General features: G+C 67.9%; 226 protein-coding genes, 2 tRNA genes and 1 riboswitch (1 of these 229 only partly in view). Of the genes, 107 read left to right on the forward strand and 121 right to left on the reverse strand.

Annotated features, from left to right (window positions below; genetic code table 11):
• From HSX43_RS00005 to HSX43_RS00015, 3 genes are all read right to left on the reverse strand, one after another.
• Window positions 1-528 (reverse strand): transposase (locus HSX43_RS00005; protein ID WP_179378034.1); only part of this gene is annotated, 528 nt, incomplete at its 3' end.
• Window positions 529-580: 52 nt separating this feature from the next.
• On the reverse strand, window positions 581-976 hold the full coding sequence (locus tag HSX43_RS00010; RefSeq protein WP_179378035.1) for a PspA/IM30 family protein: 396 nt from the start codon (window positions 974-976) through the stop codon (window positions 581-583).
• Between the two features lie 54 nt (window positions 977-1030).
• Window positions 1031-1630: a TetR/AcrR family transcriptional regulator gene (locus HSX43_RS00015; protein WP_179378036.1), complete on the reverse strand. Its 600-nt coding sequence runs from the start codon at window positions 1628-1630 to the stop codon at window positions 1031-1033.
• A gap of 97 nt (window positions 1631-1727) precedes the next feature.
• On the opposite strand from HSX43_RS00015, the gene HSX43_RS00020 reads away from it, so the two are divergent.
• Window positions 1728-2327, forward strand: coding sequence for a nicotinate-nucleotide adenylyltransferase (locus HSX43_RS00020; RefSeq protein WP_179378037.1), 600 nt, complete (start codon window positions 1728-1730; stop codon window positions 2325-2327).
• A 15-nt stretch (window positions 2328-2342) separates the two neighbouring features.
• Here the strand turns inward: HSX43_RS00020 and HSX43_RS00025 are convergent, their stop codons facing one another.
• Window positions 2343-3185, reverse strand: a complete 843-nt coding sequence (locus tag HSX43_RS00025) for a DMT family transporter (protein ID WP_235962429.1) — start codon at window positions 3183-3185, stop codon at window positions 2343-2345.
• A 108-nt stretch (window positions 3186-3293) separates the two neighbouring features.
• Here HSX43_RS00025 and dacB point away from each other — a divergent pair, with 108 nt between their 5' ends.
• From dacB to HSX43_RS00045, 4 genes are all read left to right on the forward strand, one after another.
• Entirely contained in the window at window positions 3294-4742 is a 1449-nt protein-coding gene (dacB, locus tag HSX43_RS00030) for a D-alanyl-D-alanine carboxypeptidase/D-alanyl-D-alanine endopeptidase (RefSeq protein ID WP_179378038.1), read from the forward strand.
• Window positions 4739-5197, forward strand: a complete 459-nt coding sequence (locus HSX43_RS00035; protein ID WP_179378039.1) for a tRNA (cytidine(34)-2'-O)-methyltransferase — start codon at window positions 4739-4741, stop codon at window positions 5195-5197. Before dacB ends, HSX43_RS00035 begins: the two co-directional genes overlap by 4 nt.
• A gap of 30 nt (window positions 5198-5227) precedes the next feature.
• Window positions 5228-5527, forward strand: coding sequence for a DUF5665 domain-containing protein (locus tag HSX43_RS00040; RefSeq protein WP_179378040.1), 300 nt, complete (start codon window positions 5228-5230; stop codon window positions 5525-5527).
• Window positions 5528-5605: 78 nt separating this feature from the next.
• Window positions 5606-5878 carry a GlsB/YeaQ/YmgE family stress response membrane protein gene (locus HSX43_RS00045; protein ID WP_179378041.1) on the forward strand — a complete coding sequence of 91 codons (273 nt, stop codon included), beginning with the start codon at window positions 5606-5608 and terminating at the stop codon, window positions 5876-5878.
• Here HSX43_RS00045 and HSX43_RS00050 read toward each other — a convergent pair.
• The 3 genes from HSX43_RS00050 to uvrB all read right to left on the reverse strand — a co-directional run bounded on the left by HSX43_RS00050 (window position 5875) and on the right by uvrB (window position 9776).
• Complete coding sequence (locus HSX43_RS00050) at window positions 5875-6399, reverse strand: hypothetical protein (RefSeq protein ID WP_179378042.1); 525 nt, start codon at window positions 6397-6399, stop codon at window positions 5875-5877. The two genes, HSX43_RS00045 and HSX43_RS00050, sit on opposite strands and share 4 nt — an antisense overlap.
• A gap of 360 nt (window positions 6400-6759) precedes the next feature.
• Window positions 6760-7566 carry a hypothetical protein gene (locus tag HSX43_RS00055; RefSeq protein ID WP_179378043.1) on the reverse strand — a complete coding sequence of 269 codons (807 nt, stop codon included), beginning with the start codon at window positions 7564-7566 and terminating at the stop codon, window positions 6760-6762.
• A 50-nt stretch (window positions 7567-7616) separates the two neighbouring features.
• Window positions 7617-9776 (reverse strand): excinuclease ABC subunit UvrB, encoded by a 2160-nt coding sequence (gene uvrB / locus HSX43_RS00060; protein ID WP_268884016.1) that lies wholly within the window; start codon window positions 9774-9776, stop codon window positions 7617-7619.
• Window positions 9777-10215: 439 nt separating this feature from the next.
• Between uvrB and HSX43_RS00065 the strand changes: the two genes are divergently transcribed.
• Entirely contained in the window at window positions 10216-10527 is a 312-nt protein-coding gene (locus tag HSX43_RS00065; protein ID WP_179378045.1) for an ETC complex I subunit, read from the forward strand.
• Here HSX43_RS00065 and HSX43_RS00070 read toward each other — a convergent pair.
• The 8 genes from HSX43_RS00070 to HSX43_RS00105 form a co-directional block, all read right to left on the reverse strand.
• Window positions 10524-11306 carry a Pnap_2097 family protein gene (locus tag HSX43_RS00070; protein WP_179378046.1) on the reverse strand — a complete coding sequence of 261 codons (783 nt, stop codon included), beginning with the start codon at window positions 11304-11306 and terminating at the stop codon, window positions 10524-10526. The genes HSX43_RS00065 and HSX43_RS00070 overlap by 4 nt on opposite strands.
• Entirely contained in the window at window positions 11299-12579 is a 1281-nt protein-coding gene (locus HSX43_RS00075) for an MSMEG_0569 family flavin-dependent oxidoreductase (protein ID WP_179378047.1), read from the reverse strand. Before HSX43_RS00075 ends, HSX43_RS00070 begins: the two co-directional genes overlap by 8 nt.
• Window positions 12580-12590: 11 nt before the next feature.
• Window positions 12591-12878, reverse strand: a complete 288-nt coding sequence (locus HSX43_RS00080; RefSeq protein ID WP_179378048.1) for an MSMEG_0570 family nitrogen starvation response protein — start codon at window positions 12876-12878, stop codon at window positions 12591-12593.
• The gene (locus HSX43_RS00085) at window positions 12871-13839 is read right to left on the reverse strand and encodes a sll0787 family AIR synthase-like protein (RefSeq protein ID WP_179378049.1); all 969 of its coding nucleotides are present in this window, start codon (window positions 13837-13839) and stop codon (window positions 12871-12873) included. The genes HSX43_RS00080 and HSX43_RS00085 overlap by 8 nt, the downstream gene beginning before the upstream one ends.
• On the reverse strand, window positions 13836-14387 hold the full coding sequence (locus HSX43_RS00090) for an MSMEG_0567/Sll0786 family nitrogen starvation N-acetyltransferase (protein WP_179378050.1): 552 nt from the start codon (window positions 14385-14387) through the stop codon (window positions 13836-13838). Before HSX43_RS00090 ends, HSX43_RS00085 begins: the two co-directional genes overlap by 4 nt.
• On the reverse strand, window positions 14384-15508 hold the full coding sequence (locus HSX43_RS00095) for an MSMEG_0568 family radical SAM protein (protein ID WP_179378051.1): 1125 nt from the start codon (window positions 15506-15508) through the stop codon (window positions 14384-14386). Before HSX43_RS00095 ends, HSX43_RS00090 begins: the two co-directional genes overlap by 4 nt.
• Window positions 15501-16469: a Nit6803 family nitrilase gene (locus HSX43_RS00100; protein WP_179378052.1), complete on the reverse strand. Its 969-nt coding sequence runs from the start codon at window positions 16467-16469 to the stop codon at window positions 15501-15503. Before HSX43_RS00100 ends, HSX43_RS00095 begins: the two co-directional genes overlap by 8 nt.
• A gap of 85 nt (window positions 16470-16554) precedes the next feature.
• Window positions 16555-17037: an MSMEG_0572/Sll0783 family nitrogen starvation response protein gene (locus HSX43_RS00105; protein ID WP_179378053.1), complete on the reverse strand. Its 483-nt coding sequence runs from the start codon at window positions 17035-17037 to the stop codon at window positions 16555-16557.
• Window positions 17038-17315: 278 nt separating this feature from the next.
• Between HSX43_RS00105 and HSX43_RS00110 the strand changes: the two genes are divergently transcribed.
• On the forward strand, window positions 17316-18683 hold the full coding sequence (locus HSX43_RS00110; protein WP_179378054.1) for an aminotransferase-like domain-containing protein: 1368 nt from the start codon (window positions 17316-17318) through the stop codon (window positions 18681-18683).
• Window positions 18684-18945: 262 nt separating this feature from the next.
• Window positions 18946-20370 (forward strand): family 1 glycosylhydrolase, encoded by a 1425-nt coding sequence (locus tag HSX43_RS00115; protein WP_179378055.1) that lies wholly within the window; start codon window positions 18946-18948, stop codon window positions 20368-20370.
• Between the two features lie 123 nt (window positions 20371-20493).
• Here the strand turns inward: HSX43_RS00115 and HSX43_RS00120 are convergent, their stop codons facing one another.
• The 10 genes from HSX43_RS00120 to HSX43_RS00165 all read right to left on the reverse strand — a co-directional run bounded on the left by HSX43_RS00120 (window position 20494) and on the right by HSX43_RS00165 (window position 29297).
• Entirely contained in the window at window positions 20494-21561 is a 1068-nt protein-coding gene (locus tag HSX43_RS00120; RefSeq protein WP_179378056.1) for an ABC transporter ATP-binding protein, read from the reverse strand.
• Window positions 21562-22650: a hypothetical protein gene (locus HSX43_RS00125; protein ID WP_179378057.1), complete on the reverse strand. Its 1089-nt coding sequence runs from the start codon at window positions 22648-22650 to the stop codon at window positions 21562-21564.
• 8 nt (window positions 22651-22658) lie between these two features.
• Window positions 22659-23534 carry a carbohydrate ABC transporter permease gene (locus tag HSX43_RS00130; RefSeq protein WP_179378058.1) on the reverse strand — a complete coding sequence of 292 codons (876 nt, stop codon included), beginning with the start codon at window positions 23532-23534 and terminating at the stop codon, window positions 22659-22661.
• A complete protein-coding gene (locus HSX43_RS00135) occupies window positions 23531-24424 on the reverse strand; it encodes a carbohydrate ABC transporter permease (protein ID WP_179378059.1) in 894 nt (297 codons plus the stop codon). The genes HSX43_RS00130 and HSX43_RS00135 overlap by 4 nt, the downstream gene beginning before the upstream one ends.
• Window positions 24425-24485: 61 nt before the next feature.
• Complete coding sequence (locus HSX43_RS00140) at window positions 24486-25760, reverse strand: extracellular solute-binding protein (protein ID WP_179378060.1); 1275 nt, start codon at window positions 25758-25760, stop codon at window positions 24486-24488.
• Window positions 25761-25816: 56 nt separating this feature from the next.
• Window positions 25817-26479: a GntR family transcriptional regulator gene (locus HSX43_RS00145; protein WP_179378061.1), complete on the reverse strand. Its 663-nt coding sequence runs from the start codon at window positions 26477-26479 to the stop codon at window positions 25817-25819.
• A gap of 76 nt (window positions 26480-26555) precedes the next feature.
• Window positions 26556-27362, reverse strand: coding sequence for a sugar phosphate isomerase/epimerase family protein (locus HSX43_RS00150; RefSeq protein WP_179378062.1), 807 nt, complete (start codon window positions 27360-27362; stop codon window positions 26556-26558).
• Between the two features lie 3 nt (window positions 27363-27365).
• On the reverse strand, window positions 27366-28325 hold the full coding sequence (locus HSX43_RS00155) for a sugar phosphate isomerase/epimerase family protein (RefSeq protein ID WP_179378063.1): 960 nt from the start codon (window positions 28323-28325) through the stop codon (window positions 27366-27368).
• Between the two features lie 217 nt (window positions 28326-28542).
• On the reverse strand, window positions 28543-28764 hold the full coding sequence (locus tag HSX43_RS00160) for a helix-turn-helix domain-containing protein (RefSeq protein WP_179378064.1): 222 nt from the start codon (window positions 28762-28764) through the stop codon (window positions 28543-28545).
• On the reverse strand, window positions 28764-29297 hold the full coding sequence (locus HSX43_RS00165) for a DUF2975 domain-containing protein (RefSeq protein WP_179378065.1): 534 nt from the start codon (window positions 29295-29297) through the stop codon (window positions 28764-28766). The genes HSX43_RS00160 and HSX43_RS00165 overlap by 1 nt, the downstream gene beginning before the upstream one ends.
• 54 nt (window positions 29298-29351) lie before the next feature.
• Between HSX43_RS00165 and HSX43_RS00170 the strand changes: the two genes are divergently transcribed.
• From HSX43_RS00170 to HSX43_RS00205, 8 genes are all read left to right on the forward strand, one after another.
• Complete coding sequence (locus tag HSX43_RS00170) at window positions 29352-29870, forward strand: hypothetical protein (protein ID WP_179378066.1); 519 nt, start codon at window positions 29352-29354, stop codon at window positions 29868-29870.
• 225 nt (window positions 29871-30095) lie between these two features.
• Window positions 30096-30371 (forward strand): ribosome silencing factor, encoded by a 276-nt coding sequence (gene rsfS / locus HSX43_RS00175; RefSeq protein ID WP_407929353.1) that lies wholly within the window; start codon window positions 30096-30098, stop codon window positions 30369-30371.
• 1 nt (window position 30372) lies between these two features.
• Window positions 30373-30837, forward strand: a complete 465-nt coding sequence (gene rlmH / locus HSX43_RS00180) for a 23S rRNA (pseudouridine(1915)-N(3))-methyltransferase RlmH (protein WP_179378067.1) — start codon at window positions 30373-30375, stop codon at window positions 30835-30837.
• A gap of 34 nt (window positions 30838-30871) precedes the next feature.
• Window positions 30872-32383 carry a 2,3-bisphosphoglycerate-independent phosphoglycerate mutase gene (gpmI, locus tag HSX43_RS00185; RefSeq protein ID WP_179378068.1) on the forward strand — a complete coding sequence of 504 codons (1512 nt, stop codon included), beginning with the start codon at window positions 30872-30874 and terminating at the stop codon, window positions 32381-32383.
• Window positions 32380-33477, forward strand: a complete 1098-nt coding sequence (locus HSX43_RS00190) for a murein hydrolase activator EnvC family protein (protein WP_179378069.1) — start codon at window positions 32380-32382, stop codon at window positions 33475-33477. The genes gpmI and HSX43_RS00190 overlap by 4 nt, the downstream gene beginning before the upstream one ends.
• 40 nt (window positions 33478-33517) lie before the next feature.
• Window positions 33518-34846 (forward strand): S41 family peptidase, encoded by a 1329-nt coding sequence (locus HSX43_RS00195; protein WP_179378070.1) that lies wholly within the window; start codon window positions 33518-33520, stop codon window positions 34844-34846.
• 54 nt (window positions 34847-34900) lie between these two features.
• Entirely contained in the window at window positions 34901-35377 is a 477-nt protein-coding gene (locus HSX43_RS00200; RefSeq protein ID WP_179378071.1) for an RNA pyrophosphohydrolase, read from the forward strand.
• A 70-nt stretch (window positions 35378-35447) separates the two neighbouring features.
• A complete protein-coding gene (locus HSX43_RS00205) occupies window positions 35448-35927 on the forward strand; it encodes a hypothetical protein (protein WP_179378072.1) in 480 nt (159 codons plus the stop codon).
• 66 nt (window positions 35928-35993) lie between these two features.
• Here HSX43_RS00205 and ggt read toward each other — a convergent pair whose 3' ends face one another.
• Together ggt and HSX43_RS00215 are read right to left on the reverse strand one after the other, a co-directional pair.
• The gene (gene ggt / locus HSX43_RS00210) at window positions 35994-37745 is read right to left on the reverse strand and encodes a gamma-glutamyltransferase (RefSeq protein ID WP_179378073.1); all 1752 of its coding nucleotides are present in this window, start codon (window positions 37743-37745) and stop codon (window positions 35994-35996) included.
• Window positions 37746-37805: 60 nt separating this feature from the next.
• Window positions 37806-39038, reverse strand: coding sequence for an MFS transporter (locus tag HSX43_RS00215; protein ID WP_179378074.1), 1233 nt, complete (start codon window positions 39036-39038; stop codon window positions 37806-37808).
• 122 nt (window positions 39039-39160) lie between these two features.
• Here HSX43_RS00215 and zapE point away from each other — a divergent pair, with 122 nt between their 5' ends.
• Window positions 39161-40225, forward strand: coding sequence for a cell division protein ZapE (gene zapE / locus HSX43_RS00220; RefSeq protein ID WP_179378075.1), 1065 nt, complete (start codon window positions 39161-39163; stop codon window positions 40223-40225).
• Between the two features lie 300 nt (window positions 40226-40525).
• Window positions 40526-40861, forward strand: a complete 336-nt coding sequence (locus HSX43_RS00225) for a hypothetical protein (RefSeq protein ID WP_179378076.1) — start codon at window positions 40526-40528, stop codon at window positions 40859-40861.
• A gap of 96 nt (window positions 40862-40957) precedes the next feature.
• On the opposite strand, the gene HSX43_RS00230 is transcribed toward HSX43_RS00225, so the two are convergent.
• The 4 genes from HSX43_RS00230 to HSX43_RS00245 form a co-directional block, all read right to left on the reverse strand.
• A complete protein-coding gene (locus tag HSX43_RS00230) occupies window positions 40958-41482 on the reverse strand; it encodes a hypothetical protein (protein WP_179378077.1) in 525 nt (174 codons plus the stop codon).
• A gap of 41 nt (window positions 41483-41523) precedes the next feature.
• Window positions 41524-42753, reverse strand: a complete 1230-nt coding sequence (locus tag HSX43_RS00235; RefSeq protein WP_179378723.1) for a bifunctional folylpolyglutamate synthase/dihydrofolate synthase — start codon at window positions 42751-42753, stop codon at window positions 41524-41526.
• Window positions 42754-42785: 32 nt separating this feature from the next.
• Window positions 42786-43760 (reverse strand): acetyl-CoA carboxylase, carboxyltransferase subunit beta, encoded by a 975-nt coding sequence (gene accD / locus HSX43_RS00240; protein ID WP_179378078.1) that lies wholly within the window; start codon window positions 43758-43760, stop codon window positions 42786-42788.
• A gap of 71 nt (window positions 43761-43831) precedes the next feature.
• On the reverse strand, window positions 43832-44728 hold the full coding sequence (locus tag HSX43_RS00245; RefSeq protein ID WP_179378079.1) for a CPBP family intramembrane glutamic endopeptidase: 897 nt from the start codon (window positions 44726-44728) through the stop codon (window positions 43832-43834).
• A gap of 133 nt (window positions 44729-44861) precedes the next feature.
• Between HSX43_RS00245 and ilvD the strand changes: the two genes are divergently transcribed.
• From ilvD to HSX43_RS00270, 5 genes are all read left to right on the forward strand, one after another.
• Window positions 44862-46625 (forward strand): dihydroxy-acid dehydratase, encoded by a 1764-nt coding sequence (gene ilvD, locus HSX43_RS00250; protein WP_179378080.1) that lies wholly within the window; start codon window positions 44862-44864, stop codon window positions 46623-46625.
• Between the two features lie 11 nt (window positions 46626-46636).
• A complete protein-coding gene (locus tag HSX43_RS00255; protein ID WP_179378081.1) occupies window positions 46637-47416 on the forward strand; it encodes a DUF6478 family protein in 780 nt (259 codons plus the stop codon).
• Window positions 47417-47430: 14 nt separating this feature from the next.
• Entirely contained in the window at window positions 47431-47808 is a 378-nt protein-coding gene (locus HSX43_RS00260) for a hypothetical protein (RefSeq protein ID WP_179378082.1), read from the forward strand.
• Window positions 47809-47858: 50 nt separating this feature from the next.
• A complete protein-coding gene (locus HSX43_RS00265) occupies window positions 47859-48293 on the forward strand; it encodes an HIRAN domain-containing protein (RefSeq protein WP_179378083.1) in 435 nt (144 codons plus the stop codon).
• Window positions 48294-48456: 163 nt separating this feature from the next.
• The gene (locus HSX43_RS00270; protein ID WP_179378084.1) at window positions 48457-49362 is read left to right on the forward strand and encodes a LysR family transcriptional regulator; all 906 of its coding nucleotides are present in this window, start codon (window positions 48457-48459) and stop codon (window positions 49360-49362) included.
• A gap of 102 nt (window positions 49363-49464) precedes the next feature.
• Here the strand turns inward: HSX43_RS00270 and HSX43_RS19890 are convergent, their stop codons facing one another.
• From HSX43_RS19890 to HSX43_RS00290, 4 genes are read right to left on the reverse strand one after another with little or no spacing between them, the layout of a single operon-like run.
• On the reverse strand, window positions 49465-50370 hold the full coding sequence (locus tag HSX43_RS19890; protein WP_179378085.1) for an OmpA family protein: 906 nt from the start codon (window positions 50368-50370) through the stop codon (window positions 49465-49467).
• Window positions 50367-50939 (reverse strand): peroxidase-related enzyme, encoded by a 573-nt coding sequence (locus HSX43_RS00280; RefSeq protein WP_179378086.1) that lies wholly within the window; start codon window positions 50937-50939, stop codon window positions 50367-50369. The genes HSX43_RS19890 and HSX43_RS00280 overlap by 4 nt, the downstream gene beginning before the upstream one ends.
• Entirely contained in the window at window positions 50936-51658 is a 723-nt protein-coding gene (locus HSX43_RS00285) for a GNAT family N-acetyltransferase (RefSeq protein WP_179378087.1), read from the reverse strand. The genes HSX43_RS00280 and HSX43_RS00285 overlap by 4 nt, the downstream gene beginning before the upstream one ends.
• A complete protein-coding gene (locus tag HSX43_RS00290; RefSeq protein ID WP_179378088.1) occupies window positions 51655-52374 on the reverse strand; it encodes a competence/damage-inducible protein A in 720 nt (239 codons plus the stop codon). Before HSX43_RS00290 ends, HSX43_RS00285 begins: the two co-directional genes overlap by 4 nt.
• Window positions 52375-52859: 485 nt before the next feature.
• On the opposite strand from HSX43_RS00290, the gene sfsA reads away from it, so the two are divergent.
• From sfsA to radC, 3 genes are all read left to right on the forward strand, one after another.
• A complete protein-coding gene (gene sfsA / locus HSX43_RS00295) occupies window positions 52860-53558 on the forward strand; it encodes a DNA/RNA nuclease SfsA (protein WP_179378089.1) in 699 nt (232 codons plus the stop codon).
• Window positions 53559-53605: 47 nt separating this feature from the next.
• Window positions 53606-54418, forward strand: a complete 813-nt coding sequence (gene map / locus HSX43_RS00300) for a type I methionyl aminopeptidase (protein ID WP_179378090.1) — start codon at window positions 53606-53608, stop codon at window positions 54416-54418.
• Between the two features lie 66 nt (window positions 54419-54484).
• Window positions 54485-55288, forward strand: a complete 804-nt coding sequence (gene radC / locus HSX43_RS00305) for a RadC family protein (RefSeq protein WP_179378091.1) — start codon at window positions 54485-54487, stop codon at window positions 55286-55288.
• 62 nt (window positions 55289-55350) lie between these two features.
• On the opposite strand, the gene HSX43_RS00310 is transcribed toward radC, so the two are convergent.
• From HSX43_RS00310 to HSX43_RS00325, 4 genes are read right to left on the reverse strand one after another with little or no spacing between them, the layout of a single operon-like run.
• On the reverse strand, window positions 55351-56253 hold the full coding sequence (locus HSX43_RS00310; protein WP_179378092.1) for an ornithine cyclodeaminase family protein: 903 nt from the start codon (window positions 56251-56253) through the stop codon (window positions 55351-55353).
• On the reverse strand, window positions 56250-56870 hold the full coding sequence (locus tag HSX43_RS00315) for an HAD family hydrolase (protein WP_179378093.1): 621 nt from the start codon (window positions 56868-56870) through the stop codon (window positions 56250-56252). Before HSX43_RS00315 ends, HSX43_RS00310 begins: the two co-directional genes overlap by 4 nt.
• Window positions 56867-57673 carry an S-formylglutathione hydrolase gene (fghA, locus tag HSX43_RS00320; protein ID WP_179378094.1) on the reverse strand — a complete coding sequence of 269 codons (807 nt, stop codon included), beginning with the start codon at window positions 57671-57673 and terminating at the stop codon, window positions 56867-56869. Before fghA ends, HSX43_RS00315 begins: the two co-directional genes overlap by 4 nt.
• The gene (locus HSX43_RS00325) at window positions 57674-58609 is read right to left on the reverse strand and encodes an AEC family transporter (RefSeq protein ID WP_179378095.1); all 936 of its coding nucleotides are present in this window, start codon (window positions 58607-58609) and stop codon (window positions 57674-57676) included.
• Between the two features lie 579 nt (window positions 58610-59188).
• Here HSX43_RS00325 and HSX43_RS00330 point away from each other — a divergent pair.
• The 3 genes from HSX43_RS00330 to HSX43_RS00340 all read left to right on the forward strand — a co-directional run bounded on the left by HSX43_RS00330 (window position 59189) and on the right by HSX43_RS00340 (window position 60472).
• Window positions 59189-59497, forward strand: a complete 309-nt coding sequence (locus HSX43_RS00330; protein WP_179378096.1) for a hypothetical protein — start codon at window positions 59189-59191, stop codon at window positions 59495-59497.
• 112 nt (window positions 59498-59609) lie between these two features.
• The gene (locus HSX43_RS00335) at window positions 59610-59765 is read left to right on the forward strand and encodes a hypothetical protein (RefSeq protein ID WP_179378097.1); all 156 of its coding nucleotides are present in this window, start codon (window positions 59610-59612) and stop codon (window positions 59763-59765) included.
• 89 nt (window positions 59766-59854) lie between these two features.
• Window positions 59855-60472: a TetR/AcrR family transcriptional regulator gene (locus tag HSX43_RS00340; RefSeq protein ID WP_179378098.1), complete on the forward strand. Its 618-nt coding sequence runs from the start codon at window positions 59855-59857 to the stop codon at window positions 60470-60472.
• On the opposite strand, the gene ubiG is transcribed toward HSX43_RS00340, so the two are convergent.
• Window positions 60457-61221 carry a bifunctional 2-polyprenyl-6-hydroxyphenol methylase/3-demethylubiquinol 3-O-methyltransferase UbiG gene (gene ubiG / locus HSX43_RS00345; protein ID WP_179378099.1) on the reverse strand — a complete coding sequence of 255 codons (765 nt, stop codon included), beginning with the start codon at window positions 61219-61221 and terminating at the stop codon, window positions 60457-60459. The genes HSX43_RS00340 and ubiG overlap by 16 nt on opposite strands.
• A 73-nt stretch (window positions 61222-61294) precedes the next feature.
• On the opposite strand from ubiG, the gene pip reads away from it, so the two are divergent.
• Window positions 61295-62287 carry a prolyl aminopeptidase gene (pip, locus tag HSX43_RS00350; RefSeq protein ID WP_179378100.1) on the forward strand — a complete coding sequence of 331 codons (993 nt, stop codon included), beginning with the start codon at window positions 61295-61297 and terminating at the stop codon, window positions 62285-62287.
• Window positions 62288-62290: 3 nt separating this feature from the next.
• Here pip and HSX43_RS00355 read toward each other — a convergent pair whose 3' ends face one another.
• The gene (locus tag HSX43_RS00355) at window positions 62291-63400 is read right to left on the reverse strand and encodes a DUF2793 domain-containing protein (protein ID WP_179378101.1); all 1110 of its coding nucleotides are present in this window, start codon (window positions 63398-63400) and stop codon (window positions 62291-62293) included.
• 94 nt (window positions 63401-63494) lie between these two features.
• A complete protein-coding gene (locus tag HSX43_RS00360) occupies window positions 63495-64604 on the reverse strand; it encodes a polysaccharide biosynthesis/export family protein (protein WP_179378102.1) in 1110 nt (369 codons plus the stop codon).
• A gap of 266 nt (window positions 64605-64870) precedes the next feature.
• On the opposite strand from HSX43_RS00360, the gene HSX43_RS00365 reads away from it, so the two are divergent.
• Complete coding sequence (locus HSX43_RS00365) at window positions 64871-66829, forward strand: polysaccharide biosynthesis protein (RefSeq protein ID WP_179378103.1); 1959 nt, start codon at window positions 64871-64873, stop codon at window positions 66827-66829.
• Window positions 66830-66860: 31 nt separating this feature from the next.
• Window positions 66861-67868 (forward strand): NAD-dependent epimerase/dehydratase family protein, encoded by a 1008-nt coding sequence (locus HSX43_RS00370; protein ID WP_179378104.1) that lies wholly within the window; start codon window positions 66861-66863, stop codon window positions 67866-67868.
• Here HSX43_RS00370 and HSX43_RS00375 read toward each other — a convergent pair.
• Window positions 67865-68398 (reverse strand): hypothetical protein, encoded by a 534-nt coding sequence (locus HSX43_RS00375; RefSeq protein ID WP_179378105.1) that lies wholly within the window; start codon window positions 68396-68398, stop codon window positions 67865-67867. The two genes, HSX43_RS00370 and HSX43_RS00375, sit on opposite strands and share 4 nt — an antisense overlap.
• A 107-nt stretch (window positions 68399-68505) precedes the next feature.
• Between HSX43_RS00375 and HSX43_RS00380 the strand changes: the two genes are divergently transcribed.
• Window positions 68506-69192 (forward strand): fumarylacetoacetate hydrolase family protein, encoded by a 687-nt coding sequence (locus HSX43_RS00380; RefSeq protein ID WP_179378106.1) that lies wholly within the window; start codon window positions 68506-68508, stop codon window positions 69190-69192.
• 6 nt (window positions 69193-69198) lie between these two features.
• Here the strand turns inward: HSX43_RS00380 and HSX43_RS00385 are convergent, their stop codons facing one another.
• The 4 genes from HSX43_RS00385 to HSX43_RS00400 all read right to left on the reverse strand — a co-directional run bounded on the left by HSX43_RS00385 (window position 69199) and on the right by HSX43_RS00400 (window position 74968).
• On the reverse strand, window positions 69199-70134 hold the full coding sequence (locus HSX43_RS00385) for a glycosyltransferase family 2 protein (protein ID WP_179378107.1): 936 nt from the start codon (window positions 70132-70134) through the stop codon (window positions 69199-69201).
• Entirely contained in the window at window positions 70131-71549 is a 1419-nt protein-coding gene (locus HSX43_RS00390) for an O-antigen ligase family protein (protein WP_179378108.1), read from the reverse strand. The genes HSX43_RS00385 and HSX43_RS00390 overlap by 4 nt, the downstream gene beginning before the upstream one ends.
• Window positions 71546-73462: a right-handed parallel beta-helix repeat-containing protein gene (locus tag HSX43_RS00395; protein WP_179378109.1), complete on the reverse strand. Its 1917-nt coding sequence runs from the start codon at window positions 73460-73462 to the stop codon at window positions 71546-71548. The genes HSX43_RS00390 and HSX43_RS00395 overlap by 4 nt, the downstream gene beginning before the upstream one ends.
• Window positions 73463-73609: 147 nt before the next feature.
• Window positions 73610-74968 carry an oligosaccharide flippase family protein gene (locus tag HSX43_RS00400; protein WP_179378110.1) on the reverse strand — a complete coding sequence of 453 codons (1359 nt, stop codon included), beginning with the start codon at window positions 74966-74968 and terminating at the stop codon, window positions 73610-73612.
• Window positions 74969-75077: 109 nt separating this feature from the next.
• On the opposite strand from HSX43_RS00400, the gene HSX43_RS00405 reads away from it, so the two are divergent.
• The 3 genes from HSX43_RS00405 to HSX43_RS00415 are packed head-to-tail and all read left to right on the forward strand — an operon-like array spanning window position 75078 to window position 78297.
• Window positions 75078-76322: a Coenzyme F420 hydrogenase/dehydrogenase, beta subunit C-terminal domain gene (locus HSX43_RS00405; protein ID WP_235962430.1), complete on the forward strand. Its 1245-nt coding sequence runs from the start codon at window positions 75078-75080 to the stop codon at window positions 76320-76322.
• The gene (locus tag HSX43_RS00410; RefSeq protein ID WP_179378112.1) at window positions 76319-77482 is read left to right on the forward strand and encodes a polysaccharide pyruvyl transferase family protein; all 1164 of its coding nucleotides are present in this window, start codon (window positions 76319-76321) and stop codon (window positions 77480-77482) included. The genes HSX43_RS00405 and HSX43_RS00410 overlap by 4 nt, the downstream gene beginning before the upstream one ends.
• A complete protein-coding gene (locus tag HSX43_RS00415) occupies window positions 77479-78297 on the forward strand; it encodes a glycosyltransferase family 2 protein (protein ID WP_179378113.1) in 819 nt (272 codons plus the stop codon). Before HSX43_RS00410 ends, HSX43_RS00415 begins: the two co-directional genes overlap by 4 nt.
• Here the strand turns inward: HSX43_RS00415 and HSX43_RS00420 are convergent.
• Genes HSX43_RS00420 through HSX43_RS00430 form a run of 3 tightly spaced genes read right to left on the reverse strand, consistent with a single transcriptional unit; the run spans window position 78285 to window position 81613 of the window.
• On the reverse strand, window positions 78285-79163 hold the full coding sequence (locus HSX43_RS00420; RefSeq protein WP_179378114.1) for a CpsD/CapB family tyrosine-protein kinase: 879 nt from the start codon (window positions 79161-79163) through the stop codon (window positions 78285-78287). The two genes, HSX43_RS00415 and HSX43_RS00420, sit on opposite strands and share 13 nt — an antisense overlap.
• Window positions 79164-79181: 18 nt before the next feature.
• Window positions 79182-80708, reverse strand: a complete 1527-nt coding sequence (locus tag HSX43_RS00425) for a GumC family protein (protein WP_179378115.1) — start codon at window positions 80706-80708, stop codon at window positions 79182-79184.
• A 23-nt stretch (window positions 80709-80731) separates the two neighbouring features.
• Window positions 80732-81613, reverse strand: a complete 882-nt coding sequence (locus tag HSX43_RS00430) for an ExeA family protein (protein WP_179378116.1) — start codon at window positions 81611-81613, stop codon at window positions 80732-80734.
• A 291-nt stretch (window positions 81614-81904) separates the two neighbouring features.
• Here HSX43_RS00430 and HSX43_RS00435 point away from each other — a divergent pair, with 291 nt between their 5' ends.
• The 3 genes from HSX43_RS00435 (at window position 81905) to xrtD (ending at window position 86674) form a co-directional block, all read left to right on the forward strand.
• Window positions 81905-82582 carry a sugar transferase gene (locus HSX43_RS00435; RefSeq protein ID WP_179378117.1) on the forward strand — a complete coding sequence of 226 codons (678 nt, stop codon included), beginning with the start codon at window positions 81905-81907 and terminating at the stop codon, window positions 82580-82582.
• A 96-nt stretch (window positions 82583-82678) separates the two neighbouring features.
• Complete coding sequence (locus tag HSX43_RS00440; RefSeq protein ID WP_179378118.1) at window positions 82679-85114, forward strand: tetratricopeptide repeat protein; 2436 nt, start codon at window positions 82679-82681, stop codon at window positions 85112-85114.
• A gap of 3 nt (window positions 85115-85117) precedes the next feature.
• Window positions 85118-86674: a VPLPA-CTERM-specific exosortase XrtD gene (gene xrtD / locus HSX43_RS00445; protein WP_179378119.1), complete on the forward strand. Its 1557-nt coding sequence runs from the start codon at window positions 85118-85120 to the stop codon at window positions 86672-86674.
• A gap of 3 nt (window positions 86675-86677) precedes the next feature.
• Here xrtD and HSX43_RS00450 read toward each other — a convergent pair whose 3' ends face one another.
• A complete protein-coding gene (locus HSX43_RS00450) occupies window positions 86678-87874 on the reverse strand; it encodes a glycosyltransferase family 4 protein (RefSeq protein WP_179378120.1) in 1197 nt (398 codons plus the stop codon).
• Window positions 87875-88038: 164 nt separating this feature from the next.
• Here HSX43_RS00450 and HSX43_RS00455 point away from each other — a divergent pair, with 164 nt between their 5' ends.
• From HSX43_RS00455 to HSX43_RS00480, 6 genes are all read left to right on the forward strand, one after another.
• On the forward strand, window positions 88039-89343 hold the full coding sequence (locus HSX43_RS00455; protein WP_179378121.1) for a UDP-glucose dehydrogenase family protein: 1305 nt from the start codon (window positions 88039-88041) through the stop codon (window positions 89341-89343).
• A gap of 3 nt (window positions 89344-89346) precedes the next feature.
• Window positions 89347-90588 (forward strand): glycosyltransferase family 4 protein, encoded by a 1242-nt coding sequence (locus HSX43_RS00460; RefSeq protein ID WP_179378122.1) that lies wholly within the window; start codon window positions 89347-89349, stop codon window positions 90586-90588.
• 37 nt (window positions 90589-90625) lie between these two features.
• Entirely contained in the window at window positions 90626-91567 is a 942-nt protein-coding gene (locus HSX43_RS00465; RefSeq protein WP_179378123.1) for a KpsF/GutQ family sugar-phosphate isomerase, read from the forward strand.
• Window positions 91564-92343, forward strand: a complete 780-nt coding sequence (locus HSX43_RS00470) for a 3-deoxy-manno-octulosonate cytidylyltransferase (protein WP_179378124.1) — start codon at window positions 91564-91566, stop codon at window positions 92341-92343. The genes HSX43_RS00465 and HSX43_RS00470 overlap by 4 nt, the downstream gene beginning before the upstream one ends.
• A gap of 1 nt (window position 92344) precedes the next feature.
• A complete protein-coding gene (gene kdsA, locus HSX43_RS00475) occupies window positions 92345-93187 on the forward strand; it encodes a 3-deoxy-8-phosphooctulonate synthase (RefSeq protein WP_179378125.1) in 843 nt (280 codons plus the stop codon).
• A 67-nt stretch (window positions 93188-93254) separates the two neighbouring features.
• Window positions 93255-93854 carry a DedA family protein gene (locus HSX43_RS00480; RefSeq protein ID WP_179378126.1) on the forward strand — a complete coding sequence of 200 codons (600 nt, stop codon included), beginning with the start codon at window positions 93255-93257 and terminating at the stop codon, window positions 93852-93854.
• Here the strand turns inward: HSX43_RS00480 and HSX43_RS00485 are convergent.
• Window positions 93851-94996: an alkane 1-monooxygenase gene (locus HSX43_RS00485; RefSeq protein ID WP_179378127.1), complete on the reverse strand. Its 1146-nt coding sequence runs from the start codon at window positions 94994-94996 to the stop codon at window positions 93851-93853. The two genes, HSX43_RS00480 and HSX43_RS00485, sit on opposite strands and share 4 nt — an antisense overlap.
• Before the next feature lie 81 nt (window positions 94997-95077).
• A complete protein-coding gene (gene mutY / locus HSX43_RS00490; RefSeq protein WP_179378128.1) occupies window positions 95078-96094 on the reverse strand; it encodes an A/G-specific adenine glycosylase in 1017 nt (338 codons plus the stop codon).
• Window positions 96095-96162: 68 nt separating this feature from the next.
• On the opposite strand from mutY, the gene HSX43_RS00495 reads away from it, so the two are divergent.
• Entirely contained in the window at window positions 96163-96687 is a 525-nt protein-coding gene (locus HSX43_RS00495) for a DUF721 domain-containing protein (protein WP_235962431.1), read from the forward strand.
• Complete coding sequence (locus HSX43_RS00500) at window positions 96687-97352, forward strand: DsbA family protein (RefSeq protein WP_179378129.1); 666 nt, start codon at window positions 96687-96689, stop codon at window positions 97350-97352. The genes HSX43_RS00495 and HSX43_RS00500 overlap by 1 nt, the downstream gene beginning before the upstream one ends.
• A 79-nt stretch (window positions 97353-97431) precedes the next feature.
• Here HSX43_RS00500 and lpxK read toward each other — a convergent pair whose 3' ends face one another.
• From lpxK to HSX43_RS00530, 6 genes are all read right to left on the reverse strand, one after another.
• A complete protein-coding gene (lpxK, locus tag HSX43_RS00505; RefSeq protein WP_179378130.1) occupies window positions 97432-98388 on the reverse strand; it encodes a tetraacyldisaccharide 4'-kinase in 957 nt (318 codons plus the stop codon).
• Window positions 98388-99665, reverse strand: a complete 1278-nt coding sequence (locus HSX43_RS00510; protein WP_179378131.1) for a 3-deoxy-D-manno-octulosonic acid transferase — start codon at window positions 99663-99665, stop codon at window positions 98388-98390. The genes lpxK and HSX43_RS00510 overlap by 1 nt, the downstream gene beginning before the upstream one ends.
• 4 nt (window positions 99666-99669) lie before the next feature.
• Complete coding sequence (locus HSX43_RS00515; RefSeq protein ID WP_179378132.1) at window positions 99670-99912, reverse strand: DUF4170 domain-containing protein; 243 nt, start codon at window positions 99910-99912, stop codon at window positions 99670-99672.
• A 59-nt stretch (window positions 99913-99971) separates the two neighbouring features.
• Window positions 99972-100751: an inositol monophosphatase family protein gene (locus tag HSX43_RS00520; RefSeq protein ID WP_179378133.1), complete on the reverse strand. Its 780-nt coding sequence runs from the start codon at window positions 100749-100751 to the stop codon at window positions 99972-99974.
• Window positions 100738-102081, reverse strand: a complete 1344-nt coding sequence (locus tag HSX43_RS00525; RefSeq protein ID WP_179378134.1) for a TldD/PmbA family protein — start codon at window positions 102079-102081, stop codon at window positions 100738-100740. Before HSX43_RS00525 ends, HSX43_RS00520 begins: the two co-directional genes overlap by 14 nt.
• Window positions 102082-102192: 111 nt before the next feature.
• Entirely contained in the window at window positions 102193-103695 is a 1503-nt protein-coding gene (locus HSX43_RS00530; protein WP_179378135.1) for a DUF2125 domain-containing protein, read from the reverse strand.
• Between the two features lie 73 nt (window positions 103696-103768).
• On the opposite strand from HSX43_RS00530, the gene HSX43_RS00535 reads away from it, so the two are divergent.
• Genes HSX43_RS00535 through HSX43_RS00550 form a run of 4 tightly spaced genes read left to right on the forward strand, consistent with a single transcriptional unit; the run spans window position 103769 to window position 108143 of the window.
• Window positions 103769-104518: an SDR family oxidoreductase gene (locus tag HSX43_RS00535; protein WP_179378136.1), complete on the forward strand. Its 750-nt coding sequence runs from the start codon at window positions 103769-103771 to the stop codon at window positions 104516-104518.
• Window positions 104515-105123 (forward strand): enoyl-CoA hydratase/isomerase family protein, encoded by a 609-nt coding sequence (locus tag HSX43_RS00540; RefSeq protein WP_179378137.1) that lies wholly within the window; start codon window positions 104515-104517, stop codon window positions 105121-105123. The genes HSX43_RS00535 and HSX43_RS00540 overlap by 4 nt, the downstream gene beginning before the upstream one ends.
• A 58-nt stretch (window positions 105124-105181) precedes the next feature.
• Entirely contained in the window at window positions 105182-107209 is a 2028-nt protein-coding gene (locus tag HSX43_RS00545) for an NADPH-dependent 2,4-dienoyl-CoA reductase (protein ID WP_179378138.1), read from the forward strand.
• 58 nt (window positions 107210-107267) lie between these two features.
• Window positions 107268-108143: an MBL fold metallo-hydrolase gene (locus HSX43_RS00550; protein WP_179378139.1), complete on the forward strand. Its 876-nt coding sequence runs from the start codon at window positions 107268-107270 to the stop codon at window positions 108141-108143.
• Between the two features lies 1 nt (window position 108144).
• Here HSX43_RS00550 and HSX43_RS00555 read toward each other — a convergent pair whose 3' ends face one another.
• Window positions 108145-108465 carry an HNH endonuclease family protein gene (locus HSX43_RS00555; RefSeq protein WP_179378140.1) on the reverse strand — a complete coding sequence of 107 codons (321 nt, stop codon included), beginning with the start codon at window positions 108463-108465 and terminating at the stop codon, window positions 108145-108147.
• Between HSX43_RS00555 and HSX43_RS00560 the strand changes: the two genes are divergently transcribed.
• Window positions 108464-109630, forward strand: a complete 1167-nt coding sequence (locus HSX43_RS00560) for a TIGR03862 family flavoprotein (RefSeq protein WP_235962432.1) — start codon at window positions 108464-108466, stop codon at window positions 109628-109630. The two genes, HSX43_RS00555 and HSX43_RS00560, sit on opposite strands and share 2 nt — an antisense overlap.
• Here the strand turns inward: HSX43_RS00560 and HSX43_RS00565 are convergent.
• The 4 genes from HSX43_RS00565 to HSX43_RS00580 form a co-directional block, all read right to left on the reverse strand.
• Window positions 109621-110364 (reverse strand): hydroxypyruvate isomerase family protein, encoded by a 744-nt coding sequence (locus tag HSX43_RS00565; protein ID WP_179378141.1) that lies wholly within the window; start codon window positions 110362-110364, stop codon window positions 109621-109623. The two genes, HSX43_RS00560 and HSX43_RS00565, sit on opposite strands and share 10 nt — an antisense overlap.
• The gene (gene otnC / locus HSX43_RS00570; protein WP_179378142.1) at window positions 110361-111011 is read right to left on the reverse strand and encodes a 3-oxo-tetronate 4-phosphate decarboxylase; all 651 of its coding nucleotides are present in this window, start codon (window positions 111009-111011) and stop codon (window positions 110361-110363) included. Before otnC ends, HSX43_RS00565 begins: the two co-directional genes overlap by 4 nt.
• A complete protein-coding gene (locus HSX43_RS00575) occupies window positions 111008-111595 on the reverse strand; it encodes a glutathione S-transferase family protein (RefSeq protein WP_179378143.1) in 588 nt (195 codons plus the stop codon). Before HSX43_RS00575 ends, otnC begins: the two co-directional genes overlap by 4 nt.
• Before the next feature lie 91 nt (window positions 111596-111686).
• On the reverse strand, window positions 111687-112289 hold the full coding sequence (locus tag HSX43_RS00580) for a glutathione S-transferase family protein (protein WP_179378144.1): 603 nt from the start codon (window positions 112287-112289) through the stop codon (window positions 111687-111689).
• Window positions 112290-112352: 63 nt separating this feature from the next.
• On the opposite strand from HSX43_RS00580, the gene HSX43_RS00585 reads away from it, so the two are divergent.
• Window positions 112353-112856 carry a helix-turn-helix transcriptional regulator gene (locus tag HSX43_RS00585; protein WP_407929351.1) on the forward strand — a complete coding sequence of 168 codons (504 nt, stop codon included), beginning with the start codon at window positions 112353-112355 and terminating at the stop codon, window positions 112854-112856.
• A gap of 9 nt (window positions 112857-112865) precedes the next feature.
• Window positions 112866-113045, forward strand: a complete 180-nt coding sequence (locus tag HSX43_RS19995; protein ID WP_407929354.1) for a hypothetical protein — start codon at window positions 112866-112868, stop codon at window positions 113043-113045.
• A gap of 20 nt (window positions 113046-113065) precedes the next feature.
• Here HSX43_RS19995 and holA read toward each other — a convergent pair whose 3' ends face one another.
• The 4 genes from holA to HSX43_RS00605 all read right to left on the reverse strand — a co-directional run bounded on the left by holA (window position 113066) and on the right by HSX43_RS00605 (window position 117685).
• The gene (gene holA / locus HSX43_RS00590) at window positions 113066-114049 is read right to left on the reverse strand and encodes a DNA polymerase III subunit delta (RefSeq protein WP_179378145.1); all 984 of its coding nucleotides are present in this window, start codon (window positions 114047-114049) and stop codon (window positions 113066-113068) included.
• Entirely contained in the window at window positions 114046-114546 is a 501-nt protein-coding gene (gene lptE / locus HSX43_RS00595; protein ID WP_179378146.1) for an LPS assembly lipoprotein LptE, read from the reverse strand. Before lptE ends, holA begins: the two co-directional genes overlap by 4 nt.
• On the reverse strand, window positions 114533-117088 hold the full coding sequence (gene leuS / locus HSX43_RS00600) for a leucine--tRNA ligase (RefSeq protein ID WP_179378147.1): 2556 nt from the start codon (window positions 117086-117088) through the stop codon (window positions 114533-114535). The genes lptE and leuS overlap by 14 nt, the downstream gene beginning before the upstream one ends.
• 84 nt (window positions 117089-117172) lie before the next feature.
• Window positions 117173-117685, reverse strand: a complete 513-nt coding sequence (locus tag HSX43_RS00605) for a DUF3576 domain-containing protein (RefSeq protein WP_179378148.1) — start codon at window positions 117683-117685, stop codon at window positions 117173-117175.
• A gap of 280 nt (window positions 117686-117965) precedes the next feature.
• Here HSX43_RS00605 and HSX43_RS00610 point away from each other — a divergent pair, with 280 nt between their 5' ends.
• A complete protein-coding gene (locus HSX43_RS00610) occupies window positions 117966-119048 on the forward strand; it encodes a porin (RefSeq protein WP_179378149.1) in 1083 nt (360 codons plus the stop codon).
• Window positions 119049-119140: 92 nt separating this feature from the next.
• Window positions 119141-119794 (forward strand): YggS family pyridoxal phosphate-dependent enzyme, encoded by a 654-nt coding sequence (locus tag HSX43_RS00615; protein ID WP_179378150.1) that lies wholly within the window; start codon window positions 119141-119143, stop codon window positions 119792-119794.
• Here HSX43_RS00615 and HSX43_RS00620 read toward each other — a convergent pair.
• Window positions 119791-120294, reverse strand: a complete 504-nt coding sequence (locus tag HSX43_RS00620; protein ID WP_179378151.1) for a L,D-transpeptidase family protein — start codon at window positions 120292-120294, stop codon at window positions 119791-119793. The two genes, HSX43_RS00615 and HSX43_RS00620, sit on opposite strands and share 4 nt — an antisense overlap.
• 32 nt (window positions 120295-120326) lie before the next feature.
• On the reverse strand, window positions 120327-121367 hold the full coding sequence (gene ribA, locus HSX43_RS00625; protein ID WP_179378152.1) for a GTP cyclohydrolase II: 1041 nt from the start codon (window positions 121365-121367) through the stop codon (window positions 120327-120329).
• Window positions 121368-121533: 166 nt separating this feature from the next.
• Here ribA and HSX43_RS00630 point away from each other — a divergent pair, with 166 nt between their 5' ends.
• On the forward strand, window positions 121534-122220 hold the full coding sequence (locus HSX43_RS00630) for a response regulator transcription factor (protein WP_179378153.1): 687 nt from the start codon (window positions 121534-121536) through the stop codon (window positions 122218-122220).
• Between the two features lie 163 nt (window positions 122221-122383).
• Here HSX43_RS00630 and HSX43_RS00635 read toward each other — a convergent pair whose 3' ends face one another.
• Complete coding sequence (locus HSX43_RS00635) at window positions 122384-123634, reverse strand: MFS transporter (RefSeq protein WP_179378154.1); 1251 nt, start codon at window positions 123632-123634, stop codon at window positions 122384-122386.
• A gap of 50 nt (window positions 123635-123684) precedes the next feature.
• Here HSX43_RS00635 and HSX43_RS00640 point away from each other — a divergent pair, with 50 nt between their 5' ends.
• The 6 genes from HSX43_RS00640 to HSX43_RS00665 all read left to right on the forward strand — a co-directional run bounded on the left by HSX43_RS00640 (window position 123685) and on the right by HSX43_RS00665 (window position 128292).
• On the forward strand, window positions 123685-124344 hold the full coding sequence (locus HSX43_RS00640) for a DUF2461 domain-containing protein (protein ID WP_179378155.1): 660 nt from the start codon (window positions 123685-123687) through the stop codon (window positions 124342-124344).
• Complete coding sequence (locus tag HSX43_RS00645; protein ID WP_235962433.1) at window positions 124341-125552, forward strand: MFS transporter; 1212 nt, start codon at window positions 124341-124343, stop codon at window positions 125550-125552. The genes HSX43_RS00640 and HSX43_RS00645 overlap by 4 nt, the downstream gene beginning before the upstream one ends.
• Before the next feature lie 118 nt (window positions 125553-125670).
• Entirely contained in the window at window positions 125671-126459 is a 789-nt protein-coding gene (locus HSX43_RS00650) for an exodeoxyribonuclease III (protein WP_179378156.1), read from the forward strand.
• A gap of 58 nt (window positions 126460-126517) precedes the next feature.
• Entirely contained in the window at window positions 126518-127432 is a 915-nt protein-coding gene (locus HSX43_RS00655) for a tetratricopeptide repeat protein (protein WP_179378157.1), read from the forward strand.
• Window positions 127433-127459: 27 nt separating this feature from the next.
• Window positions 127460-128104 (forward strand): LON peptidase substrate-binding domain-containing protein, encoded by a 645-nt coding sequence (locus HSX43_RS00660; RefSeq protein WP_179378158.1) that lies wholly within the window; start codon window positions 127460-127462, stop codon window positions 128102-128104.
• Window positions 128101-128292: a Trm112 family protein gene (locus tag HSX43_RS00665; protein WP_179378159.1), complete on the forward strand. Its 192-nt coding sequence runs from the start codon at window positions 128101-128103 to the stop codon at window positions 128290-128292. Before HSX43_RS00660 ends, HSX43_RS00665 begins: the two co-directional genes overlap by 4 nt.
• Here HSX43_RS00665 and HSX43_RS00670 read toward each other — a convergent pair.
• The 3 genes from HSX43_RS00670 to HSX43_RS00680 form a co-directional block, all read right to left on the reverse strand.
• Window positions 128293-128365: transfer RNA gene (locus tag HSX43_RS00670), tRNA-Thr, on the reverse strand.
• Between the two features lie 13 nt (window positions 128366-128378).
• Window positions 128379-129722, reverse strand: coding sequence for a hypothetical protein (locus HSX43_RS00675; protein WP_179378160.1), 1344 nt, complete (start codon window positions 129720-129722; stop codon window positions 128379-128381).
• Window positions 129719-130921 (reverse strand): FAD-dependent monooxygenase, encoded by a 1203-nt coding sequence (locus HSX43_RS00680; protein WP_179378161.1) that lies wholly within the window; start codon window positions 130919-130921, stop codon window positions 129719-129721. Before HSX43_RS00680 ends, HSX43_RS00675 begins: the two co-directional genes overlap by 4 nt.
• An 84-nt stretch (window positions 130922-131005) precedes the next feature.
• Between HSX43_RS00680 and HSX43_RS00685 the strand changes: the two genes are divergently transcribed.
• Window positions 131006-132331, forward strand: a complete 1326-nt coding sequence (locus HSX43_RS00685; RefSeq protein WP_179378162.1) for an amidase — start codon at window positions 131006-131008, stop codon at window positions 132329-132331.
• A gap of 117 nt (window positions 132332-132448) precedes the next feature.
• Here the strand turns inward: HSX43_RS00685 and HSX43_RS00690 are convergent, their stop codons facing one another.
• Window positions 132449-132790 (reverse strand): hypothetical protein, encoded by a 342-nt coding sequence (locus HSX43_RS00690; RefSeq protein ID WP_179378163.1) that lies wholly within the window; start codon window positions 132788-132790, stop codon window positions 132449-132451.
• Between the two features lie 243 nt (window positions 132791-133033).
• Window positions 133034-134854 (reverse strand): translational GTPase TypA, encoded by a 1821-nt coding sequence (gene typA, locus HSX43_RS00695; RefSeq protein ID WP_179378164.1) that lies wholly within the window; start codon window positions 134852-134854, stop codon window positions 133034-133036.
• 135 nt (window positions 134855-134989) lie between these two features.
• On the opposite strand from typA, the gene HSX43_RS00700 reads away from it, so the two are divergent.
• On the forward strand, window positions 134990-136282 hold the full coding sequence (locus tag HSX43_RS00700) for a cytochrome-c peroxidase (protein ID WP_179378165.1): 1293 nt from the start codon (window positions 134990-134992) through the stop codon (window positions 136280-136282).
• Window positions 136283-136357: 75 nt separating this feature from the next.
• Here the strand turns inward: HSX43_RS00700 and HSX43_RS00705 are convergent, their stop codons facing one another.
• Together HSX43_RS00705 and HSX43_RS00710 are read right to left on the reverse strand one after the other, a co-directional pair.
• Window positions 136358-137821: a CRTAC1 family protein gene (locus HSX43_RS00705; RefSeq protein WP_179378166.1), complete on the reverse strand. Its 1464-nt coding sequence runs from the start codon at window positions 137819-137821 to the stop codon at window positions 136358-136360.
• Window positions 137818-139062: an ROK family protein gene (locus HSX43_RS00710; RefSeq protein WP_179378167.1), complete on the reverse strand. Its 1245-nt coding sequence runs from the start codon at window positions 139060-139062 to the stop codon at window positions 137818-137820. The genes HSX43_RS00705 and HSX43_RS00710 overlap by 4 nt, the downstream gene beginning before the upstream one ends.
• A gap of 212 nt (window positions 139063-139274) precedes the next feature.
• Between HSX43_RS00710 and xylF the strand changes: the two genes are divergently transcribed.
• The 5 genes from xylF to xylA all read left to right on the forward strand — a co-directional run bounded on the left by xylF (window position 139275) and on the right by xylA (window position 145186).
• On the forward strand, window positions 139275-140309 hold the full coding sequence (xylF, locus tag HSX43_RS00715) for a D-xylose ABC transporter substrate-binding protein (protein WP_179378168.1): 1035 nt from the start codon (window positions 139275-139277) through the stop codon (window positions 140307-140309).
• A 114-nt stretch (window positions 140310-140423) separates the two neighbouring features.
• Window positions 140424-141710, forward strand: coding sequence for a sugar ABC transporter permease (locus HSX43_RS00720; RefSeq protein WP_179378169.1), 1287 nt, complete (start codon window positions 140424-140426; stop codon window positions 141708-141710).
• Window positions 141710-142459, forward strand: a complete 750-nt coding sequence (locus HSX43_RS00725; protein ID WP_179378170.1) for an ATP-binding cassette domain-containing protein — start codon at window positions 141710-141712, stop codon at window positions 142457-142459. The genes HSX43_RS00720 and HSX43_RS00725 overlap by 1 nt, the downstream gene beginning before the upstream one ends.
• Window positions 142459-143892, forward strand: coding sequence for a xylulokinase (xylB, locus tag HSX43_RS00730; protein WP_179378171.1), 1434 nt, complete (start codon window positions 142459-142461; stop codon window positions 143890-143892). The genes HSX43_RS00725 and xylB overlap by 1 nt, the downstream gene beginning before the upstream one ends.
• Before the next feature lies 1 nt (window position 143893).
• Window positions 143894-145186: a xylose isomerase gene (xylA, locus tag HSX43_RS00735; protein WP_179378172.1), complete on the forward strand. Its 1293-nt coding sequence runs from the start codon at window positions 143894-143896 to the stop codon at window positions 145184-145186.
• On the opposite strand, the gene HSX43_RS00740 is transcribed toward xylA, so the two are convergent.
• The 3 genes from HSX43_RS00740 to HSX43_RS00750 all read right to left on the reverse strand — a co-directional run bounded on the left by HSX43_RS00740 (window position 145177) and on the right by HSX43_RS00750 (window position 147697).
• The gene (locus HSX43_RS00740) at window positions 145177-145812 is read right to left on the reverse strand and encodes a hypothetical protein (protein ID WP_179378173.1); all 636 of its coding nucleotides are present in this window, start codon (window positions 145810-145812) and stop codon (window positions 145177-145179) included. The genes xylA and HSX43_RS00740 overlap by 10 nt on opposite strands.
• A 14-nt stretch (window positions 145813-145826) precedes the next feature.
• Window positions 145827-146450: a VPLPA-CTERM sorting domain-containing protein gene (locus tag HSX43_RS00745; RefSeq protein WP_179378174.1), complete on the reverse strand. Its 624-nt coding sequence runs from the start codon at window positions 146448-146450 to the stop codon at window positions 145827-145829.
• Between the two features lie 74 nt (window positions 146451-146524).
• Entirely contained in the window at window positions 146525-147697 is a 1173-nt protein-coding gene (locus HSX43_RS00750) for an NAD(P)/FAD-dependent oxidoreductase (protein ID WP_179378175.1), read from the reverse strand.
• A 93-nt stretch (window positions 147698-147790) separates the two neighbouring features.
• Here HSX43_RS00750 and yddG point away from each other — a divergent pair, with 93 nt between their 5' ends.
• On the forward strand, window positions 147791-148666 hold the full coding sequence (gene yddG / locus HSX43_RS00755; protein ID WP_179378176.1) for an aromatic amino acid exporter YddG: 876 nt from the start codon (window positions 147791-147793) through the stop codon (window positions 148664-148666).
• A gap of 36 nt (window positions 148667-148702) precedes the next feature.
• Here yddG and HSX43_RS00760 read toward each other — a convergent pair whose 3' ends face one another.
• Window positions 148703-149632, reverse strand: a complete 930-nt coding sequence (locus tag HSX43_RS00760; RefSeq protein ID WP_179378177.1) for an ABC transporter ATP-binding protein — start codon at window positions 149630-149632, stop codon at window positions 148703-148705.
• A 170-nt stretch (window positions 149633-149802) separates the two neighbouring features.
• Here HSX43_RS00760 and HSX43_RS00765 point away from each other — a divergent pair, with 170 nt between their 5' ends.
• The 4 genes from HSX43_RS00765 to polA all read left to right on the forward strand — a co-directional run bounded on the left by HSX43_RS00765 (window position 149803) and on the right by polA (window position 154293).
• Window positions 149803-150012, forward strand: coding sequence for a zinc-finger domain-containing protein (locus HSX43_RS00765; protein ID WP_179378178.1), 210 nt, complete (start codon window positions 149803-149805; stop codon window positions 150010-150012).
• Window positions 149928-150650, forward strand: coding sequence for a TIGR02117 family protein (locus HSX43_RS00770; RefSeq protein ID WP_328794898.1), 723 nt, complete (start codon window positions 149928-149930; stop codon window positions 150648-150650). The genes HSX43_RS00765 and HSX43_RS00770 overlap by 85 nt, the downstream gene beginning before the upstream one ends.
• A 57-nt stretch (window positions 150651-150707) precedes the next feature.
• Window positions 150708-151376 (forward strand): PAQR family membrane homeostasis protein TrhA, encoded by a 669-nt coding sequence (trhA, locus tag HSX43_RS00775; RefSeq protein ID WP_179378180.1) that lies wholly within the window; start codon window positions 150708-150710, stop codon window positions 151374-151376.
• 124 nt (window positions 151377-151500) lie between these two features.
• Window positions 151501-154293 (forward strand): DNA polymerase I, encoded by a 2793-nt coding sequence (gene polA / locus HSX43_RS00780; RefSeq protein ID WP_179378181.1) that lies wholly within the window; start codon window positions 151501-151503, stop codon window positions 154291-154293.
• Window positions 154294-154794: 501 nt separating this feature from the next.
• On the opposite strand, the gene HSX43_RS00785 is transcribed toward polA, so the two are convergent.
• The 9 genes from HSX43_RS00785 to HSX43_RS00830 all read right to left on the reverse strand — a co-directional run bounded on the left by HSX43_RS00785 (window position 154795) and on the right by HSX43_RS00830 (window position 163914).
• Window positions 154795-155679, reverse strand: a complete 885-nt coding sequence (locus HSX43_RS00785; RefSeq protein ID WP_179378182.1) for an ATP-binding cassette domain-containing protein — start codon at window positions 155677-155679, stop codon at window positions 154795-154797.
• Complete coding sequence (locus HSX43_RS00790; RefSeq protein ID WP_179378183.1) at window positions 155669-156253, reverse strand: ATP-binding cassette domain-containing protein; 585 nt, start codon at window positions 156251-156253, stop codon at window positions 155669-155671. The genes HSX43_RS00785 and HSX43_RS00790 overlap by 11 nt, the downstream gene beginning before the upstream one ends.
• Window positions 156253-157128: an ABC transporter permease gene (locus HSX43_RS00795; RefSeq protein WP_179378184.1), complete on the reverse strand. Its 876-nt coding sequence runs from the start codon at window positions 157126-157128 to the stop codon at window positions 156253-156255. Before HSX43_RS00795 ends, HSX43_RS00790 begins: the two co-directional genes overlap by 1 nt.
• Window positions 157125-158099: an ABC transporter permease gene (locus HSX43_RS00800; RefSeq protein WP_328794901.1), complete on the reverse strand. Its 975-nt coding sequence runs from the start codon at window positions 158097-158099 to the stop codon at window positions 157125-157127. Before HSX43_RS00800 ends, HSX43_RS00795 begins: the two co-directional genes overlap by 4 nt.
• Window positions 158096-159616 (reverse strand): ABC transporter substrate-binding protein, encoded by a 1521-nt coding sequence (locus tag HSX43_RS00805; RefSeq protein WP_328794903.1) that lies wholly within the window; start codon window positions 159614-159616, stop codon window positions 158096-158098. Before HSX43_RS00805 ends, HSX43_RS00800 begins: the two co-directional genes overlap by 4 nt.
• Complete coding sequence (locus HSX43_RS00810) at window positions 159613-160374, reverse strand: (2Fe-2S) ferredoxin domain-containing protein (RefSeq protein WP_179378185.1); 762 nt, start codon at window positions 160372-160374, stop codon at window positions 159613-159615. Before HSX43_RS00810 ends, HSX43_RS00805 begins: the two co-directional genes overlap by 4 nt.
• A gap of 147 nt (window positions 160375-160521) precedes the next feature.
• Window positions 160522-160736: riboswitch (cobalamin riboswitch) on the reverse strand.
• A 192-nt stretch (window positions 160737-160928) separates the two neighbouring features.
• Window positions 160929-162047 carry a methanobactin export MATE transporter MbnM gene (locus tag HSX43_RS00815; RefSeq protein WP_179378186.1) on the reverse strand — a complete coding sequence of 373 codons (1119 nt, stop codon included), beginning with the start codon at window positions 162045-162047 and terminating at the stop codon, window positions 160929-160931.
• A 3-nt stretch (window positions 162048-162050) separates the two neighbouring features.
• Window positions 162051-163391, reverse strand: coding sequence for an MbnP family copper-binding protein (locus HSX43_RS19530; RefSeq protein WP_235962435.1), 1341 nt, complete (start codon window positions 163389-163391; stop codon window positions 162051-162053).
• Between the two features lie 196 nt (window positions 163392-163587).
• Complete coding sequence (locus tag HSX43_RS00830; RefSeq protein ID WP_179378187.1) at window positions 163588-163914, reverse strand: hypothetical protein; 327 nt, start codon at window positions 163912-163914, stop codon at window positions 163588-163590.
• Between the two features lie 80 nt (window positions 163915-163994).
• On the opposite strand from HSX43_RS00830, the gene HSX43_RS00835 reads away from it, so the two are divergent.
• Genes HSX43_RS00835 through HSX43_RS00845 form a run of 3 tightly spaced genes read left to right on the forward strand, consistent with a single transcriptional unit; the run spans window position 163995 to window position 165442 of the window.
• On the forward strand, window positions 163995-164312 hold the full coding sequence (locus tag HSX43_RS00835) for a hypothetical protein (protein ID WP_179378188.1): 318 nt from the start codon (window positions 163995-163997) through the stop codon (window positions 164310-164312).
• Between the two features lie 15 nt (window positions 164313-164327).
• Window positions 164328-164918: a pseudouridine synthase gene (locus tag HSX43_RS00840; protein ID WP_179378189.1), complete on the forward strand. Its 591-nt coding sequence runs from the start codon at window positions 164328-164330 to the stop codon at window positions 164916-164918.
• On the forward strand, window positions 164915-165442 hold the full coding sequence (locus HSX43_RS00845) for a redoxin domain-containing protein (RefSeq protein WP_179378190.1): 528 nt from the start codon (window positions 164915-164917) through the stop codon (window positions 165440-165442). Before HSX43_RS00840 ends, HSX43_RS00845 begins: the two co-directional genes overlap by 4 nt.
• A 67-nt stretch (window positions 165443-165509) precedes the next feature.
• Here HSX43_RS00845 and HSX43_RS00850 read toward each other — a convergent pair whose 3' ends face one another.
• Together HSX43_RS00850 and HSX43_RS00855 are read right to left on the reverse strand one after the other, a co-directional pair.
• Complete coding sequence (locus HSX43_RS00850; protein ID WP_179378191.1) at window positions 165510-165743, reverse strand: DUF2798 domain-containing protein; 234 nt, start codon at window positions 165741-165743, stop codon at window positions 165510-165512.
• An 86-nt stretch (window positions 165744-165829) separates the two neighbouring features.
• Window positions 165830-166402 (reverse strand): DUF1285 domain-containing protein, encoded by a 573-nt coding sequence (locus HSX43_RS00855; RefSeq protein ID WP_179378192.1) that lies wholly within the window; start codon window positions 166400-166402, stop codon window positions 165830-165832.
• 67 nt (window positions 166403-166469) lie between these two features.
• Here HSX43_RS00855 and HSX43_RS00860 point away from each other — a divergent pair, with 67 nt between their 5' ends.
• The 8 genes from HSX43_RS00860 (at window position 166470) to HSX43_RS00895 (ending at window position 177125) form a co-directional block, all read left to right on the forward strand.
• Window positions 166470-167486: an AAA family ATPase gene (locus tag HSX43_RS00860; protein ID WP_179378193.1), complete on the forward strand. Its 1017-nt coding sequence runs from the start codon at window positions 166470-166472 to the stop codon at window positions 167484-167486.
• Window positions 167487-167491: 5 nt separating this feature from the next.
• Window positions 167492-168376: a DUF58 domain-containing protein gene (locus tag HSX43_RS00865; RefSeq protein WP_328794906.1), complete on the forward strand. Its 885-nt coding sequence runs from the start codon at window positions 167492-167494 to the stop codon at window positions 168374-168376.
• The gene (locus HSX43_RS00870) at window positions 168373-171075 is read left to right on the forward strand and encodes a DUF4159 domain-containing protein (protein ID WP_179378194.1); all 2703 of its coding nucleotides are present in this window, start codon (window positions 168373-168375) and stop codon (window positions 171073-171075) included. Before HSX43_RS00865 ends, HSX43_RS00870 begins: the two co-directional genes overlap by 4 nt.
• A gap of 1 nt (window position 171076) precedes the next feature.
• Window positions 171077-173137, forward strand: coding sequence for a hypothetical protein (locus HSX43_RS00875; protein ID WP_179378195.1), 2061 nt, complete (start codon window positions 171077-171079; stop codon window positions 173135-173137).
• A gap of 115 nt (window positions 173138-173252) precedes the next feature.
• Window positions 173253-174281 (forward strand): TRAP transporter substrate-binding protein, encoded by a 1029-nt coding sequence (locus HSX43_RS00880; RefSeq protein ID WP_179378196.1) that lies wholly within the window; start codon window positions 173253-173255, stop codon window positions 174279-174281.
• Window positions 174282-174343: 62 nt separating this feature from the next.
• Window positions 174344-174922 (forward strand): TRAP transporter small permease, encoded by a 579-nt coding sequence (locus HSX43_RS00885; protein WP_179378197.1) that lies wholly within the window; start codon window positions 174344-174346, stop codon window positions 174920-174922.
• The gene (locus HSX43_RS00890; RefSeq protein WP_179378198.1) at window positions 174919-176229 is read left to right on the forward strand and encodes a TRAP transporter large permease; all 1311 of its coding nucleotides are present in this window, start codon (window positions 174919-174921) and stop codon (window positions 176227-176229) included. Before HSX43_RS00885 ends, HSX43_RS00890 begins: the two co-directional genes overlap by 4 nt.
• Before the next feature lie 65 nt (window positions 176230-176294).
• Window positions 176295-177125 carry a BKACE family enzyme gene (locus HSX43_RS00895; protein ID WP_179378199.1) on the forward strand — a complete coding sequence of 277 codons (831 nt, stop codon included), beginning with the start codon at window positions 176295-176297 and terminating at the stop codon, window positions 177123-177125.
• A 1-nt stretch (window position 177126) separates the two neighbouring features.
• Here HSX43_RS00895 and HSX43_RS00900 read toward each other — a convergent pair whose 3' ends face one another.
• Complete coding sequence (locus HSX43_RS00900; protein WP_179378200.1) at window positions 177127-178053, reverse strand: isopenicillin N synthase family dioxygenase; 927 nt, start codon at window positions 178051-178053, stop codon at window positions 177127-177129.
• Between the two features lie 185 nt (window positions 178054-178238).
• Here HSX43_RS00900 and HSX43_RS00905 point away from each other — a divergent pair, with 185 nt between their 5' ends.
• Window positions 178239-179252: an extracellular solute-binding protein gene (locus HSX43_RS00905; RefSeq protein WP_179378201.1), complete on the forward strand. Its 1014-nt coding sequence runs from the start codon at window positions 178239-178241 to the stop codon at window positions 179250-179252.
• 56 nt (window positions 179253-179308) lie between these two features.
• Here HSX43_RS00905 and HSX43_RS00910 read toward each other — a convergent pair whose 3' ends face one another.
• On the reverse strand, window positions 179309-180961 hold the full coding sequence (locus HSX43_RS00910) for an ABC transporter permease (RefSeq protein ID WP_179378202.1): 1653 nt from the start codon (window positions 180959-180961) through the stop codon (window positions 179309-179311).
• A gap of 91 nt (window positions 180962-181052) precedes the next feature.
• Complete coding sequence (locus tag HSX43_RS00915; protein WP_179378203.1) at window positions 181053-181523, reverse strand: Dps family protein; 471 nt, start codon at window positions 181521-181523, stop codon at window positions 181053-181055.
• 246 nt (window positions 181524-181769) lie between these two features.
• Here HSX43_RS00915 and HSX43_RS00920 point away from each other — a divergent pair, with 246 nt between their 5' ends.
• The 4 genes from HSX43_RS00920 to HSX43_RS00935 all read left to right on the forward strand — a co-directional run bounded on the left by HSX43_RS00920 (window position 181770) and on the right by HSX43_RS00935 (window position 188134).
• Window positions 181770-182666, forward strand: coding sequence for a hypothetical protein (locus tag HSX43_RS00920; protein ID WP_179378204.1), 897 nt, complete (start codon window positions 181770-181772; stop codon window positions 182664-182666).
• Between the two features lie 138 nt (window positions 182667-182804).
• Window positions 182805-184031: an NAD-dependent epimerase/dehydratase family protein gene (locus HSX43_RS00925; protein WP_179378205.1), complete on the forward strand. Its 1227-nt coding sequence runs from the start codon at window positions 182805-182807 to the stop codon at window positions 184029-184031.
• A 72-nt stretch (window positions 184032-184103) separates the two neighbouring features.
• Complete coding sequence (locus HSX43_RS00930; RefSeq protein WP_179378206.1) at window positions 184104-186266, forward strand: ICP22 family protein; 2163 nt, start codon at window positions 184104-184106, stop codon at window positions 186264-186266.
• Window positions 186263-188134 carry a glycosyltransferase gene (locus HSX43_RS00935; protein WP_179378207.1) on the forward strand — a complete coding sequence of 624 codons (1872 nt, stop codon included), beginning with the start codon at window positions 186263-186265 and terminating at the stop codon, window positions 188132-188134. The genes HSX43_RS00930 and HSX43_RS00935 overlap by 4 nt, the downstream gene beginning before the upstream one ends.
• Window positions 188135-188264: 130 nt before the next feature.
• Here HSX43_RS00935 and HSX43_RS00940 read toward each other — a convergent pair whose 3' ends face one another.
• Window positions 188265-189293: a LacI family DNA-binding transcriptional regulator gene (locus HSX43_RS00940; RefSeq protein WP_179378208.1), complete on the reverse strand. Its 1029-nt coding sequence runs from the start codon at window positions 189291-189293 to the stop codon at window positions 188265-188267.
• A 112-nt stretch (window positions 189294-189405) separates the two neighbouring features.
• Between HSX43_RS00940 and HSX43_RS00945 the strand changes: the two genes are divergently transcribed.
• The 5 genes from HSX43_RS00945 to HSX43_RS00965 all read left to right on the forward strand — a co-directional run bounded on the left by HSX43_RS00945 (window position 189406) and on the right by HSX43_RS00965 (window position 196113).
• Window positions 189406-190644 (forward strand): ABC transporter substrate-binding protein, encoded by a 1239-nt coding sequence (locus tag HSX43_RS00945; RefSeq protein WP_179378209.1) that lies wholly within the window; start codon window positions 189406-189408, stop codon window positions 190642-190644.
• A 93-nt stretch (window positions 190645-190737) separates the two neighbouring features.
• A complete protein-coding gene (locus HSX43_RS00950) occupies window positions 190738-191625 on the forward strand; it encodes a carbohydrate ABC transporter permease (RefSeq protein ID WP_179378210.1) in 888 nt (295 codons plus the stop codon).
• The gene (locus tag HSX43_RS00955; protein WP_179378211.1) at window positions 191622-192542 is read left to right on the forward strand and encodes a carbohydrate ABC transporter permease; all 921 of its coding nucleotides are present in this window, start codon (window positions 191622-191624) and stop codon (window positions 192540-192542) included. Before HSX43_RS00950 ends, HSX43_RS00955 begins: the two co-directional genes overlap by 4 nt.
• A gap of 4 nt (window positions 192543-192546) precedes the next feature.
• Window positions 192547-193617, forward strand: a complete 1071-nt coding sequence (locus HSX43_RS00960) for an ABC transporter ATP-binding protein (RefSeq protein ID WP_179378212.1) — start codon at window positions 192547-192549, stop codon at window positions 193615-193617.
• Window positions 193618-193641: 24 nt separating this feature from the next.
• Window positions 193642-196113, forward strand: coding sequence for a beta-mannosidase (locus HSX43_RS00965; protein WP_179378213.1), 2472 nt, complete (start codon window positions 193642-193644; stop codon window positions 196111-196113).
• 211 nt (window positions 196114-196324) lie between these two features.
• Here HSX43_RS00965 and HSX43_RS00970 read toward each other — a convergent pair.
• A tRNA-Ala gene (locus HSX43_RS00970) sits at window positions 196325-196400 on the reverse strand.
• 81 nt (window positions 196401-196481) lie between these two features.
• On the reverse strand, window positions 196482-196820 hold the full coding sequence (locus tag HSX43_RS00975; protein WP_179378214.1) for a TIGR02300 family protein: 339 nt from the start codon (window positions 196818-196820) through the stop codon (window positions 196482-196484).
• A gap of 106 nt (window positions 196821-196926) precedes the next feature.
• Between HSX43_RS00975 and HSX43_RS00980 the strand changes: the two genes are divergently transcribed.
• Together HSX43_RS00980 and HSX43_RS00985 are read left to right on the forward strand one after the other, a co-directional pair.
• Window positions 196927-197622, forward strand: coding sequence for a M48 family metallopeptidase (locus tag HSX43_RS00980; protein WP_235962436.1), 696 nt, complete (start codon window positions 196927-196929; stop codon window positions 197620-197622).
• A gap of 15 nt (window positions 197623-197637) precedes the next feature.
• Complete coding sequence (locus tag HSX43_RS00985) at window positions 197638-198285, forward strand: GntR family transcriptional regulator (protein ID WP_179378215.1); 648 nt, start codon at window positions 197638-197640, stop codon at window positions 198283-198285.
• On the opposite strand, the gene HSX43_RS00990 is transcribed toward HSX43_RS00985, so the two are convergent.
• The 21 genes from HSX43_RS00990 to HSX43_RS01090 all read right to left on the reverse strand — a co-directional run bounded on the left by HSX43_RS00990 (window position 198282) and on the right by HSX43_RS01090 (window position 215476).
• Window positions 198282-198908 carry a hypothetical protein gene (locus HSX43_RS00990; RefSeq protein WP_179378216.1) on the reverse strand — a complete coding sequence of 209 codons (627 nt, stop codon included), beginning with the start codon at window positions 198906-198908 and terminating at the stop codon, window positions 198282-198284. The two genes, HSX43_RS00985 and HSX43_RS00990, sit on opposite strands and share 4 nt — an antisense overlap.
• 122 nt (window positions 198909-199030) lie before the next feature.
• The gene (gene lpdA, locus HSX43_RS00995; RefSeq protein ID WP_179378217.1) at window positions 199031-200425 is read right to left on the reverse strand and encodes a dihydrolipoyl dehydrogenase; all 1395 of its coding nucleotides are present in this window, start codon (window positions 200423-200425) and stop codon (window positions 199031-199033) included.
• Window positions 200426-200495: 70 nt separating this feature from the next.
• Window positions 200496-200906, reverse strand: a complete 411-nt coding sequence (locus tag HSX43_RS01000) for an MAPEG family protein (RefSeq protein ID WP_179378218.1) — start codon at window positions 200904-200906, stop codon at window positions 200496-200498.
• Complete coding sequence (locus HSX43_RS01005) at window positions 200903-201142, reverse strand: DUF3303 family protein (RefSeq protein WP_179378219.1); 240 nt, start codon at window positions 201140-201142, stop codon at window positions 200903-200905. The genes HSX43_RS01000 and HSX43_RS01005 overlap by 4 nt, the downstream gene beginning before the upstream one ends.
• 79 nt (window positions 201143-201221) lie before the next feature.
• Entirely contained in the window at window positions 201222-201401 is a 180-nt protein-coding gene (locus HSX43_RS01010) for a hypothetical protein (protein ID WP_179378220.1), read from the reverse strand.
• 27 nt (window positions 201402-201428) lie between these two features.
• Window positions 201429-201656 carry a hypothetical protein gene (locus tag HSX43_RS01015; protein ID WP_235962437.1) on the reverse strand — a complete coding sequence of 76 codons (228 nt, stop codon included), beginning with the start codon at window positions 201654-201656 and terminating at the stop codon, window positions 201429-201431.
• A gap of 12 nt (window positions 201657-201668) precedes the next feature.
• A complete protein-coding gene (locus tag HSX43_RS01020; RefSeq protein ID WP_179378221.1) occupies window positions 201669-202088 on the reverse strand; it encodes a hypothetical protein in 420 nt (139 codons plus the stop codon).
• Entirely contained in the window at window positions 202088-203638 is a 1551-nt protein-coding gene (gene odhB / locus HSX43_RS01025) for a 2-oxoglutarate dehydrogenase complex dihydrolipoyllysine-residue succinyltransferase (protein ID WP_179378222.1), read from the reverse strand. The genes HSX43_RS01020 and odhB overlap by 1 nt, the downstream gene beginning before the upstream one ends.
• 3 nt (window positions 203639-203641) lie before the next feature.
• Window positions 203642-206611 (reverse strand): 2-oxoglutarate dehydrogenase E1 component, encoded by a 2970-nt coding sequence (locus HSX43_RS01030; RefSeq protein ID WP_179378223.1) that lies wholly within the window; start codon window positions 206609-206611, stop codon window positions 203642-203644.
• A 109-nt stretch (window positions 206612-206720) separates the two neighbouring features.
• Window positions 206721-207377: a hypothetical protein gene (locus tag HSX43_RS01035; RefSeq protein ID WP_179378224.1), complete on the reverse strand. Its 657-nt coding sequence runs from the start codon at window positions 207375-207377 to the stop codon at window positions 206721-206723.
• Window positions 207378-207457: 80 nt separating this feature from the next.
• Window positions 207458-208069, reverse strand: coding sequence for a hypothetical protein (locus HSX43_RS01040; protein ID WP_179378225.1), 612 nt, complete (start codon window positions 208067-208069; stop codon window positions 207458-207460).
• A gap of 190 nt (window positions 208070-208259) precedes the next feature.
• Complete coding sequence (locus tag HSX43_RS01045; protein ID WP_179378226.1) at window positions 208260-208829, reverse strand: DUF805 domain-containing protein; 570 nt, start codon at window positions 208827-208829, stop codon at window positions 208260-208262.
• Window positions 208830-208860: 31 nt separating this feature from the next.
• Window positions 208861-209742, reverse strand: a complete 882-nt coding sequence (gene sucD / locus HSX43_RS01050) for a succinate--CoA ligase subunit alpha (RefSeq protein ID WP_179378227.1) — start codon at window positions 209740-209742, stop codon at window positions 208861-208863.
• Between the two features lie 42 nt (window positions 209743-209784).
• A complete protein-coding gene (locus HSX43_RS01055) occupies window positions 209785-210366 on the reverse strand; it encodes a hypothetical protein (protein ID WP_179378228.1) in 582 nt (193 codons plus the stop codon).
• Window positions 210363-210863: a succinyl-CoA synthetase subunit beta gene (locus tag HSX43_RS01060; protein ID WP_179378229.1), complete on the reverse strand. Its 501-nt coding sequence runs from the start codon at window positions 210861-210863 to the stop codon at window positions 210363-210365. Before HSX43_RS01060 ends, HSX43_RS01055 begins: the two co-directional genes overlap by 4 nt.
• Before the next feature lie 4 nt (window positions 210864-210867).
• Complete coding sequence (locus tag HSX43_RS01065) at window positions 210868-211359, reverse strand: hypothetical protein (RefSeq protein ID WP_179378230.1); 492 nt, start codon at window positions 211357-211359, stop codon at window positions 210868-210870.
• A gap of 81 nt (window positions 211360-211440) precedes the next feature.
• Entirely contained in the window at window positions 211441-211632 is a 192-nt protein-coding gene (locus HSX43_RS01070) for a hypothetical protein (protein WP_179378231.1), read from the reverse strand.
• On the reverse strand, window positions 211629-212822 hold the full coding sequence (gene sucC / locus HSX43_RS01075; RefSeq protein ID WP_179378232.1) for an ADP-forming succinate--CoA ligase subunit beta: 1194 nt from the start codon (window positions 212820-212822) through the stop codon (window positions 211629-211631). The genes HSX43_RS01070 and sucC overlap by 4 nt, the downstream gene beginning before the upstream one ends.
• A 164-nt stretch (window positions 212823-212986) precedes the next feature.
• Window positions 212987-213880, reverse strand: a complete 894-nt coding sequence (locus HSX43_RS01080) for a glycosyltransferase family 2 protein (protein WP_179378233.1) — start codon at window positions 213878-213880, stop codon at window positions 212987-212989.
• A gap of 128 nt (window positions 213881-214008) precedes the next feature.
• The gene (gene mdh / locus HSX43_RS01085; RefSeq protein ID WP_179378234.1) at window positions 214009-214971 is read right to left on the reverse strand and encodes a malate dehydrogenase; all 963 of its coding nucleotides are present in this window, start codon (window positions 214969-214971) and stop codon (window positions 214009-214011) included.
• 172 nt (window positions 214972-215143) lie between these two features.
• On the reverse strand, window positions 215144-215476 hold the full coding sequence (locus HSX43_RS01090) for a hypothetical protein (RefSeq protein ID WP_235962438.1): 333 nt from the start codon (window positions 215474-215476) through the stop codon (window positions 215144-215146).
• 254 nt (window positions 215477-215730) lie between these two features.
• Between HSX43_RS01090 and HSX43_RS01095 the strand changes: the two genes are divergently transcribed.
• Genes HSX43_RS01095 through HSX43_RS01115 form a run of 5 tightly spaced genes read left to right on the forward strand, consistent with a single transcriptional unit; the run spans window position 215731 to window position 219062 of the window.
• Window positions 215731-216588 (forward strand): HpcH/HpaI aldolase/citrate lyase family protein, encoded by an 858-nt coding sequence (locus tag HSX43_RS01095; protein ID WP_179378235.1) that lies wholly within the window; start codon window positions 215731-215733, stop codon window positions 216586-216588.
• Window positions 216589-216591: 3 nt separating this feature from the next.
• A complete protein-coding gene (locus HSX43_RS01100) occupies window positions 216592-217137 on the forward strand; it encodes an NnrU family protein (protein ID WP_179378236.1) in 546 nt (181 codons plus the stop codon).
• 1 nt (window position 217138) lies between these two features.
• Window positions 217139-217345, forward strand: coding sequence for a DUF1737 domain-containing protein (locus tag HSX43_RS01105; RefSeq protein WP_179378237.1), 207 nt, complete (start codon window positions 217139-217141; stop codon window positions 217343-217345).
• A complete protein-coding gene (locus tag HSX43_RS01110; RefSeq protein WP_179378238.1) occupies window positions 217342-218367 on the forward strand; it encodes a MaoC family dehydratase in 1026 nt (341 codons plus the stop codon). Before HSX43_RS01105 ends, HSX43_RS01110 begins: the two co-directional genes overlap by 4 nt.
• Window positions 218364-219062 (forward strand): DUF4344 domain-containing metallopeptidase, encoded by a 699-nt coding sequence (locus tag HSX43_RS01115; RefSeq protein ID WP_179378239.1) that lies wholly within the window; start codon window positions 218364-218366, stop codon window positions 219060-219062. Before HSX43_RS01110 ends, HSX43_RS01115 begins: the two co-directional genes overlap by 4 nt.
• A gap of 71 nt (window positions 219063-219133) precedes the next feature.
• On the opposite strand, the gene HSX43_RS01120 is transcribed toward HSX43_RS01115, so the two are convergent.
• On the reverse strand, window positions 219134-219472 hold the full coding sequence (locus HSX43_RS01120) for a DUF3140 domain-containing protein (RefSeq protein WP_179378240.1): 339 nt from the start codon (window positions 219470-219472) through the stop codon (window positions 219134-219136).
• A gap of 215 nt (window positions 219473-219687) precedes the next feature.
• Between HSX43_RS01120 and sdhC the strand changes: the two genes are divergently transcribed.
• The 4 genes in view from sdhC to sdhA are tightly spaced (at most 45 nt apart) and all read left to right on the forward strand, a layout consistent with a single transcriptional unit that may run on beyond the window.
• The gene (gene sdhC, locus HSX43_RS01125) at window positions 219688-220071 is read left to right on the forward strand and encodes a succinate dehydrogenase, cytochrome b556 subunit (RefSeq protein ID WP_179378241.1); all 384 of its coding nucleotides are present in this window, start codon (window positions 219688-219690) and stop codon (window positions 220069-220071) included.
• A gap of 12 nt (window positions 220072-220083) precedes the next feature.
• A complete protein-coding gene (locus tag HSX43_RS01130; protein ID WP_179378242.1) occupies window positions 220084-220455 on the forward strand; it encodes a succinate dehydrogenase, hydrophobic membrane anchor protein in 372 nt (123 codons plus the stop codon).
• A gap of 7 nt (window positions 220456-220462) precedes the next feature.
• Entirely contained in the window at window positions 220463-221038 is a 576-nt protein-coding gene (locus tag HSX43_RS01135) for a hypothetical protein (protein ID WP_179378243.1), read from the forward strand.
• A gap of 45 nt (window positions 221039-221083) precedes the next feature.
• A protein-coding gene (gene sdhA, locus HSX43_RS01140) for a succinate dehydrogenase flavoprotein subunit (RefSeq protein WP_179378244.1) crosses the window boundary here: on the forward strand, window positions 221084-222318 show its 5' portion. It continues 577 nt past the right edge of the window; 1235 of the gene's 1812 nt are visible here — the first part of the coding sequence; the start codon lies at window positions 221084-221086; the stop codon falls past the right edge of the window.

A 222318-nucleotide genomic window follows, 5' to 3' on the forward strand; every position in this document is an offset into this window, starting at 1 on the left:
GCGCTGAACCTGTTCCTTGCGCGACCAGAGGTCTTTGATCTCCTGCGGCGTGTCCTTGCGCATTTTGTTCGCGTCCGCCTCGATGGTGCTGCCATCGACGGCCGCATCGGTGCCGCCAACCATGCCGAAACCGATGCACTTCTCGACCACGCTTTCGAACAGGCAGCGCAGCACATCGCCATCGGCGAAGCGGCCATGCCGGTTCTTTGAGAAGGTCGAGCGGTCCGGCACGCGGCCCTCCAGACCCAACTTGCAAAACCACCTGTACGCCAAGTTGAGATGTACTTCCTCGACCAGCCGCCGTTCCGACCGAATGCCGTAGAGATACCCGACCAGCAGCATGCGCAGCATCAGCTCGGGGTCGACGGAAGGCCGTCCAGTATGGCTGTAGAGCGCGGCCAGCTCGTGACGGATCGCGTCGAAGTCCAACAGCCAGTCGATCCGGCGCAGCAGGTGATCCTGCGGAACATGATCCTCGATCCGGAACCGATAAAACAGGTTCTCCTGCGCTTCCAACCGTCCCATCATCGCCCGCCCCCCATGCCATATGGCACGATTGAATCAGCCGATCACACCCCAATCAAGGCCAGAGTTTTTCACCAGCATCGCTTGTCTCTGCCCGGCCCAGGGCCTCGCGGCGGACGCGGGCCTCGTTTTCCAGCTGCGCGACGGCTTCGGCGGCTTCGGCGGCCAGGTCGTCGCGCCCGCCGTGCAGGGCCTCGCGGGCCCGGCCGAGCAGGTCGCAGGCGCGGGCCTCCACCTGGTCGAGTTGCCGCCGTTCGGCCCGCTCGCGCTGGATCATCGCGGCCAGCGTGGCCTTGGCGGCCTTCATCTGGGCCTCGGCCTCCCGGATTTTCTGATCGATCAGCAGGATGGCATGGCGGTCCCGCAGGCCCTCCTCCTGCGCCGCGGCCTGGCCGCGAATGAGTGTGGTCAGGGTTCTGAGCATCTCTTCACCTCCGTGAACGTTGTTCATGAAGTGCATATGCCAAGAGTATGAACGACGTTCAACACATAAATTGAACGCCGTTCAGATGACGTTACGTCCAGTGGCGGAAGACAGGATGAAACGGATCATGTCCGACAGGCTGTCGTCGGGCACGCCGGAGATGCGATCCTCTATGCCTAGGAGGACGATCCCGTGAACGGCCGAGAAGAGCGCGCGGGTGCGCAGGCGGATCTCGGCGTCCGGCAGATCGGGGAACACCTCCCGCAGGGGCGTGTCGATGATCGCCAGAAGGTCATCGAGCGCGGCCAGATACCACTCGGGCAGGTCGCTCTCGGCGGTGATCGGCACGTCGAAGAGCGCCCGCCAGAGGAGCGGATGCTGTGCCGCGTAGTCGAGATAGGCTTCGGCCATCACCACCATGCGCGCCGTCGGATCGCCGGTTTCGGCGGCGGTGACGGCTTCGGTCACATGGCTTCCAAGCGCGGCGAAGGTCTGACCGTTCACGGCCATGACGAGGTCGTGCATGTCGCCGAAGACGTTGTAGATGGAGCCGACGGAGCACCCCGCCGCCTTCGCCAGGTCCCGGGCCTTGAGCGCACTCGTCCCCTCGGCCGCGATGCGGGCACGGGCAAGCTTGATCAATGTCTCGCGCAGCGTGGCGCGGCGGTCGGCGGTGGACATGGGGCGGCTCCTCCTGAACGGGGTTCAGGTCTAGCGCCACAGGCCGGGTGCGCGCAATCGCCTTGCGCGGAGAGTGGGGCGCGGTGTTCATGCGGGGATGAGACACGGGTTTCCCTTTGCGCGCCCCGGGCAGGTCATCGGCCTGCTCGGCGGGTCCTTCGACCCGGCCCATGCGGGCCACGTGCATATCACGCGCGAGGCACTGAAGCGGCTGGGGCTGGACCGGGTCTGGTGGCTCGTGAGCCCGGGAAACCCGCTGAAGACCCGCGGTCCGGCCCCGCTCGTGGAGCGGATGGCGCGGGCGAAGGAGGTCATGCAACATCCCCGCGTGACCGTGACCGACATCGAGGCCCACCTCGGCACCCGCTATACCGCCCGCACGATCGCATCGCTTCGGGCGCGCTATCCGGGCTTGCGTTTCGTCTGGCTGATGGGCGCGGACAACCTGGCGCAGTTTCACCTCTGGCAGGACTGGCGGGAGATCATGGCCACAATGCCCGTCGCCGTTCTGGCGCGGCCGGGCGACCGCATCGCCGCGCGCACGTCCGTTGCCGCGACGATCTACGCCGCCGCGCGCGTGCCGCCCGCCTCGGCTCAGGGTTTGGGCCGCCGGGCGACTCCGGCGTGGACGTTCCTCAACGTACCGATGCACGCTGCGTCGTCGACGGCGATCCGGGCGGATGGGGGTTGGGGTTAGCGACGTTTCAGGACGCTACCGCCGCAACAGCACCGTCCCGAAGCCCGCCCCGACCAGCAGGACCAGACCGGCGAGGGCGAGCGCGTCTGGAAAGGTGCCGAAGACCGTCCAGCCGAGGACCGTGGCAGAGATGAGCTGGAAGTAGACGAAGGGGGCCAGCACCGTCGCTCCCGTTCGGCGGTAGGCAAGGACGAGAAGCAGATTGCCGGAGGCCGAGGCCACCCCGGATACAAGGACGAGCCAGCCGATCTCGGAGGTGAACTCCGGCACCTCCACGAGACCCACCGGAGCCAAAAGGAGCGTGCCCAGTACCGTCTGCGACAGCATGAGTTGCCGCGGGGCCGCGATGTCGGAAAGCCAGCGGGAGGCCGTCAGGAACGCCCCGTAGAAAAGCCCGGCCAGCACCGCGAAGCCGAGGCCCGGGGTCATGCCGAACCCCGGCCGCACCACGAGCAGCACACCGCAGAACCCGAGGAGCAGCAGCGCCGTCTGACCGGGTGTCACCCGCTCGCCGAGCAACCAGATCGACAGCACGTAGCTGAAGATCGGACCGATGAAGAAGGCCCCGAAGACGGTGGCGATGTCCTCGGTGCGGAGCGCGGTCAGGATCGAGGCGATGCCCGCCGCGATGAGCGCCGCGCGCAGCCAGACGCGCCAGTCGCGATAGAGCGGCCAGGCCACGCGGCCACCCAGAATAAGCGCGATCATCGCCGCGCCGACGGCGAAGCGGCTGAAGGCGACGAAGAAGGGCGAGGCTCCGTGCGATCCGGTCAAGAGTTTGCCGGCCGTATCCCCGAGCGGGATCAGCGACATCGCCACGAACATCAGCGCGACGGATCCCAGCATTTCGCGTGTCATGGCGGCAGCGGTATCACCGGTTTCTGATGCCCGCCAGACGCGATCCGGGGTTCACATCGCACCGGTGCCATTGCATCAAGATGCGACTGCAAAGGGGCCGAGTTTTCGATGCGTAGACGTTTTTTCCTGACCGGGGCGATGACCACCGCGGCGTTGCCGGCCTGTGCCAACCCGCCCGAGACCTCGGCGCGGCCGAGCTTCAAACCGGCCGATGCCGAGATCCGCGCCGCGCCCGCCGCCAATCGGCTGGTGGAGGAGGCGGGCCTCGGCGGGCGCGTCGGTTTCGTCCTCGCCGACGCACGCACGGGCGAGGTGCTCGAGACCTACAACCCCGTTCGTCCGCTGCCGCCCGCCTCGGTGGCGAAGGCGGTCACAGGGCTCTACGCGCTTGAAACGCTCGGCGCGGGCTACCGCTTCCAGACGCGTCTCGTCGCCACGGGGCCGATCCGCAACGGCCGGCTTGAAGGCGACCTCGTCCTGGTGGGCGGCGGCGATCCGGCGCTCGATTCCGACGGGCTTCACGATCTGGCGGCGCAGGCCAAGGCGGCCGGTCTGCGGGAGGTCGGCGGGCAGCTTCTGGTCGACGGCTCGCTCTTCCCCGCGGTCGAGCGCATCGACCGGACGCAGCCCGAACACGTCGGCTACAATCCTGCGGTCGGCGGGCTGAACCTCAATTTCAACCGCGTGCATTTCAGCTGGAGTCGTGGCGGCAACGGCTACCAGACGGCGATGGACGCGCGCACGGAACGCTTCCGCCCCGCGGTGGCGACCGCACGGATGCGCATCGCCGACCGGTCGTTGCCGGTCTATACCTACGCCCGCGATGGCGACGTCGACACCTGGACGGTCGCGCGCGGTCAACTCGGTGGCTCCGGGTCGCGCTGGCTGCCGGTGCGCAATCCCGATCTCTACGCAGGCGACGTCCTGCGCACGATGCTGCGCTCGAACGGCATCACCGCGCCAGCCGCCCGCCGCGGGCGCGGGCAGGGTACGACGATCGCCGTCTCGCAGAGCGCGACGCTCGACCGGGTCGTCGCCTCGATGCTGAAATTTTCGACCAACCTCGTAGCAGAAGTGCTCGGCCTCGCCGCGACCAGCCGCCTGTCGGGCGTGCCGCGCTCGCTCGGCGCATCGGCCGACGTGATGTCGTCCTGGGTTAACCAGCGCACGGGGACACGGCGCCCCGATTTCGACGATCATTCGGGGCTGAACGGCACCTCCCGCATCTCCGCCTCCGACATGGTGCGACTGTTGACGGCGAACGGGGCCGAAGCACGGCTGCGTCCGCTCCTGAAGGAGCTGACGCTCGAAGGGCCGCCGCGCCAGGCGGTGCAGGCCAAGACCGGCACGCTCAACTTCGTGTCGGGCCTCGGCGGCTACTTCAACGCGCGCTCCGGGCGCAGCCTCGCCTTTGCGATCTTCGTCGCCGATACCGACCGGCGCAACGGCCTCTCGGTGGCGCAGCGGGAACGTCCCGAGGGCGGGCGGGCCTGGGGCCGTCGCGCGCGATCGCTGCAATTCGACCTGATCGAGCGGTGGGCGCTCGTCCACCAGTGAGGCCCGCCATCGTACTCGTCCGGCCCGAGATCGCCGGCAACACCGGCTCGGTCGGGCGCACCTGCGTGGCGCTCGATCTCGACCTCTGCCTCGTGAAGCCCTACGGCTTCGAGATCACCGACCGCAACGTGCGGCGCGCGGGGCTCGACTACTGGAAGCACGTGCGCCTGCACGAATATGACGGCTGGGACGACTTCCTCGCCCGCCGCGCGCCCGACCCCGCCGCGCTCTACCTTTTCGAGGAGTTCGGCGCGCGCTCGGTCTACGATGTGGAGTTCCGCCCCGACTTCCATCTCGTCTTCGGGCAGGAGACCGTGGGCCTTGGCCCGGCCGAACTCGACGGGCGCGCGGAACGGCTCGTCAAGTTGCCGATGCGTTCCCCGCACATCCGCTCGCTCAATCTGGCAAATACTGCCACCGCCGCGGCCTATCAGGCCCTGCGCGGCGTCTTGTAGGGTCTTGCCCGCTCGGCTTAGGGTGGGGTCATGGATGAGAACAGTGTTCGTGACGAGATCGCCCATCTGCGGCGTGAGGTGGCCCGGCTGAACAACCACCGCTTCATCAAGGTCCACAACTCGATCCCGCGTCTCGTAATGTTTCAGCTCTACCGCGGGATCGCCTTCGGTCTCGGCGGCGTTCTCGGTGCCACGGTGTTCCTCTCGATCACCGTCTGGTCGCTCAGCCAGATCGACTTCATCCCGATCATCGGCGACTGGGCCAAGGAGATCATCGAGATCATCCAGCCCGAGCTCGATGTCGACGTGCAGATCGAGGAGCGACCCTGACGCGGCGGCCGCGCGACAGGCGTTGCCCCGCGGCGAAATGCGCTAGGCTCTGACCCGAACGGAAACGGAGATCGGATCATGGAAGAGGTTGCACAGGGGATCGGTGTCGCGGCGCTTGTCGTCCGCGCGCTCGCGGGGGCGGGCATCGGGGCGCTGATCGGCAAGCTGAGCGGGAGACGCGCGTCTGTCTATGCGGCAATCGGTCTGGTCGCGGCGATCGCGACGCCGTTCCTTCTCATGGCGCTCGGCGTCACGGTGCTGGCGGCCGGCGGTCTCTTCCTCGTGGCTCTCGTCGGTGTCGTCGGCGCGGCGGTCGTGGTCGCCTTGGTGCGGGCGCTGTCGCGCGTCTAGGGGTGCTTCAGCAGCGGCGGGCGCTGCACCACGGCGTCGAGGTCGATGGTGAATTGCTTCGATGCGCCGAGATCGGCGGCGTTGCGGGCCCCTGAAATCCGCAGGAGCAGCGCCTCGAAGACGGCCCAGTTGTCGGTGCCGCCGGTCTTGCCCGTGACCTCGATGCAGCCGATCTGCCCCCAGGTGCTGGACTGCGGATCGTTCGCGCCGTCGTGGATCAGGAAGTTGCCGTAGAGCTGCCAGCTGCCGCCCATGTAGCCCACGCGCTTGAGGGTGTGGCTTTGCTTGTCCTTCAGGCCGACGACGGACGGCGCGTCGTTTGCGCTCGCGCGCTTCACGCCGAAGCGGATCACCTCGAAGGACTGCGAGATCGCATTGCCGCCCGCACCCGTGCCCGAAACCTCCATTTCGTACATCGGCACCTTGTAGGTGTTGCCGTCGTCCTCGGGGTAGGGGTGCACGAGGCCCCAGCTGACCTCCTTGGCCTTCACATGGGCCCGCACGGGACGGATCGTGGACATGGTCTGAAATCTCCTATCGCGGCAATGGCCGGAGCGGAGCAGGGCGGTTTGGGCGTGGCAAATGGTTTGGGCGGAGCGGCGGGCATCGGCGGAGAATGGCCGGTGGGGTGAGGGCTTTGCGCGCTGCGCCGGGAACCCTCCGATGCTGGCGGTGCCTTTCGCTGCGCTGAAGAGTTTTGAAGCGATTTATGCCCACACGATGGACGCGTGTCGGGTTGGTGGCAAGGTGGGCGAACCGCAGCAGGGCAACTGCTATGGCTGCTGGGTGATGGGGCATTTGCGCGGAACGGTGAGGGGGCACCGGGGACGGAGGGTAGGTGAACACTGTGGTGGGTATGGTGATACCCAGTCCCTTCTTTGTTATTGCAATGGGCAATCCTGTAAAAAGACAATCTCCGGACTGACGTCCATGAAATCGACCCGATAGGCTTGCTCTTTTGTCGGAGGCCTCTTTGGCTGCCAAGTCAGAGTGCCAATGTACTCGCCTAGTACTCTGCACCCGAGAACAGTCTTCTTCCGCCCTTCGGATATGAGCGCAGACGGATATTTTTTATTTGGGATGAAGCGTGAAATCTTGTCTTCACCGTGTGGATCGATCTCGTCTCTTTCGCCCAGCCATGGATGGCTAAATCTGACTCTGGTCTCTTTTGCTGCCGGTCTTAAGGAAAAATTGCCAAAAAGCATCCTATGAAGTATTTTCGTCGGCTGGGTTTCAGATATATCTAGGAGCAATAGATATACCGGGAGTGCAAGCGCGATTTTGGCGAGGAATGCGGCCCTTGCTTCATAGTCGAGCCTGAAATCAGTCGTAAGCCACGCCGACTGGTAGCACTCTGAGCGAGTTAGCCAGGCTCTGGATCTTTGATTTTGTACAGCGATCCCAAAAGAACCGTAGTTGTGGACGGTGAACTTATCGATCGCCTCGGTATTACCGTTCGCGATCTTCGGATAGTCTTCGGCCCGGATTGCGTTTCGAAATATTGAGAAAGGTTTTTTTCCACTTGCTCCGCGTGCGTTGTTCCGAATTCTTGCAAGCTGAATACTTGGATCCTTGGCTAAGCGTCCTTCAACTCGACTTCCGATAATCGAGTTTGCTTTCTTTGATGCGCGGATCAATGCGTAGTCCGGCCCGCCTAGACTCCTGGGGATTAAGTGGTCTGCCGTCATCTTTTGGTTCGGGAAGCACTTTCCCAGGTATGGACATTTGCTCCAGCTGTTCACCGCTTCTTCCGCCGCTTCACGTTCCCCCCGCGCTGACCCGGCCGACCCGCCGTGCTGCGCCCCTCGGCCTTCCGCGCGTCTTCCACCGCCTGCTCCACCGCCGACTGCCGGGCCAGCGGGTCGTCGGAGACGACGAGGTCCACCTGTTCGAGGCGTTTGACTTCATCCCGGAGCCGCGCGGCCTCCTCGAACTCGAGGTTCTCGGCGGCCTTGCGCATCTGTTCGCGCAGCCCCTCGAGGTAGGCCTGCAGGTTCGCCCCCTGCATCGGCGCATCGACCTTGGCCGTCACGCGGTTCATGTCGACGTCGCCCTCGTAGAGACCGGCCAGGATGTCCTCGACGTTCTTCTTGACGGTCGCGGGCGTGATGCCGTGTTCCTCGTTGTAGGCGATCTGGCGGGCGCGGCGGCGGTCCGTCTCGGCCATCGCGCGCTCCATGGAGCCGGTGATCTTGTCGGCATACATGATGACCCGGCCGTCGGCGTTGCGCGCGGCGCGACCGATGGTCTGCACCAGCGAGGTCTCGGAGCGCAGGAACCCCTCCTTGTCGGCATCGAGGATCGCCACCAGGCCACACTCGGGGATGTCGAGCCCCTCGCGCAGGAGGTTGATGCCGATGAGCACGTCGAAGGCCCCGAGCCGGAGGTCGCGCAGGATCTCGATGCGCTCGATCGTGTCGATGTCGGAGTGCATGTAGCGGACCTTGATGCCCTGCTCGTGCAGGTATTCGGTCAGGTCCTCGGCCATGCGCTTGGTCAGGGTCGTGCAGAGCGTGCGGTAGCCGTTCGCCGTGACCTTCCGGATCTCGTCGAGGAGGTCGTCGACCTGCGTGCCGACGGGGCGGATCTCGACCTCGGGGTCCAGAAGGCCGGTGGGGCGGATGACCTGCTCGGTGAAGACGCCGCCGGTCTGCTCCAACTCCCACGCGGCGGGAGTGGCGGAGACGAAGACCGACTGGGGGCGCATGGCGTCCCATTCCTCGAACTTCAGCGGGCGGTTGTCCATGCAGCTGGGCAGGCGGAAGCCGTGTTCGGCCAGCGTGAACTTGCGCCTGTAGTCGCCCCGGTACATGCCGCCGATCTGCGGCACGCTGACGTGGCTCTCGTCGGCAAAGACGATGGCGTTGTCGGGAATGTATTCGAAGAGCGTGGGGGGCGGCTCGCCGGGGGCGCGGCCGGTCAGGTAGCGGGAGTAGTTCTCGATCCCGTTGCAGACGCCCGTGGCCTCCAGCATCTCGAGGTCGAAGTTCGTGCGCTGCTCCAGCCGCTGCGCCTCCAGCAGTTTTCCCTCGTCCTGCAGCTGCTTCAGGCGCACGGCCAACTCGGATTTGATGTTGCGGATCGCGCTCTGCATCGTCGGACGCGGAGTGACGTAGTGGCTGTTTGCGTAGATGCGGATCTTGTCCATCTCACGCGACTTCGCGCCGGTCAGCGGGTCGAACTCCACGATGCTCTCCAGCTCCTCTCCGAAGAAGCTGAGCCGCCAGGCCGCGTCCTCGAGGTGCGCGGGCCAGATCTCCAGCGAGTCGCCCCGCACCCGAAAGGAGCCGCGCTGGAAGGCGGCATCGTTGCGGCGGTACTGCTGCGCGACGAGGTCGGCCATGACCTTGCGCTGGTCGTACTCCTGCCCGGCGAAGAGATCCTGCGTCATGGCCGAGTAGGTCTCGACCGAGCCGATGCCGTAGATGCAGGAGACGGAGGCGACGATGATCACGTCGTCGCGTTCCAGCAGGGCGCGGGTGGCCGAGTGGCGCATCCGGTCGATCTGCTCGTTGATCTGGCTTTCCTTCTCGATGAAGGTGTCCGACCGGGGCACGTAGGCCTCGGGCTGATAGTAGTCGTAGTAGCTGACGAAGTATTCGACGGCGTTGTCGGGGAAGAAGCCCTTCATCTCGCCGTAAAGCTGCGCGGCGAGCGTCTTGTTCGGCGCGAGGATGATCGCGGGGCGCTGCGTCTCCTCGATGACCTTGGCCATGGTGAAGGTCTTGCCGGTGCCCGTCGCACCCAGCAGCACCTGATCCTGCTCGCCATCGACGAGGCCCTGCGACAACTCGGCGATGGCCGTCGGCTGGTCGCCTGCGGGATCGAAGGTCGTATCCATCCTGAGCCGGATGCCGCCCTCGAGCTTGGGCCGCGCGGCCGGAGCGCGGTTCTGCATATCGGCGTCGCGCTCGGGCAGGGTCAGCACGTCACCCTTCGGCTCGTTGGTGGTATTGTGCGCCATGCGGGCCTCGTCGGATCCGGGATCGCCCGATTATCTATGGCCCGCGCGCGCACCCACAACCCCATCCGGGGCACCTCCTGTCATCCGTACAACTTTAACAAGCATTTATATTGCTCAACTAACGTTTTAGGCGTAGGGTGAGACTCCATGCAGCAGCGTGGCTGCTTTCGGATCCTGATACCCACCCACCCCTCGCTCCCTCGGGATCCGACGGCAGCCACATCCGGGCGACGTCTCCCCCGCTGCCATCTTTCCGGTCCAGCTCCACTTCTAACACGGCCCGCCCTTTCGGGTTGCCGTCCGCGACGTTCGGCGCGCTTGAACGGGGGGCTGGCATGGCGCTATGAGGAGGGCGACGATCACCGGAGGCTTCATGCGCGCGCGTATCTACAAACCGGCCAAGACGGCCATGTCCTCGGGGACGGCCAAGACCCGCGACTGGGTGCTCGATTTCGTGCCCGAGACGCCGCGCCAGATCGACCCGCTGACGGGCTGGACGGGCTCCCGCGATACGCAGGCGCAGGTTCAGCTTCAGTTCGAGAGCCGGAAGGAAGCGGAGGACTATGCGCGCGACAAGGGGATCGAGTACGTCGTGCTTCGCCCACAGGCTCGCAAGGCCAACCTGCGCGCGGGCGGCTACGGCGAGAACTTCGCGACCAACCGGCGCGGTGCCTGGACGCACTAGGCGGCCCGGAGGCGGTCTTCGACGGATATGGCGATGATCCGGCCGTCCGTGCGGGCGATCAGCACCTCTGCCCCGGACCGTCGAACATGCACTGCTTCGCCCGGGTCCACATTGCCCATGTAGATCATCTCGCGTCGACGGATCGGTCGCCGCGTCGCCGCCGTACTCTCCGCGATCCGGCTGAAGCTCGGAAAATACAGCAGGCCGACGGCGTTGAAATCGAGCGTGTAACTCGGCTCGATCCGTTTTGCCCGGTCCAATGGCATGCGTCGGGTCCGGAACCTCCGGGAGATGTCGCGCGCCCGCCGTTCGAGGGCGATCAATTCCGGTCCGGCTTCGGGCAGGCGGCAGGGACGGGCGGGCCGGGCGCGGACGATCCGTCGGTTCGAGCCTGTCTCGTCGTGCGTCACGAAGGTCGAGAGCATAAGGAGCGTGCCGATCTTCCGCCCGTGACGGCGCAGGATGTGCTGCGATCCGATCTGCGATAGACCTGCCGCGGCGATCCCGGAGTGGATGCGGAGGTCTTCGCCCAGAAGCGGGCCGGTGCGGGCCTGCTCGAGCCGCGTCGCGCGGAAGGCGGCATAGAGCGGACGGCCATCGGCGGCGCGGAAATTGAGGCTGTCCTGCCCGAGCGCGTCGGCGACGAGGTGCCAGTGAATGTCGCCGCACGTGCCCAGGAGCCAGTGCTCGGATACCCCGTTCGGCGCGAGTTGCTGCATCCCCAGCACCTGCCGCGTGACGGAGCTGCGCGACAGGGCCGGGATCTCGGCGTCAAGCATGGCAGGCCTGCGGCACGGCCGCCGCCAGCTGCTCCGCGATCCGGTCGGCCAGATAGCGGCTGTCTTCCTCGATGCCGAGGAAGCGGCCCGATCCCCAGGTGTTGAGCCAGCCCAGGCCGATGAAATGAAGCCCCGGTTGCGCCGTCACGCCCCGGTCGAAGACCGGCTTGCCGCGGGCGTCGAAGACATCGGCGTCGATCCAGGAATAATCGGGCCGGAATCCGATGGCCCAGAGGACAGAGGTGATGCCGGCAGCGGCAAGGTCGACCTCGGTGCGCTCCTCTGCCGGTTCCCAGACCTTCGCGAAGGGCGGCTCTTCGGGCGCGTCGATTCCCTGTTGCGCGATGAAGGCGTCGATCTGCCTGCGGATCCCGAGGTAGGAGCGGTCGGCATCGTCGAGGTTCTGCCGGAGATCGGGCAGGAAGCGGGCCGTTGTTCCGTCCATGTCGGCCAGCGAGCCATAGAGTTCGACACTGTCCTCGACGCAGGCACGGCGCAGGTCGATCTCCTTTCCGCCGTCCCGGCCGGACATGTAATGGTTCGTCTGTGTCAGAGCCTTCACCGGGTCGGGGTGCTCCGCGATCGTGATCTCGTAGTGCCCGGCGTCGTGGAGCCAGTCGGTCGCGTCCCGCCCGCGGTACCTGCGCGGGCTGCGCGGCGCGGGGCCGACGGCGAGATGCACGTCGCGGCCGGCCCGGGTGAAATCCTCCATGAGCTGCACGCCCGATTGCCCCGTCCCGACGATGAGGACGCCACCCTCTGGAAACTGTCCGACGTTGCGATAGTCGACCGAGTGCATCTGGAAGATATCGGGCGAGAGCTTCGCGGCGTAGGACGGCTCGATCGGCGTGTCGTAGCCGCCGGTCGCGATCACGACCTGATCGCAGGTCCAGGTGCCGATCGAGGTCTCGACCGTGAAGCCGTCGCCATCGGGTGTCACTCGGGTGACATCCACATGCTCTAGCAGATCGGGGCGCGTCTTCTCGGCGAAGGCATCGACATAGGCGGTGATCTCGTCCTTCAGCATGAAGCCGTCGGGGTCGGTGCCGCCGTAGTCGCGCCCGTAGTGGAAGTCCGGCAAACGGCACTGCCAGTTCGGGGTGACGAGGCAGAAGCTGTCCCATCGGTTGTTGCGCCAGGAGTGGAACTTCTCGTGCCGTTCGAAGACGATGCTGTCGATCCCCTTCTGCCTGAGGCAGTAGGCCGTCGAAAGCCCGGCCTGTCCGCCGCCGACGATCGCGACCGGCACATGGGGTGTCTGGGTGTCCTTCATGGTGTGCCTCTTCATTGGGAAATTCGTATGCAGGTGACTTCGGCACCGTCCCGGTGCGGAAAGGTCCGTACCTTCGCCTCGATGCGATCCAGTTGCGCCATGGCGGAGGTGCAGGCGAAGCCGAACTTCCGCTCCACCCGGTTCGACGCCCGCTCCATGGCGACGCGCGACCGGTCGAGGAATTCCGGGACGGGGTAGCGCGCGCCGGCCTCGAAAAGCTCGGCCACGACGCTCGAAGGGGAATAGAGCTTCTCTTCGGTGCCGTCGGGCCATCGGACGGTCCAGAACGTTTCAGGCATGACAGACTCCGAGATCGAGATAGGGGGTCGCCGCATGGTCCCAGAAGACGGCGGTGCCCGTGCCGTCGCTCAGGGTCACGGCGGATCGGTCGGTGATGCGACCGACGGCGCAGGCGTCGATGTCGCGATCGCAGAAGCGGGCACAGACGGCATTTGCGTGCTCCGGCGCGACGGACAGAAGGAAGCCGAAGTTGGGAAAGCTGCGCAGCCAGCGCTCACGCGGGATGCCGGGGGGCGGGGTCACGGCGGGCAGGTCGATGTCGATGCCCACGCCGGAGCATTCCGCCAGCATGAGCGCCGTGCCGACGATGCCGCCCTGGCTGATGTCCTTCCCCGCGGTCACGAGCCCCGCCTCGGCGAGCGCGGGCAGCAGGTCGAGATCGGAGCGCAGGCGCTCGGGCGGTGCGTCGAGCGCGGCGCAGAAATTGTCGAAGTTGCGATAGCTGCCGCGCGGATCGACCGCCGCGATCAGGAGATCGCCGGGGATCGCGTCGAAGCTCGTGATGAGAGCGCGCGCCGTGCCGAGCGCCGAGACGGCAAGGCCGAGCGCCGGGGCGGCGAGGTTGGTGTGTCCGCCGACCAGCGGCACGCCGTAGGCCGAGGACGCGTCGCGGAGCCCGCGCAGGAGCGGCGCGACCGTTTCGGCGCGAGGTGCCCAGACCTGGTCGACGACGGCGGTCGCCCGCCCGCCCATGGCGGCGATGTCCGAGAGGTTGACCATGACGCCGCACCAGCCCGCGAACCAGGGATCGTCTTCGAGAAACGCGGGGATGAACCCCTCGCCCGCCAGCAGGTCATAGCCGCCCGGACGGGGCAGCGCGGCGGCGTCGTCCCCGGGACGGCCTAGGCTCTGCGCGGTGAGGCCGAGAACCCGGGTCGCCGGGGCGATGCCCAGCTTCGAGCGGATCGACGGGTGGGCGCGCAGCCGTGCCGCGAGTTCGGCGGGCGATGGCTCGCTCATCGCTGCGGCGCGCGGAGACGGGGACGAAGATACCAACCCGCCACTGGGTCGGCGCAGGGCGGATACCGGTCGAGGGCAGCCTCCATCCTCATGTGTTCGGTACCGTGGATCGTCACCGTCTCCAGCGGCCGCCAGTGCAGGCGACGGAAGAGCGGCACGTTTTGCATCTGCACATGGGCGAGGAACCGGTCGCAGCCGCGGGCATTGGCCGAACAGACGGCGAGGCGGATCAGTTCGGCCCCGAGCCGTCCCACGGCGCGGAAGTCGCTGTCGACCGCCAGCCGCGACCCCCACCAGAGACGCGGGGTCTCCTCGTGGAGGCGTACAGTCCCGACCACCTCGTCCGCTTCGTGGGCATAGGTCGAGAGGGCCACGAGATGGGTCGCGATCAGGTCGATGTCATCACGGTCGTCGCGGGGAAAGATCCCTTGTTCGCGCACGAAGACCCGATGGCGGAGGCGGGCCGCGCCCTCGGCCTCGAACCGGGTCGAGGCGGCGCGGACATAGTACCCGGGGCAGTTGAACTGGCGGTGTTCGACCTCGATCATGCCGGGGCTTCCTGCCGGCGCGGCACCCGCAGCTTCTCGTAGCTCGACAGGGCCGAGCAGGCCCCGCACTTGCCGCATCCCGCCTTCATGTCCGCCGAGCGGATGCCGGCCCGCGCGATCATCTGGCCGAGGGGGCGGAGAACCGACGCCATGAAGTCGGACGTGGGCGCGGGATGGCTTTCGAGGGGTGTGCCCGAGATCGGGACAAAGGGCACGACGAAGGGATAGACGCCCATCGTGCAGAGTTTCTGCCCCGTCTCGAGGATGGCCTCCCGCGTATCGCCGAGGCCCGCGAGGATATAGGTCGAGACCTGACCGCGCCCGAAGACCTTTACCGCGGCCTCGAAGCTGGAGAAATATTTTTCCAGCGGCACGCTCGCCTTGCCGGGCATGATGCGCCTGCGCACCTCCGGTGTGACGGCTTCCAGGTGCATCCCGAGCGTGTCGATGCCGGCGTCGAACATGCGCTGATGCCAGAGATCGTCCTCGGGCGGTTCGCACTGGCCCTGCAACGGCAGGTCGACGGCCGCTTTGATCGCCTCGGCGCTCTCGCAGAGCACCTTTGCCCCCCTGTCCTTGCCCGCGGGCGTACCGGTCGTGAGCACCATATGCGTCACGCCATCAAGCTCGACCGCGGCCTTCGCGACCTCGGCCAGTTGCTGCGGCGTCTTGTGGGCGATCGTGCGTCCCGCCGCGAGGCTCTGACCGATGGAGCAAAACTGGCAGGTCTTCTTGCGGCTCTCGTAGCGGATACAGGTCTGCAGCACGGTCGTCGCCAGCACGTCCTTCGAATGCAGCGTAGCGATGTGGCTGTAGGGGATGCCGTCAACCGTCTTGAGTGCATAGAACTTCGCGCGCGTCGGAAAGCGCACCGTGGCGACCGCGACACCGTCCCGGGTCACCCGTGCCGCGCCGGTCGCGTCGGGGGCGTCCGCAAGATAGGGGCTGTCGAAGCTTGGGGCGGTATGAACCGGGATCATCACGGTGCGTTCGCCGATCGTGATTGCCTTGTGGTCCGAGGGGCCGGCCCCGCCCCGCCGGCTTTCGTGACCGGCGCTGGGGTCGACCATGCGCATCCCGTGCGTCTGCAGTTCGGTGATGAGATCGGCGTCTTCAAGCATCCTGGCAGTCCTCCTGCGGGTCGGGAACGGCGTCCGTCACATGCCGCGTCGGGGCCGGACGGGCGTCGTGGTTGAGCGAGAGAAGTTCTGGCCGGGCGTAGTGCCCGACGCTGTCCATCATGCGCTTGCGCTTGGCGACGAGCGCCATGTCGAGGTCGGCGATCAGGATGCCCTCGCCCTCGGTAAGCGGCTCGGCGAGGTGTCGGCCCTCGGGTGAGACGATGCAGGTCATGCAGCCGCTGCGCATGGCCGTCTGCAGCGACGGATCGGGATGGATCTGCGCGATCTGCTCCTCGGTCAGCCAGCCGGTCGCGTTCACGACGAAGCAGCCCGACTCGAGGGCGTGATGGCGCATCGTCACCTCGATCTGGTCGCGGAAGATGTCGCCGACGAGGGAGCCCGGATAGTGGCCGGCGTGGATCTCCTCGTGCTGCGTCATCAGCGCGTAGCGCGCGAGCGGGTTATAGTGTTCCCAGCAGGCGAGGGCCCCGACGCGCCCGACCTTCGTGTCGATGACCTTCAGGCCCGCGCCGTCGCCTTGCCCCCAGACCATGCGCTCGTGGTAGGTCGGCGTGATCTTGCGGCGCTTCAGGGCCAGCGTGCCGTCGGCATCGAAGATCAGCTGCGCATTGTAGAGCGAGCCGTGATCGCGTTCGTTCACGCCGAGCACGACGACCACGCCGCGCTTGCGCGCCGCATCGGCCACGGCCTCCGTCTCGGGCGAGGGCACGACGACGGCCTCGCGCATCAGGTCAAGGTGCGGGGCACCCTGCCGGACGGGTGGAAGGACGAAGCTGAAATAGGGGTAGTAGGGAACGAAGGTCTCGGGGAAGACGATGAACTGCGCGCCCTTGTCGGCGGCTTCGGCGATCGCGTTGAGCACGCGCTCGATCGTGCCGGCCCGGCCTGTGAGGTCGGGCGCGATCTGAACGGCGGCGGCGCGGATGGTGTCGGTGCGCATGGCGTTGCCTCTGCTCGGGAAGGGGCGGGCCGCCCGAACGGCGGCCCGGAACCCCGGGGGAGGGGACGACCCCCGGGGCAGGGGCTCAGACGGTCCAGGTGTCGAGGATCACCGCGTTCGCCTTCTTGTGGAGCAGAACGCAGTCCAGCACGTCCTGCGGCGCGATCGGGGTGATCCCCGGCAGCAGCGATGGCTCGCCGTGGCCATAGAGCGCCTGAAGCGCGAAGCGGCAGGCATAGACCTTCCCGCCTTCGCCCATGAACTTCTTGAGGTTCACCGCGAAGTTCTGATGCCCGGGAAAGGCCTCGTCGCCCAGGGTCGGAAACCCGCGCTGAAGCCCCAGTGTCACGCCCGGTCCGTAGAGCAGGATCGACGTCTCGTAGCCTTTGCGGTTGAGGCGGATCGCGTTGAGGATGTTGACGAGGCCGATCGAGCCTTCGAACGCGACCGTGTGGAAGGTGACCAGCGCCTTCTCGCCCTCGTCTGCCTTGACGTCTTCAAAGACCTTTTCCTCGTAGTCGACGAAGAAATCCCCGTCCTGATGCGCCTTCGTGGTGACTTCGGGCATCCTTGCCTCCTTGATGTTGATGGAGACGGGATTGGCTTGTTCGTATTGATTGGATCAATAAGCAGTCCAATATGCATACAATAAAGACTTCAAGGTTTCTTGCTCGCGGGTACATCTGCCTGTTTCATGGGCACCCATGTTTAATATATCGGATCTTTCGGAATGCAGTCTGAAGCAACGATCCAGGACTGGACCGTTGTAGTTTGAAAAAGCATACAATAACCCATTCAATTTCACGAATCGCTCCCCCGGATGACGTGAACGGAAAGGGAAAAGAGATGATCGATTGGGTTCCCGCTATGCTCGAACGCGGCAAGCCGCGCTACCAGGCGATCGCGGATGCCATCGCCGCCGACATCCGCGGCGGCCGTTTGAGCGATGGTATGCGGCTGCCGCCGCAGCGGCGACTGGCCGCGACCCTGGGAATCGACTTCACGACCGTCTCCCGCGCCTATGCCGAAGCGCAGTCGCGCGGCCATATCGAAAGCCACGTCGGGCGAGGCACCTTCGTCAAGAAGCATGTCGTGACCGATCGCCCCGACCCGTTGCGGGCCGGTGAGGTCGATCTGGCCATGAATATGCCGCCCGAGCCGGAGGATCCGGACCTCTGTCGCCGGATGCAGGAGGGGCTCGGCTACGTCTCGGCGAACCTGATCGATTTGCTTCGCTACCAGTCCGCCGTCGGTTCCGAACGCGACCGCGTCGCCGCGTCGAGCTGGCTCAGCATGCGCGGCATGGTTCCGGCGCTCGAGCGGGTGGCGGTGACGCCGGGGGCCCATGCAACCATGACGGCGATCCTGTCGCTCATCGCTCGCCCGGGCGAACGGATCCTGTGCGAGGCGGTGACCTATCCGGGATTTCGCAACGTCGCCGGACGGCTGGGGCTCAAGCTCGTCGGGGTGGAGATGGATGCGGACGGCGTCGTGCCCGAGGCGCTGGACACGGCCATCCGCGCGCACGCCCCCAAGGCGCTCTATCTGAATCCGACACTGCATAACCCGACGACGCTGACGATCCCCGAAGGACGCCGGCTGGCGCTGGCCCAGGTGCTTCAGCGTCACGACCTCACGCTGATCGAGGATGACGCCTACGGTTTCATCCCGGCCAAGTCGCCTGCCCCCATCGCGCTCTCGGCACCCGAGCTGACCTGGCACATCGGCGGGCTTGCCAAGTGCATCGGGGCCGGACTTCGCCTGGCGTTCACGATCGCGCCGACGCCGCGTTGCGCCTATCACCTCGCACAGTCGATCCGGGCTCTCGCGGTCATGCCGTCGCCGCTGTCGATGGCGCTCGTCACCCAATGGATCGAGGACGGTACGGCGGATGGCATACGTCGGTTTATCCGGGCCGAAAGCGCGGCGCGTCAGGCGATCGCGACGGAGGTGCTGGGCCACCTGCGTTACTGCTCGGCGGAGAACGCCTTCAACATCTGGCTTGACCTTCCGGAAGGTCTGGGCCGTGCCGATGTCGTCGCGCGCATGGCCCATCGTCGCATCGGATTGATGCCGTCGGATGCCTTTACCGTGCTGGGCGCGCCCGCAGAGCAGCTGCGCGTCGGCCTCGGCGGTCCTGTCACGCGGGAGGCCCTGCGCGACAACCTGCGCTTCCTGGCCAACGCGCTTTCGCCCAACAACTACATGGGGTGAGCCGAGCGCAGAAACCGCAAGCCGCGGCGACGCTGAAGTCGGTTCGAAAAAACGGGTTAGGCCGATCTACCCGCCTGATCCGCATCGTCAGCCCCCCTCGAAAGGACGCATTCGAAACGATGCCGAATTTTTTCCGGCACAGCGGATCGCGTCCGCTTCGGCACCTGTCGGCCGGGCGGCACGGGCCTCTGTTGACCTGGTGGTCCTTCTTCCCGAAACAGGATGGACCGAGGGCCGGCGCAGGTAAGGCAAGAGGATCGAGATGACACAGGATGCCAAGGCGCTCGCCGCGCGGTTTGCCCCGGATTTCACCTGGGGAGTCGCGACCGCCGCCTATCAGATCGAGGGCGCGACGCGGACCGACGGGCGCGGACCTTCAGTCTGGGATGCCTTCGCGAACATGCCGGGCCGGGTCTATCGCGGGCACAACGGCGATGTCGCCTGTGACCACTACAACCGCTGGGAGGCCGACCTCGACCTGATCGCGGAGCTTGGCGTCGGGGCCTATCGCTTCTCGATCGCCTGGCCCCGCATCTTGCCGCAGGGACGCGGCGCGGTGAACGTGGCGGGGCTCGACTTCTACGATCGGTTGATCGACGGGCTTGTCGCGCGGGGGATCGGGGTCTTCCCGACACTTTATCATTGGGACCTGCCTCTGGCGCTTGCCGGCTACGGTGGCTGGACGGACCGGGATACGGCCGACGCCTTCGCGGACTACACCACCCATGTCGTTCGCCGCTTGGGCGATAGGATCGACGCGCTGGCCACCTTCAACGAACCCTGGTGCTCGACCTATCTCGGTCACTGGATCGGCAAGCACGCGCCCGGCGAGCGCAGCATCGACGCGGCGCTGGCGGCCGTGCATGTGACGAACCTTGCCCATGGGCTCGGCGTGCAGGCGGCGCGGGCTGAACGATCGGACCTTCCGATGGGAACCGTTCTGAACGCGCAGTCGATCTATCCTGCAACCGACAGCGCAGATGACGCCGCCGCCGCCGAACGCGCGTTCCAGTTCAACAATGGCGTGTTCTTCGATCCGATCTTCCGGGGCTCCTACCCTGATCAGGTTATGGCGGCGCTCGGCGACAGGTTGCAACTGCATGACGGGGATCTGGAGGTGATCCATCAGCCGCTCGATTGGTGGGGATTCAACTACTACTTCCCGGCGACCGTGAAGCACGCGCCCTCAACGGCCGAGGCCGGCGGGCTGACCGGTGTAGGCGCGATGGGTGCCTACGAGAGCGACCGCGACGCGGCGGCGGCGTTCCTGCAACTGACCTCTATCCCGAGTTCCGACAGCGATCTCCGTACCGACATCGGCTGGGAGATCGTGCCCGAAGGCATCGGCCACCTGCTGCATCAGGTCTACGCCCGCTACGACCTGCCGCCCTGCTACGTCACCGAGAACGGGGCCTGCTACAACATGGGGCCGGGGGCGGACGGTACGGTCGAGGATCAGCCGCGCATCGACTATATCGCCGCCCATCTGGAGGTACTGGCCGATGCCGCCGACGCGGGTATCCCGCTCCGGGGCTATTTCGCCTGGTCGCTCATGGACAACTACGAATGGGCCGAGGGCTACCGGATGCGGTTCGGGATCGTGCATGTTGACTACGACACGCAGACCCGCACCGTGAAACGGTCGGGCCAATGGTTCGCCCGGATCGCAGGGGGCTCGGGCGGCTAGGGTCGTCGGACGCGGTACTCCGCCGTCTGCGCAAGGCCTGCGCCGGGGTGCCGCGTGACGCCGACGAAAGGGTCAGCTGCAGGGGTGTCCCCATCCGCCGCGTCCATGAACCGTCCGTCGTCGTCATATCCGTCGATCGGTCTTGCCATCGAAGAAGAAGAGGTCACCCGGGGCCGCATGGACCGGCAGCGCGTCGCCCACCGCCACAGGCCGGCGTGTCCGGTCGAGGACGAGGAGGGAGCGGCCACCAACCGTGACGGTCATCAGCGTCTCCGACCCCATCGGCTCGACTACCCGGACCCGTGCGGTGCCGAGGACGATGCCTCCCGGCTCGTGCGACAGGTTCTCGGGCCGCACGCCCAGCCCGGCCTTCCGCGGGCTATCGACGGCGGGTGCCGCGCCGCCCAGGGCGATCTCGCCGCCATCGGGCAGCACGAAGCGGCCGCCGGGATGGAACGTGCCGTCGAGGATGTTCATCGCGGGCGAGCCGATGAACTCGGCCACGAAGCGTGACTGCGGGTCGTCGTAAAGCTCCATCGGCGCGCCGATTTGCTCGATGTTGCCCGCGTTCATTACCACGATGCGGTCGGCCATGGTCATCGCCTCAACCTGGTCGTGGGTGACGTAGACGGTCGTGGTGCGAAGCCGCTGGTGCAGTTCCTTGATCTCCGCACGCATCTGTACGCGCAGCTTGGCGTCGAGGTTCGAGAGCGGCTCGTCGAAAAGAAACAGCTTCGGGCTGCGCACGATTGCGCGGCCCATAGCGACGCGCTGCCGCTGCCCGCCCGAGAGCGCGGCGGGCTTGCGGTCGAGGAGCGGAGTGAGGTCGAGGATCTCGGCCGCGCGGGCGACCTTTTCGGCGATCTCGGTCTTCGGTGCCCCGGCCATCTCGAGCGAGAAGGCCATGTTCTTGCGCACGCTCTTGTGCGGGTAGAGCGCGTAGGACTGGAAGACCATGGCGATGTCGCGCTTGCGCGGCGGCAGGTCGTTGACCACCGTATCGCCCACCCGGACGGTCCCGTCGGTGATGTCCTCGAGCCCCGCGATCATCCGCAGGAGCGTCGACTTCCCGCAGCCCGAGGGGCCGACGAGGACGGTGAACTCCCCCTCCGCGATGTCGAGGCTGAGGCCGTGGACGACCTCCAGCGCGCCGTAGGATTTCCTGACGTTGTCGAGCGTGATGCTGGCCATTTAGCTGTCCGTCCTCTCGTTTCGCCCCGTGACCTCGGCCACGGCATCGAAGAAGGCGCGTTTGTTGGGCGTGTTGATGGACCAGTTGACCGGAACCGACTGATAGCCGTCGCTATAGTTGTTCTCGCCCTGGTCGTAGTAGCCCCACGGCGCATAGACTTCGGCCGCGGCGAAGAGGTTGGTCACGCAGACTGAGTCTTCGTTGATCACCAGGGGCATTGGTGCGGCGCGGAAGGCAGCGCGGTCACGGGTCCGGTGGACGACCTCGCGCGTGTTGGCCATGTTCATCTCGTTGGTGTGCACGAGGGCGAAATCCGACACTTCGAGCACCGTATCGGTCGGAATGCCTCTTTCGAGTGCGCCGAGGTCTGACATGTCGCGGTGCCCGTCATCCCAGAAGCCCATGTGATAGGCCCCGCCGGCAAAGGAGGTCGCGGTCGGGATGGCGCGGTCGGCCGTCATCCTGGATTTGGCCAGCGCGATCAGCTCTTGCACCCTGTCGGGCCCGAGGATCGCGTGGCGGTAGTGGGGGATGTCGCATTCGTTGTTGATCTCGATCAGCAGGTTCTCGAACCCGCTGTCGAGGAGCCAGTCGGTCGCGGCGATGACTCCGGCCTTCACCGCCGCCTCGTCGGTCAGATACTTGTCCTGCCCGAAGTAGTAGTAGCCGACGATGACCACGACGCCTGCCGCGTCGGCGGCCGCCAGCAGGCGGTGCAGGCGATCGGTGTAGGCGGGTTTGAGCGATCCGTCAGGCGCGAAGGCGGTGTTGAGCCAGGGCTGGACGGTTTCAGTTCGGGTGATCGGCATCCCGCCCTGCAGGTTGATCGTCACCGCATCGCAGCCATAGGCCTTCCATTCGGGCAGGGCGGCGCAGAACTCGGCGAGGTTGCGCTCCGGATCCCAGGTGCCGGTATCGGGATAGGCCCATTGCTGCGCGGTCTCGGGGTTCTCGTCGTCGAAAAGCGCCTGGACGGCCCGATTGTTGAAGAGCAGGCCCTCGACCCTGTGGCCCTTCCAGGATTGCCCCGCGTGGGTGGGCGTTCCGTCGATCAGGAAGGCTTCGCCCTCGATGGAGACCTTTGTCATCTGCGACCTCAGGATTTCACGGCCCCGGCGGTCAGACCGCCCACGAGCCAGCGTTGCACGAAGAAGAAGAGGACGAGCGCCGGCAGCGTCGACGCCACGCAGGCGGCCATGAAGGCGTTCCAGTACTGGCCCGCGCCCCCTTCGGAGGCGAATTCGCCGAGGCCCACCTGGATCGTCTTCATCTCGCCCGACGACAGCAGGAGCGACGCCCAGAGAAAGTCGTTCCAGGCGTTGAGGAAGGTGAAGACGGCGACGGCGGCGATCCCCGGCAGGGAAATCGGCAGGATCACACGCAGGAAGGCCCCGAAATGGGTGCAGCCGTCCATCATCGCCGCCTCCTCCAGCTCGGGCGGGCAGGCGGACTGGAAATAGCCGCGCAGCAGCAGCACGCAGAAGGGCAGCGAGAAGCCGACATAGGCGAAGATGAGGCCGTTGTAGGTGTTCAGCATCCCCGCTTCCTGCACCAGGAAGTAGACGGGGAAGACGCGGGTGATCGGGGGGATGAGCTGCGTCAGCAGGATCAGCAGCAGGATCAGCGTCGCCCCCGGAAAGCGGAACCGCGCCAGCACGTAGGCCGCCATCGCCCCGATGATCGAGGCGATCACCGTGGCCACGGCCGAGACGTAGAGCGAGTTCAGGATGTAGCGCCACATCGGGATGATCCTGTTGGCGATCCCGTAGGCATCGAGGCTCGGCTCCGTCGGGATCCAGACGGGCGGCAGGGCCCGGATCTCGGAGGTCGACTGGAACGAGCTTTTGAGCATCCAGAAGACCGGCAGCACGATGTAGACGAGCAGCATCGCCAGCACGATGTAGATCAGCGCGCGCGTCAGCAGGTCGCCGGCGCGGCCCCCTGCGGTGGCGGGATAGGTCGCGTCGCTCATTTGCGGACATCCTTCGCCTGGAGCCAGATGTAGAGAACGGCCACCACCGAGGTCATCATCAGCACGATGCCCCCCGCCGCCGCCGCGCGGTCGAAGCGCAGGAACTGGAAGCCCTCCTGATAGGTCCAGACGGCCAGCACGTTGGTCAGGTTGCGGGGGCCGCCGCCGGTCATCACGTAGTTCATCTCGAAATGGCCGAAGCCGTTCATGAAGAAGAGCGCGAGCAGCACCAGAAGCACCGGGCGCAGGAGCGGCAGCGTGACGTGGAAGAACTTGGAGAAGGTGCCCGCGCCGTCCATGTCGGCCGCCTCGTAGAGGCTCTTGGGGATCGACTGGAGCCCGGCGAGGATGAAGACGATGGCGATGGGCAGCCCGTTCCAGACACGCACCGCGATGATCGACATCATCGGGATGGAGAACGGACCCCAGGTGTCGCTGTCGGTGAGGAAGCGGATCTTGCGCTCGATCACGCCGGCCTCCAGCAGGAAATGGTTGATCGGGCTGACGTTGGCGTTCAGCAGCCAGATCCAGATCGCCGAGGCGACGACCGGCGGCACGAACCAGGGCGTGAAGATCAGTGTCCGCAACACCGCCCGCCCGCGGAACTCGGCGTTGATCACCTGCGCGAGGAAGAGCGCGATGACGACCACGAAGAAGATGGCGACGAAGGTGAAGACGACGGTCTGGTTGATCGTCTGCACGAAGCGGTCATCGGCCATGACCTGGCGGTAGTTGTCAAGACCGACCCAGCCGTTCTTGTCCTGGTTCAGAAGATCGTAGGAGCGGAACGACATCACCATCGAACGGATCATCGGATAGATACCGAGGATCAGGGTGATGACGAGCGCGGGAGCGACCATCAGATAGCAAAAGACGTTCTTCTCGGACATGGTCTCGCAGTCTTCCTGAAAGGTGGTCCGGGCCGCCGGCGCGGCCCGGGCCCGGGGAGGTTCAGCGGTCGAGTTCGCCCTGCATCAGCTCCTGCGCCGTGGCGATCTCGGCATCCATGTCCTCCTGCAGGACAACGGTGTTGTAGATGAGGTCGAAGATAATGCCGCCCGGCTCGGAGGTGGCGATGGCCGACCACGACGGGGCTGCGTGCTGCGAGGTGTGCGCGTCCTCGAGGGCGACGGCAACGACCTGCTTCCACGGCCGGTCGGACCAGAATTCGGACTGCATGACGGCGGGTTTCGTCGCGACGTTGCCCGAGCCCTGGCTCAGTGCGAGGATGCTCTCGTTCTGTGACAGGTACTCAAGGAGGGAGACGCATTCCTCGACCTGCTCCGTCCCGCGCAGGACGCCGAAGTAGCCCGCGCCCGAGAAGCTGTCGGCGTCTTCCGGGCCGGCCGCAGAGGGGGCCATGGCCCAGGTGCCCTCGGCGTCGGGATACTCCGCGTCGAGGCGCTTGCCCCAGGATTGCTCGGCCGAGCCGATCAGCGCGATCTGCCCGTCGACGAAGAGGGGCAGCATCTCGTAGCCCTTCTCGAAGCTGTCGATGTCGACGACCCTATGGACGTGCACCATGTCGTGCATGAAGGTGAGCGCGTCGCGCATCGCCTGATTGTCGATGGTCGCGGTCGTGCCGTCCTCGGACATGAACTCTCCGCCGGCCTGCCAGTAGAGCGGCATCAGCCACGACACGACATTCGAAGTGCCGAAGGCATAGCCCCAGCGGTCGACGTTGCCGTTCTCGTCGGCGACATGCATCGCCTTCGCGGCCGCGACGGTCTCGTCCCATGTGGTGGGCGGTCCGGAGAGCCCGGCCTCCTCGGCGGCGTCGGTACGATATAGGATCGCGCGGATGTCGCCCCGCCAGGGGATACCGTAGATCTCATCGAGGTAGGTCACATCCGTCAGCGCGCCCTCGTAGAAGCTGTCGAGGTCTAGGCGGTCGGCATATTCGGTGATCGGCAGGGGGCCGTAGTTCTCGCCGCCGATGGCCGAAAAGGAATGGAGCCAGTACATGTCGGCGCAATCGGGGGCGGCCCCGCCCTGCGCGATCGTAAGGTAGGTCTGGAAGGCGTTGCCCCAGGGGACGGTTTCGTGCGTCACCTCGATCCCGGTTTCGGCGGTGAATCCTTCAAGCAGGCCGTCGATCGTATCCTTCCAGGCGATTTGGTCGCCGTAGGGCATCGTCCAGAACTCGATTTCGGCCTGCGCGGCGCTTCCGAGGGTGAGCGCGGCAGTGAGCGACGTGGTGCAGAGGATCCTTGAAATGGGTGTCATGGTCTTCTCCCGTATTGCAGCCGCCGCCTTCGCTCCTCCGACCGGCACCGGCCTTTCTATCCCTGGTCGTCGGGTGTCTCGCTTCGCTGTCGCAGAAGCACGATGGTCTTGCGGATGTGCTCGACCATGGCGCGTTCTGCGGCGTCGGGGTCTCGGGCCTCCAAGGCGTCGAGGATGCCGATGTGCTCGGCATAGGTCTCGGCAGGGGCCCGAAGGATGCCGTGCGACAGCGACATCCGCATCACCAGATGGACCGGCTCCAGAAGGTGGCTGAAACCGTGCTCCTCGGCCAGTTTGGTCAGATGGGTGTGGAACTCGATATCGGCCTCGCGGTAGGCCGTGTCCTCCCAGTCGTCGAGGGTGTCGGCGACCGAAGCCATGAGCGAGCGCAGGTAGATCGTCTGCTTGCGCTCGATCACCGGGGCGAGCAGGCGGCAGATCAGGCCCTCGAGCACCGCGCGCAGCTCGAAAAGGTCGGCGATGCGTTCTGGCCCGAACTCGGCGACATAGGCCTCCGAGCGCGAGGACATCCGCACCAGCCCCTCACGGTTCAATTGCGCGATAGCACTGCGCAGGGGCGTGCGGCTGACGCCGAGTTCGGCGGCGAGGTCTTCCTGCACGAGCTTCTGACCCGACACGTAGACGCCTTTCAGGATCTTGTCCCGGATCTCGAGATAGACGCGGTCTTCCAGCGTCTCGGTCTGTGCGCCTAGGGGCATGATCATCTCCCTCCTGTTTGTCGGAGATGTCTGTCGCATCGGGGGCCGATGCGGCAAGCGGTGCGGGCGGGCGCGCTCACAGGCCCAGCGTCCCGCGGGCATGGGCCACGCCCTGGCGCAGCCAGTCGTGCTCGGCGGCCCGCGCGGCGGCCATGTCGTCCCGCCGGGGCAGCCAGTGCTCCAGGATCACGTTAACCTCCCGGTCCCGCGGCAGGGCCTCGAGGACGGCGCGGCAATCGGTCCGGCCCTGGCCCAACGGCACGCCCTCTATGGCGAAGCCCACGCCATAGGGGTCGGGCAGGATGTCGTAGTCCTTCAGGTGCAGGTTGATCGTATGCGGGGCGAGGCGCGCGACCGTCTCCGCGGGCCATTCGCCGGCGCAGATCGAGTTGGCCACGTCGAGGCAGACGCCGACCGACGGATCGTCGATCTCCTCCAGTAGCGCGACGAGGCGGGGGGAGGGGTAATTGAAGTGGTTTTCGATCGCGATGCGCACGCCCGCCGCCCGCGCCTGCGGAAGGAGGTCCCGGAAGGCCGTCGCCAGCTCCGGCACGGGAACCGCCGCGTCCGGCGCGTCGAGCGCGACCCGCAGGAGCTCCGCGTCGAGCATCTTCGCGATCCCGAGGTAGCGGCCCACCTGATCCGCGTCGAAGGCCTGCGTCCCGATCTCGATCGAGACACCCTTCGCGTCGGCCTCGGCCCGCAGCATCGCAAGCCCTGCCGCGTCGAGCGTATCGACGGGGATGTTGTCGGCGAACTGGACGAGGCCCAGCCCGTGCTCCGCCGCGATCCCGATCAGGTCGAGATGGGTAAGCGGCTCCGGGGGAAGGAGCCCCTTGTGGCCGATCGACCAGCGGAAGGTATATGAGCCGAGCCCCAGCACCGCTCAGAGCAGGGCCTTGACCAGGTCGCGCATCCCCCGTTCGGGCCGGCCCTCGGCGATGATCGCCTCGATCGTCCCGCCGCCGATCTTGTCGAGCAGCCGGTCGAGATCCTCCATCATCTCGAAGGTCGCCGCGATGCCCTTGATGTTGTCGCCCACCCGGTTGAAGACGTCATAGGCGACCCAGCCCTCATAGCCGATCCGCCGCATGTAGTGCAGCACCTCGAGCGTCTGCCACAGATGTACCGACGCCGGCAGCATGTCCCAGTCGGCCTGCCGGTCGTTGTCGTTGAAATGCACGTAGAAGAGCCGTCCCGCCTCATGCGCGATTGCCATTTCGGCGGCGGGGCATTCGCCCGCGATCAGCGCGTGGCCCACATCCATCGTGACACCGACGTTCGTCGCGCCGACCCGGTCGCAGAAGTGCAGCGTTTTGCCCATGGACGGCAGGATGACGTGGTTGCGCGTCTCGAAGGCCTTGTACTCGATGCTGATGCGGACGTCGCGGTTGTGGGCGGCGGCCTCGCCGATCACGTCGATCGCCCAACGCCATTGTTTCTGGTGGTCGGCCTGGAAGGCGTAGTCCCAGCCGTCGATCAGGGGGCAGACGCTTATCATCTTCGCGCCCAGCGTCACCGAATGATCCATCGCCGCCTTGAGATAGGCAAGCGTCTCGGCGCGCAGGCCCGCGTCGCGGCTGGTGAGAGACCCGTGCTTGAACTTGTCCTCGCCCTTGATGTTCACATTGACGGCGGAAACGGCCAATCCGCTCTCCTGCACCGTCTTGACCGCCGCGCCGTCGTGGCCCAGGTCCTGCGGATAGACCGGCTCGACGCCATGGGTTCGCGGGATCGTCTTGGCCACTTCCAGCCGCTCCTCGAAGCTCTTGACCGGCATGAATTGGTGAAAGCGGTCGTGATAGCCGCCGAGCGTCCCCATCAGGATCGAATTCTTATACGACATACAATACGTGCTCCGCTTAAGCAGTGTGTATATTAAATGCACTGTATACAGTCAACGCGGAGACGTAAAAGCACACATTCAGAATATATATCGCATTGATAAAATTATGAATAACGAGAGATTAGGCTACGCTTCGGGATCGGTTTCCGCCGGTCCTGATCTCTTAGATTTCGAAAAATGCGTCAGTCCGTGCTTGAAACGCCGACCCCCGCCGGTACTAGGCCGTTGGGTCGGCGTCATCCACCGCCTCGAGCAGGTCCCCGGGCTGGCAGTCGAGCGCGTCGCAGAGGCGGGCGAGGGTCTCGAAGCGGATGCCCTTCACCTTGCCGGACTTCAGCAGGCTGAGGTTCTGCTCGGTAATGCCGATCTCGGCGGCGAGGTCTCGCCCCTTGCGCTTGCACATCGCCATGCGCACGTCCAGCCGCACGACGATCCGCATCAGACGAACCCCCGGTTTTCCTCGGCCTGCCGCGCCGCCTCCACGAGGGCCCAGCCGACGACGAGGAGCAGGCCGCCGGAAATCACGAAGCCGAGTTCCGCGTTCGAAACGGAGACGGCGAGGCTGCGTTCCCCCGGGGCGTTGCCCCAGGTCAGCAGGAGGGTCTGGATCGTTCCGACGACGACGCTGCCGGCGGCCAGCAGAAGCGTTCCCGCCCCGGCCCGCAAGAGGTGAGCCGCGCTTTCGGCCGTGAGGATTTCGCCGGCGGCATAGCGCCCGAAAAGTCCGCGCAACTGCCAGAGCACGTAGAGCGCGACGGTGAGGAGCAGGACCTCGAGCAGGATGTAGCCGACGATCTGTCCCACGCCCATCACGGTCTCGACGCGCAGGTTCGGGTGGGCATCGGCGATCGCATGAGCCGTGAAGGCTCCGCTCAGGATCAGCCAGATCAGAAGCAGCGGGGCCCCGGCCATGATAGCGGTCACGCCCCATTTCAGCCCGTAGGAGACACGTTTCACCCTCTTGACAGTCATTTCCGAATCCATAATGAAAGTTTATTATAAAACAGTAAAAATATGAGAATTGAAATGAAGTCAATACTCTTCCCCCTCGGCATCGCCGCACTGCTTCAAGCCTGCGCCTCCGTCGTGCCGGGCACGGCTTTGCTGGCGTCGCGCCTCGATCCGATCACCGCCGATCCCGCCGACGTCGCGGCGTTTCCGGTCCTGCCGGAAGGTGTCGGGCTCCTGCCGGGCAAATCCATCCTCGTCCTCTCGGGCGTGCGCGAGGACGATGGGGCCGAGGCCAGCGAGACCTTCGTGCTCGCCCCGTGGCAGGGCGGCTTTCGTATCGACCCCGCGGACTACGAACGGTTCCGCAGCCAGCAGGCGCTCCTGCGGGGCTGGGCGGAGGGTCCGGGTGTCGACGGCACGATGACGGTCACGGTCGGGGCCTGCATAGATGGCCGCGGGCCGGACCGGGATGCGCGGTATTCGGTCGATGTGATCCTCGAGCAGGGTGGCCCGCGCCTGCCGCTCGTCCGGGAGGCTCCGCTGACGGCCGTGGGGCTCGATCCCGCGACCCTGCCGTCCTGCACGGGCGATTGAATTCCGCCGCTCCGGGAGGCATATGGCGCGCTGACGTTGCCGGGGCGGACCCCCGGTGTTACCCTTCAGCCATGAAGCGCCCCTCGGCGCGCCAGCCCCCGGAGGATCGGACCCCTGCCTTCCGACACCCAGAGCCGCCCCGGCGCGGACACCACCGCCAGCGACGCGACGCTGGCTCTCATCCTGAGCACCCTCGAAGAGGAAAAGGCGGAGGAGATCGTCCAGATCGACCTCGCCGGCAAATCGACCGTGGCCGACCACATGGTCGTCTGCTCCGGCCGCTCGACCCGGCAAGTCGGCGCGCTGGCCGAGAAGCTCTCGGAAAAGCTCAAGGCAAGCCTCGGCCGCACCGCCCGAGCCGAGGGCAAGAGCCAGGGGGACTGGGTCCTCCTCGATGCGGGGGACGTGATCGTGCACATCTTCCGCCCCGAGGTGCGCGAGTTCTATCAGCTCGAGAAGATGTGGCTCGACCCGGCGGCGGACGCGGCCGGCACGGGCTGACGTGAAGCTCTGCCTCGTCTGCGTCGGCCGCCTGCGCAAGGGGCCGGAAAAGCTGATGGTGGACGACTATCTCGACCGCTTCGCCAAGACGGGCCGCGGACTTGGCCTGCCGTCCGTCACGATCACTGAGATCGACGCGAAGGGTGCCGGCATGGAAGCGGAGGCCGCGCTGATCGAACGGGCGATCCCGTCGGGGGCCGTGCGCGTCCTTCTCGACGAGCGGGGGACACAACCGACGTCACCGGACTTCGCGCGCCGTCTAGGCGCGTGGCGCGACGGCGCGCGCGACGTGGCGCTCGTCATCGGCGGGGCGGACGGGCTGGCCCCCGATCTGCGCAACTCTGCCGACCTCACGATCAGCTTCGGCGCGATGGTCTGGCCGCACATGCTCGTGCGCGTGATGCTTGCCGAGCAACTTTACCGCGCCGCCTCCATCCTTGCGGGCAGCCCCTATCATCGGGTCTAAGGCCCCCAGAAGTTTTGTACAAAACGAGACATCCATGCAGAAGAAACCGGTCATTTTGTGCATTCTCGACGGCTGGGGCCTCTCCGATCGCCCCGAGCAATCGGCCCCCGACCGCGCCGAGACGCCGACCTTCGACCACCTCATGGCCACCTGCCCCAACGCGACGCTCACGACCTTCGGGCCCGCCGTCGGCCTGCCGGAGGGGCAGATGGGCAATTCCGAAGTCGGACACATGAACATCGGAGCCGGCCGCGTCGTCTGGATGGACCTCGGCCTCATCAACAAGTCGATCGCCGAGGGCACATTCGCAGCGGAAGAGGCGCTGACCGGTTGGATCGCGACCCTGAAGGAGGGGGGCGGCACCGCGCATCTGATGGGCGTCATCTCGGACGGCGGCGTGCACGGGCACATCGACCACCTGCTCGCCGCTGCCCGTGCGACGACCGATACGGGCGTGCCCACCGTCATCCATGCGATCACCGATGGCCGCGACGTCGCGCCGCGATCGGCCGAGTGTTTCGTCGAGGCGCTGATGGACGGCCTGCCCGAGGGCGCGACGGTCGGCACGCTCACCGGACGCTACTACGCCATGGATCGCGACAACCGCTGGGACAGGGTGCAGCGCGCCTGGGCCGCGATGGTCTGGGGCGAGGGTGAGCATGTCGAGGATGCCAGGGCCGCGCTTGCCGCCGCCCGCGAGCGGGACGAGAGCGACGAGTTCATCCAGCCGAGCGTTCTGGGCGACTACGACGGCATGTCCGCGGGCGACGGCGTCTTCTGCCTCAACTTCCGCGCCGACCGGGCGCGCGAGATTCTGAGCGCTTTTGCCGCGCCCGGGTTCGACGGCTTCGAGACGCAGGAGCGGCCGGAGCTGCACATGCTCGGCATGGTCGACTACTCGGAGGCGCACGATGCCTTCATGTCCACCGTCTTCCCGAAGCAGACCGTGCCGAACACGCTGGGTCATTGGGTGGCCGAGAAGGGGCTGACGCAGTTCCACCTCGCCGAGACCGAAAAGTACCCGCATGTCACCTTCTTCCTCAACGGCGGCAGGGAGGAGCCGGAGACTGGCGAGGACCGGCACATGCCGAAATCGCCCGACGTGGCGACCTACGATCTTCAGCCCGAGATGTCCTCGGTCGAAGTGACGGACCATTTCGTCGCCGCGATCGAGAAGGGTTACGACCTGATCGTAGTCAACTATGCGAACCCAGACATGGTCGGGCACACGGGCGACCTCGATGCGGCCACCGCGGCCTGCGAAGCCGTCGACCGCGGCCTTGCCCGCGTGGTCGAGGCGCTCGAGGGCAGGGACGCGGCGATGATCGTATGTGCCGACCACGGCAACTGCGAGACGATGGTCGATGCCGAGACCGGCAAGCCTCACACCGCGCATACGCTCAACCCCGTTCCCGTCATCCTCTGGGGTGGCCCCGAGGGTGCGGCGCTGCGCGACGGCAAGCTGGGCGATCTGGCCCCGACGCTGCTGCAGCTGATGGGCATCGACCCGCCCGAGGAAATGACGGGCGAGAGTCTGCTCGGATGATCCGCTGGCTCTGCCTGCTCCTGTGTCTGGCCGCTCCGGCGGCGGCGCAGCAGACCGCGGCCGAGACCGCCCGCGCCGCCGCGACGCAACTGTCGCAGGCCGCGCAGGCGCTGGAGCGGGCCGAGGGCGCGCGCGACCGGGTCGAGGCGCTCACCCGCGTGGTGCAGGCCTACGAGGAGGGCCTCTCTGCCCTGCGCGAGGGGCTGCGGCAGGTTGCCCTGCGCGAACGTGCGCTGACCGAGGATCTGCGCGCACGGGAGGATGAGATCGGCCGCCTCGTCGCCGCGCTTCAGACCATCGAACGCGCGCCTGCACCGCTCCTTCTCCTGCACCCGTCGGGCGCGCTCGGCACCGCGCGCTCCTCGATGATGCTGGGCGAGGTGGCCCCCGCGCTCAACGCCCGGGCCGAGGTGCTGCGCGCCGACCTCGCCGACCTGCGGGAGTTGCGTATCCTGGAGGAATCCGCCGCCGACAGCCTTGCGTTGGGGCTGACGGGCGTGCAGGAGGCGCGCGTCGCGCTGTCGGAGGCGATCGCGGAGCGCACCGACCTGCCGCCGCGCCTGGCCGAAGACGGTGCGCGCATCGCGGCGCTTCTGGGGCGGGTCGACACGCTGGAGGCCTTTGCCGAGGGGCTCGGCGCGCTCCCGCCCACGGAGACAGTGGATCTCGCTCTGCCGCTCCCTCTGCCGGTCGACGGCCGGCTCCTGCGTGGCTTCCGCCAGCCCGACGCCGCCGGCATCGCGCGTCCCGGGCTCGTCCTGGCCACGGTGCCCTCGGCCATCGTCACCACACCGGCCGATGCGACCGTGCGCTACGCCGGCCCGCTCCTCGATTACGGCAATGTGACCATCCTCGAGCCGCGACCGGAGACTTTGCTGGTGTTCGCGGGGCTTTCGGAGGTCTACGCTCGTCAGGGCGAAATCCTGCGTGCGGGCGCGCCGCTCGGTCTGATGGGCGGTGCTTCGCCGGAGGGGGCGGAAAACCTGCGTGATTCAGTCACGGACGGTGGCGCTTCGCGTCCGGAAACGCTTTATATCGAGGTAAGACAGGGCGGAACGCCCACGGACCCGGCGACATGGTTCGCCATCGAGTAGGGGTGGCGGCCACCGGTCGCCACATGGACAGGGGAACGAGATGAAGAAGATGGCGATGGCCGCAAGCTGCGGCATCCTGGCGGGCATCCTGGCGGCGACACAGGTCGCGGGCCCGCTTCTGGCGCAGGAAACCGAGAAGGCGACGGTCTACGAACAGCTCGATCTGTTCGGCATCGTCTTCGAGCGGATCCGCGACCAATACGTCGAGGACGTGGACGAGGGCGAGCTGATCGAGGCGGCGATCAACGGGATGCTGACATCCCTCGACCCGCATTCGTCCTACCTGCCGCCGCGCGACTACGAGGACGTCCAGACCGACACGCGCGGCGAGTTCGGCGGCCTCGGCATCGAGGTCACGCAGGAGGAGGGCTACGTCAAGGTCATCACACCGATGGACGGCACACCGGCCTTCGAGGCCGGCGTCGAGGCGGGCGACTACATCACCGCCGTCGACGGCGAGAGCATCCTCGGCTTCACGCTCGAAGAGGCGGTGGAGCTGATGCGCGGCCCGGTCGGCAGCGAGATCGTCGTCACCATCGTGCGCGAGGGGCTGGAAGAGCCGATCGACATCTCGATCACCCGCGACACCATTCGCCTGACCGCCGCGCGCGTCCGGCAGGAGGGCGACAGCATCGTCATCCGCGCCTCCACCTTCAACGACCAGACCCTGCCGAACGTCCGCGAGGGCTTCGAGGAGACGGTCGCGACGATGGGCGGGCTCGAGAACGTCAACGGCGTCGTGCTCGATCTGCGCAACAACCCGGGCGGCCTTCTGACCGCCGGTGTGGAACTTGCCGATACCTTTCTCAACCAGGGCGAGATCGTCTCGACCCGGACGCGCCAGAGCGAGGACGGCGACCGCTTCAACGCCGAGGAAGGCGATCTGATCGACGGTCTTCCCATGGTCGTGCTCATCAACGGCGGTTCGGCCTCGGCCTCCGAGATCGTCGCCGGAGCGCTGCAGGATCACCGTCGCGCCGTCGTCGTGGGCACCAAGAGCTTCGGCAAGGGGTCGGTCCAGACGATCATGCCGGTGCGCGGCGACGGGGCGATCCGTCTGACGACCGCGCGCTACTACACACCCTCGGGCCGCTCCATCCAGGCGCTCGGCATCTCGCCCGACATCGTCGTCGTCCAGCCCCCGCGTGAGCCGAACACCGAGGAGGAAGACGAGGCCAACCTCCCCGGCCGCCGTTCCGAGGCCGGGCTGCGCGGATCGCTGACGAACGACAGCCTGTCCGACGATCAGCAGGAGCAGATCCGTCAGGAGCAGGCCGCCGCCGAGGAAGCCGCGAAGCTGCGGGCCGAAGACTATCAGATGGCCTATGCCATCGACATCCTCAAGGGTCTGACCGCCATCGAGCGCTGACCCCTCCGCGGGCCGGGCGACCTCATGTCGCCCGCCCGGCACCGAAAGGCCCCCATGACCCCCGAAGAGATCGCCCGGCTTCCCTACCGTCCCTGCGCGGGCGTCTGCGTGACCAACCCGGAGGGTTTGATCTGGGTCGGCGAGCGCCTCGATTTCCCCGGAGCCTGGCAGATGCCCCAGGGCGGGATCGACCCGGGCGAAGACCCGCGCGCCGCCGCCCTGCGCGAGTTGCAGGAGGAGACAGGTCTCGCGCCCGATGCCGTCGAGGAGATCGGTGCCCTCGACGCGCCGCTGGCCTATGACCTGCCGGTCGAGCTGGCGGCGAAACTCTGGAAGGGGCGCTACCGCGGACAGGAACAGCATTGGTTCCGCTTTCGCTACGACGGGCCTGACGATGCGGTGGACCTCGACGCCCACGAACGCGAATTCGAACGCTGGGCGTGGATGCCGGGGGCCGAGGTGCTCGACGCCATCGTCCCGTTCAAACGCGACATCTATCGCCGGGTCCTGACGCGTTTCGACCTGCTCTGACCGCGGGACGCTATTGCCTGACACGGGGCCCGACCCCACCTTCGAGACGACCCAGACAGCGGAGATCCCGATGCAACGCGCCCTTCTCGCCGCCCTTCTCTCCACCGGCCTTGCCACGCAGGCGGCGGCGCTGTCGTGCCTGCCGGCCTCCGTCCCCGGGAGCTTCCGGGCCGCGAACGAGGCAGAGGCGCAATACGTCCTTGCCGTCGGTCGCGTGCAGCTGCTGCCGGGCGAGCGGGTGCCCGAACCCGCCGGTGATCCGAACGACCGGCAGGGCTATTCGGTGAAGGCGCGCTTCGACGGCCGGCTTGCCGGCCCTGAGGGCTTCACGCAGGAGGCGGCCTTTCCCGTGACCGTGGAGGTGGAATGCGCCGGGGCCTGGTGCGGTGGCGTACCGGTCGATCGCGTCCTCGCCTTCATCGAGCGCCGCGGCGAGGAAAACGTCCTCGTCGAGAGCCCTTGCCCGATGTTCTCGCTCCGCGCCACGCCCGAGATGGTCAAGCAGGCGGAAGACTGCCTCGCCGGTGAAAACTGCGAGGCCCCCGGCTGACGCCGAGGGCCCTTCTTCGTTTCAGAAATATCCCGGGGGCACGGGGGCGGCGCCCCCGCCCATCCGCTACTCTCCGATGGCCATACCCTCGCGCCGTGGGTCCGCCCCGCCTTCCAGCGTCTCGCCTACCGCGATCACATGCAGGCCGGAGGTCAGGTCGCGGACGTTTACCTCGAACCCGAGTTCGGTCAGCGGCTCCGCCAGCGCCTCGGCCGACGTGCCCGCCTCCAGGTCATAGGTGCCGAAGCGGTTGACCAGATGCGGCAACGCGACGGCCTGCTGCACGTCCATCCCCCAGTCCATGTGCGCGATGATCGTCTTCGCGACATAGCCGATGATCCGGCTGCCCCCGGGCGAGCCGACGACGAGCACCGGCTCCCCGTCCTGCATCACGATGGTGGGTGACATCGACGACCGGGGCCGCTTGCCCGGCTCCACGCGGTTGGCGATGGGCACCCCCTCGTCGTGCGTGCGGAAACTGAAGTCGGTCAGCTCGTTGTTGAGGAGGAAACCGCCCGGCGCGAAGAGGCGGGAGCCGAAGCCGTTCTCGATCGTCGTGGTCATCGAGAGCGCGTTGCCCGCCGCGTCGACGATCGAGATATGCGAGGTCGAGGGCAATTCGAGGCTCTGATCGTCGGCCCAGTGCAGCGCGGCGTGATCGAAGGGCGGATTGCCCGGCTCCACCTCGGTCAGCGCCATGTCTCCGGCCAGAAGCTCCGCCCGTTCGGCGAGGTAGGCGGGGTCGACCAGCCCGGCGGTCGGCACGGGCACGAAGTCGCTGTCGGCCATGTAGCGGCCGCGGTCGGCGAAGGCGAGGCGCGAGGCATCGCCGATCAGCCGCCAGGCTTCCGGGCTGTCGGGGCCCATCGCGGCGAGGTCGAAGCCTTCGAGGAGCCCGAGGATCTGCCCGACCGTCAGCGCGCCCGACGACGGTGGTCCCATCCCGCAGACCTCCGCCCCGCGATAGGGTGCGCAGACGGCCGCGCGCTCCTTCACGGTGTAGGCCTCCATATCGTCCATCGACAGGACACCCGGCTGTGCCGCGCCGCGCACGGTGGCCACCACACCCTCGGCGATCTCGCCCTCGTAGAAGGCATCCGCCCCCTCGGCCGCGATGGCCCTGAGCGTCGCGCCATAGGCCGGATTGCGCAGGGTCTCGCCCTTCTGCAGCGGCTGGCCGTTCGGCAGGAAATAGGCGGCCGTCGCCTCCGAGGAGGAGAGCCGCTCCTGGTCCTCGGTCACCAGCATCGACAGGCGCAGCGAGACCGGAAAGCCCTCCTCCGCATGGCCGATCGCGTCGGTGAAGAGGCTGCGCCAGTTGAGCGTGCCCCATCTGCGGTGCGCTTCCTCCATCAGCATCGGCGTTCCGGGCGTACCGACCGACAGGCCGCCGACGACAGCGTCGAAGAAGCCCATCGGCTCGCCCGCGTCGTCGAGGAAGAGCTTGGGGGTCGCGGCGATCGGCGCGGTCTCGCGGCCGTCGAGCGTCGTGACCTCGCCCGTCTCGGCGTCGTAGTAGACGAGGAAGGCCCCGCCGCCGAGGCCCGAGGATTGCGGCTCGACGAGGCCCAGGACGGCCTGCACGGCGACCATGGCATCCGCCGCGCTGCCGCCCCGGCGCAGGACGGCGGCCCCCGCCTCGCTCGCCAGCGGGTTGGCCGCGGCGACCATCCAGGTCTCGGAGGTGACGGGCGCGCTCGTCTCGACGGCGAGCCCGGTCCCGGCCTCGGGGGCGACGGCGTCGGCCGCCTCCTGCGCGAGGGCGGTTGCGGGCAGCAGAAAGGCAAGCGTCAGGGTTGGCGGCAGGGCAATGCGCATCAGGATTCTCCCGGTTGTGATGGAGAAGAGCATGACGCGAATTGACCCGAGGGCAAGCGCTCAGGCTGTGCGCAGGCGCAAAGGCACTTCCTTCACCGGCAGGTGGACGATGGCCGACAGGAGCCCCACGCCGACGCCGACCCACCAGACGGCGACGTAGCTCCCGGTCGCGTCGTAGAGCGTGCCGCCCAGCCAGACGCCGAGGAAACTGCCCAGCTGGTGCGAGAAGAAGACGAGCCCGTAGAGCGTGCCCATGTAGCGCAGCCCGTAGATATGCGCGACGAGCCCGCTCGTCAGCGGCACGGTTGCCAGCCAGAGCGCGCCCATGGCCACGGAAAAGAGGATAACCGAGAAGGGCGTGATCGGCAGCGCGATGAAGAGCGCGGCGACGATCGTGCGGCCCATGTAGATGCCCGCCAGCAGGTACTTTCGCGAATACCGCTTGCCGAGGTAGCCCGCATAGAGCGTACCCGCGATATTGGCGAGCCCGATGAGCGAGATCGAGACCGCGCCGAGTGCCGAGGTCGTGGTGATGCCCATGGAATAGAGTGTCGTGCCCGGCTCGATCGGGCCGCACATCTCGGTCACGAGGGCGGGGAAATGGGCGGTGATGAACGCCAGCTGATACCCGCAGGAGAAGAAGCCGACGAAGATGAGCGCATAGGAGGGGTCGCGGAAGGCCTTGCCGAGGATCGAACCGAGGCTCTCCTCGAGTTCGGCCTTGGTCGCCGTCGGCGCGCGCATCATCGGCAGCGCCAGCAGCGACAGGCCGACGACGGCGGCGAAGATCACGAAGACCTCCTGCCAGGAGTAGAAGGCGAGGAGGTATTCCGCCGCCGGTGCCCCGACCACCTGGCCGGCGGAGCCCGCGGCGGTGGCGATGGCGAGCGCCATGGAGCGGTTCTCGTCCGAGGCGGCGCGGCCGACGATCGCCAGGATGACGCCGAAACCCATGCCCGCGATGCCGAAGCCCACGAGGATTTCCAGCAGCTGGTGCGCCTCGGGCGAGGTCGCCCCGGCCGAGAGCACGAGGCCCGCGGCATAGCAGATCACGCCGAGCACGATGGCCTTGCGGTCGCCGAAGCGGTCGGCGATGGCCCCGAAGATCGGCTGCCCGACGCCCCAGGCGAGGTTCTGGATGGCGATGGCGAGCGAGAATTCCGCCCTGGGCCAGCCGAACTCCGCCGCGATCGGGATCTGGAACACGCCGAAGCTCGCGCGGATGGCGAAGCCGATCAGCAGGACGATGCAGCCTGCGATCAGGACGGGCGTTATCAGGCGGTCGGTCTGCATGGCGCGGCTCCGGTCGGCGTCCGGGCAGTCTCGCGACAGGTCCGGCTCCGGTCAAATCAGAAAACGTGGGGCTCGCATCAGGATCGTTGAACTGTCGATGCGGGGCGGCTAGCTCGGATCGCATGAAGCTCCACGAGATCTATGCCGCCCGCGTGGCCGAGGGCACGCTGACCGCCGACCCCGCGCAAGAGGCGGCGCTTGCTCCCCTCGAGGAGGTGCGCCAGGCCCTGACCGCCGCGCCGCCGAAGAAGCGGGGCCTGTTCTCGCGCAAGGCCCCCGCGCCCGAGGGACCGATGGGCTGCTACCTCTGGGGCGGCGTCGGTCGGGGCAAGTCGATGCTGATGGACCTCTTTCACGAGGCCGCGCCGGTGCCCTCCCGCCGCGTCCACTTCCATGCCTTCATGCAGGAGGTGCACGACGGGATGCATGCGGCCCGCAAGCGCGGGGTCGAGGATGCGCTGACGCCGGTGGCTGACGCGATCATCGAGGGCACCCGCGTGCTCTGTTTCGACGAGATGCAGATCACGGACATCACCGATGCGATGATCGTCGGCCGCCTCTTCGAGAAGCTCTTCGCCGCCGGCGTCCGGGTGGTGACGACATCGAACCGCGTTCCCGACGACCTCTACAAGGACGGTCTCAACCGCGCGCTCTTCCTGCCGTTCATCGCCCTCCTGAAGGAGCGGATGATCGTGCACGAACTGGTGGCGGCGCGCGACTACCGGCAGGACAGGCTTGGCGACGAGCAGGTCTATTTCCTGGGCGGGGGCGATCTCGACGAGATCTGGCGGCGGCTGACCGATGGCCGGTCCGAGGGGCTGACGCTCAAGGTGAAGGGCCGCGAGCTGCGGCTCGACGACTTCCAGTCGGGGGTCGCGCGGGCGTCGTTCGACCGACTCTGCGGCCGCTCGCTGGGCGCGGGCGACTACCTTGCCTTGGCGCAATCGGTCCGCGTGCTCCTGCTGACCGATGTGCCGCGCCTCGGCCGGGCGCAGAACAACGAGGCGAAGCGGTTCGTCACGCTGATCGACGCGCTCTACGAGGCGAAGGTCCGGCTCATCGTCTCGGCCGCGGCGGAGCCGGAGGCGCTCTACGAGGCGGGAGAGGGCCGGTTCGAGTTCGACCGCACCGCCTCGCGCCTGCGGGAGATGCAGGCCGCGGACTGGGCGAGGGATCGCGCGGCCTGACCACCCGCCTTCCCCCGCGTCTCATCCGAGTATTTGGAAAGCGGAGAAGGCCGGTTTGTTTCAAATCGTCCGCAGTTCTCACGCCGGCGGGAGAACGGGGTCGCGGGCCGTGAGGGCGGTGCGGGACGGCGGGCGATCTGTGCGTGGACGCACGCATATCGCGCCATCCTCACGCGTCCGTTCATTGAAGGTGATGAACCCCACCCGTAAATCTCTTCCATCGGCGGGGCACACCGCCCCGCACCCCCCAACCGGACCCGCCGCAACCACAGGGTCCACCGCATCAAAAGGACCAAGACCATGAAAACCCTCATCGCTTCCGCCCTCGTCGCCACCGCCGCCCTCGCCGCCCCGGCCGCGGCCCAGGTCGCCCAAGGCCCCGCCGCCGCGATCGCCCATTTCAACGCCGATTTCGACACGCAGGACGGCGTCCGCGTGCTCAAGTCGGGCGGCAATGGCGTCACCGTCTCGACCCGCTCGGGCGGCACCGGCGCGGCCTTCGACCTCTTCAACGGCCAGGCCGACAGCCAGGACGGCGTCCGGGGCCTGAACGGCGCGACGGCCTATTCGGGCGCGCCCAGCGTCGGCGGCGACATCTTCGACCGCATCCGCGCCGAGAGCGCCGAGGGCGAGTAACCGGCCTTCCGCAACGCCGGTTGTTTTCTCCCCCGTTTTCCAAGGTGCGTTGCGGCACGGACGCCCCCCGGCCGGTCTGACCGGCGGGGGGCGTTCTCATGTGTGGGATCGGGGGATCGGAAGCGCCGACATCGGCAAGGGTCCGCAGGGCGTGTCGGGATTGGGTGAGATCGCCAGCGGTGTGTCGGGCGCAATGCCGGATTCGTCGATGAAGACCCCGTTCACGCAGACGTCCTGCGCCCGGTTGCCGCCGTTGAAGCCGAAACCCGGATTGCCGCAATCGGTGGCCGTGCCGTCGGCGTTCCACTCCTGGTAGGTGCCGTCCTCGGGATAGCCGCCCATCGGAAAGGCCATCGTGCGCGTATTGAACCGCAGGGTGAAGGAAGTATCCGGCGTCAGGTCCTTCATCGACCATTCGCCGAGGTAGGTCTCGCCCCGCCAGCCGGTGATGCCGAAACCCGTCACCGTGTTCTCGGTCAGGAGCCAGCCCTCTGCGGTATCGGGATAGCTGATGTAGCCCTCGATCCGGTAGTCGTTCGCCCCGATCCAGCAGAAGACATGGGTCGCGGCGGTGGCCTGAAACGGCATGGCGAGGGCGGCGAGGAGAAGGGGCAGGCGCATGACGCGTTTTTGCGTCGGATGGCCCGGAGGATCAACGCCCGTCAGCCGTTCTCGCGCAGGATGTGGCCCGCGAGGTAGAGCGACCCGCAGATCAGGATGCGGGCATCAGGCACCTGCGCGGTGATCCTTGCGATGGCGTCCGCGACGCTTCTGGCGACGCTTGCATCAAGTCCCGCACGGGCGGCGGCGGCGCAGGTATCCGACGCCGGAAGCGTATTGGCTTCGCCCGGGATGGACACCGCGTGAAGAAGCGTGGCCCGTTCGGCCAGCGGGGCCATGTAGCCCGAGGCGTCCTTGGTGTTCAGCATCCCGCAGACGAGATGCAGCGGCCGGTCGGGCAGGCGGCCAAGCGCCTCGGCCAGCGCAGCCCCAGCGGCGGGGTTGTGCCCACCGTCGAGCCAGAGCTCCGCCGCGCCGGCCAGATCGACGAGCGGCCCGTGCCGCAGGCGTTGCAGCCGGGCGGGCCACTGCGCATTGATCATCGCAGCCTCGGCCCCCGCGGCGCGGTCGAGCACACGGAGCGCGGCGATAGCCATGCCGGCGTTCTGAACCTGATGCGCGCCGATGAGCCGTGGCAGGGGGAGATCCATCAGGCCGCTCTCGTCCTGGAAGATCAGGCGTCCGGCCTCCTCGGTGACGTGCCAATGCTGGCCGTGGACGAGGAGCGGTGCGCCAAGCCGTGCGGCGCGGGCCTCGATGACCTCGCGCGCGGCGTCCTCCTGCGGACCGACGACGCAGGGCACGCCGCGTTTCAGGATGCCCGCCTTCTCGCCCGCGATGGCGGCGAGCGTGTCGCCGAGGAAGGCCTCGTGGTCCATCGAGATGGGTGTGATGACTGTGAGCCGCGGGTCGATCACGTTGGTCGCATCCAGCCGTCCGCCGAGGCCGACTTCCAGCAGGGTCCAGTCGGCGGGCGTGCGCGCGAAGGCGAGGAAAGCGGCGCAGGTCGTGATCTCGAAGAAGGTGATCGATTTGCCACCGTTCGCGCGCTCGCAGTCTTCAAGGAGTGCCGCAAGCTCGGCCTCGTCGATGAGATCGCCCGCGAGGCGGATGCGCTCGTGGAAGCGCGCGAGGTGCGGGGAGGTATAGGCGTGGACGCGGTCGCCCGCGCCTTCGAGCCCCGCGCGCAGCATGGCCTGGGTGGAGCCCTTGCCGTTTGTGCCCGCGATGTGGACGACGGGGGGAATGCGACGCTCCGGGTGATCGAGCGCGGCCAGGAGGTCGTGGACCCGGTCGAGCACGAGGTCGATCACCTTGGGATGCAGCGCCATCAACCTGTCGAGGATGACGTCGGAGCCAGTGCTCACGTCGTCTTGTCGCCGTCCGCGGCGGGGGCGGGTGTGGCCTCCACCGTTTCCTCGACGGCCTGAACGGCCTCGGCCAGCGCCTCGTCCTGGATGGGGGCAGGCAGGTCGCCGTAGACGATGGGGCCTTCGCCCGTCAGCATCCGCAGGATCGTGGCCAGTTCGTCCCGCTGCTCGCCCCGCGGGGTCACGCGGTCGAGCATACCGTGATCGAGCAGGTATTCGGCGCGCTGGAAACCCTCGGGCAGCGTCTCGCGGATGGTCTGCTCGATGACACGGGGACCGGCGAAGCAGATGAGCGCGTTCGGCTCGGCGATCTGGACGTCGCCCAGCATCGCGTAGGAGGCGGTGACGCCGCCGGTCGTCGGGTGGGTCAGCACGACGATGTAGGGCAGCCCCGCCTCTTTCAGCATCTCGACCGCGACGGTCGTGCGCGGCATTTGCATCAGGCTCAGGATCCCCTCCTGCATGCGCGCGCCCCCGGCGGCGGAAAAGAGGATCAGTGGCCGGCCGAGGGCGACGGCGCGTTCGGCGGCGGCGATGATCGCGTTGCCGACGTACATGCCCATGGACCCGGCCATGAAGCTGAAGTCCTGGCAGGCGGCGACGACGGGCGTGCGGTGGATCTCGCCCTCGACGACGAGCATCGCTTCCGTCTCGCCCGAGGCCTTCTGTGCGGCCTTCAGGCGGTCGGGATACTTCTTCTGGTCACGGAAGCGCAGCGGGTCGTCGATGGGCTTCGGGACCGCGACATCGGTGAAAACCCCGCCGTCGAAGAGCGCGTTGAACCGCTCCCGCGGGGTGATGTTCATGTGATGGCCGCAGTTGGTGCAGACCTGAAGGTTGTCGGCCAGCTCGCGGTGGAAGAGCATGGTGCCGCATTCGTCGCATTTGGTCCAAAGGTTCTCGGGCACCTCCCGACGGGAGAAGAGCGAGTTGATCTTCGGGCGGACGTAGTTCGAAATCCAGTTCATGGGGTCCCCGCGGCTCGTCAGGTCGAGATAGCGATGGGTCGCGGCGATTGCAAATGGCCCGGACGCGCGGCTCAGACGGTCGCGGGCCGGCGTCGGCGGGCGATCCAGAGGCGGATGCAGGCCCAGACGATCACCGTCACCAGCATCTCCTGCCACAGCAGCGGGCTTCGCAGCGAAAGCGCCTCGGCGGTGAAGGGCGTCGTGTAGAGGGCGAGGCCCGACATGTTGCCCTTGAGCGAGACGATCAGGAAGGCGGAGCAGTTGTTGAGGAAATGCAGCCCCCAGGCCAGACCGATTGAGCCCGTGACCCGCGTGAGGTCTGCCGCGAGCAGGCCGAAGAGCGTCGGTGGCAGGACCATCCAGGCCTTCTCGAGGCCAGCAGTCGGATCGAGATGGATCACGCCGAAGAGGATGGCCGGGAAGACCATCCAGGCCAGGGGGCTCCGGAAGCGGGCGGCGAGTTGCTGTTGCAGGTAGCCGCGAAACGCGAGCTCTTCCGCGCCCGTCTGGATCAGGATCGCGACGAGCGCGATCGGCAGGAACGTCAGGAAGAGCGTGAGCGGCGTGTTGGGTTCGGGGGTGAACGACATCGGCAGGAGCAGCCCGACGACGAGGTAGATCGCGCCCGCGATCCCCGTGGCGAGCGCAAAGTCGCGCCAGAGGTTCGGACCGAAGAGCCCGCGGCCCGGGCGCGCGTGCAGGAGCCGCGCTACCCCGACCGTCGCGGCGAAGGGCGCGGCGAACATCATCAGGAACATCACGACAAGCGTGGGCGTGCCGCCGGTGGCGAAGAGGCCGAGGTAGCTTGCGCCCTCGTCCGGACCGAGAGCGACGAGCAGGATGACGACGATGGCGAAGAAGCCCGCCACATAGGCCGCGGCGATCGTGGCGAAGCCGAGGAGGGTGCGCCACAGTTGTGGTCGCGCACGCGCGGGCGCGACGAAGCGATCGAATTCGGCGGTCCACATGCCCGGGATGCCTTGTGATTGTTATTGTTGTTTCCCCGTTCTTAGACCGCGTGCCACGCCCGGGCAATCGTGCTTGTCGCCCGTTGTCGCGGCGTCTATCCCCATCCCAAAGGGACAGGAAGGAACCGACGCCATGGCAAAGGCCCCCACCGACAAGACGCATCTGCCGAGCCGCCACGTGACCGAAGGGCCGGCGCGCGCGCCGCACCGCAGCTATTTCTATGCCATGGGCCTCGGCGAGGCGGAGATCCATCAGCCCTGGGTCGGCGTTGCCACCTGCTGGAACGAGGCCGCGCCCTGCAACATCGCGCTCAACCGCCAGGCGCAGGCCGTGAAGCTCGGCGTCAAGCAGGGGGGTGGCACCCCGCGGGAGTTCACGACGATCACCGTCACCGACGGCATCGCCATGGGGCACGAGGGGATGCGGTCGAGCCTCGCCTCGCGCGAGGCCATCGCCGATACGGTCGAGCTGACGATGCGGGGGCATTGCTACGACGCGCTCGTGGGTCTTGCCGGCTGCGACAAGTCGCTGCCCGGCATGATGATGGCCATGGTGCGGCTCAACACGCCGTCGGTCTTCATCTACGGCGGCTCGATCCTGCCGGGGAAGGCCCCTGCCGGGGCGGACGTGCCCGAGCAGTATCGCGACCGCGACCTGACCGTGCAGGACATGTTCGAGGCCGTGGGCAACCACCAGGCCGGCAACCTCTCGGACGCGGCGCTCGACATCCTGGAGCGCGTCGCCTGCCCGTCCGCCGGGGCCTGCGGCGGGCAGTTCACCGCGAACACGATGGCCTGCGTCTCGGAGGCGATCGGCCTCGCGCTGCCCAACTCCTCCGGGGCCCCCGCGCCCTACGAGAGCCGGGATCAGTACTCCACCGCGTCGGGTGAGGCAGTCATGCATCTGATCGAGAAGAACATCCGCGCCCGCGACGTGGTGACCCGCAAGTCGCTGGAGAACGCCGCGCGCGTCGTCGCCTGCACCGGTGGCTCGACCAACGCGGGCCTGCACCTGCCGGCGATCGCCCACGAAGCCGGAATCGACTTCAACCTCCAGGACGTCTGCGACATCTTCCGCGAGACACCCTACTTCGTCGACCTCAAGCCCGGCGGTCAGTATGTCGCCAAGGATCTCTACGAGGCGGGCGGCGTGCCCGTCGTGATGAAGGAGCTGCGCAAGGCGGGGCTCATCCACGAGGACTGCATCACCGCCACCGGCAAGACCATCGGCGAGACCTTGGACGAGACGAAGGGCGAGGCCGACGGCAAGGTCATTTATCCGGTCGAAACGCCGATCACCAAGACCGGCGGCGTCGTCGGCCTGATGGGCAACCTCGCGCCTGAGGGCGCCATCGTGAAGGTCGCCGGCATGGAGGCGCAGCACCAGATCTTCACCGGCCCGGCCCGCTGTTTCGAGAGCGAGGAGGACGCCTTCGAGGCCGTGAAGGCCCGCAAGTACGAGGAAGGCGAGGTCATCGTTATCCGCAATGAGGGCCCCGCCGGCGGCCCCGGCATGCGCGAGATGCTGGCGACCACGGCGGCTTTGTCGGGGCAGGGCATGGGCAAGAAGGTCGCGCTCATCACCGACGGGCGCTTCTCGGGCGCGACGCGCGGGTTCTGCGTGGGCCACGTCGGGCCCGAGGCGGCGCATGGCGGACCGATCGCGCTCCTGAAGGACGGGGATATCATCACGCTCAACGCCATCGAGGGCACCATTTCAGTCGACCTCTCGGACGAGGAGATGGACGCGCGGCGGGCCGCGTGGTCCGGCCCGAAGACGACGATCTATGCGTCGGGCGCGCTCTGGAAATACGCGCAGCTCGTCGGCTCGGCGCAGCTCGGGGCCTGCACGCACCCCGGCGCGACGTCCGAGAGCCACGTCTACATGGACCTCTGAGGGCGCCCCCGGTGGCCCCGCGTCTCCCCGGACTGATCGAGAGCCTGCGCTCCCGCCTGGCCGCCCGCCAATGGGAGCGCGCGGCCCAGGCCGGTGGGACACTCGACCCCGCGACGCTCGCGCAACTGGGGCCGCGCGCCCGGCAGATGGCGGAGACGGCTCGGCGGCTGTCGGAGGCGGCGGATCGCGTTCTGCTCTCTTCCGACGGGGGCGGTGCCATCGACCGGCCCTCCATGTGCGATTGGGCGTGGCGGCCGACACCCTGGACATCGCGGATGCTGCCGGCTGCCATCGTCGGTGCGACCGGAGGCACGACGCTAACGCAGGGCGTGCGGCTCTTCCACGATTGCCCCCTCTCGGAAATCACCCTGCGCCAGCTTCGCATGACACAGGCCCCGGCCCATGCACCCTTCGCGCTCTCGCTCGATGCGCTGGGGTTCGAGGGCTCGTTCCTTTCGCTCGCCATCGACCTGCCGGAGGAGGCCGCGCTGGCCCTGCGGCGCTCCCATATCCTCGGCGTGGCCGCGCGGCTGCATCTCGAACGGCCGGGTGAGGTCTTCGTCCGGCTCAACATCCGGCAGGGCCCGAACACCGACCAGATGGTGAGCGAGCTGCAGCCCGGAGATACGCCCGACGCGCCGGCAATCGCGGAGTTCGACCTCGGTTTCGACGAGATCAATCCGGCCAAGCTGGAGGCGGCCTGGATCGACCTGATCCTGGAACGCCCCGAGATGAACCGCGTGCGCATCGACGATTTGACCCTGACCCGACGGCCCCGCGCCGACATCTGACCTCCGGAGGCCCCATGCCCCAGACGACCCCATGGATCCTGCACCGTGTCAGCGTCACGGGCGGCACGTATCAGGGCCTCCTCGTGGCGACGAACGGGGGCGGGGAGCCGCCAGAGTTGTCCCTCCACCTCGGGGACGCACGGCTCGGGCCGCTTCAGGCGGAGGCGGTCGAGGGTGGCTTCCGCGTGAGCGGCGAGATGGGCGTGGCCCCCCTGACGGAGGGCACCCAGACCGTTGCGGTGCGGACGGACGACGGTCAGCTTCTCGACAGCGTGACGGTGGTGACGGGCCTCGGGGCCCCCGACGATCTGCGCGCGGAGATCGACACGCTCGCCGCGGAGCTCGATATGCTCAAGGCCGCTTTCCGGCGCTACGTGGCCGAGCGCGATTGACGAAGACGCGCTGACCCGACTATGCCGGCGGCCTCCCAAAGGCCGGACCCATGCCGCTGACACGTCGACACCTGCTCAAGACTATCGCCGCGCTCGCTGCCCTGCCGACGGCCCTGCGCGCCGCCCCGGCGGCACCGGTGGCGGATCTCTGCATCGCGGGCGGGCGGCATCACGGACTCACGGCGGCCCTACCGCATCTCGGCGTGGGTGACGTGCTTCGGCTCCGCCGGCAGGCCTACAACCCGTTCGACGCGAATGCCATCGAGATCCTCGGCCCGGACGGAGATCGGCTGGGCTACGTCCCGCGCGCGCTCGCCGCGCAGCTGGCCGGTGCGCTCGACACCGGTCACGCGATCGTCGCGCGCATCACCCGCTTTCGCGGCGATGGCAGCCGAGCCGCGGAGGCGGCACCGGGCCCGCTCTGGCGGACCGATTGGCAGCCGGGCGACCCGGTCGTGCAACTGGCCGCAGCCCCGGGGCCGTGACGCTTCAGCCTGGCGATCACGGGCGAAAATAGGGCCGGTTCCCTGTTTCCTGCCCCGCTTTAATCCCGAAACGATACCGGCATTGACCCACGACCGGCACGAAGCTGCCGTATTCCACGGGCATTCCTCGGGGCAAGTCATTCGTTGCCAAAGGGTCTGCCGTATGGATCGCCTGTCTGAAATGGAAGCCTTCGCCACGGTCGTCGACCAGGGTGGTTTCACCGATGCCGCCAAGAAGCTGGGGATCTCCAAATCCGCGGTCTCCAAGCACGTCTCCTCGCTCGAGACGCGCCTCGGCGCGCGTCTCCTGAACCGCACGACCCGGCGGGTCTCGCCCACGGAAATCGGGCTCGCCTACTACGACCGCGCGCGCCGCGTCCTGAACGACGCGGGCGAGGCGGATGCGCTGGTCACCTCGATGCAATCGGCCCCGTCGGGGATGCTGCGCGTCTCCGTCGCGACGGATTTCGGGGTGAACCACCTGTCGCCCATCCTCGGCGGCTTTCTGCACGAGTATCCCGACATCACCGTCAACATGGTGCTCGACAACCGCTTTGTGGAACTCATCTCCGAAGGCTTCGATCTAGCTGTCCGCATCGGCGACCTGGAAGACAGCTCACTGCGAGCGCGCAAGCTGGCCGAGACGCACCGCCAGATGATCGCCTCGCCCGAGTACCTCGAGGAATACGGGCGCCCGCAGCGGATCGACGACCTGAACGAGCACAAGCTCCTGCATTATTCGAACCAGGCGAACGGCTCGGTCTGGCGTCTGACCGCACCCTCGGGCGAGAAGCGTCAGGTCCGTTCCGCCGGCTGGCTGACGGTGAACGACGGCCAGTCGCTCCTGAACGCCGCGATGGGCGGCCTCGGCATCGCCTTCCTGCCCGATTTCCTATATGCGGAGGCGATGAAAGAGGGGAAGCTCGTGCCGGCGATCGAGGGCATGGCCCCCGAGACGCAGGGCATCTACGCGGTCTATCCGCCGGGCCGCTACACCCAGCCCAAGGTTCGCGCCTTCATCGACTTCCTGGTCGAGAGCTTCCGCGACCGCGGACCCGGCGGATGGTGAGCAGACGCCGCTCCGGCGTGGCGCGCCGGGCGGCAGGATGAATTTTCGACGGATCGCCGTTTCCGGCGGTCCGTTCGCGTATTTGGGGCCAGAGGAACGGGGCTATTCGGTCGAGGTGATGACGACTTCGACGCGGCGGTTCGCTTCCCGCCCGGCTTCGGTGTCGTTGCGGGTCAGCGGCGAGAAGAAGCCGACGCCGTGGGTGTCGATGCGGCCGGGCGCGATGCCGTAGGTGTCGGTCAGCAGCGCGCGGGCGCTGTCGGCGCGGCGGCGCGAGATCGCCATGTTGCCCTCGGCCCCGCCTTCCGCATCCGTATGGCCGACGAGCGCGATCGTCGTTTCGGGATTGGCCTCCAGGAACGCGGCCAGCGCGTCGAGCGACGGATAGCTGTCGCGGGCGAGAGCCGTCGAGCCCGTCTCGAACTCGAGATCGGCCAGTACGGCGCGCCCGGTCTCGACCAGCGTGCCGATCAGCTGGGGGACGGTCGGCGGTGCGGGCGGCGGAGCGGGGGAGGAGGTGCTCTGGGCCGGCGCGACCTCGGCGTTCGGGTCGACGGTCGTGGTCTGCACGAAGCCCAGATCGCCCGAACGGCTGACGAGCACGGTGACCCAGGCCGCGCCGCGCTGCGCGGCGAGATAGCGGAAATCGGCGAGGTCGACGAACATCTGCGGCGCGGGCGTCACGTCGATCTCGAAACGGAAGTCGAAGCCGCCGCAGGCGCGGGTCGCGCATTCGAAGATCGGCTCGTAGCCCTGTTCCACAAGCTGTTCGCGCAGTGGCGCGAGGATCTGGAGCGTGGTCTCGGCCCCGGTCACCTGCCAGATGCGCCGCGTGACGGCACCCTCGGCGGTGACCGACGGGAGGGTTCCGGCAAAGCGGGCGGTGGCGATGCGATGGCTCGACAGCGGCCGCGCCTCGGTGAAGGTCTCGCGCGCGGAGAAGGGCATCGCCAGTTCGGCGGCCCCGGCGGGCAGCGGCAGCAGAAGCAGGGCCGCGAGTGCCTTCACCGCGCCTGCCCGTGGTACTCGGGGTTCGGGGCCATGGCGATGGCCGAGGCGACGCGGTTCGTCATGTTGAAGAACCCGGCGACGGCGGCGAGGTCGAAGATGTCGCGCTCGCTCAGGCCCGCGTCGCGCAGCGCCTGACGGTCGCCCTCCTCGATGGTGGCGGAGGCTTTGGTCATCCGGACCGCGAAGTCGAGCATCGCCCGCTGACGCGCGTCGAGCGGTGCGACGCGGTAGTTCATCGCGATCATCTCGCCCAGGGTCGGGTCGCCCGAGAGGGCCCGTACGGCCGCGCCATGGGCCACGAGGCAGTAGAAGCAGCGGTTCTCGGCCGAGACGGCGACGGCGATCATCTCCCGTTCGAGCTTCGTCAGCCCCGAGGGTGCAAGCATCAGGTCGTTGTACATCGCGGTGAAGGCGTTGAGCTTCTCGACGTCGAAGGCATAGGCGCGTAGCACGTTCGGCACGAACCCGAGCTTCTCGGCGCAGATGTCGAAGTAGCGCTGCGTCTCCTCCGGCAGCGGATCGAGCGGCGGCAGGTCGAGCGCGGTGGGGGCGGTGTCGGTGGTCACGTCTGGGTCCAGTATCTGTAGCCGCCCCGCCGCACGAGGCCTGCGCCTTCATATAAGCCGACGGCGGCGGCGTTGTCTGCTTCGACCGGCAGGACGATGTGGTCCGCGCCCCGTTCGGCCGCCCAGTTGGCCGCGTGGCGCAGGGCGAGGCGGCCGACGCCCTGCCGCCGGAAGCGCGGCAGGGTCAGGACGAGGTGCAGCACGGCGAGGCGCGCGTGGATGCCGACGAAGAGTGCGCCGGCGGCCCGGTCGGAATGGCGCAGCAGGATCGTGGTCTTCGGGTCCGGCGCGCGGTCGGCGGGTGCGCGCCGGGGCGCGGGGTTGCCGTGGGCGTCCCAGAGCGTGCCGCAGACGGCGAGGGGCGGCCAATGGGCGAAACCCGAAACGCGGGGCGTTTCGCCGCAGATGGGCGTGACCGGGCCGGCCATGAGATCCGAGATTCCACCGGATTTGTAGCCTCGTGCCGCCAACAGGTCGGCCGTCGCGTCCTCCGTGCCGTCGATCGTGCCGAAGACGGTGCCGGGCCGGGCGGTCTCGACGGCGGCGATGTCGTCTGGCGTGACGGTCGCGCCCGGCCGTTGGCGGGCGGAGGTCGCGCGGCGGGTGCCCTCTTGTTCGGCGGGTAAGTCGAAAGGGCCGACCCGGTGCAGCGCCGAGGGCGGCCAAGTGGCGCGCACCGCCGCCATGATCGCGGCGGCGTCGGGGAGCGGTTCCGTCATCCGAAGAGTGTGGCGAGCCGGGCGGTCGCCGCGTCGAGGCGTGCCCGGTCCTGCCCGCGGATGACGATGTTGGCCCCGAAGCGGCCGTCCTTCTGGAACGGATAGGAGCCGATGGAGAGGTCGGCGTATTCCGTGGCAAGCGCGCCCAGCGGTCCGGCGATATCGCCCTCGCCGCGGTCGATGCGCGTCGAGGTCGACAGGAGCGGCGCGCCGCCCGTCAGCGTGGGGATCACGCTTGCGACCATCGCCTGGAAGACGCTCGGCACGCCGGCCATGACGTGGACGTTGCCGAGCGTGAAACCCGGCGCGACGGAGACCGGATTGTCGATCAGCGTCGCGCCTTCGGGAATGCGCGCCATGCGCAGGCGAGCGGCGTTCAGCTCCGAGCCGGTGCGTGCATAATGCGCGGCGAGGAGGGCGCGGGCATCCTCGCGCACATCGACCGTCGCGCCGAAGGCCGCGCCGACGGCGTCGGCGGTGATGTCGTCGTGCGTCGGCCCGATCCCCCCCGAGGTGAAGATGGTCTCCCATGTGCCCCGCAGGTCGTTCAGGGCGGCGACGATCTGGTCGTGGTCATCCGAGACGATGCGCACCTCCTTCAGGTCGATGCCCGCCTCGGTCAAGCGCCCGGCCAGGTGGTGCATGTTGGCGTCGCGCGTGCGCCCCGAGAGGATCTCGTCCCCGATGACGAGCATGGCGGCGGTGGGGTTGGGCATGGGCTTCTCCGACTGTGGATGCGGGGCTAGTGCCCCACATCTCTAGTTAGCCGGTATGGCACTCATTGAGACACCAGTAACAGCCGTTTGCCGGTGAATATCCTGCACGTTCCGCCGCCGCTACGGCCGACTGACAGTTGGCGTGAAAGCCAAGGCCGACTCGATTCTCGAGGTTCGGTGGATAGGGACAGGTACCGTTGTCGATGTGAACTTCATAGTTTTGGTCGCCAGTCGTCTGGCGGTTTTTGTTGACGTAGTAAGTCGGCATTGGCCGATCCTCCTAGGACTACGAGAGCTGGCTTGACTTGGCAGCCCTCCTCTTATCAAAGGAGGTGTGACGCGCCATCCCGCACCAGCCCTCAGGGTTTTGCGGAGCCGTAACTAAGTACCGTCACGGCGTGCCTGCCGTGACGGTACGATTCGTATAGACCGTCATCTTGTGTATAACCCGAAATGTAGGGCAAACCTAGTAGGTTGGACGCTATATGAAGTTCTACACTCCGCTCGTGCCCGCCACGCTCCTGCGCCGCTACAAGCGGTTCCTCTCCGATGTCGTGCTGGAGGACGGGCGGGAGGTGACGGCGCATTGCCCGAACCCCGGGGCGATGACGGGGCTGGCCGAGCCGGGGATGCGGGTCTGGGTCGAGCCGAACGACGACCCGCGCAAGAAGCTGAAGTACGGCTGGCGGCTGACCGAATTGCCGGGCGGACATATAGCGGGCATCGACACCGGCGTCCCGAACCGCGTCGTGGGTGAGGCGCTGCGCGCGGGGGCGGTGCCGGGCCTGACGGGGGCGGTACGGGCCGAGGTGAAATACGGGGCGAACTCGCGCGTCGATTTCCTCGTGACCGGTGATCGGGGCGACACCTATGTCGAGGTCAAGAACTGCCACCTTCGGCGGGACGGCACGCTGGCCGAGTTTCCGGACTGCGTCACGACGCGCGGGGCGAAGCACATGGACGAATTGGCCGAGATGGTCCGGCAGGGGCATCGTGCGGTGCTGATCTTCCTCGTGCAGCGCACGGATTGCGACCGCGTCTCGGTGGCGGCCGACATCGACCCGGGCTACGCGCGGGCGTTCGGGGCGGCGCGGGCGGCGGGGGTCGACGTGCTGGCGCTGTCATCGCGGATCACGACCGAAGGCGTCGAGGCCGGTCCGCCGCTGCCGGTGACAGGTGGATAATCCGGCGCGGGCACCTTACATGGGGCGCGAATGGCAGGAGAGTGGCCTTGGACGAACATCGCGGCAGACTGACCCGGGACGGCATCCGCATCCACGAGGACGCGGATTTCGCCGGGATGCACAAGGCTGGCCGTCTTGCCGCCGAAATCCTCGACCGGATCGCCGAGCATGTCGTCCCGGGGGCCACGACGGGCACGCTTGACCGGCTCATCACCGAGTGGGTCGAGGCTGCGGGCGCGACCTCTGCCACGATCGGCTACAAGGGGTATCAGCACGCCTCCTGCATCAGCGTGAACCATGTGGTCTGCCACGGCATCCCGGGCGACAAGGTTCTGAAGGATGGGGACATCCTCAACATCGACGTCACCGTGATCGTCGATGGCTGGTTCGGAGATACCTCGCGGATGTACGTGGCCGGCAAGCTTTCGCGGAAGGCGGAGCGGCTCATACAGGTGACGCATGACGCTCTGATGAAGGGGATCGAGGCGGTCGCGCCGGGCAAGACCTTCGGCGACATCGGCCATGCGATCCAGGCCTATGCCGAGGGGCACCGCATGGGGGTCGTGCGCGACTTCTGCGGGCACGGGCTCGGCCGCGTGTTCCACGCGCCGCCGAACGTCTTGCACTACGGTCGGCCGGGCACGGGGCCGGTGCTCGAGGAGGGGATGTTCTTCACCATCGAGCCGATGGTGAACCTCGGCCGTCCCGAGACCAAGGTGCTGGCCGACGACTGGACGGCGGTGACGCGGGACAAGTCGCTCTCGGCGCAGTTCGAGCATTCGGTCGGCGTGACCGCGACCGGGGCGGAGATCTTCACCCTTTCGCCCGCGGGGCGGTTCCATCCCACGACGGCCGGTTGAGGTCGCCGGCGTGCACGCTCGGCGTGTATTAACCTCATCTTAACACTTGAAAGATGAGTTGGGGCCATGAACCGACTCGCTCATATCCGGACCGGTGGCGCGAAAGGCCATTTCGCCGAAGCGCCCTTGCCGGATCTCTTCGGCTCTCCCCCGGTGCCCGTCCTTCCCGTCCCCAGGCGGGCGGGCACCGCCTCCGATCATCGCGCGGCCCACCGCGCGCGCCTGCGGGAACGGTTCATGCAGGGCGGGGCCGCCGCCATGCCCGACTACGAATTGCTCGAACTCCTGCTCTTCCGGGCGCTCCCGCGGCGGGACGTGAAGCCGCTCGCGAAGGAGTTGTTGCAGGTCTTCGGCGATCTGAGCCAGGTCATGGCCGCGCCGGCGGAGCGTCTGACCGAGGTCAATGGTGCCGGACCTGCCGTGGTCGAGCAGATCAAGATGCTCGAAGCGCTCGCACATCGCATGGCGCGCGCACGGGTGATCGACCGGCCGGTGCTGTCCTCCTGGGATGTCTTGCTCACCTATCTGCGCACGGCCCTGTCGCATCAGGGGACGGAGCGATTCCGCGTGCTCTACCTCGACCGCAGGAATGTGCTCATCGAGGATGAAGAACTGGCCGAGGGGACGGTCGACCATGTGCCGGTCTATCCGCGCGAGGTGGTGAAGCGCGCGCTCGCGCTCAACGCGTCCGCCCTGATCCTCGTGCACAATCATCCGTCAGGCGATCCGACCCCGTCCGAGGCCGACATCGCGATGACGCGGAGGATCGCGGAGGCGGCGGGCGTGCTCGGCATCGTGCTCCACGATCATATCGTCATCGGCAAGGGTGCGGAGGTATCGTTCCGCTCCGAAGGTCTGCTCGACGGGTAGGGGGCACCGCCCCCGTCGGCCTGGGCCGACTCGCCCGGAGTATTTCCTGGAAGGAAGATGGATCAGCCGACGGCGTCCAGAATGTAGCGCGCCGTCATCAGGTCCAGATGGGCCCCGCCGCCGTTTTTGAAGAGTGTAATCTCCGTATCGGAGGTCCGGCGCATGGCGTCGCCGTCGTAGTAGTCGGCCTGCACGTCGTCCGGCGTGATGGTGCCGGCGGCGAGGGGGATCCTGAGTTCGCCGATGTGGTCCATCGTCGTCGCGCGGACGTCCACGAAGATGCTGGCACGCGTGAGTGCGCCGTCGTCGGCCTCGCGCATGTCCGGGCGGTAGGCACCGATCAGGTCGATGTGCTGGCCGGGGCGAAGCCACTCACCGCGCAGGATCGGCTCGGTCGTCATGGTGGCGCAGGTCACGATGTCGGCGGCGGGCACGGCGGTCGCGAGATCGGTGGCGTGGTCTGCTCCGTGTGCCTCGGCGAAGGCGGCCGCGTTCGCGGCGGTGCGGGACCAGACGGAGAAGGCGGCACCGGGGAAGGCGGCGGAATAAGCCGCGTGGAGCGAGGCCGCCACCGTCCCCGCGCCCACGATGAGGATGCGACGGCTGTCGGGGCGGGCGAGGCGCGTGGCGGCGAGGAGCGAGTCGCCCGCCGTCTTCCATTTGGTCACCAGCGCGAAGTCGAGCGTCGCCGCCAGCGTGCCGTCGGTGTCGGAGAGGAGAGAGACCGCACCACCGATCGTCGGTTTCCCTGCCGCGGCATTTCCGGGAAAGATCGTCGCCGTCTTCACCAATGCGCCGAGCCCGTCGATCCAGGCGGCGCGGCTCAGGATCGTATCGTCGCCGCGGTAGAGGAAGCTGTCCTCGACCTGCGCTTTCGGCAGGCGATGTCCGGCCTCGAACGCCCGCCCGAGGGCCAGCCAGTCGAGATGCGGCTCGGCCTCTGTGCCGATGAAGGGCGGGGTCACAGGCTTTCTTCCAGCGTCAGCAGACCCTCCGCGACGAGCCGGTCGGCCCAGCCCTGGGGCCCTTCGAAGAGGTGGGCATTCCAGCCACGTTCGCGCGCGGCCTCGACGTTAGCGGGCCGGTCGTCGGCAAAGAGCAGCGCGGCCGGCGGCAGGTCGAGCGTCGCCTCGACCTGCGCGTAGATCTCGGGAGCGGGCTTGATCACGCCCATGTGGCCCGAGACGAACGTCCGGTCGAAGTGGTTCAGGAAATCGAAGTGCCCACGCGCCAGGTCGAAGCTCTCGATCCCGAAGTTCGTGAGCGCGTGGACGGGCATCCCCTTGGCCCGCAATCCGTGCAGAAGGCGCACGGACTGGCCGATCACCGGCGTTGTCAGCTCCAGCCAGCGGTCGTGCCAGAGGCGGATTTCGGGTTCCCAAGCAGGATGTGCCGCCGCCGTCTCGTAGATCACGTCGCGGAAGCCTTCGCCCAGGTCGACGCGGTCGTTCATACCGTGGAGGTCCACTTCGGCGAAGAGGGCGCGCCGGCGGTCCTCGCCGATGACCCGGTCGTAGAAATCCTCGGGTTGCCAGCCGATCAGGACGTTGCCGATGTCGAAGATGACAGCCTGGATGGTCATGCCAGATGATCCGCGTGGAACGCGACGTGCTCCGGCGCGAAGCTCGCGACGAAGAAGTAGCTGTGATCGTAGCCGCGCCGAAGGTTCAGCGCGGCCTCCGCCCGGGTTTCTGCCAGCGCCGCGGCAAAGGCGGCGGTTCCGAGCTTGTCGAAGAACTGATCGGATGTGCCCGTTTCAATGAGCGTCGGCGGCAGGGTCGCGCCGGCGGTGAGCAATACGGTTGCGTCGTGGGCGGCCGGATCGCCGGTGTAGGCCGTCAGTTGGGGTGCGCCCCAGTCGCTTTCCGAGGGGTTGCAGATGGGGGCGAAGGCCGAGACCGACCGGAAGCGTCCCGGATGTTTCATCGCGAGGGTGAGCGCGCCGTGGCCGCCCATGGAGTGACCGGTGATCGACTGGCGCGCGGGATCGAGGTCGAAGGCGGTGAAGACGACCTCGGGCAGGTCGGCCATCATGTAGCTTTCCATGTTGAACTGCCGCGCCCAGTCGCCCTCGGTCGCGTCGACATAGAAGCCCGCGCCCTGTCCCATGTCGAAGGCATCGTCGTCGGGCACGCTCTCGCCCCGCGGCGAGGTGTCGGGAAAGACGACGGTGACGCCGGCCTCGGACGCCCATGCCTGCAGGCCGGCCTTCGTCATCGCGTTCTCGTGGGTGCAGGTCAGGCCCGAGAGATACCAGAGGACGGCACCGGTCGCGGCCTCCGGCTGGAAGAGTCCGAAGGTCATGTCGGTGCCGGTGGCCGTGGACGCGTGGGTGTAGACGCCCTGCGTGCCGCCGAAGCAGCGGTTCTCGGACACAGTCTTCATTCAGGTTCCTCCGGTGAGCAGGCCGATCACGACCGAGACGGTGACGATCGACACCGCGGTCGAGACGAGTATGGCGGCGCTGACCCGCTGGGGTGCGACGCCGTAGTGCTGCGCCAGCATGTAGACGTTTCCGGCGACGGGCAATGCTGCTGCCGCGATCATCACCGTGGCGGCGAAGCGGTCGGCCACGGGGAAAATGACCAGCGCCGAAAGGGCGACCGCGGCGGGGTGCAGAACGAGTTTGCAGAAGGTGAGCCAACCGGCGACGGATATGCGTTCCGCCGTTTTGCCGGCGAGCGAGGCCCCGATCGCGAAGAGCGCGCCGGGGGTGGCCGCGGCCCCGAGGATCGAGAGGAACTCGTTGATCGGGGTCCATAGCTCGCGCCCCGTGGAGGACCAGGCGATGCCGAGCACGATCGAGACGATCATCGGGTTCTTCAAGAGGCCCAGTCCGACCGTCTTGAGCGTCGAGAGCGACACGCGACCATCGCGTGACCCGGTGATGAGGATGACGATGAGGGACGAGAAGACGATGAGGTCGACCGCGAGGACCATCAGCATAGGCCCCGCGCTCGCCGGCCCGAGGAGCAGGATGAACATCGGGATGCCGAGGAACCCCACGTTGCCGATGATGGCGACCTGCGCCTCGACCGCCGCCTCGGCGACGGACAGCCCGCGCAGGAGGCCGACGGCGGTGGCGATGAGGTAGACCGTGATGCAACCCCAGAGGTAGGCGGTGATGAAACGCCAGTCGAGGATCTCGGCGAGCGTCAGATTCGCCGCGAAGTTGAAGAGCATGGCCGAGAGCGCGAACCAGAAGACGAACTTCGTGAGGTAAGTGGTCGCCTCGGCAGTGAAGAACCTGGTGCGGCCGGCGAAGTAGCCGAGAGCGATCAACGCGAAGAACGGCACGGTTTTCAGGAAGATCGCGAGCATGATCGACGGCTAGCGGGCGCGTGGTGCGCTGTCCAGCGAGGGGCGTCGCGGGATGGTCCGCATGGCTCCGGTCACCCGTCGTTCTGTTCGGTGCGCGTGCGCTCGACGAGGGCATCCGACAGGAACCAGACCGAAAGGCCGAGCGCGACGGCGATCACGCCCCGCAAGAGGAGCCGACGGCTCATCGCTGTGCCCCGGGGGGCCGGCATCGGGGGTGCCATGTCATGCCGGCAGGATAGACTCGGCGGCGAATGGCGCAACCCTGGGCAGAGTTTGGCCGACGGCTATTTTCCGCGAATTGCGTCCGGCCGTCACAGGGTATTTCCTGACATCGCGAGCAGTCCTCCGGGTCCCGACGCCCGGAGTCGCACCGCCGCTTCGTCCGTTTTCATCCCCTCGGGCGGGCGGCCTGCGGGCAGGTCGGCGGTTCGGCCTGTCCGCAGCGCACACCTATATGTGCAAAAAAACTGAACAGTTTAGTTTATAATTCGATTGACGCTGTGTCGCAAGTCTGCGATCAGCGAGTCGGTACTAAACGGTTCAGTTTGTTTCTCCGTTTCAAACCAAAGGACTCCCCCCATGAAGAAGACATTGATCGTTGCTACCCTCGCCGCTCTGGTCGTCGCTCCGGCCTTCGCCGATCGTCTCGTGATCGACGATGACCGCTGGTATGTGGACGATGATCGCCCGACCAGCCGGGCAATCGACATCGACGACGACAACTGGAGCTATGTCGACACCCCGGCCGTCACCTCGCAGCGCAGCGGCGGGGCTCCCGGCGAGTGCACTTCGCTCGAGCGGTCGGCGGACATCGACACCGCCGACTGCGGCATGCTCTCGCGTGCCGAGGTCATCAAGCGCCTCAGCGACATGAACGACGAGAGCTGATCCACTTTCCGGCCGCGTATCCCCCGTGGCCGGAGCAACGGGCGGGGGCGTTCTCCCCGGTCCCCGCCCGTCCTGACGACCTGCGACGACTGCCGCATTAAGGATGAAACCGATGAAACAGACACTGCTCGCCATCGCGCTTGCACTCTTTGCCATGCCGACCCTCGCCGAGAATTGGGGCGTGCATCTGCCCTACCTCACCTTCCCGAAGGCAGCGCCGTCGGAACCGCTGGAACCCGCCGTGTTGACACGGGTGCATGGCCAGTGACGTTCCCTGGCCCGGGAGCCTGCCGTGCGGTAGTTCTTGTGTGACAGGCGTCCCGGGCTATATTTCCGCACGATGACAGCGGACTACACATGAACGACGCAACGCCGGTCAAGAAGGGTCGCAAGTTCGACCAGGTGCTCGAAGGCGCACGCGAGGTTTTCACGGCCGACGGCTATGAAGGGGCCAGCGTGGACGCGATCGCCAAGGCCGCCGGCGTCTCGAAGGCGACGCTCTACAGCTATTTTCCCGACAAGCGCCTGCTTTTCCTCGAGGTGGCCAAGACCGAATGTCTGACCCAGATCGACGAGGCGGCCGGAATCCTCGATGCCTACGACGATCCGCGCAAGGTTCTGTCCGACGCCGGACGGCGCATGATGGGTCTGGTGCTTTCTCCGTTCGGTCAGGCGATCTTCCGCATGTGCGTGGCCGAGCGTGACCGGTTTCCCGAGCTCGGACGTGAATTCTACCGCACCGGTCCGGAAGTCTTCCATGCAACCATGTGCGCCTATTTCGAACAGGCGGTCGAGAAGGGCGATCTCGTCATCGACGATCTGAAGCTCGCCTCCGACCAGTTTATCGAACTCTGTCACGCGCAGCTCTTCACCGAGATGATTTTCGGTCTCCGCGAGAGTGCCACCGACGAGGAGATCGCGCGCGTCGTCGATGGCGCGGTCGAGACCTTCATGGCCCGCTACGCCGCGCCCTGATCCGTCGCGTCTTCGGGCCGGACGCTCGCGGTGACGTAGTTGACCGAGAGGTCGCGCTCCGAAAGCCGCCAGCTCCACGACACCGGGTTGAAGACGAAGCCCATGCGGTCCTCGGGGCGCATTCCGGCCTTCTCCAGCAGACCGAACAGCTCATCGGGCGTGATGAACTTCGACCATTCGTGCGTGCCCTTCGGCAGCCAGCGCATCACGTGCTCGGCACCGATGATCGCCATCAGATAGGACTTCGGGTTCCGGTTGATGGTGGAGCAGATCATGATGCCGCCGGGCCGCAGGAGATCGTGACAGGCGGTCAGGTAGGCAAGCGGGTCCGACACGTGCTCGACAACTTCCATGTTGAGCACGGCGTCGAACACCGGCTCTTCGGTCTGTAGCAGATCCTCGGCCGAGGTATGGCGATAGTCGATGTCGAGCCTCGATTGTTCGGCGTGGGCCTGCGCGACGGGGATATTGCGCTCCGCCGCGTCGACGCCGACGACCGTCGCCCCGAGCCGTGCCATCGGCTCCGACAGGAGCCCGCCGCCGCACCCGATGTCGAGGATGCGCAGGCCGTCGAACGGCTGCTCGGCTTTCAGGTCGCGGTCGAACTCCGCCGCGATCTGCGTCGTGATGTAGTCCAGCCGGCACGGGTTGAGCATGTGCAGCGGCTTGAACTTGCCGTTCGGATCCCACCATTCGGCGGCCATCGCCTGGAACTTCTCGATCTCGCCTGCGTCGATGGTGCTGCTCATGGATCCTCGCCCGGTCTCGTTTCGCCACGGCGGCGGTGGTGACGCCGCGCACGAAGTCTATATAGGTCGCAAGATGGACCAGAACACGCGTCAGACCCGCACATCCGCACTCTTCCCGCCGCTCGATCCGTTCGATCAGCGAATGCTGGACGTGGGTGACGGCCACCGCGTCTATGTGGAGCAATGCGGCAACCCCGATGGTTTGCCGGTCGTCGTGCTTCACGGCGGACCGGGCGGGGGCTGCAGCCCGATCATGCGGCGCTTCTTCGACCCGGCGATCTGGCGCGTCGTGCTCTTCGATCAACGGGGCTGCGGTCGCTCGCGCCCCCATGCCGCGGTGGCGGACAATACGACGTGGCACCTCGTCGCCGACATCGAAGAGATCCGGGCAACGCTCGGCATCGACGCCTGGGCCGTCTTCGGCGGCAGTTGGGGGGCCACGCTCTCGCTCGTCTACGCGATCACCCACCCCGAGCGCGCGGCGCATCTGTTCCTGCGCGGTGTCTTTCTGATGGAAGAGCGGGAGCTCGCGTGGTTCTACGGCGGCGGGGCCGGGGCCTTTTGGCCCGAGCAATGGTCACGCTTCCGCGCGATGATCCCCGAGGCCGAGCGCGACGATCTCATCGCCGCGTATCACCGCCGCCTCTTCGACACCGCGTCGCACGAACAGGTAAAGTTCGCCCGCGCCTGGGCCATGTGGGAAAACGCGCTCGCCTCGGTTCAGTCGCAGGGGCGCGCCGGCGAGCCGGGGGGCGAATACGCCCGCGCCTTCGCCCGGCTGGAGAACCACTATTTCACCCACCGCGGCTTCCTGGAGCACGACGGCTGGATCCGGGCGAACCTCGATCGTCTCGGCGGGATCCGGGGGCATATCGTGCAGGGCCGCTACGACATGGTCTGCCCGCCGCTTTCGGCCCACCTGCTGGCCGAGGGCTGGCCCGGGGGGACGCTCGATTTCGCGCCCTTCGCGGGTCATGCTCTTTCGGAAGCGGGCATCACCGAACGGCTCGTCGCGGCGACCAACAGCGTCGGCCGGCTTCATGCCGGAACCCTGCGGTTCCGCTAACCGTCACTCCAGCCGAAGCTGCAGGGTGGAATACAGATACCGCGTGCCACTCAACGTGCCGTGCGGGCGAATGTAGATGAGCACGGCGCTATCCTGCGGCACGACCGTCGATGTCAGATCGGCGGAGAGCCCATGCCACGCAGTTCCCATCGGCCGGTTGTCCGAGGCATGGATCGTCGTCTTCTGGGTCTCGCTTGCCGTGTTCCAGCTGCCGTCGAGGGCACCGGTCTGGACGCAGATCCGCAGGTCGTAGCCCGTCACCTGCGTCGAAGATGCGCGAAGCATACCATCGAGGCTCAGAAGACGGGTGCCGCCCCGGACGAACAGGCCGATGTGTGTCCAGCTCGTCGATGGTTCACTGCCGGTTCCGGCCGAAGAATTGCGGTTCTCCGACGTCGGCCCGTAGCTCGTCGAGAACGTGACCCAGCGATTATCGGTATAGCAATACCAGCGGCCGCCCAGCGGAACTTCGCGCGGGACGCGGACGCCCGAAGGGAAACGCGTCTCGCCCGTTGCCGCGTCGACCGTCATGGCCGTGTTCCAGGCAGTGCCGTCCGGGCTGACCTTCACCGCGAAGTCGTCAGATCCGGCGCAGCCCATTTCGGCCCGCCCCGAGAAAGCCGTCTGGAAGAGCAGGCTGCCGGTCTCGCCTGTGCTCGCCTTGTTGATCTTTACCTGATGGCCTGTGCCGGCATGGGTCAGCAGCGTCGCATCCGAGGCGACGGCAAGGCGGTTGGTCGTGTCTGCGGCGGTGTTGATCCCTAGCGTTGCGGTGGCCGGCTGCGCCCAGTCGCTGCCATCGAAGACGAGCTCCGCATCGAGCGCGCGCACATGCGCGCGCCAGCCTTCGGCCGGGGCATAGAATTGCCAGGCGTCGCCTTCGCGCACCGCGATGGAACCGTCCTGTCCGGTCCATTCGCCACTCGCGCCCGCTGCCACGATATGCCGGTCCCCCTCGTCTGGCAGGGTCGGCGGCGTGGTTCGGTCGATGTCGAAGACCACCGGCTGAACCAGCGCATCCAGCGCGCGCAGGGCCTCGTTGTGGGTAATGTGCTTCTGCGCTTGTCCGCCCTGGATCAGGGGCAGGGACAGGATCTGGGTATTTTCCGACATGGGTGCCGCGGCCTCCGAAGATGTGAAGGCCGGGACCATCGGAACGATCAGTTAACGCATTGCTAACGAATGATGCCGGCGCACGGCAGGAGACTCAGTTCGTCGTCGCCTGCCGCGCGAGGCCGAAGACCGATCCGACCAGTCCAAAGACGGTTTGCGTCGTCGTGATCGGGCTCTCGGTCACGTAAACGAGATCCTTGGGCATCACCGGGAAGTTCCGGGCCGAGAAGAGACCGTCCGCGCTCGTCAGGTCCATCGAGAACACGACGCGCTGCTTGCGCGGCCCGCGCACACCGGCAGAAAGGGCGGAGGCGGGGTATTCGCGCAGGATCAGGATGCCTTTCGGATCGGCCCGCGTATCGTTGAGCCCCCCGATGATCGACACCGCATCCATGGCGCTGACCACATCTTTGGTGAAGGGATGCAGGGCCTCTTCGCCCGCCGCTCCGACCGACAGGAAGTAGCGATCGTCCTCCTTCACCACCACCTGGTCGCCATTGCGCAGGAGGGTGTCGAGGTTAGGCTCCGCATAGAGACGGTTCATCGACGTGCCGTAGATCTGCGAGCCGCGTTGCAGCCTGATCTGCGGATTGACGAGGGATGTGTCCACCCCGCCGCCGGCTGCGATCAGGCTCAGGACGGTGTAGTTGTTGTCGGGCATGGGGAACGTGCCGGCGTTCTGGACGCCCCCGACAAGATCGACCGAGTTGCCCCGCCCTTCCTCCATGGAAAGCTGAACCTGGGCCGAGTCGGCGACGGCGGTGAGCGCGTTCTGCACGACCTCCCGGGCAGCCTGCGGCGAGCGGCCGGCGACACGGACGTTGCCGGCATAGGGCAAAAAGATCGACCCCGCGGGGGACACGACCATCGGCTCGAGCGTGATCTGCCGCCCTTCGACCGGCACGATCAGCGAGTTCGGGTCGCTGTCCCAGATCGTCAGCGTAACCAGATCACCCGGGCGAATGACCTGCCCGACCGATCCGTGGCTCGTCGTGATCCAGCCGAGGTGGACGTCATTGACCCGCGGCCATTCGAGCACCGAGGGCAGGAGCGCGCGCGTGACCGGATAGACGGCGAAGTCGGCATTCACGTCCTCGTCGGCCTTCAGCACTTCCGACTGGAGCGCCGCCCCGCGTGGCAGGGAACAGGAGGCCAGGACGCAACACAAGAGCATGGTCAGGAGCGGGCGGAAGAGGCGCGGCATCATGGTCTAAATCTTTCGAAAGCAAATCGTCATCGGCCCTACTGCAGCCCGCGGCCACCCTACTCAAACCGCCCGGTGCGTCAAATCGCTTGTCGCCGGTTTCCGGAGAACCGGTGGCAAGTTGCTAGAATCGAACCGTTTAAATATGGTCCGGTCAGGTTTTTGAGTTCAGGCCGCAGAGGCTGCGCGTCTTTTCCGGGCGGGCTTTCTGGTCACTGCGGCTGGTTTTGCAGTCTTGGGCCAATCTGGTCCGCGGGGAATATTGAATGAAGATTTCGGATCTGGGCAAGCCGGAGCTTGTACTCCAGCGCCTGACTCGCCGGGAGAAATACGTTTTCTTTCTGGTACTTGACCTCTTTTTCGTGGTCGCTGCGCTCTTGTTTGCGCTCCTTCTCAATCCGCTTCCGGAACAGATGCCGCCGCTCTTCCAGACGCTGTCGGTCGCCCTTCCCTATCTGCTGCTGGTTTCAGGCGCGCTCCTCGTCGCTCTCGGCCTGCCGGCGCTGCAACTGGCGGAGTTCGATGGTCACGCGACGCTCCACGCGGCCTCTCTATCGGTGTTTCTGGCGGCCGGATCCTCGGTGCTGGCCTACATCTTCGGCGTAAATCTGCCGATGTCGGTTCTGCTCGTCTTCGCGACCAGCCTCTTTCTGATGATGACGGTCTCCCGTGTCGTGCTTCTGCAGGTCGTGCTGGCGATCTATCGCAGGGGCGACAAGGTCACGCGCGTCCTCATCTACGGGGCGGGCACGACGGGCACGCAACTTGCGCGCGCGCTGCGCGGTCACGCCGAGATCGAGCCGGTGGCCTTCGTCGACGACAACCCGTCGCTCCAGGGTCTCAGCATCGGAGGGTTGCCGGTCTATACCCCCGTGCGCGTGGCCGAGATTGCGGCGCGCAAGCGAATCCACCGCGTTCTTCTGGCAGTGCCGTCGCTTTCGCCGCCGAAACAGGCCCGCATCGCGCGCCGGCTCGAGCGCATGGGGCTCGACGTGCAGATGCTGCCGTCCTTTTCGCAGCTCATCGGACAGGAGACGCTCGTGGACCGTCTTCAGCCGATCAAAGGCAGCAAGCACCGCATGTTCCTCGGCCGCGACGAGGTCCGCGCGCCCCTGATGGAGGGCAACGAGGGATATCAGGGCAAGTCGGTGATGGTGTCCGGAGCCGGCGGCTCCATCGGGTCGGAGCTCTGTCGGCAGCTCATCGCCTGCGAACCGCGCAGGCTCGTGTTGTTCGAACTCTCGGAGATCGCGCTCTTCACCGTGCAGCAGGAGCTTCAGAACACCGCAAAGGAAATGGGCGTGGACCTCATCCCCGTGCTCGGGTCCGTGACCGACCCGCGGCACGTGCGCCAGGTGCTGGCCGAGCACGATGTCGAGGTCGTCCTCCACGCTGCCGCCTACAAGCACGTGGGCCTCGTGCAGCAGAACCCGCTTGCCGGGCTGGCCAACAACGTTCTCGGGACTCAGACGCTCGCGAATGCCGCCGTACAGTTCGGCGTGGAGCGCTTCATCCTGATCTCGTCCGACAAGGCCGTGCGGCCCCGCGGGGTCATGGGAGCCTCCAAGCGACTGGCCGAACTCGTCGTGCAGGACATCGCGTCCCGCGTTCCCGAGGATGGCCCCGTCCTTGCCATGGTTCGCTTCGGCAACGTCCTGGGCTCCTCCGGCTCCGTCGTGCCGATCTTCGAGGATCAGATCGCCCGTGGCGGCCCCGTCACGGTGACGCATCCCCACGTCACCCGCTATTTCATGACGATCGCCGAAGCCGCGAGCCTCGTTCTGCGCGCCGGGTCGCTCGCCGAAGGGGGCGAGGTGCTGCTTCTCGACATGGGCAAGGCCGTCAAGATCGTCGACCTCGCCCGGCAGGCGATCGAGGCCGCGGGCTATACCGTCCGCTCCGAGGCCAATCCGAACGGAGACATCGCGATCGACTTCATCGGTCTGCGTGACGGGGAAAAGCTGCACGAGGAGCTTTTCTTCGACGGCTCCGAGCGACCAACAGCGCACCACAAGATCTTCCGCGTCCGTGAGCATGGGCTCAGCGAATTCGAGGTCGCCGATATCCTGCGTGCCCTGCGTCACGCCATGGCGAGCGGTGCCCCGGAGGGGGCGCTCGACGCCATCGCCCGCCGCGTCCCGGGCTTCGGTGCCCCGATCAGCGACACGGCGGACCGGATCCCCGACGACGTGCTCAAGACCGTGCCGCCCAGCTTCACCGTTTGACAGCGCCGACCGCGTCCCGCACGAGAGCAGCATGAAATGCGCACTCGTCACCGGATCGGCCGGATTCATCGGCTACCATCTCTCCGCCCGTCTCCTGGAGGACGGCTGGCGCGTCGTCGGTCTCGACAACCTGTCGGACTACTACGACCCCGACCTGAAGCGCCGTCGCCACGCGCGGCTTGCGGCCTCGGACGCGTTCACGCCGGTCATCGGGGACGTTTCGACACCCGGCCACATGACCGAGCTGATGGCCGCGCATCGGCCCGACGCCGTCATCCATCTGGCCGCGCAGGCCGGCGTCCGCCACTCCATCGACGCACCGCGCGATTACGTTCGGGCCAATCTCGTCGGCACCCATGAGGTGCTCGAGGGCGCGCGCGCACATCCGCCCGCTCACCTCCTGATCGCCTCGACCTCCTCGGCCTACGGTGCCGGCACGGAGATGCCCTACCGCGAGACGATGAAGACCGATGCCCAGATGTCCTTCTACGCCGCGACCAAGAAGGCGACGGAGGCCCTGGCGCACAGCTATGCCCACCTCTACGGCCTGCCGACGACGATGTTCCGCTTCTTCACGGTCTACGGGCCATGGGGCAGGCCGGACATGGCGCTCTTCAAGTTCACTCGCGCGATCCTCGCCGGCGAGCCGATCGACGTCTACAATCACGGCAACATGCGTCGGGACTTCACCTACGTGAGCGACCTCGTCGCGGGGCTCGCCGCGTTGATCGACGTGCCGCCGGGGGACGCGCCGGTGAGCGCGGCCGACAGCCTGTCGCCCGTCGCCCCCCACCGCATCGTCAACATCGGCAATGGAGAGCCGGTTGAACTCGGCCGTTTCATCGCGGCGATCGAGGCAGCCACGGATCGCCCCGCGATCCGGAACCTGATGGAGATGCAACCTGGCGACGTGCCCGCCACCTGGGCCGATACGACGCTTCTGACCGATCTGCTCGGCGCGCCGCTGCCGCGCACGGACATCGAGACCGGTGTGCGGGCCTTCGTCGACTGGTACCAGGACGAGTACGCCCCGTCCTAGGGCGTGACGAGGCCGAGCGCGACCGCCGCGACGTAGAAGACGAAGAGGCCCACGGCGAGTTGCAGCGCGCCGACGATCATCTTCTGTCCGAGGCCGAGCACGTAGCGCAGCGCGCCGTAGGCCAACACCGGCAGGAAGAGACCGGAGAACCCCACGAGGATGACGACACCGTTCAGCATATCCGGCTGCCGCGTGGCCCAGATCGCACAGCCCGCGCCCGAGACGACGGCGACCGACCAGACCACCCAACGCGGCAGGCGCTCGACCCAACCGAGCATCCATGCCGAGGAATCGTAGAGCCGCAGGCCTGTCGGAGCCGGGCGGCGGCGACGTTCGCGCGGGGCCTTGGGTGCCGGAACATCGCCCTTGCCGCCGCACTGTCCGCAAGCCACGCGCGTCTGCGTCCAGCCAGCGCCGCTGCAGACGTCGCAGGTCTCGGCCGCCACGCTCTTGCCGCGGCCGGCGCAGCCGGTACAGGCCTCGCGCCGCGGACGCACGCCGAAGCCGCCGCAATCAGGACAGGTCGTCATCCCCGCACTCCTCCCCCGACCTTCATGCCCCGGGGCGACCAAGGGGGCAATTGCCGCCGTCGCACCGGTCGCGTCTACTGTGTCCAGCTTGTCAGACGGAGATCCCCATGGCCGACCTCTTTCCCGCCCCGGCGTTGCCGCGTCTGCCCATCGCGGGCAGATCCGACCTCTACCCGGTCGCGCGCGTCTTTTGCGTGGGCCGCAATTATGCCGCCCATGCCGCCGAGATGGGCAACGAGGTCGATCGGGAGGCACCGTTCTACTTCACGAAGTCGCCCTTCCACGTCGCTCGGAGCGGGGCGCGTCTGCCCTATCCGCCGGGCACGGCCGACTACCACCACGAGATGGAGTTCGTCTTGGCTATGGGTAACGAGGCGTTCGGGGCAGACCGCGCGGCGGCGGAAGCGGCGATCTTCGGTTACGGCTGCGGGCTCGACATGACCCGACGCGACCTTCAGGCCGCGGCGAAGGAAATGCGCCGGCCCTGGGATCTCGGCAAGGACGTGGAAGGGGCCGCCGTCCTCGGTGCGCTTACGCCGGTCGCGGATTTCGGCAGGGTCGCGGACCAGCGCATCGCACTCACGGTCAACGGCGAGGCCCGGCAGTCTGCGACGCTGGGCGAGATGATCCACGATTGCGCGGCGATCGTCGCGCATCTGTCGCGGTTCTATCGCCTCGGGCCGGGGGATGTCGTGATGACGGGCACGCCGGCCGGCGTCGGGCCCGTGCGCTCGGGCGACGTGCTGCATGGCACGGTCGATGGCTGCGCCCCGGTCGATCTGGCGCTGACCTGACGGTCGTCAGAGCCGGATGCCGCTCTCCGCCATCTGGCGCGTTACGGCGCGCGGCGGCGACAGCCCGAGCCCGCCGCGCAGGATGGCCTCTGCCGCGGGCAGGTCGCGCCGCAGCGCCGACTGGAGCGCCTTGCCGAGCGTGAAGGCCACGGCGCCGTAGTAGCTGACGCGCCGGTGCCGGCGGACGAACTTCATCCGCGCGCGATGCTTGAACCACTCCGAGAAGGGCGAGGCATGGCGTCCTGGCTTGCCCGACCCGATCGACGTGCCGGCCTGGTGATGCACCACGGCCTCCGCGCAATGCAGGATCGGCAGATCGCGCGCGCGCAGCGCCCAGTCGACCTCCTCGTAGTAGAGAAAATAGCCTTCCTCCATCTTCCCGGCCCGCGTGAGGAACAGGCGGCTCGCGACGAGGCTCGCGCCCGTGACGAAATCCATGGCATCCGGATCGGGCGGCCGGGTCGTCGACGGCTTGCCCTGGTTGAGGTTCAGCGTCTTGCCGGTCTTCCAGTCGATCACGCCACCGTCGATCTGAATGGCGTGGGGCGGATCGGCGTAGACGACCCGGCCACCGATCATCGCGAAGTCCCGTCCCTCGGCATGGGTGGCGAAGGCGCGGGCGGTGCCCGGCGGGACCACCGCGTCGGGGTTCAGAACCCAGAACCGCTCGATCTCCGGATCCTGCAGAAGGATGTCGAGGCCTACGTTCACACCCGCCGCGAACCCGCCGTTGGTGCCGGTCGGGTGCCAGATCAGGGCATGGGGCGCGGTTGCCCTGCGTGCGGTGACGACGGCGTCCGTGTCGTCCGGAGAGGCGTTGTCGACGACCACGATCGAAAGCGCCACGCCTTCCGCGGCCAAGAGGCTGTCGAGGCAGTCGCCCACGACGTCGGCCGACCGATGGGTGACGACGACGACGCCGAGGCGGGGCAGGTCGGTCATTGTGGAGCTCTCCGATAGGGCGCGGGGGCCCGTCCCCCGCGTGGGGCGAACCGGCTGTAGCTTGGCACCCGGCGGCCGCCCGGTTCGGACGGCGCGGGGGTGTCCTCCTCCATCGCGCCGGGCTGCACCATCCAGGCGGTGGCCCCGATGAAGAAGATCACGAAGGAGAAGATGTTGCTCCAGACGTGAACGGTGGCCAGCGTGAACGACAGGCCGAGGAAGGTGAAAACGCAGGCCCGGCGCAGCATCAGAGACGGATGCCCCGGCGCAAGGCGGAGGCGCATCAGCTTCGTGACCTGAACCGCGAAGCCGAGCGCGATCAGGAGGAACCCGGGGAATCCGTAGCGCACCGCCATCACGAGCCAGAAGTTGTCCATCGAGCCCGAGTGCATGTAGGCCGGGCGGATCCATTCGTTGAGGCCGATGCCGAAGAAGAAGGCGGAGGGGATACCGTGCTCGGCGCTGCCGAAGACGTTCATCACGCCCCATTCGAAGATGATCGAGCGCCAGTACGCGGTGTGCGCCGAGAAGGTGGCGTAGGACATGAAGACCTGGATCGGCCCGCGGTTCGACAGGATGTCGACGAGGATCCAGAGCGCAACGAATGTCGCCACGAGGATGCGCCAGCGGGCTTCGACCCGGCGGAAGAGAAGCGACCATGCGATCAGCCCGAACTGGAGTGCAAGCGCGAGCAACGCGCCGGAGGACAGGGCGAGGAAGGTCATCAGGGCGAGGATGCCCGAGAGCAGAATGTGCTTCGTGCGCGCCATCTGCCCCCAGAGACCGACCGACACGAGCGAGAAGACGACCGAGCAGAAGAGACCGTGATGGATGGGATGCGCGAAGACTGACTGCACACGCTCGAGGCCCAGTCGCTTGTCCGCATAGACGAGTTCCACGGAGGTGACGCCGGGCAACGCCCGGATCGCCTTGAGAAGCGCCGGCGCGCCGGTTTGCGTCTCCAGCAGCGCGAAGGGCACCAGCGCGAGCACGATCAGCATCAGCACGCGGCACATCGCCACGAATTGCGCCCGGCTACGGATACAGGCGCGGGCAACGACGTAGCCGCCGAGGAACTCCACGCCCACGGAAGGGGCCTGCTGCACGACCCGGTCGGGGTTGTTGAGCGCAAGCGCCGCCGTCAGCCACAGCGCATGTCCGAGAAACAGCCAGTCGGTCGGGATGGTGCGACCGTAGCGTCCGAGAAGGAGGCTGACGAGCATCGGCACGCTCACCACGAGGAGGAGCATCCGCAGCGTCGTCAGCACGACCGAACCGAGATGCACCGTGATCGGCAGCACGACACAGATCAGATAGAGGACGACGAGGAAGGACAGCCGGTCCTCCGTGGTCTTCGCTCCCGTCCCGTTGGATCTGGGCAGGGCCGCTGGCATATCGGTCCGGGTGGCGCTCACCGGACGAAGCTCGTGTCGATGATCGAGAAGACATCGCTCAGGTCACCGGGGTCTGTGCGGACCTCGAACTCCTCGATCACCCCGTCGAAACTCAGTTTCGTTCCGAAGGGGTTGCCGAAGGAGAGGCCCCAGCTCTGCACCGGGCGGAGCGTGCCCGTGAAGGGTTTACGACCGACCGTCTCGCCGTTGATGAGAATCGAGACCATGCCCACCGGCCCGTCGTAGGCCACGATCAGTTCGAGCGGTTCGTCGTCCCTGTAGAGCCGGGTCGGCCGGGACTTGAGGATCGTGCGTCCGCCTTCCGCGCTGCGGACGTCGATCTCGAAAGCCCCCCGCCCGGTCGAGCGCAGCATGAGAGACTGGTGCAGCCGCAGGATCTCTCCCGCGGTGCGGAAATCGCCCCTCGCCCGCAGCCGCATCCGGATCGCGAACCGCGAGGCATCGAAGAGCGGTGCCGTCATTTCCCGCGTGAGGACGAGCGGTTCGATCGTATCGCCCATGATGATCGTCGGCCCGCCGATGTCGCGTTCGAACGGTGCGGAGCCAGCGCCGCCATCGGAGAGAATGGCACCCTGCGCGGGATCGAGGCGGATGACACCGCGCATGTCCCGTGCGCCCGGGTCAGGCAGTGCGGCCGGTGCCCCCTTGTCGAGTTCCGCCGAAATGGCCACGAGGCGCGGCGCGCCGATCTCCCGTCCGTCGAGCAATCCGCCCGGCCGGGCGGCGAAGTCGGCCAGCATCGCCGGCGTCTCCGGTGATACGCCGAAGAACACCTGATCGTAGTGATCCCTCTGGCCGGGAATGCGATCCTGTACGATCTGGTTGCCCACCATCGTCCAGCTGCCGTCCCAGCCGGGTTCGGGAAGACCGTGCACGACGTTTCCGAGGATCAGGACGTCGCGCGACACCGAAGCGACGTTGATCCGCGGCGTCCAGAGGTTGCGATTGTCGTAGGGGCCGTCGGAACTCGCGTTGCGCGCCACCGTGTTGCGCCGGATCGTCAGGCCCAGCGTCGCGCCGACGGTGATCCCGTGCAGATGCGCGTTCAGGATGACGTTCTCCTCGATGACAACGTCGCGGTAGAACATGTCTTCGCCCGCCTGATGGGTATCGATCAGCTCATTGCGCATGAAGATCGACTGCGTGAAGGAGCCCGTGCCGGAATTCAGCACGTTGCGACGGATCGTGATTCCGGTGCTCGGCCGCTCCGTCCCGCGGGTCCAGAACTGGATCATGTCGGGGTGATCGCCGGCTCCTTCCACGCGGTCGAAGTCACGGATTTCGTTGTCCTCGATCAGCACGTCGCCGACCTCGGCGAAATTCATGCCGTCGACACGCATCCCGTGCAGCAGGTTGCGCGCCACCGTCAGCCGCTCGACCCCGCTCGCGACGAGACCACGCGCGAAACCGCTGAACTCGCTGTCGAGGATCTCGATGTCGGTGCCGTCGGTCACACTCAGGCCGAACCCCCAGGGGCGGGGTACGCCGGTGTCGTCAGGTCGCCGCGCGCCGAGAAACCGAAGGCGACGCAGGGTCACGTCCTGCGCATCCTCGACGCGGGCAAAGCGGCGGTCGACTTCTGTGCCGCCCGGCAGATGGAAGGCGAGACCATCGAGGACGACATGGTCCGCCCCCCGCAGGATCAGCCCGGGGAAGACCGGTGGGTTCTCCGCATCCGCGGCACGAAGGGTCACGGGGCGCGCGATCGCTCCGCCTCGCGTCAGATGCAGGCGCGGATAGCGTCCCGGGCGCAGGGCCAGCGTATCGCCCGGTTGCAACGTCTCGAGCGCGGTCTCGAGCGTCGCCGGGTCCGCCCATGTCGTCTCGGCGGTGGCGGGTGATGCGTCCCAGAGCGCGGCCGACAGCGCAAGGGCCATCACCGCCGCGAGGGGGGCGCGGAAGATCGTTTGCATGCGCATCGCCTGCTCCGGTCCGGCCGTAGCCGATCTGCTCCTTGCCCCTCTGACGGGGGCGTTTCCCGCGACGCTAGCGCGTCGACGGAGTTTCGCAGAACGAATAAATTGCACAAACGGCAACAGTTTGGCCCGATTGTGTCCCGCTTACGTCGCTCCGGCGTGGCCGAACCGGGCGCCGACCTGCCACCAGACAAGCATCCCGAGCGCCAACAGGGCCACGACAAGCAGCATCGGGATACCGACTACCGCAAGGACGGTACAACCGAAGCCCACCGCCCCGAGGATCAGCGGCCCGAGCGGCCAGCGCACCCCGGCCCGCACCGTCACGAGAAGGGCGGAGATGCCGAGACCCAGGGCCTCGCCCGCCGCCCCGAGCCAGACGAGCGCCAGAAGGTCCGCACCGTCCAGAAGCACCCAGATCCCGAGGCCGAGCGCGGCGACGCGCGGCAGGTTCGACAGGATCGCGTTCGCCGTCATCCCCTGCGACAGCGCCACGACGTTGGTCCCGGTCTTCGCGACGCGCAGTCCCTGCACTACGGCCATCGGCCCGAGAAGCGGCGCAAGCCCCGCATAGCCCGTCGCGGCAAGCCAGGGCGCGGCGAGCCATCCGCCGACGGTGCCCGCGAGTGCCAGCGCGAGGCCGACGGCGAGACAGAGCGTCAGCGTCCGTGCGGCCGGGCGTTCGAGGTCCGCCGCCGGAAGCCTCGATAGGCGCGGTAAGGCCGCGGTCTGGATCGTGTTCGCCATCACGAGCGCCGGCGTCAGGGTCAGCGTGACCGCGAGCGCGAAGACCCCGAGCGGCGCGAGGCCGAGGATCCGGCCGACCGCCATCTTGTCGACCTGGAACACGGTGAAGAGGACGAGCGCGTTGAGCAGGATCGGCCAGCCGAACCGCAGGGTCCGCGCCCAGAGCGCCCGGTCGACGACGGGCCGCCAGCGCCGCTCGGCCACGACATGCGAGAGGGCCGTGCTCAGCGCAGCATGGAGGAGAAGGGCCGCGAGCATCACGCGCCAGTCCCCGAGCCAGAGCGCGAGCGGCCAGATCGCGAGGAAGGAGGCCAGCGCAGGCACCGTGTTCGTCATCACGAGCGGGCCGAAGCGATCGTCGCGGTTGAAGCGGTGGATGTCGAAGTGCCGGAGTGCGTTGAGCAGCGGCACGAGCGCAAGGAGACGGTAGGCCCAGGCCACTTCGGGGATGGTGAAGAAGGCCGCGATCGGGTCCGCGAGCGCCAGGAGCACCGCCGAGGCCAGCACACCACGCAGAAGCTGAAATCCCGTCAGGGCGTCCTGCAGACGGGGGTCGTCCCCGTCGCGGGCCTGCACGATCTGCTGTTGCAGGCCGAAGGACGACGCCATCTCCACCGCCGCCATGGCCAGCGCGAAGGTCGCCGCGATACCGTAGTCCGCGACCGGGATCAGCGCCGCGACCGCCAGGTTGCGCGCGAACAGAAGGCCCGACGCGGCCATGTTGCCGGACAGCAAGAGAAGGGCGGCGCGCAACATTCCGGTGGCTCCGAGGGGCGAAAAACCTTGCGCGGTTTTGCGGCTCTTGCAATGTTGCGGTCAAGCCGCAGGCCCAAAAGAAGGCACAACGCGGCGGGCAGAGCAGACGTTGAAGACAATCAGACCCCCCCTTTCGGGCGATGCCGCCGGCACGTCCGACCTGCTGAAGCGCGTATCGCGCGGTGACCTCTGCACGGGCTGCGGCGGCTGCGCGGGGCTTTTCCCGGATGCGATCGCGATGCGGAGGAGCACGGCCGGCTTTCCGCGGCCGGTACAGGTCGGCCCCCTGCCGGTCGGGGCGGAGGCGACGATCGCGGCGACCTGTCCGGGGCTGTCGCTCACCGTCGAGGCCGCCGGCCGCACCGACGATCCGATGTGGGGGCCGTACCGCAGGGCCTGGACGGGCTGGTCCGCCGATGCCGATCAGAGGTTCCGCGGTGCTTCGGGCGGGGCGTTGACGGGCGTGCTGACCCACCTTCTGCGCAGCGGCGTGGTGCAGGCGATCGTCCAGAACGCCGCCGATCCCGCCGACCCGATGGCGAACCGTACCGTCGTGACGGACGATCCGGCATGCTTTCCGGTGACGGCCGGTTCGCGCTATGCGCCCTCGTCTCCGCTGGAGGCGTTGCCTGACATTCTGGCCGACGGACGGCGCATGGCCTTCGTCGGCAAGCCCTGCGATGCGGCCGCGCTGGCCGCGATCCGCGCGCGTGACCCGAAGGTGGCACGGGCGATCCCCGTGATCCTGTCGTTCTTCTGTGGCGGGGTGCCTTCCGCGCAGGGCGGCGCGGCGCTTCTTGCGGCGCTCGGCGTGTCGTCCGACGATCTTGCCCGCTTCCGCTATCGCGGCAACGGCTGGCCCGGGCGCGCGACGGCGACGCTGACCGACGGCTCCGAGCGCTCGATGAGCTACCGCGACAGCTGGGGACAGGTTCTGTCGCGGCACGTCCAGCACCGTTGCAAGATCTGCGCCGACGGAACCGGCATGGCGGCCGATATCGTCTGTGCCGACGCTTGGGAGGTGGACGACGCAGGCTATCCCCTCTTCGAGGAGGAAGCCGGTCGCAGCCTTGTTCTCGCGCGGACGGTCCTGGGCGAACAGATCGCACGCGGCGCTGAGAGGGCGGGGCGTATCTACCTCGAGACGTTCGACATGGCGCAACTGATGCGTATCCAGCCCGGGCAGCGCGACCGCCGCCGGGGCCTGCGCGCGCGGCTTCTTGCGCTGCGTCTGCTCGGGCGTCCGGTCCCCGCGTATCGGGGCCTGAACCTGCGGGCGGTCGGGCGGCAGAACGGACCCGTCCGCAACATCCGCAACTTCATGGGCACGCTGAAACGGGCCCTGCGCCGATGAGCCGCCCGCTCAGGACGCTTCTGCTTCTGCACTCCACCCGGTCACACAACCTCGGCGTGGGGGCGCTCAGCGTGGCGCAGGTCGCGATCCTGCGGGATGTGGCGGCGGCGCTTGGCCGGCGGCTCGAGATCACGCTGGCCGATTACCCGGATTCGCGGGAACCCTACATCACCGGGGACGACATCCGCATCGTCCCGCTTTCGGGCAAGTGGATCAAGTCGCGCGCGGGTTATTGGGCGGAGCTGAAGAAGACCGACGTGGTCGTCGACATCGGCGGAGGCGACAGTTTCGCGGACATCTACGGCACGCGCCGACTGCGGCTGATGTTCGCGCTCAAGGCGCTCGCCCATCTGGCGCGCAAGCCCTATGTCTTCGCGCCGCAGACGGTCGGCCCCTTCACACGCCGGTCGTCCCGCATCGGCGCGCGGATGCACCTGAACCGCTGCGCGCTGGTCGCGGTGCGGGATGCGCCGTCGCGCGATCACATGCACGACCTCGGCGTCCGGGAGGAGCCGATCCTTGCGTCAGACGTCGCGCTCAGGATGCCGGCCGATCCGGCCCCCGATCTCGGGTCTGGCCTAAAGGTTGGCCTGAACGTCTCGGGTCTGCTGATGGCCGGCGGCTATACGGGCCGCAACGAGTTCGGGATCGAGCTCGACTATCCGGCGCTCATCGACGCGCTCATCGCCTATTTCCGGGGGCAGGGGGCAGAGGTTCACCTGATCCCCCATGTGATCGTGCCCGAGGGACCGATGACGGGAGAGGACGATTATCGTGCCTGCGCCGCGCTGGCGGAGGCACACCCAGGCACGGTGCTCGCCCCGGCCTTCGCCTCGCCGCCGGAGGCCAAGGGATATATTTCGGCGATGGATTTTTTCATGGGTGCGCGGATGCACGCCTGCATCGCGGCCTTCTCGACCGGCGTGCCGGTGGTGCCGATGGCCTACAGCCGGAAGTTCGCGGGCCTCTTCGGGTCGCTCGGCTACGAGCGAACGGTCGATTGCCGCCGGCAGGACGCCGATACGATCCTCGCGGCGGCGGCGTCCGCCTGGGAGGGCCGGGCCGAAGTCGCGCGCGAAATGGCCTCCGCGCTCGACCGGGGGCGGATGCGCCTGCGCCGCTACGAGGACGCGCTGCGCGGCGTGCTGGCGCGGACATGAGCGCGCGTGCCGTCGTCATCATCCCGCACAAGGACGATCAGCTCCGTCTTGCTCGCTGCCTCGCCGCGCTCGAGGTGCCCGAGGGCGTCGAGGTCGTCGTGGTGGACAACGGCTCCCGCGATCCGGTCGAGACGGGTACGGCCCGGCTTCTGCGCGAGCCCGAGGCCGGGGCCGCCGCCGCCCGCAATCGCGGCGTGGCCGAGACCGACGCGCCGCTTCTCTTCTTCATCGATTCCGACTGCCTGCCCGCCCCCGACTGGGTGCGCGTGGCGCTGACCTGCGGCGACGGGCCGGTCGGGGGCACGGTCGAGGTCTTCCACGAGACGCCACGTCCGCTCTCGGGCGCACAGGCTTTCGAAGCCGTCTTCGCCTTCGACAACGAGGCCTATATCAAACGCGACGGTTTCTCGGGGACGGGCAACCTCGTCGTCTCGCGGGCGATCTTCGAGGCGGTGGGCCCCTTCCGGGGCGGCATGTCGGAGGACAAGGACTGGGGCCACCGCGCGGCGCAGGCCGGTCACCCGGTCAGCTTCCGGGGCGATCTGCGGGTCGGGCATCCGTCGCGCAACGACTGGCCGGCGCTTGCCCGCAAGTGGCAACGCCTGGTCGAGGAGGCGCGACTGCTCCATGCGGCGCACGGCAAGAGCCGCGCCCGCTGGATCCTGCGCGCGCTCGCCATGCCGCTCTCGGCGGTCGTACACACGCCGAGGGTGCTGTGCGCCGATCTTTCCGCCGGGGAGAAGCTGCGCGCCGTGGCGACGCTCTTCCGGCTCAGGACGGCGCGGATGGTCTGGATGCTGCGTCAGCTGCCGTAGCTGTCGTACCCGTAGCCATAGCCGTACCGCTGCGCCTCGCCCGGGTGGCTACACTTGTTGAGCACGACGCCCAGCACACTCGTCTGCGCGGCCAGTTCCTTCTCGCAGGTATCGACCTGGCCCAGCGTGCTCTGCTCGGCGGCGGCGATCATCAGCGCGCAATCCGCATTCGGAAGGAAGGCGATCGCATCGTCGCTGATCATCACCGGCGGCAGGTCGAAGAGGATGACGTCGGGCGCATAGATCTCCTCGATCCGCGTCAGCATCCGGTCCATCCGCCGCCCCTGCAGAAGCTCGGCCGGGTCGTGCACCGGCGTAGCCGTCGTGGCGAAGGCGAGGTTGTCGGCGACGCGCAGCATCTGCGTCCCGGCTTCGGCCTTCCCGCGGATGACCGAGGTGACCTCGTGGCCCGCGTCGCAGCCCAGAAGCGTCGCCAGCATCGGGCGGCGCAGGTCGAGGTCGATGACGATGGTCCGGATGTCGGGTTGCCGGGCCAGCGAGAAGGCAAGGTTCATCGTCACCGTCGACTTGCCACAGCCCGGACCGGGCGACGTGACGGCGAGGCGCGACCAGCCCTGCGCCGACATCTGCTGCAGCGCGCGGGTTCGCAGCACGTCGAAGGGCGCGCTCTTCGCGCCGCTCTCGCGCGTGACGATACGGTGCCGGGTCAGCGCCGCCGCATCCGGCGTGAAGTGCTCCAGCGCATCCCACGGATCCTTCGGGGTCGTTTCGGGGGTAGTGTTCGGCTCGTCGACCGGGGGCGCTTCGGACGAAGCCGCGGGAGGATCCGTCATCTCGGCCTGCCCGGCGAGCAGGGCTTCGCGCGCGGTGCGGGCGCGGGCGATCGCGGCTTGCAGTCTGTCCATGTCGCGTCCTTTCGCGGCTCAGAGGGTTTCGGTCACGGTCAGTCGCGCGGCAAGGTCGACCGGGTTCGGCAGATGTCCCGTCGCAAGCCCGCCGACGGTCGCGAGCGCGACTATCGCGGCCGCGGTGATGCAGAGCTTGCGTTGCAGGCTGCGACCCGTCGCGGCGGGGCGGGCGGGCGCGTCGTCGAGAAGGGGCAGCGTGGCGATCGGGGTGATGCCGAGCCGCCGCTCAAGGTCAGCCGGACGGCGCAGGAAGCCCAGACGCAATTCCATCGCGATGACGATCATCAGGCCGAGGAGCACACCGCCACCGAGGCCCGCGATGGCCACGATCTTGCGGTTCGGGCGGTCGGGCACGCGCGGGATGGCGGCCTGTTCGATGACTGCGATACGTTGCCCCTTGGAGAGCGTCTCGATCGCGTCGCCCGTTTCCGCCACGGCCTTCGCTTCCAGCGCCTGATCGTAGAGGGTCTGCAGGTTGCCGTGGTCGCGCTCCAGGCTCGCGAATTCCGCCACCTTCACGGGGGCCAGCGCCAGATCGGTGCGCAGCTTCTCCATTTCGTCGAGCAGCTGCAGCCGGCGTGCATCCTCCTCGGCCAGTTGCGCGTCGATCTCGTCGCGGTGCCGGTGGAAGGCCGTCCGCTCGATCTCGGTGCCGCCGGTGGCCTCCAGTCTGCGGGTGAGCGAAGTGATCCGCTCGGCGATCTCATCCGCGCCGGGGTCGCCCGCGGGCAGGTTGGTCAGCGTCTCGCGCAGGGCGGCGATCTGGCGGGCTTCGTAGCTGATCTCGGGGTGGCCTTCGCGCCGGCGCACGATGTCGTGTAGGCGGGTAAGGCGCTCGCGCTCCCGGCGCAGATCGCCGGTATCGCGGTCGATGCGCGACAGCTCCGCCTGAATGGCCGCCATACGCTCGTGCCGCACGCCCTCGGTGCCCGGCAGAACGTCCTGGTTCTCCTGCTGGAACGACAAGAGCAGAGCGCCGCTCTGCGCCAGTTGCTGTTGCAGGCGCGAGACCTCCTGGTCGAAGAACTCGAGCGTCTGGCGCGCGACGGTCGTGCGCATGTCCACGTCCTCGGCCATGACCCGGGTGACGAGCTCGTTGGCGACGGCGGCCGACATGACCGCGGTGTCGGCCTCGAAGCCGACGATGAGGATCGTGGCCTTGACCGGATCGCGCGGGCGCGGCTGCCCGCCGGTGATTTCGAGAGTGATGCGGCTCCGCAGGTCTGTAACCACCTGATCGGGGGCCGGGCGTTCGTCGCCGTAGATGCGCAGACGGTTCGCCATGTCGAGGAGCGCCTCGCGCGACAGCAGCCGCTGGCGGATGATCTGCAGGTGTTCGAGCGCCTGCGTCTGAACGGTCGAGGCGGCCAGTTCATCCGGGATCTTCTCGGATTCGACCACGAGGCGTGCCTTTGCCGCGAAGACAGGCGGCAGGCTCACGGCCACGCCGACGCCGCTGCCGGTCATCACCAGAACGGCCAGAAGGAACCAGCCGAGGCGGCGCCGGAAGAGCGCGGCGTAGAAGCGGATCTCGTTCATCATGTCAGCGTCCCCACCCCGACCGATCAGCCCACCGCGAGGCGCAGGCGCCCGTCGCGGTTTGGCGTGTCGTGCCGCGGCGGCGGCAGGAAGAGCCCGTCCTCGAGCACCTGCGCGATGACCGCATCGCCGATCGCCGCGCCGCCGCCCGTCATCGCATAGACGAGGGCTAGCTCGCAGAGCTGGTTCACGGGGCGCGGCAGACCGCCGGTCGCTTCGAGGATGCTGTCGAGCGCCGCGGCGTCGAACATGTCCTCCGGGCCGCCGGCGCTGCGCAGGCGGGTCGCGACGTAGCCCTCGAGATCGGCGCGATCGAGCGGATCGAGATGCCCCCAGGCGGCCACGCGCTGGCAGAGGCCGGCCATCTCGGGCCCCCGCAGCGTGTCGCGCAAGGCGACCTGACCGCAGAGCACGATCTGCAACAGCTGATCCCGGGCCGTGTTGATGTTGGAGAGCACGCGCAACTCGTCGAGCGCCGCAGCCGAGAGGTTCTGTGCCTCGTCGAAGCAGAGCACGGTCCGCCGGCCTGCGGCGTATTCCGCGATCAGCAGATCCTGGATCCGCGTATAGAGCGCGGTCTCGGGTGCTTCCTCGGCAACATCCTCGCCCAGCGATTGCAGGATCCACGGCAGCACCGAGCCGACGCCGCGGCGAAGCCCCGAGACGAGCGCGATGCGTACGTCGTCGCCGGCGTGATCGGCGAGGTTCAGAAGAAGCGAGGTCTTGCCCGAGCCCGCGGCACCGGTCAGTACCGTGAAGGCGGCCCCGGACATCAGACCGTATTCGAGCGCCGCGTGGGCCCGGACCTGCGAGCGGCCCCAGTGGATGACCTCTGCATCGGCCAGACCGCTGAAGGGACGGGCCGTCATGCCGAAATGCTCCTTGTAGAGGGTCTGAAGCTGGCTCATTGCGAGGCTCCCTAGAGGCGTTTCCATATCGGTTCGGATTGTTTCCGGCGGTCAGTCCGGGCGCAGAACCGTTTCGCTCTTATTCAAATCAAATTGGACATGACTGTGGCGTGTCCGGGGTTTTTTCACCGGCGCATCGGGGCGGGTTTCGGGCCGTGCCGCAATCGGCCCCGAAATGACACCGGCCCCGCCACGATTGAGTGTTTGTCGGTCATAAACCGGCCTCTCCATCCCTCCATAACGGCGTCAAACGGGATCAACCCGTCTGTGAAGTTAACGAGGGTGTGCAAGATGACGATGCAGTTCGATCCGAAGATGATGATGGTCGACGCGACGGCGGTGGGGATGCCGGCGACGCCCGACGCCTTCTATCGTGCGCATCTCAAGCGCGGCCTCGATATCTTTCTCGTGCTCCTCGCCGCGCCGCTCGTCCTGCCGCTCGTCGCGCTGCTGGCGCTGCTGGTCGCGCTCGATGGCGGGTCGGCCTTCTACAGCCAGGAGCGTCTGGGCCTCGGCGGCCGCCGTTTCCGCATGTGGAAGCTGCGCTCCATGGTCGTGGGGGCCGATGCCGCACTGCGCGCGCATCTCGCCGCCGACCTGGCCGCCCGTGCCGAATGGGATCGGGACCAGAAACTCGCCCACGATCCCCGGATCACCCGCGTCGGACGGCTCATCCGCAAGACGTCGCTCGACGAGTTGCCGCAGCTCTGGAACGTGCTGACGGGCGACATGAGCCTCGTCGGTCCGCGCCCCATGCTTCCCGAGCAGCGCGCGCTCTATCCCGGTCATGCCTACTTCCGCCTGCGGCCCGGCCTGACCGGAAGCTGGCAGGTGTCGGACCGCAACGCGACGAGCTTTGCCGCACGGGCCGACTTCGATCTGACCTACGACCGCGCGCTGTCGCTCCTGACCGATCTGACGATCATCGCGGCCACCATCGGTGTTGTCCTGCGTGCCACAGGTCGCTGACTTATCCACATCTGTTCGCGGGCGGTGTTTGCCCGGTCCCTGCGGATCGGGCAGGCTTGACCCACAAAACAAGAACCGAGCAGTAAGGTTCAGTACATGACGATTAGACACGTCCTTCGGACGGGTGCCGCGGCCGTTGCCGTGGCGCTTCTGGTATCCGGTTGCAAGTCCGACGACGCGCGCCTGTCCGACTATCTCGACAGTGGCCGCGCCTATGCCGCGCAGGGCGACCATGCCCGCGCGATTCTGCAGTTCCGGAATGCGCTCAAGATAGATGCCGAACACGCCGAGACGCGCGCGGCCATCGCGGGCTCGCTCCTCGCGCAGGGCGAACTGCGGCAGGCCGAGCAGGAATTCACCCTCCTGAGCGAGCGGTTCCCCGACCGTATGGAGTTCCGATCACGGCTGGGCGAGATCGCCCTCGTGAGTGCCAACTGGCGCGCGCTCGACCGCCATGCCGATGCCGCGGAGACCATCGACGCCGAGGCGCTCGATGCACGCGCCCTGCGCCTGGCCGCCCGCTTCCGCATCGCGCGGGGCCAGGCCGTCCGCGCCCGGCAGGACGAGATCGCGGGTGCCGCGTATACGCTTCTCGACGAGGCACCGGCTCATCCGGTCCTGATCCGTATCGTTCTCGACAACCTCACGAGCGGCGACGATCCGGCCGTGGCCCTGCCCGTGCTCGATGCGGCCCTCGCGATCGAGCCGCACGATGCGGAGCTGCAACTCCTGCGAATCCGTCTGCTGGCGCAGAACGATCGGCTCGACAGCGCCGAAACCCGGCTGATGGAACTGGCCGCGCTCTATCCGAACGATCCGCAGATCGCGAGCCTTCTGGTGGCGCGGCATATGTCGGTCGGGCGCGTCGAGGAGGCCGAGGGCGTCCTGCGAGCCCTGGCCGATGCCGCTCCCCGGGGCGACACCGAGATGCGCGCTGTCCTCGTGCGCTTCATTCACCGCCATCGCGGGCCGGACGCCGCGCTCACGGAACTGTCACGCCTTCGAGCGGCTGCCGAGGGCACCGTTTCCGCGCCTCTCTACGCTGCGATGGACCGGTCGATCCGCTTCGACATGGGGGACCGGGACGGGGCCGTCGAGGGGCTGACCGCGCTGATCGCCGAGATCGGGGATGTGCCCGAGGGTCGGGTGCTCAGGGTCTTGCTCGCCCGTATGCACGACCGGCTCGGCAACCGGCCCGAAGCACGCACCCTGGTGACCGAAGTTCTGGCCGAGGACAGCGGCGACGTCGGCGCGCTCAAGTTGCGTGCGATCTGGGCCATCGACGAGGAAGCCCCGAAGCTCGCCATCGTCGACCTGCGCTCCGCGCTCGCGCAGCAGCCGCGCGACACCGAACTGATGACGCTTCTTGCCGCGGCGCATGATCTCGACGGGACGCGGGGCCTTGCGCTCGAACAGCTCGCCATCGCGGCCGAGGTCTCGGGCCACGCCGCGCGTGAAGCCGAACGCTATGCCGATGCGCTTCTGGCCGAGGGTCGGGACGGGGTCGCACTCCGCGTCCTCGACATCGCGCACGAGGCGCGGCCGCAGGATCTGCGCCTTGCGGAACGGCTTGCCGAGCTGCGGATCGCGCGGCAGGACTGGCGCGGCGTCGCGCGCGTGCTCGCCGCGCTGCGCTCGGTCGAGACGGAGGCCGCCGCCGCGGTGCGCGCGCCCATCGAAGCGGCGCTCCTGCTGGGGCAGGGACGTGCGGCCGATGCGGAAGCCGCGCTCGAAGGGATGATCGCCGACGATCCGGGCCGTCAGGCGGCCTTCACCCGTCTGATCGGCGGTCTGATCGCTCGGGGCGATCTGGCGACGGCCCGCACCCAGCTCGACCTCGCCCTCGTCAAGCGGCCCGAGGATGCCGCCCTCCGCCTCCTCGACGCTGACCTCGCACGGCAGGGCGGAGACGCGGATCGCGCCGAGCGTCTCTACCGCGAGCTCGCCGGAGTGTCGGGCCTGGGCGAAACACCGACGCTTCGCCTCTTCGGCATGATGCAGGCGCAGGGGCGCACGGAGACGGCCGATGCGGTGCTGGCCGAAGGGCTTGCCGCGCATCCCGCCTCCCGTCCGTTGCGGCTCATCGAATCGAACCGCTTGCAGGTGACGGGCGACCGCGCCGGGGCGATCGCGCTTCTCGAGGCGCTCCACGCGGAAGAGCCGCAGGACGCTGTCGCGGCGAACAATCTTGCCGCGATGCTCTCCGAAGGCACCGACGATCCCGAGGTGCTGCGCCGCGCAGCCCGGATCGTGGCCCCGCTTCAGGGTACCACGAACCCGGCCGTCTCGGACACGATCGGCTGGATCGCCTTTCGACGTGGCAACGCCGACGGCGCACTGCCCCTCCTCGAACGGGCGGTGCGCGGTCTGCCGCAAGACGCCGCGGTGCGCCTGCGGCTCGGGCAGGTCCAGGCGGCGCTCGGGGATGCGGCGTCGGCGCGCGCCTCCTACGAGGCGGTGCTGGGTCTCGTGGATGCTGGCGATCCGGTCGCCCGCGACGCCGAAGCCCATCTCGCCGCCCTCGGGGGCTGACCCGTGGCCCTCGTCGAAACCGCGACCCCGCGCCGGGTCGGGGCCGCCGCCCTCGCACTTTTACTCGCGACGCTCGCCGCGTTGCCGCTCTTCTGGAGCGGGCTGGTCTCTCTCGGGCAGGCCTGGGCGACGCCTGAGTATAGCCACGGACCACTCATTCCGCTGATCTCGCTCTTCCTCTTCCTGCGGGAGCTTCGCGACCGGCCGACAGCCGATCCGCACCCGCCGACACGCTGGCCGGGCCTGATCCTCGGTGCGCTTGCGCTCGCGCTGGCCTTGGCGGGCGCGCGGACGTCGATCCCCGACCTCGTCACCTACGCGATCATCCTGTGGACGATGGCAATCGTTCTTCTGGCGATGGGCTGGACGCGCGGGCGGCGGCACTGGGCCTCGGTGTTCCATCTCGTCTTCATGCTGCCCCTGCCGCAGGTGCTCTACTGGAAGGTCTCGACCGCACTGCAGGGCGTTTCGGCCCAGATCGGGGTCGCCCTCGTGGAGACAGCAGGCGTGCCGGTCTACCTCGACGGGCAGATCATCGACCTCGGCGTCTGGCAGTTGCAGGTGGCGGAGGCCTGCTCCGGCCTGCGTTACCTCTTCCCGATCCTCAGCTTCTCCTACCTGACGGCGATCCTCTATCGCGGGCCGATGTCGCATCGCGTGATCCTCTTCGCGATGGCCGCGCCGCTGGCGATCCTCCTCAACGCAGTGCGCATCGGGATCATCGGGCTGCTGGTCGACCGCCACGGCATCGCGCAGGCGCAGGGCTTCCTGCATGTCTTCGAGGGCTGGGTCGTCTTCGGTCTCTGCATCGCGATCCTTTTCGTCACCGCGCTTGCGCTCTCGCGTCTGCGGCCCACCGGCGGCCCGATGCTCGACCTCGAGACCTCGGGCCTCGCCGCGCAGGCGGCGCGGATCACCGGCATCGGGGGCGCGCGCGCCCTCCTGGCGCTGACGGTTCTGACGTTCGGGGTGACGGCGCTGCATCTGACGGTGACGCGCGCCGGCGATCCTCCGGTGGCGCGGCTCGCGAGCTATCCGATGCAGCTTGACGATTGGCAGGGACGGCGGGCCTATCTCGACCCTGATATCTCCCGCGTCCTTGCGGCGAGCGACTACCTCGCCGCGGATTTCACGACGCCCGATGCCACAGCACCCGTGGGCCTCTTCGTCGCGTGGTACGCGCGGCAGGCGGATGGCACCGGCATCCACTCCCCTGAGATCTGCCTGCCCGCCGCGGGGTGGGAGATTGCGTCCCTCGATCGGCACAGGCTGTCGACCGCGGATGGCGGCTTCGAGGTGAACCGGGCGATCATCCAGAAGGGGTTCGAGAAACAGATGGTCTTCTACTGGTTCGAGCAACGCGGACGGCGACTGACAAGCGACTGGCAGGCCAAGTTCTCGGCGGTGCGCGACGGGCTCCTGACCGGGCGAAGCGATGGCACGATGGTGCGTCTGACGACCCCGTTGCATCCCGACGAGACCGAGGCGGATGCCGAGGCACGTCTCGAGGAGATGGCGCGCGCGGCATTGCCCCGGCTCGCGCCCCTCATCCCGGGCTGACGGCTACTTCGAGAACACCCGCGCGTAGGCGGCGAGGAGGTGGGGCACCGAATGGTCCCAGCTCAACTCGTCGAGAACCCGCGCCCGGCCTCGCTGCCCCATCGCCCGGGCGGCTTCGGGGTTCTCGATGAGCCAGGCGATCTGCGCTGCGAAATCCTTCGGATCGTTCGCGCGGGCATAACGCGCCGCGCCCCCGGCCGAGGCACGCCCCTCGGTCAGGTCGAACTGCACCAGCGGCTTCTCGAGCGTCATGTATTCCATGACCTTGTTCATGGTGGAGATATCGTTCATCGCGTTCTTCGGATCGGGGGCCAGCCCGATGTCGATCGCGTTGAGCGCGCCCAGCATCGCCTCGCCGTAGAGCGCGCCGGTGAAGGTGAAGCGGTCGGCCAGGCCGGCGCGGGCGACCTCGGCCTCGATCACCTCCTGATGGGGGCCGAAGCCCACGATGACGATATGAACGTCCTCATGTCCCATTCGGGCGAGGTGGCCGACAGCCTCGACCATCAGCTCCAGCCCCTCCTGCTGTCCGATGATGCCGATCCAGCCGAGAACCGTTCCGGCCCTGCGATAGGCCGGGTCGCCGGGCCCTGGCGTGAATTTCTCGATCCGGGGGGCGGAGCGGACGACGAAGACGTCCTCCGCCGCCATGCCGCCCCGGTCGCGGGCGATGCCGGCGAAGCTCTCGTTCGTCGCGATGGAGACATGGGCGCAGGCGAAGGTGATCCGCTCCCAGAGGCGCATGACGCCATAGAGCAGCCCGCGCTTGCCGAACTTCGCTTCGAAGAGCTCGGGGCAGACGTCGTGATGGTCGAAGAGATAGCGCACCCCGGCGAGCCGGTAGCGCAGTGCCAGCAGCCAGATCAGGTCGGGCGGATTGCAGCCGTGGATCACGTCGAAGCCCCGTTCGCGCCGCACGATGCGGGCAAGGCGGAACCAGTGATAGATCGCGTGCAGGTATTCGCGGGCGTAGGCCACGGCCCCGGCATGGGCCTCGGGCGGGGCGGGGTGGCGGTAGATGTGGACACCGTCGATGACCTCGCGCTCCGCGTCCCAGCCGCGCCCCGTGGGGCAGATCACCGAAACCTCGTAGCCCGCCGCCGTGAGCGACGTCGCTTCGAGCCAGACGCGGCGGTCCAGCGGCACGGGAAGGTTCTCCACCACCATCAGGACGCGGCGCGTAGGGGAAAAGCTGCTCATGTCTCGGCCTCTGACGGGCGTTCTGTCGGGTCGACAGGACCGTGGGTGCGCGACAAAGACAAGATCGCCCGCCGATTTACCGTTCCCGCATGGCGCTCTCGCCACAACCTTGCCACGATGGGTTGCCAGAAGGCGGCTGACTGAGACGGGAAACGGGGCACCCCATGCGTATTGCGATGATCGGAACCGGTTATGTGGGGCTCGTCTCCGGGGTCTGTTTTTCGGACTTCGGCCACGAGGTGATCTGCGTCGACAGGGATCCCGCCAAGATCGAGATGCTGGAAGCCGGCAAGGTGCCGATCTTCGAGCCGGGGCTCGACGACCTGATGATGCGCAACGTGCAGGCGGGCCGCCTGACCTTCACCACCGACCTGAAGACGGCGGTCGATGGGGTCGATGCGGTCTTCATCGCGGTCGGCACGCCGACGCGCCGGGGCGACGGCCACGCCGACCTGACCTACGTGATGGCCGCCGCCGCCGAAATCGGACAGGCGCTCACCGACTATGCCGTGATCGTCACCAAGTCGACGGTGCCGGTGGGCACCAACCGCAAGGTGGCCGAAGCCGTCCGCGCCGCAGCCCCGGAGGCGGCCTTCGACGTCGCCTCGAACCCCGAGTTCCTGCGCGAAGGCGCGGCGATCGACGACTTCATGCGCCCCGACCGCGTCGTCGTTGGCGTCGAGAGCGAGCGTGCGGCCCAGATCATGTCCGACATCTATCGCCCGCTCTACCTGCGCGACTTCCCGATCATGGTGACCGACCTCGAGTCGGCGGAGATGATCAAATACGCCGCGAACGCCTTCCTCGCCGCGAAGATCACCTTCATCAACGAGATCGCCGCCCTCTGCGAGCGGGTGGGGGCCGACATCAAGAAGGTGTCGAAGGGCATGGGCCTCGACGGGCGGATCGGCAACAAGTTCCTGCATGCGGGGCCGGGCTATGGCGGGTCGTGCTTTCCGAAGGATACGGCGGCGCTGGCCCGGATCGGGCAGGAACATGCCGTTCCGATGCAGATCACCGAGACGGTCATGCGCGTGAACGAGGGCGTGAAATCCCGCATGGTCGAGAAGCTGCGCGACCTCTGCGACGGCAGCTTCAACGGGAAGACCGTCGCCGTTCTCGGCGTGACGTTCAAGCCCAACACCGACGACATGCGCGAGGCCCCGAGCCTCACGATCGTGCCCGCGCTCGTGGGCGGCGGGGCGAAGGTGCGGGTGGTCGACCCCGAGGGCTTCCGCGAGGGGGAGCATCTCCTTCCGGGCGTGGCATGGTGCGACGACCCCTATGCCGCGGCGGAAACGGCCGATCTCCTCGTCCTCCTGACCGAATGGAACGAGTTCCGGGCGCTCGATCTCAAGCGCCTCGCGGAGGCGATGACCGCGCCGCGGATGGCCGACCTGCGCAACATCTACAAGCGCGCCGACGTGATCGACGCGGGCTTCGAGGCCTACGACGCGGTCGGACGCTGAGCGGTGAAGATCCTTCTCGTCCATCAGAACATGCCGGGCCAGTACCGGGAGCTTCTGGATTGGCTCGTCGCGCAGGGCGGGCACGAGCTCGTCTTCCTGACCCAGAGGCGCGACCTGCCGGAGATGCCGGGCGTCCGGCGTATCGTCTACCGCCGGCACCACGTCCCCGCGAAGGACGCCTACGGGCTTTCGAAGACCTGGGAAGAGGCCGCGGGCTACGGCTACGGCGCGGCGCAGGCCGCCGCCGCGCTCAAGGCGGAGGGTTTCGTGCCCGACATCGTCCTGGGTCACACCGGTTGGGGCGAGCTTCTGTTCATGAAGCAGGTCTTGCCGGACGTGCCGATCCTCGGGTTCTTCGAATACTACTACCGCGCCGAGGGCGGCCCCGTCGGTTTCGACCCGGAGGATCCGCCGAGCGAGGCGTCGAGGTTCCTGCTTCAGGCGCGCAACGCCGTCCCCAACAGCAACATCCATGTCGTCGACCGCGGCCTCGCCCCGACCTACTGGCAGCGCGACTGCTTTCCCGAGAGCTTCCACGACAAGATCTACGTCTGCCATGACGGGATCCGGACCGATCGGTTGAAACCCGACGCGGGCGTGTCGCTCAACCTCGGGCGCGTCGGCCGCATCTCGCGTGACGACGAGATCTTTACCTACCTTGCCCGCAACATGGAGCGGACGCGCGGCTTCCACATCTTCATGCGCGCCCTGCCGCAGATCCAGAAGGCGCGCCCCAGCGCGCGGGTTCTGGTCGTCGGCGGCTCGGGGGCGTCCTACGGCAAGGCCAGCGCCGAGGAGGGCGGCTTTCGCGCCGAACTCGAGCGCGAGGTCGGTCACCTGATCGACTGGGACCGTGTGCACTTCCTCGGGCAGGTGCCCTACGGCGACTACAAGAAGGTCGTCCAGATCAGCCGCTGCCACATCTACCTGACGATGCCCTTCGTCCTCTCGTGGTCCCTGCTCGAATCCATGGCGATGCAGGCCACTATCGTTTCGAGCGACGTGGCCCCCGTGCGCGAGGCGATCACCCATGGCGAAACAGGCCTTCTGGTGGATTTCCACAGCCCCGAAGCGCTGGCCGGTCAGGTCATCGACGTGCTCTCCGATCCCGCGCGCCATGGCCATCTCGGCCGCAATGCGCGGGCCCATGTAGTGCGGGAGTACGATTTCCTGACGAAATGCCTGCCCGAGCACATCGCGCAGATCAACGCGCTCGTTCCCGAAGACCGGCGCATCCGTCTGTAGTTGCACGCCGGGGCGGCGGGGCCTATCTGCACTGACGATGAGTGATCCGCTCGACACCGCCCGCGAGGTGCTGCGCACCGAAGCTGCCGCGCTCGAGGCGTTGGCGCAGGCGATGCCGGGCGACTTCGCCCCGGTCGTCGACCTGATCGAGGGCCTTTCGGGCCGCGTCATCGTCACCGGCATGGGCAAATCGGGCCACATCGCCCGCAAGATCGCCGCCACCTTCGCCTCCACGGGGACGCCGGCGCTCTTCGTGCACCCAGCCGAGGCCAGCCACGGCGACATGGGGATGATCGGCGGGCAGGACGCGGTGCTGATGCTGTCGAACTCGGGCGAGGCGGCGGAGCTGCGCGACATGATCGAGCACACGCGCCGCTTCTCGGTGCCGCTCATCGGCATCTCCTCGAAGCCCGCGTCCACGCTGATGCAGGCCGCCGATCATCGCCTAACGATCCCCGCATTGGCCGAGGCGTGCGGCATCGGCATGGTGCCCACGACGTCGACCACGATGACGCTCGCGCTGGGGGATGCGCTGGCCGTTGCCCTCCTGCGCCGGCGGAACTTCCGGGCCGAGGATTTCGGCGTCTTCCATCCCGGCGGCAAGCTCGGCGCACAGATGGTGCGGGTCGAGAAACTGATGCACCCGAACGTGCCGCGCCTGGCTCCCGACACTCCGATGACGGACGCGCTGCTGACGATGACGGCCGGTGGTTTCGGCATCGGCGCGGTCGAGGCGGACGGCGCGCTCCTCGGTGTCATCACCGACGGTGACCTGCGGCGCAACATGGACGGGCTGATGGAGCGTGCCGCCGGTGACGTCGCCACGCGCGACCCGCTGACCGTGCCGCCCGACATGCTGGCGGCGCAGGCGCTCGCGCTTCTCAATGCGCGCAAGCTCAACGTCACCATTGTCTGCGACGGGCCGAGGCCTGTGGGCGTACTCCATATCCATGACCTCCTGAAGGCGGGTGTCGCATGAAGACCGTCCTGATGATCCCCGCGCGCTATGCGTCGACGCGCTACCCGGGCAAGCCGCTCGCCGAACTCCGGCAAGCGGACGGGTCGAGGAAGACCCTGATCCAGATGACATGGGAGGCCGCGCAGGAGGTTTCGGGCGTGGACGCCGTGCATGTCGTCACCGACGACGAGAGGATCGCGACCGTGGCGACGGGCTTCGGGGCCACCGTCCTGATGACATCGCCCGAGGCCGCCAACGGCACCGAACGTTGCGCCGAGGCGCTTGCGCAGGTCGAGGCGGACCTCGTGGTGAACCTGCAGGGCGACGCGCCGCTGACGCCGCCGTGGTTCGTCGAGGCGCTGATCGAGCGGATGCGCGAGGACGCGGAAGCACAGGTCGCCACACCTATATTGCGCTGCGACCGGCAGACCTACGACATGTTCGTCGAGGACCGGAAGGCGGGCCGCGTCGGCGGCACCACCGCCGTCTTCGACCGCAACCTGCACGGGCTCTACTTCTCCAAGGAAGTCGTCCCGTACATCGCCCCCGGCAAGGTGCCCGACCCGGTGCCCGTGTTCCATCACGTCGGCGTCTACGCCTACCGGCCCAAGGCGCTCGCCGCTTACGTCGGTTGGCCCGAGGGCGTGCTCGAGGCGCGCGAGGGGCTCGAGCAGCTGCGCTTCCTCGAGAACGGGGCGACGGTTGCCTGCGTCGAGGTCGACGCCCGGGGCCGTGTCTTCTGGGAGCTGAACAATCCCGAAGACGTCGCCCGCATCGAATCCGTTCTGGGAGGCTGACATGGATGCTCTGAAGTCGAAGGTCGTGGACGTGTCCGGCATCCCCGTCGGCGGGGCGGAGCCCTTCGCGCTGATCACCGGGCCGTGCCAGCTCGAAAGCCTCGACCACGCGCGCATGATGGCCGAGCGTATCGCTGCCGCCTGCGCGCCCACCGGCACGCGGTTCATCTTCAAGGCAAGCTACGACAAGGCCAACCGCTCGTCGCTCGGCTCCGAACGGGGCCTCGGCATGGAGGAGGGGTTGCGCGTCCTGGATGAAGTCAAACGCGAGTTCGGCTGCCCCGTCCTGACCGACGTGCATCTCCCGAACCACTGTGGGCCTGCCGCCGAGGTCTGCGACGTGCTTCAGATCCCCGCATTCCTGTCACGGCAGACGGACCTTCTGCTGGCCGCGGGCGAGACGGGGCGCGCGATCAACATCAAGAAGGGCCAGTTCCTCGCACCTTGGGACATGGCGAACGTCGCCGCCAAGGTGGCGAGTACCGGCAACGAGAATATCCTGCTCTGCGACCGCGGCACGTCCTTCGGCTACAATACGCTGGTCAGCGATTTCCGCGGCCTGCCGGTGATGGAAGCGACGGGCTATCCGACGGTCTTCGACGCGACCCATTCGGTGCAGCAACCGGGCGGTCAGGGCGCGACCTCGGGCGGGCAGCGGGAGTTTGCGCCGGTGCTTGCGCGGGCGGCGGTCGCCGTCGGTGTCTCCGCGCTCTTCATCGAGACGCACCAGGATCCGGACAACGCGCCGAGCGACGGGCCCAACATGATCCCGGTCGAGCGGATGGAAGCCCTGATCGGCGATCTCCGCGCCTTCGACGACCTGCGCAAGAAAGCCCTTCGGTGAAGGGCTTTTCCGGAGTTTTCCCTGAAAACTCCCTCAAGACCTTTCGGCGAAAGGTCTTGGCGGCCTGATGTTCGAGTGGATCCTCTCGCTCCTGTCGCGCGGCGGCTATCTCGCGTTCGGCTGGCTTATGTTCGTCGAGACGGTCTTCCCACCGATTCCGTCCGAGGTGCTCATCCCCCTCGCGGGGTTCCTCGCCGCCGAAGGCACGTTCCGGCTCGGCCTCGTGATCGCGGTCGGCACGCTTGGCGCGACGCTCGGGGCGACCTTCTGGTACTGGGTCGGCTGGCGGGTGGGGGAGCGGCGGATGCGCAAGTTCGTCAAGAAGCACGGTCGCTGGATGACGATGTCGCCCGAAGACGTCGACCGGACGGGCGAATGGTTCCGGCGTCGCGGTATCTGGGCCGTCTTCCTCGCGCGGATGCTGCCCGGGCCGCGCTCGATGATCTCGGTTCCCGCGGGTATGGCGCGGATGCCCATGCTGCCGTTCCTGATCGCGACAACGCTCGGCACGGCGCTCTGGACGGCGTTCCTGGCGACGCTGGGCTATATCCTGCAGTCGCAATACGACCGCGTCGCCGATTTCATCGACCCGATCCTCTATGCGCTCGTCGTCGTCGCGCTTGGCTACTACGTCGTGCGCTTCATCCGGCGGCGCGGCGCGCGCTAGCGCGGCAGCGGGTTGCTCGCCGTCTTGTAGGCCGACCAATCCTCGATGTCGGGATAATGCTGCCGCCGCCATTCGCGGACCTTCGGGTTCATCATCCGTCGCCAGATCGGGGGCACCATCGCCGCTGCCGTCATCACCGGGTAGCCGGCCGGCAGCTGCGGTGCCTCGTCGGCATCGTAGGTCTGCAGGAGGGGGAAGGGCCGGTCGGGCTTGTAGTGGTGGTCCGAATGGCGCTGCAGGTTGATCAGGAGCCAGTTCGACGCCTTCTGTGCCGAGTTCCAGGAGTGATGCGGCCGCACCGGCTCGTACTTTCCGTCGCCGAGGTGGCGGCGGGTCAGGCCGTAGTGCTCGATGTAGTTGACGAGCTCCAGTTGCCAGATCGCCGTCGCGGCCTGCACGAGGAAGAGCAGGATCCCGATCCAACCGCCGAGCAGGAAGGCCAGCAGGAGGAACCCGAGTTGCAGCGCGCCGTAGCGCCAGAACGGGTTGGAGCGGTCGGTCGCCGGCAGCTTCTTGCGGGCGAGCATCGCCTTTTCCGCGCCCCAGGCCGAGGCAAGGCATTGGCGCAGGACACGGGGGAAGTAGCGATGGAAGCCTTCGTTGTAGCGCGCCGTCACCGGGTCGCGCGGCGTGGCGACGTAGCGGTGATGCACCAGAAGATGCTCGGACCGGAAATGCGAGTAGAGCACCATGGCCAGCAGGACGTCGGCAAGCCAGCGGTCGAGGCGCGGCCTCTGGTGCATCAGCTCATGCGCGTAGTTGATCCCCACCGTGCCCGAGGCGATGCCCATCCCGAAGAAGAGCCCCCAGATCTCGAGCCCCGAGAGATGGTCGGCGCGGGTCACGTACCAGATCAGCCAGAAGAGCGTCGCGAACTGCACCGGGGCCCAGACGAGCGTGATCACGCGGTACCACTCGAGGCCCCTGCGCTCCATGTTCGGGTCGGCGTTCCGCTCCTCGAGGCCGGCAAGCGCGTCGAGGATCGAGTAGAGCCCCCAGGAATAGAGCGGCGTCAGGGCCACCCACCAGCCGCCCTGCAGCGCGCCGAGGACCACGATGGGGATCAGCGTGAGGGAAACCCAGAAGGGCAGCGCGGCCAGCGGTCGGCGGACCTGATCGTCAGGCAGGGTGGTGATGGTCATGGGCGGTCGGATCCCGTGATGTTTCCAATAGGATACGGCAGGCGGGGGGCTGCGCTCAAGCGCCCGCGCGGAAACGCCGCGTCACTTCGACGGGAACGCGGCGCGGTGGGCCTTCGCGAAGAGCGTCGGCAGCGCTTCGGGGTCGAGCCGGGCCCATTCGCCGCGGTCCGGGTTGCCGCGCTTCGCCGTCGTCAGGACTTTCAGCGTCAGGTGGAAGTGGGTGAAGGTGTGGCGCACCTCACCGGCGTCCCGCCAACGCGCGTCGAAGGGCGCGGCGGGCAGGGGTGTCTCCGACCATTCGGAGGTCGGGAAGGCGAGCATCCCGCCGAGCAGGCCCTTCGGTGGTCGCGTCTCCACGAGGTAGTCGGTGCCGTTTCGCGCCAGGTAGACATATCCCCGGCGCTCGGGCTTCGGCGCTTTCGGAGCCTTGCGCGGGAGGCTCTCGGCGATGCCGGCCTTTCGGCCCGCGCAATGGTCGCGCAGCGGACAGATGACACAGGCCGGAGATTTCGGCGTGCAGACCGTCGCGCCGAGGTCCATCACCGCCTGCGCATGATCGCCCGGGCGATCTTCCGGGGTGAGCCGGTCGGCCAGCGCGCGAATCTCCGGCTTGGCGGCGGGCAGGGGCGTCTCGATGGCCCCGAGGCGCGTCATCACGCGCTCGACATTGCCGTCGACGACGACTGCGCGCTCCTGAAACGCGATCGCGGCGATCGCGGCCGCCGTGTACGGGCCGATGCCCGGCAAGGCGAGGAGCGCGGCTTCGGTGCGGGGGAAAACGCCGTCATGATCTGCAACCACAGTGCGTGCGCATTTGAGCAGGTTGCGCGCCCGCGCGTAGTAGCCGAGCCCGGCCCAGGCGGCCATGACGTCCGCGTCATCTGCTGCGGCAAGAGCGCGCACATCCGGCCAGGTGGTGGTGAACCGCGCGAAGTAGTCCTTGACCGCCGCCACGGTCGTCTGCTGCAGCATCACCTCCGAGAGCCACGTGCGATAGGGATCGGGCCGTTCGCCATCCCCCGGCGGCACGCGCCACGGCAGATCGCGCGCGTGGCGGGCATACCAGCGTCCGAGCGCCTCCGTCCGGTCATCACGCATTGGTGAGTGTGCCCCCTGTTCCCCGATCCGGGCCTTGATGTAGGATATCGGCCGAAAAGGAGAAACCCTTGGCCCCGACCCGATATCGCAAAAACGCCCGCCGCGTCTCGTCCCTCGTGGAACGGGACATCCGGCGGATGGGCGAAAAGCGGGGCTTTACCGAGACGCGGCTTCTGACGCACTGGCCCGAGATCGCCGGTGCCGACACGGCGGCGATCTGTCGCCCGATCAAGGTGGGCTTTCCCCGGAACGGGTTCGGCGCTGTCCTGACCCTGCTGACGACCGGGTCGCAGGCCCCGATGCTGCAGATGCGGCTGCCGCAGATCCTCGACCGGGTGAACGGGTGCTACGGCTACGCCGCGATCAGCCGAATCGACATCACCCAGACCGCGCCGACAGGCTTTGCCGAGGGGCAGGCGGAATTCACGCCGAAACCGCGCAGCCGCCCTGCGCCCGACCCGACGACCGTGGCCGAGGCGCGTGAGCGCACAGCCGCGGTCGGCGACGACGGGCTGCGGCAGTCGCTTGAACGGCTGGCGACCAATATCATATCGAGACAAAGGGCCCACGGGCCGAAGACGGAGACATCCTGATGATCACACGACGTAACGCCCTGACCCTCGCGGGGATCGGACTGGTCGCCGGCGGCGGCTTCACGCTCCTGCGCGACACCGAAATGGGCGCGGCCGCCGGGCTGCCGGACCTCGGCGCGGCGAACGCGCAGGACGCCGGTGCCATCGAGGACATCACGCTCGGCGATCCGAACGCGCCGGTGAAGGTCGTCGAATACGCGAGCTACACCTGCCCGCATTGCGCCACCTTCCATAACAACACCTTCAAGGAGTTCCAGAAGGAGTACATCGACTCGGGCAAGGTGCATTTCACCTACCGCGAGGTCTTCTTCGACCGCTACGGTCTCTGGGCTGCGATGGTCGCCCGCTGCGCCGGGGCAGACCGGTACTTCGGCGTCGCCGACCTGCTTTACCAGACGCAGGGCCAGTGGGCGCGACAGGGCGATGCCGCCTCCGTCGCCGAAAGCTTGAAGCGCGTGGGCGCGCAGGCGGGGCTGACGCCGGATGCGCTCGACGCCTGCCTGCAGGACGCCGACATGGCCCAGAACCTCGTCGCCTGGTACGAAGCGAACGCGGAGGAGGACAACGTCCGCTCGACCCCGTCCTTCCTCATCAACGGCGAGATGCACTCGGGCTCCATGAGCCTGTCGCAGATCGGTGCGCTGGTGGACGACGCCGCAAGCTGATCGCGTCTGCGAGATCTGACGGGCCGGGCGCGGGATGCGTCCGGCCCGTTTGCGTATTTGAGGCCAGAGGAAGGGGCCGTCAGAGCCCGAGCCGGTCGAGTGCCGCATCGAGGGGTGACCAGTCGTCGAGGCGCAGGCGCACGGGGACCGTCATCACCTGACCGCGCAGCGCCGGAGGAAGGCGAACGGCATCCTTCTCGGTGGTCACGGGCTGTGCCGAGAGTTTCGCAGCCCGCTCCCCAAGCCGCCGGAGAAGCGCGGGCGTCAGCGGCTGGTGATCGGCCAGTGCCTCTGTTCCGCGCAGGTCGGCCCGGAGGCTGCGGAGCGTATCGAAGAACTTCTCGGGCCGGCCGATCCCGGCGAAGGCGAAGACCGGTAGGCCCGCCCAGTCCATCCCCGTCCGGAGCGGCTCCAGTTTACCCGAGAGGCGGGGCGGCGTCTCGGGCAGGTCGACGTGGCCGTCCCCGACCGTCAGCGTGAAGTCCGCTCGTGCGAGACCTGCCGCGACCGGCTCGCGCAGCGGGCCCGCGGGCAGGACGCGACCGTTGCCGAAGCCCACACCGGCGTCCACGACGACAATGGACAGATCTTTTTCGAGGCTCGGGTTCTGAAATCCGTCATCCATCAGGACCGCCTGCGCACCCGCAGCCACGGCGACGCGCGCGCCCGCTGCCCGGTCGCGGGCGACCCAGGTGGGCGCGAAGGCGGCCAGCAGGAGCGGCTCATCCCCCGTCTGTCCGGCGTCGTGGGCGGTCGGGTCGACGCGCACGGGGCCTTCCAGCGTTCCGCCGTAGCCACGCGAGACGACATGCGCCGCGATGCCCCGGTCGCGGAGCCGTTCGGCGAGCGCGATGACCGTCGGCGTCTTTCCCGTTCCGCCCGCGGTCAGATTGCCGACGCAGATCACCGGCACGCCCACCCGCACGCCGGCCTGCGCCACGCGCCGCGCCGTGGCCCGCGCATAGAGCGCGGCGAGCGGCGACAGAAGCGCGGTGACGAGGCCCGGTTTGCGAGACCAGAAGGCGGGGGGGCGCATCAGTTCACGCCGTCGAGCATCGAGAAGAGGAGGTCCATCGCCTGCTCGGTCACGTCCGCCCCTTCGGAGCAGACTTCCCAAGCGGCGTGTGCAAGACGCGCGGCCGCGTCGGGCTCCAGTGCGCTCGCCACCGCGTTCCCGAGCGTCTCCGGATTGACCTCCAGCGTTGCGTCGGCAGCCCGAAGCCGGTCGTAGATGTCTTGGAAATTGACGACATGCGGCCCGTGCAGGATGGCGCTGCCGAGGGCGGCGGGCTCGAAGGGGTTGTGGCCGCCGACCTCCACGAGGGACCCGCCGACGAAGCTGACCGGGCAGAGCCTGTACCAGAGACCCATCTCGCCCATCGTGTCGGCGACGTAGACCTGCGTGTCGGCCGTCATCTCCTCGTCGGCGGAACGCTGCGCCACCTTCCAGCCGCTCGCCCGCAGGCCGGCGACGATGCCGGGCGCGCGCTCGGGGTGGCGCGGCGCGATCACGAGGAGGAGCTTGTGCCAGGACCGGAGCGCCTCGTGATGCGCCTCGGCGACCAGCACCTCCTCGCCCTCGTGGGTGGATGCGGCGAGCCAGGACGGCCGGCCCGCGAGCACCTTCGCCAGGTACTGTCGCTCGGTCTCGTCGTGGGGCAGCGCGGCGGAGCCCTCCTTGAGCGTACCCGTCACCTCGAGTCGGGCCTTCGGCAGGCCGAGCGAGAGCAGCCGATCGGCGGTCGCATGATCCTGCGCCTGCACTTGGTCGATCATTCCCATCAGGGACCGTGCGGCCTGGCGCGCGAACCGCCATCGCCGATGCGCGCCCTCGGTCATGCGGGCATTGATCATCGCGACGGGCACATTGCAGCGCGCGACCTCCGACAGGAGAACCGGCCAGATCTCGCCCTCGGCCAGGACGACGAGGTCGGGCCGCCAGTGGTCCAGGAACCGGCGCATCCAGGGGCGCACGTCGAGCGGCACGAACTGATGAATGCAGCGTTCCGGGAGGCGGTGGGCCAGCACCTGCGCCGACGTGACCGTGCCCGTTGTGATAAGGAAGGAGAGGTCCGGCCGCTCCTCCCCCATCCGGCGGACCATTTCGAGCACCGAGACGCTTTCGCCCACGCTGGCCGCGTGCAGCCACATCAGTTGCCCCGCGGGCCGCTCGGCCGAGGGGATGCCGCGCCGTTCGTCAAGGCGCGCAGCGTCCTCCTTGCCCCGCTCCAGGCGCTTGCGCAGGACGTATTCGCCCAACGCGGGCCAGCCGGTCACGGCCAGATAGGTGCCGAGGAGCGCGGACCGCGCCATCGTGTCAGCCCAGCTCTTCGGTCGGGGAGGCCGCGCTCTCCTCGTCGCGCAGGCGATGGATGTGCGCGATGAAGTAACGTGCATGGGCATCGTCGACCGTGCGCTGCGCGGCGTTCTTCCAGGCGTCGTAGGCGCTGGCGTAGTCGGGGAACATGCCGACGATGTCGATCTTGTCCACGTCCGCGAACTGGGTCGAGCTGGGGTTGACCAGCTCTCCTCCGAAAACGAGGTGCAGGCGTTGAACCATGGGGGCCTCCTGTTGCCGTGATGTCTGCCTGTTAGCGCGTTCGTCCGCGCCCGGAAACCTCAGACGAGGCGGGCGAGAAGCCCGTCGGCGACGGCCGGCGTGCCGGCGACCACGCCATCGAGTTGCGGGTGCGGGTTGTTGAACCGAAGCGCGTCGCCGGTGCGGTCGGTCACGCGCCCGCCGGCTTCGGCCACGAGGAGGGCCCCGGCGGCGATGTCCCATTCCCATGCCATGCGCAGGGTGATCATCGCATCGAAGCGACCCTGCGCCACGAGGGCGAGGCGGTAGGCGAGCGAGGAGCGGAAGGCGCGCTCCACGGGGGGCGTGCCGCCCTTCCATCGTTCGGGGGCGAAACTGGGCTTCGTGCCGAGCACGGTCGCCGCGGTCAGGGCGCCCCGCCCGGTCGTACGGATGCGCTCGCCGTTGAGTGTTGCGCCGAGGCCCGCGCCGGCGAGGTAGGTCCGATCCAGGAGCGGCACGTGTACCGCCGCGGCCACGGGCAGGCCGTTCCGGACGATGGCGAGAGAATGGCTGAAGCTGCGCGAGCCCTCGATGAACGCCCGCGTCCCGTCGATCGGGTCGACGATGAAGAGCGTCTCCCGGGTCAGACGGTCCGGGCTGTCGGGCGTCTCCTCGGACATCCAGCCGTAATCGGGCCGCGCGCTCCCGAGGTCCGTGCGCAGCATGGCGTCGATTTCGAGGTCGGCCTCGGTCACGGGCCCCTGCCCATCGCCCTTGTCCCAGGTTTCGGGCCCGTTCCGGAAGTGTCGCCGCGCGATCGCGCCCGCCGCCAGCGCCGCCTCCTTCAGGAGGGCGACGTCGGCCTCAATCCCCGGCAATAGTCAGCCCTTCGACCAAAAGCGAGGGCACCTGCCGTCCGACATGGAGCCGCGCGTCGTTTGCCGGACGGATCGAGAGCAGCATCTCGCGCAGGTTGCCCGCGACGGTGCATTCGTTGACCGGGCGGGCGATCTCGCCGTTCTCGACCCAGAAGCCGCTCGCCCCGCGGGAGTAGTCGCCGGTTGTCGCGTTGATCGAGGAGCCGATCATCGAGGTGATGAGCAGGCCGGTGCCCATCTCGGCCAGTAGGTCGTCGCGGCTCGCCGTGCCCTGCGTCAGCCGGACGTTCGTGACCGAGGGCGACGGGGGCGAGGAGAGGCCCCGCGCGCCGTTTCCCGTACTCTGCAGGCCGATCTTGCGCGCCGTGGCGAGGTCGAGCGTCCAGCTCGTCAGCACACCGTCGCGCACGATGTCGCGCGGGGTGACCGGCAGTCCTTCGCCGTCGAAGGGCCGGGAGCCGGAGATGCGCGGCAGCGTCGGGTTTTCCACGAGTGACAGATGCGAAGGCAGCACGGCCTCGCCCATCGCGTCGCGCAGGTAGGTCGCGCCGCGCGCCACGGCCGAGCCGTTCACCGCGCCGAGGAGGTGCCCGATCAGCTGTCCCGCGACCCGCTCGTCATAGATGACGGGGAATGCCCCGGTCGGCGGCTTGCGCGCGCCCGCCCGCGCGACCGTGCGCTCACCGGCGATGCGGCCCACCGTCTCGGGGCTGTCGAGGTCGGCGCGGTGAATGCGGCTGTCGCCGTAGTAGTCCCGCTCCATCGCCGTCCCGCTGCCGGTGATTGCGACGCAGGAGAGCGACAGGCCGGTGCGCCGGTATCCGCCCGAAAAGCCGTTCGTCGCGGCAAGGTGGATCCGCCGGTCGCCGTAGCCCGCACCGGCCCCCGAGACCTGGCTGACGCCCGCGACGTCGAGCGCGGCCGCTTCCGCGCGCTGGGCCATCTCCTGCAGTTCGGAGGGGGCGACGGGCGGTCCGTCGTCCACAAGATCGAGGGCCGCGACGTCCCAGTCGCGGGCAAGCTGATCGGGGTCGGCCAACCCGCAATAGGGGTCTTCGGGGGCCTCGCGCGCCATGGCGACGGCGCGTTCGGCCATCATGGCGAAGGTCTCGGGCTTCGTGTCGGAGGCGGAGACGCAGGCCTGCCGCGCCCCGATCAGGACACGCAGCCCCAGTTCCACGCCCTCGGAGCGTTCGGCGTGTTCGAGCTTGCCCTTCAGGACGTCGATCGAGACCGAAGTTCCGTCCACGGCGAGCGCATCGGCGGCCTCGGCCCCGGCAGCCTTCGCGGCCTTCAGGAGCGCGTCGGTCAGGTTGGCGAGTTCTGTCATCGGTCCCCTCTTCCAGACCTCGCAGGTAGCCCTCCCGTCGCGGCGGAACAAGGCCGCGCGAACGGTGAGGGGCCCCGCGTCGCGGCGGGGCCCCCCGTTTCATCGCTCCGCTTACTTGAGCGGCAGGCCGTTCGCCGAGATGCCGCCGCCCTCGGTGAACTCGATGGTCGACTCGAGCTGATCCTCACCGACCGGCTTCGCCACCGCGCCGGCCATGCCCTTGACGAAGGCGGCCTGCTCTGCGGGCACGAAGCCCAGGGCGACGAGCTTGTCGACGAGACCGAAGCCGCCGTCGAGCGCGAGGTTGATCGTGCCGACGGGCTCGGGGATCGGGGTCTCGTTCGGGAAGTCGAGATCGCCGCTGCCGCGCAACTCCGCACCGGCCACCGTGAGCAGAAGCTCGTTCAGCGTCACTCCCTTCAGGACACCGGGCGCGCCCTGCAGCTCGGCAAACGCGTCCGGGTCGCCGAAGATGTCGACGTTCATCACCGCGCTTCCGTCCATGTCGATCACAAGCGTCGCGGGATCGCGCGGCAATTGCGCCGTCGGGTCGAAGAGGCCCCAGAGCGCGTCGTCGACCACCAGATCCTTCAAAGCCATCTGCAGGCCGAAGGGCTTCTCCGTGCCGGGCTCGCCCATGGGGAAGGTGAAGGCACTGGCGACTTCCGCCATCGAGACATTGACCGGCAGCGGGAAGCCCGGCAGCTGCGCCGTGATGTCGCCCCCGGTCGACGTCAGGCCGTAGCCGAGCGTCTCCTCGCCGACCTCGAAGGTGATCGCCCCGCTCTCCGACGTGCCGTTCATCTCGAGCGGACCGTCGGGCGTGGTGCCCGCGATTGCCAGCGTGCTGCCGCTGTGGGTCATGTCGCCGGCGTAGATGAGCCCCATGTCGGAGAGCCCCTCGATCGGGCCGTCGGGCTGCTCCCCGTAGCTTCCCGACGCATCGGAGGCGACCCCGTCGAGAACGTAGCTGAAAGTCACCATGCCATTGGTGCCGTCGTCGAACTCGGTCTCGAGGGTCACGGTGTCGGTGCTGAACGTCTGGGCGAAGCCCTGTCCGTCGGTGCCGAGGCCCGAGCGATAGACGCTCTCCAGCGCGCCGAGAGCGATCTTGACCATGTTCGGCGGAGGCGTTTCGTCGCCGGCCCCTTGGATCACGGTCTCGACGTCGATGGTCATGCCGTTCGCGGCGATGTCGTAGACGCGCTCCGCGCCGTCTTCGCGCGCGACGATGCTCAGGCCGTCGTGCTGCATGACCATCACCTGATCGACGGTAACGCCCGAGTCCTCGCTCGTCGTTTCCGACCGGCTCTCGCTCGGGACTTCGATCGTCACGCTGCCGTCATCCTGTTCGGTCATCACGATGTCGCCGTACGTGGCGGTGCTGACCGCGCCGCCGAACTCGGTGCGGTAGTTCACGCCCGTCAGCGTCAGCACGCCACCCGAATACTCGAGCCCCTCGGATCCCAGCGTGCCGCCGAACCGGTTGTAGACCTCCTGCCAATCCTCCCAGATCGTCGTGGCCTGAAGATCGGCCCAGGCCCCCGGGGCCGTCGCCAGAAGAAGAACGGCCGCTCCGGCCGCGGGTTTGAAGGCAATGGTCGGTTTCGGCATCGGATCGGTTCCTTTAACAATGACAGCGAACACCAAACCGGACCCCGCACCGGGGGTCAACTGGGGGAAAACCATGCCTCACCTCGATGGAAAGACCGTTTTCGTTACCGGCGCCTCCCGCGGCATCGGAGCCGCCACCGCGCGCGCCTGCGCCGCGGCGGGGGCGCGGGTCGCGCTCGTCTCGCGGTCCACCGGCGCGATCGCCGACCTCGCGGGCGAGATCGGTGAGGCGGCGCTGGCCATTCCCTGCGACGTCGCTAACTGGCAAGAGATGGCCCGCGCGGTGGACGCCACGGTCGACACCTTCGGTGGTCTCGATGTGGTCATCAACAACGCCGGCGTGATCGAACCCATCGGCCCGTTGGGCGAGACGGACCCGTCGGGCTGGGCCGGGGTGATCGACGTGAACGTCAAGGGCGTCTACCACGGGATGCGCGCGGCGTTGCCGATCATGGCCGCCCGGGGGGCGGGGACGCTCATCACCATAAGTTCGGGCGCGGCGCACCGGGCGCTTGCGGGCTGGTCGGCCTATTGCACCTCGAAGGCCGCGGCCAAGATGCTGACCGAGGCGGCCCATGCCGAATACGGCGAGACGCTGCGCGTCATGGGCCTGTCGCCCGGCACGGTCGCCACGCAGATGCAGCGGGACATCAAGGCGTCGGGCGTCGGCCCCGTCGCAGAGCTCGACTGGGAGGATCATATCCCGCCCGAATGGGTGGGCCGCGCGCTCGTCTGGATGTGCGGCCCGGAGGCGGACGATCTTCTGGGCACCGAGGTTTCGCTGCGCGACGAGGGCATCCGGTCGCGGGTCGGCCTCGCATGATCCGCACCGTGACCGAGGGCGACACCGTCACCCTGACGATCGACCGGACGGACAAGGCGAATAGCCTGACCGCCGCTATGCTCTCGGATCTCGCCGACGGCGTGCGCGCCGCGGTCGACGCGCGCCTTCTGATCCTGACGGGGACCGGGCCGCGTGTGTTCAGCGCCGGGGCCGACCTCGACGAAGCGCCGCGCGGCCTTGCCGTCTCGCCGCTCTGGGAGGAGCTGTCGGGGGCCATCGCCGCCTGTCCCGGCCTGACCGTCGCCGCGCTCAACGGCACGCTGGCCGGCGGGGCCTTCGGCATGGCGCTCGCCTGCGATATCCGGCTGTGCGTACCGGGCGCGTCCTTCTTCTACCCGGTGGCGAAGCTCGGCTTCCTGCCGCAGCCGTCCGACCCCCTGCGCCTGACGCGCCTGATCGGGCCGGCGCGGGCGAAGCTCGTTCTCGCCGGCGGGGTACGCCTCGACGCGGAGGAGGCGCTGCGCTTCGGACTGATCGACCGGATCGTGGACGACCCGCTTGCCGCCGCCCGTGACCTCGCCCCCGGCAGCTGCGACCACATCGCCGCCATCAAGGCCATGATCCCCGACGTGCCGCGACGTTGACCTTGCCCCGGGTTACGTCATCTAGGACGGTCGCGGCAAACGCTCTGGAGGACGCGCCATGACCGACTATCCGACACTGCTGTCGCCGCTCGACCTGGGCCACATGACGCTGAAGAACCGCGTCATCATGGGCTCCATGCACACCAACCTCGAAGAGACGAAGGATTGGAACCGCGTCGCCGAGTTCTATGCCGAGCGCGCGCGCGGCGGTGTGGCGCTCATGGTGACGGGCGGCATGGCCCCGAGCCGTGAGGGCGGGGTGTTTCCGGGGGCCGCCGGGCTCTTTACCGAAGAGGACATCGCGAACCACCGTATCGTCACCGACCGGGTGCACGATGCGGGCGGGCTGATCGCGATGCAGATCCTGCATGCAGGCCGTTACGCCTACGGACCCGAATGCGTCAGCGCGAGCGCGATCAAGTCGCCGATCTCGCCCTTCCCGCCGAAGGAGTTGGACGAGGAAGGGATCGAGAAGCAGATACAAGACTTCGTCACCGCAACCCTGCGCGCCCGCGAGGCGGGCTACGATGGCGTCGAGATCATGGGGTCCGAGGGATACTTCCTCAATCAGTTCCTCGTCACCCACACGAACAAGCGCACCGACCGCTGGGGCGGCAGCTACGAGAACCGAATGCGCCTGCCCGTCGAGGTCGTGCGCCGCTGCCGGGAGGCCGCGGGGCCGGACTTCACGATCATCTATCGGCTCAGCATGATCGACCTCATCCCGGATGGCTCCACGCACGAAGAGGTCGTGCAGCTGGCCCAGGCGATCGAGGCCGCCGGGGCCACGATCATCAATACCGGCATCGGCTGGCACGAGGCCCGCATCCCGACCATCGCCACCAGCGTGCCCCGCGCGGCCTTCGCCTGGGTAACCAAGAAGCTGATGGGCAAGGTCTCCATCCCGCTCATCACCTCCAACCGGATCAACACGCCCGAGGTGGCCGAGGAGGTGCTGGCCACCGGCTGCGCCGACCTCGTGTCGATGGCGCGGCCCTTCCTGGCCGACAGCCACTTCGTCGCCAAGGCCGCCGCGGGCAAGGCCGACACCATCGCGCCCTGCATCGCCTGCAACCAGGCCTGCCTCGATCACACGTTCCAGGGCAAGATCAGCTCCTGCCTCGTGAACCCGCGCGCCTGTCACGAGACCGAACTGGTGCTGACCCCGACCGAGACGCCGAAGACCATCGCCGTCATCGGGGCCGGCCCTGCGGGGCTTTCGACTGCGATCACCGCTGCCGAGCGCGGCCATCGCGTGACGCTCTTCGACCGGGCGTCCGAGATCGGCGGGCAGCTCAACATGGCGAAGGTCGTCCCCGGCAAGGAGGAATTCGTCGGCTTCGTCGAGTGGTTCGGCCGCATGGTCGAGACCGCGGGCGTCGAGACCCGCCTCGACACCGAGGTCACGGCCGAGATGCTCGACGGCTTCGACGAGGTGGTCGTCGCCACCGGCGTCACACCGCGCGACCCCGGGATCGAGGGGCAGGACGACCCGAAGGTGCTGAGCTACATCGACGTTCTGCGCGGCAAGGCTGAGGTGGGTGCGAAAGTCGCGGTCGTGGGTGCGGGCGGCATCGGGTTCGATGTCTCGGACTACCTCGTTCACGACGGCCATTCCGCGACCGAGAACCTACCCGAGTGGATGACCGACTGGGGTGTCACCGACCCGGCCGACCATCGCGGCGGTCTCGCCCCCGAAGGCCCTCGGCCCTCGGGCCCGGCGCGTCAGGTGACGCTCCTGCAGCGCAAGGCGGAGGCCCCGGGCAAGCGGCTCGGCAAGACGACCGGCTGGATCCACCGCATGGGCCTTCGGATGAAGGACGTGAAGATGGTGGGCGGCGTCAACTACGAGCGCGTCACCGAGGACGGGCTGATGGTCAGCACCGGTGAAGCCCGCGAGAACCCGCAGGTGGTCGAGGCCGACACCATCGTTCTCTGCGCGGGCCAGCTGCCGGAGCGCAGCCTTGCGGATGCGCTCGAAGCGAAGGGGATCGCTTGCCACGTGATCGGCGGAGCCGACGTGGCCGCGGAACTCGACGCCAAGCGCGCGATAGACCAGGGCACCCGCCTCGCCGCGACCCTCTGACGCGCCGGCTTTGACGACGGCGCGGATCGTGGCAGACTTCCCCCGAGGAGGACGCGCCATGATCCGGCCCGAGGTCACCAGCTTCTTCGACGAAGCCACCAACGCCGTCTGCCACATCGTCCGCGATCCGGGCTCCATGGCCTGCGCGGTGATCGACTCGATCCTCGACTTCGACATGGCCTCCGGCACCATTTCCCAGACGTCGGCCGACGCGGTGCTTGCAGAGGTGGCGCGGCAGGGGCTGACGGTGGAGTGGGTGCTCGAATCCCATGTCCATGCCGATCACCTCTCGGCCATGCCCTACATCGCCGAACGGGCGGGCGCGAAGATGGGGATCGGGAGCCGCATCGACGAGGTGCAGCGCGTGTTCGGCAAGGTCTTCAACGCCGGCACCGATTTCCAGATGGACGGCAGCCAGTTCGACGCGCTCTTCGAGGATGGCGACACCTTCGCGATCGGCGGGATGACGGCGCGGGTGATCCACACGCCGGGCCACACGCCCGCCTGCATCACCTATGTCGTGGGCGATGCGGCCTTCGTCGGCGATACGCTCTTCATGCCCGACTTCGGCACCGCGCGGTGCGACTTTCCGGGTGGTTCGGCCGAGGTGCTCTACGAGAGCATCCAGAAGGTGTTGGCCCTGCCCGACGAGACCCGCCTGTTCCTGTGCCACGACTACAAGGCTCCGGGCCGCGACGAGTTCCGCTGGGAGACGACGGTGGCCGAGGAGAAGGCGGCGAACGTGCACGTGGGCGGCGGCAAGACGCGGGACGAGTTCGTGGCTTTCCGCACCGAGCGGGACGCGAAACTCGGGATGCCCAAGCTCATCCTGCCCTCGATCCAGGTGAACATGCGCGCGGGCCGGATGCCCCCGCCCGAGGACGACGGCGAGACCTACCTCAAGATCCCGCTCGGCCGGATGTCGGGCCTCTGACCTAGCGCCGCTTCCAGCCGCGCCGCGCGCCGGGCGTCTTCGAGTGAAACTCGGGCGGCCGCTTGCGCACCCATTTCACGAATTTCTCCAACCTCGGATGCCGGCGCAGCGCTTCGGGCGTGTTCCAGACCCGCGCCAGTTCCGCCTCCGAGGCACTCGCGTGGATTTCGTTGTGGCAGATCTGGTGCAGCAGAACGGTCGGCCCGCCCTTGCCCCCGCGCAGCTTCGGGACGAGGTGGTGCAGGCTCTGGGGCGTGCCCGGCAGGATCGGTCGCGCGCAGAGCGCACAGAGGGGGTGGTCGGGCGAGGCGGCGTCTGACATGCCCGGAAGGATGGAGCGGAACGCGGGCAAGACAAACGTGGCGGTGATCGGGGCCGGGCCGGCCGGCCTGATGGCGGCCGAGGCGGCGGCGCGGGCGGGGGCGCTCGTGCGGATCTTCGACCGGATGCCGAGCCCCGCGCGCAAGTTCCTGATGGCCGGCAAGTCCGGGCTCAACATCACCCATGTCGAGGCCGGAACGCGCACGCCCTACGGCTGCCCGCCGCTCATGCCCATGGTCGATGCCTTCGGGCCCGAGGCGATCCGGGACTGGATGGCGGACCTTGGGCAGGCGTCCTTCACCGGCTCCACGGGCCGGATCTTTCCGAAAGCGATGAAGGCGTCGCCGCTCCTGCGCGCCTGGCTTTCAAGGCTCGACGGTCTGGGTGTGACGCTCGACCGGCGGGCGGAGTGGACGGGCTGGTCGGAGGACGCGCTGACCTTCGCGGACGGCACCCGCGTGACGCAGGATGCCACCGTCCTCGCCCTTGGCGGCGCGTCGTGGCGGCGGCTCGGGTCGGACGGGGGCTGGACGGCGCGGATGCCCGAGCACGTGACGCCCTTCGCCTCGGCAAATGTCGGCTTCGTCGTCGACTGGTCCGATCACATGACCCGCCATTTCGGTGCGCCGGTCAAGAACACCGGTCTGATCGTTGGTGGCATCACGCACAGAGGCGAGTTCACCCTCTCTGCGCGGGGTCTCGAAGGGGGCGGGATATATCCGCTCACGCCGCAGCTGCGGAACGGGGCTGCGCTCGCGCTCGATCTGAAGCCCGACCTGACCGAGGCCGAGGTGCGCGCGCGTCTCGCCCGCCGCGGCAAGGCCAGCCTGTCGACGCACCTGCGCAAGGCGCCGCGTCTGAGCGCCGTGCAGATCGCTCTGCTGCAGGAGTTCGCGCGCCCCCTGCCGGATGACCTCGCGCCCATTCTCAAGCACCTGCCCGTTCCTCTCCGCGGCCCGCGCCCGATGGACGAGGCGATCAGCACGGCGGGAGGGCTGCGGTGGGACGCGGTGGACGATACGCTCATGCTGCGCGACCGGCCGGGAACCTTCGCGGCGGGCGAGATGCTGGATTGGGAGGCCCCGACGGGCGGCTATCTGCTGACGGCCTGCCTCGCCACCGGACGCTGGGCCGGCCGCCACGCCGCCGCCTGGGCTCAGCGGTAGCGATCCATCCAGCCAAGGGTCGCCTCGGTCGCGCCCCCGGGCTTGTATTCCGCCCCGAGCGGCAGGTCCCAGCCCATCCCCTCGATCACACCGAAGACGTGTTCGTAAGACAGCTCGCCAACGTCGGGCCGGCCCCGGTCGGGTACCCCGGCGAACTGGATGTGCCCAATTACCTCGGCGCAGGCGGCAAGCTGCCGCGTCAGGTCGCCGCCCATGATCTGCAGGTGGTAACAGTCGAACATCAGCTTGCAGGTCTCGCGTCCGACCGCGCCGATGATCTCCCGCGCCTGTGCTGAGGTCTGCAGGAAGTAGCCGAGCGCGTCGTGGCGGTTGAGCGGCTCGATCAGCATCGTCAGGTCCGGGGCGGCGTCGCAGGCATAGCGCAGGTTGGCGATGAAGGTCGCGCGCGCCCCCTCGCCTTCGGCAAAGCCCGCCATGACATGCACGGCCTCGGCCTCGATCTCCCGCGCGTAGGCGATGGCCTGATCGATGGCCACCCGCGCCCGGGCTTCGTCGCCCGGCAGCGCCGAAAGGCCGTTGCCGCCGCCCTTGATGGTGTTCACGCCGAGCGCGGGCAGCCCGGTCTCCTCGAGGGCCGCGCGCACCTCCTCGGCCGGGGTCTCATAGGGCCAGTGGAACTCCACCGCGTCGAAGCCGGCGTCGGCGGCGGCGTGGATCGCCTCGGGTAGCGACAGCTCCGTCCAGAGGAAGCCGAGGTTCGCGGAAAACTTCATGCCTCCCACTCCAGGTCGAACGTCGACACGAGGTTTCCGACCTCCGCACCCGTCAGGCCGCGCGGGCCGAGCCCCCGCGTCATCAACGTCAGCTGCGCCGTTGCCTCCAGCTCCTCGATCGCGTTGCAGGCCGCCTCGACGTCGCGGCCGGCCACGACCGGCCCATGGTTCGCCAGCATGACCGCCGAGCGTTTGCCGGCGAGCCCGCGCACCGCGTCGCCCATGGCCGGGTCGCCCGGCATGAAGTACGGCAAGAGCGTCACGCGGCCGAGCTGCATGACCGAATAGGGCGTGAGCGGTGGCAGGAAGTCGTCGTTCGGTTCCTGCAGCAGCGAGAGCGCGACCGAGTGGCAGGAGTGCAGATGCACCACGGCCCCCGCGGTGCTGCGCGTATCGTAAAACGCTGAATGCAGAGGCATTTCCTTCGTGGGTTGGTCTCCGGCCACATGGGTTCCTGCGGCATCGAAGCGGGCGAGGCGGGCGGGGTCGAGGCGGCCGAAGCTGGTGCCGGTGGGGCTGACGAGGAGACCACCGTCGGGGGTGCGGGCCGAGATGTTTCCGGTCGACCCATGGGTCAGGCCTCGGTCGTAGAGCGAGCGGGCGAGCGTGCAGAGTTGCTCGCGCAGGCGGTTCTCCTCGCGACTCATCCCTGTGCCGCCGCGCGGCGGAAGGCCGGGCGCGCACGCATCCGGTTCATGTGGTCGCGCACGCGCCCGTCGACATCGAACTTGCGCGCGAGCGCCCAGCCGCAGCAATGCGCCAAGAGGATGTCGGGCACCGTCGGATCCTCGCCCAGAACGTAGGGGCCGTCGCCCAGAAGATCACCCATCACTTTGGAGTACCGGGAGAATTGCCACATGAGCGAGGGCTTCACCGCCTCGACCCGATGCTCCTCGGGCAGCACGAAGGAATGCTTGCCGTAGGCCCAGAGCACGGCGTCGAAGGTCTCGTTGATGGTGTTGGTGAACCCGTCCTGGCGGGCGCGGTCGAAGCTGCCGGCGGGGTGGGTGAAGCCCTGATGGCGGTCCGCGAGATAGGTCATCTGCGCGACGGAATCGAAGATCGCGCCCTCCTCCGTCTCCAGCACCGGAACCTTGCCGAGGGGCGAGACGGCGAGTGCTTCGGGCGAGCGGGGGTCGGCGGGATGGAGGCTGTAGGGCAGCTCCAGTTCTTCGAGGAGCCAGAGCGTCCGCATCGTCCGCGTCTTCGGATTTCCGTGGAGTTTGTACATTTTGTACGGAGTCCCAGATCGTCATTGTTCATTTTGTACCGAGCACCTTGGTGGATTTTGCGACGCCAGACCACCCCCGGGAGGCCGTCCGTCAGAGCAGCGCGCGCTCCCGGTCGGTCACCGACCGGACGGCGGGCCGGGCCGCGCATCGTTCGACCCAGGCGCGAACGACCGGCACGTCGGGGAGCGTGTCGGGCATCCATTGAAACGGGCTCGACAGGAGGAGGTCGACGGCGGAGTACTCCGTTCCGAGGAGATAGGGTTGACCGTCCAGGGCTTCGGCGAGGCGCGTCAGGACGGCGTCGAGATCGCGAAAGGTCTCCCGCAGCGCGGGGTGATCCAGACCGGCCCAGCTGTGCACGAGCACCGGCTCCATCACACCCTGATAGTAGAAGAGCCAGCCGAGAAAGGCCCCCCGCTGCGGGTCGCCGACCGGACGGCCGAGCCCGGCGTCGGCGAACATGTCGGTCAGGACGGTAACGATCGCCCCGCGCTCGCGCACGTGGTCATCGCCGATTGTCAGATAGGGCACCTTCTTCTCGGGGTGTGGGTTGCGCGGGTCGGGGGCCCCGCTGCCGTCCCGGCGTCGAATGTCGACGGTGACGATGTCGACACGGTCGGCGATGTCCATCTCCTCGATCAGCGCGACGATCGTGGAGGAGCGGGAGTTCGGGCTGTGATAGAGGGTCGGCATGGTCTGTTCTTCGGTTGGTTCGCACCTCGCCATAACGCCGGTATGCTGACATATTCCGTCAGCATGGCCCGCCCCGATCGTCTGATGCGCCTGATGGATGCGCTGCGCCGGCTGCCCGCGCCGGTGACGGCCGCACGGCTGGCCGAGGAGACGGACGTGTCGCGACGGCAGCTCTATCGCGACATCGCCACCCTGCGCGCGGGCGGGGCGCTGATCGACGGGGAGGCGGGCGTCGGCTACCGGCTGACCGAGGATCCGGCCCTGCCGCCGCAGAGCTTCTCGCGATTGGAGATCGAGGCACTGGTCTTGGCCGTCGGCGAGCTCGGCCGCACGGGCGATGCGGCGCTGGAGCGGGCGGGGCGCGGGGCGCTGGCCCGGATCATCGCGACGCTTCCCGACCGGCAGGCGCGGCAGGCGATGCACACCGTCCTGCGCAGTTTCCGCCCCGAGGCGCCGTTGCCGGTGACGACCGACATGTCTCTGCTGCGCCGCGCCTGCTGGGACGAACTCGCCCTCGATATCCGCTACCGCGACCGAACGGGTCAGGTGACGGAGCGCGAGGTCTAGCCGCTCGGGATCAGCTATTCCGACCGCACGCTCATGGTGCTGGCCTGGTGCTGCCTGCGGCAGGACTGGCGGCACTTTCACGCGGCGGGGATCGAGGCCGCCGGGCTCAACGGACGCAGTTTCCGGCCGCGGCGGGTGGGGCTCCTGCGGGAGTACATGTCGATGCGAAGGATGTCCGGGACGGGTTAGGGCTGGCCGATGCGCCGGGATCAGCCCTTCCGGGCCATCATCGCCAGCCGGATCAGCGCGCGCTCCATCACCGCCATCGCCGGGGCGCGGGAGGCGGAGCGCAGCGTCAGGTCGGTGTCCATCAGGAGCGCGAGCGCGCCTTCGGTGCGGGCGGTGCCCCAGGCGCGCGCCTGACGTTGCAAAGCGTCGCGGTTCGGCCCCCAGGCCTGACCGGTGCCGAGGGCGAGACCGAGAAGCTGCTGGAAGTGCCGGGTGGCGAAGATGACCAGCGTGACGGGGGCGATCCCCTGCCCGGCGAGGCGCTGCATGAGCGGCCCGATCCGCTCGGCCCGGCCATCGGCAGCGGCGAGGATCACCTCGTCCATGTCGGCGTCGACGGTGGCGGGGGCCATGGCCGTGACGATCGCGGGCGTCACCTCCTCGCCGTTCGCGTAGAGCGCGATCTTGGTGATCGTCTGGCGCAGGTCACCCGGGTCCAGCGCCTGCGCGAGCGCGTCGAGGTCGCGCCGGGCCTCGCCCGTGAGCGAGAGCGCCTCGCTGGCGAGGAGCGCGTCGATCTCCTCGCGGCCCATCGGGTCGTCGTAGAGGCCGACCGCGCCGGCCTTGGGATGCGCCTCGAACGCTTTGCGCAATTTGGAGGTTTTCTTGAGCGCGCCCGCCGTGACGACGAGGGCGGCGTCGCCTTCGGCCCAATCCTGCAGGGCATTCAGGATCGGCGCGGCCTGCAGCTCGGTCGCGCTGTCGACGAAGACGACGCGGGGGCCGGGGAACATGCCGACGGCCTTGAGCGCGTCGAGCACGGCGGTCGGGTCCGACTTGGCCTCGGCCCCGGTCATCCGCGTGAGGCGCATGTCCTGCTCGGCGTCGGGGCCGGCGTAATTGGCGATGAACTCCTGCCGCTTGAGCGCGACGCGCATCGCGTCGGAGCCGTAGACGAGCACGCCGGCGGTGCCCGCGTCGGGTTTGGCGAAGAACTTCGTCGCTGCCGCGCCGCGCAGGTTCATGGTCTGAGCGTGTCCGCCTCGGACAGGAGCCGCGTGACGACGCGGTCGGCGAGGATGCGCGCGAGGCGTCGCTCGGCGTCGCGCTCGGATTCGAGGGTGGAGACGGTGGAGCCGGTGGCGGCGTAGGTCGTGAAGCTCGTCTCGCTGCCCGAAAGCTGCACGACGGTCGAGCCCGCGGCCGTCAGCGTCCAGTCGAGGCTGCCCTCGATGTTGAACCGGGTGATGTTGTTGGAGCCGTCGATGGCCAGTGCCTTCTCGGTGGTGACGATGGTGTAGTCGAGCTCCCACCGGGGAGTCGCGGCGCGGCCCAGCCGCTCCTCGAACTGCCGCACGAAGGCGAAGGCGATCTCGGTGTCGGGGCCTGCGGGGCGGATCGTGGCGCGCAGGGCCTCGCCCCCGCCGTCGGGGCCGAAGACCGGGGTGAAGCCGCAGCCCGCAAGCCCCGCCCCGAGAAGGAGCGCGAGCGCGGCGCGGCGGGGGGGCTCAGGCGACGACATTGACGATCCGCCCGGGCACGACGATCAGCTTTTTCGGGGCCGCTCCGTCGAGGATCCGCTGCACCGCATCGTCGGCCAGGACCATGGCCTCGATCTCGGGCTTCGGCATGTCCTTCGGCACGGTGATCTCGGACCGCCGCTTGCCGTTGACCTGCACCGGCAGGGTGACGCTGTCGTCCTGGAGGAGCGCGGGGTCGGCCTTGGGCCAGGGCGCGCGGGCGACGAAACCCTCGCCGCCCATCAGCGCCCAGATCTCCTCGGCGAGGTGGGGCGTCATCGGGGCCATGAGTTGTGCCAGCGTGCGCATGGCGTCGCGCCGCGCATCGGCCCCGGCGTCCGATTTGTGGAGCGTGGCCGTGAACTCATAGAGCTTGGCGACGGACTTGTTGAAGGCGAAGCCCTCGATCCCCTCGGTCACCTCGTGGATGGCGCGGGCTGCGGCCTTCGCCAGATCGGCATCGGCCGCGTTCGGCGCGCGGTCGGCGCGGGCGATGTCGGTGGCGAGGCGGTGCACGCGGCGCAGGTGCTTGTGCGTGGCCTCGGCCCCGGCGGCCGTCCACTCGACGTCGCGCTCGGGCGGGCTGTCCGAGAGGACGAACCAGCGGGCCGTGTCGGCCCCGTAGCTCGCGATGATGTCCATCGGGTCGACGACGTTCTTCTTGGACTTGGACATCTTGGCCGAGGGGATGATCTCGAAGGTCTCGCCAGTGGCCTTGACCGTCTTCGTGTCGAGGTCGACCTCCTCGGGCAGGTGATAGACCGGGCGACCCTTGGCGTCGCGGGTCTGGTAGATCGCGTGCGTGACCATCCCCTGCGTGAAGAGCGCGTTGAACGGCTCCTCCGTGCCCTGCGGCAGGTGGCCTGTCCGGCCCATCGCGCGGGCGAAGAACCGGCTGTAGAGGAGATGCAGGATCGCGTGTTCGACACCGCCGATATACTGGTCCACGTTCATCCAGTAGTCGGCCTCGTCGTGGTCGGTCGGCGTTTCGGCGCGCGGGGCGGTGAAGCGGGCGAAGTACCAGGAGCTGTCGACGAAGGTGTCCATCGTGTCGGTCTCGCGCCGGGCGGGCTTGCCGCAGGCCGGGCAGGCCACGTCGCGCCAGGTCGGGTGGCGGTCGAGCGGGTTGCCGGGCACGTCGAAGGTGACGTCGTCGGGCAGGCGGACCGGCAGGTTCTCCTTCCTCTCGGGCACGACACCGCAATCGTCGCAATGCACGACGGGGATCGGGCAGCCCCAGTAGCGCTGGCGCGACAGGCCCCAGTCGCGCAGGCGGTACTGCACCCGGCCCGTGCCGATGCCCTCGGCCTCGGCCCAGTCGATGGTGGCGTCGATGGCATGCTGACCGGTGGCGACGTCGAGGTCGAGCGGATGGTTCAGCCAGCGCACCGCTTCGGTCTTCGGCGGCACGAAGGCCACGTCCCCGACGGGGTGGCCGTCGCTCACGGCGACGAAGGTATCGGTGACCGGCAGGTCGTACTTGCGCGCGAAATCGAGGTCGCGCTGATCGTGGGCCGGACAGCCGAAGATAGCCCCCGTGCCGTAATCCATCAGCACGAAATTGGCGACCCAGACGGGGAGCGTACCACCGAGCGGATTGTCGACGGTCAGGCCCGTGTCGAAGCCGCGTTTCTCGGCCTTCTCAAGGGCTTCTTCGGTCGTTCCGCCCTTGCGGACATCCACCGCGAAGGCGGCGAGATCGGGGTCATCGGCGGCCAGCGCCCTGGCCAGCGGATGCTCCGGTGCGATGGCGATGAAGCTCGCCCCGCGCAGGGTATCGGGGCGGGTGGTGTAGACTTCGATCCCGTCGGTCCCGTGGGTCGGCGCGCTGAGCGGGAAGGTCATCTGCAGACCGCGCGACCGCCCGATCCAGTTCTCCTGCATCAGGCGCACCTTGTCGGGCCATTTGTCGAGCGTCTCGAGCCCGGCCAGCAGGTCTTCGGCCATGTCGGAGATGGCGAAGGCCCATTGCGTCAGCTCCTTGCGCTCCACCTCCGCGCCGGAGCGCCAGCCCTTGCCGTCGATCACCTGCTCGTTGGCGAGCACGGTCATGTCGACCGGATCCCAGTTGACGATCGCCGGCTTGCGATAGACGAGGCCCGCTTCCAGCATGTCGAGGAACAGCGCCTGCTGCTGGCCGTAGTATTCCGGATCGCAGGTCGCGAACTCGCGGCTCCAGTCGATCGAGAGGCCGAGCGGTTTCATCTGCCCGCGCATCACGGCGATGTTGTCGTAGGTCCAGTCCTTCGGATGGCCGCCAAAGGCCATGGCCGCGTTCTCGGCCGGCATCCCGAAGGCGTCCCAGCCCATCGGATGCAAGACGTTGAACCCGCAGGACGATTTGTAGCGCGCGATGACGTCGCCCATGGTATAATTGCGCACATGGCCGATGTGGATGCGCCCAGACGGATAGGGGAACATCTCCAGCACGTAGTACTTCGGGGCCTCGGAACGGTCCGCGCGGAAAAGCTCCGCCTCGTCCCAGGCGGCCTGCCATTTGGCCTCGATCGCGGTGGTGTCGTATGCAGCGGGGGCGTCGGTCATCGGGGGTCCTTCGGGTCCGCCCCGGTCGGCCCACAGGTGCCGGAGCGTCTTAACGTATCGGTCGGCGGGGCACGGCGGCCCCCGTCAAAGGCCGCTGTCGCGGACGCGCAGCTGCCGCGCGCGGGTGAGGATCGCGTCCTCGATGGCGCGCTGGGTCTCGCGGCTGACCGCCCCGCCCCGGGTGCGCAGCGCCACGTTGAGGCTGCGCGCGTCGAGTGCCGGATCCTGGATGAGGACGGTCGCCTGATAGGCGCGGCCGCCGCCCGGAGGCGTGCCGTAACCGAACTGGATCACACCCGAGAAGGGGTCGGCGTTCTGCACGGGCAGGAAGCTCAAAACGTCGAGCGACGCCGCCCAGAGATAGCGGTTCACCTCCAGCGTGACGTTCGGGTCGTCGGCATTGGAGAAGAGATCGAAGAGCGAGGATTGGCGCGAGTTGGCCCTCTGCGCGCGCGCGATCGTGCGGGGGTTCTCCTGCGCGGCGATCCGTTCGTCGCGGGTCTGGCCGAAGAGCGTACCGTCACCGCCCCCGCAGCCCGCCACGAAGGCCACCGCGGCCAGTGCGGTGATCCCGCGCACCATCGTCTTGCTGCCCATCTCGCGTCCCCTGCGTGCCTTGTTCGCGTGCCTGAGCCCTCCTAACCCATTCGCGGGCGCGCGAACAAGGTGCCGCGGGGCATACGGGTCACACCGCCCGGCAGAGTGAGGCACGATCGGGGCAGCCGTGGCAGCACTGTGGCACGAAAGCACCATGGATCAGGCGAAAACCGGGGCGTCTCGCGGGGCTTTCTTGCGGGGGAGGCATCGATAGTTGAAACGACAACCACGCCCAACGCGATTCCCGTGGTGGGGACGATCTGAAACACGAGGGAAAACTATGAAAAACGTTCTCTTCGCCTCGACCGCCCTGGTCGCCTTCGCCGGCGCCGCGCAGGCCGAGATCACGCTCACCGGCTTCGCCGAAATGGGTATCTTCGACGCCGAGCGTCTGGGCGACGGCACCGGCACGCCGGGCACCGTGAGCGCGGGCCAGGGCGTCAGCGACGATGGCGGCACCAGCTTCTTCACCGACATCGACGTGACCTTCACCATGTCGGGCGAGACCGACGGTGGCCTGACCTTCGGTGCGACGGTCGACCTCGACGAGTCGAACGACAACGACGCGTTCTCCGCGAGCAGCCAGGGTGGCGAAACCATCTTCCTGTCGGGTGCCTTCGGCACGCTGACCATGGGTGACACCGACGGTGCGCTCGACTGGGCCCTGACCGAGGTTGCCTTCAACTCCGGTTCGCTCAACGACGACGAGACGATCCACGCCGGTTACAACGGCAACTCGGGTCTCGACGGTCTGTTCGACGGTCAGGTCCTGCGCTACGACTACTCCTTCGGCGACTTCGGCGTGGCCCTCTCGGCCGAACTCGACGACGACAATGGCGATGGAAACGACGACGTCCTCGGCATCGGTTTCAAGTACGACCTCGACCTCGGTGGCACCACGGTCGGCCTCGGCCTCGGTTACCAGGCTGCCGAAGTGGATGACGTCGACGTCGACGCGCTCGGCTTCTCGGCCAACGCGACCTTCGGCGGCGGCTTCTCGGCCGGTCTCTCCTACGTGACCTACGAGAACCACATTCCGAACGCGATCGCCGACGGTGACTTCACCGCTGCTTTCGACGGTGGTGACGGTGGTCGGATCGTGACCGACGGCGAGGACACCGATCACATCGGCGTCGGCATCGGCTACACCTCGGGTGCCATCTCGGCCAGCCTGAACTACGGTCAGTACGACATCGAAGATGTGGGTGATGTGGAAGGCTTCGGCCTGACGGTCGGCTATGACCTCGGCGGCGGTGCCATCGTCCAGTTCGGCTACGGCCGCTCGGACTACAGCGACGTCGACGATTTCGCTGGCGACGATACCCTCGACACCGTTTCGCTCGGTGTTCGTATGAACTTCTGATCCGACCGGATCGAATTTCGAGGAAAGAGCGGGCCTTGTGCCCGCTCTTTTCTTTTGGGCAGATGGGGCGCGCAGCCAGCCCGGAGGCCGACATGTCCCTGCCCGAGATCACCGCCCGTATCGACGCCGCCTGCGACCGCGCCGGCCGCTCACCGGCCGAGGTCGCGCTCATCGCCGTCTCCAAGGTGCAGCCCGATGCACGGGTGGAGGCCGTGCTCGACGCCGGCCACCGCGTCTTCGGCGAGAACCGCGTTCAGGAAGCGCAGGGCAAGTGGCCCGCCTGGAAAGAGCGCTACGACGGCGTGGAACTGCATCTGCTCGGACCCCTGCAGTCGAACAAGGCGCGCCCCGCGATGGAGCTCTTCGACGCGATCCACTCGGTCGACCGGCTGAAGCTGGCCCGCCGCATGGCCGACATGGCGCAGGAGCTTGGGCGTTGTCCCGACCTCTTCCTGCAGATCAATACCGGGGAGGAGGGCCAGAAGGCCGGCGTCGCCCCGGCGGAGGCGGATGACTTCATCCACGAGGTCCGTGCGCTCGACCTGCCGGTGAAGGGCCTGATGTGCATCCCTCCCGTCGAGGAGACACCGTCGCTCCATTTCGCACTCCTGGCCAAGATCGCTGCGCGCAACGGGCTGTCGGGCCTGTCGATGGGCATGTCCGCCGATTTCGAAGAGGCCATCGCCCTTGGCGCGACGCACGTGCGCGTGGGCTCGGCCATCTTCGGGGAGCGCGTGACCGGTTAGGCGCGCACGATGAGCCGCGTCTCGTATGTGATGCGACGCGCGATCCAGCGCAGGTCGGCGGGATCGAAGGCGACGCACCCCTCGGTCGGATAGCCCGGTCGTCGCCAGCGGTGCAGGAAGATCGCCGAGCCGCGCCCGGACTCGGCCCGGGGCCAGTTCCAGTCGGTCAGGATGACGAGGTCATAGAGCGGGTCGGGCCGCCGCAGCGCCTCGTGCGAGGCCGTGAAGGGCGCGCGGACCATGAGGTTGTAGTCTTCGTGGCGCGGGTCGTCGCACCAGAGGTCGCCCGGCCCGATCGGCAGCGCCCAGTCGGTCGGTCGTGCCATGCGATCGGGGCGATAGAGCATTCCGACGATCCCGTGTGCCCCGGCGGGCGTGCCGCCGTCGCCTTCCCGCTTGTCCGCCACGATCCCGCCGCGCCCGATGGTGCAGGGCAGGCACCGCCCGAGGAAGCGCAGGCCCGTGGGTGTCAGAACGAGGTCCGTCTTCTTCGCTTCCACAACTACTCCCGCCGGAGGCCCGGACGGCGCTCCTATTCAAGGTGGCCCGATTTCGCGCGCTTCACGTCCAGGTAGGCCGCGTTCTCTGGGCCACGCCCGACGTGAAGCGGCACGCGCTCCGCCACGTCGATCCCCTGGCCGCGCATCATCGCGAGTTTGCGCGGATTGTTCGTCATCAGCCGGATCGAGCCCACGCCCATGCGCCGCAGCAATCCCGCGCCGAGGCGAAAGTCGCGCTCATCGTCCTCGAAGCCGAGGCGGTGATTGGCCTCGACGGTGTCGAAGCCCTGATCCTGCAGGTCGTAGGCGCGCATTTTGTTGGCAAGTCCGATGCCGCGCCCTTCCTGGTTGAGATAGAGCAGCACGCCGCCCCCGGCCGCCGACATCGCCTGCATCGCCGCATGGAGCTGAGGGCCGCAATCGCATTTGAGCGAACCGAGGACGTCACCGGTGAAGCAGGCGGAATGCAGCCGGGTCAGAACCGGGCGGGCGCGATCGACGAAGCCGATCTCGATCGCGTAGTGTTCCTCGGTGCCCTCGCGGAAGACCTGCACGCGGCTTTGCCGTTCCACGGCGAGGGGCACGCGGGCGGCCGAGATCGGCGCGAGAAGCGCGTAGCTGCCCCGAGGCGGTGCATCGGGCACGACGGTCAGCCCGGCAGGGGCATCGGCCAGCGTGCCCACGACGGCCGGCAGCAGATGCGCCGATTTCGCCAGCGTCACGCCCCGCCGCCAGGGCGCGCAGTCGCCGCCGCGCAGCGTATCCATCGGCCCCTTCATCGGCGCGCGCAGATCGTCGGCAGGGTCGGCGACCGCCCGCAGCCAGTCGCAGCCGACGTCCGCCGGCACGACGATGCGCGCGACATCGCCGTCATAGGCGCGGACCTTGAGCGTCTCGGCGCGGCGGCCCGAGATCGTCAGCACGAGCGGGCCCAAGGCGCGCAGGGCGACCAGCCGCTCGGGCGAGAGCGTCTCGACCGAGGCCAGCACCGCACCGCCGATCGCGACCGGCAGGCCGATGCGCAGGTCGGCGCAGGCCCGCAGCTGCAACTCGGAGGCGGTGGGAGAGAGCATCGCGCGTGAGATCCTGTAACATTTTGCCCGGAGCGGGGCTCTGAACCCTGCACATATGAAACAATTGCCGTCTTGGCGACACGTCGGCGTGAGCAATCACGCACAGACTTTCCAGAAACCGCGTCTCTTGGCACCAATACCACGACACATGAAAGGGGAGGCTCCGATGGCCAATCTCAAGAAAATCCTGCTCGTGGACGACGACGACGATCTGCGCGATGCCCTGGCCGAGCAACTGGTGATGACCGAGGATTTCGACGTCTTCGAAGCCGATTCCGGCGCGACCGGCATGAGCCGCGCGAAGGAACAGCTCTATGACCTGATCGTCCTCGACGTGGGCCTGCCCGATACCGACGGGCGCGAGCTCTGCCGCCTGATGCGCAAGCAGGGGGTGAAATGCCCGGTCGTCATGCTGACGGGTCACGACACGGATGCGGACACGATCCTCGGGCTCGACGCGGGGGCGAACGACTACATCCCGAAGCCCTTCAAGTTCCCGGTTCTTCTGGCCCGGATCCGGGCGCAGCTTCGCACGCACGAGCAGTCGGAGGACGCCGTCTTCACGCTCGGGCCCTACACCTTCAAGCCGGCGATGAAGCAGCTTCTGACGGAGGACGACAAGAAGATCCGTCTGACCGAGAAGGAGACGAACATCCTGAAGTTCCTCTACCGCGCGGGCGACGGCACGGTGGCGCGCGATGTGCTCCTGCACGAGGTCTGGGGCTATAACGCGGGCGTCACGACGCACACGCTGGAGACACACATCTACCGCCTGCGGCAGAAGATCGAACCCGATCCCTCTAACGCGCGTCTGCTCGTGACCGAGAGCGGCGGATATCGGCTGATGGCATGACGTCGGAGTGACTCGGGCGACACAGCCTCCGCTCATTCCGCGGCATGTGAAAAATTAACCTTAGGTAAACGTTTTCACCGTAGTAAGGTGATAGTGTACCGGCGCATCAGCGGATTTCTGATGCAACCTCCCTGTTGGACTCGGCCGGACCCTCGGGTTCGGCCTATTTTTTGTCCGACGCCGGCAGATGGATCGTGAAGGCTCCGATGACACCGGCGATCGCCAGCACGCTGGCCGCGGACCAATAGGGCAGGCGCAGCGCCGCCTCGCGCCCCACCGACGGCTCGGCCCAGGCCACGAGAAGGCCACCGGCGAGCGCGCCGAGCGGCATCATCCCCCAACCGAAGAAGCGGTAGACGGAATTGACCCGACCGAGCAGGGGATCGGGGATCGCGCGTTGCCGGAAGCTGACGGTCACGACGTTCCAGAGCATCGCGCCGAGCGACTCGACAAACAGCGCGGCCCCCACCACCACGGGCGAGTCGGTTGCCGCGATCAGCGCGTAGCAACCCGAGAAGAGCACGAAGGCGAGCCAGAGGCTCGGCGTGCCGCCGATGCGGCGGGCGACGGCAGGTGCCAGGAGCCCTCCGATCACGCCGCCGACCGCGCCGCAGGTCAGCAGGAGGCCATGGCCCACCGCGCCGAGGCCCAGCACGTCCTGCGAGAAGAGCACGAGCATGGTGAGCGCGGCCATGGCGCAGGCGTTGATGACCCCGAGGATGATGGCCAGCCGCCAGATGACGACGTGCCGCCAGATCCAGGCGACACCCTCCATCAGTTCCACGCGGAAGCTGCGCCGCACGGGGGCGGCGCGCGCGGGTATCACCATCATCCAGACGAAGCCCGCGGCCAGCGCGAAGGTCAGCGCGTCGAAGCCGAAGGGCACCGGCAGGGCCAGTGCGATGAGGACACCCGCGAGCGGCGGGCCCACGAACTCGCCCATGATGCGCTCGACCGACCACATCTGGCCGTTCGCCGTCTCGAGGTCGGCGGGCTTCACCACTGCCGGCAGCACGGTCTGCGCCGCGTTGTCGCGCAAGACCTCCGCGCTCCCGAGGAGGAAGGCCACGGCACAGAGCCCCGCGATGGCAAGACCCGGCGCGGCCACCGGCGGCAGCGCGGCGAGAACCATGGCCACCACGCCTAGCGTCACCACCATGCGGAAGAGATCCGCCCGCACCATCAGGCGGCGGCGGTCGATCCGGTCGGTCCAGACCCCGGCTGGCAAGCTGAACAGGAGCCACGGCAGGTAGCCCGCGACCGCCGTGAGCGAGATCAGGAACGGATCGCGGGTGATGAGCGTGGCGAGCCAGGGGAAGGCCAGCTTCGACACCCCGTCGCCGAGGTTGGAGACGCCCGAGGCCCCCATGAGCCAGCGATAGTTCGCGTTTCTGCGGATCAGGTACAGCGACATGGGCGACCTCCTGCGCTAGCCTTCGAGTCACGCCAGCGGAAAGGCAAGCGATGTCGGACGGTTTTACGGAAATGGTCGAACGGGCGCAGGCCTTCTACGGCCAGCTTGCCCGCAACAACACCAAGGATTGGTTCGAGGCCCGGAAGGACGACTGGAAACGCGACATCGAGGGGCCGGCGAAGCTTCTCAACACGATCATGGCCGAGGAGGTGAGCCGGATCACCGGCGATGCGCATACGGGCAAGGTCTTCCGCATCTACCGCGACGTGCGCTTTTCGAAGGACAAGACACCCTACAAGACCCATCTCGGCATGACGTGGGAGTCGGGCGACAAGGACGCGCTCGCGCCCGTCTTCTACTTCGGGGTGGAACCCGACACGACCGTGGTGGCCTGCGGCATGGTTGGCTTCCAGGGGGAGACGCTGCGCCGCTGGCGCGCCATGGTCGATACCTGGGGCGATCGCCTCGTCGAGGTGATGGCGGAGACGGGCGCTGACGTCGCGCATTTCGGGCCCGAACCGCTCAAGCGCGTGCCGAAACCCTATGACCCGGAGCATCCGCACGGCGATCTCCTCCGCCGCAAGGCGCTCGTGCTGAGCCATTCGCTTCCCGCCGGCTGGCGCGAGACGGGCGACGGTCTCGTCGCGGCCCTGACCGACCGGATCGAGACGTTCGCGCCCTTCCGGCGCTTCCTGGTGGAGCGGCTTTGAGACGGAACGTCGCCCTCTATCCCTGGTACAAGTTCTTCGGCGGTCTGATCTTCTGGCAGGCCGTCTGGTTCCTCTACCTGCAGGCGGAGCTCTCAGCGGCCGAGGCGATCCTGCTCTACGCGATCTACGACGTCGCGACGACGGTGCTCGAGGTTCCGTCGGGCTGGCTCTCGGACAACTGGGGGCGGCGGCGGACGCTCATGGTGGCGGCAGTCGCGGGCCTTGCCACGGCGTCGATGCAGGCGGTGGGCGGGCCGTTCTGGTGGTTCGCGCTGGCGCAGGTGCTGCTTGCTGTGCAGGCGGCCTTCGTGTCGGGCACGGACACGTCGCTTCTCTACGAGTCGCTCACCGCCGAGGGGCGAGAGGCGGAGGTCGAGCGGCAGGAACTCATAGGCTGGCGTGCGGGCTTCGCCGCCCTCGCACTCTCGGCCCTGCTGGGCGGGGCGCTCGCCCGGTTCGACCTGACTTGGTCCTATTGGGCCAGCGCCGTGGCCTTCGGGGCGCTCCTTGCCGTGACGCTGATGTTCCGCGAACCGGCGAAGGCCGCGACGGATCCGACCGGTCCACCGCGCCTGACGCTCCTGCGCGAGGCGGTGCATCAGCCGGTGCTGCTCTGGCTCTCGTCGCTCGCCGTCGTGATGTACGCCTTCAGCCACGTTCCCTTCGTCTTCGGCCAGCCTTTCATCGAGCGGGCGCTCGCCGGCACCGGCCTCGCCGATGAGACGCCGCTCGTCAGCGGGGCGATCACCGCGGCGATGATGACGGTCTCGCTCGCCGTCTCGCTCGTCGCGCCGCGCCTGCGGGCGGCGGTCGGACTGACGGCGATGCTGCTCGGGGCCTTCGCGTTGCAACTGGCGCTGCCCGGGGCGCTCGCTATCGCGACGGGGCCGCTTGCCGTGCTCCTCCTGCTCAGCCGGATGGTGCCGGACGCGCTCGCGCGGCCTTTCCTCATCGCGCGGATCCAGCCGCTCCTCGCCGACGGAACGCGCGCGACGTACCTGTCGCTGCAAAGCCTCCTCGGGCGGCTCTTCTTCGCGGCCACGCTCTGGGTCGCGGCCTCCTCGACGACGGACGTGGGGCAGATGCCCGAAGCGGATGTGCGACTGGTCATGGGCATCTATGCGCTCGGCGGGCTCCTGATCCTGCTTGTGCTCGCCGCCCTCTCCCGGTGCCTGCCCATCGACGGGCCGCCGTCTTCCGCTGGCTGAAAATACGCCGGGGAGCGCGAGGGGATGGCCCCTCGCCGGATAGCCTTCGAGCGCGAAGGGCTGGCCCCGTGCTTCGCCGCCTGTCAGAAAGTCCGGACCCAACCCCCGGAGCCTTCCCATGTCCTTTACGCTCGCCACCTGGAACATCAACTCGGTCCGCCTGCGCGAGGCGCTGGTCCTGCGGTTCCTCGAGGAGGAGGCCCCGGACGTACTCTGCCTGCAGGAGTGCAAGTCGCCGGTCGAGAAGATCCCGACCGAAGGCTTCGCGGCGCTCGGCTACCGTCACATGGTCGCGCGCGGGCAGAAGGGCTACAACGGCGTCGCCATCCTGTCGAAGCTGCCGATGGAGGAGGCGGGAGCCGTCGATCACGCGGGTCTCGGTCACGCGCGCCACATCGCAGGTCGGCTCGAAAACGGGGTGATCATCCACAATTTCTACGTCCCCGCCGGCGGCGACACGCCCGACCGGGCCGTGAACGAGAAGTTCGGGCAGAAGCTCGACTACCTCGCCGACATGCGCGATGCCTTCCATGCCGAGGCCCCGACGAAGTCGATCCTTGTGGGCGACCTGAACATCGCCCCGCGCGAGGACGACGTCTGGGATCACAAGAAGCTCCTCAAGGTCGTCAGCCACACGCCTGTCGAGGTGGAGGCGCTCGGCGCGGCGCAGGAGGCGGGCGGATGGGTCGACGTGACGCGCAAGGACATCCCGGAGGGCAATCTCTATTCCTGGTGGTCCTATCGCTCGCCCGACTGGGACGCAGCCGACAAGGGCCGTCGGCTCGACCATGTCTGGGCCACGCCCGACATTGCGAACGCCGCCCACGGCTCGCGCGTGCTGCGCCATGTGCGCGGCTGGGAGAAGCCTTCGGACCACGCGCCGGTGCTCGCCACCTTCGACCTCTGAAGGGTTGGAAACCGCGGGCCCCGCGCGCATATAGCGTGCCAACAGAGGAGTCCGCCCGATGATCGAACTTGGCCAGCCGCAGACCGACGCCCCGACCGACCTCGTGAAGGACGTGAACGAGATGGATTTCATGGCCGAGGTCGTCGAGGTCTCGATGACGACGCCGGTGATCGTGGACTTCTGGGCCCCCTGGTGCGGCCCCTGCAAGACGCTCGGGCCGCAGCTCGAACAGGCCGTCGTCGCGCAGAAGGGCGCGGTGCGCATGGCCAAGGTGGACGTGGACCGCAACCAGCAGATCGCCGCGCAGCTTCAGATCCAGTCGATCCCGACGGTCTATGCCTTCTTCGAGGGCAAGCCGGTCGACGGCTTCCAGGGCGCGATCAGCCAGAACGAGGTGACCGAGTTCGTCAACCGCGTCGCCGCGCTCGGCGGCTGGGGCGAGGACGCCGGTCTGGCCGAGGCCGTCGCCGCCGCCGAGGAGATGCTCGAGGCCGGAGAGGCCGTGGATGCGGCGCAGACCTTCGCCGCCGTTCTGGGCGAGGAGCCGGAGAACGCGGCGGCCTATGGCGGCCTCATCCGCGCGCATCTGGCACTCGGCGAGACGGACCAGGCGGCGGCCCTGATCGACGGCGCGCCCGAGGCGATCGCCGCGAGCCCCGAGATCGAGGCGGCACGCGCGCAGCTGGCGCTCGCCCGGCAGGCGGCGGATGCGGGCCCCGTGGCCGAGCTGACCGCCGCGGTCGAGGCGAACCCGGACGATCATCAGGCGCGCTACGACCTCGCCGCGGCGCTTCAGGCGAACGGCCAGACCGAGGACGCGGTCGAGCATCTGCTCGAGTTGTTCCGCCGCGACCGGGAGTGGAACGACGGCGCGGCCCGTGCGCAGCTCTTCACGATCTTCGACGCGCTCAAGCCCACCGATCCGGTTGTGCTTAAAGGTCGCCGCAAACTCTCCTCGATGATCTTTGCCTGACGGCCCCGTCGCCCTAGGTCGCCTTGCATGTTTCGAGCGAACGACCTTCCGCCGACGATCCCTGTCTTCCCGCTGCCCGGGGCGCTGATGCTGCCGCGGGCGCGGCTGCCGCTGCACATCTTCGAGCCGCGCTACCTGCAGATGATCGACGATACGCTGAAGACCGAGCACCGGTTGATCGGCATGGTCCAGCCCCGCGCGCAGAAGACGGGCGACGGGCGGGCGTTGCAGTCGATCGGCTGCGCGGGCCGGCTGACCCAGCTGTCGGAGACGGAGGACGGCCGCTACATGGTCACGCTCTCTGGCATCTCGCGCTATCGGATTACGCGGGAGATCACCGGGTTTCAGCCCTACCTGCAGGCCGATGTCGACTGGGCCGGCTTCGACCGCGACCTCGGCAAGCCCGAAGTCGACAAGGCGTTCGACCGCCCGGCCTTCCTCGACCTGCTGCACCGCTACTTCGAGGCGCAGTCGCTCTCGACCGACTGGGACAGCCTGAAGGACGCGGAGGAGGAATTGCTCATCAATTCGCTCTCCATGCTCTGCCCGTTCGAGCCGGAGGAGAAACAGGCCCTTCTCGAAGCGCCCAGCCTCGCCACCCGGCGCGAGACGGTCGTGACACTCATGGAATTCGCCTTGCGCGGCGGTGAAGGCGAGAGCGTGCTGCAATGAGTGACGGCGAGGGCAAGATGCACCACGACCGCAAGATGCTCGAGGCGCTCGTCTGTCCGCAGACGAACGGGCCGCTCAGCTACGATGCCGAGGCGCAGGAGCTCGTGTCGAAGTCGGCGCGGCTGGCGTATCCGATCCGGGGGGGCATCCCGATCATGCTGGTCGACGAGGCGCGCAAGCTGGATTGAGCGCGGGGGTGGGGATCGAACCCACGTCCAATCGGATGACGAGCCGACCGCTCTGCCGCTGAGCTACCCCGCGTCGCGACCCTAGATCAGGTTTTGCCCGAGAACCACCCGGCCTTGCGCAGAACCGCGGCCATCTCCGGCGAGGCGACGGTGACGCCGTGGACGAGCTCCGGCGTCGGGGCGTAGGGCACGGCCGTGGTGGAGACGAGCGGGGCCGACCAGCCGGATTTGACCGGGTCCAGCCCCGCGCGCCGGCAGGCCGCATCGACGCTCGCCCGCCCGCAGAAGGCCGTCCCGCGCATCACGTCCCAAGGGTAGGGCAGTTCGGCCCAGACCGCCGTATCGGGGTGCAGCGCGCCGCCGGTGGCCCGGTGCCAATAGGCGACGTCCGCCGCCATCAGCCGCAGCACCTTGCCCGGCAGTATGTGGTCGAGGAGCGCGTCCATTCCCATGGCCTGCTGCGTGGCGATCCATCCGGTGCGGGCGCTGTTCCACGCCTGCGCGGCGATGTTCCAGCTGCTCGAGTCGTTGCCGCGCTTCACGATCATCGTGTCGAGGTCGATATCGCTGCGCTGCCAGATCTCCCAGAGGTCGTCGGCCACGTCCCGCAGGATCATCGTCCAGGCCCCGATGAGCCGTCCCTTCTCGCCCTCGTCAAGATGCGCCAGCACGCGTGGCTCGGGCAGGACGCGGGCGAGGAGGGGCCAGTTCGTCGCCCGTTCCAGAAGCGCCGCGCAAAGGTCGTCGAAGGGCCGGTCCTGTGCGGTGTTGGTGAAGGCGCTGCGCCGGCGTTTGCGGGCGGCGTAGTAGGCCACGAAGGCCGCCGACCAGATGTCGCGTTCCATGTCGGCAGGTGTCACGTCGGCCAGAAGGCCGGCCTTGCCGGTGACGCGGTAGGACAGGAAGCGCAATTCCTTGCGGTAGCGGATGAGCTTGGCCCGCATCCGGGCCAGCAGGCGGAATCGCTTGTTGAAGGCATGATTGCCGAGGCCGCTCGTCGCCGCGCGCGCGGCGCGGTCGGGCCGGTCGTATTTGAAGGACGCGGCCCCCGGTGCCACGCCGAGCCGCTCCGACAGGAAGGTGAGGAAGGCGGTGATCTCGGCCGGTGCGGCGTGCGGGTAGATCCGCGCGCGAGGGTCGTTGCTCATGGCGATGTCCTCGGCCCAGAGCGCCTGCGCGGTTCGGACCTGGCGGGCCATGTCCACCGGCTCGAACCAGCCCTCGGGCATGGAGGAGCGACGCGGTCGCCGCGACCTGCGGGCCAGCATCGCGGAGATGCGCCGGTCGGCGGCGATCTCGGGCGCGGCGGCGATGATCTGCGCGACGGTTTCAGGCATGTCGCGCGACAGAAGCGTCGCGTGGAGCGCGCCGGGAACCGCCGACGGCGCGATGTCGGCACGGGGTTCCCCGATCGTCCGACGCCAGATCACGCGCGCATCAGCCGTGGCAGGTCGCCGGTGATCCCCGCGGCCTCGGCGATGAACTTGCGGCGCAGGGCGGGCATGGCGGAGATCGCGCCCATGCCGAGATCCCGACCGAGGCGCAGGAGCGGATTGTCGTTCGAGAAGAGCCGGTTCACCGCGTCGGTGGCGACGCCCATGACCGAGGTGTCGAACCGCCGCCACCGCTGGTAGCGGGCCAGGACGTCGGGCGCGCCGATGTCCTCCCCGCGCGCGCGGGCGGCACCGAGCACGTCCGCGAGGGCGGCCACGTCCTTCACGCCGAGGTTAAGGCCCTGTCCCGCGATCGGGTGGATGCCATGGGCGGCATCCCCCACGAGCGCGACGCGGTCTGCCACGAAGGCGTTGGCGAGCGTCAGGTTGAGCGGATAGCTGTGCCGCGCCCCGGCGAGGCGGATCGCGCCGAGGAAGTCTCCGAAGCGTGGGCGCAGGATGTCGAGGTAGGCCGCGTCGGACAGGGCGTCGAGATTGGCGGCCGTGGCGGCGTCCTCCGTCCAGACGATGCTGGAGCGGTTGCCCCGGAGCGGCAGGATCGCCAGCGGACCGGCCGGCATGAAGAACTGGTGGGCAACGCCCTCGTGCGGCCGCTCGTGTTCGACCGCGCAGACGAGCGCTGTCTGGCCGTAGTCGCGCCCCGAGCGGGAGATGCCGGCCCGCTCCGCCACGCCGCTCTTCCGTCCGTCGGCCCCGAGGAGGAGGCGCGCTCGGAGCGTCTCGCCGGCGTCGACCTCCACGCCGCGCGCGGTGACGTGCTGCGCTGTGACGGTGGTACCGAAGCGCATCTCGATGCGCTCGCTTGCCTCGCAGGCGGCCAGCAGGGCGGGGCGCAGGTGCCGGTCCTCGATCATCTGGCCCATGAAGGGTTCCCCGATCTCGGCGGCCTCGAACGACAGGTGCAATGGCGACGCACCCTCGCCGGCGCGGCCGTCGCTGGCGCGGATGCCGGTCATCGGCTGTGCCCGCTCGGCAAGCTCGTCCCAGAGCCCGAGCGCGCGCAGGAGGCGGACCGACCCGAGCGCCATCGCATAGGCGCGGCCGTCGAAGTTGCCGTCGAATGTGGCGCGGGGCTGCGCGTCGATCACGGTGGAGCGGAGGCCGGTCTCGGCCAGGGCGAGTGCCGTGAGCGGGCCGCTCAGGCCCCCGCCGACGATGAGGACGTCTGTGGTCATGCGCCAGATATGCGCGCGCCGCCGCCATTGTCCAACCCGCAGACCGTCTCTAGCGTGACGCGCGACACTATGCCGGAGGCGGAGATGCAGGAGTGGTTGTGGGCGAGTGCGGCGGACCTCGGGCGGGGCATTGCGCGGGGCGAGATCGACCCGGAGGCGCTCTGCGAGACGTATCTTGCCGCGATCGCCGAGCGTGACCCGGATCGCCAGATCTACGCCCGTCTGACCGAGGACCGTGCCCGCGTCGAAGCCGCCGCGGCGGCGGATCGGGCGCGCGCCGGGTTGCGGCGCGGACCGCTCGACGGGGTGCCGGTCAGCTGGAAAGACCTCTTCGACAGCGCGGGCGTGGCGACGGAGGCGGGCTCGGCGCTCCTGAAGGGGCGGATACCGGCGGAGGATGCGGCCGTGCTGGCGAACGCGACCCACGGGGGCGCGGTCTGCCTGGGCAAGACGCATATGAGCGAGCTGGCCTTCTCGGGCCTCGGCCTCAACCCGGTGACGGCCACGCCGCCGAACCGGCACGACGCGGCGCTGGTACCGGGCGGGTCGTCCTCGGGGGCGGCGGCCTCGGTGGCTTTGGGGCTGGCCCCGCTCGCCATCGGGTCGGACACCGGCGGTTCGGTGCGCAACCCCTCGGCCTGGAATGACCTCGTGGGCCTCAAGACGACGCTCGGCCGGGTCGACGCGACCGGGACGGTGCCGCTCGTTGAGACGATGGACACGATCGGGCCGCTTGCGCGCAGCGTCGAGGACGCGGCCCTTGCGCTCGCGCTCCTCGAAGGCGGCCGACCCGCCGATCTCGCGGGGGCGACACTTCGGGGCAAGCGCCTCCTCGTGCTCGCCGACTACGCCGACACCAGCCGCGACGCGCCCCGCGCGGCTTTCAAACATGCGGTCGACCGGTTCGAAGATGCGGGTGCCATCGTGACGCGCGCCACCGTCGCCGCCGTGCAGGAGGCGATGGACCTGACCCCGCTTCTCTTCGCGCCTGAGGGTTATGCAATCTGGCGGGAGGTGATCGAGGCGAACCCGCAGCTGATGTTCGACCGCATCCTCGAACGCTTCCGGCAGGGGCGCGACACGTCCGCCGCCGATGTCCTCGACGCGCACCGCAAGCGGCGGGCGGCGGAGGCTGCCTACCTGCGCGCGACGGCGGGCTACGACGCGGTGATCCTGCCGACCGCGGCGATCCTGCCGCCGGACCGCGCGCGGCTGATGACGGATGAGGCGTACTACGTCGAGGAGAACCTGATGGCGCTCCGCAACACCCGTGTCGGCAACGTCCTCGGCCTCTGCGGCCTGACCTTGCCGACAGGCGTGCCGATGTGCGGCGTCATGGCGCTCTGCCCGCCGATGCAGGAGGAGAGGTTGTTGCGGCTTGGGGCGGCGATGGAGGTGGTGCTGGGGTGAGGGCGGGCCCCGCACGAAGCGGACTGTCCGATCCGCCGGGATGCCGACGCAGCCGGGTCTGTTGCACTCGCATGGAATGGAAGCGAAGCCCCGGGCCCGGGCCGGGGGCGGCGCAAGTCATCTCACTCGCGTATCTGCGAGCAGGCGCGTGCGGTAGAAGATCACGATGTTGCGGATCTGGAAGTCGTCGTAGCGGTCGCTGTTGTTCGAGTCCTTCCAGCCCGGCGCGCTGATCTCCAGCGTGTTCGCGCCGTTCTTCACCACGTTCGCGGGCACGATCAGGCTCTGGTGCAGCCAGAAGTTCACCTCGCCGTCCGACCCCTTGGAGCGCATGAAATGGCGCTGGATCTCGCCGACGCGGGTGTTGTTGATCTCCACCGCCGGGTTCTCGTTGGCCACGGTCAGATGCTTGACCTCGAAATGCAGGATGCAGGGCTCCGTCGTCTGGATGTCGTGCATCCGGAAGGAGACATGGCGCTCCTCGCGGTTGTTGCGCGGGGCACCGTCGCCGATGAGCAGCGGGTCCTAACGGATGATCTGGAAGTCCTGAACGAAAGAGGCCATGGGAAATCTCCTTGGGATGAAAATGAATTGGGCCACGCCGGAGTGTCCGACATGGCCCTAGCTTTCATCCTTTGGCCCCTTCGGGACAGTCAGGATTTCCCTACTCGTTGAAAGGGCAGGGTTTTCCGTACTTGCGATTCAGCCCGCCGCGCGGGCCTGCCGCTTGCGCTCGTGCGGGTCGAGGTAACGCTTGCGCAGGCGAATGGAGTTCGGCGTGACCTCCACCAGCTCGTCGTTGTCGATGTAGGCGATGGCTTCCTCGAGCGACATGCGCACCGGCGTCGTCAGGCGCACGGCCTCGTCGGTGCCACTCGCCCGCACGTTCGTCAGTTTCTTGCCCTTCAGAGGGTTCACTTCCAGGTCGTTGTCGCGGCTGTGCTCGCCGATGATCATGCCCTGGTAGACTTGCTCCTGCGCGCCGATGAAGAACTTGCCGCGATCCTCCAGGTTGAAGATCGCATAGGCGACGGAAACACCGTCCTCCATGGAGATCAGCACGCCCGCACGCCGCCCCGGAATCGCGCCCTTGTAGGGGGCCCACTCGTGGAACACGCGGTTCATCACGCCGGTCCCGCGCGTGTCGGTGAGGAATTCGCCGTGATAGCCGATCAGGCCGCGCGAGGGCACATGCGCGATGATCCGGGTCTTGCCCGCGCCCGACTGCTTCATCTCCACCAGTTCGCCCTTGCGGGTGCCGGTGATCTTCTCGATGACCGCGCCGGAGTATTCGTCGTCGACGTCGATGGTGACTTCCTCGACCGGCTCGTGCCGCTCCCCATCGATCTCCTGGAAGAGCACCTGCGGACGCGAGATGCTGAGCTCGAATCCCTCGCGGCGCATGTTCTCGATCAGCACGCCCATCTGCAATTCGCCCCGGCCGGCGACCTCGAAGGCCTCACCGCCCGGCGTGTCGCTGATCTTGATGGCGACGTTGGTTTCGGCCTCTTTCATCAGGCGGTCGCGGATGACCCGGCTCTGCACCTTCTTGCCGTCGCGGCCCGCAAGCGGGCTGTCGTTGATACCGAAGGTCACGGTGATGGTCGGCGGGTCGATGGGCTGCGCGGGCAGGGGCACGTCGATCGACGTATCGGCCAGCGTGTCGGCCACGGTCGCCTTCGACATGCCGGCGATGGAGACGATGTCGCCGGCCTCGGCTACATCGATCGGCTGCTGCTGCAAGCCCCGGAAGGCGAGGATCTTGGTGCAGCGGAACTGCTCGATCCGGTCGCCCTCGCGGCTGAGCGCGTGGATCGTCTGCCCGGCCTTCAACGTGCCCGACTCGACCCGGCCCGTCAGAAGCCGGCCGATGAACGGATCGGCCCCGAGCGTGGTGGCCAGCATGCGGAACGGCTTGTCGCGGTCCTCTACCTGCTTCGGAGCGGGAACGTGCTCCACGATCAGGTCGAAGAGCGCCGACAGATCCTCGCGCGGCCCGTCGAGCTCCATATCGGCCCAGCCGCTGCGGCCGCTTGCGTACATCGCGGGGAAGTCGAGCTGATCGTCGTCGGCCCCGAGGTTGGCGAAGAGGTCGAAGCACTCGTCGAGCGCCCGGTCCGGCTCCGCGTCGGGCTTGTCCACCTTGTTGAGCACCACGATCGGCCGCAGCCCGAGCGCGAGCGCCTTCGAGGTCACGAACTTCGTTTGCGGCATCGGCCCCTCGGCGGCGTCCACCAGCAGGACGACCCCGTCCACCATCGACAGGATGCGCTCCACCTCGCCGCCGAAATCGGCGTGGCCGGGCGTATCGACGATGTTGATGCGGGTGCCCTTCCACTCGACCGAGGTCGCCTTGGCGAGGATGGTGATCCCCCGCTCCCGCTCCAGGTCGTTCGAATCCATCGCGCGCTCGGTCGTCGCCTGGTTTTCGCGGAAGGTGCCGGATTGCTTGAGGAGTTCGTCCACGAGCGTCGTCTTGCCGTGGTCGACGTGTGCGATGATCGCAATATTGCGAAGGTCCATGGGGTGCCTCGGAAACAGGGGGTTGGCGGCGCGTTACCGTCAAACCGGGCGAAAGGCCAGCATTTCCGCCGCGCTGCGGCTATCGCCGTCGTCTCGGCGTTGCCGTGGCATGGCGGGCATGGTTCTATTCGCGGCATGATGCGTGTTCTTGCCCTTTGTGTCCTCGTCTCGCCCGCCGCGGCGATGGAGTTTCCCGCCCCCGTGACCGACGGCGACTACCGCGTCACCGACCCGGCCAAGGTCGCCCTCGGGCGGCTCCTCTTCTGGGATCCGATCCTCTCGGGCAATCGCAACATCTCCTGCGGGACATGCCATCACCCGCGGTTCGGCACCGGCGACGGCTTGTCGCTGGGCCTTGGCGAGGGGGGTGCCGGCCTCGGGCCGGAGCGTGCGGTCGACCCGGAGAACCCGCCGGAAGACCGCATTCCCCGCAATGCCCCCGCGCTCTGGAATCTCGGGGCGCATGAATTCACCGTCATGTTCCATGACGGCCGCATCGAGGAAACGGAGGCGGGCCTGCGCACGCCCATGGGCCCCGAGATGGTCGAGGGGTTCGACACGCTCCTCTCGGCGCAGACGATGTTCCCCGTTCTCTCCGCCGACGAGATGGCCGGGCACTACTCCGAGAACGAGATCGCGCAGGCCGTGCGGCAGGGCTTCATCACCGGCCCCGACGGCGCGTGGGAAAAGCTGTCGGCCCGCGTCCGCGCGATACCCGAATACGTGGAGATGTGGGAGGCGGCCTTTCCCGGCGACGACACGCTCGACTTCACCGACATCTCCGACGCCATTGCCCAGTTCGTCGAACACGAATGGCGCAGCGACACCTCCCCCTTCGACGCCTGGCTGCGCGGCGAAGGGGAGCTGCCGCCCCGCGCGCTCGAAGGGTTGGAGCTCTTCTATGGCGCGCTCGACTGCGCGTCCTGCCATTCCGGCCCGTTCCAGACCGATCACGGCTTCCACGTCACCGGCCAGCCGCAGCTCGGCCCGGGCAAGGCCGCCGCCTTCGAGCGCCACACCCGCGACGACGGCCGCTTCCGCGTGACCGGGGCGGAGGCCGACCGTTACGCCTTCCGCACGCCTTCCCTGCGCAACGTCACCGAGACCGGCCCCTGGGGGCACGCCGGAGCCTACGCCAACCTGCGCCAATTCCTCGCGGCCCACGCCGCTCCCCGCGCAGCGCTGCGCGACTATGCCCGCGACGTGGCGCTTCCGGATTTCGACGCCGAAGACTGGACCGTCATGGACGACCCGGCGCAGGTGCAGGACATCGCCGCCCGCATCTCCGGCCCCGACAGGGGGCTGACCGAGGAGGAGATCACCGCGCTCATGGCCTTTCTGGAGACCCTGCGCGATGCCGAGGCCTTGTCAGGCCGGCTCGGCACGCCGCGCTCCGTTCCCTCGGGCCTCCCGGTCGATCTGGAGTGACCTGGAGTATTTGAAGCAGGAAGAAGCCCGCACATCTTCCTGCCGAAAATACTCGATCACGGGGTCGCGGCCCGCCTAGCGGCTCAAGGTGACGCGCCCCGGCAGGACCCTGACCCACGGGCCGCGCTCCCCGTCGGGCCATGTCACCCGCGCCTCCGCCTCGGTCGCCGTCCCGATGCCGAAGTGCAGCGGCAGGACCGAGCCGCCCGCGTGGCCGCCGCCGAGCGTCACCTCCTGCACCTGCACGCCCGCGGGCGTGCGCAGTTCAACCCAGGCCCCGACGCCCGCGGCATTGCCGCCCGGTTGTTGCAGGCTGATCTCGCTCGTGCGCCCCGTCTCCGACACGTTGCGCCAGATCTCGAGCGGGGCGCGGCGGTTCACCACCGCGAGGTCGAGCCGTCCGTCGGCGTCGAGGTCGGCCAACACCGCGCCGCGTCCGCGGTGGGTCGACGCCACCCCCGCCGCCTCTGCCACCTCCCGGAAGCGCCCGCCCTCGTTGAGGAGGAGGTTGTTGGGATCGGCCATCGCCATGCCCGGCATCTGGTCGACGTTGCCCTTGGCGATGAAGAGGTCGGCGTCCCCGTCGTTGTCCACATCTGCGAAGGCCGCGTGCCACCCGGTCGAGGGCCGGCCGTCGCCGCCGGTATGGGGCCGCTGCGCGAAGCTGCCGATGTCAAAGGGGGCCATCTCGTGCCCCGTCGCCGTCGAGAGCATCGTGAGCTGATCCCCCATCGAGGTCAGCACGAGATCGGGCCGCGCATCGCCCGTGATATCGCGCGAGGCGATCCCCATGCCCCAGATCGACGGCCCCTCGAAGCCGTCCTCGGGGCCCAGAAACCGGTCCTCGCGAAGCGCGTACATCTGCTCCGCCCCGCCGCGCAGATAGTAGTGCCGGTCATTCGACAGGCGCAGCGTCGCCGCCCCGTCCCGGTCCTCGTCGGAGAAGAGGATCGAGAGCGCGCAGAAGCCGGGGCTCAGCACCGTCGCCGCCCAGCCGTCGCCCTCGGGGCGCACCAGGAGGTTGTCGTCGCAGGCCCCGAACGGCCCCTCGGGATCGTCGCGGTCGACGTAGTTGCCGAAGGCGAGCGTCGGCCGCGCGTCGCCCGCCTCCCAGGTCGCGGAGAAGGCCGTCGTCCAGGCGTCGCCCCCGTCCGGCAGGCCACCGAAGTCGTGCGGGGCGAAACCGCAGGCCCCGTCGCCCCGGAGAAAGACGTTCGTCCCCGCGCGCAAGAGGGCGAGGTCGTCGGCCCCGTCCGCGTCGAGGTCGAGGGCATAGACGCCGGTGACGCCCGTGATCTCGGGGAAGGGCGCACGCGCGAATTGCATCTCGCCCTCGTTCAGCAGCAGGACCGTCGGCCCCGCGCCCCCTGCCGCCACGAGCGACGGCAACCCGTTGCCCCGACAGTCGACCGCCGCGATGCCGCCGCCCACGAAGTGTTCCCAGCCGCCGGCATAGACATGCTCGGGCACCGCGACCGGTTCGAACACCGGGTCGGCACAGGCGGGCGCGGCCAGAAGCAGGGCCGGCAGCCACCTCATGCCAGGAGCCGCGGCGTCAGATCCGAGAGCGCCAGCGCCGCAGCCCCGCGCGCCCAGACCAGATCGTCCCAGGCGTTCACCTCGATCGGGGGTGGGCGGTTCAGCGTGAGGCTCGGCACCTCGGCCAGCATCTCCTCGGCATAGAGGTAGTCATAGCGCATCCGGCTGCCCGAGAGGATGATCCGGCGCGGGTCGAAGATATTCGCCACGTTCGCCAGCCCGACCGCCAGATAGCGGGCCGCGCGCTCGAAGATCGCCTTCGCGGCCTCGTTGCCGTCCTTCGCCTGATCGTAGAGCGCTTCGAGCACCTTGCCGCGCGGGGGCAGGGCCCCATCGAGCGCGATCGGAGCCTCGCGGACGAGGGCGAAATCGGCGACGTAGGCTTCGAGGCACCCCCTTTGACCGCAGCGGCAGAGCGCACCGTCGAGTTGCACCTTCGTGTGCCCGAGTTCCATGCCGTAGCCGTGCCCGCCCCGGTAGGGCGCATGGTCGACGACGAGGCCGAGACCCACCCCGTATTCGATGGTGACGACGGCGAAATCCGACAGGCTCCGCCCGCGCCCGAACCACAGTTCCGCCATGGTCAGCAGGTTCGCGTCGTTGTCGACCGAAACCGGCAGGCCCATGCGGGCCGAGACGGCGGCGGCCAGGTCGACGTCGCGATCGCTGACGATCGGCGACCAGCGGAGGCGCCCGGTCGCATGGTCGATCATGCCCGGCATCCCGAGCCCGATGCCCAGGATCGGTGGCGTGCCGGGCCCGGCCGCTTCGGTCAGACGCGCGAAGAGCGCCTCCACCTCGTCGAGAAGACTCTCGACGCTGCGCACGTCGTCGCGACGGGGCAGCGTGGCCGAGGCGACCGGATGGCCCGCCAGATCGACGAGGAGGGCGGAATGCTCGTGATCCGACAACTTCAGCCCCGCGACGAGACCGCGGCCCGGGTTGACGCCCAGCGTGACGGGAGGACGGCCCCGGCCATGATGCTGCGACTCGTCGGGTACCTCGTAGAGTAGGTCCTGCGCCAGCAGGTCCGAAACGAGCGGCGTGACCGATCCGGGCGAGACCTCGAGGTCTTTCGCGAGTACCGCGCGGCTGATGTGTCCGGCGGAGCGGACCTGTTCGTAGATTTGCTGCCGCAGCGGCTGTGCGCCGGACTGCCGGGCGCCACGCAGGGGGCCGCAGCCCGGCGCATCGCCGGTGCCGAGCTCGGTGCGGGGGCGACCGGACGTGTCAAGCCCCATTAGTTCGGCTTTGCAACTAAAAATCCTCCCAATGCCGCGAAACGCGGCACCCGAAAGGTCTACCCGCCCATCGGGCTGCGGTCGAGTGAACGATCTTTGTCCGCATCCGTCAAATTAATTTTGACAATCGAATAAAAACTTGGTTCGGTACGGCATCCGGCTCGGCCACCCGTCAAAGGTGTGCCCGACCCGCGATGTAACGGGAGGAAAACATGAAGAACCTTTTGACGGCGGCCGTTGCCGCTTCGATGACCTTCGCGGCCGGTGTCGCGCTGGCCGACGGCCATTCGCCCACCGTGGGCGTGAGCTGGTCCAACTTCCAGGAAGAGCGCTGGAAGACCGACGAGGCGGCCATCGTCGCCGCTCTCGAAGCGGCCGGGGCCACCTACGTCTCGGCCGACGCGCAGTCGTCCGCCTCCAAGCAGCTTTCGGACGTCGAGAGCCTGATCGCACAGGGCGTCGACGCGCTCATCATCCTCGCGCAGGACAGCCAGGCCATCGGCCCCGCCGTCACCGCCGCCCAGAACGAGGGCATTCCGGTGGTCGGCTATGACCGCCTGATCGAGGATCCCTATGCCTTCTACCTGACCTTCGACAACGTCGAGGTCGGCCGGATGCAGGCCCGCGCCGTGCTCGCCGCACAGCCCACGGGCAACTACGTGATGATCAAGGGCTCGCCCACCGATCCGAACGCCGACTTCCTGCGCGGCGGCCAGCAGGAGATCCTGCAGGACGCCATCGATGCCGGCGACATCACCATCGTAGGCGAGGCCTATACCGACGGCTGGCTGCCGGCGAACGCGCAGCGCAACATGGAGCAGATCCTGACGGCGCAGGACAATGCGGTCGACGCAGTGGTTGCCTCGAACGACGGAACCGCAGGCGGCGTGGTCGCCGCGCTGACGGCGCAGGGCCTCGACGGCATCCCGGTCTCGGGCCAGGACGGCGACCATGCCGCGCTGAACCGCGTCGCCATGGGCACGCAGACCGTCTCGGTCTGGAAGGACGCCCGTGACCTCGGCACCGCCGCGGCCGAGATCGCCGTGGCGCTGGCCGGTGGCACCGCCGCCGCCGACGTCGAGAACGCCCAGGCCTGGACCTCGCCCGGTGGCACCGATATGACCGCCATCTTCCTCGAGCCGGTGCCGGTGACCGCCGACAACCTCACCACGGTGACGGATGCCGGCTGGATCGAGGTCGACGCGCTCTGCCAGGGTGTCGAGAACGGCCCCGCGCCCTGCAACTGATCTGACACTGGGCCCGTCCCACGCGGGGCGGGCCCATCCGGACCCAGGGTTTTCGCTGAAAACCCTGTCCAAAGTCTTCAGCGAAGACTTTGCCCCGCTCTACCGGAGATCCCCATGACCGACACAGCCACGTCCCCCGCCTCGCCCCGCTCGGGCTGGAAGGCGCTGGACCTCGACACCCGCCTCCTGGGCATGATCGGGGCCTTTATCGTGATCGCCGTCGCCTTCGACATCGCTTCGGGCGGGCGCTTCATCACCCCGCGCAACCTCTTCAACCTGACGATCCAGACGGCCTCCGTCGCCATCATGGCGACCGGCATGGTCTTCATCATCGTCACCCGCCATATCGACCTCTCGGTCGGATCGGTCCTCGCCACCTGTTCCGCGGTCATGGCGATGACGCAGACCGCGCTGATGCCCGACCTCCTCGGCCTCAACCATCCCGCGACGGCCTGGGTCGCCATCGCCTTCGGCATCCTCGCCGGCGCGGCCATCGGGGCCTTCCACGGCTACCTCGTGGGGTATCTCGCCATTCCGGCCTTCATCGTGACGCTCGGCGGCCTGCTCGTCTGGCGCAACGTGGCCTGGTACCTGACCAATGGCCAGACGATTGGCCCGCTCGACCGCACGTTCCAGAAGTTCGGCGGCATCAACGGCACCCTCGGCGTCACCGGCAGCTGGATCCTCGGCGCGATCGCCGTCGCCGTGGCGATCTGGGCGCTTCTGGCGGCACGGCGCAACAAGATCGCGCATGAATTCCCCGTGAAACCGATGTGGGCCGAGGCCACCGTCATGGCGATCGTCGCGGGCGGCATCCTGGGCTTCGTCGCGCTCCTGAACGCCTACGAGGTGCCCTCGCGCGTCCTTGCCCGCCGCTTCGACGCTGCCGGCCTCGAAATGCCCGAGGGCTATACCGAGGGCTACGGCGTACCGATCTCCATCGTCCTGCTGATCGCGGTGGCCATCGTGATGACGGTCATCGCGAAACGCACCCGCTTCGGGCGCTACATTTTCGCCACGGGCGGCAACCCCGACGCGGCGGAGCTGTCGGGCATCGACACGCGGATGCTCACGGTCAAGATCTTCGCCCTGATGGGCGTACTCTGCGCGATCTCCGCGGTTGTGGCCTCGGCCCGCCTGACGAACCACTCGAACGACATCGGCGTCCTCGACGAACTCCGCGTCATCGCCGCCGCCGTCATCGGGGGCACCGCGCTCAAGGGCGGGATCGGCACGATCCACGGGGCGATCATCGGCGCGCTCATCATGCAGTCGCTGCAGTCGGGCATGGCCATGGTCGGCGTCGACGCGCCACTCCAGAACATCGTGGTGGGCTCCGTCCTCGTCCTCGCCGTCTGGATCGACATCATCTACCGCAAGCGCACGGGGGCCCGGGACTGATGACCACGCCACTTGTCGAACTTCAGAACATCTCGATCAGCTTCGGCGGTATCCGGGCCGTCGACGACGTCAGCCTCGATCTGCACGCGGGCGAGGTCGTCGGCCTGCTTGGCCACAACGGCGCGGGCAAGTCGACGCTCATCAAGATCCTCTCGGGGGCTTATCAGCGCGACGCGGGCACGATCCGCATCGACGGGCAGAAGGCCGACATCAAGTCTCCGGCCGACGCCCGCCGCTACAACATCGAGACGATCTACCAGACGCTCGCGCTGGCCGACAATCTGCCGGCCCCGGCGAACCTCTTCCTCGGGCGCGAGCTGACCAACGCCTTCGGCCTCGTCGACGATGCCAGGATGGAGGCCGAGACGCGCAAGATCATGGCGCGCCTCAACCCCAACTTCCGCAAGATCACCGAGCCGGTCAGCGCGCTCTCGGGCGGGCAGCGACAGTCGGTCGCCATCGCCCGCGCCGTCTACTTCAACGCCCGCATCCTCATCATGGACGAGCCCACGGCGGCGCTTGGCGTGCACGAGACCAAGATGGTCGCCGATCTCATCCAGGAGCTGAAGGCGCAGGGTCTGGGCATCTTCCTCATCTCCCACGACACGCGCGAGATGATGGAGCTCTGCGACCGGGTCTCGGTGATGAAGAACGGCAAGATGGTCGGCACCGAGCGCGTCGAGGACGTGACCGAGGACGACATCCTCAGCATGATCATCCTCGGCAAGAACCCGAAGGCCGCGGCCTGATGTTCATCGGCCTCGACCTCGGGACGTCGTCGCTCAAGGCCATTCTGATCGACGCAAGCGACCGGGTGCTGGCCGAGCACAGCGTCGCGCTAACCGTCGAGCGACCGCAAGACGGCTGGTCGGAGCAGTCGCCCGAAAGCTGGTGCGACGCGGCGCGCGAGGCGCTGCGCGCGCTGGCGGGCAAACGCGACTGCAGCGGCCTGCAGGGCATCGGCCTCGCCGGGCACATGCACGGCGCGACCCTCGTGGGCGCGGACGACCGGGCGCTGCGGCCCTGCCTTCTCTGGAATGACACGCGCGCCCACGCCGAAGCAGCCGAGATGGACGCCGCCCCGGCCTTTCGCCGCATCACCGGCAATATCGTCTTTCCCGGCTTCACCGCGCCCAAGGCCGAATGGGTGCGCCGGAACGAGGCGGAGGTCTTCGAACGAACGAAGAAGATCCTGCTGCCGAAGGACTACCTGCGCCTCTACCTGACGGGCGAACATGCCTCCGATATGTCCGATGCCGCCGGGACGAGCTGGCTCGACACCGGGGCGCGCGACTGGTCGGAGGAGCTGCTCGCCGCCTGCCACCTGACACGGGATCACATGCCGCGGCTCGTCGAAGGGTCCGGGGCCTCGGGCACCATGCGCGCGGGGCTCGCGGCCGAGGTGGGCCTGCCGCAGGTGCCCGTCGCCGGCGGCGCGGGCGACAACGCCGCCGCCGCCATCGGCACCGGCTGCGTCAAGGACGGCGCGGCGTTCCTGTCGCTCGGTACCTCCGGGGTGCTGTTCGCCGCCAACGCCGGCTATCGCCCCGACCCCGATACGGCCGTCCACGCCTTCTGCCATGCCGTGCCGGACACCTGGCACCAGATGGGCGTGATCCTCGCCGCGACCGATGCGCTCAACTGGCTGTCGCGGCTCACGGGGCAATCCGCGAGCGCGCTCACCGCCGACCTCGGGCCGCTCGCCGCGCCGGGCAAGCCGCTCTTCCTGCCGTACCTCGGCGGCGAAAGGACGCCGCACAACGATGCCGCGATCCGGGGGCAGTTCCTCGGTCTCGACCATGCCACCGACGCGCAGGCGGCGACCCGCGCCGTGCTGGAAGGCGTGGCCTATGCCTTCGCCGACAGCCGCGATGCGCTGGCGGCGACGGGCACCACGATCTCGCGCGCGCTTGCGCTCGGGGGCGGGGCCCGGTCCGAACATTGGCTCTCGGTGCTGGCGACGACCCTGGGCTTCCCGCTCGACGTGCCGGCGCAGGGCGAATTCGGCGCGGCGCTCGGGGCCGCGCGTCTCGGCCGGATGGCCGCCACGGGGGAGGGGGCCGAGATCGCCACGCCGCCCGCCGTTGCCCGGAGCATCGACCCCGATCCGGCCCTCGCCGACGCTTTCGCGGAGGGCCATTCCCGCTACCGCCGCGCCTACCAACTCCTCAAGGATTTCTGAGATGACCGACTTTTTTGCCGGGATCGACCCGGTCACATTCGACCCGAACGCGGCCGACGACCTCTCCTACCGCCACTACGACGCAGACGAGTTGGTGATGGGCAAGCGGATGGAGGATCACCTCCGCTTCGCCGTCGCCTGGTGGCACAGCTTCGCCTGGCCTGGCGGCGACCCCTTCGGCGGGCAGACGTTCGAGCGCCCGTGGTTCGGAGAGACGATGGAGCTGGCCAAGCTGAAGGCCGATGCCGCCTTCGAGATGTTCGCCCTGCTGGGTCAGCCCTACTACTGCTTCCATGACGCCGACATCCGGCCCGAGGGCGCGGACTTCGCCGAGAACACCGCGCGCCTCGACGAGATCACCGACTACATGGGCCAGAAGATGGAAGCGGGCGGCCCGAAGCTCCTCTGGGGCACGGCCAACCTCTTCTCGCACCGCCGCTACATGGCCGGGGCCGCGACGAACCCCGACCCCGACGTCTTTGCCTTTGCCGCCGCGACGGTGAAGACCTGCATCGACGCGACGAAGAAGCTCGGGGGCGAGAACTACGTCCTCTGGGGCGGGCGCGAGGGCTACGAGACGCTTCTCAACACCGACCTCGCGAAGGAGCGGGAGCAGGCGGGCCGCTTCCTCTGCATGGTGGTCGACTACGCCAGGAAGATCGGCTTCGACGGCACCATCCTGATCGAGCCCAAGCCGCAGGAGCCCACGAAGCACCAATACGACTACGACGTCGCCACGGTCTACGGCTTCCTCAAGGACTTCGGCCTCGAGGGCGAGGTGAAGATGAACCTCGAACAGGGCCACGCCATCCTCGCCGGCCACAGCTTCGAACACGAGCTGGCCATGGCGCGCGCCTTGGGCATCTTCGGCTCCATCGACATGAACCGGAACGACTACCAGTCCGGCTGGGACACCGACCAGTTCCCCGACAACGTGCCCGAGGTGGCCCGCGCCTACTACGAGATCCTGCAGGCGGGCGGCTTCACCACCGGCGGCACCAACTTCGACGCCAAGCTGCGGCGGCAGTCGCTCGACCCGGTCGACCTGATCGCCGCCCATGTCGGCGCGATGGACGTCTGCGCCCGGGGCCTGAAGGCCGCGGCCGCGATGATCGAAGGGGGAGAGCTGGAGGCGGCGCGCGCCAAGCGATACGCCGGCTGGGACGCGAAGGCGGACCTGCTGACGTCCGATCTCGGAGCCATCGCGGCCCGTGTCGAGAAGGAAGGGATCAACCCGCGCCCGGCCTCCGGCCGTCAGGAGCGGCTGGAGAACATCCTCAACCGCTACGTCTGAGACGGCGCGGCCTTCGCGCCGGCCTTGCGCCGCGCGAAGGCGAGCCCGCCGAGTGCCCCAAGCAGCAAGAGCCCCGGAGCCGGCAGCGGCACGACCGCCGTCGTGCCGTTGACGGTGACGCGGGCGCTGAACAGGCGGAAGGTATCGGTGCGCCCGGTCCCCGGCTCCTGGAAGGTGAATTCAAGGCTGAGGTTGTTCAAGGCCGCCTGAAACGCGTCCGATCCCGGCAGCAGCGTGATCGTCTGCGGCGAGGCCGCATCGCTCAGGAGGGCGAAGGTGCTGAAGCCGAAGCCCGCGCCCGTGCCGAAGACCTCCACGAACCAGTTCTCGGAGATGTTCGCGTTCGGGCCCGCGCGGTCGAAGGTGAGTTCGAGCTCGATGCTGTCGATCGTCGCCGTCGGGTCGAGCCCGGTCAGGTCGATCGAGTCGCGAAAGTCGGTCACCCCGCCGGCGGTGTTGCGGACGAGGACGAAATTCCCCCGCAGACGCCCGCCCTGATCGGGCGCGACCTGACCGGCCCCGCGCCCGTAGTCGTGCGTATACGTCCCGAGCACCGCCGCCTCGGCGGCCACGCCGACCCCGAGGCAGAGGGCCAGTGCCCCGGCGATACGTGTGATCCAAACCATGCCCCCGGTCCCCTTCAGGTCACATGCGTCGCGCGTCGCCGCATGAGGCCGAGACCCAAAAGCCCCGTCAGCAACAGAACAACCGGTGCCGGCAGCGGCACGACAGCGGCCGTCCCGTTCACGGTGAGCGTCACGTCGGCGAGCCGGAAGGTGTTGCCCAGGGCAAGACCCGTCTGGTCGAAGGAGAAGTCGATCCCGAGGCCCGCCACTGCATCGGCGAAGAACGTGCCGCTTCCGGTGCCCGTGTCGATGGTCCCGGTCCAGGGCGACTGCGAATCGACGAGCGTGGCAAAGAGATCCTCGGTCGTGCCCGAGCCGTCGGCGTCGGAGGCCGATGCCGTCACGATCCAGTTCTCGAGGATCCCGAAGAGGGCGGGCCCCGCGCCCGAGAAGGTGAAGGTGAGATCGAAGCTGTCGATCACCGACCCGGCGAGGCCCGAGAAGTCGAAGCTGTCGGCGAAGGTCACGCCGTCGTCGGCGATGAGCACGCCGTTCGCGTTCTGGCTGCGCCCCTGCGCATCGCCATTGCCGCCGGTGCGGTAGTCGAGCGTGTAGGTGCCGATGACGGCCGCCGCGGACGGCAAGGCACCGAAGGCGCAGACGATCGCAACCGCGAGAGAGAGGACGAGCTGTTTCATGGAGCCCGGTTTGCCGGTCGATTCGGACCAAATCTAGGCAAATGCGAGGTATTGTTCTGTGACATGGCGGTGGGTCAGATGACCGCCGCCTCCGCGAAGGCGCGCCCGTCGGCGATCCGGTCCGGCGAAAAGGGCGTGAGGTCGAGCGTCCGGTAACGGCCGTGGACCAGAAGCTCGGCCATGCCGCGGCCCATCGCGGGGGCCTGTTGCAGGCCGTGGCCGGAAAAGCCGTTGAGCGTATAGAACCCCGGTAGCTCCCGATGCGCGCCCACCACCGCGTTCCGGTCGAGTGTGTTCAGGTCGTAATGCCCCACCCAGGACCGCCGCACCCGGATCTCCTCGAAGGCGGGGATGCGGGAGGCGAGCGCGGGCCAGACCTTCTCCTCCCAGATCGACCAGTCGCCGCCGAAGTCGGCCGGGTCGACCGCCGGATCGTCGTCGGGCGTGGCCCCGGCCATGTAGAGCGCACCGTCCTGCCGGACATGGACGCCCGAGGGGTCGATCGTCAGCGGGAGCGGACGGTCGAGCGGCCGCGCCGCCTCGAAGACCCAAGTGTAGCGCTTGCGGGGCTCCACCGGCAGGTCGAGCCCCGCCATCCGCGCCACCGACGCGCCCCGCGTGCCGGCCACGTTGACGACCGCATCCGCCGCGAGCCGGTCCCCTGACGCCAGTGTCACGCCCCGCGCCCGTCCGCCCCCCGTGTCTATCCCCGTGACGGTCTCGGCCAGATAGGTCACGCCCCGTTCCCGCGCGCATCTGCGCCACCATTCGAACATCGTGGTGCCGTCGAAGTAGCCCTCGTCCTGCCCGTGCGAACCGAGGAGGATGTCGTCGAGGGCATAGAAGGGGAAGGCGTCGGCCAGCGCGTCGCGCTCGAGAAGCCGTGTCCGCGCCCCCGCCGCCACCTGCACGGCCTGCGCCCGGCGCAGCGCCTCGGCCCGCGCGGGCGTATCGGCGAGGTAGAGATAGCCGAAGGTGTCGAACTGGATCGGCGGCACCCTCGCGTCCCCCATCAGCGCCCCGAACGACCGTATGCATTCGACCCCGAACTGGCTGACCGCGATGTTGAGCGGGTTGGAGAATTGCTGACGGATGCAGCTGTTGGAAAAGGCGGTGGCGCATTCGGCGTAGGTCGGATCGCGTTCGACCACGGTGATCTTGCCCGGCGGATGCCCCAGCTCCGTCAGCCACCACGCGAGGCTCGACCCCATGATGGCCCCGCCCACGATCACGATCCGCTGCGCCATGGTCCCTCCGTCGCCTACGTCCGACGCTACAGGCTCGCGCCCGCCGATCAAGCGGTGCTTGCATGGTGTCGCCGCAGCGGTCATCGCTCTGCCATGGGCCAGACCACCGCCACCCTCGCCGGCTTCGGCGCGATTGTTCTCTGGGCGCTGCTCGCGCTTTTCACGACGTTCTCCGGCGACGTGCCGCCGTTGCAGCTTCTGGCGATGTGTTTCGCCATCGGCGGGGCGCTCGGCGGTCTCGCTGGTCTGCGCAGGCGCGGCTGGCGGGCCTGGCGGCAACCCTTGCGCGTCTGGGCGCTGGGGGTGGGCGGGCTCTTCGGTTATCATCTGCTCTACGTTCTGGCCCTGCGTAACGCGCCCGCCGTGCAAGCGAGTCTCATCGCCTATCTCTGGCCGCTTCTCATCGTGCTCTTCTCCGCGCTCGGCGCGGGCCTGCGCCCGCATCACCTCATCGGCGCGCTCCTCGGGCTTGCGGGGGCCGCGCTCATCGTGACGGGCGGGCAGGGCGTGAGCCTGTCGTCGGAGTACGCGACCGGCTACGCGATCGCCCTCGTCGCGGCGTTCTTCTGGTCGAGCTATTCCGTCCTGTCGCGGCGCTTCGCCTCGGTGCCGACGGACGCGGTGACGGGGTTCTGCCTCGCGACGGCGCTCCTGTCGGCACTGGCGCATCTCGGGCTCGAAGAGACGGTGCGCCCCGCCGGCATCGAATGGCTCGCCATCCTCGGGCTGGGCCTCGGGCCGGTCGGCCTCGCCTTCTTCCTCTGGGACATCGGCGTGAAGCGGGGCGACCTGCCCGTCCTCGGCGCGGCCAGCTACGCGGCCCCGCTTCTCTCGACACTCGTGCTGATCGCGGCCGGGCAGGCGGAGCTGACGTGGGTCGTGGCCGTGGCCTGCCTGCTCATCACCGCGGGTGCGGCGCTGGCCGCGAAGGACATGATCTGGCCCGGGAAGACAACGTACAAAACGTAAAAACCGGCCTCGGAGTTTTGTACAAAACGTTCAAATTCACGCCCGATGGGTCAGCGAGACGAAGACGTCCTCCAGATCCGCTTCCTCCGTCCGCACGTCGCGGATCGAGATCCCCTGCCCATGGACGAACCCGAGCAGATCCTCCGCCGACACGGTGTTGCGAGCATAGCTGAACGCAAGTGACCCGTCCGTCCGCCGGTCGAGTTCGATACCCTCGGGCAGGTCGATCTCGCCCACCTCGGCCTCGGGCGTGATGACCATGGTCTTCGCATCCAACCTGTTGAGAAGATTGGACGTCTTGTCGCGGATGATGAGGTCGCCCTCAGCGATGATGGCAATCTCGTCGCACATCTCCTGCGCCTCCTCGAGGTAATGCGTCGTCAGGATGATCGTCATCCCGCGTTCCTCGTTGAGCCGCCGCACATTGCGCCAGAGCATCTGCCGCAGCTCGATGTCGACGCCCGCCGTCGGCTCGTCGAGGACGAGCACCTGCGGATGATGCACCAGCGCCTTCGCCAGCAGAAGCCGCCGCCGCATCCCGCCCGAGAGCGTGCGCGCATAGGCATCGGCCTTGTCGGAAAGTCCCACGAGATCAAGAATTTCTGCCGTCTTTCGCTGCGCCTTCGGCACGCCGTAGAGCCCGGCCTGCACGTCGAGCGCGCCCGCGGGCGTGAAGAAGGGATCGAGGTTCAGCTCCTGCGGCATGACGCCGATCGCGGCGCGGGCCTGGCGCGGGTTCTGATCCTGGTCGAACCCCCAGATCCGAACCTTGCCCGCCGTCTTGCGCACGAGGCCCGCCATGATGTTGATCGTCGTGGATTTTCCGGCTCCGTTCGGCCCGAGCAACCCGAAGATGCTGCCGGTAGGGATCGTCAGGTCGAGACCCTTCAGCGCCTCTTTCGGCGGGGTCTTCCCGTCGCCGCCATAGATCTTTCGCAGGCCCTCGATCTCGATGGCGTTGGTCATGGCGGCTCCTCCCGACGTCGGCGTTCCGACGGAGGTAGAAGGACCGACCCCGTCTGGCAACATCCCTTTGACGCAAGGCGCTTGTGCGTTCCTGCCCTCCCTTGCGGGGCCGGGGGGCGATGCGCCATAAGGCCCGCAAGAGACGCCAGCGACAGCCCCGAGGCCCAGCCATGACCACCGGAACCCCGCGCTATCCCAGCCGCCAGACCGACCTGCCGCCCCCCGAGACGGAGACGGTCACCACCACGCGCGTTGCCTGCGACGGCAGCGGCCCGGCGCTCGGTCACCCGCGCGTGTGGCTGTCGATCGACCCCAAGATCGGGTTCGTCGACTGCGGCTATTGCGACAAGCGTTTCATCCTCGAAGGCGACGGCCACTGAGACGCCTTCTCCGCTGGGTTTCGCTCCTCCTCTCCCTGCCCGTCGTCTGGTATCTGGCCGGGCTCGCCGGTGCGGCCCTGCCCTCGCGCGGGACGCCGGCGGGCGATGACGTGGCGATCCACCTCGTCGGGACGGCGATCCACTACGATTTCGTCCTGCCCGCGACGCCCGAGACGCGGGCGGCCTTTGCGTTTGCCGGCGGCGTCGGCGTGCCCGTCGGGGCCGCCGAGGCGCGGTGGATCCTCGTGGGCTGGGGCGCGCGGGACTTCTACACGGCGACGGGCACCTACGCCGACATGGAAGCCGGGCCGATCTGGCGGGCAGTTACCGGCGATGATTCCGTCTTGCGGATCGATGTCCTGGGCGACGTCGATCTTTCCGGCACGCCGGTCCTGCGGCTGAGCACGGCGCAATATGCACGGCTGCTGGCCGCGATCCGGGCCTCGACCGACGGCACGGCGCTGGCACATCCCGGTTTCACGGCGAGCGATGCCTTCTTCGAGGGGGCGGGCCGGTTCGACCTCTGGCGCACCTGCAACGTCTGGGTGGGCGAGATGTTGCAGGCGGCGGGTCTGCGTTTCGGACGGTGGACGCCGACGCCGCAATCCATCCGACTCGCCCTCCGGCTCCATGGTTGACCGCTGCACGCAGGGTTGTGAGATGATTGTTAAGAATTTCCTGCTAACGTCCTGTCCATGACCGATGATCGCTCCCCTTTCGCGACCTGCCGGCCCTATGATCGGGCCGAGCGACTGAGCGATGCGATCGTGCATATCACGGGTCTCGTCCTCGCGCTTGCGGCGGTGCCAGTGCTCATCACGCTGACGGCGGTCCTGCGCGGCACGGCGGCGGAGATCGCGGCCGTCTCGATCTACGGTGCGACGCTCATCCTGATGCTTTCGGCGTCGCTGGCCTACAACCACATGCCGAAGCCCGAATGGCAGGACTGGCTGCGTCGGTTCGACCTCTCGGCGATCTACCTCAAGATAGCCGGCACGGTGACGCCCTTCGCCCTGCTGACGGGGACGGGAAATACCTTCCTCGCCGCGATGTGGACGGCGGCCGTCGTGGCGACGGCGACGACCTTCCTGCGCCGCCGCCGGTCGACGGCGCTCTCGATCGGGATCGGGCTCTCGATGGGCTGGGCCGTTCTGATTGGCGGCGGCGAGGTGCTGGCGATGACCTCCTGGCCGGTCTTCGCGCTGATGCTCGCGGGCGGGCTCCTCTACTCGGCGGGGACGCCCTTCCTGATGTGGGAGAAGCTGCGGTTTCACAATGCCATCTGGCATGGCTTCGTCGTCGCCGCCTCGGTCGTCTATTTCGTCGCGGTGACCTGGCACATGGTCGGCACCCGGATGGTCTGAGCGCGCTGCGCTGCCATCGGGAGATGTGGCCGGCCCCCTACGGATTGCCCGCCTGAGGAAGAGCGGTGGCACCCCCATGGCGTTCGTGGCATGACGAAGGTCAGCCAGACGAGGGGAGCGTGCGATGAGTTTCGGCAAGGGGTGTCACCTGCACCTGATCGACGGATCGGCCTTCATCTTCCGCGCTTTCCACGCGCTGCCGCCGCTCAGCCGGAAGTCCGACGGCCTGCCGATCGGGGCCGTCTCGGGCTTCTGCAACATGCTCGACCGCTATGTGCAAGGGAACGCGGGCGCGGATGCGGCGACCCATGTGGCGGTGATCTTCGACAAGGGCTCCCACACGTTTCGCAACGATCTTTACGACCAGTACAAGGCCAACCGCGACGAGATGCCCGAGGACCTGCGCCCGCAGATCCCGCTCACGCGCGAGGCGACGCGGGCCTTCAACATTGCCTGCGAGGAGATCGAGGGCTTCGAGGCCGACGATATCATCGCGACGCTGGCCCACCGGGCGCGGGACGCGGGCGGGCGTGTTACGATCCTGTCGTCTGACAAGGACCTGATGCAGCTCGTCGGCGGCGGGGTCGAGATGCTCGACCCGATGAAGAACAAGCGGGTCGACGACGACGGCGTCTTCGAGAAGTTCGGTGTCGGCCCCGACCGTGTGGTCGACGTCCAGGCGCTTGCCGGCGATTCGGTCGACAACGTGCCCGGGGCACCGGGCATCGGGATCAAGACGGCGGCGCAGCTCATCCAGGAATACGGCTCGCTCGAGGAATTGCTCGACCGCGCCGAGGAGATCAAGCAGCCGAAGCGCCGCCAGACCCTGATCGAGAAGCGCGAGCAGATCGAGCTCTCGAAGAAGCTCGTGCAGCTCGATTGCGACATGGACCTGCCGTTCGGGCTCGACGATCTGGAGATCCGGGAGGCCGATGCCGATCGTCTGCTGGCGTTCCTGAACGAGATGGAGTTCCGCACCCTCACCCGCCGCATCGCCGAGCGTCTTGGCACGGAGCCGCCGGCCATGGTCGAGGTCACTCCGGCGACTGATGCGCCGGACGCCCCCGAAGACCCGCCGATCGACCATTCGACATATGCGGTCGTGACCGACGCGGCGGCCCTGCAGGACTGGCTCGACCGGATCGCGCAGGCTGGCACGGTGGCGGTGGACACGGAGACGACTTCGCTCAACGAGATGACGGCGAATCTCGTGGGTGTGTCACTCGCCGTGGCTCCGGGCGAGGCCTGCTACGTGCCGCTCGGTCACCGGTCGGGGGGCGGCGATCTTTTCGACGGCGACGCGCTGGCCGAGGGGCAGATGCCGATGGAGCGCGCGCTCGAGATGCTGAAGCCCATGCTGGAGGACGCGAGAGTCCTCAAGGTCGGGCAGAACATGAAGTACGACGTCAAGATCTTCGCTGGCCTCGGCATCGAGGTCGCGCCGATCGACGACACCATGCTTCTCTCCTACGCGCAGAACGGCGGGTTGCACGGGCACGGCATGGACACGCTCGCCGACCGCTACCTCAATCACCAGTGCATCCCGATCAAGGAGCTGATCGGCTCGGGCAAGAGCCAGATCACCTTCGACCGCGTCGCCATCGACAAGGCCGCGCCCTATGCCGCCGAGGATGCCGATGTCACCCTGCGCCTGCATCGGCTCTTCAAGCCGCGGCTGCATTCCAACCGGGTCACGCAGGTCTACGAGACGCTGGAGCGGCCACTCGTGCCCGTGCTCGCCCGGATGGAGCGGGCGGGCGTGCAGGTCGACCGCGAGGTCCTGAGCCGGATGTCGGGCAAGTTCGCGCAGAAGATGGCCGGGCTGGAGGAGGAGATCCACGCGACGGCGGGTAAACCCTTCAACGTCGGCTCCCCGAGCCAGCTGGGCGAGATCCTCTTCGGCGAGATGGGTCTGCCCGGCGGCAAGAAGACGAAGACCGGGGCCTGGTCGACCGGGGCCGACGTGCTGGAGGATCTGGCGACGGAGCATGATCTGCCGAAGCTCATCCTCGATTGGCGGCAGCTCTCGAAGCTGAAGTCGACCTACACCGATGCCCTGCAGGAGCACATCAACCCCGAGACGGGGCGGGTGCATACCTCCTATTCGATCGCCGGGGCCAACACCGGGCGCCTCGCCTCGACCGACCCGAACCTGCAGAACATCCCGATCCGCACCGAGGAGGGCCGCCGCATCCGGGAGGCCTTCGTCGCGCCCGAGGGGCGCGTGCTCGTCGCGCTCGACTACAGCCAGATCGAGCTTCGGATCCTCGCGCATATCGCCGGAATCGAGCAGTTGAAGCAGGCGTTTCGGGACGGGCAGGACATTCACGCGATGACCGCGTCCGAGATGTTCGGCGTGCCGCTCGACGAGATGACGCCCGAGGTGCGGCGGCAGGCCAAGGCGATCAACTTCGGGGTGATCTACGGCATTTCGGGCTTCGGCCTCGCCCGGAACCTGCGCATCCCGCGCGGCGAGGCGCAGGCCTTCATCGACACCTATTTCGAACGCTTCCCCGGTATCCGCGACTACATGGACGACACGGTCAAGTTCGCCAAGGAGCACCAGCGTGTCGAGACGCTCTTTGGTCGTCGCATCCACACGCCCGAGATCAACGCCAAGGGGCCCGGGGCCGGGTTCGCCAAGCGCGCCGCGATCAACGCACCGATCCAGGGCACTGCCGCCGACGTGATCCGCCGCGCCATGGTGCGGATGGAGGACGCGATCGCCGGGCTCGACGCGAAGATGCTCCTGCAGGTGCACGACGAACTGCTGTTCGAGGTCGCCGAGGACGACGTGGACAAGCTGATCGACCGCGCCCGCGGGGTGATGGAGGGCGCGAACATGCCCGTCGTCGACCTCTCGGTTCCGCTCACCGTGGACGCGGGTCAGGGCGGAACGTGGGCGGCAGCGCATTGACGAGACATCAGCATGGGTTGTGGGGTGCCCTTCGTAGGTTCCGCGCCACCTCCATCACCCCGGCAAATCAAAGTCGACAGCGTGAAGCAGGCCGCCGAGCGGGAAAGAGAATTCCGTCAATACGGACTGGCGAGGTTCCGTTCGCGTGCAGACTCGCCTTCGGCCGCGTCATGAAACCCGAAACCGCCTCTGCCGGGACGCCAAAGATGCGATCAGCTTCATCGGGAAGGTAAGATGTCTCGACCGTTTCTTCGATCGGGCACACAATACCCTCATACAAGCAGCGGGGCAGGGCTACAGAGCCGTTTCGAAAAAACGCAGCGATGGCGAGGGCGCATCACGCGACTCCTTAACCGGCCACCGGTGGCAGGGCACCGATCCATTGCATGTAGCCGCGCTGCCCCGGGCCTGACAAGCGCCGCCGGGATCGGTCCGGTATCGAACCGGGCGATCATGCGGGCGAGGGTTCGGTCGACTTGCGCCAAAGGGACTCCGGTAGAATCATCGCGGTCTTCGGCTCGGTTCCGCAGCGGAAGAGGGCACTGGCTTCGACGACAGCGTGCGTCCCTCTGCCATCCGGACGATGCGGTCGGCCAGTCGGGCGAGGAAGGTGCTGTCGTGGCTGACGACGAGGACTGCGGCTCCGGATTCCGCGGCGTCGCTCAGCAACGTGCTCACGCGCCACGTGGACGGGCCGTCGAGCGCGCTGGTCGGCTCGTCGGCGACGATCAGGGCGGGGCGCGCGAGCGTGGCGCGGGCGAGGGCGACGCGTTGGCATTGACCGACCGACAGTTCTGCCGGGCGGGCCTCGGGGTCGGTTGCCTTCAGCCCGACCTCCGCCAAGACGGCGATGGCGCGGGCGCGCAGCTCTGACCTCGGCAGCCGGAGCCGGCCGGGGGCAGTGAGCGGCTCGGCCACCGAGCGCCAGATCGGCCAGCGGGGCACCAGGCCCGCCACAGGGTTCTGGAAGATCGGCTGTATGGCACCGGGCTGGTCGAGCGCGGGGGCGAATGAGACCTGCCCGCCCGTGGGCCGCTCGATCCCCATCGCGAGGCGCAGGAGCGTGGACTTTCCGCAACCGGACGGACCCTGGACGCCGACGATCTCTCCGGGCGCGACGGTCAGGTCGGCGCCCTCGATGGCGCGGACCCGGCCATTGGCATAGGCGGCAGAGGCGCCAGCAAGGGTCAGGATCGGGTCGCGGTGTGGTCGCGCAATTCTCCGGGGCAAGGGAGCGAGGGCCGTCAGGAGGCGGCGGGTCTCGGGATGTTTCGGCGCGGCGGCGAGGTCTTCGGGCGGGCCGCTCTCGACGATGCGGCCGTCATGCAGGATGCAGACCCGGTCCGCGTTACGCAGCACCAGTCCGATATCGTGGCTAATCAGCACAACCGCCGCCCCTTGTCCACGCAAGGCGCTGAGGACGGATTGCGCGCGGTCCGCGTCGAGAGCGCTGGTCGGTTCGTCGGCGATCAGCACGGGCGGGGCGAGAGCCGCGGCGGCGGTGATCGAGGCGCGCTGGAGCATGGGGCCGCTGCGCCATGCGATCGCGCGCCTCGGGCACGCCGATGGCGTCGAGGCGGGCTGCGATCTCGTCCCAGGAGACGGCCAGCCCGTGGCAGCGCCAGGCTTCGGCGACGTGGTCCTGCACGACGCGCAGCGGGTCGGTGCCGCTCCAGGGGTTTTGGGCGACGAAGCCGATCTGGCGGCCACGCGCTGCGCGCCAGGCGGCCGGGCCTGCCCCTGTCATTTCGCGGCCTCCGAGCGTCAGCCTCCCCGTCACCCGCGTCCCCCGCCCGTGCAGGCCAAGCAGCGCACGCGCCACGGTCGACTTGCCCGCACCCGAGCCGCCCAGCAGCGCGAGACAGATACCGGGGGCCACCACGAGGTCGATGCCCCGTACCGGCGTCGCGCCGCCCGCGTAGGTGACGGTCAGACCCTCGCAGGCGAGCGCGGCCTCCATCAGCGGGCCTCCGGCGCAGCGAGGTCGCGCAGGGCGTTGCCGACGAGGTTCGCCGCCAGAACCGACAGGAAGATCAGCGTGGCGGGGCCGAGCAGCAACCAGGGTGCGATGGGCACGTAGAGGCGCGACTCGGCCAGCAGCGCGCCCCATTCCGCGTGCGGTGGCTGTACGCCGAGTCCGAGGAAGGAGAAGCCCGAGATCGCGCCGATCGTGCTGCCGAGCGCAAGGCTCGCCACGATGCCGACCTGTGCGGCCACGCCGGGCAGCACGTGGCCCATCACGATGCGCCGGCGCGGGATACCGGCGAGGCGCGCGGCGATGACGTGGGGGCGGCCCCGTGCGTCGAGTGCCATGGAGCGGGCGAGGCGCGCATACCACGCCCAATCCGCCGCGATCAGCGCGATCAGCAGGTTGACGAAGCCCGGGCCGAGCAGGCCCAGAACCGCGAACGCCAGAACGAGGCCAGGCAGGTTCATCGCGATATCGGCAAGGCGCATCAGCACTGCGTCCAGCAGCCCGCCAGCGAGGCCCGCCAGCGTGCCGACGACGAGGCCGATACCGAAGATCGCGCCCAGCACCGCGAGAGCCGCTCCGATAGAGCGATGCGCGCCGTCCATGATGCGACTGAATATGTCGCGCCCGGTCGCGTCGGTACCGAACGGATGGGTCAGGCTCGGGGGCTTCAGCGCGTTGGCGTAGTCCGGCAGATCGGGGGGGTGCGGCGTCCAGGCGAGCCCGATGGTCGCGAAGGCCAGGAGTGCAAGGCCCAGAAGCGCACCCGCCCGCCCGGCGCGGTGGTGCCAGAGGCACCGCAATACGCTGCGATCGACAGGAGCTTCCAACGGTGTGGGCCGGGTGGGATTCAGCAGTGTCATGGCAGACGCTCCCTGAGCCGCGGGTCGAGGATCAGCGCGATCAGGTCCACGACGAGGGCAGCCGTCACGTAGCTGAGCGCGGCAATCAGCACGAAGCCCTGGATCGCGGGATAGTTGCGGGCTGCCAGCGCTTCCAGCACGTAGGCACCAAGGCCGGGCCAGGAGAAGATCGCCTCGATCAGCGGCGCGCCCCCGATCAGCGCGCCGACGCTGACGCCGATGGCCGTCAGAAACGGCAGAATGGCGTTCGGCAGCGCGTGGCGCAGCAGAATGCGGCGTTCGGTGGCCCCGCGGGCGCGGGCGACCTCGGCATAGCCGCTGGCCATCGCCTCCAGCAGCCCGGCACGCAGCAGCTGCGTCCAGCTCGCCCCGCGGTCGAGGCCGATGATGAAGGCCGGGATCAGTGCGGCCTTGAAAGTCGGCTCCGACAGCACGCGGCCCATGCCGAGGCCGACGACCAGAAAGGTCAATGCGAGCAAGGCGAAGACGAAGGTCGGCAGCGCCGCGCCGATCTGGGTGTAGAGCCGGACGATCCGGTCGGGCCAGCGGTCGCGATAGGCGACGGCGACGAGGGCAAGGATCAGCGACACGACCGTCGATACGACCAATGCCAGCGACAACAGCAGGAACGTCGCGGGCAGGCGTTCCATGATCTCCTGCCAGACGGGCAGGCGGCTGGTGAAACTCTGGCCGAGATCGCCCCGCAACAGATCTCCGAGCCAGCTGACGAACTGCGTGACGAGCGATCGGTCCAATCCGAGTGCGATGCGGGCGGCCTCGATCTCGGTGGCCGTCGGATCCTGTACGCCGCGGGCAAGCAGGACACGCTCGGCCGGATCTCCGGGCGCGAGCGGCATGAGGGCCCAGACGAGGACGCTGGCGGCGAAGGCCGTCAGCACCGCCTGGGCGATGCGGAACGCGGCGGCCGGCAGACGGCCGCCGCCGCGAAGGAAGGCGGGACGACCGGTCACTCGTTCGGTGCCGTATCCCACTTGATGCGGTTCCAAGCGACGGCGGGCACGTAGTCGGACCAGGCATCGGTGACCAGCGCGCGCTCGATCAGGATGGTGGCGTTGAAGACGTAGGGGTCCTCCTCGACAAGGATTGCCTGGATTTCGCGCAGCATCTCGTAGCGGGTCTCCTCGTTCATGGTGACGTCGAGCGCTTCGATCAGTTTGTTGACACGTTCGTTGCAGTAGCCGCCATGGTTCCGGTCGCCTTTGCAGGCGACATAGCGATTGAGAAAACCGCTGACCGAGCCGACCGTTGCTGTACCTGTCGCGACCAGGGCTAGATCCCAGGGCACGAGAGCGTTGCCGGCCGCCTCGTTGATGTTGTCGACCGAGGAGATATCGGCCTCGATGCCGATTTCCCGCAGGTAGGACTGCATCGCGTTCGAAAGCGGCACGAGGTCGGGTTGCGGCGGGTAGATCAAGAGCGTGACCGAGAGCGTTTCGCCGTCGCGCATCCGGGTGTCGCCGTCGCGGACCCAGCCGGCATCGTCGAGTAGCGTGTTGGCCGCGTCCACGTCGTGGCGATAGTTCTCGACCGCCCAAGGGAAGCGCGGATTGTAGAGGCCGGTGGCCGGTATCTTGGCACCGTGGAAGACCTCGTTCGCCAATTCCGCGTAGGCCACGGCCAGCATGACGGCCTTGCGGACGGCAACCTCCTCGAAGGCACCGTCGCTCACGTTCATGATGCCGAGGAAACCGCCCGTGGACGGCGCGCCCAGGGCGAGGTTGACGTTGGGCGTCGCCGCGAAGACCGGCCCGGCCGAGATCGGCGGATAGAGCGCGATGTCCACCTCACCGTTCTGTACCGCGAGGATGCGGGCGTTGGCGTCCGAAACGAAGCGCAGGTGCACGCCCTCCATTGTCGGCATTCCACGCCAGTAGCCTTCGTGGCGCTCGGCGATCATGCGCTGTTCATCGAGATCGACCAGTTTGAAAGGCCCCGTATGGATGCCCGCGCCCTCCAGCGCCTCGAAGTCCTCGCCGGCGGCCAGCACCGGTTCGACGTCGATGATCATCAGGCGGTTCTCATGCGCCAGGATGCTCGGCAGCTCGGGCATGGGGACGCCCGTCCGCACGGTGATCTCGCGCGTGCCGGTCTGGGTGAAGGTCGCCTCGGCGGGCACCTGGGCCTGCGTGCCCGAGTTGCGTTCGCGGTGATACTCGATCGCGGCCAGTACGGCGGGAACGTCCATGACCTTGCCGTTCTGGAACGTCACGCCGTCTCGGATCGTGATGATCCAGGTCGTGTCGTCCGTGCGCTCCAGGCTCTCGGCCAGCCAGGGCGTGATCGTGCCGTCGGGCTGGAACTTCATCAGCAGTTCGCCTTGGCCAAACTCCTGCATCCAGAAACCCTGGTTGGCCGGGTCCATGGAGCGGATCTGAAAGCTGGTCGCCATGTCGATGATCCGGTCGGCCGAGGCAGGCAGGGCCGCCAGAGTCAGGGCCGCTGCGAGAGCGAGGGGTCTGGGTTTCACGGGGTCGTCTCCGGTGCTTGGGAAGGGGTCGTGCGGGCAGCCCGCGCGGTGTGGAACCTGAGGTCGTCGGCCGTGCCACCTGCCATCAGGACGTCGGCGACGAAGCGGCGGACCGCTGCCCGGTCGGGCAGGCGGTACCAGTGGCCGTGGGGATAGAGCGCGAGGATTGGGCCGCGGTTGCAGGGATAGATGCAGCCGGTGCGGGTCGTCAGACACCGGTCGAAGACACCGGCTTCCTTCAACTCCTCCTTGAGAAGATGCGTGAAGGAGGCCGCGCCGTGGACCGCGCAACGCGGGCCGGTGCAGACGAGGAGGTGGAACTCGAAATCGGGTGGGTCGGCCCATCCCGGCTTGCCAAGGCGCGGGGAGGTTGCCTCGACGGATCGGGCTCGGCGACTGAGAGCGGCGGTGGCCTGCGCCGCGAGCGAACCGGCGTCAGTGGCGGGGTCGGGACCCATCTCGAGTGTGGTGTCGGCGTTGTCCCCCCGCGTCCGCCAGTCGGCCATGACGCCGGGAAGCCAGGTCAGCAGACCTTCCGGGAAAGGCACGCCGAAGGGCTGGACGCGGATGCGACGGTGGCCTTCGGCGCGCATCGCATCGAGCGCGTCGACCAGGCTTGGCTCCGTCCCCTCCAGCCGGATCAGGCGCACGGGGCCCGGGGTTGCGGCGCGCGCGGCGGCCTCGAGCCGGGTGAGCGCGCCGCGGCTGAGCGAAGGAGCGGAGATGACGAATAGCGTGGCCGGCTGGCGGCCGCTCAAGGCCAGGGTTTGGTCATCGGACAAGATCTCGACCTCAGCGACGTTGCGCGGGGCACGGAAAATCCGGTCGTGTCACGGGTAGATGCCCGATGGTTCATCACACGGCTCTCCTTCCGGGACACCCCGCCCGGTTTGATTGCGTTCGGCGCGTGCGCGCCGCCGATGGTAGGTCTCCTGACTCGCGGGTCTGGGCTTCCCCGAACCTTCCCGGACACTCGCGTCCAGTGGCTTCGACGGGGTCGCTCGCCGCTCACAGTTGCGGGGGCAGTCACGGATTTGGTGCCTGTTGGCTAAGCCGCACCGTGTTCCCTTTTCATCCCTCGGACGCAGCGGTCTTCGGGAACCATCGCGGCAAACGGTGACCGGAGTTGCGAATGGCGTCAAGCCGATCAATGGGCGTGGCCGCCTACGGCGTTTCGCTAAGATCCATTCCGCCTCAGTCACGCAACAGACCTCTGCGGAACGGCTCCGAGCGCATGGCGAGCCGCGTCGTTTGAAGTCGGCATCGGTTCAAGATGGTCTCTACCCCGCCGTTGAAGACCCTGGGCCCCGGTCTACGGCATGGCCCGGTCGACCCGTGCGGCATGGTCTTCCGGCCAGGGATCGGCATGGCGGGGATCTGTGAGGAAGGTCTCATCGGTCAGGCTTTCAAGAAAGGCGATCAGTTCCGCTGTCTCCGCTTCCGTGATCTCGAAGCCGACCAGCAGGCCGCTCGTGCCCGGATGCCCGCCGCGACCACCTTGTGCGTAATGCGCTATGGCCGCCGCCAGATCGGCGACCGAGCCGTCATGCATATAGGGTGCCGTCACCGCGACGTTGCGAAGCGAAGGCGTGCGGAAGCGGCCCTCGTCCTCCGGGCGGCCGGTGAATTCGATCAGGCCGGGCGTGCGGGTGGGCAGGATCGCGTGCAGGCCGGTGTTGTGGAAACCCGTTTCCTGCCAAGGCGCGGTCGCAGTCTGGAGGTTGTCGGTCAGGAGCGTACCGACATGGCAATGATAGCATTCGAACCGGTGGTCGAAGAAATGCTGTTCCCCGCGCTTGGCGGCCTCGGATATGGCATCCTCATCACCCCCATGGCGATAACGGTCATAGGGGCTGTCGAAGGAAGTCAGGCTGCGCTGGAAGGCCGCCAGCGCCCGTGTGACGGTGAAGAGGTCGGCTTGCGCATCTTCGCGTTCGGGGAACGCCTTCGGGAAGGCATCAGCATAAAAGGGATCGGCCATGAGACGCTCGAAGATCGCGACGTCGTGCCCTCCGCTGCCCATTTCGCGCGGGTCGTCGCCGAAGAGGGGGACGAGCGCCTGGAACTCAATGCTGTCCATGTGCGGATTGGCCCAGGTGAGAATCGGCATGTAGCCCACGTTGGCAAGCCCTTGCGCGTTCTTGCGCGTAGCCTCGCCGTCGATTCCGATGCTGACCGCGCGCCCGTCCGAAAACGCGAGGCTCTGCACATGGCAGGAGGCGCAGGCCATTGTGCCGTCGAGCGATAGCCGACCGTCGTAGAAGAGGTGTCGTCCCAGGTCGACCTTGGCCTCCGACATCGGGTTGTCCTCGGGTACGGGCGGGGGCGGAATAAAGTCGGGGAGGTTCCAGCTCCAGTCCTCGGTCCCGGCCGGGGCGGCGATCGCCCCGGCCAGGATGAGGACGCCTGCGCGAAGCGTCTTGTGCGCCATGGCTCAGCGCCCCGAGATCAGGATCTGCGCCTCGGCCGGTGCCCCCATGTAGGGTAGGCCGAACTTCGGCATCACGGTCGTGCAGTCGGGATCGTCGGGAAAGGACATGCAGCCTGCCGCTGTTTCGGGGGCATTGACCGTAAGATCGGCTCCCGCCACGACGGGAGCCGGGTCGATCACGACGCTGCCGGTGTCCGGATCGAAGCCCGTTAACGTGATTGTGGGACGGTTCGGGTTGGCACAGGTGCCCGTCGGAGGGTCGGTCCGGCCTTCAGACGGGCACATGGTCGAGCCGAGATGGAGGAACCAGCCCTCGATTTCGGTATCCTGCGGCAGCATGTCGATCTTCACGAAGCGGTAGCCGGCGCGCCAGTTCCAGAACATCGACGTCAGGTTGAGCGGCGAGGGCGCGACGGTCGGGTCACCGTGATTCACCGCGAAGGGCACGCCGAGGGTGAAGGTCAGCCCATCGTATTCGCCGTCGGGCACCTGGCCACGCAATGTAGTGTTCAGCTGCGCCGTACCGTTCGTGCAGGTGGCGGATCCATCCTCGAAGTCCAGCAGCGCCGTCGCACCGGTCTGCCAGATGTCCTCCTTCAGCGTGATCGCGATCTCGGTCCCGTCGGAGCGGATGACCTTTGGGTCGGAGACGAAGACGCGGTAGTCGCTGAATCTCACCGCCGTCCCCTTGCTGCCGAGACCTGTATAGGTTTCGCCGCACGCAAAAGGCGCGCCATCGACCTCCGCGGCGAAGGCGACCTCGATGGGACGCATCGCCATGTCGCCATGGCCGGTCTCTGTGATGGCCGTCTTGATAGGTTCGCCATGCTCCGAGTGTGCCGTTCCGGCATCGGTGCTCTCCATCACATGCTGCGAATGGTCGACCGCGCCCTCGCCGCGCGGATCGACGTTGACGACAACGTCGACACGGCCCGCGCGCTCGAAGATCAGCGTGACGGGGATCTCTTCGCCAAGCTCGAACGGATCCCCGCCCAGGCCCTCCAGCATGATGTGCAGACCCGACGGTTCGAGCGCCACGGTCTCACCCGGTGCGACCGGGATCCCATCTTCCTGCGGCAGCATCCGCATGATGCCGTCCGTCATCTCGGTGCGGTGCAGCGACGTGCCCTCGAACCCCGGGGCGTCGACGCCGATCAGGCGATCGGGTTCGCTGCCGTCGTTACGGATCGTCAGGTAGACGATGCCGGAAGGTGCCACGCCGGGTGTCGGGTGGGTGTAGGGGTGCCCGATGAACAGGTCACCGCCGGCGAACTCATGGGCCGCGGCGGGCAGGGTCAGGGAAGTTGCGACAAGAAGGGCCGCTGTTCTAAAGGATGTCGTCATGTGTCTCTCTCGTGGAGGATCGAATGGAAAAGGGGGGCGCCGGGCCGTCCGCTGGGCATGGGCACGAGCCGGACTTTCGTGATCGGGGCACCTTCGTAGATGCCGACGCGAAATCGACTGCGCATGAGTGCGTGTGCGGCACTGCACGTCGGCCGCGATCCGACCGATCAGGCCGGGTGTCCGCGAAGCTAAAAGATCAGACCGCGGGCGGGCCCCGGTGAGGGGGAGGGCCGGACCACGGGGACGGGGCAACGACGACAGCCAGCTCTTGCGGAACGACGGTCGGGTTGGGCACGAAGGCTGTCCAGGCAGGTGTCGGCGCGGCGGTCTCGGGAAACTGCAGTGCTGACAGGCAGGGCCCGTGCTCCTCGATCTCGGCATCGATCGGTTCGCCGTCAGCGCTCATGGTGATCGTCACCAACTCGGCTCCACGGCAGATCACAACGCTGTCGAAACCCGCTAAATCTGCCAGCACGGCCCCGGCGCGTGGCAGCAACAGGCCGATGCCCAGGAGGAGGATCAATAGGACGCGCATCACCGGAATCGTAGCCGGAACGACCGGGGGTATACCAGTGCGGCAGATCGTCCATCGGCGGGGTCGGCGTGGAAAAGTTTTACTGGCGCGGCGACCGCCTCCGCAGCCGCGTCGAGGCCAAGATGAACCGTATGAAGCTTCTGGGTGTGACGTTCGCCGCCCGCGACATCGGGGCTGCCGAGTTCCACGGTCGCATCAACATCCTCAACCGGTTCATCGCCTTCGGCTTCCCCGCCGGCTTGCGCCAAGAGGGAAAGCGGAAACCCGATCGCCGGGCGATCTGCGCAGCGGAGACGTTTAGCCTGCCACTATGGCGAAATACCTCGTGCAAGCTGGCAAAACCGGGTGAAGTTGTCTGCGTGCTTGAGCCTCTCCGTTCTGCATAGCAGACTTGAGGATAAATGATCCTCGCCTTCAACAAGCCCATGAATGTCCTCAGCCAGTTTACCGACGAGGGGAAGTGGCGCGGGCTGAAGCACTGGATCGACGTCCCCGGTGTCTATGCGGCGGGGCGGCTTGACCGGGACAGCGAGGGCTTGCTGATCCTGACGGACGACGGGCGGTTGCAGGCGCGGATCACCGACCCGACGTCGAAGCGGCCGAAGACCTATTTCGCTCTGGTGGAAGGCGTGCCGGACACCGCCGCACTGACCGCGCTGCGGCAGGGCGTGACGCTGAAGGACGGGCCGACGCGGCCCGCGAAAGTCGAAGCGGTGGCGGAGCCCGACTGGCTCTGGCCGCGCGACCCGCCGGTGCGGATGCGCAAGAGCGTGACCGACAGCTGGCTGAAGCTGACGCTGACCGAGGGCCGCAACCGGCAGGTGCGGCGCATGTGCGCCCACGTCGGCCTGCCGGTGCTGCGGCTCGTGCGCTGGTCGGTCGGAGGGTGGACGCTCGACGGCCTCGCCCCCGGAGACTGGCGCAGGATCGAAGCGGAACCGGGCCGGTCGGCACCGGTTGACCCGCGAACCCAGAAGGAGAGACGCAAATGACCCAAGTGACCCGCCCCCGGCCCGGACAGCCGGCCCCGGACCTCGCCCTCGAACTCATCATCGGGGCGAAATGGTCGCTCGCCGAGCAATCGCCCAAGGCGTTCACCATGATCGTCTTCTACCGCGGGCTGCATTGCCCGATCTGCGGCGATTTCCTGGGCGAGTTGCGGGCGCTCTACGACGATTTCCTGTCGAAGGGCGTGGAGGTCATCAACGTGTCGATGGATCCGAAGGACAAGGCGACGCAGGCGCACGAGGATTGGGGCCTCGACCCGATCCCGATGGGCTACGGCATGACCGAGGCTCAGGCGCGGGAGTGGGGGCTCTACCTCTCGAAGGCGCGCTCGGAGACCGACCCGGATCTGTTTTCCGAGCCCGGGCTTGCGATGGTGAAGCCCGACGGGACGGTGAACATGGTCGAGATGTCGACGGCCCCCTACCTGCGGCCCGATCTGAAGCTGCTGCTGTCGAAACTCGACTTCGTCATCGAGAAGGACTTCCCGCCGCGCGGAGCGCACGACTGAGACCTCTGCGCGGGACGCCGGGAGATCGTAGGGTCAGGCCCGACGATGACGGCACCGATTGTGGCGCTCAGGTATCCGGTGCAGTGGTCAGACGCGCGACGAGGCGGCGCGCGATGGGGGCGACCACGAGGACGGTCGGAAAAGCGACCGCCCAGGATGAGAGCCAGGCCCCGACCCAGAGGAGGGCGAAACCGTCGACAAAGCCCGCCGCGCGCAGGGTCGCGATGCCCGAGACGAGCAACGACATCAGGCCCGACAGGATCAGACCGAAGAGGACTGGGGCGAAACGGGCGGGAATCATGCGAGGGCTCCTCGGTCTGCGGACCGTCGCAACATAGTCGCCCGACCGTCGGACCGCCTCTGCCGAAACTGCGACCGGCCTGTGCGTCAGGTCTCGAGTGCGGCGGCGGCGATGATCGGGAAGAAGGCCCCGCCCGAGGTCACGCCGAACTGGCCTTCCCGCTCCTCGCCGAGGTCGACGAGGCGATAGAACGACTTGCGGTCGATCAGCGCTTCGAGCCCCCGTCGGACCTCCACGTAGGGCGAGGGTTCGCCGTCGTCGGCGAAGGTGACGCGGATCGGGTGGTCGGGGCCGGCGGTCACGCGATCGCCCACGTTGGTCTCGAAGGTGATCGTGCCGTCCGCGGCGGTGAAGTCCACCGCAACGAAGGGTGCGTCCTCGACCTGCAGGCGCACCTTCTCGACCGGGGTGACGAGGAAATGCTCGTCCCCCTCCTTCTTAAGGATCGAGGAGAAGAGTCGGACGAGTCCGGGTCGCCCGATGGGCGTGCCTTCGTGGAACCAGGTGCCGTCGCGCTTGATGACGATGTCGATGTCGCCGCAGAACGGCGGATCCCAGAGGTGGACAGGCGGCGCACCGCGTTTGCCCTCTTTGGCGGCGACTTGCGCGGATTGCAGGAAGTTGCCTGCCGACAGCCTCACGTGATCTTGTCCGGCCATTGCCCTTTGCCCTCGCATCCGTCAGCCATACCTAGACCATAGAGATAACGCGCGCGGGAGCATTGCAATGGCCGGAGATCACGGGGCGGACGAGCTTTTGAACGAGATCGAGGCACTCGGCGCCAAGCTGACCGGGGCGCGGACGGCGATCGCCACCCGCATCATCGGGCAGGACCGGGTGGTCGAGCTGGCGCTCGCCGCGATGTTGTCGGGCGGGCACGCGCTCCTGATGGGGCTTCCGGGGCTCGGCAAGACGCGGCTCGTCGAGACGCTGGCGACCGTGATGGGCCTCAGCGGCAACCGCATCCAGTTCACGCCCGACCTGATGCCCTCCGACATCCTCGGCTCGGAGGTGCTGGAGACGGCGGCCGATGGCGGACGGGCGTTCCGCTACATCGAGGGGCCGATCTTCGCGCAGCTTCTGATGGCGGACGAGATCAACCGCGCCTCGCCCCGCACGCAGTCGGCGCTCCTGCAGGCGATGCAGGAGCGGGAGGTGACGGTCGCCGGCCAGACCCGGATGCTGCCCGCGCCGTTCCACGTCCTCGCCACGCAGAACCCCATCGAGCAGGAGGGAACCTACCCGCTGCCCGAAGCGCAGCTCGACCGCTTCCTCGTCAAGATCGACGTGGCCTATCCCGACCGCGACACCGAGCGCGAGATCGTGCTGGCGACGACCGGCGGGGCAGAGGCCGAGGCGCATGCCGTCTTCGATGCCGAGGCGCTGATCGCGGCGCAGGCGGTGGTGCGGCGGATGCCGGTGGGCGAGACGGTGGTGGACCTGATCCTCGACCTCGTGCGGGCCTGTCGCCCTGACGATCCCGCCGCGTCCGAGCAGGTGCAGGCCCACGTCGCCTGGGGCCCCGGCCCGCGCGCGGCGCAGGCGCTCATTCTGCTGGTGCGGGCGCAGGCGCTGCTCGACGGGCGGCTCGCGCCCGACGTGTCGGACGTGGCCCGGCTGGCGCAGCCGGTGCTTGCGCATCGCATGGCGCTCTCCTTCGCGGCGCGGGCCGAGGGTGTGGTGCTTGAACAGGTCATCGCCGAGACGGCCGAGCGCATCACCCGCGTCGCGCAGGCCGCCTGAGCCGCGTGGCCGAGGCGCTTCATACGCCGGCGACCCTGCGCGCCCGGTCCGAAGCCGCGGCGGCGACGCTGCCGGGCCTTCTGATGGCGGCGGAGCGTTTGGCGCAGACGATCCTCCTCGGGGAACACGGGCGCAAGCGGGCCGGGGCGGGTGATGCCTTCTGGCAGTTCCGCGCGGCGCAGCCGGGGGACCCCCGGCGCGCGATCGACTGGCGGCAATCGGCGCGGGGCGACGGTCATTTCGTGCGCGAGACCGAGTGGCAGGCGGCGCAGTCCCTGATGCTCTGGGTCGACGACGCGGCCTCGATGCGCTTCGCCTCGGGCGACCGGCCGTCGAAGCTGCGTCGGGCGCAGACGCTGGCGCTGGCGCTTGCCGTGCTGGCCGTGCGCGCGGGGGAGCGGACGGGCCTCGCCACGCTGGCCGAGCCGCCACGCGGCGGCAAGGCGCAGCTGATCTGCATTGCCGATGCGTTGATGGAAGGCGGCGACGTGCCCGACTACGGTGCCCCGCGCCCCCGGGTGATGCCGTCCGGGGCGCGCGCGGTCTTTCTGTCCGACTTCCTCGGGCCGCTCGAACCGGCGCAGGCCGCGCTGACTTCGGCCGCCGACCGCGGCGTCGAGGGCGTGCTTCTGCAGGTGCTGGACCCGGAGGAGGAGGCGTTTCCCTATGATGGTCGCACCGTCTTCGAGAGCATGTCGGGGGCCGTGCGCTTCGAGACGCTGAAGGCCGGTCGGCTGCGGGAGGACTATCTTGAGCGGCTCGCCGCACGCCGGGCCGAGCTGCGCGATCTCTGCCGGCGGACGGGCTGGCGCTATCAGCTGCACCATACCGATGCCGCGCCGGGAGCCGCGCTCCTGTCGCTCTATACCGCGCTGGAGCGTCGCCGATGAGTGCTGTCGCCTTCACCACGCCGTTCCTCTTGCTGGCGCTGATCGCGCTGCCGATCCTGTGGTGGCTTCTGCGGGCCGTGCCGCCCGCGCCGATCCGGCGTCGGTTTCCCGGCATCGTGCTGTTACTCGGCCTCAAGGACGACGAGAGCCAGACGGCGACGACGCCATGGTGGCTCCTGCTCCTGCGGATGCTGGCACTTGCCGCCGTGATCCTGGGTTTCGCCGGGCCGATCCTGAACCCGCGGCAGGCAGGCACGGGGACGGGTCCGCTCCTCGTGGTGATGGACGCGAGCTGGGCCTCGGCGCGCGACTGGCCGGACCGGATGGCCAAGGTCGAGGAGATGCTGCGCGACGCGGCGCGGGCCGGGCGGCTGGCCGCCGTCCTGCCGCTGACGGAGCCGCTGCCCGAGGAGATCCCCTGGCAATCGGCGGCCGACTGGATCGAGCGTCTGCCCGCGATCACGCCGCGCGCCTGGGGGCCGGACTACGCCGGGCTCGACGCGCTCGACGCCGATGGTGCGGAGGTCGTCTGGGTCTCCGACGGTCTCGCGCGGGAGGGGCGCGATACACTCTCGGCTCGGGTGATCGAGAGTGAGCGACCCCTGCTCGGCCTGACGCCCGCGCGCTACGCCGACGGGACGATCGAACTGCGCGCGCTGCGGCTTGGCGATGCGACCGAGCGCAGCGTCGAATTGCGGGCCGTCGGTCCGGGGCCGTCGGGGGCGCTCACGCAGCTCGGCGTGGCCACCGCCGATTTCGCCGCGGGCACGGAGGAAGCCGAGGTGGAGCTCTCGCTGCCGCCCGAACTGCGCAACCGGGTGAGCCGCTTCGAGGTGGTGGGTGAGCGGTCCGCCGGGGCGGTGAGCCTGACCGACGACAGCCTCGCCCGGCGCGAGGTGGCCCTGCTGACGCAGGCCGAGGACGAGGCGCAGGACCTGCTCGCGCCGCTCTATTACCTGCGCAACGCCCTCGCGCCGACGGCCGATCTGATCGAGGGCGACCTCGAAACGCTCCTGCCCGCGTCGCCCGACGTTCTGGTGATGACGGATGTGGCCCGTCTCTCGCCGTCCGAGACAGAGGCCGTCACCGATTGGGTGGAGGAGGGCGGTCTTCTCCTGCGCTTCGCCGGGCCGAACCTCGCCGCTTCGGACGTAAGCCGCGACGCGGAGGATGCGTTGATGCCTGTGCGTCTGCGCTCGGGCGGGCGCACCGTGGGCGGTGCGCTCAGCTGGGGCGAGCCCAAGGCCCTGCGACCCTTCGACAGCGGCTCGCCGTTCTTTGGCCTGCCCGTCCCCGAGGAGGTGACGGTGACGAGCCAGGTCGTCGCGCAGCCCGACCCGACGCTGGCCGACCGCACCATCGCCGCGCTGGCCGACGGCACTCCTCTCGTGACGCGCAAGGCGCTCGGGGAGGGGCAGGTCGTTCTGTTCCACGTCACGGCCAACGCCGAATGGTCGAGCCTGCCGCTCTCGGGTCTGTTCGTGCAGATGCTGGAGCGCCTCGCCGTCTCGACCCGGCCCGCCGCCCTCTCGGCCGAGGCGCTGGAGGGAACGACCTGGGTTCCGCGGGTGACGCTCGATGGCTTCGGGGTGGCGCGCGACGCGGGCACGCAGGCCGGGATCGACGGTGCGCAACTGGTCGAGCCGGTGCCGTCCCGCGATCTGCCGCCGGGTCTCTACGAGGGGCCGGGCCAGAGCCTTGCCGTCAACGTTCTGGGCCCCGAAGCGAAGCTGGTCGCGGCAAGCTGGCCCGCCGGCACGATCGTCGAGGGGCTGGAAAGGGGCGACGAGCGCAACCTCATGCCGTTCCTTCTGGCTGCCGCACTGATCCTGCTGACGGTGGATGCGCTGGCCTCGCTCTGGCTCGGCGGACGGCTCCGGGGCGGCGGGGCGACGACGGCGGTGGTCGCGCTTCTGGCGCTCGGGATCGCAGCCCCGGAAGCGCGCGCGCAGGACGAGGCCGCGCCGCCCGCCGAGGTCGCGCTGGCCTACGTGGAGACGGGGGACGCCCGCATCGACGAGGTGTCGGAGGCGGGCCTTCGCGGCCTGTCGTTCGTCCTGCGGCAACGCACGAGTGTCGAGCCCGAGGCCCCGCGCGGCGTCGATCTGGAGATGGATGAGCTTGCCTTCTATCCGGTCCTCTATTGGCCCGTGGACGCGGGCCAGCCGCAGCCCTCGACCGAGGCCTATGCCAAGCTGAACCGCTACCTGCGTGGCGGCGGCATGATCGTCTTCGACACGCGTGACGCCGACATCGGTGGCTTCGGCTCCTCCTCGCCGGCGGCGCAGCGCCTGCGCGACCTGGCCGCACCGCTCGACATTCCGCCGCTCGAGCCGCTGCCCGACGATCACGTGATGACGCGCAGCTTCTACCTCCTGCAGGACTATCCGGGCCGCTACGCCTCCCGTGAGGTCTGGGTCGAGGCGAGCCCGGACGTGGAGCAGGTGGAGGGAATGCCGTTCCGCAATCTGAACGACGGGGTGACGCCGGTGGTCATCGGCGCGAACGACTGGGCCGCGGCCTGGGCGGTCGACGCCAACGGGCGCGCGCTGCTGCCCGTGGGACGGGGCTTCGCCGGGGAACAGCAGCGCGAGATCGCGTTCCGCTTCGGCGTGAACCTCGTGATGCATGTGCTGTCGGGCAACTACAAATCCGATCAGGTGCACGTGCCCGCCCTGCTCGACCGGCTGGGGAACTGACATGACTCGGCAGATCCTCCTCGACCCGATGTTCCCGCTCTGGCTCGTTGCCGGGCTCGGGGCCGTGGCGCTTCTGGGATGCCTTCTTGCGGCGCTGCGCGGTCTGCCCGGCTGGTGGCTGCGCGGGCTGGCGGTGGTGACGCTGACGGTCGCGCTCCTCAATCCCTCGCTGCAGACCGAGGAGCGGGAGCCGCTGACCGACATCCTGCTGATCGCGGTCGACGAGAGCGCGAGCCAGAACCTCTCGGACCGCGCGGTGCAGACGGCCGCGGCGCTCGATGATCTCCTGCGGGAGGCGGAGGCCGAGGGCCTCGATACCCGGGTTGCCCGCGTGGGCGACGGAGAGGGCGACAGCGGCACGCTTGCCATGGCCGCGCTCTCGGAGATGCTGGCCGAGGTCCCGCGCGACCGGGTGGCGGGGGCCGTCGTCATCTCCGACGGGCGCGTTCACGACGCCGCGCAGATGCCCGAGCTGCCCGCGCCGCTGCACCTGCTGCAGACGGGAGAGGAGGGCGACTGGGATCGCCGATTGATCGTGTCCAACGCCCCGAGCTTCGCCATCCTCGACGAGGAGTTCACGATCACGCTCCGCATCGAGGATCAGGGCGATGTGCCGGAGGATGCGGGCACCGAGGCCGAGATCGTGCTGGCCGTCGACGGTGGGCAGCCGCGTGCCTACGTGATGCCGGTCGGTGAGGATATCGAGCTTCCGGTGACGCTTCCGCACGGGGGCCTGAACGTGATCGAGTTCTCCACCCCCGAAGCCGAGGGCGAGCTGACGCCCCGCAACAATGCCGCGGTGGTGCAGATCAACGGTGTGCGAGACCGGCTGCGCGTGCTTCTGGTTTCGGGCGAGCCGCACACGGGGCAGCGGACCTGGCGCAACCTGCTGAAGGCGGATGCGGCGGTGGACCTCGTGCATTTCACGATCCTGCGCCCGCCGGGCAAGCAGGACGGCGTGCCGGTCACCGAGCTGTCGCTCATCGCCTTTCCGACCCGCGAATTGTTCTCCGAGAAGATCGACGAGTTCGACCTGATCATCTTTGACCGCTACCAGCGTCGCGGGATCCTGCCGTCGATCTACCTCGACAACGTGCGCTCCTACGTGGAGCAGGGCGGCGCGCTCCTCGTCGCGGCCGGCCCGGACTTCGCCAGTGCCGACAGCATCTTCCGCTCCCCGCTCGCGCCGATCCTGCCCGCCGCCCCCACCGCCATCGTGCGGGAGGAGGGGTTTCTGCCCGAGGTCTCGGAGCTGGGCGAGAAGCACCCGGTCACCGAGGGGCTGCCGACGGGGTTCGGCCTCGACGGCGCGCCCTGGGGTCGGTGGTTCCGTCAGGTGCAGGTCGAGGCACTGCCCGAGACGCAGGCGGTGATGTCGGGTCTCGACGAGGAGCCGCTCCTGGTGCTCGACCGGGTGAAGGCGGGGCGCGTGGCGCTGCTGGGGTCGGACCACGTCTGGATGTGGGACCGGGGGTTCGAGGGCGGTGGGCCGCAGGCGGAGCTTCTGCGGCGGCTGGCCCATTGGCTGATGCAGGAGCCCGAGCTCGAGGAGGAGGCGCTGACGGCCTCTGCGCTCGGGCAGGAGATTACCGTGACACGCCGCACGCTGGGCGAGGCTCCGGGGGCCGTCACCGTGACGGCACCGGACGGCAGCGAGTCCCAGCTCGACCTCGAGGAGGAGGCTCCGGGGCGTTTCGTCGGCCGGCTGATCGGCGAGGAACAGGGCCTCTATCGCCTGGCCGAGGGCGAGCGGACGGCGGTGATCGGTCTCGGCCCCGCGGCCCCGCGGGAGTTCGTCGAAACCATCGCCACCGACGCCGTGCTCCGCCCGGCTATCGACGCGCGCGATGGCGGGGCGATCCGCGTGGCCGACGGCTTGCCGGACCTGCGTGCCGTGCGAGAGGGGCGCAACGCTGCCGGGCGCGGCTGGCTCGGCTATACCCCGCGCGCGGCGTATCTGACGGCGGATGTGCGCGTCCTGTCGCTCGTGCCTGCCTGGCTCTTCCTGATGCTGGCCGCGGGGCTCGCCACCTGGGCATGGCTCCGCGAAGGACGGGAGTAGCGACCAAATCCGACCGATCGGACGGATTTACGTTTTGCAATGGCCCGGCTTTCGTGCTGAGGTCCGACGCGCAGGGGCCGCAAGCGCCTCGCGTCATTCAGGGAGGATGAACCACATGATCAATCGCAGAACCCTTGCCGGGCTTCTGGGCGGCGCGGCGCTCGCGCTCGGGGCGCTGCCGGCCGCGGCGCAGGACGTGACGCTCAAGCTGCACCAGTTCCTGCCGGCGCAGGCGAATGTTCCGAAACTCATTCTCGACGTCTGGGCCGACAACGTGGAGGAGGCGTCGGGCGGCCGTATCGAGATCGAGCGCTATCCGTCCATGCAGTTGGGTGGCTCCCCGCCGCAGCTGATGGATCAGGCGATCGACGGCGTGGCCGATGTGGTCTGGACGGTGGTGGGCTATACCCCCGGCCGCTTCCCGCGCACCGAGGTCTTCGAGCTGCCCTTCATGGTGACCGACGCGCGGGCCGGATCCTCCGCCTACTGGCAGATGTACGAGAAGCACATGCAGGAGGATTTCGCCGACGTGCATATCCTCGGCACCTGGATCCACGGACCGGGCATGATCCACGCCAATCAGGAAGTCCTGACCCCGGAGGACATGCAGGGCCTGAAGATCCGCGGCGCGACCCGGCAGGTGAACGCCCTGATCGAGACGCTGGGCGCGACGCCGGTGGGCATGCCCGTCCCGGCGATCCCCGAGGCCCTCTCGAAGGGCGTGATCGACGGCACGACGATCCCGTGGGAGGTGACGCCGGCGCTCAAGATCCCCGAGCTCGTGCAGAACCACACCGAGTTCGAGGGCAACCATCTCTATAACGTGACCTTCGTGCTGGCGATGAACAAGGCCAAGTACGAGAGCCTGCCCGACGACCTGAAGACGGTGATCGACGACAACTCGGGTCTCGAGTTCTCGGTCTTCGCCGGGGGCACGCAGGCCGATGCCGACGGCCCCTCGCGCCAGATCGCGGCGGACGCGGGCAACGCGATCGTGACCGTCTCCGAAGAGGATGCGCAGGCCTGGCGCGAGGCGGCGCAGCCCGTCTACGACGCGTGGCTCGCCGAGATGGAGGAGAAGGGCATCGACGGCCAGGCGCTGATCGACGAGGCGCGGGCCCTGATGGACGCCTACGACGGCTGACGCTATGACGAATGAGGGGGCCGCATCCCGCGGGGGGCGGCCCTTTCGTATGGGGGAACGAGATGCTGCGACGGATCATCGAGGCGCTGGCCCGGTTGATGGCCATCCTGGGCGGGCTCGTCCTGACGGTGCTGATCCTGATGACCTGCCTGTCGATCCTGGGTCGCTTCCTCAACGGCGTGCTCCACGGCCCGCTCTTCGACGGTACCGGCTTCGCCGACTGGGCGCTCGGCCTCGGGATCGGGCCGATCAACGGCGACTTCGAACTGATCGAGGCCGGCATGGCCTTCTGCATCTTCGCCTTCCTTCCGATCACGCAGCTCAAGGGCGGCCATGCCTCGGTCGACATCCTGACGAGCCGTTTCGGCCTGACGGTGAACCGGGTGCTGACGCTTCTCTGGGCGCTCCTCTTCGCCGCCGTCATGGCGCTCATCGCATGGCAGCTCTGGCTCGGGACCGAGGCCAAGATGCGCTACGGCGAGACGACCTATCTCATCCAGTTCCCGATCTGGTGGGCCTATGCCGCCGCGCTCGCCGGTGCCACCGTGACCGCGCTGATCGCCGTCTACATCGCGGTCGTGCGCGCCGCCGAGCTTCTGACGCGGACTGACATCCTGCCGAACGAGGGGGTCGATCCGTGAGCAATATCGAGATCGGCCTCTGGTCCTTTCCGGGCCTGCTCCTCCTGATCTTCCTGCGCGTGCCGATCGGGCTCGCCATGTTCGTCGTGGGACTCGTCGGCCTCTACTTCGTGACGGGCGGCAACACGGTCGCGCTCTCGCGGCTCAAGAACGAGACCTATTCGACCTTCTCGTCCTACTCACTGTCGATCATTCCGATGTTCCTGCTGATGGGGCACTTCGCGACGCTCGGCGGCATGAGCCAGGCGCTCTTCCGGGCGGCCGAGGGCTTCCTTGGGCACCGGAGGGGCGGGGTCGCCATGGCCGCGGTCGGGGCCTGCGCCGGGTTCGGAGCGATCTGCGGCTCCTCGCTCGCCACGGCGGCCACCATGGGTCGTGTCGCCCTGCCGGAGTTGCGGCGCTACGGCTACGACGGCGGCTTCTCGACGGCGACGCTGGCCGCCGGTGGCACGCTCGGCATCCTGATCCCGCCTTCGGTGATCCTCGTGATCTATGCGATCCTGACCGAGCAGAACATCGCCAAGCTCTTCCTGGCTGCCTTCGTGCCGGGGCTTCTGGCGGCGCTCGGCTACGTCATCGCCATCTCGGTCTACGTGCGGATCAACCCCGACGCGGCTGGCACCCGCGCGCCCATTCCCATGAGCGAACGCTTCCGCCACCTCGCGGCGGTCTGGCCCGTGCTCGTGGTCTTCGTGGCCGTCGTCGGCGGCATCTACGGCGGCATCTTCACGCCGACCGAGGGGGCGGCCGTGGGCGCGCTCGGCACCGGGCTCATCGCGCTGGTCAACGGCGGGCTCAACGGCCGCACGCTCATGGAAAGCTTCCTCGTCACAGCGAAGTCCTCGGCGATGATCTTCTTCATCGTGCTGGGTGCCGCGATCTACAACGGCTTCCTCGCGCTCACGCAGGTGCCGCAGGAAATGTCGAGCTGGGTCGTGGAGCAGGGCTTCGCGCCGGTGACCGTGCTCATCGTGATCCTGGCGTTCTACCTGCTGCTCGGCTGCGTGATGGACAGTCTGTCGATGATCCTTCTGACGATCCCGATCTTCTTTCCGGTCATCACCGCGCTCGACTTCGGGATGACGGCGGAAGAGGTGGCGATCTGGTTCGGTATCCTGACCCTGATCGTGGTGGAGGTCGGGCTCATCACGCCCCCTGTGGGTATGAACCTCTTCGTCATCAACGCGATGGACCGGGGCACGCCGATGCTTCAGACCTACCGCGCGGTCATCTACTTCGTCGGCTCCGACCTCGTGCGCGTGACGATCCTCGTGGCGTTCCCGGCGATCACGCTCTTTTTGATCTGAGGCGGGCGAGGGGCCGGCCCCTCGCGCTCCCCGGAGTATTTTCGGCAGGAAGAAGGGGCCGCGGCATGACGAAACCCTGCATCATCTGCGTGGCGATCACCGGGTCGGTGCCGCGCACGTCGGACAACCCCGCGGTGCCCGTGACCGTGGCGCAGCAGGTCGAGAGCACGCAGGCGGCCTTCGAGGCCGGGGCCACGATCTGCCACGCCCACGTGCGCGACGGCGACGAGAACCCGACGTCGGACCCGGAGCGTTTCGCCACCCTGCAGGAGGGGATCGCCCGGCACTGTCCGGGCATGATCTTCCAGGTCTCGACCGGCGGTCGCACGGGGGCCGGGCGCGCGCGGGGCGCGATGCTGCCGCTCCGGCCGGACATGGCGTCGCTCTCTGTTGGGTCGAACAATTTTCCCAGCCGCGTCTACGAGAACCCGCCGGATCTCGTCGACTGGCTCGCGGCAGAGATGCGGGCGCATGACATCAAGCCGGAGGTCGAATGCTTCGACCTGAGCCATATCCATCAGGCCGCGCGGATGCAGGGCGACGGGCGGTTGGCCGCGCCGGCCTACGTCCAGTTCGTCATGGGGGTGAAGAACGCGATGCCCGTGGATCGCCCGACGTTCGACTTCTACGTCGAGACGGTCCGGCGGCTCCTGCCCGGTTCGGAGTGGTGCGCCGCCGGGATCGGGCCGGGGCAGATCGTGCTGAACGACTGGGCCGTCGCGGCGGGCGGGCACGCGCGGACGGGACTCGAGGACAACATACGGCTCGACCGCGACACCCTTGCGCCGTCGAATGCTGCGCTCGTGCGGCGAACGGTCGAGGTCTGCGTGCGTCACGACCGCCCCGTGGCGACCGTGGCCCAGGCGCGCGCCATGCTCGGGCTGCGCCCGGCCTGAGCTAGGTCGCGCCGGCCTGCAGGTGGACGTAGGTCTCCGAGAAGCGGGCCTGCAGGTGATCGACGGCGCGCATGGGCGCGGCCCCCGGCGGCGAGACGATCGCGTCGTGGTTCGGATTGAGGAACAGCGGAACCGAGATGCGCTCGCTCGACGGCCCCTTCACGCGATGCGGCGTCGCGCGGATGCGGCCCTCGGTCCAGATTTCGAGCATCTCGCCGAAGTTGATGACGAATTCGCCCACTGGTGCGGTGACCGGGATCCAGCCGCCGCCGCGCCGCTCCACCTCGAGGCCGGGCGCGCCGTCGGTCGCCAGAAGCGTCAGGCAGCCGTAGTCCGTGTGTGCGGCGATGCCGAAGTCCTTCGCCGTCGCATCGGCCGGGCGCGCGGGATAGAAGTTCCCGCGCAGAAGGGCCATCGGCCGGCTGAAACGTTCGCGGAAATAGGTGCCGTCGCCACCTGTCGCCTCGGCGATCGCACAGAGCAGGTCGAGCGCAACCGCCGTCGCCTCCCCGTAGTATGCGCGCAGGGTGGGCGCGAAGCCGGCCGGGTGGTCGGGCCAGAGGTTCGGGGCATAGACAGGCAGGTCGAGCGCGGCGACCGGATCTGTCGGAGCCAGTTCCAGGCCGCAGTCGAACACCTGCTTGTAGTCGGGGTTGGCCGCCGGGTTGACCTGCTCCGAACCGGGAGCGCCCCAGCCGCGATTGGCCCCCGTGCGGGCCATATCGACGGCGCGTTTCTCTGCCGCGGGCAGGTGGAAGAAGGCGCGGTAGGCGTCGATCACCCCGGCGACCGTGGCGGGGGCGATCGCGGTATTGAACACCGTCAGGAACCCGATCTCGGCCGCGCCCGCCCGTGCGGCGGCGCGGGCGTCGGCATGGTCCGGATGGTCGGGGGCAAGCAGGGCGGCGGCGTCGACGCGCGGGATCATGGCAGGCGGCCTTTCAGGGACGTCGCGGCCTGACTAGCCGACGGTCCGGGGCGCGGACAACCGGGCTTTCGCGGATCGCGCGGTTCAAATATCCGACAAAAACACTTTGCCTTGCCGCGAAAATACCTTACGGGTCTCTGCCATAATCCGAGTGAAATACTCGGATCAAAACACAGGGAGATGACATGACCCGTACTCTTGCCGCTTTTCTTGCTGCCACCACCGCCCTGCCGGCCTTCGCCGAAGGGGAGCTCAACCTCTATTCCTCGCGCCACTACGACACCGACGAGCGTCTCTACAGCGACTTCGAGGAGGCGACCGGCATCACGATCAACCGGATCGAGGGCAACGCCGACGAGCTGATCGCCCGTATGGAAGCCGAGGGCGAGGGCTCGCCGGCGGACGTGCTGCTGACGGTCGACACCACGCGGCTCGAGCGCGCGAAGGACGCTGGCGTGCTGCAGGCCGTCGAGAGCGAGGCTCTCGAGGAGCGTATCCCCTCCAACCTGCAGGACGCGGACAACGAGTGGTTCGGCTTCTCCAAGCGCGCCCGGATCGTCTTCTACGACGAGGCCGAGGTCGAGACGCCGCCGCAGACCTATCTCGATCTCGCCGATCCGGCCTACGAGGGAATGATTTGCCATCGTTCCTCGACCAACGTCTATTCCCAGACGCTGCTCTCGGCGATAATCGAACATCATGGCGAAGAGGCCGCGACCGAATGGGCGCAGGGCTTCGTCAACAACTTTGCCCGCGCGCCGCAGGGCGGCGACACCGATCAGCTGCGCGGTCTCGTTTCCGGCGAGTGCGACATCGCGATCTCGAACACCTACTACTTCGCGCGCGCGCTGCGCAAAGAGGTCGACGGCCTCGGCCAGGCGGAACTCGAGGGGATCGGGCACGTCTTCCCGTCGATGACCGAGGGGCAGGGCGCGCATATCAACCTGTCGGGTGGCGGCGTGGCTGCCAACGCGCCGAACCGCGACAACGCGGTGGCCTTCCTCGAATACCTCGCCTCGGATCAGGCGCAGCAGTATTTCGCCAACGGCAATGACGAATACCCCGTCGTCGAGGGTGTCGCCCTGTCCGAGAGCGTGCAGGCCCTGGGCGAGCTGTCGGAGGACACCGTGGACCTTTCGGCCGTTGCGAAGAATATCGAAGCCGCCAACCGCATCTTCGCGGAAGTCGGCTGGGAGTGAACCGCCCACCATCCTGATACGAGGGGGCACCGGCAACGGTGCCCCTTTTCCTTTGGTCAGAGACCGCTGCGACGCATCCGGCGCATCAGTACCACGACGGGGATGAGGCCGAGCAGGGCGAGCGCCAGGCTCGGCACCGCGGCTCCCTGCAGACGTTCGTCAGAGGCGAGACGATGGGCCTGCACGGCGAGCGTATCGAAGTTGAAGGGCCGCAGGATCAGCGTCGCCGGCAGTTCCTTGGCCACGTCGACGAAGACGATCAGCGCCGCCGTCGCCACGGCCGGTCGCACCACCGGCAGGTGGACGCGCCGCATCGTGGCCCAGACCCCGGCCCCGAGGACGCGCGAGGCCGCGTCGACATTGTGCGTGACCGTCGCGAGGCCGCCGTCGTAGGCCCCGATTGCCGCCGCAAGGAACCGGATCATGTAGGCCAGGACGAGAAGCCAGATCGAGCCGGTGAAGAGGAGGCCGGTGTCGATGCCGAACGTCGCTTCCATGAAGGCGTCGATCGCGTTGTCGAAGGCTCCGAAGGGCACGAGCAGGCCGACCGCGATGACTCCGCCGGGCACGGCATAGCCCAGCCGTGCGACCGAGAGCGCGGCGCGGCCCGCGGGATCGGGGGCGAAACGGTGGCGACTGCCGAGCAGGACGGCAGCGGCCACCGTCACGACGGCGGCGATGGCGGCGAGCGTTACGGTGTTCGTCAGGAAGTCGAGGTAGCGGGGGCTGAACGGATCCTGCTCCGACCGTCGGGCCATGGTGGCGAGCGCGAACGTCGGCAAGACCGCCCCGAGCGCGACGGGCAGGGCGCAGAGAAACGTTGCGAGGAGGCCGGCGGACCCCCTGAGCGGCAGGCGTCCCTCCGCGGAGCGGGTCTGCGGGGCGAAGCGCGCGCGGCCGCGGGTCATACGCTCGGTCAGTGCCAGCAGGAGGGCGAAGGCGAGGAGGCCGAGGGCGAGCTGCGCCGCGGCGGCGCGGTCGGCCAGCGTGAACCAGGAGGTGTAGATGCCGGTGGCGAAGGTCTGCACGCCGAAGAAGGCGACGGTGCCGTAGTCCGCGATCACCTCCATCGCGACGAGGAGGACGCCGGCCAGGATCGCCGGCCGCGCCATCGGGACGGAAACGCGGGCAAAGGCCGCCCAAGGGCCCTGACCGAGCGAGCGGGCGACTTCGAAGGGACGTCGGCCGGTCAGCAGGAAGGCCGCCCGGGCGAGCAGGTAGACGTAGGGGTAGAGTGTCAGCGTCATCACGAAGGCCGCGCCGCCGAGCGAGCGGATCTCGGGAAACCAGTAGTCGCGGGGGCCCCATCCCGTCAGGTCGCGGAGGGCGGTCTGCACCGGGCCCGGAAAATCGAGCACATGGGTGTAGGCATAGGCCAGCACATAGGCGGGAAAGGCCAGCGGGATCACCAGAAGCACCTCGAGCCAGCGCCGTCCCGGAAAGTCGCAGGCCGCCACGAGCCAGGCCGCGCCGGTGCCGATCAGCGCCGCGCCGAGACCCGTGAGGACGACGAGCGCCAGCGTCGCTCCGATATAGCGGGGCAGCACCGTCCGCGCGAGTTGCGTGACCGTGTCGAGGTCGCCGAGGATGGCGGCAACGCCGACCGCCACGATCGGCAGAAGGCACAGCCCCGCCACCAGCAGGGCCGCGCAGGTCAGGCCCCAGCCCGCACGGGGGCGGCGCAGGGCACGGGAGGGGAAGTCCGTCATCTCGCCTGTCCTCGATCCTCCCGCTCAATACGCGACGGGGGGATCTATTCAACCCGCCGCGAGCGGCGGCGGGTCGACGGCGTGCGGGATGTCAGCGCAGGTGGGCGCGCAGCATCCAGGCGAACTTGTCGTGGACGCGTCCGCGCTCGATCGCCAGATCTTCCGTGCGGACGTCGCCGTGCTTGGCGGCGATCTCGCCGAGACCGGCGAGGGTGGCCCCGAGCGTTTCCTGCGCCTCGGCCAGATGGCGGATCATCTCCTTGTCGGAGGCGGTCTCGCTGCCTTCCTCGATCTTGGAGCGTTTCAGCTGCCCGGCCAGCGTGCCCTCGGCGATCTCGCCGATGGCCCGGATCCGCTCGGCCAGGTCGTCCTGACCGACGAAGTGATCCTCGTAGATCTCCTGGAAGAGCGCATGGAGCGGGCCGAAGGACATGCCGGTGACGTTCCAGTGGAAGTTCTGTGCCAGCATGGTCGCTACGACCGTCTCGGCGACGGCCTGGTTCAGCCCCTCGGCAATGGCCGTCGTGGCGTCGGAGGAAAGATCGGATGCGGTCTGGGCCATTGGAATACCTCTCGTAAGACATGCGCGTTCGGCGGGCTGGCTGGCGACAGCTGGCTGACCCTGACCAGAGACTAGGGCCCGGGGGCGGGGCCGACAAGAGTTTTTAGAATTATTCCAAAGAAAATTAATGTCGGCATGCTTGCAGCATCGGTGCAGGATTTGCCGCGTCGCAGCACGATTCAAGTGGACACAATTGTTTGATTCTGCTGCTTTAGGCTTGTGCATATTTTACGATCCCTCGCCCTGTTGGCCGCTCTGCTCGCCCAACAGGCGGGGGCGCAGGGATTCGTGGCTGGCGATCCCACCTATGCCTTCACCATGGAAGCGCGGACGGAGGACGAAGTCGTCGAGGGGCCGGGGGGCCTCTTCCGCACGGAGCGACTCGGCGCGGTCGAGGCGCGGCTCTCCGCGCGGTACCGCTGGCGGGACGATGCCGGCCGCGAGATCTTTGTCGATCCCTTCGTCACGGCGACGGGGTTTCCCTCGGAGCGCGATCTCGACGAGCTGACCGTCGGCGTCTTCGCCGAATACCGCACCGATCTTCCGGGGCAGGAGCGGCTGCAACTGCGCCTGCGCGGTGGCGTCGAGCACAAGACCGCCTTCTTCGACAGCGTCTTCAACCGGATCACCCTGCAGGCGGTCCTCAACCTCCGGCAGGACGGGGGGCGGTCCACGCAGTTCGGCTTGCGCTATCGCTACCGCGACCAGAACGATGCGGAGACCTTCGCGGGTTTCGATCAGCATGAATATCTTCTGAGCCTGCGCCACGCCTGGAGACCCGAGCGGGGCCCCTTCGATCAGATCGCCGCCACCGTCTATGCGGAGTTCCGGCGGGCGGAGGCCGATCGCTTCGGCTACGACGAGCTCGGGCTGCGCCTTCAGGGACGATACGATTCCTCCGACGACTGGCGCATCACGGCCCGGCTCGCCGCCTTCGCGCGGGACTACGGCGGGCCCTTCTCCGCCACCTATCCCTTCGCGCGGCAAGATCGCCGTCTCCAGGGCGAGATCGAGGCGCGTCGCGATCTGGGCAACGGGCGCTCCGTCTTCGGTGCCATCGGGCTGGAACGGAACGGCTCGAACATCCCGATCCGCCGCTATTCCGGCGCGACGCTTCGGCTCGGATACGCGATTTCCTTTTGACGTTACGTTAACGTCAGCTTACCGTTTAAGGCTCTGGTTCTGCTCCGCAACCGTGCCGGCGAACGCCGGTAGGACAGGCTGGAAGCGGTTTTTGCCGAGTGATTTTTTGCTGTCAGAAGCAACGTCGGGATTTTTTCAATGGACCAGGTTTTACCCTCTGCGCGCTCGCGAGGGCGTATTGTGGTCATTGGTGGGGATGGTTTCTGCGGCTGGCCGACCGCACTGCGGCTCTCGGCCGACGGGTATGACGTCACGATCGTCGACAATCTCGTCCGACGACGGATCGACGAGGAACTCGGCGTCGACAGCCTGACGCCGATCGCGGATCTGCCGGTCCGGCTCGAGACGTGGTCCAGGCTCGGCAAACCCGAGATCGGCTTCGAGGAGATCGACGTGGCCGAGGACTACGCGGCCCTCCGCGCCTGTCTGGAGCGTCTCAGGCCCGAGGCCGTCGTGCACTTCGGAGAACAGCGGTCCGCGCCCTACTCCATGCGCAACCCGACCGCGAAACGCTATACGGTCGCCAACAACATCCGGGCCACGCATAATCTGCTCTGCGCCATCGTGGAGCTCGGGCTCGACCCGCATGTCGTCCATCTCGGGACCATGGGCGTCTACGGCTATGACGGCGACGGGCTGGAGATCCCGGAGGGGTATCTGCGGGTCAAGGTCGCCAACGACGAGGGCGATCTCTTCGACCGCAGCATCCTCTATCCGACGAACCCGGGCAGCGTGTATCACCTGACGAAGTCGATGGATCAGCTGCTGTTCCAGTACTACGCCAAGAACGACGACCTGCGGATCACCGACCTGCATCAGGGGATCGTCTGGGGCACGCAGACGGACGAGACGCGGCTCGACGAGCGGCTGGTCAACCGGTTCGACTACGACGGCGACTACGGCACGGTCCTCAATCGTTTCCTGATGCAGTCGGCGGTGGGTCACCCGCTGACCGTTCACGGCACCGGCGGGCAGACGCGGGCGTTCATCAACATCGCCGATACGGTCAACTGCATCGCGCTCGCGCTTGCCGATCCGCCCGAGGCAGGCGACCCGGTGCGCATCCGCAACCAGATGACCGAGACGCACCGCGTCCGCGATCTGGCCCATCTGGTGGCCGACAAGACGGGCGCGGAGGTGGCGCTCGTCGACAATCCGCGGAACGAGGCGGCGGAGAACGACCTGCGGGTCTCCAACCGGTCCTTCCTCGATGCGGGTCTCAATCCGATCACGCTGGCCGAGGGTTTGCTGGACGAAAGCATCTCGATCGCGCGCAAGTACCGTGACCGCTGCGACCTGTCGCGGATCCCGGCGACGTCGCTCTGGACCGAGCGGCAGGCCCCGGGGCGACCCGAATTCGCCTGACGGAGAGACACCGTCCCCGCCGGGGGCCGCGCCGTGGCCCCCGGAGACGACCTGAAGACTGGAGGCTGATCCATGCGCATCCTCAGCGTGGCCCTGTTGACCATCATGTTGATCGCACTGTTGCGGTTCACCTTCATCCAACCGGACGTCCAGAGCCTGCTGGGCCTGCGCGACGATACGGGCCGGACGACCTATGACCTCGTGTCGAACCTGCCGCCGGATGCCTGCGTCGGCAGCGGCGAGGGGACGGAACATACCTTCATCGTGCGCGAAAGCGACGTCTGGACGGCCCTCGCCGGTTCGCCCGGCTATGCGTCAGCCTCGTTCAACATGCCCAAGGAGGTGGGCGTGGTCAGCGGCGTTCTCATCCTCGACGTGCGCGCGGAATTGCAGGCCGGCTCGACCGGGCGGCTTCGGGTCAACGTCAACGGCCAGCGGCGCGGCGAGATCATCCTGGGCGAAGGCGTGAACGAGAACACGATCCGCCTGAACCTGCTCCCCTCCGACCTGACGCAGAGCCAGCTGACGGTGTCGCTTGCCGCCTTCGGGGCCTTCCCCCAGCTCGTCTGCCGGCAGGAATGGGACGGCGGCCTCATCGTGCGCATCGACCCGACGAGCCGCGTCGAGCTGACGACCGACGGCCCGCTCGTCGACCTGAACGACCGGTTGCGGTCGACCGGGACGCCTTATCAGATCGCCTGGCCGGCCGTGCCGGAGGACGACAACCACGAGCGGATGATCGGCTTCGCCGTCGACCAACGCCTGCGCGACATCCGTACGGAGTTCCTGCCCGATGTCGAGACGATCTGCCCGACCTCCGTTGTCTTCTCGCCCGAGGATCTGCTCGCCGCCGATGAAATCACGGCCGGCGGGCAGGGCAGCTTCGAGGATCCGGCCTGGCCCCTGATGATCGCCCAGACGGGGCAGAACTCCGAGGCTCGGTTCTTCGAGTACGAGACCGCCTGGCGCCACAGCTACGATCTGCGCGAAACGCCGGATGCGGAGTATCCGACGGCCCTGTCGCTCGGCCTGCGCGCGGTCGGCCTGCAGGAGGATGCGGAATGGCTCCTGACGGTCACGCTCAACGGCGGGCTCGTCTATTCCGAGAAATTCGAGGGTGAAACGCTCGATCTCGCACGGCGTATCAACCTGCCGTATGGCTTGCACCGGTTCAGCAACGCGCTTGAGATCCGGCTCATCAGCTCCGAGCGTCAGGACGCGCGCCAATGTACCCGTGGCTCGCCCATCACCGCGCAATTGAAGCGGACGACCGCGCTCAACGGGGGCGTCCCCGCGCCCGATCAGACCATCGGCGAGTTCATCAACGCGCTGTCCGGCACGCTTCACCTCGAGGTCTCCGACGAGATGAACGCGGCCGAGGCATCGAGCGCGGTGGCCTTCCTCGCCGACACCTTCGGCGAGCGGGTACAGTGGACCACCGGGGCGGAGTTCGATCCGGAGGGGGCGACGGTCATCGTCGCCCTTCGACCCGAGCTGGAGAGTGGCTTTGCCGCGTTGACCGAGACCTATCCCGACCACCTCTACTGGCTGGTCTGGCCGAGGCTGCCGGAGGACGGGGGGCTTCCCTACCGGCCGGTGCACCTCACGGACGAGGCGCTGAACACCTTTCTTCTCGACGAGGGGCCCCGGATCGCGGCGCTCGTGGCGGTGCCGCATACGGAAGTGCCGCCGACATCGGCGGCCGCCCCGTTCGAGCAGACGCAGGAAGAGCGGGAGAACAAGGCCGTAGCGCCGCCGGACGCCGAGGGCGAAGGCAGCATCAGCGAAGGCGAGAGCGGCGGCGGCGCGCCCGAGGCCAGCCTGCCGCCGCCGGATGTTGCGCCGGAGACGGGCGCCGGACCCGACGCCGAGACGGTCGAGACCGAAGCGGCGACTTCTCCGTCGGTCGCGCCGGGCGCAGCGGAACCCGGGGAAGAGACTCCGTCACCCGGATCGACCCCGGACGGCCCGACGAACGGAGCGGTGCCGGAAAATGCGAGCACCGCACTCACCGTCGACGACGTTGAAGTCCCCGACGGTGCCGAGGCACCGGCGATCGAGGCGGCGACGCCGTCCGAAGACGCCATCCCGGAGGAAGAGGAGGCGACGGAGCCCGCAGCGACCGAGGCGGAGGATCCGACGGACGACGCGACGCTGCCCCCACCCGGCCCGGACGAGGCCGCTTCGCCCGATGTCGCGGTCGAGGACGCGGGCGAGGCGACCGGCTCGGAATGAAGGAGAAATTCGTCGCCTTCGAGTTCGCTTCGGTCGACTCGACGCCGCGCGGTCTCTCTCACCCCGTTCCGCGCTGGTACGCGCCCGCGCTGCTGCTGCTCTTCTCGATCCTCAGCGTCGCGTCCCTCTGGGCGATCACGACGATCCCGACCCTGCGCGACCTGTTTCCGCAGGGCGATCTGCTCATGGGCGTCTACGAGGGCACGCACAGCATCTCTGTGCGGATCTACGTGCTCTGCTACTTCATCTCCTACGCCGCCTTCTGCCACGCGAACATCCTCAAGAAGATCGGGATGGCCCTCGATCTCTGCGTCTACTTCGCGTTCCTCTGCGTGTGTCTCGACCTCGCGTCGATCTTCATCGCCCAGGCGCTGGCCATCTCCTTCCCGCTCACGGCGGTCGAGGTGCTGTCGGGGCTCATGGGGTTCGCCGTCTACTCGATGAAGCTGCTCGAGCGGGGCCGTATGCCCGAGACCGTCCCGATGAAGATCGACACCTCGCGCAACCTCGAGACGCTGACGCGTGCGTTGCTCGTCGCGGTCCTCGCGGGCTGGGTCGCGATCTATACCACGAACGTCGATTTCAGTTTCGTGGCGAGCCTGCGCGATTTCGCGCTTCTGGGTGGAATCGGACCGGGTGTCTTCCTCTTCATCCCGGCCTTCTTCGCCGTTCTCTATCTCGGCGGTCTCGGCGATCAGGTGCTGCATCGGGCCAAGGTCTTCTCGCCCGACATCTCGGTCATCGTGCCCGCGCATAACGAAGCGCACATCGTCGAGAAGACCCTGCGCGCCATCGACGGCGCGGCCGAGCGCTATGACGGGCGCGTCCAGATCATCTTCGTCGACAACGCGTCCTCCGACGACACCTATGCCCTTGCCAAGCGCGTCGTGGAGACGCTCGAGTTCGCCAAGGCCGAGGTCCTGCAGGAGCCTCAGGCGGGCAAGTCCAACGCGCTCAACCGCGCGCTCGACGCGGTCGAGACGGATTACTTCGTGCGCATTGATTCCGATACGCTGATCCGGCCGAACGCCTTTCACCGCGCCATGCGCTACTTCGCCGATCCGGCCGTCGGCGTCGTGGGCGGCCTGCCGCTGCCGCCCGGCGGCGGGATCTTCGACCGGGCGCGCTTCGTGGAGGCGGCGGTGAAGCACGGGCTCTATTCGGTCGGACTCGCCGCGATCAACGGGCTCGTCGGCGTGCCGGGGATGTTCGTGATCTTCCGGACGGACCTCCCGCGGCAACTCGGCGGCTTCGTCGGCGGAATGAACGGAGAGGACACCGACATGTCCCTGCGCATCGGCGAACTCGGCTATCGGCTGATCGTCGACCCGGAGGTCCGCTACATCTCGGAGGTGCCGCGGACCTTCGCGCACATGCGCGAGCAGCGGATGCGCTGGTTCCGCTCCACCTATCACGTCACGGCCCGCTGCCGGGCGGTGGTCTTCTCCTCGGACATGACGTTCCGCGGCAAGATCGTCCTGCCCTACATGCTCGTCAACGGGGCACGGCGGGCGATGATGGTGCCGCTCCTGCTCTTCGGCCTGATCGAGTATCTCGGTGCCTTCAAGCAGTTCGACGTGCTGCAGCTTCCGGCGGTCCTTGCCGTCATTCTCGGGGCGCAGGTCATCATGTCCGTGCTCGCGCTCGTGCTGAACGGTTACGTGCTGCAGGTGCTCTATCTGCCGGAATATCTCGTGTTCCGCCTCCTGCGCGCCTATTTCACGCTCGAGTCGAACCTCTCGATCAACCTGAAGTACACGTCCCGCAGTCTCTACCGCGACGCGAACGTGCGCGCGCAGAAGGAGCTGCAAAGCTCCGGCGACAATCAGAAGAAACAGGCACCGGCCCCGTCGGGCGATCCGGGCTAGGCCGTCGCGTCTTCCGTGCGCGACCGATGTTCAAAGTCTAGGATCTGCCTGGCATATAGGCCCAAAACGATCCTCTCGCCGCACTTTTACTCCTTCCCGAAGCCCCCGCTCCGAAAACGTTGACGAGGCATCAGGCGCGGACGTGACCCGTCTGCCAGTCGAGCGGGCAGCGCTGCGGTTTCTCGATGACCGAACGGGGGGAGGCGTCCGGTGCGGCAAGGTGGTCCAGAAGCACATCGGCAAGGTCATATCCGGCGCGTCGGAAATTCTCTCCGTATGTGATCGCGCCGGGTACCGCCCAGCGCAGGACGTCATGCGCCTCCTTCGCGACGAGTTGCAGGTCGCCGCCCGGTCGTCGACCGGCCCGTCGCGCCGCTTCTGCGGCGGCCAGACCCGCCGAGGCGCTGCCGCAGAGAAGGCCGTCGAGGCTGCCGTCGGCGAAGAGGGGCGTGAGCCGCTCGGCGATCCTGCACATGCCATCCGCAGAGGTTAAGTCCCCGATCGCCTGTCCAGATAGGCCAAGGTGCGCGATCGTATGCTCCCAACCGGCCCGCATTTCGACTCCGTAGGAGAGATCGGCAGGCGGTGCGACGAACCCGAGCCGTTGTGCACCGGCGGCGGCCAGTTGCGCTACTCCCATCTCCGCGAAGGCCCGGTTGTCGAAATCCACGAAGGGGTGACGATGCTCGTGTGATGTGCGTCCGTGCGAGGCGAAAGGAAAACCGCGGTCCAGCAGATAGCGCGCTCGCGGATCGTCCGGGCGCGTATCGGCGAAGACGATGCCATCGGCGGCTGCACTCTCGACCACATAACGGATCGGGTCTATCGGGTCCGAGCCGCAGGAAAATGGGGTTACCACCAGATGGTAGCCCGTATCCGCAAGCCTCGAGGAAAGACCGTGCACGAGGAAGGAGGACAATCCGAACGCCTCCACCTCGGTCGATAGGACTACGCTGATGACGTTCGTGCGGCCCGTCCGAAGCCGGATGCCGGCACGGTTGGGACGGTAGCCAACTTCCTGCGCCACGGCGCGCACGCGGGCCTTGGTCTTCGCCCCGATTTCCGGTGCGTCGATCAGTGCACGGCTCACGGTCGAGACGCCCAGACCCGTAGCCTGCGCGATCGTCCTGAGGGTCGGCCGGGCCGTCTTGTCGCTCATGGCGTATCTCTCCTCGACAACAGCTTGACACATCAGACCGGCCTTCGCTACGCAATCTGAAACGTTTCAGGTTACATCGTTACCGTTCATGCCAACCAAGGGAGGAAATCGGATGGCGTTTCGAGGACAGGTGACCCTGTTAGGTCTGGCTGGAGCGACGGCGCTGGCTACTTCCGCATCGGCCGAATCGCTGGAAGTCACGCACTGGTGGACATCCGGCGGCGAGGCAGCCGCGGTCGCACACTTCGCGGAGGCGTTTCGCGCGACCGGGAACGAATGGGTCGACGGCGCGATCGCGGGCTCGGGAAGTACGGCGCGACCGATCATCGTCTCACGCCTTGTCGGCGGCGATCCGATGGGAGCCACGCAATTCAACCACGGCCGGCAAGCGGAGGAATTGATCGAAGCGGGGCTCTTCCGCGATCTCTCAGCGCTGGCCGAGGCAGAGGGGTGGCGCGATGTCGTCAATCCACCCTCACTGATCGATGCCTGTACGGTGGATGATAGGGTCTACTGCGTGCCGGTCAACATCCATTCGGCGCAATGGCTCTGGCTCTCGGACCAGGCATATGCGGATGCGGGCGTCGCGGTACCGACCAATTGGTCCGAATTCGTCGCCGCCGCGCCCGCACTGCGCGACGCGGGCAAGGTGCCGCTCGCGCTGGGGGGGCAGCCGTGGCAGGCCATGATCGTCTTCGAGACGCTCGTTCCCACCCTCGGCGGACGCGATCTCTACGACGCTGTCTACGAGACCAAGGACGCCGATGCGGCGCGCTCGGACGAGATGGCGGCGATCTGGCAGGCCATGGCGGATGTTCGGGAGATGTCGCGCGGCACAAACGTGCAGGACTGGAACCAGGCCACCAACATGGTCGTCACCGGTGCGGCCGGCGGACAGATCATGGGCGATTGGGCGCAGGGTGAATTCGCGACGGCCGGGATGACCGCCGGGGAAGCGTACCACTGTCTGCCGGGCCTGGGCGAGAACGCGGTGATCTCGACAGGCGGCGATGCCTTCTACTTTCCGGTGCTGGACGACGACGCCAAGTCCGAGGCGCAGGACGCGCTGGCGTCCGTGCTGATCTCGCCGGAGGCGCAGGTCGCGTTCAACCTCAGGAAAGGTTCGCTTCCGGTGCGGGGCGATGTCGACCTCGAAGCGACAAATGCCTGTATGCAGAAAGGGCTCGAGATCCTCGCGTCCGGCAACACGATTCGCTCTACGCCGGAACTGATTAACGAGGATACCGGCACGCAGATCGGGGATCTGGTGACGCAGTTCATGAACGAAGATGCGATGACGCCCGAAGACGCGCAGGAGCGCTTCGCTGTCATCATCGAGGACGCGGAGTAACCCTCTCGCCCCCGGTCGGACCGGTCGGGGGCGATGCGCCGCGGCGGTTTGTTGTCCCGCCGGCGATGACCACGGCCGCGAAGGAGAGCGGGGATGGACGAGACCGGCAGACCGCGACGGCCCCTGCGGAACCTGAGCGCGAAGCTTGCCATGCTGCCGATGATCCTGACGGCGCTAGTCGTCTTCGTGGGCGGAACGCTGTGGACGGTGGTTCATTCCTTCACCGACTCAAAACTCCTTCCCAGGCTCGATTGGGCAGGACTCGAGCAATACGACCGGCTCTGGTCCTCGGACCGCTGGCTCGTGTCGATCGAGAACCTTGTTATCTACGGAGTACTCAGCCTCGTCTTCTCTTTCCTGATCGGCTTCGTCCTGGCGGCGCTGCTGGACCAGAAGATCCGCTTCGAGGACACGTTCCGAACGATCTTCCTCTATCCTTTCGCCCTCAGCTTCATCGTTACGGGGCTGGTCTGGCAGTGGCTGCTGAACCCTGATTTCGGCATTCAGTCCGTCCTGCGCGACTGGGGCTGGGACGTGACCGTCGACCCGCTTTACGACCCCGGTATCGTGATCTACGGGGTGCTCGTCGCGGGGCTCTGGCAAGGCACGGGCTTCGTGATGTGCCTGATGCTCGCCGGGTTGCGCGGCATCGACGAGGACATCTGGAAAGCCGCCCGCGTCGACGGCATTCCGAAATGGAAAACGTATCTCTTCGTCGTCCTCCCCATGATGCGCCCCGTTATGGTGACGGCTCTGGTCATCGTGACGGCGGGTATCGTGAAGCTCTACGATCTTATCGTGGCGCAGACGGGTGGAGGCCCAGGCATCGCTTCCGAGGTGCCGGCCAAATACGTCTATGATTTCATGTTCCGGGCACAGAACCTTGGGCAGGGTTTCGCCGCATCCACGATGATGCTGGTGACCGTGGCGATCATCCTGATTCCCTGGGCCTATCTCGAGTTCGGGGGCAAAAGACGATGAGCGACTCCGCCAGATCCGCCGCCGCCGATCCGTCCGGTCCGGTGCCCACCGGTCCGCGCCCGCGCCGCCGCGTGTCGCGGGGGAACGTCATGCTGTACGGCACGCTGATCGTCATCGCGGTCTACTATCTGCTGCCGCTTTACGTGATGGTCGTCACATCGCTGAAAGGTATGCCCGAGATCCGCGTGGGCAACATCTTTGCACCTCCCGTCGAGGTCACATTCGAACCCTGGGTGAAAGCCTGGGGCGAGGCCTGTACCGGTCTCAACTGCGATGGGCTGAGCCGGGGGTTCTGGAACTCCGTGTCGATCCTTGTTCCGTCGGTGGTGCTTTCCATCGCCGTGTCCTCGATCTCGGGCTACGCACTGACGGCCTGGCGGTTCCGCGGGTCAGAGACGTTCTTCACGATCCTGATATTCGGGGCATTCATCCCCTATCAGGTGATGCTATACCCGCTTGTCATCCTGTTGCGTGAGCTCGGTCTCTACGGGTCGCTCTGGGGGCTGGTGCTGGTCCACACGATCTTCGGGATGCCGATCCTCACACTGCTTTTCCGCAACTACTTCGCCACTGTTCCGAAAGAGCTCATCAAGGCCGCCCGTGTCGACGGTGCGGAGTTCTGGACGATCTTCCTGAAGATCCTGGCTCCGATGTCGCTGCCGATCTTCGTTGTCGCCGTGATCCTTCAGGTGACGGGCATCTGGAACGACTTCCTCTTCGGCGTCGTCTTCACGCGCCCGGAGACCTATCCGATGACCGTTCAGCTCAACAACATCGTCAACTCCGTGCAGGGGGTGAAGGAGTACAACGTCAACATGGCCGCCACCATACTCACGGGGCTGGTGCCACTGACCGTCTATTTCGTCTCCGGAAAGCTCTTCGTGCGCGGCATCGCCGCGGGCGCGGTGAAAGGATAGACCAATGGCCGCCATCGAAATCCGTGACCTGACGCTTGCCTACGGGGATCTCAAGGTTCTCGATCGTTTGAACCTGGACGTGCGGGAAGGAGAGTTCGTCGTCCTTCTCGGCCCATCGGGCTGCGGGAAATCGACCTTGCTCGATTGTATCGCAGGCCTTGCGGACGTGACGGAGGGGCAGGTTCATATCGGCGGACGGAATGTCACCTGGGAAGAGCCGTCCGCGCGCGGCATCGGCATGGTGTTCCAATCCTATGCACTCTACCCGCAGATGACAGTCCGGGGAAACATGGCCTTCGGTCTCAGAAACGCCGGAATGGCGAAATCCGAGATCGCCGAGCGCATCGACCGTGCGGCCATGACCTTGCAGATCGAGCCGCTGCTCGACCGCAAGCCCGCCGCACTCTCCGGTGGGCAGCGCCAGCGTGTGGCCATCGGGCGTGCGCTGGTGCGCGACGTGGACGTATTTCTCTTCGACGAGCCTCTGTCGAACCTCGACGCCAAGCTGCGCGCCGAACTGCGGGTCGAGATCAAGCGCCTGCACGAACGACTTGGAAATACAATGATCTACGTGACTCATGACCAGATCGAGGCGCTGACCCTTGCCGACCGCATCGCGCTCCTGCGTGGCGGCATCGTGCAGCAATATGCCGATCCGCGGACGATCTACATGAAACCCGCGAACCTGTTCGTCGCGGGCTTCATCGGCTCCCCCGCCATGTCGATGCTCGAGGTCGTGACCGCCGGAGGCGGTACCCTCCGCCTGGGCGAGACCGTGATCGACATGGAGGGATACGACGGGAGCGTGCCCGCGGAAGCCGGACGACGGCTGATCCTCGGGGTCCGGCCCGAACATGTCGCGATCGGTCCTGAGACCGGCTCCGACAGGTCAGCCCGCGTCGACCTCGACGAGCCGATGGGCTCCGATAGCCTTCTGTGGCTGACGCTCGAAGGGCAGACGCTTTCCGCACGTGCTGACCCCGACCACGGCCTGACCGAAGGGGATCAAGTGTCCGTCCGCCTCGACCCCGCCCGGGCCTCCCTTTTCGACGCCGAGACCGAAATCCGGCTGTGACACCTCTCATACGAAGCTGAACCTATGATCGATCTCACCGGCGACTGGACCTTGCGCGATGCCGCGGGGGAACATTCCTGCACCCTCACCCTTCCGGGCGACGCCCACACCGCGCTCGCGGCCGCCGGGCTGATCCCCGAGCCGTACGTCGGGCGCAACGAATACGAGTGCCGATGGGTCGCCGAGCGCGACTGGATCGTCTCGCGCGGTTTCGAGGTCGATGACACGGCGCGCGATCTCGTCGTCGAAGGCCTCGACTGTGTGGCGTCGATCGCAATCAACGGAACTGTCGTGCTGCGGGCCGCCAATGCTTTCCGCCATCACCGCACCGATGTCTCGGGGGCCCTGCAGCAGGGCAGGAACGAGATCGAAATTCGCTTCCGATCGCCTGTCGCCGTCGCGGCCGAGATACAGGCGCGCCAACCCTACCCTGTGCCGTGGCACCCCGGAAATTGCCCGATTCCAAACGGAAACCTACTCAGGAAACCGCAATGCGATTTCGGCTGGGACTGGAACATCGCCCTCGCGCCGTTCGGCCTGCGTGACGCGATCCGTCTCGAACCCCGCCGGCCGGGACGGATCGAGGACATCATCGTCGAGCAGCGGCTCGTCGGCGGTGCCATGCAAGTCTCCGTCGTGATTCATGGCGGCACCGAGGGAGCGGAGGCGACGGCGATGCTCTGCGGGGTGCGGGGCCGTGCCACGGTACAGGGCGGCCGCGCCCGTCTGACCCTGCGGATCGAGGGGCCGGACCTCTGGTGGCCGGCCGGGCAGGGGGCGCAACCGCTTCACGACCTGCATGTCTCCTGCGGGGCGGAAACCGCCACCCGCCGCATCGGCCTGCGCGAGGCCCGGCTGATCTCCGAGCCCGACGCGCGGGGCCGTTCCTTCACCGTCCGGATCAACGGACGCGACGTCTTTTGCAAGGGCGCGGCCTGGATCCCTGTCGACGCGCTGCCCGGGCGCGTCGATCCCGAGAGAGGACGCGACCTTCTGCGTTCGGCCGCGGTTGCACATATGAACATGGTTCGGGTCTGGGGCGGCGGGCGCTACGAACAACCGTGGTTCTACGAGGAATGTGATCGCCTGGGCCTCATGGTCTGGCAGGATTTCATGTGGGCCTGTCATCTCTACCCCTGCGACGAGGATTGGCTCGCGGAGGCTCGCGACGAGGCCGAGGAGGTCGCGCGTCGCCTGTCGCACCATCCCTCGATTGTGCTGTGGTGCGGCGACAACGAGCTGGTCGGTGCGCTGCAATGGTTCGAGGAGAGCCGCCGCGACCGCGACCGGTATCTGGTCGGATACGACCGTCTGAACCGTGCCGTCGAGGCCGGTTTCCGTGCCGCCTTGCCCGATGCGCCATGGTGGCCCTCCTCGCCGTCCAAGGGCCCGATGGCGTTCGGCGATGCCTTCCATGAGGATGGATCGGGCGACATGCATTTCTGGGCGGTCTGGCACGAGGGGCAGGATTTTGACCACTATCGGACGATCCGTCCCCGTTTCGTGTCCGAGTTCGGCTTCCAGTCCTATCCGCCGCCCTCCGTCGTCGCTCGCTTCGCCGAACCGGTGGATCGCAATCTCGCCTCGCCCGTCATGCAGTCGCACCAGAAGGATCGGGGCGGCAATGCGCGTATCGCCGAGACCATCGCGCGCTACTTCCGGTTTCCCGAACGGTTCGACGATTTCGCGTGGTTGTCGCAGGTACAGCAGGGGCTGGCGCTGCAGACCGCCATCGACACGTGGCGCGCCCAGGCACCCGAGTGCATGGGCACGCTCATCTGGCAACTCAACGATACCTGGCCCTGCGTGTCGTGGTCGACGCTTTCATATGGCGGCGAGTGGAAGGCCTCGCATTACATGGTTGCTGCTACCTTTGCAGATGTGCGCGTCGTCGTAGTGCCCGAAGACGACACACTTCGGCTCTTGGCGGTGAGCGACCGGCCCGACCGCGTCGACCTGCGGATCGTGGCCGACGCGGTGGGGCTCGACGGTTCCGTGCGCCGGCTCGCGCGATCGACCGCTTGCCTGTCTGCGGGCGCGCAAGAGGTGAAGAGGCTCGACGCCGGGGCGCTCGGACCCGACGAGATGCTGCGTCTGACATGGACCGGAGGCGGCTGTGGAGACGACCTCTTCGCGCCGCGTCGCTGGCGGGATTACGCGCTGCCGGAAGCGCGTCCTCGTCTCGCCGCCACGCGCGACGGAAAAGGATGGCAGCTCGACATTTCGACGGACCTGCCCGCCTATTTTGTCACGATCGAGGCCGATCGGCCCGGGCGCTTCGACGACAATGTCCGCCATGTCTTACCCGACCGGCCGGTGCGGTTGCGTTTCGATCCCTCCGATAATGGCCCGACGCCCCGTTTCACGTTGCGCGACCTTCGATCAGCGACCTATGGTCGCGACGTCGGGGATATGCGCTCAGACAGCGATGTAAGGGCCACCGGATCACCCGACAATGCAGACCCACAGGCGATCGACCGTCCGAAGGCCGTCTGAGGCCCGCGAGGGCGTCTCATTCGACGGTGTCGACCTAGCCAATGATGCCGTCGGCGAGGGCCGGCGACACGACCGTCTGTGCAGGTCTGGCGGTGAAGAGGTTGCCGATGCCGAAGGACCAGGAGACGCGATCTCCGGGCGGAGCGGGACATGTCGGAAACGATCAGGATCACGGAAGGACCGGGATCTCGCAGGATAGGATCGGCGGATCTGGTGGAGCCTAGGGGAGTCGAACCCCTGACCTCTTGCATGCCATGCAAGCGCTCTACCAACTGAGCTAAGGCCCCTTACCGGCCTGCGATCTAAGGCAGGCCCATGGACGGCGCAAGCGGAAAAATCACCTGCATCGCCCGATTGTCGCGACGCGATCAGTCGTCGTCGTCCTTGTCGCTGCCGACGTCGGCGATCTCGTCGAGCGAGACCGTATCGTCATCGTCATCGTCATCGAGGACGTCCTCGGCATCGTCCGCATCGTCCTCGTCGAGATCGACGTCATCGTCGTCGAGCAGCAGATCGTCGTCGTCCTTGTCGGTCTTCTTGGCGTCGACGTCGTCCTTGTCGGCCGACAGGATCCGCGTCTTGGTGCCGGTGTCGACATTGACGACCTCGCCCGTGTAGGGGCTGACGACGGGGGAACGGTTCAGATCGTAGAAGCGCTTGCCGGTCGTCGGGCAGACCCGCTTGACGCCCCATTCTTCCTTGGGCATGTCGGTTCCTTCATCTCGTCCGGCCATGAGCGGCCCGGGTGCAGGGAATTGGGGTCGGATGCCACAGGGGACAAGGGGTGGCAAGCCCCCGCGGGAGGGAGAGCGCATGACCGACGAACTGCCCGTTCCGGGCCTGCCGGGCGTCGCGGTGACGCTGCGCCGCTCGGCGCGGGCGCGGCGTCTGTCGCTCCGGGTGGGGCGTGCGGATGGGCGGGTGTCGATGTCGCTGCCGCGCCGCACGCCGCTCTCCGAGGCGCAGGCCTTCATCGCCGCGCAGGCCGAATGGATCGCCCGCCATGTCTCGGCTGCGCCCGCGCCGCGTGTCGTGACCGTCGGGGGTACGCTGCCGCTTCTCGGGGGCGAGGTGCCGGTCGTCGCGGGCCCGGGCCGCGCGGCGCGGTTCACCGGAGAGGCCGTCGCCGTGCCCGACGACGCCCGTACCGGCCCCCGCGTCCGCGCGCTCCTGCAGACGATGGCGCGCACGCATCTGGTCGCTGCCGTCGACCGTCATGCCGAGGCGCTTGGGCATCGGCCGTCGAAACTCACCCTCCGCGATACGCGCTCCCGCTGGGGATCGTGCTCCTCTCGCGGGGACCTGATGTTCAGCTGGCGGCTGGTAATGGCCCCGCCCGAGGTGCTCGACTACGTGGCCGCCCATGAGGTCGCCCATCTCGCCCATATGGACCACTCGCCGCACTTCTGGGCGGCGGTCGAGCGGCTCATGCCCGACTACGCGCCGCGTCGCGCCTGGCTGCGCCGCGAAGGGGCCGCGCTCCATGCGGTGGATTTCGGCGCGCGCTAGGGGCAGGATCGCGCCATGATGCTCAACCCGCTTCCCGAAGGCTCCGGTGCCGCGCACGAACGGCTCTATCGGTCGCTGCGCAGCCGGATCATGCACGGCGAACTGCCGCCCGGCGCGCCGCTCACCCTGCGCGGGATCGGCCGCGACTACGGGGTCAGCATGACACCCGTGCGCGAGGCGCTGCGCCGGCTGGTGGCCGAGGGCGCGCTGTCGCTCTCCGCGTCGGGGCGCATCGCGACGCCCGCGCTCTCCAACGATCGGATCGAGGAGCTGGCCGCGCTGCGTTCGCTTCTCGAGCCGGAACTGGCGCTCCGCGCGCTGCCGCGGGCGCATCTGGCGCTCATCGACCGGATGGAGGCCATCAACGTGGCCATCGCGGAGCAGATCGCCAAGCACGACGCCCCCGGCTACATCCGGACGAACCTGGAGTTTCACCGCACGCTCTACCTGCGGGCGCAGGCCCCTGCGATCCTCGCCATGGTCGAGACCGTCTGGCTGCAACTCGGCCCAACGATGCGCGCGCTCTACGGGCGGCTCAACCGGACGGAGCTGCCCAAGAACCATCGCCTGATCGTCGCGGCCCTGCGCGCGGGGGACGAGCCGGGACTGCGTCTCGCCGTGCGGGCGGATGTCACGCAGGGGTTGCGGCTGCTTGCCGGCTAGGTCGCGACCAGGCGGGCGAGGTCGCGGAGATCGTCCTGCCGCAGGCCGAGACCGCGGGTCAGGGTGCGCAGAAAAGCGCGGTCCGCCCGCGTCAGCGGACCGTCGGCCAGGAGGACGGAGACCGTCGCGTTGAAGATCACCATGCGCTCGGGCCGGGTCAGCCCGTCGCGCATCCAGTAGAAGTTGGTCGGCAGGATCAGCCGGTCGGCCCGCCGGGCGATCTCGCGCAGGTGGCTGGCGGTGAAATCCATCTCGGTCGTGTCGCGCGCGATTTCGAGGGCACGGGCGAGCCGGGCCGCCTCGATCGTACGCCCCTTCCAGACGGCATGGCACATCGCGTCGACGGCGCTAAAGCGCGGACCGTTGCGCAGCCCCGCGATCTCCAGCCGGAGCGCCCGCCGCCGCCGCCGCATCCGGTGACCGACGAGGAGGAAAGCCGCGGTGACGGCGAGGCATCCCGCGACCCAGGGCAGGATCTGCCCGAGGCGGAACCCCTCCAGCAGCGACGCAGCCCAGGGTCCGAGGAACGGGGCCTGCCCCGGAGCGTCCGCGGCATGTGCGCAGGCCAGCCCGGGCAGAAGCGCGGAACCGAGAGCAAGGGGGACGATGACGGGGCGGATCATTCTGTGGCTCGGAGCTGTTGCAGGCTCCGCGATCTCTCCCATGAAAAAACGGCAGGACTGGGAAAGTCCTGCCGCCGGAATGTGACCTTTTGCGCCTCGGGTGCGTCCGAGGCGTTAACGTCTCACGCGTGGATCGGCCCGTCGCCGCAGGCGAGCGCGGCTTCGCGCATGGCTTCCGAATAGGTCGGATGCGCATGGCAGGTGCGCGCCAGATCCTCGGCCGCCGCCCCGAACTCCATCGCCACGCAGACCTCGTGGATCAGGTCGCCCGCCATCGGGCCGATGACATGGCATCCGAGGATGCGGTCGGTCCTGGCGTCGGCGAGCAGCTTCACGAAGCCGTCGCCGGCGAAATTGGCCTTGGCGCGGCCGTTGCCCATGAAGCTGAACTTGCCGACCTTGTAGTCGCGTCCCTCCTCCTTGAGCTGTTCCTCGGTCAGGCCGACGGCGGCGACCTCGGGGTGGGTGTAGATCACGCTCGGGATCACGTCGTAGTTCACGTGGCCCGCCTGACCGGCCAGGATCTCGGCGATGGCCATGCCCTCGTCCTCGGCCTTGTGGGCGAGCATCGGCCCCTCGATCACGTCGCCGATCGCGTAGATGCCGTCGACACTGGTCGCGTAGCCGTCGTCGACCGCGATCTGGCCGCGCTGCGTCATCTTCACGCCGAGCTCATCGAGGCCCAGCCCCTCGGTGTAGGGCTTGCGCCCCGTCGACACGAGCACCGTGTCGGCCTTCAATTCGTGGGTGCTGTCGTCCTTGCGGAGCGCGTAGCCGACGGTCGCCTTGTCGCCCTTCGTCTCCACCTTCGAGACGGCGGCACCGGTGATGAACTTCAGCCCCTGTTTCTGCAGAAGGCGCTGGAATTGCTTGGCCACCTCGCCGTCCTGACCCGGCGTGATCGCGTCGAGATACTCGATCACGGTCACCTCCGTCCCGAGGCGCGCATAGACCGAGCCGAGCTCAAGCCCGATCACGCCGCCGCCCACGACGACGAGGCTCTTGGGGATGCTGCCCAGCTCCAGCGCGCCGGTCGAGGTGACGACGACCTTCTCGTCGATCTCCACCTCGGCCCCAGGCACGTTCGCCGATTCGCTGCCGGAGGCGATGATGATGTGCTTCGCCTCGTGGGTCTCGTCCCCGACCTTGACCTTGCCGGCCTCGGGGATGGAGCCCCAGCCCTTCAGCCAGTCGATCTTGTTCTTCTTGAACAGGAATTCGATGCCCTTGGTGTTCTGCCCGATGACGTCGTCCTTGTAGGCGAGCATCTGTTTCCAGTCGACGCTGGGCGATTTGCCCTTCAGGCCCATCTTCGCGAAATTGTGTTCCGCTTCATGGAGTTGATGGGAGGCATGGAGCAGCGCCTTCGACGGGATGCAGCCGACGTTCAGGCAGGTGCCGCCCAGCGTCTCGCGCCCCTCGACCACCGCGGTCTTCAGCCCCAGCTGCGCGCAGCGGATGGCACAGACATAGCCGCCGGGGCCGCTGCCGATGATGATGACGTCGTATTGGGCCATGGGTCAGTTCCTTGATTGCGGGGCACCGGGTCAGCCACCGGACCCCCGAGGTATTTCCGGCTGAATGAGATCAGATCAGGGTGGAGATAACCATCAGGACGGTTGCGGTGAACCCCGCGAACCAGATGTAGGACCGCCAGGGCCGCCAGCCGAAGGCATAGGCCGGCACATAGAGGATACGCGCGCCGAGGTAGACCCAGCCGCAGATTGCGGTGAAGCCGGTGGACTGCCCCGAGACGGTTACGAGCGTGACGGCGGCGGTGAAGAGGATCAGCCCCTCGAAATGGTTGTCGAGCGCGCGGTAGAGCCGGGCGGTCCGCTCCGAAAGCAGGTCGACGAGGTCGCCGCCGATCTTCGCGCGGTCGCGCGCCGAGGTCGTCTTGCCGGGCCCCAGCTCCAGGTTGGCGGGCACCGCCATCAGCACGAACTGCACCGCCTGCAGCAGGATCGCGAGGGCGAGGACGGTCAGCTCGGGCGTCATGCCGTCCTCATGAAGCGGCCGTCGAGGGGGCCGCCGGTCTGGGCCTCGGCATCGAGCCACCTCTGCGCCTTGGCCCGGTCGTTCACCTCATAGAGCGCGGTCACGCCGGGGCCGTCCGCATCGCGCCAGAGTTGCAGGAGCGTCAGCCCGGCGGTCATCCGCGTCTCCGCGTCCGCGTCGAATTCTGCCTTCCAGGCATCGTAGTCATCAGGGGTCTGGTGGGTGAGCAGGTTCATCGCGGGCCTCCGGTCGGGTGCGTGCAGCACACCCTAGGCCGCGGCGGCCGGGGCGTCACGCCGGATGTCGGAGCGGCCCTCACTTCGGCCCGCGGCGGATGAGGAGGTACGTTGTGAAGGCCGAGATGGCGGCATAGATCGCGGCGAGATACCAAAGCACCGGATCCGGCCCCCGCCAGGCCTGCAGGGCGAGCACGAGGATGACGGCGATGGCGACGCGGATGATCCAGAAGGCGATGGCGCGACGGGTGGGGGTCATGGGTTTCTCTCCCGCGTCAGGCGGTTTTCATGAAGCGACCCGTAACGGGGCCGTTGGTTTGGTGTGCCTCGTCGAGCCAGGCTGCGCCTTCTTCCGGTCGTTGACCCCGAAGAAGGCGGTGAGGCCGTTTCCATCGACGTCGCGCTGGAGCTGCATCAGGGTGAGGCCGGCGTTCATGCGGCTCTCGGCAGAGGCGTCGAAGTCGGATTTCCAGGCCTCGTAGGAGGCGGGAGTGTGGCGGGTGAGGAGGTTCATGAACGGTTCCGACTATTGAGGCGATACTGCATTTATTGCCGTGAAGGCGCCGCAAGTGAAAAAGACTATAGATAGGGCGGCCGGAAAAACCATTGCGCCAATGAAGCCAACCGACCCGATCCGTTCGAGTGTCCTAGGAACCGTAAATTGAAGCTGCGCAAGAATGTAGGTCGTCGCGAGTGAGGCTATTGCTGCAACAATTCCAAGCACAAAGAGACCCGTCGCCCACTTGATATCAGACAGCGACACAAGTTTTTCAAAGGTCCCTTCTCTAAGAGCTGAACCGAGAAACGCAAATACGGCGATGATCCCGCCTCCGTTAAGAGTAATCAAAGTCTTGAGCGCGAATAGGCCGCTTTCTTTGATCACCTCCGCATTTATCCGATGCAGATCTCTTAGGAGTTCCTGCGTATTCCCTTCGTTTGAATTCATCACAAATCCATCAACAACCGACGCGGATCCTCCAGGGCTTCCTTCACCCGCACGAGGAACGTCACCGCGCCTTTGCCGTCCACGATCCGGTGGTCGTAGCTGAGTGCGAGGTACATCATCGGGCGGATGACGATCTCGCCGCCGACGACCATGGGCCGGTCCTGGATCTTGTGCATCCCGAGGATGCCCGACTGCGGAGGGTTCAGGATGGGCGAGGACATGAGCGAGCCGTAGACGCCGCCGTTCGAGATGGTGAACGTCCCGCCCTGCATGTCGGCCATGGCGAGCTTGCCGTCGCGCGCCGCTTTGCCCTTCTCGGCGATGGCCTTCTCGATCTCGGCGAAGGACATGGCGTCGGCGTCGCGGATGACGGGCACCACGAGGCCCTGCGGCGTGCCGGCGGCGATGCCCATGTGGACGAAATGCTTGTAGACGACGTCGGTGCCGTCGATCTCGGCATTGACCTCGGGCACCTCCTGCAGCGCGTGGACACAGGCCTTGGTGAAGAAGGACATGAACCCGAGCTTCACGCCATGCTTCTTGAGGAACAGATCCTTGTACTCGCTGCGCAGGTCCATGACCGCCTTCATGTCCACCTCGTTGTAGGTGGTCAGCATGGCGGCTGTGTTCTGGCTGTCCTTCAGGCGCTTGGCGATGGTCTGGCGCAGGCGCGTCATCTTCACCCGCTCCTCGCGGCCGGCGTCCTCCGCGGCCACGGGCGCGCGCGGTGCGGCGGCGGACTTCGGTGCCTCCGCCGGCGCGGCGGATTTCGCGGCGGAGGCGGCCTTCATGACGTCCTCCTTCATCACCCGGCCGTCGCGACCGGTGCCCGTGACCTGATCGGAGCTGAGGCCCTTCTCGGCCATCAACTTCTTGGCCGAGGGCGCATCCTCGACATCGGCGTCCGATTTGGACGGAGCGGCTTTCGGGGCCTCGTCCTGCGCCTCGGCCTTCGGTGCGGGCGCGCCGCCCTCTCCGGTCGTCAGTACGGCGAGCTTGCCGCCGGCGGCCACGGTTTCGCCCTCCTTGGCCAGGATCTCGGTCAGCGTGCCGGCCCCGGGGCTCGGCACCTCGACGGAGACCTTGTCGGTTTCCAGCTCGCAGAGCATCTCGTCGGCCTCGACCGCGTCGCCCGGCTGCTTGAACCAGGTGGCGACGGTGGCCTCTGACACACTTTCGCCGAGTGCGGGAACCATGACGTCCACCGCCTCGCCTCCGGTGTCGGCGGGGGCGTTGTCCGCGTCGGCCTTCGTTTCCGGCTCGGCCTCGGCCTTGCCACTATCCTTGTCTTCGGACTTCGGGGCCGCGCCCTCGCCCTCTGAAAGGGTCGCCAGCAGGGCATCGACGCCCACGGTCTCGCCCTCCTTGGCTACGATCTCGGCCAGGGTGCCGGCGGCGGGGCTCGGCACTTCGACGGTCACCTTGTCGGTTTCGAGCTCGCAGAGCATCTCGTCGGCCGCGACCGTATCGCCTGGCTGCTTGAACCAGGTGGCGACGGTCGCCTCGGTGACGGATTCGCCCAGGGTGGGGACTTTGACTTCGATGGACATGGGTTACTCCGTGCGCAGCGCTTCGTCGACGAGCGCGGCTTGTTGGGCTTTGTGTTGGCTGGCGAGACCGGTCGCCGGCGAGGCGGAGGCGGCGCGGCCCGCGTAGAGCGGTCGGGTGTGGCTGGCCCCGATGCGGGTCAGCACCCATTCGATGTTGGGCTCCACGAAGGTCCAGGCCCCCTGGTTCTTGGGCTCCTCCTGGCACCAGACGATCTCGGCCTGCTTGAAGCGGCCCAATTCGTTGACCATCGAGAGCGCGGGGAACGGATAGAACTGCTCCAGCCGCAACAGGTAGACGTCGTCGAGGCCGCGTTCGTCGCGCTCCTCCAGCAGGTCGTAGTAGACCTTGCCCGAGCAGATGACGACGCGCCTGATCTTGTCGTCGGCGACGAGCTTCGTCTCGGAGTTGCCCTGCTCCGCGTCGTCCCAGAGGACGCGGTGGAAGGACGATCCGGTCAGGAACTCCTCCTTCGCGGAGACGGCCAGTTTGTGCCGCAGGAGCGACTTCGGCGTCATCAGGATGAGCGGCTTGCGGAAATCGCGGTGCAGCTGCCGGCGCAGAATGTGGAAGTAGTTGGCCGGGGTGGAGCAATTGGCGACGATCCAGTTGTCCTGCCCGCACATCTGCAGGAAGCGTTCGAGTCGGGCGGAGGAGTGTTCCGGGCCCTGGCCCTCGTATCCGTGGGGCAGCAGACAGACGAGACCCGACATGCGAAGCCACTTCGATTCCCCCGAGGAAACGAACTGGTCGAACATGATCTGCGCGCCGTTGGCGAAGTCGCCGAACTGCGCCTCCCACATCGTCAGCGCGTTGGGCTCGGCCAGCGAATAGCCGTATTCGAACCCGAGGACCGCGTATTCGGACAGGGCGCTGTCGATCACCTCGTAGTGGGACTGTCCCTCGCGAACATGGTTAAGCGGGTAATACCGCTCCTCGGTTTCCTGGTTCACGAGGCCGGAATGCCGCTGGGAGAAGGTGCCGCGGGTCGAATCCTGGCCGGCCAGCCGCACGCGGTATCCCTCGGTCAGGAGCGAGCCGAAAGCCAGTGCCTCGGCCGTGGCCCAGTCGAAACCCGTGCCGCTTTCGAACATCTTCGACTTCGCCTCGATCAGGCGGCCCACGGTCTTGTGCATCGGGAAGCCGTCGGGAACCGAGGTCAGGGCGCGGCCCACGTCCTCGTAGGTCTTCTCCACGATGGCCGTCTCTCCGCGCACGTACTCGTCTGCGTCGCGGCGATCCAGGTGCGACCAGCGCCCGTCGAGCCAGTCGGCCTTGTTGGGCTTGTAGTCCTTCCCGGCCTCGAACTCCTGGGCGAGATGGTCCTGGAAGGCGACCTTCATGTCCTCGATCTCGCCCTCGGGGATCAGGCCATCCTTCACCAGCCGCTCGGTATAGAGCGTGAGCGTCGTCTTGTGGCCCTTGATCTTCTTGTACATCACCGGGTTCGTGAACATGGGCTCGTCGCCCTCGTTATGGCCGAACCGGCGGTAGCAGAAGATGTCGAGCACGACGTCCTTCCCGAACTTCTGCCGGAACTCGGTCGCCACGCGGGCGGCATGGACCACGGCCTCCGGGTCGTCGCCGTTCACGTGGAAGATGGGGGCCTCGACCACCAGCGCGTTGTCCGTCGGATAGGGCGAGGAGCGCGAGAAGTGGGGGGCCGTCGTGAAGCCGATCTGGTTGTTGACGACGATATGGATCGTCCCGCCGGTCTTGTGGCCGCGCACGCCCGAGAGCGCGAAGCATTCGGCGACCACGCCCTGGCCGGCGAAGGCCGCGTCGCCATGCAGCAGGACACCGGTGACCTTGGTGCGGTCGGTGTCGTTCAGCTGATCCTGCTTAGCGCGGACCTTGCCGAGGACGACCGGGTTCACCGCCTCGAGGTGCGAGGGGTTCGCCGTCAGGGACAGGTGCACGGTGTTGCCGTCGAACTCCCGGTCGCTCGACGCGCCGAGGTGGTACTTCACGTCGCCCGAGCCGTCGACGTCCTCGGGTTTGAAGCTGCCGCCCTGGAATTCGTTGAAGATCGCCTTGTAGGGCTTTCCCATCACGTTGGCGAGCACCGAGAGGCGGCCGCGGTGGGGCATCCCGATCACGATTTCTTCCAGCCCCAGCTGACCGCCGCGCTTGATGATCTGCTCCATCGCGGGGACGAGCGCCTCGCCGCCGTCGAGACCGAAGCGCTTGGTGCCCATGTACTTGACGTGCAGGAACTTCTCGAAGCCTTCCGCTTCCACCAGCTTGTTGAGGATGGCGCGGCGTCCGTTCTGGGTGAACTCGATCTCCTTGCCGAGGCCCTCGATCCGCTCCTTGAGCCAGGAGGATTGCTCGGGGTCGGAGATGTGCATGTACTGCAGCGCGAAGGTGCCGCAATACGTCCGCCGCAGGATCGAGACGATCTCCCGCAGGGTGGCGACCTCGAGGCCGAGGACATTGTCGATGAAGATCGGCCGGTCGAGGTCGGCCTCCTTGAAGCCATAGGATGCGGGCTCGAGCTCGGGATGCGGCTCGGGGTTGCGCATCCCCAGCGGGTCGAGCTTGGCGTCGAGGTGGCCCCGGATGCGGAAGGCCCGGATCAGCATCAGCGCCCGGATCGAATCGAGCACGGCGCGCTTGATCGCATCGTCCGAGGGGGCCGCGCCGATCTCGGCGGCCTTCGAGCGGATCTTGTCACCCGCGGACTTGGCCTCCTTCGGGTCGACCGGGGCGGCCGGCCATTCGCCGGTCAGCGCCGCCGTCAGGTCGTCCGACGGCACCGGCGGCCAGTCGCCGCGCGCCCAGCTCGGACCCGCCGCCTCGGCCTGCGCGTCGCCGGCGTCGTCCTCGAGCGCGTCGAAGAACTGCCTCCAGGTGTCGTCCACCGCGCCGGGATCGTCGGCGTAACGGGCGTACATCTGCTCCAGATAGGCCGCGTTGTGGCCCTGCATGAAGCTCGTGGAATGGAAGATGTCGTTGTCGGATTGATCGGTCATTTTTGGACCTCGGGGGTTCGATGCGTCTGTGTCTCGGGGGTCAGGTCGGGGCGGCCGAAGGGGGATGCAACCCTCCGCGCCCCGCGCGTTCGCAATCGCCGTCGCAGGGTCATCGCCGGACCTCCACGTCCCGCACCGCGAAGACCTGCGTGGTGATGATCGCGTCGAGATGCAGCGGGGCCTCCGCCCCCGCGGGCGGCAGGTTCCGCGCCAGGGTGACCGACGTGTAGGGCAGCGTGTCGCCATGCGGCGCGAAGGCCCGCCGCTGCATCTCCTGCACGACCGGAACATCGGCCAGAATGCGCGTCGCGTCGTCGAAGGCAGGGGCCCCGAACAGGCAGGTCGTGCGGTGGATCCGCCCGGCCTCCGGGTCGGTGATCTGCTCGCCCATCAGGAGGAGCACGGCCTCCCCGCGCTCATAGAGAGTGCGGTTCACGCTCTTGTCCTCGATCCAGGCCAGCGTGTCCTCCCGCAACGTCCAGCGCGCGGCCCAGCCGGTCTTCGCGTCGTGGTCGTGATCGTGGCCGTGGTCGTCCTCCTCGGGCACCACGGTGAAGATGGCGAGCATCGCGTGGGACAGGGCCAGTTGCGCGCCGGGCCGGTCGAACGGGCGCACGGGGCTCCAGCCCTCGGAGGCCAGCGCGGCCACGTAGGGGGCCGAGGTCACATGCCGTTCGAGGCAGGCCGAGATCTCGGGTCCGAGAGTCGGCATCTCGACCGCTCCCGCCGGCATGGCAAGGAGGCAGAGGAGGCCGGCGCGGATCACCCCGCCACCTCTTGGCGGACGGCCGGACAGGGCCGCGGTGGCAGGGGTGCCGAGGTCATCGAAGACGCATCACGCATCGGTCACCGACCTTCGTCCGGGTTCATCACCGACACGGTTTCGACGATGGAAACGGTCGTCGTGTCGGTGGTCAGATCCGAGAGTACCTCGGGTTCGAGGCCGATGACCATCACGCGGCGCAGAGGATCTTCGGCCAGGGTCTCGAAGGTCGAGGGGCCGAAGCCCTCGTCCGTGCCGCTGGCCGGTGTCCCTTCCGGCGTGGCGATGCGGCAGATCACCTCTACGATGTCGAGACGGCCTTGCTGCGGCATCCCCCAGTTGAAGGTCATCGACTCGTCGCCGCGGGTCAGGACCCGCTGCTTGGCGAGGTCGGTATCCACCCGCCGGGCGAGACCCGGGACGGTCCGGCGCTGAAGCGACATGATTTGGGGCAGCGTCTCGCCGCCCCGGTCGGTCGACGCGTAGAAGATCGTGCGGGCGAGGGCGATCCGCTCGACGGCGTCCTCCGGAAGCGGCGCGCCGGGCTCGAGGGCCGTCCAGCCCTCGGATTCGAACGAGGCGAGGAGCGCGTCGAAGTCGCGCTCGTCGGCAAGACAGGCCTCCGGGGTCGTCTGGGCGTGGACCGGGATCGCGAGCAGAGTCGCTACAAACAGAATACCGATAGAGCGTTTCATATCATCAATCTCCTTTGTGGTATGCAGTTGCCGTTCTCCGCCATCGGTGGACCGACCCGGGGCCTCGTCCGAGGCATGGGACGGGCGGCCGAGGTCTCGACAGCCACGCCTGGCTCTGCGACGCACGCCATCCCGACATGGCGGACCTGCCGTGCGCGGCTGGTCCAAGTGGATATGCGGGCGGACCCCCTCACGACGCCCCCGCGGGGTTCGCGCCGAAACGGTTCGGCCCGGGCGTCGGGGCCTGCATCAGCATTACCAGGAACACAATTCCACAGACGAGAAACCCGAGGAACAGGAGCGCGAAGAAGAACGATGCGAGTCCGATCAGCTCCAGCCCGACGAAGAGCAACCCACCCACAAGCAAGGCTGCGAATGGCAGAAGCACCCACCAGCCAGGCCGTCCGGTGTCATGAAGCCGCCGCCATGTTGCCGCCAGCTGCGGCAGGAACATCGCAACCCCCAGAATGATCGACGGAATGCCGCCGCTATAGGTCCGGGTGACGACTTCGGCCTGCCCGTTCACGACAGGACCCAGCTCCTGCGTGATGAACGTGGGTCCGAGACCGTAGGCTGCGCGGAACTCCGTGATCCTAAGCCTGTCGAGGTACTGTTCGGGGATCGCATGGACGGTGATCGCGGGGCCGAACACGGCGGCCGTCGCCGCGAAGAGAATGAGCTGCAGGAGGAAAACGGCCGCGACGAACCACCAGAACTCCGACCGCGAGGCGCGGCCGGAGAACGTGACGTACTTCTTCAAACACGTCCGGGTGGCTGCCACCGGTCCCATCTCAGCCGATCGCCTCCTTCACCGCCTCGCCCAGCGTGGCCGGGCTGTCGGCGACGACGATGCCCGCGCTGCGCATGGCTTCGATCTTGCTCTCGGCGTCGCCCTTGCCGCCGGCGACGATGGCGCCCGCATGGCCCATGCGGCGGCCCGGAGGCGCGGTGCGACCGGCGATGAAACCGGCGGTCGGTTTCCAGCGCCCCTTCTTCTTCTCGGAGGCCAGGAACTCCGCCGCTTCCTCTTCGGCCGTGCCGCCGATCTCGCCAATCATGATGATCGACTGTGTCTCGTCGTCGGCCAGGAACATCTCCAGTACGTCGATATGCTCGGTCCCCTTGATGGGGTCGCCGCCGATGCCCACCGCCGTCGACTGGCCGAGGCCCATGTCCGTCGTCTGTTTCACGGCCTCGTAGGTCAGGGTGCCCGAACGCGACACGACGCCGACCGAGCCGCGCTTGTGGATGTGGCCCGGCATGATGCCGATCTTGCAGGCGTCGGGCGTGATGACACCGGGGCAGTTCGGGCCCACGAGCCGCGTCTTCGAGCCGTCGAGCGCGCGCTTCACCTTCATCATGTCGAGCACCGGGATGCCCTCGGTGATGCAGACGACCAGCGGGATCTCGGCGTCGATCGCCTCGAGGATCGAGTCGGCGGCGAAGGGGGGCGGCACGTAGATGACGCTGGCGTTGGCACCGGTCGCGTGGACCGCCTCGTGGCAGCTGTCGAAGACCGGCAGGTCGAGATGCGTCTGACCGCCCTTGCCGGGGGTCACGCCGCCGACCATCTTCGTGCCGTAGGCGATCGCCTGTTCGCTGTGGAACGTGCCCTGGGAGCCGGTGAGCCCCTGGCAGATCACCTTCGTGTCGGTGTCGATGAGAATGGCCATACGGGGCCCTCCTTGGTCTTGGCTTGTGCGGTGCGCGGTGCCTCAGCGGGACCGCGCGTGAACGATGAGAATGACCGGATGATCGAAGGCCGTGCCCTGACCGCTCTCCGGGTCGGTGAAGGTGGTGCGCGCGACCGGAAGCGTCACGGCCAGATCCTCGAAGAAGAACCCGACGCCGCCGTCCGCGTTGCGCCCCGCGCCGAGCGGGGCCCGCAGCAGGTCGCTCCCGTCGACGAGCCGGGGCGTCAGGATCTCCCCGGCGAGGCGATTGGCCAGCGCCGTGCCCACCGCGGGCGAGCCGACCGAGCAACCGTTCCCGGCGATGCTGCGCCGCCGCCCCTGATCGTCGGTGAAGGTCTGCTCCGGTGCAGGGCCGATGCGGATGAAGGTCAGCGTGCCGGGGTTCGCGTAGACGACCGCGCGGCCGTCCCGCTCCCGCACCGGAAAGTCGAGGGCGCGGGCGGCGCGGTCCTGCGCGCTCCGCGTGCGGTTGTTGAGGCAGACGGCCTCGGCCGCGAACCGCATCCGCTGCGCCGCGATATTCGAGACGCCGGGGCTGAACCCGCCGGTCGTCGGCACGCAGCCGGCGAGACCGAGCATCAGCAGAAGTGCACGTTTTATCATCGCAGGGCCTCGCTTGCATCGGGGGTCAGCCGCTCGACCGACAGGAAGGTCTCGGTTCCGTTCGGTCCGGGCCGGGTGCCGGTATGGACGACCGCGACGCGCCCGGGGTTCAGCGCGCGGGCGACGAGCAGGGTGGTGCCCGGCAGGTCCGGGTGAGTGGCGGGCAGGGGAGCCTCGGTGGTGATCCCCTCCGCCTCGGCGGCGGCCGCCGCCACCTCCGCCGCCGCTGCCCCGTGGTCGCCGTCGAAGGCGACCTCGCAGCGCCGGTCGGTATTCCGGGTCACCGCGCTCGTCGCGGGTGACGGTGCCACGTCGGAGAAGGGGGCGAGGTCGTAGAAATCGTACCGGCCGTGCGGGGCCAGTTCGGCTTCGGCGATCGCGGACGTGAGAAAGGGGGAAAAGCAGTTGCGGGCGAAGGCGTCGAGCGCCGCCGCCCGCTGCGGGTTGGCGAGGGCCGATCCCGAGATCAGCGTCAGGAGGAGGGTCGCACGCAGCATCCCGTCACTCCGCCGCGCGCGATTGCGCGTCGATCAAGGTGCTGTCCGCCTGCCGCACCATCTGCACGGCGATCCGGTTGCCCTTGGTGCCGTCCATGCCCCAGATCTCACCGCCCGAGACCTCCTCGATCGTCAGCTCTCCGAAATTCCAGCCGAGCTGTTCCTTCAGATCCGCGAAGAGGAGCGCATGATCCTCCTTGGAGAGGGCGCTGTCGGGGACGACCATCGCGCAGGAAACGCCGGCCCCCCAGCCGAGCGTCAGCGTGGTTCCATTGCCATGGGTCAGGACGGCACCGTCGGCGGTGGCTCCGGCCTCTTCGAAGTCGGCTGCGAACTTCGCTCCGGCTGCCGCGGCCTGCCCGTCTCGCGGCTCGACCCCGTCGACGATGCAATGCGCCATCACGAGGGACGTATAGCGATCCCAGGAGGTCAGCGTCTCCTCTGCAAGGGCAGGTGTGCCGAGCAGGAGGGCGGCAAGAAGGGAAAGGCGGTGCATCGAATTACTCAGATCGAAACGAATGGCCCGGCGCATCGCGCCAAGCGGGTACGTTTCTTCAACGTCGGCCCGCTGCATGTGTCAGCTCTCGGTCTCTTCGGCCGTGCCGAACTCGGGTGGATAGGGGGTGCCTCGCGCGTCGGTCTCGAGCGACCATGTCGCCCGGTCGAGGGGAATCGCCCCATTCTCGTTGGCGCAGCCCGAGAGCGCCGCCAAGATCGTCAGCGCCGGTAGCGCCGGCCGGAGGATTTGCTTGCGGAAAGCGGCCGTCACCCCTTCACCGCCTTCACGATCTTCTGCGCGCCGTCCTTCAGGTCGTCGGCGGCGACCACGTCGAGCCCGCTTTCGTTGATGATGGCCTTGCCCTTCTCGACGTTCGTGCCTTCGAGCCGCACGACGAGCGGCACCTCGAGACCTACTTCCTTGACGGCGGCGACAACGCCCTCGGCGATCACGTCGCAGCGCATGATGCCGCCGAAGATGTTGACGAGGATGCCTTTCACGTTCGGATCGGAGGTGATGATCTTGAAGGCCTCGGTCACCTTCTCCTTCGTCGCTCCGCCTCCGACGTCGAGGAAGTTCGCCGGCTCCGCACCGTAGAGCTTGATGATATCCATCGTCGCCATGGCGAGGCCCGCGCCGTTCACCATGCAGCCGATCTCGCCGTCGAGCGCGATGTAGTTCAGGTCGTACTTCGAGGCGGCGAGTTCCTTCGGGTCCTCCTCCGTCTCGTCGCGCAGCTCGGTGATGTCCTTGTGGCGGTAGATGGCGTTGCCGTCGAAGCCGACCTTCGCGTCGAGCACCTTCAGGTCGCCGCCGTCCGTCACGATGAGCGGGTTGATCTCCAGCATCTCCATGTCCTTCTCGGTGAAGGCCCGGTAGAGCTTGCCCATGAGTGCCACGCACTGCTTGACCTGCGCGCCCTCGAGGCCGAGGGCGAAGGCCACGCGACGGCCGTGCCAGGGCTGGAAGCCGGTGGCGGGGTCGACGTCGAAGCTGATGATCTTCTCGGGGGTGGAGGCGGCGACCTCCTCGATGTCCATGCCGCCCTCGGTCGAGCAGACGAAGCCGACGCGGCTCGTCGCGCGGTCGACCAGAAGGGCGAGGTAGAGTTCGCGCTCGATGCCCGAGCCGTCCTCGATGTAGATGCGGTTGACCTGCTTTCCCGCCGGGCCGGTCTGATGCGTCACGAGCGTGTTGCCCAGCATCTTCGCGGCCTCTTCGGCGGCCTCCTCGACCGACTTGGCGAGGCGGACGCCGCCCTTCTCGCCGGCCTCGGCCTCCTTGAAGCTGCCCTTGCCGCGGCCGCCCGCGTGGATCTGCGCCTTGACCACCCAGAGCGGCCCGTCGAGCTGGCTCGCAGCGTTCTTGGCGTCGGCGGCCCGCGTCACGGCGACCCCGTCGGACACCGGCGCGCCGTAGTCGCGCAGGAGCGCCTTGGCCTGATACTCGTGGATGTTCATGGGAGGTGCCCCCGCTGGTCAGATGGTGGTTGCACCGACCCCTGACATGCGCGTCCGCCCATTGGAACTGAATTTGCCGCGATCCCATTCGATTCGATAGAAATCACGCCTTTTGTGATCACAGGTATTCAGAGTGTGATCACAAAAGCGGATCGCCTCGCCGCTTAGCTTGGCTCGAGCAGCGTTTCGAGTCGCGCCACCATCTCCGTCGTCGCCGTCTCATAGCGCAGGATGCGGCGATCCTCGACGTCGTTGGCGTTCATGCGGCGGTAGTAGCGTTGCGAATAATGCGGCGAGTCCTGGTCCGCGGCGATCGAGCCGCGGCCCCGCGCCTTTTTCTCGGCGAAGACGTCCGGGGTGCGGACGCAGTAGTGGTTCACCTGCGCGAGTTTCCACCAGTCGCCCGGCGTGCGCAGAGACTTGTAGGGGATCGCGAGGTTGTCCCGCGTCCGCTTGCGCCAGGTGCCGGGCGCGCCGGTGCTCGTGAGGATGCGGAAATCCTCGGGTCGCGTCTGCGGCGGCAGCATCGGGCGATGCGGGTGGAACACGACGATGTCGTCGCGCCACCGGAAGAGCGTCTTCACCTGGGGATGCAGGTCGTCGCTGTGGGCGCGGGCGAGGGTGAGCGCGGGGCTCACGTGCCGGCCGGGCCAGACGGCGTTGCCCCCGTCCCCGAAGAGCCGCCATCCGATCGAGATCGCGTCGTAGCCGTCGATCGCCTGGATGAGCCCGTCGAGCGTGCCGTCGCCCACGTGCGGGACGAGGTATTCGTCGGGATCCATCCACATGACCCAGTCACCCGCCCGGAAGAGCCCCGCCTCGATCGCCAGTCGGCCCGCGTTGTCCTGCGCGCCGATGCCCTCGGGCAGGGTCTGGCGGAAGTGGCGAAGGATGTTCGCGTCTTCCAGGCGGTCGAGCATGAGGTTCGAGCCGTCGGTGCAGTCGTTCGAGAAGATGAAGATGTCGGTGAAACCGAGAACCTTGGCGTAGGCGATCCATTCCAGAAGGAAACGGCCTTCGTTCTTCGTCGCCGAAAAGAGGATCTTGCGTCCGGTCATGGGGTAACCTGGTTTCTGATGTCTCCGTCGCCTCGACGATGCCCCGAAAATCCGAAGCGAGTTTGGCGGATCGCGGACGATACCGGGGCGAAATGGACCGGGCCGCAGGGCCCGGTCCGGCCTGCGGCTCAGGCCAGCGTGCTGTCGATACCCTTGCAGGCCTCCACGAGGCCCTTCACGGCATCCACCGACTTGTCGAACATCGCCTGCTCGTCGCGCGACATCTTGATGTCCACGATCCGCTCGATGCCGCCGGCCCCGATGATCGTCGGCACGCCCACGTACATGCCCTTGAGGCCGAGGGCCCCGTCGACGTAGGCCGCGCAGGGCAGGAGGCGCTTCTGATCCTTCAGGTAGGCCTCGGCCATCTCGATCGCCGAGGAGGCGGGGGCGTAGAAGGCCGAACCGGTCTTCAGCAGGCCCACGATCTCCGCGCCGCCGTCGCGCGTGCGCTGTACGATCGCGTCCAGCGCTTCCTGCGTCGTCCAGCCCATCTCCACGAGGTCGGGCAGGGGGATGCCGCCGACGGTCGAATAGCGCACCAGCGGCACCATCGTGTCGCCATGGCCGCCCAGCACGAAGGCGGTCACGTCGCGCATGGAGACGTCGAATTCCTCGGCCAGGAAGTGACGGAAGCGGCCCGAATCGAGGACGCCGGCCATGCCCACGACCTTCTCGTGGGGCAGTCCCGAGAACTTGCGCAGGGCCCAGACCATCGCGTCGAGCGGGTTGGTGATGCAGATGACGAAGGCGTCGGGGGCGTTGTCGCGGATGCCCTCGCCCACGGCCTTCATGACCTTGAGGTTGATGCCCAGCAGGTCGTCGCGCGACATGCCCGGCTTGCGCGGTACGCCCGCGGTGACGATGCAGACGTCCGCGCCGGCGATGTCGGCGTAGTCGTTGGTGCCCTTCAGCTTGGCGTCGAATTTCTCGACCGGGCCGCTCTCGGCGATATCGAGCGCCTTGCCCTGCGGCGTGCCCTCGCTGATGTCGAAGAGGACGACGTCCCCCAGTTCCTTGATGGCGGCCAGGTGGGCGAGCGTGCCGCCGATCTGTCCGGCGCCGATGAGGGCGATCTTGGGTCGGGCCATGTCTGTCTCCGATGTATCGGTCTGAATTCCGGCGGAGGGGTATCGGATGCGACGCGCTCTGCGCAAGGGTTTGCCGCGTTACCCCGGCCTGAGATCGCTAACGGCGACGTGAGAACGGGGCGCACATCCGCCGCCCCGTCATCCGTTTCTCTTCACTCCGACCGGCCCGCGGTCAGGTCTTGGCGTCGGCGAGATGGGCCAGATCGTCCATCCGGTCTTCCCACGACTGGCCGCTGGCGACGAGGCACATGCGCCCGTCAGGCAGCGTGACGGTGATCGTCCAGGTGCCCGTGTCGTCCGAGGCGAAGACCTCGACCACGCGGTTCTGCGTGCCGATGCCGATACCGCGACGGGTTTCCCCGAAATGGCCCGAGAGGCGTTCCACCACCGCATCGCGCGGTCCGCAGGAGGCCCCCTGCGCCCCCGCCGGCAGCGCCGTCGTCATCAGCGCGACACCCACCAGGGTCGCGAACATTCCGTTCATCATCTTCTGGGTCTTGGTCATGGCGTGTCCTTTCACCGAAGCGGCCACGACCGGAGAGCTGGAGCGCGACCAACTCACCTTGGCGGCCGGGACGTCCCGGGCCGATGCGGACGAACATGCGCCACAAACCTCTAGATTTGGTTAACGTTGCGGCGGGCAGGTCGCAGACGCTGCGGAGCAGCAATTTATGACGCAATAAAATGTCGCCAAGACCGTTTTTCACTTGCCCTTCGTTTCGCAAGATGTTTGCAACTGCAGCGAAGAGGAGACCCGACATGACCGCCACCGACCGCCCCTTCCGCTCCGTGCTCTATATCCCGGGCTCCAAGCCGCGCGCCCTCGACAAGGCCCGCACATTGCCGGTCGATGCGATCATCTTCGACCTCGAGGACGCGGTTGCCCCGGACGAGAAGGTCAACGCCCGCACGACTCTGGCCGAAGCCCTCGACACCGGTGGATACGGCCCGCGCCATTGCATAGTGCGCGTCAACGGGGCGGACACGCCCTGGGGCGCGGACGACCTTGCCACATTCGCGGCCCTCGCCCCCGATGCGATCCTCCTGCCCAAGGTGAACGGCCCCGATGACGTCGCCGCCGCAGCGCGGCACCTGACGGGCGACACGACGATCTGGGCGATGATGGAGACGCCCGAGGGCATCCTGAATGCTGCCGCGATCGCGCGTGCCCCCCGCATGGGTGGCTTCGTGATGGGCACCAACGACCTTGCGAAGGACCTCAACTGCCGCAACCGCGCGAACCGCCTGCCGCTGATGACGTCGCTGCAGACCTGCCTCCTGGCCGCGCGCGCGGCCGGTATTCCCTGCGTCGACGGCGTCTTCAACGCCTTCAAGGACGAGGATGGCCTGCGCGTCGAATGCGAACAGGGCCGCGATCTGGGCATGGACGGCAAGACGCTCATCCACCCCGCCCAGGTCGCCGTCGCCAACGCCGCCTTCGGCCCGACCGAGGCCGAGGTCGAGCTCGCCCGGCGTCAGATCGACGCATTCGAGGCTGCGATGGCCGAGGGACAGGGGGTTGCCGTGCTCGACGGGCGCATCGTCGAGAACCTTCATGTGGACACCGCCCGCCGGACGCTGGCAAAGCAGGAGGCGATCGCCGCACTGGAGGGCTGACCCATGTTCCTGCTCGTCGCCGGCCTCGCCCTCTGGGTGGCCGCCCATGTCTTCAAGCGCCTCGCCCCCGAGGCCCGCGCCCGCCTGGGCGATCCGGGCAAGGGGCTCGTCGCCGTCCTCGTGGTCGCGTCGATCGTGCTGATGGTCATCGGCTACCGTCAGGCCGCGTTCATCCCCCTCTGGGAGCCGCCGTTCTTCCTGCGCCACGTCAACAATCTGCTGATGGTCCTGGCGTTCTACGTCTATGGCGTCGGTGCGGCGAAGGGCCTCCTGTCGGCGCGCATCCGCCATCCGCAGCTGACGGGCTTCAAGATCTGGGCCGTCGCGCATCTTCTGGTGAACGGCGATCTGGCCTCGGTGCTGCTCTTCGGCGGGCTGCTCGCCTGGGCCGTCGCGGAGGTGATCCTCATCAACCGGGCCGAACCCTGGGAGCGACCCACCGCCGTCTCGATCAAGGGCGACTTCATCGCGCTCCTCATCGGTCTCGTCCTGATGTCTATCGCCGCCGCCGTTCATATCTGGCTCGGCGTCAACCCGTTCGGAGGCTGAGATGACCACGCTCTACCGACTGCTGACCGAGGAAGACACCTCGGCCTTCTGCCACAAGGTCACCGCCGCACTGGCGCAGGGCTGGGTGCTGCACGGCTCCCCCTGCTACACCTTCGACCCGGCGTCGAACGTCATGCGCTGCGCGCAGGCCGTCACCAAGGACGTGGCAGCCGACTACACCCCCGACATGAAACTGGGCGCACAATGAGCAAGACAAATCCCGGCCGCTTCTTCGAGGACTACACCCTCGGCGAGACCATTCACCACGCCGTCCCGCGCACGCTCGCCGAGGGGGAGCGCGCGCTCTATACCGCGCTCTATCCGCAGCGGTTCGCGCTCCAGTCGTCGGATGCCTTCGCGCTCGACTGCGGGCTCGACGGCGCGCCGATGGACGACCTCATCACCTTCCACACGGTCTTCGGAAAGACCGTGCCCGACATCTCGCTCAACGCGGTCGCGAACCTAGGCTATGCGGAGGGGCGCTTCCTGCGCCCCGTCTTCGCCGGCGACACGCTGCGGTCCGAATCCGAGGTCATCGGCCTGAAGCAGAACTCCAACGGAAAGTCCGGCGTCGTCTGGGTGCGCACGACCGGGTTCAACCAGGCCGACGAGCCGGTGCTGAGCTACGTCCGCTGGGTCATGGTGCGCAAGCGTGACCTCGACGCCCCGGCCCCGGAGACGGTGATCCCGGAGCTCGCCGACGCCGTCGCCGCGACGGACCTCGTGGTCCCGGAGGGGCTCGACTTCGACGGCTACGACTTCACCCTCGCAGGGGAGCCGCACCGCGCGGGCGACTACGAGACCGGAGAGCGCATCGACCACGTCGACGGCGTGACGATCGAGGAAGCGGAGCACATGCTCGCCACGCGCCTGTGGCAGAACACGGCCAAGGTCCATTTCGACGCGACCCATCGGGAGGACGGCAAGCGGCTCATCTACGGCGGCCACGTCATCAGCCTGGCGCGCGCGCTCTCCTTCAACGGCCTCGCGAATGCCCAAAGCATCGTCGCCATCAACGGCGGCGCGCACGCCAACCCCTGTTTCGCGGGCGACACGGTGCGCGCCTGGTCCGAAGTGCTCGACCGCGCAGATCTGGGCCAGGGCATCGCCGCCCTGCGCCTGCGCCTCGTCGCGACGCGGGGAGAGGCCTTCGCCCTGCGCGGGGAGGACGGCAGATACCTGCCGGATGTCTTGCTCGATCTCGACTATTGGGCTCTCATGCCGGCGTGATCCGCCGGTTTGCCCTTGTCCTGTCCCTCACGATTCTCGCACCTGCGCTGGCGCAGGCCGACTTCGTGCGCAACAACCTGCGCTTCACGCTCTATCACGAGCTCGGCCATGCGGTGATCGACCAGCTGTCGCTGCCCGTCTTCGGCCCGCAGGAAAATGCGGCCGATACCTTCGGGCTCTACCTCGCGCACCGGATCCACTCCGAGGCGGAGATGGCGGAGATCATCACCGATATGACGGCGCTCGCCCGGGCCGAGGCGCTGACGGAGTTCTTCGACCCCTGGGACGAATACATGCCCGGCGCGCAGCGTCTGGCCCGGGCGATCTGTTTCTACTACGGGCTCGCGCCCGAGGCACGGCTCGAGACGGCGCGTGTCCTCGGAATGCCGTCGGCGTCGAAGCGCGACTGCGCCGACGACGCCGAGGTGACGGCACGGGCCTGGGCGGCGGTCTTCGAACGGATGGTACCGGGGCCCGAAAGCGCCGGTGCGATCGTGCCCGCGCGCGAGGGGAAGGCGCTGCGCGTCCTTGCACCCGACATCGCGCGGGTCAACGGCGTCATGGCGCTGCCGCGTCCTGTGCCCGTGGTGCAGACGACCTGCGGCGAGGACAATGCCTTCTACTTCGAGGTCGACGAGCGTATCGAGTTCTGCCGCGAAATGGTCGACGCGCTCCGCGCCCGCAGCGGGCGATGACCCGGCCGCCGTCCCGGCGCAGGCCGGGCAGGGTGTGAGATTGTCGGGTCGAGCCCGACGATGACCGGCCCCTACCGCGCGACACCGTTCTTTCCGAACGGATCGTGCCCCCAGTTCTTCATCGAATACGCCCAATCCGAGCCCTTCGGCTCGTCGGGCACCTGCGCGCCGTGCCGGTTGATATAGCCGACGACCTTGCCCATGTGGTCCCACTGATCGTCGCTCAGGTCGTCCTTGTTGGTCCGCTTGATCTCCACGATCCGCCGTCCGGACCTGTGGCCCTTCGATTCACCGTCGCCGGCCCCGACGGATTTGCTCTCCTCGGTTTCGAGCCAGTTCTCGAGCTCTTTCGGAGCCATGTTCACGAGGGCCTGCCATTCGTCCCAGATGTCGTCGCGCGATTTCGACATGTCTCCTCCACCTCTCTGCCGATAATTCAGCAACGACCCGGAGCGATGCAGGTTCCGGACTGCGATTTGTGATCACACATCCGCGGGTGTGATCACAGTTAGCGGTAATTTCACCGGATTTGGCCCCTCTGCGGCGGTGCGCCCCCGTGACTCCTGCGTAAAAACCGCTAGAACCGCAGACAACGACCAGTACCGATGATCGAAGGAGGCGCGTGATGGCCGACGTGAACCGGGGCAACCGCCCCCTGAGCCCGCATCTGCAGATCTATCGTCCGCAGCTGACGTCGATCACCTCGATCCTGACCCGGATCACCGGCAACGCATTGATCCTCGCGGGCCTCATGGTGACCTGGTGGTTTGTGGCGCTCGCCGCCGGACCCGAGGCCTTCGCGACCGCCGACGCCTTCCTGACCTCCTGGTTCGGCAAGCTCGTCTTCCTCGGGTCGATCTGGGCGCTGTGGTATCACACGCTCGCCGGCATCCGGCACCTGATCTGGGACGCGGGCTACCTGCTCGAAGTCGATCAGGCCGAGCAGCTCGGCTGGGGCATCATCATCGCCTCGGTCTGCCTTACGCTCTTCACCGTCGTCGTCCTCTGAGGGAGCATCGCAATGGCCTATCTCACAGATCGCAAGCGCGTCTCGGGCCTCGGGTCCGCCGGGGCCGGCACGGCGCATCACTGGCACCAGACGCTCCTCTCGGCGGCGCTCGTCGTTCTCGTGCCGCTCTTCCTCTTTACCTTCGGCGCGATCATCGGCGCGCCCTACGAGGAGGTTGTGGCCTACTACACCCGGCCCTGGCCCGCGCTCATCGCCCTACTGACGCTGACGGTCGGCTGGGTCCATTTCGCCAAGGGCGTTCAGGTGCTGATCGAAGACTACGTCGGCGGCCTCGCCCGCAAGATGGCGATCATCGCGACCACATGCCTCAGCTACGCGGCGGCGCTCGCCTGCGTTTACGCCCTGATCCGCTTGGCACTCTGAGAGCCCCATGTCCGAGTTTACCGATTACATGCTCTACCGCACCGCCGCGCCGACCCTCGATGGTCTCGCGCGCGACGTGCTGGGGCATGTCGGTGCGGCGAGCGTGCCGCTCTATGAACTCGGCGACGCCGCCCTTAAGCCGGACCCCGCCCGCGACGCGGCCTGGAGTGCCCTGCCGAAACCCTCGTGGATCATCGTCGGTACGCCGCGGTTCTCGCTTGGCGAGGGGATGCGAGACGACTGGATCCACCTGCTGGTGGAAGAAGACTTCCGCAGCTGGGGCTTCGCGATGGTGCTCGCCGGCACCGACCACGTCATCAACGTGATGGCCGAGGGCCGGCCCTACCGCGAGGCGACGCTGCAGTATGGCGACGGTGCCGTCTGGCCCGACGCGGAGACGAAGGCATCGCTCGGCCCTCTCGCGGCCGCGATCGGCGTGTCCGAGGCCGATCTGAGCGCGACCTTCGTGCCGGATGGCGGGCAGGCGTTTTCCGATCTGATCGGCGCGCACTACGAACAAATGGAACAATTGAACGACCCGTCCCCCGCCTTGCCGAACGGCGAGGCGATCCTGGGGGCCTGACAAGCGTCGCGCCCCGGCGCGACGTGCAACAGAGGTGAGGACCACATGGCCGCTTACGATTACGAGACCCACGAATACGACGTCGTCGTCGTCGGTGCCGGCGGAGCCGGGCTGCGCGCGACGCTCGGGATGGCCGAACAGGGGCTGCGCACCGCCTGCGTGACCAAGGTCTTCCCGACCCGCTCCCATACCGTCGCCGCGCAGGGTGGCATCGCCGCGTCCCTCGGGAACATGGGCCCCGACAGCTGGCAATGGCACATGTACGACACCGTCAAGGGCTCCGACTGGCTGGGCGACACCGACGCCATGGAGTACCTTGCCCGCGAGGCCCCGAAGGCCGTCTACGAGCTGGAGCACTACGGCGTGCCCTTCTCCCGCACCGAGGAAGGCAAGATCTACCAGCGCCCCTTCGGCGGCCACACGACCGAGTTCGGCGAAGGTCCCGCCGTGCAGCGCACCTGCGCCGCCGCCGACCGGACGGGTCACGCGATCCTGCATACGCTCTATGGTCAGTCGCTCAAGCAGAAGGCCGAGTTCTTCATCGAGTACTTCGCCATCGACCTCATCATGTCGGAAGACGGCGAATGCCAGGGCGTCCTCTGCTGGAAGCTCGACGACGGCACGCTGCACCTCTTCTCTGCCAAGATGACGGTGCTGGCCACCGGCGGCTACGGCCGCGCCTACTTCTCCGCCACCTCGGCCCACACTTGCACCGGTGACGGCGGCGGCATGGTGGCCCGTGCGGGCCTGCCGCTGCAGGATATGGAGTTCGTGCAGTTCCACCCCACCGGCATCTACGGTGCCGGCTGCCTCATCACGGAAGGCGCACGCGGCGAGGGCGGCTACCTCACCAACTCCGAAGGCGAGCGCTTCATGGAGCGCTATGCCCCCACCTACAAGGACCTGGCCTCGCGCGACGTGGTCTCGCGCTGCATGACGATGGAGATCCGCGAGGGCCGGGGCGTCGGCAAGGACGGCGACCATATCCACCTGAACCTCAACCACCTGCCGGCCGAGACGCTCAAGCTGCGCCTGCCGGGCATCAGCGAAAGCGCCCGTATCTTCGCCGGCGTCGACGTCACGAAGGAGCCGATCCCGGTTCTGCCGACGGTGCATTACAATATGGGCGGCATTCCGACGAACTACTGGGGTGAGGTGCTCGCGCCCACCAAGAACGACCCCGACCGCGTGTCGCCGGGCCTGATGGCCGTGGGCGAGGCCGGTTGCGCGTCGGTCCACGGGGCGAACCGCCTCGGGTCCAACTCGCTGATCGATCTCGT

The organism is Jannaschia marina (assembly GCF_013404595.1).
Taxonomy (GTDB): Bacteria; Pseudomonadota; Alphaproteobacteria; order Rhodobacterales; family Rhodobacteraceae; genus Jannaschia; species Jannaschia marina.

Coding starts and splice junctions, on each gene's coding strand:
- HSX43_RS00380 (WP_179378106.1), top strand. CDS start 68,506: ATGGCCGACCTCTTTCCCGCCCCGGCGTTGCCGCGTCTGCCCATCGCG.
- HSX43_RS00930 (WP_179378206.1), top strand. CDS start 184,104: ATGCGCATCCTCAGCGTGGCCCTGTTGACCATCATGTTGATCGCACTG.
- HSX43_RS00440 (WP_179378118.1), top strand. CDS start 82,679: ATGACGATTAGACACGTCCTTCGGACGGGTGCCGCGGCCGTTGCCGTG.
- HSX43_RS00815 (WP_179378186.1), bottom strand. CDS start 162,047: ATGGCGCACAAGACGCTTCGCGCAGGCGTCCTCATCCTGGCCGGGGCG.
- HSX43_RS00850 (WP_179378191.1), bottom strand. CDS start 165,743: ATGATTCCCGCCCGTTTCGCCCCAGTCCTCTTCGGTCTGATCCTGTCG.
- kdsA (WP_179378125.1), top strand. CDS start 92,345: ATGGATGCTCTGAAGTCGAAGGTCGTGGACGTGTCCGGCATCCCCGTC.
- HSX43_RS01020 (WP_179378221.1), bottom strand. CDS start 202,088: ATGAATTCAAACGAAGGGAATACGCAGGAACTCCTAAGAGATCTGCAT.
- HSX43_RS00155 (WP_179378063.1), bottom strand. CDS start 28,325: ATGTCGTATAAGAATTCGATCCTGATGGGGACGCTCGGCGGCTATCAC.
- HSX43_RS00450 (WP_179378120.1), bottom strand. CDS start 87,874: ATGAGCAGCTTTTCCCCTACGCGCCGCGTCCTGATGGTGGTGGAGAAC.
- HSX43_RS00165 (WP_179378065.1), bottom strand. CDS start 29,297: ATGACTGTCAAGAGGGTGAAACGTGTCTCCTACGGGCTGAAATGGGGC.
- HSX43_RS00565 (WP_179378141.1), bottom strand. CDS start 110,364: ATGAAGTTTTCCGCGAACCTCGGCTTCCTCTGGACGGAGCTGTCGCTA.
- HSX43_RS00660 (WP_179378158.1), top strand. CDS start 127,460: ATGTTTCGAGCGAACGACCTTCCGCCGACGATCCCTGTCTTCCCGCTG.
- HSX43_RS01105 (WP_179378237.1), top strand. CDS start 217,139: ATGACCACGCTCTACCGACTGCTGACCGAGGAAGACACCTCGGCCTTC.
- HSX43_RS00115 (WP_179378055.1), top strand. CDS start 18,946: ATGACACAGGATGCCAAGGCGCTCGCCGCGCGGTTTGCCCCGGATTTC.
- HSX43_RS00910 (WP_179378202.1), bottom strand. CDS start 180,961: ATGACGGACTTCCCCTCCCGTGCCCTGCGCCGCCCCCGTGCGGGCTGG.
- HSX43_RS00080 (WP_179378048.1), bottom strand. CDS start 12,878: ATGCCTGAAACGTTCTGGACCGTCCGATGGCCCGACGGCACCGAAGAG.
- HSX43_RS00340 (WP_179378098.1), top strand. CDS start 59,855: ATGAACGACGCAACGCCGGTCAAGAAGGGTCGCAAGTTCGACCAGGTG.
- HSX43_RS00870 (WP_179378194.1), top strand. CDS start 168,373: ATGAGTGCTGTCGCCTTCACCACGCCGTTCCTCTTGCTGGCGCTGATC.
- HSX43_RS01080 (WP_179378233.1), bottom strand. CDS start 213,880: ATGACCGGACGCAAGATCCTCTTTTCGGCGACGAAGAACGAAGGCCGT.
- HSX43_RS00140 (WP_179378060.1), bottom strand. CDS start 25,760: ATGACACCCATTTCAAGGATCCTCTGCACCACGTCGCTCACTGCCGCG.
- HSX43_RS00575 (WP_179378143.1), bottom strand. CDS start 111,595: ATGTACAAACTCCACGGAAATCCGAAGACGCGGACGATGCGGACGCTC.
- HSX43_RS01000 (WP_179378218.1), bottom strand. CDS start 200,906: ATGACGCCCGAGCTGACCGTCCTCGCCCTCGCGATCCTGCTGCAGGCG.
- lpdA (WP_179378217.1), bottom strand. CDS start 200,425: ATGGCCCAATACGACGTCATCATCATCGGCAGCGGCCCCGGCGGCTAT.
- HSX43_RS00015 (WP_179378036.1), bottom strand. CDS start 1,630: ATGTCCACCGCCGACCGCCGCGCCACGCTGCGCGAGACATTGATCAAG.
- HSX43_RS00635 (WP_179378154.1), bottom strand. CDS start 123,634: ATGTCGCTGTACCTGATCCGCAGAAACGCGAACTATCGCTGGCTCATG.
- HSX43_RS00130 (WP_179378058.1), bottom strand. CDS start 23,534: ATGAGCGACGCGACCTATCCCGCCACCGCAGGGGGCCGCGCCGGCGAC.
- HSX43_RS00980 (WP_235962436.1), top strand. CDS start 196,927: ATGACCGACGAACTGCCCGTTCCGGGCCTGCCGGGCGTCGCGGTGACG.
- HSX43_RS00685 (WP_179378162.1), top strand. CDS start 131,006: ATGCAGGAGTGGTTGTGGGCGAGTGCGGCGGACCTCGGGCGGGGCATT.
- HSX43_RS00500 (WP_179378129.1), top strand. CDS start 96,687: ATGATCACACGACGTAACGCCCTGACCCTCGCGGGGATCGGACTGGTC.
- HSX43_RS00885 (WP_179378197.1), top strand. CDS start 174,344: ATGCTGCGACGGATCATCGAGGCGCTGGCCCGGTTGATGGCCATCCTG.
- HSX43_RS00215 (WP_179378074.1), bottom strand. CDS start 39,038: ATGCAGACCGACCGCCTGATAACGCCCGTCCTGATCGCAGGCTGCATC.
- xylA (WP_179378172.1), top strand. CDS start 143,894: ATGACCGACTTTTTTGCCGGGATCGACCCGGTCACATTCGACCCGAAC.
- HSX43_RS00525 (WP_179378134.1), bottom strand. CDS start 102,081: ATGACAGAACTCGCCAACCTGACCGACGCGCTCCTGAAGGCCGCGAAG.
- HSX43_RS00690 (WP_179378163.1), bottom strand. CDS start 132,790: ATGCACGACATCCAGACGACGGAGCCCTGCATCCTGCATTTCGAGGTC.
- HSX43_RS01060 (WP_179378229.1), bottom strand. CDS start 210,863: ATGCTGCGTGCGACCCTCCTCCTGACGCTGATCTCGGGATCGGCCCTC.
- HSX43_RS00990 (WP_179378216.1), bottom strand. CDS start 198,908: ATGATCCGCCCCGTCATCGTCCCCCTTGCTCTCGGTTCCGCGCTTCTG.
- HSX43_RS00900 (WP_179378200.1), bottom strand. CDS start 178,053: ATGATCCCGCGCGTCGACGCCGCCGCCCTGCTTGCCCCCGACCATCCG.
- xylF (WP_179378168.1), top strand. CDS start 139,275: ATGAAGAACCTTTTGACGGCGGCCGTTGCCGCTTCGATGACCTTCGCG.
- HSX43_RS00470 (WP_179378124.1), top strand. CDS start 91,564: ATGAAGACCGTCCTGATGATCCCCGCGCGCTATGCGTCGACGCGCTAC.
- HSX43_RS01100 (WP_179378236.1), top strand. CDS start 216,592: ATGTTCCTGCTCGTCGCCGGCCTCGCCCTCTGGGTGGCCGCCCATGTC.
- HSX43_RS00895 (WP_179378199.1), top strand. CDS start 176,295: ATGACGAAACCCTGCATCATCTGCGTGGCGATCACCGGGTCGGTGCCG.
- HSX43_RS00365 (WP_179378103.1), top strand. CDS start 64,871: ATGAAGATTTCGGATCTGGGCAAGCCGGAGCTTGTACTCCAGCGCCTG.
- HSX43_RS01130 (WP_179378242.1), top strand. CDS start 220,084: ATGGCCTATCTCACAGATCGCAAGCGCGTCTCGGGCCTCGGGTCCGCC.
- HSX43_RS00110 (WP_179378054.1), top strand. CDS start 17,316: ATGATCGATTGGGTTCCCGCTATGCTCGAACGCGGCAAGCCGCGCTAC.
- HSX43_RS00385 (WP_179378107.1), bottom strand. CDS start 70,134: ATGACCGACCTGCCCCGCCTCGGCGTCGTCGTCGTCACCCATCGGTCG.
- HSX43_RS00330 (WP_179378096.1), top strand. CDS start 59,189: ATGAAGAAGACATTGATCGTTGCTACCCTCGCCGCTCTGGTCGTCGCT.
- HSX43_RS00950 (WP_179378210.1), top strand. CDS start 190,738: ATGGACGAGACCGGCAGACCGCGACGGCCCCTGCGGAACCTGAGCGCG.
- HSX43_RS00880 (WP_179378196.1), top strand. CDS start 173,253: ATGATCAATCGCAGAACCCTTGCCGGGCTTCTGGGCGGCGCGGCGCTC.
- HSX43_RS00650 (WP_179378156.1), top strand. CDS start 125,671: ATGTCCTTTACGCTCGCCACCTGGAACATCAACTCGGTCCGCCTGCGC.
- HSX43_RS00765 (WP_179378178.1), top strand. CDS start 149,803: ATGACCACCGGAACCCCGCGCTATCCCAGCCGCCAGACCGACCTGCCG.
- HSX43_RS01040 (WP_179378225.1), bottom strand. CDS start 208,069: ATGAAACGCTCTATCGGTATTCTGTTTGTAGCGACTCTGCTCGCGATC.
- HSX43_RS00230 (WP_179378077.1), bottom strand. CDS start 41,482: ATGCGCCTGCCCCTTCTCCTCGCCGCCCTCGCCATGCCGTTTCAGGCC.
- HSX43_RS00085 (WP_179378049.1), bottom strand. CDS start 13,839: ATGAGCGAGCCATCGCCCGCCGAACTCGCGGCACGGCTGCGCGCCCAC.
- HSX43_RS00915 (WP_179378203.1), bottom strand. CDS start 181,523: ATGGCCCAGACCGCATCCGATCTTTCCTCCGACGCCACGACGGCCATT.
- HSX43_RS01030 (WP_179378223.1), bottom strand. CDS start 206,611: ATGACCGATCAATCCGACAACGACATCTTCCATTCCACGAGCTTCATG.
- HSX43_RS00360 (WP_179378102.1), bottom strand. CDS start 64,604: ATGCCGCGCCTCTTCCGCCCGCTCCTGACCATGCTCTTGTGTTGCGTC.
- HSX43_RS01090 (WP_235962438.1), bottom strand. CDS start 215,476: ATGACCAAGACCCAGAAGATGATGAACGGAATGTTCGCGACCCTGGTG.
- HSX43_RS00075 (WP_179378047.1), bottom strand. CDS start 12,579: ATGAAGGACACCCAGACACCCCATGTGCCGGTCGCGATCGTCGGCGGC.
- HSX43_RS00720 (WP_179378169.1), top strand. CDS start 140,424: ATGACCGACACAGCCACGTCCCCCGCCTCGCCCCGCTCGGGCTGGAAG.
- HSX43_RS00290 (WP_179378088.1), bottom strand. CDS start 52,374: ATGCCCAACCCCACCGCCGCCATGCTCGTCATCGGGGACGAGATCCTC.
- HSX43_RS00540 (WP_179378137.1), top strand. CDS start 104,515: ATGATCCGCACCGTGACCGAGGGCGACACCGTCACCCTGACGATCGAC.
- HSX43_RS00945 (WP_179378209.1), top strand. CDS start 189,406: ATGGCGTTTCGAGGACAGGTGACCCTGTTAGGTCTGGCTGGAGCGACG.
- HSX43_RS00100 (WP_179378052.1), bottom strand. CDS start 16,469: ATGCGCACCGACACCATCCGCGCCGCCGCCGTTCAGATCGCGCCCGAC.
- sdhC (WP_179378241.1), top strand. CDS start 219,688: ATGGCCGACGTGAACCGGGGCAACCGCCCCCTGAGCCCGCATCTGCAG.
- HSX43_RS00145 (WP_179378061.1), bottom strand. CDS start 26,479: ATGCCCCTAGGCGCACAGACCGAGACGCTGGAAGACCGCGTCTATCTC.
- holA (WP_179378145.1), bottom strand. CDS start 114,049: ATGAACCTGCGCGGCGCGGCAGCGACGAAGTTCTTCGCCAAACCCGAC.
- HSX43_RS00530 (WP_179378135.1), bottom strand. CDS start 103,695: ATGCCGAAACCGACCATTGCCTTCAAACCCGCGGCCGGAGCGGCCGTT.
- HSX43_RS00410 (WP_179378112.1), top strand. CDS start 76,319: ATGAGCCGCCCGCTCAGGACGCTTCTGCTTCTGCACTCCACCCGGTCA.
- HSX43_RS00840 (WP_179378189.1), top strand. CDS start 164,328: ATGATCCTCGCCTTCAACAAGCCCATGAATGTCCTCAGCCAGTTTACC.
- HSX43_RS00615 (WP_179378150.1), top strand. CDS start 119,141: ATGTCCCTGCCCGAGATCACCGCCCGTATCGACGCCGCCTGCGACCGC.
- HSX43_RS00710 (WP_179378167.1), bottom strand. CDS start 139,062: ATGGGGCTTGACACGTCCGGTCGCCCCCGCACCGAGCTCGGCACCGGC.
- ilvD (WP_179378080.1), top strand. CDS start 44,862: ATGGCAAAGGCCCCCACCGACAAGACGCATCTGCCGAGCCGCCACGTG.
- HSX43_RS00965 (WP_179378213.1), top strand. CDS start 193,642: ATGATCGATCTCACCGGCGACTGGACCTTGCGCGATGCCGCGGGGGAA.
- lptE (WP_179378146.1), bottom strand. CDS start 114,546: ATGTCGTCGCCTGAGCCCCCCCGCCGCGCCGCGCTCGCGCTCCTTCTC.
- HSX43_RS00510 (WP_179378131.1), bottom strand. CDS start 99,665: ATGGCGCGGTCCGCGCTCCTCGGCACCTATCTGGCCGTGACCGGCTGG.
- HSX43_RS01010 (WP_179378220.1), bottom strand. CDS start 201,401: ATGACCCCCACCCGTCGCGCCATCGCCTTCTGGATCATCCGCGTCGCC.
- HSX43_RS00095 (WP_179378051.1), bottom strand. CDS start 15,508: ATGCTTGAAGACGCCGATCTCATCACCGAACTGCAGACGCACGGGATG.
- HSX43_RS00955 (WP_179378211.1), top strand. CDS start 191,622: ATGAGCGACTCCGCCAGATCCGCCGCCGCCGATCCGTCCGGTCCGGTG.
- HSX43_RS01065 (WP_179378230.1), bottom strand. CDS start 211,359: ATGCACCGCCTTTCCCTTCTTGCCGCCCTCCTGCTCGGCACACCTGCC.
- HSX43_RS00420 (WP_179378114.1), bottom strand. CDS start 79,163: ATGGACAGACTGCAAGCCGCGATCGCCCGCGCCCGCACCGCGCGCGAA.
- HSX43_RS00925 (WP_179378205.1), top strand. CDS start 182,805: ATGGACCAGGTTTTACCCTCTGCGCGCTCGCGAGGGCGTATTGTGGTC.
- leuS (WP_179378147.1), bottom strand. CDS start 117,088: ATGACCGACGCCCCCGCTGCATACGACACCACCGCGATCGAGGCCAAA.
- HSX43_RS01110 (WP_179378238.1), top strand. CDS start 217,342: ATGAGCAAGACAAATCCCGGCCGCTTCTTCGAGGACTACACCCTCGGC.
- HSX43_RS00315 (WP_179378093.1), bottom strand. CDS start 56,870: ATGACCATCCAGGCTGTCATCTTCGACATCGGCAACGTCCTGATCGGC.
- HSX43_RS00790 (WP_179378183.1), bottom strand. CDS start 156,253: ATGGAGGCCGCGCTCGCCTGCGAGGGTCTGACCGTCACCTACGCGGGC.
- HSX43_RS00465 (WP_179378123.1), top strand. CDS start 90,626: ATGAGTGATCCGCTCGACACCGCCCGCGAGGTGCTGCGCACCGAAGCT.
- HSX43_RS00070 (WP_179378046.1), bottom strand. CDS start 11,306: ATGCTTGACGCCGAGATCCCGGCCCTGTCGCGCAGCTCCGTCACGCGG.
- HSX43_RS00205 (WP_179378072.1), top strand. CDS start 35,448: ATGCAACGCGCCCTTCTCGCCGCCCTTCTCTCCACCGGCCTTGCCACG.
- HSX43_RS00325 (WP_179378095.1), bottom strand. CDS start 58,609: ATGCTCGCGATCTTCCTGAAAACCGTGCCGTTCTTCGCGTTGATCGCT.
- HSX43_RS00195 (WP_179378070.1), top strand. CDS start 33,518: ATGAAGAAGATGGCGATGGCCGCAAGCTGCGGCATCCTGGCGGGCATC.
- sfsA (WP_179378089.1), top strand. CDS start 52,860: ATGAAGTTCTACACTCCGCTCGTGCCCGCCACGCTCCTGCGCCGCTAC.
- HSX43_RS00045 (WP_179378041.1), top strand. CDS start 5,606: ATGGAAGAGGTTGCACAGGGGATCGGTGTCGCGGCGCTTGTCGTCCGC.
- HSX43_RS00090 (WP_179378050.1), bottom strand. CDS start 14,387: ATGATCGAGGTCGAACACCGCCAGTTCAACTGCCCCGGGTACTATGTC.
- HSX43_RS00550 (WP_179378139.1), top strand. CDS start 107,268: ATGATCCGGCCCGAGGTCACCAGCTTCTTCGACGAAGCCACCAACGCC.
- HSX43_RS00355 (WP_179378101.1), bottom strand. CDS start 63,400: ATGTCGGAAAATACCCAGATCCTGTCCCTGCCCCTGATCCAGGGCGGA.
- HSX43_RS00225 (WP_179378076.1), top strand. CDS start 40,526: ATGAAAACCCTCATCGCTTCCGCCCTCGTCGCCACCGCCGCCCTCGCC.
- HSX43_RS00435 (WP_179378117.1), top strand. CDS start 81,905: ATGACGATGCAGTTCGATCCGAAGATGATGATGGTCGACGCGACGGCG.
- HSX43_RS00415 (WP_179378113.1), top strand. CDS start 77,479: ATGAGCGCGCGTGCCGTCGTCATCATCCCGCACAAGGACGATCAGCTC.
- HSX43_RS00935 (WP_179378207.1), top strand. CDS start 186,263: ATGAAGGAGAAATTCGTCGCCTTCGAGTTCGCTTCGGTCGACTCGACG.
- HSX43_RS00555 (WP_179378140.1), bottom strand. CDS start 108,465: ATGTCAGACGCCGCCTCGCCCGACCACCCCCTCTGTGCGCTCTGCGCG.
- HSX43_RS19530 (WP_235962435.1), bottom strand. CDS start 163,391: ATGACGACATCCTTTAGAACAGCGGCCCTTCTTGTCGCAACTTCCCTG.
- typA (WP_179378164.1), bottom strand. CDS start 134,854: ATGGACCTTCGCAATATTGCGATCATCGCACACGTCGACCACGGCAAG.
- HSX43_RS00750 (WP_179378175.1), bottom strand. CDS start 147,697: ATGGCGCAGCGGATCGTGATCGTGGGCGGGGCCATCATGGGGTCGAGC.
- zapE (WP_179378075.1), top strand. CDS start 39,161: ATGAAGCTCCACGAGATCTATGCCGCCCGCGTGGCCGAGGGCACGCTG.
- sucD (WP_179378227.1), bottom strand. CDS start 209,742: ATGGCCATTCTCATCGACACCGACACGAAGGTGATCTGCCAGGGGCTC.
- odhB (WP_179378222.1), bottom strand. CDS start 203,638: ATGTCCATCGAAGTCAAAGTCCCCACCCTGGGCGAATCCGTCACCGAG.
- HSX43_RS00665 (WP_179378159.1), top strand. CDS start 128,101: ATGAGTGACGGCGAGGGCAAGATGCACCACGACCGCAAGATGCTCGAG.
- uvrB (WP_268884016.1), bottom strand. CDS start 9,776: ATGCAGAACCGCGCTCCGGCCGCGCGGCCCAAGCTCGAGGGCGGCATC.
- HSX43_RS00855 (WP_179378192.1), bottom strand. CDS start 166,402: ATGGCCGGACAAGATCACGTGAGGCTGTCGGCAGGCAACTTCCTGCAA.
- HSX43_RS01005 (WP_179378219.1), bottom strand. CDS start 201,142: ATGAACCTGCTCACCCACCAGACCCCTGATGACTACGATGCCTGGAAG.
- ubiG (WP_179378099.1), bottom strand. CDS start 61,221: ATGAGCAGCACCATCGACGCAGGCGAGATCGAGAAGTTCCAGGCGATG.
- HSX43_RS00335 (WP_179378097.1), top strand. CDS start 59,610: ATGAAACAGACACTGCTCGCCATCGCGCTTGCACTCTTTGCCATGCCG.
- HSX43_RS01055 (WP_179378228.1), bottom strand. CDS start 210,366: ATGATAAAACGTGCACTTCTGCTGATGCTCGGTCTCGCCGGCTGCGTG.
- HSX43_RS00585 (WP_407929351.1), top strand. CDS start 112,353: ATGGCCCGCCCCGATCGTCTGATGCGCCTGATGGATGCGCTGCGCCGG.
- dacB (WP_179378038.1), top strand. CDS start 3,294: ATGCGTAGACGTTTTTTCCTGACCGGGGCGATGACCACCGCGGCGTTG.
- HSX43_RS00010 (WP_179378035.1), bottom strand. CDS start 976: ATGAACAACGTTCACGGAGGTGAAGAGATGCTCAGAACCCTGACCACA.
- HSX43_RS00265 (WP_179378083.1), top strand. CDS start 47,859: ATGCCGCTGACACGTCGACACCTGCTCAAGACTATCGCCGCGCTCGCT.
- HSX43_RS00190 (WP_179378069.1), top strand. CDS start 32,380: ATGATCCGCTGGCTCTGCCTGCTCCTGTGTCTGGCCGCTCCGGCGGCG.
- HSX43_RS00610 (WP_179378149.1), top strand. CDS start 117,966: ATGAAAAACGTTCTCTTCGCCTCGACCGCCCTGGTCGCCTTCGCCGGC.
- HSX43_RS00580 (WP_179378144.1), bottom strand. CDS start 112,289: ATGCCGACCCTCTATCACAGCCCGAACTCCCGCTCCTCCACGATCGTC.
- HSX43_RS00545 (WP_179378138.1), top strand. CDS start 105,182: ATGACCGACTATCCGACACTGCTGTCGCCGCTCGACCTGGGCCACATG.
- HSX43_RS00430 (WP_179378116.1), bottom strand. CDS start 81,613: ATGAGCCAGCTTCAGACCCTCTACAAGGAGCATTTCGGCATGACGGCC.
- HSX43_RS00655 (WP_179378157.1), top strand. CDS start 126,518: ATGATCGAACTTGGCCAGCCGCAGACCGACGCCCCGACCGACCTCGTG.
- HSX43_RS00725 (WP_179378170.1), top strand. CDS start 141,710: ATGACCACGCCACTTGTCGAACTTCAGAACATCTCGATCAGCTTCGGC.
- HSX43_RS00845 (WP_179378190.1), top strand. CDS start 164,915: ATGACCCAAGTGACCCGCCCCCGGCCCGGACAGCCGGCCCCGGACCTC.
- otnC (WP_179378142.1), bottom strand. CDS start 111,011: ATGAGTCGCGAGGAGAACCGCCTGCGCGAGCAACTCTGCACGCTCGCC.
- HSX43_RS00160 (WP_179378064.1), bottom strand. CDS start 28,764: ATGCGGATCGTCGTGCGGCTGGACGTGCGCATGGCGATGTGCAAGCGC.
- HSX43_RS00235 (WP_179378723.1), bottom strand. CDS start 42,753: ATGGCGCTGCATCCCAAGGTGATCGACCTCGTGCTCGACCGGGTCCAC.
- HSX43_RS00120 (WP_179378056.1), bottom strand. CDS start 21,561: ATGGCCAGCATCACGCTCGACAACGTCAGGAAATCCTACGGCGCGCTG.
- yddG (WP_179378176.1), top strand. CDS start 147,791: ATGGGCCAGACCACCGCCACCCTCGCCGGCTTCGGCGCGATTGTTCTC.
- HSX43_RS00395 (WP_179378109.1), bottom strand. CDS start 73,462: ATGCAAACGATCTTCCGCGCCCCCCTCGCGGCGGTGATGGCCCTTGCG.
- sucC (WP_179378232.1), bottom strand. CDS start 212,822: ATGAACATCCACGAGTATCAGGCCAAGGCGCTCCTGCGCGACTACGGC.
- HSX43_RS00485 (WP_179378127.1), bottom strand. CDS start 94,996: ATGACCATCACCACCCTGCCTGACGATCAGGTCCGCCGACCGCTGGCC.
- HSX43_RS00605 (WP_179378148.1), bottom strand. CDS start 117,685: ATGGGCAGCAAGACGATGGTGCGCGGGATCACCGCACTGGCCGCGGTG.
- HSX43_RS00370 (WP_179378104.1), top strand. CDS start 66,861: ATGAAATGCGCACTCGTCACCGGATCGGCCGGATTCATCGGCTACCAT.
- HSX43_RS00270 (WP_179378084.1), top strand. CDS start 48,457: ATGGATCGCCTGTCTGAAATGGAAGCCTTCGCCACGGTCGTCGACCAG.
- HSX43_RS00640 (WP_179378155.1), top strand. CDS start 123,685: ATGTCGGACGGTTTTACGGAAATGGTCGAACGGGCGCAGGCCTTCTAC.
- mutY (WP_179378128.1), bottom strand. CDS start 96,094: ATGCGTGATGACCGGACGGAGGCGCTCGGACGCTGGTATGCCCGCCAC.
- ggt (WP_179378073.1), bottom strand. CDS start 37,745: ATGCGCATTGCCCTGCCGCCAACCCTGACGCTTGCCTTTCTGCTGCCC.
- fghA (WP_179378094.1), bottom strand. CDS start 57,673: ATGAAGACTGTGTCCGAGAACCGCTGCTTCGGCGGCACGCAGGGCGTC.
- HSX43_RS00960 (WP_179378212.1), top strand. CDS start 192,547: ATGGCCGCCATCGAAATCCGTGACCTGACGCTTGCCTACGGGGATCTC.
- ribA (WP_179378152.1), bottom strand. CDS start 121,367: ATGCTCTCTCCCACCGCCTCCGAGTTGCAGCTGCGGGCCTGCGCCGAC.
- HSX43_RS00105 (WP_179378053.1), bottom strand. CDS start 17,037: ATGCCCGAAGTCACCACGAAGGCGCATCAGGACGGGGATTTCTTCGTC.
- HSX43_RS01135 (WP_179378243.1), top strand. CDS start 220,463: ATGTCCGAGTTTACCGATTACATGCTCTACCGCACCGCCGCGCCGACC.
- HSX43_RS00700 (WP_179378165.1), top strand. CDS start 134,990: ATGATGCGTGTTCTTGCCCTTTGTGTCCTCGTCTCGCCCGCCGCGGCG.
- HSX43_RS00245 (WP_179378079.1), bottom strand. CDS start 44,728: ATGTGGACCGCCGAATTCGATCGCTTCGTCGCGCCCGCGCGTGCGCGA.
- HSX43_RS01095 (WP_179378235.1), top strand. CDS start 215,731: ATGACCGCCACCGACCGCCCCTTCCGCTCCGTGCTCTATATCCCGGGC.
- HSX43_RS00400 (WP_179378110.1), bottom strand. CDS start 74,968: ATGTTGCGCGCCGCCCTTCTCTTGCTGTCCGGCAACATGGCCGCGTCG.
- HSX43_RS00065 (WP_179378045.1), top strand. CDS start 10,216: ATGCGCGCGCGTATCTACAAACCGGCCAAGACGGCCATGTCCTCGGGG.
- HSX43_RS00425 (WP_179378115.1), bottom strand. CDS start 80,708: ATGATGAACGAGATCCGCTTCTACGCCGCGCTCTTCCGGCGCCGCCTC.
- HSX43_RS00740 (WP_179378173.1), bottom strand. CDS start 145,812: ATGGTTTGGATCACACGTATCGCCGGGGCACTGGCCCTCTGCCTCGGG.
- HSX43_RS00025 (WP_235962429.1), bottom strand. CDS start 3,185: ATGACACGCGAAATGCTGGGATCCGTCGCGCTGATGTTCGTGGCGATG.
- HSX43_RS00535 (WP_179378136.1), top strand. CDS start 103,769: ATGCCTCACCTCGATGGAAAGACCGTTTTCGTTACCGGCGCCTCCCGC.
- HSX43_RS00515 (WP_179378132.1), bottom strand. CDS start 99,912: ATGGTTCAACGCCTGCACCTCGTTTTCGGAGGAGAGCTGGTCAACCCC.
- gpmI (WP_179378068.1), top strand. CDS start 30,872: ATGCAGAAGAAACCGGTCATTTTGTGCATTCTCGACGGCTGGGGCCTC.
- HSX43_RS00985 (WP_179378215.1), top strand. CDS start 197,638: ATGATGCTCAACCCGCTTCCCGAAGGCTCCGGTGCCGCGCACGAACGG.
- HSX43_RS00480 (WP_179378126.1), top strand. CDS start 93,255: ATGTTCGAGTGGATCCTCTCGCTCCTGTCGCGCGGCGGCTATCTCGCG.
- HSX43_RS00020 (WP_179378037.1), top strand. CDS start 1,728: ATGAGACACGGGTTTCCCTTTGCGCGCCCCGGGCAGGTCATCGGCCTG.
- HSX43_RS00875 (WP_179378195.1), top strand. CDS start 171,077: ATGACTCGGCAGATCCTCCTCGACCCGATGTTCCCGCTCTGGCTCGTT.
- pip (WP_179378100.1), top strand. CDS start 61,295: ATGGACCAGAACACGCGTCAGACCCGCACATCCGCACTCTTCCCGCCG.
- HSX43_RS00050 (WP_179378042.1), bottom strand. CDS start 6,399: ATGTCCACGATCCGTCCCGTGCGGGCCCATGTGAAGGCCAAGGAGGTC.
- HSX43_RS00760 (WP_179378177.1), bottom strand. CDS start 149,632: ATGACCAACGCCATCGAGATCGAGGGCCTGCGAAAGATCTATGGCGGC.
- trhA (WP_179378180.1), top strand. CDS start 150,708: ATGACCGATGATCGCTCCCCTTTCGCGACCTGCCGGCCCTATGATCGG.
- HSX43_RS00560 (WP_235962432.1), top strand. CDS start 108,464: ATGCCCGGAAGGATGGAGCGGAACGCGGGCAAGACAAACGTGGCGGTG.
- HSX43_RS00260 (WP_179378082.1), top strand. CDS start 47,431: ATGCCCCAGACGACCCCATGGATCCTGCACCGTGTCAGCGTCACGGGC.
- HSX43_RS00975 (WP_179378214.1), bottom strand. CDS start 196,820: ATGCCCAAGGAAGAATGGGGCGTCAAGCGGGTCTGCCCGACGACCGGC.
- polA (WP_179378181.1), top strand. CDS start 151,501: ATGAGTTTCGGCAAGGGGTGTCACCTGCACCTGATCGACGGATCGGCC.
- xylB (WP_179378171.1), top strand. CDS start 142,459: ATGTTCATCGGCCTCGACCTCGGGACGTCGTCGCTCAAGGCCATTCTG.
- radC (WP_179378091.1), top strand. CDS start 54,485: ATGAACCGACTCGCTCATATCCGGACCGGTGGCGCGAAAGGCCATTTC.
- accD (WP_179378078.1), bottom strand. CDS start 43,760: ATGAACTGGATTTCGAACTACGTCCGCCCGAAGATCAACTCGCTCTTC.
- HSX43_RS00455 (WP_179378121.1), top strand. CDS start 88,039: ATGCGTATTGCGATGATCGGAACCGGTTATGTGGGGCTCGTCTCCGGG.
- HSX43_RS00055 (WP_179378043.1), bottom strand. CDS start 7,566: ATGACGGCAGACCACTTAATCCCCAGGAGTCTAGGCGGGCCGGACTAC.
- HSX43_RS00745 (WP_179378174.1), bottom strand. CDS start 146,450: ATGAAACAGCTCGTCCTCTCTCTCGCGGTTGCGATCGTCTGCGCCTTC.
- HSX43_RS01015 (WP_235962437.1), bottom strand. CDS start 201,656: ATGAACCTCCTCACCCGCCACACTCCCGCCTCCTACGAGGCCTGGAAA.
- HSX43_RS00285 (WP_179378087.1), bottom strand. CDS start 51,658: ATGACGGAACCGCTCCCCGACGCCGCCGCGATCATGGCGGCGGTGCGC.
- HSX43_RS00040 (WP_179378040.1), top strand. CDS start 5,228: ATGGATGAGAACAGTGTTCGTGACGAGATCGCCCATCTGCGGCGTGAG.
- HSX43_RS00680 (WP_179378161.1), bottom strand. CDS start 130,921: ATGACCACAGACGTCCTCATCGTCGGCGGGGGCCTGAGCGGCCCGCTC.
- HSX43_RS00170 (WP_179378066.1), top strand. CDS start 29,352: ATGAAGTCAATACTCTTCCCCCTCGGCATCGCCGCACTGCTTCAAGCC.
- lpxK (WP_179378130.1), bottom strand. CDS start 98,388: ATGCGCCCCCCCGCCTTCTGGTCTCGCAAACCGGGCCTCGTCACCGCG.
- HSX43_RS00200 (WP_179378071.1), top strand. CDS start 34,901: ATGACCCCCGAAGAGATCGCCCGGCTTCCCTACCGTCCCTGCGCGGGC.
- HSX43_RS00125 (WP_179378057.1), bottom strand. CDS start 22,650: ATGACAAAGGTCTCCATCGAGGGCGAAGCCTTCCTGATCGACGGAACG.
- HSX43_RS00905 (WP_179378201.1), top strand. CDS start 178,239: ATGACCCGTACTCTTGCCGCTTTTCTTGCTGCCACCACCGCCCTGCCG.
- HSX43_RS00795 (WP_179378184.1), bottom strand. CDS start 157,128: ATGACACTGCTGAATCCCACCCGGCCCACACCGTTGGAAGCTCCTGTC.
- HSX43_RS00630 (WP_179378153.1), top strand. CDS start 121,534: ATGGCCAATCTCAAGAAAATCCTGCTCGTGGACGACGACGACGATCTG.
- HSX43_RS01120 (WP_179378240.1), bottom strand. CDS start 219,472: ATGTCGAAATCGCGCGACGACATCTGGGACGAATGGCAGGCCCTCGTG.
- mdh (WP_179378234.1), bottom strand. CDS start 214,971: ATGGCCCGACCCAAGATCGCCCTCATCGGCGCCGGACAGATCGGCGGC.
- HSX43_RS00135 (WP_179378059.1), bottom strand. CDS start 24,424: ATGTCCGAGAAGAACGTCTTTTGCTATCTGATGGTCGCTCCCGCGCTC.
- HSX43_RS00375 (WP_179378105.1), bottom strand. CDS start 68,398: ATGACGACCTGTCCTGATTGCGGCGGCTTCGGCGTGCGTCCGCGGCGC.
- HSX43_RS00705 (WP_179378166.1), bottom strand. CDS start 137,821: ATGAGGTGGCTGCCGGCCCTGCTTCTGGCCGCGCCCGCCTGTGCCGAC.
- HSX43_RS00940 (WP_179378208.1), bottom strand. CDS start 189,293: ATGAGCGACAAGACGGCCCGGCCGACCCTCAGGACGATCGCGCAGGCT.
- HSX43_RS00860 (WP_179378193.1), top strand. CDS start 166,470: ATGGCCGGAGATCACGGGGCGGACGAGCTTTTGAACGAGATCGAGGCA.